Below are 222,817 nucleotides of genomic sequence, written 5' to 3' on the forward strand. Positions count from 1 at the left end.
GCCACCCGCCACTGTCGGCGGGCAGACCCTTGCAGGGGATTCGCTCGCTCCGGAGGCTTCCGGCTCGCAGCGACGACAGCCATGATTAGCGGCCGTCCGCAGCGGACGCAATGATGTGACCTACTACCCACTTACGGAGAAATGTCCAGAATGCTCCGCGAGGGGGCCATCCGCTGCGCTTCCCGGGGGTCCAGGGGTACGGCCCTCTTTAGGATGTGATCCCGCTCGCATGGCCGACGTCACGTCCAGAGCCCCCCGAAGCCCACCCCGGCCCCAGCCCAGCGCCGGCCCTTTGAAGATCATCGCCCTGTCTCGTTCAGGACGCCATCGTCACGCTCTGCTTCCATCCAGGAGCCAATAACCAGCTATGACTACGTGAAGTGATCACCGGTCCCACGTAGTGGATCTTCTTTTCGGCCACGCGGATCGGGTGCTAGCTTGCCCCCTCAAAAAGCCGCGGGAGCGCTGCCTGGGCGGGCAGGCGATGGTTCCGCGTGTCCGGATGGGGGGACATCAGTGGGTCGTCAGGCGGCTGCCGAGCAGCTTCGTGCTGCAATTGCCGAGATCATCGAGGGGTACCGGACCGCTCTGGGACGGCTCGGCAGTCCCCTCGTCTCCCGTGAGGACATCTGGCGGCAGTGCCGTCACCAGGCGGAAAGCATCGTGGCCGAATGCGCGCAGGCGCTCGAGGCCGGCAGCTATGTGACGCCCCAGGGTGTCGGGGAGTACTCGCGGCTGCTCGGGGCCCACCGCGTCGTACAGCAGGTTCCGGTGTCGGAGTCGGTACGCGCGGCGGAGGTGCTCTGGCAGGCAATGGAGGGTGCGGTCGCCCGGGCCGTCGGCCAGGTACCGGAGGAGGACCGGCTGACGGCGGCGCAGACGGTCACCACCGCGTTCCGGGCCGCCGCCGGCAGCCGCCTCTACCAGGGAATCCGCGGATACGAGGAGGCACAGCGGCCCCGGGAACCGGAAAGGGCGGAGCATGCCCCGGGAATGTCCGCGGGCGCGGAGGAGGCTCAAGGCATCGGCCTCCTCACACTGCGGGAGCGGGAAATACTGGAAGCGGTACGGGCCGGGCTCACGAACCGCCTGATAGGACGCCGACTGGAGATCAGCGAGGCCACGGTCAAGCGTCACCTCCACAACGCCTACCGCAAGCTCGGGGCCAGTTCCCGAGTACAGGCCCTCAACAAGGCGTTTCCCGAGCAGAGTTGACCTGGCCCACCGCCGAACCGGACCCGGCCGGGCCGCCCTCGACGCGACCTGGCCGACGTGGCGGCGGCCCGGACCTCCGGGCCCGCCCCGCAAGCGCCCCCCTCACACACAGCCCCGACTCCACGGCGACCAGCCGCACACGGCGACAGCGGTGACCGCTCACGTGACGCCCCCTGCTCACGCGGCGGCGAACGTGCCCAGCATGGCCAGGTTCGCCGCGTACTGCGTGACCATGAACGCCCGGTAGGCACCACGCCGTTGGTGCCGCCCGGCGCGCCCGCGCCGTGAATCGCGTGCCACCCGCACGACGACCCAGACCGCCCCGACCGCCACCGGCACCGCTCCCGCCAGGGCGAGCGGCGCCCACCGGACGGCCGCCGCCACCCCGGCCACAGCGACCAGTACGGCACACACCACGGCCAAAGCCCGCGCCACGGCGAGGCCGTGCACCACGGCGATGGTGCGCCGGCCGCCGACCGCGTCGCCGCCCGCGTCACCCAAGTCCTTCACCAGGGCTCCCACCAGCGCCATCCAGGCCGCCATCGTGCAGCCGAACACCACGCCCGCCCCGGTCCATCCGGAGCCCGCCGCCGAGATACCTGCCGCGTACGAGGTCGCACCCAGACCGAACGCCACCACCGCGCAGCGCCCGCTGGAGCGCTTGGCCTGCACCGGCGGGGCGGAGTAGGCCCAGCCGAGCAGGAGGAAGCACACCACCCAGCCCAGCACACCGTCGTTCGCCTGCGCCGCGAGCGTCAGTGCGGCGCCGGCCAGCAGGACGGTGACTCCCGCCGCGGTGCGCACCGGCAGGTCACCGCGGGCGATCGGGCGCAGGGAGCCGTTCGCCCGGTCCTCGTGGACGTCCGTCACGCCGTTGAGCAGGTACGCGCACACCACGGCGCACCACCAGGACGCCATCCCGAGCAGCGTCCGCCCCGGGGAGTGAGGCGGTTCCGGAGCCGAGAGCGTGCCCACCGCGAACCGCAGCAGAAACACCAGTTGCACCGAGGGACGCGCCTCCGACCAGCACAGGCGGGCCGTCTCCGCCACGGTCCGCCCGCGCAGATCCAGCGCGCGAGGCGAAGGGGAGACACCCAGGTAAGCACCGGAATCGATCATGGGCCGCAGCCTAGGAACGGGCTCGGGTGCATCGCCATACAACCATCGGCGTATGGGGGGTACATCCGGCTGGCCCCTTGGTCGCAATGCGTTGCGGCGGGCCGAATTCGCAGGCAACGATGGCTGAGCCGCGGCCCGGTGGATGCCGGGAAACGCGAAAGGGCAACGCATGGTGCCCACTTGCGGACGCCCGTGTCAGCGGTTCGCCGTGAGAGCGAAGTCCGATTGCCGCACTCGCCCCCTCCGATGCGTCCGTGTCTCACGGCGCGAGAAGAGGAAGGCCGACCGGCGGCAGAGGCAACGGTGCGGCGGCAAGGACCACGTAGAAAAGGATGCTCAGGTGGAAAGGTCGCAGCAGACCACGAGGCTGATCTCCCAGACACACGTCCTCGAAGACGGAGAGGAGTGGCATCGGGCAGCATTCGATGAGATCGCCTCGTATCTCACCGATCCCGGTTTCCCCTGTGTGTTCTCCCGGAACGCCTACCGGAAGCAACTGCTCAAGCTGGTCTTCGTGGAGGACGCCGGGAGCCGCGGTATCAGGCACCTGGCGCAGGCCCTCACCGAGTACGTGGAGCTGTCCAGAGCCTGGGACGGGCAGCTGAACAGCGCGTATCCGCTGGTCGCGGTGTTCGCGCAGGACGCGGCGGACGCGAGCACCGTGGCGGACTACCACGCATTCGGCTGGCGGGTGCTGCAGGAGTTGCACCATGCCGATCCCGATCCCTGGCCGGCGGGCATCGGCGATGACCCGGATACCGAGTCCTGGTCCATGTGTTTCAACGGAATGCCACTGTTCTTCAACATGAGTTCTCCCGCGCACCGCAATCGCCGCAGCCGTAATCTCGGCAGCCGTTTCACGCTGGTCGTGAATCCGCGGGAACGCTTCGACGTGTTCGCCGGTGAGACACCGAGCGGCCGGAAGGTCCGCGCGAACATCCGTGAGCGGATCCACCGTTACGACGGAATGCCGCACTCACCGCAGCTCGGCTCCTACGGCACCGGAGCACTCGAATGGTTCCAGTACGGACTCATCGACGAGAACGCCGAGCGAGGCGGCAGTTGCCCTTTCCGGCCCCGGCCGGCCGTCTGAGTAGAAGGAGATCCACACCCATGATCGAACTCATCGTGTCCCAGGGCCGGGTGGCCGACCGGGAGCCCAGGATGATCGAGGGCGCCGCCCGTATCGCACGGGCCCTTCAGGAGCGCTACGGCCTGGACGCACGCTTCGTCGGCGAGAGCGCGCCGGCCGCCCAGGACGACTGGAGCGTCAGCCTTCCGCAGGCGAGGCGGACACTGACCGGGCTGCGTGACGCGGTCGCCGGCAGCATCGCGCGCGGCAGCCGCACCGTCCTCATCTCCAACACCTGCTCGGCCAGCCTGGGGACGCTGCCGGTCGTCGCCCGGGAGCACCCGGATGCCGTGGTGCTCTACATCGACGGACACGGCGACTTCAACACGCCCGAGACGACGGACACCGGCTACCTGGGCGGAATGGTCCTGGCCGGGGTGTGCGGGCTGTGGGACAGCGGCCACGGCGCCGGTCTGCGCCCCGCACAGGCGGTGCTCGTCGGGTCGCGTGACATCGACGAGGCCGAGGCCGCGCTGATCGCCCAGCACGGTGTGCGGGTCATCCCTCCGGCCGAGACGACGGCGGCCACCGTCCTGGAGGCTGTCGGCGACCGTCCGGTCTGGGTGCACATCGACTGGGACGTGCTGGAGCCGGGACACGTGCCGGCCGACTACACGGTGCCGGACGGTCTGCTGCCCGAGCAGATCAGGGCGATCTTCGACGCGCTCCCGGCGGCGCAGCTGCGCGGTGTCGAACTGGCCGAGTTCAACGCCCCGCTGGACGACGAGCTCAGCGCCCGGGCGGTCGAAACGATCCTCGCCATGGTCGCCCCTGTCTTCGAAACCGAACCGGCCGCCCGGGCCTGAGAAGAAAGAAGAACCACGATGCCTCTGTACGACAGCATTCTCGACACCGTCGGCCGCACCCCCATCGTCCGGCTGCACCGGATGGCGCCCGCCCACACGACCGTCTATGTCAAGGTCGAGTCGTTCAACCCCGGCGGCTCGGTGAAGGACCGGCTCGCCCTGTCCGTCGTCCTCGACGCCGAGGCCAAGGGCCTGCTCAAGCCCGGCGACACCATCGTCGAGTGCACCTCCGGTAACGTCGGGATCGCCCTGGCGATGGTCGCCGCGGCCCGTGGCTACCGCTTCGTGGCCGTCATGGGCGACACCTACTCCGCTGAACGCCGCAAGCTGATCAGGGCCTACGGCGGCAAGGTGATCCTCTTCCCCGGGCACCTCGGCAGCAGCGGCGGCAACAAGATCGCCGACGAACTCGCCGCCCGGCACGGCTGGTTCAGGGCCCGGCAGTTCGACAACCCCGCCAACCCCGCCTACCACCGCGAGACCACCGCCTCGGAGATCCTCGCCGACTTCGCGGGCAAGCGGCTGGACTACTTCGTCACCGGATTCGGCACCAGCGGCACCCTGACGGGCGTCGGCCAGATGCTCAAGACCGCGCGGCCCGAGGTGCGGATCATCGCCGCCGAGCCGGACAACGCGGCCGTCCTGGCCGGCCGGCAGTGGAACGTCCACCGCATCCAGGGCTGGGCGCCCGACTTCGTACCCAGCGTGCTCGACAAGAGCGTCATCGACGAACTGGTGGGCATCGACGAGATCGTGGGGCGCGACACCGCACGCCGGCTCGCCGCCGAGGAGGGCATCTTCACCGGCATCTCCGCCGGAGCCACCCTGGCGACCGCGCTGCGCGTCGCCGAGAGCGCGCCTGCCGGGTCCGTCCTGCTCGCCATGCTTCCGGACACGGGCGAACGCTACCTGTCCACCTTCCTCACCGAAGGCATGGTGGAGGGCTCGGACGAGGAGTGGCTGGCCTCGCTCGGCACGGCGGGCGGCGAGTCGTGAAACCGCGGAAGGCGGGTCGCGCCCCTGCGGCACCCCCTTCGCACGCGCGGCGCACCAGCCATCCGGCACTGGCACTGGCACCGGCAGCGGCAGCGGCACCGGAACCGGCAGCGGCACCGGCAGGAAACAGACACATGAGGGAATTCATCCCTCCCGCGGCCCGTTTCGCCGACCTCCCCACCCCCTTCGCCCTGCACCGGGGCGGCACACTCACCGGCGCCCGTATCGCGTACGAGACCGTCGGACGGCTCGGTCCCGAGCGCGACAACGCGGTCCTGATCCTCACCGGCCTCTCCCCCGACGCCCACGCCGCCTCCCACCCGGCGGACGCCACCCCCGGCTGGTGGGAGACGATGGTCGGCCCCGGCCGCTTCATCGACACCGACCGCTGGTACGTGATCTGCCTGAACTCACTGGGCAGTTGCAAGGGGTCGACCGGGCCCGCCTCCCCCGACCCCGCCACCGGCCGGCCCTACGGCCCCGCCTTCCCCGAACTGTCGATGGAGGACATCGCCGACGCCGCCGCCCACACCGTCCGCGCCCTCGGTATCGAGCAGCTGGCGTGTCTGATCGGCACCTCCATGGGCGGCATGAGCGCGCTGTCCCTCCTCGCGCGCCACCCCGGCCTGGCCCACGGCCACATCAACATCTGCGGCGCGGCACGCGCACTGCCCTTCGCCATAGCCATCCGCTCCCTGCAGCGCGAAGCGATCCGCTGCGACCCGCACTACAACGGAGGCTGGTACGACGAGCAGCTCTACCCGCGCCGAGGCATGTTCACCGCACGCAAACTCGGCATGATCACCTACCGGTCGGCGACCGAGTGGGACAGCCGCTTCGGCCGGACACGCATCGCCCCCGGCCACCGCACCACGGACGACGGGCCCTTCGGCCACGAGTTCCAGGTGGAGGACTACCTGGAGCGCCACGCCCGTCGCTTCGCGGACCGCTTCGACCCCAACAGCTACCTGTTCCTCAGCCGCTGCATGGACCGGTTCGACCTGGGCGAGTCCTGCGCCACCACGACCGACGAAGCGCTCTCGCGCCTCGATGTCGAGAAGGCACTGGTGATGGGGGTGCGAAGCGACGTGCTGTTCCCGCTGCCCCAGCAGCGGCAGATCGCCGACGGACTCGCCGCCGGCGGCACGGACGTCGCCTTCGCGGAACTCGATTCGCCACAGGGCCACGACGCCTTCCTGACCGACACCGCCCGGTTCGGAACCCACGTGGCGAAATTCCTGGCGGAGCTCTAGCCGGAACGCCGCGTACGGCGCCGCACGGCCTCGCCCCTCGCCGCCTCAGGTCCCACTACCTGTCGCCCCACCCTCCTTCCTCCTCATCCTTTTCCGCTTCTGGAGAGCCGCATGAACCACTCCCCGCCCCCACTCGCCCTCGTCACCGGCGCCAACCGGGGTCTCGGGCATGAGACCGCGCGCCGTCTCGCCGGCGCCGGTGTCCAGGTGCTGCTCGCGGGCCGCAACCGCGAAGCAGTCACCCAAGCCGCCAAGCACCTGCGCCAGGACGGCCTTTCCGTCGACCCTCTGGCCCTCGACGTCACCGACCCCGCCGGCATCCGCGCCGCCGTCGCGGACGTCGAGCGCGACCATGGCCGCCTCGACATCCTGGTCAACAACGCGGCCATACGGATCGAGGAGTACGGAAAGCAGCCCTCCCAGCAGCCGCTCGCACAGTGGCGCGCAACGTTCGACACCAACCTGTTCGGCGTCGTCGAAGTGACCCAGGCATTCCTGCCGCTGCTGCGCAGGTCCGCGGCCGGGCGCATCGTCAACGTCTCCAGCCTGCTCGGCTCGGTGACCACACACGACGACCCGGACTCCTACGCCTACAGCCCGATGTTCAAGTCGCTCCCGGCCTACAGCGCCTCCAAGAGCGCGCTGAACTCCTGGACCGTCCATTTGGCGTACGAACTGCGCGGCACCCCCATCAAGGTCAATGCCGTGCACCCGGGCTACACCAGGACCGGCATGAACGACGGCGCGGGCGACCTCGATGTCAGTGAAGGCGCGAGCACCAGCGTGGCGATGGCCCTGCTCGACGACGACGGCCCCACCGGCACCTACACCCACCAAGGACAGACCATCCCCTGGTGACCATCCCGCTCCGTATCACCCTCCCCTTTCCCTTGGAGTCGCCCGATGGGCAGCCAACTGGCACTGGTCACCGACGAGACCAGCATCGCCATCGACTACGACATGCCGCTGCTGCTCGACGCCCTGCAAGAGGCCGGCGTCGAGGCCGAGATCTGTTCCTGGCGAGACCCTGACATCGCCTGGGACCGCTTCGACGCCGTCCTGCTGCGCTCTCCCTGGAGCTACACCGACAGACTCCAGGAGTTCCTCGACTGGTGCGAGTACGTCAGCGACGTCACGTCCCTGTTCAATCCGCTGCCGGTGGTGCGGTGGAACCTGGACAAGCATTACCTCGCCGACCTCGCCGCGGCCGGCGTACCGGTCGTACCGAGCGGCTTCGTGGCCCCCGGCGCCGATCCCGAAGCCGCACTGCGCGCCTTCCTCGCCGGGCACGACCAGGCCGCCGAGATCGTGGTCAAGCCCACGATCGGGGCCTACTCCCGTCACGTGCGCCGCTTCGCCCGTACCCAACTTCCCCAAGCCGCCGCCTACCTCGCCGAACTCCTCGGCGAGGGCCGCCACGTCATCCTCCAGCCCTACCTCGACGCCATCGACACCCACGGGGAGGGCGATCTCATCCACTTCGCCGGCACCTACAGCCACGCCATCAGGAAACACGCGCTGCTGCTCGCCGACGGAACGGTCAAGGAACCAACCCAGGACGCCCGCTCGGCACGCGAAGCCACAGACGACGAACGCGCCGTGGCCGCCGCCGCCCTGGACGCGGCGGCCGCTCACCTCGAACTGCGCGAGCCGCTCCTCTACGGCCGCGTCGACCTCATCCGCGGCACCGACGGAAAGCCCCTCGTCCTCGAACTGGAGCTGTGCGAACCGTCGTTGAGCATGCCCTTCGCACCGGCCTCCGCCACCCGCTTCGCCCGCGCCATCGGCACGCGGCTCCACCGCCTCCCCCACCTCAGCACCACGAACGGACGGTCATGACCACCCAGCAGGGCTCCCTCGCCCCCCTCACCACACCGGCCTTCTCCACCGGCACCCTCTACGCCGCGCTCGGCGTGGCCGGCTTCTCCTTCAGCTTCCCCGGAACCGTGTGGGCGCTCGACGGATTCGGCCCCTGGAGCGCCATCGGGGTGCGCGGCGTCCTGGCCGCCGTCATCGCGCTGGCCGCGCTGCTCCTGACCCGGGCGCCGCTGCCGTCGCGCGGGGACTGGCCGGCGCTCGCCGTCGTGGCGGGCGGCTGCGCGGTCGGCTTCCCGCTGCTGACCACTCTCGCGCTGCAGACCTCCTCCACCGCCCACTCCGCGGTCGTCATCGGCGCGCTGCCCATGACCACAGCCGCACTCTCGGCGCTCATCACCCGGCGCAGCCCCTCCAAGGTGTTCTGGGCCGCGGCCGGCCTGGGAGCGGCCACCGTCGTCGCCTTCACCCTCACCCAGAACCACGGTCGGCCGACCACTGCCGACCTCTACCTCTTCGGTGCTCTCCTGGTCTGCGCCGCGGGCTACGCATTCGGCGGGCGCCTGTCGGCCCGCATGCCCGGCTGGCGGGTCATCGCCTGGGGCGTGGTCCTCGCCGCTCCCGTCAACCTCGCCGTCTGCCTGTGGGCCCTCCCCCACGAACCCGTCCATCTCACCGCCAAGGCCCTCACCGGCATGGCCTACATCGCCGCCATCTCCCAGTTCGGCGGATTCGTCGTCTGGTACAAGGGCATGGGTCTGATCGGAGTCGCCCGGGCCAGCCAACTCCAGCTCGCACAGCCCCTCCTCACGCTGGTCTGGGCGGTGCTGCTCCTGGGCGAACACGTCACGGCCGCCGTCCCCCTGACCGCTGCCGTCGTCCTCACCTGCATCGTGATCACCCAGCGCGCCCGCACCGCCTGATCCACCAGCCGTACCCACCTCGCTGCCGCCGGCCGGCAGGGCCCGTGAAGCCGCCGCTCCCTGCCGGTCGCCACCCGGCGGCCGCAGCCCGTACGACAGCCTGCTCGCCGCCTGGTTTCCGGTTCCTGACGAAACATCAGGTACCGGATACGGCACAGGCACCGACTCACCGACCGGACGGGGACCGAAGGCGTCACGGCAGCCGACGCCGTCGCAGGACCCTGCCGCCGGGGAGGCCGCCCACCGGACGCGTCGTCATGCGGCCGGCGCCCCGCCGTCCCAGTCCCAGCCGGCGATTGCGTCGCGCATCATCCGGGCTCCGGCCGACAAATGCCCCGCGGCGGGCCGGACGAGCGTGACGGTCCGGCGGCAGTCGGGGCTGTCGATGTCGACCCACGTGACAGGGACGCGTACAGCCAGGTGGCGGCGTGCGAAGGCCGGATTGAGACCGATACCCAGGCCCGCGCCGATCAGCTCCTGAATCGCGCCGGGCTCGTCCCCCTCGCAGACGATCCGCGGCACCAGCCCGCGTCCGGCGAACAGCCGGTCCAGCAGACGCCTCTGCCAGTGCCCCTGATGCGTCGCGATGAAAGGCTCGTCGGCGAGCTCGTCGATGCCGACCGAAGCGCGGCCGGCCAGCCGGTGATCCAGCGGTACGGCGAGCACCACCGGCTCCTCGAGAAGCGGGAGGGTCTCCAGGTGGAGATCATCGGCGGGAACCGGCTGCGAGGCGACGCACAGATCCACCTCCTGAGCGCGCAGCCGACGGGCCATCTCCTCGACGGCCATCTGGTGAAGCTCGATCTCGACCTGCGGATGGGCGCGCTTGAAGGCCGCGAGCGGACCCGTCAGGGCGAGGAACGTCTCCGAGGCGAGGCGTACGACCCCGTGCCCCTCGCCCGCACTCTCCGCCACGGCCCGCCGTCCCGCGTCCAGTTCACCGAGAGCACGCTCGACATGGACGCGGAAGACCCGCCCCGCGTCGTTGAGCCGCAGCCGCCCGACCCGGTCGAACAGCGGACTGCCCAGCTCCGCCTCGAGCCTGGCGATGGTGCGGCTCAACGACGGCTGGGCGATGCGGAGTTCCCCGGCCGCACGGCTGAGGTGCTCCAGCCGCGCCACCACCAGGAACTGTCTGAGCGTGGTGAGGTCCACCCCGCCCCCTCTCTGCATCGCTGTCCGGTCGTCATACCTGAGCAGTCATAGCGGTATAGCAATATTGATCTTAGACATCATCCGCTTGGAGTCATAGCTTCAGAGGTGTTCCCGCTTCGAGGAGAGAAAGTGAGGGGACGCCAGATGACCACCGCGGTATTCCGGGCCGTCGTCAGCGCGCATCTGATCGCCATAGCCGGGCAGCCCGTGTTCGCCGGCCTGTACCTCAGCGGCGTCTACGACGGCCTGCGCTGGCATGCGGCCGACGCCGACGTGGTCACCTCGCTGGGATACGTACAGCTCATCGTGGCCGTCGTCCTGTGGGTACGGCTGCGCCGGGCCTGGCCGTTCCTGGCGACGCTGGCCCTGGTGGCGGCCGAGACCGTGCAGTACTTCGCCGGAATGGCGGGTGCACTGTGGCTGCATCTGCCGCTGGGAGTGACGACGGTGGCCGGGCTCGTGGTGCTGTTCATCGCCGTATGGCGCGCTCCGGTACGGCAGGAGAAGGAGGCACGGCATGCGTGAGCCGTCCGGCGTGCGGACAGGTGACCCGACACGGCGCCGGGTGCTGGGCATCGGCGGGGCGCTGGGGCTGCTGGCGGCCGGCGGGCTCGGGGTCTCGACAGCACTGACACGCCATCCGTCCCTCACCGGCGCCGAACTGCGCAGCGCGGTGCCGCTGCCGCCCGCCTTCCAGGTCCCGCTGCCCGTGCCGTCCGTGCTGCGGCCGGTCGACACCTCCGGCGGCACCGACCGCTACGAGATCACCCAGCGCGCCGCCGAACTGGAAGTCCTGCCCGGGATGCGGACGCCGATGTGGACCTACGACGGCACCTTCCCCGGGCCGACCATCGAGTCCCGGCGCGGCAGGCCCGTCACGGTAGTGCACCGCAACGAGTTGCCGGTGCCGACGGCGGTCCACCTGCACGGCGGTCGCACCCGCCCCGAATCCGACGGCTACCCCACCGACCTCGTCCTGCCCGCCGGATGGCCGCAGGACGACCACGACATGCACGCCATGCCCGGGATGCCCGGCATGCCCGCCACCGCACCGATGAGGGACCCGGAGGCGGTGACGACTCGGCTGACCAGGCAGTACACCTACCCCGTCGAGCAGCGACCCACGATGCTCTGGTACCACGACCACCGGATGGACTTCACCGCTCCCGCGATCTGGCGCGGTCTGGCCGGGCTGCACTTCGTGCGTGACGACGCCGAAGAGGCCCTCGGCCTGCCCTCCGGCCACCGCGAACTCCCGCTGATGATCGCGGACCGGGCCTTCGACGGCGACGGCAACCTCGCGTACCCCTCCCTCGACCCGACCCTGCGACAGCGGCCCGGCGTCCGCGAGCCCTACACCGCCGGCGTCCTCGGCGACGTCATCCTCGTCAACGGCGCGCCCTGGCCCGTCCACGAAGCGGACACGGCCCGCTACCGGTTGCGCATCCTCAACGCCTCCAACGCCCGCCACTACGACCTGGAGGCGGTGGCGGACGACGGGCGCAGGCTCGATCTCGTCCAGGTCGGCGCAGACCAAGGCCTGCTCGGCGCCCCCGTCACACACCACCGCCTGCCGGTCGCCCCGGCCGAACGCTACGACGTGGTCGTCGACTTCTCCGACCAGCCGGTCGGCCGCACTGTCCGCCTCCTCAACCGGCTGGGGTCCGGCCGCACCCGCGAGATCATGGCCTTCCGCATCACACGCCGCGCCGTCGACGACAGCCGGGTGCCCAAGATCCTGGCCACCGATCTGCCGCACTGGCGCCGCTCACAGGTCACCCGGGTCCGGGAGTTCGCCTTCCGGGCCGGCCGGATGCACGGCGGCCGGGGCTGGCTGATCGGCGGGCTGCCCTTCGACCCGGCTCGCGCGGACGTCACCACACGCCTCGGCGACACGGAGGTGTGGCGGCTCATCGCCGATGTCCACCACCCCGTACACCTGCACGTGACGGGCTACCGGATCCTCTCTCGCGACGGGCGCCCGCCCCTCCCCCACGACGCCGGCCTCAAGGACACCATCTCCCTACGCCCCGGAGAGTCAGCGGAAATCATCACCCGCTTCGACGCATACCGAGGTCGCTACCTCTTCCACTGCCACAACGCCGAACACGAGGACATGGGCATGATGGCCAACCTGCGCATCACCTGAAAACGCCCCACCGGCCCGCCCGTCGGGGCTGCTCCTCGCACATCACCCGATCCGGTCACAGCCCCGTCGCGCGCCCCCATCGTCCACACGGTCGCCGTACGCTCGCCCCTCAGGCAACACCCGCACAAGGGGGGACCATGAATCGCAGAACGCTCGCCTGCACCGCCGCCGCCATCGCCGTCCTGAGCACGGCCACCGCCTGCAAATCCACCACCGCGACGGACAACAGCGGCAGCACCTCCACCGCGACGGCCGGCACCGGCACCAGCGGGGGCAAGGACGGAACCGTCACCAAGAAGACCGTCCCGAAGTTCGTCGGCATGGGCCTGCAGTCCGCCCAGGACGCCGCTCAGAGCGCCGGGTTCTACCGCCTGAAGTCACACGACTCCCTCGGCCGCGACCGCATGCAGATCCTCGACCGCGACTGGAAGGTCTGTTCCCAGAACCTCAAGGCCGGCACCGTCGCGGCGACGAACTCCGAACTGGACTTCGGCGCGGTCAAGCTGGCCGAGACCTGCCCGGCACACGACCAGGCCGCCCCCTCTGCGGCCGGCGGGGAGATGCCCGATTTTCACGGCAAGAGCGTCAAGGCCGCCCGGGACGCCCTCGACTCCAGCACCTCGATCACCGTGAACGACGCGACCGGGGCCGGCCGGATGGTGCTGCTCGAATCGAACTGGCAGGTGTGCACGCAGAAGCCGGCCGCCGGGACGAAGCCGGCCGGGCAGCCGGTCACGCTGAACGCGGTCAAGTATGGCGAGCACTGCCCGTAGACATGGACGAGGCCCGGACCGCCATGACCCGGGCCTCACTTGTCACATGGCGGCACTCCGACGCTCAGGAGAGTTCCCGGAACCACTTGGCCAGGAAAGCCGGGACGAGCACCGCGTATGCCGCCAGCAGAGTCAGATAGAGGACGATGAAAGTCTTCTGGCTTCCGAGGAACAAGAAGATGAAGCACAGCAGACCGTAATCCACGGGCAGGAGTGCGACGCCACGGGTGACGGAGGCGGGTGACACCGGACGGAGGCGTACGCCCGCTTCCCGCTTCTTCAGCTGCTCCGCCAGAATGCCCCCGAAGAATAACACCAGGGAAGCGAATTGGAAGATGATCGGAGTGAGCAGGAGAGCGGGAAATCTCAGGTCGGCGAAACGGTAGAACGAGATCAGTACCGCCGCATGAATTCCCAGTAGTTTCGCGCAGTCCATCACATGATCTATCCACTCTCCTCGCGGACTGGCAGATCGGTTCAAGCGCGCCAGCTGACCGTCCGCGGAGTCGAGAGCGTAACCGCCGAGCAAGGCGAGAGCGACACAGCCTCCCAACACATCGGTAGGCGGGTGAAGGGCGATCGCCGTGATGGCGGAAAGGGTCACCAGACCGCTCACGACGGTCACGTGGTCCGGTGAAAGACCGAGACAGTGTGCCGTCGCCGCGAGCAGCTTTCCCGCCGGCCGATTGACGAACCGGGAGTAGATCGAAATCCCCCGCGCAGGCTTCTGCATCCTCGAGAGCTGCGTCAGTGCGTTTGAAAACTCCACTTGCAGGACTCCGGTGCGTTCAGTGTGCCAGTTCGCCCCACGACTTCAGGCCGGTCAGACCACGGGACTCCCCGTCGCTCTGCTCGCGATCCACGGCGCGTTCCATCTCGAGCCGTTTGACATGCTATCGGCTCGACTATGGATTCCCGCTCATCGACGAGGGTTGTCTCTCGGAAAGTGGCCGGGCGTCTTCGGCATGGGCCCGGGCGCGGCGCCGCAGATGTCTCACCGGGCGGAGGCGGCGTTCCAGTCGACCAGCTGGACGATCACGCCGTTCGGATCGCGCACTTGGAACGCGCGCTCGCCCCACTCTTCCTCCGTCATGGGCATGGTGATCGTGACGCCTTCGGCGCGCAGGCGCTCCAGTTCGTCTTCCAGGTGGTCGACGGTGAAGGCGAGGATGAGGCCGGCGGCGTGGTCGTCGCGCTGGTCCGCCGGGAGGGTGTCCAGTCCCCGGCGCAGGAAGATGACGTTCATCCCCGCGTCGTCGCGGCCGAGGGACGCGAAGCCGTCGGCGGCCATCTCCTCGCGAAACCCGAAATGTCGCTGCAGGAAGGCACTGGAGGCCTCGACATCCTCGACGTTGAGCGACACGGCACTGGAGGTGATCTTCACTGGTGCTCCCTCGGCTCGATTCTCTGTACGCAGTACAATGTACATTGTACATTGTACGCCGAATCGGTGGGAGAGACTTGCCCCGTGCCGACAGAACGAACGAGCGCGGGCGACCCGGCCCGCACACTGCAACTGCTGTGGCGTGACCTCGCCCCTGCGGGCGGCCGCGGGCCGCGGCGCGGGCTGAGTATCGACACGGTGGTCGAGGCGGCCACCGCCATCGCCGACAACGAGGGCCTGGACGCCGTGACGATGCGCCGCGTGGCGAAGGAACTCGGCGTGGTACCGATGACGCTCTACACCTACGTGCCGGCCAAGGCCGAACTTCTCGACCTCATGCTGGATGCCGCCTACGCCCGCATGCCCCGACCGGACACGGCCGGGCTGTCCTGGCAGCAGCGCGTCACCGCCGTCGCCGACGAGAACAGAGCACTTTTCGAACGCCACCCCTGGGCCGCGGCCGTCTCCACCTCCAGGCCCCCGCTGGGACCGGGACTGATGGGGAAGTACGAGCACGAGCTCTCCGCGTTCGAGGGCCTCGGGCTCAGCGACCTGCAGCTGGACGACTGCCTGAACCACCTGCTCACCTTCGTACAGGCATCAGCCCGCGCCGCCGCCGACGCCCGATCCGCCCGCCACGACAGCGCCATGAGCGCCCAGCAGTGGTGGCAGGTCAACGCCCCGCTGCTCGCCCGGGTCCTCGACGCGAACGCCTACCCGACGGCCGTCCGCGTCGGCACGGCGTCAGGCACCGCACACGGCACCGCCTACGACCCCGACCACACCTACGCGTTCGGCCTGCGCCGCATCCTCGACGCGTTCGCCGTCCTCATCGACCGCAACCGAAACCCCGACACCGCCGGCTGACGCCACACCCGGAGCCGGGGCAGGCCGGCGCCGCGGGCGCCGGGCTCGTGGCGGAGCGTTCGGGGTATCCGTGGGCGTTCGCCCTGACCGCCCTGCCGGGGTCGAGCCGGGTCCTCGCAGCGAAACCGCCGACGCCCTGGTACCGATTCCGAAGTCACGCGGTCACGCGGTGCGACAGATCCTCCCGCCCCGGCCCTGGCCGGAACCGGTCACCGGAACGGGCTATTCTGGCCGGCGTACCTGGACACGGGGTGCCCCCGCACGGGGGCTGAGATCACACCCGTTGAACCTGAACCAGTTAGGACTGGCGGAGGGATGTCGTATGTCGTTGCCGTATGCCCATGAAGAGACGACCGTCGCCGAAGCGCGGGGCGTCTTCGACGGCCGGATGCCGACGGCCCCCGGGGACCTGCGGGTGGAGGCGCGCGGCATCACGCCGGTGCCCGAGGACGCTCGCTACGGCAGCCCCCGGCGGCTGTTCACCGTGTGGTTCGCCCCCAACCTGACCATGACCGGCGTGTTCACCGGCACCGTCGGAGCGGCCCTCGGACTGGACTTCGCCACCGCGCTGCTCGCCGTGGTGCTCGGCACCCTGCTCGGCGCCGTGCCCACGGCCTACCTGGGGACCTGGGGCAGCCAGACCGGGGCGGGCCAGCTGCCGCTGGCGAGGCTGGCCTTCGGACGGGCCGTCGCTCTGCCGGGCGCCCTGCAGTGGCTGTCGTCCATCGCCTGGGACGCGCTGATCGGTCTGTTCGGCGGGGACGCGCTGGCCCAACTGTTCGGCTGGCCGTTCTGGTTGGGTGTCCTGGTGATGCTGGCGGCCCAGGGGGCGCTGGGCGTGATCGGTTACGAGGCGATCCACCGCCTGCAGACGGTGATGACCTTCGCGCTCGCCGCCTCGCTCGTCGCGTTGGCGGTGAAGCTCACGCACGGCACCCAGCCCGCGACGGCCGCGACCGCGCACGGCGCCGACCGGGCGGGCGCGTTCGTGCTGACCTGCACCGTCGCGCTGAGCCTCGCCCTCTCGTGGGCCCCCTACGCCAGCGACTTCAGCCGCTACCTGCCACGGACGGCGTCCCGTCCGCGCATGTTCTGGTACACCCTGCTCGGTGTCGGCGTGTCCTTCGTCGCGGTGCAGGCGCTCGGCCTGTGGGGCGCCGCGCAGTTCACCGACCAGACCGCCCGTGGCGTGGACCGGCTGCTCGGGGGCGGCGCGCTCGGCGCGTTCGGACTCCTCGCCGTCGCTCTCGCGGCGCTGTGCAGCAACGCCATGAACGACTACAGCGGATCGCTGGCGCTGCAGACCGTCGGCGTGCGGCTGCCGCGGCCGGTCGCCGCCGCGCTCGCCGCGGTGCTCGGTTTCCCGCTGGTGCTCTGGATGCACGCCGCCGACACCACCGCCCGCTTCCAGAACGTGCTGCTGTTCGTCGGCTACTGGATCCCGGCGTTCGTCGCGATCGTGATCGTCGACTGGGTGGCCCGCAAGCGGGCGCGCGGCGGCCGCCCCGTCGACCTGACGGCGGAGGAGGCGCAGCCGTGGTGGCCGGCTCCCACGGCCTTCCTCGTCGGTTTCGCCGTAGCGGTGCCGTTCATGAGCACCAGCCTGTATGTGGGCCCGGTCGCGCGGGCCCTGCACGGCGCCGACCTCGCCTACCCGGTGGCGTTCCTCGCGGCGCTGCTCGTCTACACGCCGTTGCGCGTACGGCGCCGCGCCTGACCGCGCCCGCTCCTCGGAGCAGTACTCGATCTCGCTCCCGTCGTCCTCGAAGCCCTGGTCGATCGACTCCCGGCTACGGCGATCAGCCGGGCTCGAGGTGGGCGCCTATCTCGCCGGCGACCTCGGGGTGGGCGAGATACTCCATGATGTTGTGGGCCTTGTCGCGGGCGTTGACGACGGCGACGTCGGTCACTGTGCCCGCCCATTCGTCGGCCAGCGGGCACCCGATGGTGACCGCGTCCGACGGGTACCACGCGTTCAGCCAGTCCGTCACCGTGTCGGGGCGCTTCGGCCCGTCGATGAGCAGCCTCTTGTACACGCTGTCCAGTCCCAGCGGGCTGCCCACCGTGGTGAGGTGGATCGTGCGCATGGTCGGCGAGAGCCGGGTGGTGAGGTCCATGCCGACCACCGTGCCGAGGCTGTGGCTGACGAGGATCACCTCCCCGTCCTGCGGGAACGTCTCCAGGACACCGTCCAGGACGGCGTCCCTGACGCCGTTCCGGTCGTCGAGGTACGCGGCCACGTCCTGGAGGACGAGGGCGATGGTCAGGGCATCGAGGTCGCTCCTGGCGGCCAGCCAGCTCAGCTGCCGGTGGAGGTGCCCGACGACGTCCCCCGGCGCGATCCGCTCGGCGTCCGGCTGCCTCTCCCGCGGGACGTTCCATCGGACGGCGGCCTCACCGATCATCTCCTCGTACACCGCTCGGGCCGTGGGCGACGCGGGAGCCGCTGCCTCCACCGGGGAGAGGCCGGTGGTCCCGGTGGCACGTGCGACGGCCTCCCGTGCCGGGAGCGCCTGCACCAGTCGGTCGCCGTAGTACGGGAACCAGGCATCGGCCGGGTCGATCGGCGGGAGTCCGGCACGGACGAGCCCCTGGTCGAGGCCGGCCGTCCACTCACGGCGCAGGGTTTCCGGGTCCTTGCCCTGCTGGGAGCGCCCGTGCAGGAAGACCAGATGGCGCTCACCGCCGAACGCGCCCTCCCGGGCACGCAGGCCCGTGTGCCTCACCGCCGTCGCGGCGGCCGGTGACGGTACGGCGGCCGCGGGCGCCCGGACCGGCGCGGCGGACTCCGCCGGACCGAGGCCCAGCCCGGACTCGGCACCCATGTCCGCCAGCGGGCCCGACGGGGTGCCGGGTGGCAGCTGTGCGAGGTGCCGCAGGATGGAGCTGATCCGTACGCCCTCGTTGGAGACCCAGTCGACCGCGTCGTCGCCGTCACCCGGCTGCCACAGTTGCCCGTCACTGCGAAGGACACGCCCCTGGTCGTCGGTCTTCGGCACTCCGCTGTGATGCAGCGCGACGACCTCCCACTGATCGTTGAAGACCGGGGAGCCGGAATTGCCGGGCTCGGTGTCCGTCCGGTACTGGAGGAAGTCGTCGAGCCGCACCTGGAGCAGGTTGTCGCGGACGGCGATCTCCTTCAGGCGCCCCATCGGATGGCCGATCACGTTGACCGGCTCGCCGATGACCAGCTTGCCCGGTTGGGCGCTGAGCCGGTTCCAGCCGAACGTCTCGCCGGGCGGCCGCCCACCCGCGTCCGGCGCGACCAGTACCAGGGCGAAGTCCAGGCGTTCGTCGGCCACGAAGAACGCGTCCGGGTCCAGCTCCAGCCGCACCGACGCCTGCGGCGTGTTGTCGACGGTGACCTGGGCGTCGAACTCGACGAAGCACCGCCCGGCGGTCTCCGCGTCGGTGAGCACGTGATGGTTGGTCATCAGCAGGCTCGGCGACACCAGGAAGCCGGTGCCCAGCGGGAGTTCCCTGCCGTTCTCCCGTACGGAGATCCGGGCGACGGTTCGCGCCGCCCGCGCACCACGCGGCAGGAAGCTCCACGCCTGCAGGTCCTTGGACACCCCGAGGATGCGCTCGTAGGCGTCGGGGGCGGTCAGCGGCTCCGCGCGCACGGCCTCCACGGCCATGGCGGCCGGCACCGCGTGCCGGTCCAGCAGCCGCCTGGCGCGCGCGGCGAGCGCCTGCCGCGAGTCGGGAAACGGTACGCCGGCGTCCAGCTGCCGTTCCACGGCCGTGCGCTCGTCGCTGGTCGCGCGGTACCGGTCGGCGGCCGCGGCGACCTGGCGTGCGCGCTCCTGTCCTGTCCGTTCGGTCGTCCGCATCTCAGGTCTTCCTCGGTGCGGCGCTGTGCCACGGTACGAAGGCGTTGGACAGCCCGGACAGGGCCGTACGCAACTCGGGGTGGTGGCGCAGCAGGACGGTGATCATGCTGTTGTCGTCGATCCAGGCCATCCCGGCCTTGGAGTAGACCTCCGGGGTGTAGTGGGTGGTGAAGAACCGGTCGCTGTTCAGCCGGCGCGACGCCATGAGGATGAAGATGCGGAACGCCGTGTCGCTGAAGGCGAATCCGGCCGGCAGTTTCTCGGCGTACAGGCCGACCATCAGGTCGACCTTCTCGATGTCGCCGCCGTAGAGCCTCTCGATCCGCCCGGCCCACGCCGGATCGTGCGCCAGTTCCGCGAAGCTCTCCGCCGGCTTGAGCCGCAGCAGCCGCCGGAACTCGTTGTACCGGGGCACTCCCAGTTCCCGGGAGCGCAGGATGTCGGTGGCAGCGAGGTCCTGCAGCTGTCCGTCCGGCCGCTCGAACTCCTGCAGGAACTTGGGGAAGTTGTGCAGGGTGACCAGTCCGGGATGCAGCGTGCCGAAGCTGTAGAGCAGGTCGGCCATCTCCGTGGTCTCCAGGAACTTCAGCGCTCCCGGGCCGGCGATGTCGCGCAGGGTGCAGTGGCGCAGGGTCGTGTCGTCGGCGACGGCGCGCAGGTGCCAGTCGTCGCGGATCAGCGGGTGCATGCGGTACACCGCGACGAACTCCTCGGTGAGGGCGTACGGGACGCCGTAGTGATCCGTCTCGCCACCGGGGATGCCGCTGATGACCTCGCTGTCGCTGATCCGCCCGAGCAGGTCGTGGACGCGCTCCTCGGCGATGCCCCACCAGTTGGCGCGCAGCGCCTTGACCGTCGTGGGGTGGCTGATCACGGCCGGTGTCCACTCCACGGTGTGGATCTTCGCGAGGAGCGCGGAGTTGACGAGCCGGGCACGCTGGAACAGTTCCTCGTCGCTCCAGGACGGGCTGGCGCCGTGGAGGTGGTCGCAGATCGCGTTGTGCTCCCGGGTGAACAGGTCCTGCATCATGGCGAGGCCCAGCCAGAAGCCGGGAACGCGTGTGGGGTCCTGGGACGGGTCGGCCGGGACCGGGGCCTGCTCGTCGTCCCACAGATGCAGCTTGCCCAGGTCTCCGGTGCGCAGCCGCTGCTGTTCGGCCTCGTTCTTTCCGTAGATCTGGGACGCGTCCCACCAGTGGGAGGACACGTTGACGCGGGTGTCGGGCGTACCGGGGGGTGCCTGCGGATCGCGTGTGGGGTCGTCCGGGGTCCGCATGATCTTCATGGGGTTCTCCGGCCAGGGGTCGTCGGCCGGCAGGGAAACCTCCCAGGGCCGGTCCGCGGGGCTCGTGCCGTGGCTGAACCAGTCCCGGATCATGAACTGGAGCCAGGCGGCGACCAGCGAATTGACGGACTCGGCGGGGATGAGCTCGTCGCGGGTGAGCAGGGCGCGGCTGACCTCGCGCGGGCTGGGCGCGGCGAGGACGTCCTCGGGAGTCGTCGGGGCGATGGCCTCCAGCGGGATGTTCCGGCCGAAGCGGGTGCCGGCCATGCCCATGCTGGGCTCGCCGAGGTCGTTGTGGCTGCCGTCGGCGGTCCGGTTGACCTCGTGGCTCGCGGATCCGGGGGCGGGTTCGGGCTGGTTGACCGCGGGCAGCCGGCCGGTGTCGTAGAGGTTCTTCTGCCGGAGCCTGACGCGCAGCCCGAAGAGCGTGAGCAGGCCTGCCGCGACGGGCAGTTTGTCCCAGCCGACCCTGCGGTCGATGTACTGGGCGGCAGCGGTGATGATCCGCCAGGGCAGTGACGTGCGGTATCCGGCCGCAGGGCGCCGTGGGGCGTGTCGGTGCGTGCTCATCGCGATGCTCCTTGGATGGCTCCTGATGGTTTTGTTCGGTGATGCCGGGGTCGGGTGATGTCTGGGTCAGGTGATGTCTGGGTCGGGTGATGCCGAGGTCGTGGGTGGTCAGGAGCGGGAAGCGTCCGCGAGGATCACGTCGCTCGCCTTCTCGCTGATCATGTAAATCGGGGCGGCGACGAAGAAGCCCGGAATGCGGGGGAAGATCGAGGCGTCCACGATCCGCAGCCGGTCCACCCCGAGAACCCGGAACGCGCTGTCGACCACCGCCGAGGGATCGTCGGGGCGTCCCATCCGGCAGGTGCACGACGCATGGTGGCCCCAGGCCTCGTCCTGCACGAACCGGCGGACGGCGTTGCGGTCGTCGACCTCGTCGCCGGGCCACAGCTCCTTGCGGATCACGGAGCCGGCCCTGCGGTTCATCCCGCGGACGAACTCGACGGCGTCGGCCATCGCTTCGAGGTCCAGGCCCTCCTTGTCCGTGCCCTCGGTGAAGTAGTGGAAGTCGATCAGTGGGGTGTCGCGCGGGTCCGTGGAGCGCAGCCGGACCCGGCCTCCGGTGTTGTGGGTGCGGCTCTTGAGGATGGCCCAGGTGAAGCGGTCCTTGTGGTGTGTGAGGTCGAGGGAGTAGCCGGGGCGGTATCCCCTGAAGTCGAAGGGGCCGCCGAAGATGAACAGGTCGGGGGCGTCCAGGTCCGGGCGGGACTTGCGGGTGATGCCGAGCACGGCGCCGTTGGTGGTGTAGAGACCCTTGCCCTCCTGCCACGCCCGGTAGCAGCGGTCCGGTTCGGTACCCGGCCGCGGAGCGTGGAAGTCGCACTCCTCGATGAGCGGGAACTCGCGGTCCATCTGGTTGACCACACCGACTTCGTACCGGTCCTGCAGATGCGCGCCCACCCCGTGCAGTCCGACGCGCACGGGGATGCCGTGGCGCCCCAGTTCCTCGGGCGGGCCGATGCCCGAGAGCATCAGCAGCTGGGGCGTGTTGAAGGCTCCGGCCGCCAGGATCACCTCACGTGAGGCGAGGGCCCGGCGCAGCACCGGCGGTCCGGAGGCCGGCCGAGCGCCGGGATCGGCCCGGTAGGCGTGCGCCTCGTCCACGTAGTCGACGCCGGTCGCCGTGCGTCCCTCGTCCAGTACGATCCGGGCGGCCAGCGCGTGGGTACGGACGACCAGGTGGTCCGGATGATCGCGCTGTACGGCCCGGACGTGTTCGCGTACGGCGCTGCGGCGGCCGTCTGCCGTGGAGATCGGGATCTGCCACAGCCCTTGCAGCGCCTCGGTCTGCACCCGCCAGTCGTTCGGGTCGACGAGGGAGTCGATCCCCTCCAGGGGGGACAGGGGCCGGCCGAGGAAGCCGACGAGCGTGTCCTCGGCGGCGGAGAGGATGACCTTCAGCAACTGCGGGTCCTGTACGGCGAGTCGGGGGTCGGCCAGCGCCGTGGGCAGCCAGCCGTCGAATCCGTGCCGGGCGTCGTTGCGGTACCGGTCGGCCAGGAGGGGCAGGCTCCGGAGCACCGCGGCCAGGAGCGGGTTGCGGGGCGGACGCTTGGGTCTGGGCAGGTAGGTGCAGCGCTCCAGTCGCTCGAAGTACCGGCGCATGGCCGTGCTGTGCCAGGTGGCGTCGCCGGTCTCCGCCGCGATGGCGTCCCAGTCGCGGTTGTACGGATAGACGGTGATCAGAGCATGGTGTGCGGTGCACCCGCCGATGGTCCCAGCGCGCGGGTAGAGGACGCCCTTGCCCGGTACGAACTTGCCGTCGCGCCGTTGCTGCCGGTCGTCGGCGTAGTGCCGGACGAAGTAGTTCCAGCACTGCGCCGGGTCCTCCGAGGCGTCGGCGTGGAACGCGGGGACCAGGTAGCTGTCGTTGTCCTCGGCACCGCCGGCGTCCAGCAGCAGGGTGCGCATGCCCGCGGCGGCGAGAGCGGCGGCCAGCGGACCGCCGCCCGCGCCGGCGCCGACGACGACGTAGTCGAAACCCGTCTCGGTGGGAGGAACGGCCCCGGACGCCGCCGTCATCTCGGCTTCTTCTTCGTGGAGTTGGCGAGGGAGGCGGTGGCGCTGACGGAGAGGGCGGTGTTGACGGCCGAGATGAGGGTGGTCAGTACCGCGGTGCGCCGCGGTGCATGCCCCTGCAGGCCGACCGTGGCCGCCGTCGCGGTGTCACTGCCGTGGATCAGGATGGCCTCGCGCAGATCCTCGCGCAGCCGTTCACCGTCGTGGGTCAGCAGCTCGAGGCCCAGCAGGACCGTGCGGATGCCGAAGAGGCGGAAGGCGTAGACGGCCGCCGGGCTCGGTGGGTCGCGGTCGGGATCGAACCTTCGGATGAGCAGCTCCGGCGCGAGCAGACCGGTGGCTCCGTTGAGAAGTCTGATTCCGGCGAGGACGTATACCGAGACAGGACGACTGGAGGCCGTGGCCATGATGTCTCCTGGAGTGTGGTGATTCGCGCGGTGAGGGACGGTCCGCCGAGCTCCACGGAAGGGGAGAGGAACACCCTGGACGCACTCTTCATGACCACGCTAGGCGACCGGCTGCCCGACGGCATCTTGAGACCCGGTGGCGGGAAGGAAGGTTGAATGCCTAATCGTTGAGGCTTCCCCGACCACGCCCGCCGGCCCTGACTCCGAGAAGGCGGAACTCAGTGACGGTACGCGGCTGTCGCGATCTCGATGAAGGACCGGAGCAACGGGTTGGTGTCACCTTCGTTCCACACCGCCACCACTCTGCTCGGTGCCATGTCGATCAGCGGTACCACGGCCAACTCCGCGGGCAGGTCGTGTCGAAGCGGTGCAAGGCCGACCGTGCCGTTCCACAGCACGGCCTGCAGACATTCATGGACGGCACGCACCACCGGGCCCTCGCGCGGCCTGCCGCCGTTCCAGTACGACTGCCAGACGGGATCGGTCCCTTGCGGGAACCGAAACCAGCGGCGGTCGCTCAGGTCGGCCAGCCGCAGCCGGTCGCGGCGGGCCAGCGGATCGTCGGCGCGCAGGACCACGCCGACCGGATCGGTCCGCAGCACACGCAGCGCCAGGGCGGTCTCGTCCAACGGCGCTCGGGTCAGGGCGACGTCGACCAGTCCGGAGCGCACCCCGCACGTCGGGTCGGTCAGATCGGCGACGCGGATGCGGATCTCGATACCGGGGTGGCGCCGACGGTAGGCAGCGGCCAGCCTGGTCACTCCCGGGTCGCCGCCGTCACCCAGGATGCCGACGGTGAGGGTGGCGACGCCGGCCGCCGCGCTCACGCGTACCCGGACGCGGTCGGCATGGTCGAGCAGGGCCCGCGCCTCGTCGAGCAGCACCGTGCCCACCGCGGTGAGCGTGACGCCGGCGGCCGAGCGGACGAACAGCAGGGCCCCGACATCGGCCTCCAACCGCTTGATCGCCCGGCTCAGCGGCGGCTGGCTCATGTGCAGTCGGGTGGCGGCCCGGCCGAAGTGGGACTCCTCGGCGACCGCCACGAAGTAGCGCAAGGTCCGTAACTCCACGCTGCAACGATACCCACGAGGTATCGGCGCTGCGGGATGGGTCCTGGACACCGGCCGGGCCCCGGCGGTGCACTCGGAGCATGACCGAAGAAGCCAAGAACAACCAGCCACAGGCCGACCCGGCGGTATCGGTGGTGGGTCCCGGCGACGGCGAGACGATCGTTCTGGGCACCACCCGCATGCGGGTCCTGGAGGACGGCAGCCACACCGGGCACCGCCTCGCGATCGCCGAGTCCGTCCTCGCCCCGCACACCCAGGGACCGCCGCAGCACCGCCACGGCCGACACGACGAGGGCTTCTACGTCCTCTCCGGCACCGTGCGGTTCACCGTCGGGGACGAGGCCTACGACGCCGCCGCGGGCACCCTCGTGATGGTTCCGCCCGGTACCCCGCACACCTTCGCCAACCTGACCGACCAACCCGCCACCATGCTCAGCACGTTCACCCCCGATCTGTACGTGCAGTACTTCCGGGACCTCCAGGACGCGCTCGCCGACGGCCGGCCGCTGACTCCACGGGCCACCATCGACGCGATGCGCCGCTACGCGACCGAGCCCGCCACGGACCGGGCCTGAAGCAGGGCCTCAAGTCGGCGCGGTCGACATGCGCGGCTCGTCGGCAGTCACCCCGTGTGACCGGGCAGCGGGCCGATCGGACGGGTTCGAAGCCAGTACGAGCGGGCGGCGACCGTCAGTGCGACGCCATGGACGGCGAACGCGATCATGCCGGGCCAGCTGACCAGGAGAGCGTCCCCCGAGGTGTGAAAGTCGCCCTTGCGCATCGTCGTCACGCCCGCTGTGGCCAGGGCGCAGTAGGCGAGTCCGAGCACGCCGTAGGGAGCGAGCGTGGCGGCACCGATCAGGGACGGGGTCAGTGGCAGCCAGCGCGGCACGCGTCGGCCGTGCAGGAGCGGCGCCCAGCGCGGGAACACCTGGCCCCAGGGGCGGACCAGGCCCCACAGCAGGAAGACACCGAGTGCGGCCAGCAATACGGTGGCGTCCAGGCCCCAGGATTCCAGAGCGAGCCAGACGCCCGAAGCACCGTTGCGCTCGGAGATCGCGAGCATCTCCTCCTTGCCCATCCCGGCGAACGTGCCTCCGCATGCCCAGATCAACTTCATCGCGGCGTACGGAAGGAATGCCACCGTCCCCGCGCACGACGCGAGCTGGACCCGGGCGGGGGCACTGGACGGTGCCGGCGCGGCGGACCCTCTGGTCGGACGACGGTCGGAGCGGGCGGTTGCCGCGAGCAGCACGGCCCCCACGCCGGCCAGCGTGCGGTTCGCGGCGGCTGCCCAGTCGTCCACGCCTTCGCCGAACACGAGCGTGATCACGTCCATGAGCAGGCTGAACGCGGCGACGGCAGTCAGTGCGCAGCCCAGCCACAGCAGTACTCGCAGGATCGGCCGCAGCCCGTACCGCAGCACCGCCCCGCAGACGAGCGCCGTCAGCGCGCCCACCGCCACGGCCGCCCGGTCGAGTGCGCAGGACACCCGGCCGTCGCCACCGAACAGCGGCGTCCCGCTCAGCGCACAGGCGAGGCCGAAGGAGGCGTACGCCACCGCCCAGAACACCGACACCACACCCACCCGGCGAGGCCACGCCTGCGACCACGTGCGCCATCGAGTCCTTGATGTCCGTCCGCCCTTGGTCATGCAGCGAGCGTCGCACCGGCCGCGCCAGCGAGGCATCGACCGCCCGCCCGATCGCCCTCCCCCTGCGGGAGGAGCGCTGCTACGACCCAGGTCGCGGACACCGACCGCGACAACACCGAGCAAGCCCTCCGGTCGGCCATGCACCTTCGGGCCCGGATTGTCATGCCCATTGACGCCTGACGGCGACGGCTGGTTGAGTGGCTCATCCACTGAGCCACTGGGAGGACTGCGGGGAGGCACTGCCCCGGGAGACCATCGTCGACGTCCTGGAGGGCCGGCTGCGCGAGGACATACTCGCCGGACACCACCCGGCCGGCAGCTACCTGCCGCCGGAGCGCACGCTCGCCGACGGCTACGGCGTCACCCGCACCACCCTCAAGCACGCCTTCGGGCGCCTTGCGCAGGCCGGGCTGCTGGAGACACGGCACGGAGTCGGCACCCGCGTCCGGGACTATCTGCGCCTGGGCGGCGCCGACCTGCTGCCGATGCTGGTGCGGCACAGCCCCGACTGGATGGGTGAGGTCTTCGAAGTGCGGCGCCACATCGGTGCGTTGATCGCGCAGCGTGCCGCGGCCCGCGCCACCGGCCGTCAGCGTGCCGAGCTCCGCACGCTGTTGACGGCCGTGGCGGACGCGGCGGACGCGGACGCCGTGCAGCTCGCGGACATCGAGGTCCACCGCGCCCTCGCCCGCGCCACGGGCAACCGGGTCTACGTCCTGCTGACCAACACCCTGTTCAACGCCTATCTGCCGGTGCGCGCGGCGCTCAGGGCACCCTTCGAGGACGCCGGGGCGGCTCACGGACGCCTGGAGCCGGTGGTCGAAGCGGTGGCGGCCGGTGACGAGGCGGGCGCCCGGCAGGCGGCCGAGCGGTATCTGACGACGACCGAACGCATCATGCTGGAGGCACTCGCTTGACACCCTCCCCGCCCTAAAGGACGGGGATTCCCGCCTGCCTGCCGGTGGTGACCGGCCAGGCCTTCGGGTGGGTTCCCCGTTCAACGGGCCGTGCCTGGCGCGGGATCGCCGCTCCGGGTCTTGCCGGCCCTCCAGGGGCGTTTAGCCTCTCCGCCTGCCCGGCGGCGAGGATCACTCGCGACGCATTGAGGTCACGATCATGCTCGGTACCGCAGCCCTCGCACCGCCAGAACCGCACGTGCAGCGGCTTCTTCCCGTTCACGACCCAGCACACGTGGCAGGTCTGGGACGAAGGCAGCCACCGCGACACCACGCCAACGTACCGGCCGTACCTCGCAGCCTTCTCCTCCAGCACGCGGCGGAACATGCCCCATGCCGCATCGTGGACGGATTTGGCCAGGCGGGTACGCGCAAGGCCGGAGACCGCCAGGTCTTCGAGATAGACCGCTTGGTTGTCGCGGACCAGCCTCGAAGCCTGCTGGTGGCACCAGTCCCGGCGCGCGTCAGCCACCCGCGCATGGGCACGGGCGACCTTGATCCGGGCCTTCGCCCGGTTCTGCGACCCCTTGGCTTTGCGGCTCAAGGTCTGCTGAGCCTTTCGCAGCCGCCGCTCGGCGCGGCGCAGGAACCGTGGATTGTCGATCACCTGTCCGTTGGACAGGACGGCGTAGTGGGTCAGGCCCAGGTCGATGCCGACCTCGGCCTCGACCGGGGGGAGCGTCTCGGGGTCGACGTCCACGACGAAGCTCGCGAAGTACCGGCCGACACCGTCCTTGATCACGGTCGCCGACGAGGGCGCCGAGGGCAGCGGGCGCGACCAGCGCACGCGCACGTCACCGATCTTCGCCAGGTTCAGCCGGCCGTTGTCCCGCAGCCGGAACCCGTTCTTCGAGAACCGGACCGACTGACGGGCGTCGGACTTCTTCTTGAACACGGGCAGCCCCATACGGCGGCCGGGGCGTTTGCCGGTCACCGAAGCGAAGAAGTTCGCGTACGCCATGTCCAGATCGCGCAGGGAGGACTGCAACGCGTCCACGGACACCTCGGCGAGCCATGCCCGCTCCGGGGTCCGCTTCGCCTCCGTGATTACCCGCCGGGCCAGAGCCCCGGTCGGGATACGGGACTTGTCCGCCTGCCAGGCGGCCTTCCTCAAGGCGAGCGCATCGTTGTAGACCACCCGTGCGCAGCCGAACGTACGGGCCAGCGCGATGCGCTGACCCGGCGTCGGCTCGATCCGGAAGGAATACCGCAGATGCATGCGATCAACGTACCCGCCGCCACCGACAACGCCCTTCCCTCCAGAAGGCGGAGCGGCTTCCTCACGAAGGAGCCCCGATGAGCGCGGACCCGACCGCACGCACGTCACGGAGCGGCAGCAGCAGTGACGGCGGGCGCGGCAGTGGCTCATCCGTCCGTGGCACCCGCTTCACCGAGACGATGGTCGGCACGCTCAGGCTCGACGGCGAGGGACACGACCGTCCGGTCCGTCTTGACCTGACCGTTTCGGCGGACCGCGTTCTGCGGCTCCTCGGTACCACCCATGCCCGTGCCACCGGCCGGATACGGGTCGCGGGCTGGGCCGACGACCCCGGAGCGCGGGGCGAGTTGGAGATCTCGCCGCTCACGCGCCGCCGTATCCGCTATCGGATCGCCTTCACCGTCGACGGCCGACAGCTCACCCTCGACGGCTGGAAGTCCGTCACCCCACGCAGGCCCGTCGCCTCGATGACCGTCTTGCCGTACACCGTCTTCGAAGACGCGGTGCAGATCGGCACCGGCACCCTCCGCTTCCCCCTCACCACCCAGCTCCTGCCCTTCCTCACCAGTTTCCGCTTCCCCCGGCGGGAGGATCCCGCTGTGCTCCTGGCGCCCCGCTGGCGTGGCGAGCGGGGCCGCACCGAGGTCTGGTACACCACGATCACCGATCCGCACACCGGCAGCGGGCTGTGGCTGCATCACGAACTGGTCGCTCCGGCAGACGGTTCCGAGCCGTACGCACACGGCTGGGCGGCGGTCTTCCCGCAGGACGGCCCCGTGCGGCACGCCCGGTTCGGACCTGCTCGGTGGACTGACGCGAAGTCCGGTTTCAGCGCCGACGGGGTCACGGTCCGCCCCGGCCGCCTGACGGGGTCCGCTGCGGACGGCGCCCTGCGCTGGGACCTCACGGAACGGCCCATGGCAGGGCCCCTGTTCACCTTCCCCCGCTGGTCGTGGAACCGGTCGCTGCTGCCGGCCGCCCAGATGCTGCCCGCCGCGCGGGCCGGCTATGACGGGACGTTCCGCTACGACGGCACGACGCTGACGCTGTCCACGGCGCCGGGTGCGTCGGCCCGGATCTACGGTCACGGCAATGCCCGCCGGTGGGCCTGGCTGCACGCCGACCTCGGCGCGGGCGACGTCCTGGAGATCGTCGCGGCGGTGTCCATGCGTCCGGGGCTGCGCAGGCTTCCGCCCCTGGTCTTTCTCCGGCTGCGTCACAACGGCCGCCGCTGGCCGCGCCGTCCGGAACGGTCGGCCGTCGGCTGGGCCGGAGCGGGGCGCTTCCGCGCCCGTATCGGCCTGCCCACGTGGGAGGTCACCGGCCGTGCGGGCCTGCGCCGGATCCGTGTCGAGGTGACGCAGCCCGCCGACCGCACGCTCGCCCTGGACTACACCGATCCCGACGGCCGGCAGGCGACGTGCCGCAACAGCGAGCGCGCCGACGTGCACGTCCTGCTGGAGCGGTGGTGGTTCGGCGGCTGGCGCCCGGAGGCGGAATGGACGCTCGACGGCACGGCCCACGCGGAGGTGGGCACGCGATGAGCCTCGCCGGTCTCGTGTCCGCCTTCATCGCGGACGACGGCACCACTGACTGGCCCCGCCGGGTCCCCGCCCGTCTGGAGACGGTCCTCGCCGCGATGCCGCTCGCCGCCCGCGTCGGCCTGCGGGCGGCGGCGTCCGGCGTGGATGCCTACGCTCGCGCACGTACCGGACGCTCTCTCGGTGAACTCGGCCCGGGGGAAAAGGAGTCGGTGTTGCGCGGACTGGCCGCGCGTCCCGCACTGCTGCCTCTGCTGGACGTACTGAAGGTACCTGTCCTCCTGGCGGCCGGTACGGAGCGGATGCTTCAGGACGGCCCCGTGGCGCCGGTCCTCACGCGTCGGGATCCGCCGCTGAACGTGACGCCCCTGACCGACTGGCCCGCTCGTTCCACGGCCGACGCCGTGGTCATCGGCTCGGGGGCGGGCGGGGCGATGGCGGCACGGACGCTGGCCCGGGCGGGACTCGACGTCGTCGTCCTGGAAGAGGGACACCACCACGGCACCGAGGCGTTCGGCCGGCGCACGCCTCTCGACCGGTTCACCGAGCTGTACCGGGACGGAGGGGCGTCGGTCGCCGTCGGCAACCCGCCTCTGCTGCTGCCGACAGGACGGGCCGTCGGTGGTACCACGGTCGTCAACTCCGGTACGTGCTACCGGACTCCGGTGCACGTCCTCGCCCGCTGGAGCGGAGACTTCGGTTTCAGCCTCGCCGACGGCTTCGGCCCGTACCTGGACGAGGCCGAGCGCACCTTGCAGGTGGCCACCCAGCCCGTCGACGTGCTCGGCGACAACGGTCGTCTGGCGCTCGCCGGCGCCCGGGAACTGGGTTGGCAGGCCTCTCCCCTGCGCCGTAACGCACCCGGCTGCCGGGGCTCCTGCCAGTGTGTCGTGGGCTGCCCCACCGGCGCCAAGCAGAGCGTGCAGCTCTCGGTGCTGCCCGATGCCTGCGCCGCAGGGGCCGGCATCGTGACGGGGGCACGGGTCGAACGCGTCCTCGTCGACGCGGACCGGCCCGGAGGCCCGCGGGCGGCAGGGGTGCGCTTGTACGGGAAGGACGGCGGGGCGGAAATACTCGCCCCTCTGGTCGTCGTGGCGGCCGGTGCGCTGCAGTCACCACCGCTGCTGCGCCGTTCCGGGCTCGGCCGGCATCCACGCCTCGGCCGCAACCTCAGTGTGCACCCGGCCACCAGCGTCGCCGGACGCTTCGCGCGGCCGGTCACCGCCTGGAAGGGGGTGTTGCAGAGCGTCGGTGTGGAGGAGCACCACGGCGCGGGGATCCTCATCGAGGCCACCGCCACGCCGCCCGGCATGGGCTCGTTCGTGCTGCCTGGGCTGGGCGCGGAGCTACGGCGAGAACTGGAGGGCGCCGACCGGCTCGCCACGCTCGGCGCGATGATCGCCGACCGGCCCTCCGGGCGTGTCCTGGGCCGTGACCGCACGCTGATCCGCTACGACGTGGACCCGCGCGACGGCGACCGTCTGGTGAGGGCCGTCCGCGCGATGGGCGAGCTGCTCTTCGCCGCGGGCGCCGAAGAGGTACTCACCGGCGTTCCTCACACCCCGCGGGTTCGCGACCTGCCACAACTGGACGCCGTTCTCGCCCGGACGACCGTACGGCAGCTGCACCTGTCGGCCTATCACCCCACGGGCACGATCGCCGCGGGCGCGGACTCCCAGCGTTTCCCGGCCGATCCTGCGGGCCGGCTCCGCGGAGTACAGGGCGTGCTGATCGCGGACGCCTCCGCACTCCCCAGCTGTCCGCAGGTGAACCCCCAGCTGAGCATCATGGCGGCGGCCCTGGCGGTGACGGCCGCGCATCTCGCTTCCCCTCGATGACCTGCAAGAACATCACGGTAACGGCTCGCGGAGTCAACTCTTTTGCCTCACGGGAAAGTTTAATTACGAACAAATTACGTTCACTATCCGTGACGCAACCACACCACTCCTTCACCGGTCACCCACTCGCAAGACACAGCTCCAACCCCATGGGGAGACCATGAGCCAGCAGCAGTACCCGCAGCCCCAGCAGCCCGGCTGGGGCGGCCCTCAGGGCGCCTGGGGCGCTCCGCCGCAGCCGCCGAAGAAGTCCAAAGGAAAGATCATCGGGTTCGGCTGCCTCGGCGTCATAGCCCTCTTCGTCGTGATCGGCATCGTCGGCGCGGCCACCGGCAGCGGTGGCAGCAAGTCGCACGACAAGGCCATTTCCACGAAGGGCAGTGCTCCCACCGCGGCGGCATCGAAGGAGAACGAGACCTCCGACGACTCCGAGCCGGCGGACACGAAGGCGGCCCCCGTGGAGATCACGGCCAAGAAGACCGCCTTCTCCAAGACCATCCTCGCCGACAGCAGCAACTACACCAGCGTCGCGGTCACGATCGCCAACCACAGCGACAAGAAGCTCAGCGTCAACCCGCTGTACTTCGCCGTCACCGACACCGCCGGCACCAAGCACACGGCCGAACTGGGCGTCGACGACAAGCAGATCGACACCGTCGACCTGGCCCCGGGCGAGAACATCACCGGCACCGTCACCGGCAAGGGTGCCTTCACCCCGAAGTACGTCACGTACACCGAAGACCTCTTCGGCGACCCGATCCGCGCCAACGTCTCCTGAGCGTCCGGCGCATCATCCGCCGAGTCCGGGCGATCCGCCGGATCACACGCGCCGCACATGCGGCGCGGGCCCGGACACGAGGAAAACCCGGTCCACCGCCCCAGGGGTGGACCGGGCAGCAGGCTCAGCGGGCGGAGGCGTGGGCCCGGGAGAGCAGCTGGGCGGAGCAGGGGCCGGCGGCCGGTTCCGGATGATCCGAGGGCCCCGACTCCGGTCGGGCGTCCGCGGAGTCCAGACGGCGCATGGCCGTCTCGTCCGGGCTGCCGGGGGCCGCCTGGTAGACCACCATCCGCTGGCCGCCCGTCCGGGCCAGTCGCATGACCTCGTAGGTCAGGGTCATCGGCCCGACCTTCGGATGCCGGAAGCACTTCTGTCCGCCACCGCGTTCGCAGACGTCGTACCGCTCCCAGAGCCGCGCGAACTCCGGTGACTTCAGCACCAGTTCCCCGACCAGAGCGGTCAGCTCGGGGTCGTCGGGATCGGCTCCGGCGACCGCCCGCAGATGCGCCACCGACAGCGCGACCGTCTCCTCCCACGGCTGGTAGAGCGTGCGGCCGACCGGGTGGAGGAAGACGTAGCGGGTCAGGTTGCGCTGTTCCTGGGGCCAGTCCCAGAGCCCGGGCAGCAGTCGCCGGCCGGGCGGGTTCGCGGCCAGTACGCGGTTGTAGCGGCTCACCACGTAGGCGGGGAGCGGACGTACCGACTCCAGCATCAGCAGCACCGAGTCGCGGACGGCGTGGTCGGAGGAAGCGGGCAGTTCACCGACCCGGCCGGAGGCCAACTCCACGAGCTCGTGCAGGCGTTCATAGGCATCACCGCGCAGCCGCAGGGCACGGCCGAGGGCGTCCACGACGGCGGGCGAGGGGTTGGTCTCCCGGCCGCGCTCCAGGCGGATGTAGTAGTCGACGCTCACTCCGGCCAGCGCGGCCAACTCTTCCCTGCGCAGCCCGGGAGTACGGCGCAGTCCCGCACCGGCCGGCAGGCCGACGTCCTCCGGGCGGACCTGCGCCCTGCGGGCCTTCAGATATCTGCCGAGCTCGGTGCCCCGTACGTCTGCTGCTGCCATTCGGCCCATTCTGTCAGGTGGAACGGGAACGTGGGGGGCCCTGTCAGGGCCTGGAACGCCGCACCCCGGGAACAGCCCGGTCTGCCAGATGGCCGTGTGAGGGCGGAGAGTTGTTCCCGCAGCGGGCGGCCCGGCCACCGGGGCCCAGGGAGTGCGAGGCACAGGACCGCGTCCCCGGCGAGCCGGCGCCGCCCGCCCGCCCAGTTCGGCAAGCAACGGCCAATGCGTTCAGAGGAGTTCGACATGCCGTCCACCCCTGCCTCTTCCACGTCCGCCCCCACCACGCTGCCCCAGGGACACGGTCGGCAGTCGCCGTCGTCCACGCTGCGACGACGACAGCCACACCGGTCCCGACCAGCCGCACCGCCCGCCGACGCCCCCACCGTGCCGCGCCGCGGCGGCGTAGCGCTGGTCGCCTCTCTGCTCGGCTTCACGGTGATCACCATCGACGTCTCGGCCGTGAACATCGCGCTGCCCGCGATAGGCACGTCCCTCAGCGGCGGGATGACCGGACTGCAGTGGGTGGTGGACGCGTACACCCTGATGTTCGCGGCCCTGATGCTGTCGGCAGGCGCCCTCGCCGACCGTGCGGGCGCGCGCCGCGCCTACGCCTGGGGCGTGGCCCTGTTCACCCTCGCCTCCCTCGGCTGCGCGCTGGCGCCCGGCATCGGCGTGCTGATCGGCGCACGTGTGGCGCAGGGCGGCGCTGCCGCCGTCGTGATGCCGGCCTCGCTCGCCCTGATCCGGCAGGCCTACGACGACGCCCGGGCGCGTGCCCGAGCCATCGCGCTGTGGACGGTCGGCGGTTCGCTGGCGATGGCCGCGGGCCCGGTACTGGGCGGGCTGCTCACCGAGACGGCCGGGTGGCGGGCGGTCTTCCTGCTCAACCTCCCGGTGGGCGCGGTGATCATGAGCCTGCTGGTACGGGTGCCGCGCTCCGCACGCCGGCCCGCCGCGGTGGACGGCGGCGGTCAGCTCACCGCCGTATTGGCCCTGGCCGGGCTGGCCTTCGCGGTGATCGAGGGCGGTCACCTGGGCTGGACCAGCGGCCCCGTGCTGGCCGCCGCCGCGCTCGCCGTCGCCTCCGGGTGCGCCTTCCGCGTGGTGGAGGCCCGGCACCGCCAGCCCATGGTCCCGCTGGCCATGCTGGGTGACCGCCGGGTGGCCGTCCCGCTGGCGGTCGGTTTCGCCGTCAACGCCGCTTTCTACGGCGGGATCTTCCTCCTGGGGTTGTACTACCAGCAGCTGCGCGGGATGTCAGGGATCGCGGCCGGGCTGATGTTCGTCCCCATGTCGGCGGTGGTGACGTCGACCAACCTGGTGTCGCCGCGGCTGGCGGAGCGGATCGGGCAGCGACCGGTGATCGTCGCCGGCCAGCTGATCTTCACCGGCGCGATGCTGGCCATGCTGCCGCTGGCCGCGCACACCCCGGTGTGGCTGGTGCTGGTCCTGCTGCTGCCGCTGAGCATCGGCGGGGCGCTCGTGGTGCCCGCACTGACCGCGCTGCTGATGGACGCCGTCCCGGGAGAGCGCGCGGGGACCGCCTCGGGGCTGCTCAACTCGTTCCGCCAGACGGGCGGCGCGCTTGCCGTCGCCCTCTTCGGCAGCCTGCTCTCCGGCCCGGGCGGAGGGTTCTCCCTGCCGGGCATGCGCATCGGGCTCCTCACGGTCGCCGCCCTCCTCCTCGCCACGGCCGCCCTGTCCCGTCTTCTCCTGCCCCGTGACTGACCCCCGGAGGGCGGGGATCTCGGCCGCGGTGCCGGGCGGGATCGACGCCGTCGGCGTCAGGGTGAGGTCATCGTCGATCATGTGCCGGTCGCCCTAGAGGGGCGTCGCGCCCTGGTCGATCATGGCGAGCCGCTCGTGCGCCACGTCTCCCGGGGTACCGGACGGCGCGCGCACCGACCGCCCGCGCGACCTTGCCCGCATATCACACATAGGACATATGTGGCAATATGGCCTATGTGGTATCTGGTGCTGAAGACAGGTGAGAGGAGTGCACCATGATCGCCAAGCTGCTCAGCAGGCTGTCCTTCAGCCGCCACTACGGTGCGTACGGGGCCCACGAATGGGATGCGTACGCGGGCGACGACTGAGTCCGACCGCACTGCCGGTGGGCGCTCCGGCGGCCACCGGCTCCCCGCCGGACTGTCGACGACATCGGCCTGGACAGGTACGAGAGCCATGGACGATCCCATGGGCCGGACGAATGAGCCCCCTCGGTTGCCCGACGGCAGCTTCGCGGCCTGGAGCCGCGACCGGCTGGCCGTGGCACGCCGTGGCGCCGAGGAGTGCGGGGACGTCTGGCAGCTGGAACCGGGTGTCTACGTAGCCGCTGCGGCCGGGCCGTGTGAAGCGGTCCTGCGCCGCTCACACGACTTTCCCAAGGCACCCTCGCCCCTTTTCCCGCCGCTGAAGCGGTCGAGCGGAGCACCGACTCCTGAGGAGCGCGCGCACGCTCACGCCGCCCGCATGCGCGGACTACGCGCGCAGGCGGTCGCGGCCCGGATCGGTGAGATCGCGCCCAGGGCCGTTCAATTCGCCGACCAGTGGCCCACTGGGCAGGACGTCGAGATTCTGCCCCTGGTCCGGCAAGCCCTGGAAGAGATCGGCGTGAGCTACCTCTTCTCCGAAGACGCTCCCGCCCTGCTGCCCTTCGCCTCACAGCTCTTCCTGGCCCGGGAGGTGCTCGTGCGCCCCTCGCGCTGGGTGTGGCCGCGCTGGGTTCCCACACCGGCACGGCGGTTCCGCACGCGGCAGCAAGTCGCCTTCACCGACGCCTTGCGGCCCATCGTCCAGCGACGCCGTTCGTCCGGCCGGCTCGGCGACGACATGCTGGGGCAGTTGCTCCGGCCGTCCTCCCGATACGGCCCGCTGCCGGACGAGGCCGTCCTCGACACTCTCCCCGGCATCACCGTCGCGACCTTCGAGACTCCCTCCCGGGCAGCCGGATGGATCCTGCTCCATCTGGCCCGGCACCCCCAGGCAGCGGCCCGCGTCGCGGCCGAAGCCGCCCTGTTGCCCGCGGACCCGGCCGCGACGACCAGCGCCCACCTCGACGGCCTGCAATACACCCAGGCGCTGATACACGAGGTGCTCCGGCTGTACCCCCCGAGCTGGCTGCTGACCCGGCGCGCCCCGCGGCGGACTCAGCTCGCCGACTACACCATCGACGCCGGATCGACCGTGCTCGTCTGCCCCTACACGGCACACCGCGACGCACGGGAGCACTCCGAGCCGGACCGGTTCCAGCCCGAACGCTGGCTGGACGATTCGGGCTCGCCGGCGAAGCCCGGGGCCTTCCTCTCCTTCGGCACCGGGCCCCATGGCTGCGAAGGAGCCGCTCTGGCCATGGCCATGCTGACGCTCCTGACTGCGCATACCGCCGGCCGTCACCACTTGAGCGAGCCGCCCGGTCCGGAACCCAGCTATCAGGTCGCCACCTTCGAAGGTCTCGCCACTGCCGGCCTGCGCCTGCGGGCCACCGTGCGCGGCTGAGGGACGCCCTGCGCTCGACCGACCGGTCTCAGGGTCCGCTCATCGTGTGTCGCTCGTCGAACTCGTCGGCGAGCATGCCCATCAGGACGAGATCGTGGTACCGGCCTGCGAAGAAGACGTGCTCCCGCAAGCGCCCCTCCTCGGTGAAGCCGACCCGACGCATCAGCGCCAACGACGCCTCGTTGTGGGCGAAGACCGCTGCCAGGCATTTGTGATAGCGCCGCTCGGCGAACATGAAGCGCAGCAGCAGCACCAGCGCTTCTGTCGCGTAGCCCTTGCGCCGGTGGTCGGCGCCGATCGCGATGTCGAACTCGAACCAGCCCGAACGAGGGCCGGTGCGATGTGTGCCGACTGTGCCCACCAGCTCCCCCGTGGCCGTCGTTTCGACTGCCAGCCGGAAGCGGTCGTCGTCGCACCGGGCGACGGCTTGCTCCTTCGCCCAGGCACGGTAGCTCTCGGCGGACCGCGGCAGATCCAGCCGGCTCCCCCGCCGCCCGACCTCGTCGGCGAAGCCCTTGAACGCCGCCCAGTCGTCGGGTTCGATGGCGCGCAGGCGTACCTGCCTACCGGTCCAGGACGATGCCATGCCCCATTTGATCATGTCGCATCACGCACGAGGCCGAGAGGCACGCCGAGGCAGGTGATGCCCGCCGCGCACTACCCCCGCTCGATCCGACGCGCTCGTCGTGCGGCCCATCCGGCGGTACGACGGGCACTCTTTGGAGTTGCGGGGCTGTGGGCGGAGCCTGTTGTGGGTCTGTGCCGGCCGGCGATCGATTGACTTCACAGGGAGGCGAGCGCGCCTCCGGGGCGTCTCGTGAGGGGTAGCCACTGTGATCAACAGACGGGACGTAGTGCGGGCCGGCGCACTGGGTGCTGTGGGGACCGGGTTGGTGGGGTTGCCGACACCGGCCGCTGCCGCGTCACCCACCGAGGTGGTCGAGCAGGTCAGTCCCCGGGACTGGAAGCGGCTGGCCGACGCGTTGTCAGCGCGTTCCACCCTCTACCGGCCCAATGACTCCAACTACCCGCCGCTGGCGCTGCCGTTCAACCACCGCTACGCCGGGATCCACCCCGCTGGAATCGTCGCGTGCGGTAGCACCGCGGATGTGGGCACGGCGGTCCGCTGGGCCCGCGCGGTGGGGCTGCCCGCCGTGCCCCGCTCGGGGCTGGGCCACAACTACGCCGGGTACTCCAGCACCACAGGCCTGCTGCTCAACATGGCCCGGATGAAGAGCATCGCCGTCACCCCGACGCGCGGCTCCCGGACCCGGACCCGGACCTACGGGCCGATCGAGGTCACCCATGACGCGGGTACCGTCACCGTGGGAGCCGGGGTCACCAATGGCGACCTGCACCCACTGCTGGAGGACCAGGGGATTTTCGTGCCGACCGGCCGCTGCCCCACGGTCGGGGTGGCCGGACTGGTGCTCGGCGGCGGTATCGGCTTCAGTGACAAGATGTTCGGCCTGACCTGTGACCGGCTGGTCTCGACGACCGTGGTTCTCGCCGACGGCCGTGTGGTGGAGGCCGGTCAGGACTCCCATTCCGACCTGTTCTGGGGCTGCCGCGGCGGGGCGGGCAACAATTTCGGCGTCAACACCTCCTTCACCTTCCAGTACGAGCAGTTCCAGGGCGACGTGGGCTTCTACCAGTTGCGCTGGAGCCTGGACTCCGTCGTACCGGTGATCGCCACCGCGCAGCGGATCGCCGTGAACGCCCTGGACGACAAGCGATTCCACCTGCGCGTCGGCATCGGCACCCACGGACTCGCCAGGGACCAGATCCGCGCCAACGCCAACGTCAACGCCATCGGCCAGTACTACGGCCCCCTCGATGAGTTGCGCGCCGTCCTGGCTCCGCTGCTCGCCATCGGCACGGCCGAGGAGCGTGCCCGCAACCGCGCGTCCGTCCGCGAGGTCACTCCCGGTCAGGCGAGTGTGCTGCTGAGCGCCACCACTCCGGTGGACCGGTTCGCCGCCAAGTCGGCGGTTCTCACGTCCCGGACGCTCCTGACCGACGAGCAGGTCGGTGCCGCTGCCGAGCAACTGCTGGAGTGGCCCGGCAGCGGCAACGAGGACGGGGCCGGGTTCGCGATGTTCGCCCTGGGCGGCGAGATCAACCAGGTGCCGCCGGACGCGAGCGCGTTCGTGCACCGGAACGCCGTTTTCATCTTCGCTGCCGAGACTTCGTGGGCGGACTACGATCCGCCCCGCGTCGAGACCGCGAACGTGCGCTGGCTCCGTGATTTCTACAACGACATTTTCGGGAACACGCCTCCTGGGCAGTCGTACCAGAACTTCCCGGATCCGACCCTGAAGGACTGGCAGCGGGCTTATTACGGTGCGAACTACGACCGGCTGGTCAGGGTGAAGCGGACGTACGATCCGGCCGACTTCTTCAGGTATCCGCAGGGGATCGACACCTGACGCTCTCGAACCGGCGCCGTCCGCGATGCGTTCCTACTGCCGGCCGCCGGCCTGACGGCCCGGCATCACTTCAGGTGCCGGCCGAAGAACCGGTCCCCGTCGTCCACCTCGAACCACGGGGTACCGGCGTGCCCGCCCAGATTGGCGTGCAGTGTCTTCTCCTTGCTGCCGAAGGCGTCGAACAGGTCCAGCGCCCGTTGCCGGGGGTTCCCCTCGTCGTCCCACTGCAGCAGGAACAGCAGCGGAACGGTGATCTGCCGGGCTTCCTCGCGCTGGGCGCGGGGCACGTATCCCCCGGCGAAGAAGCCCGCGGCCGCGATGCGCGGTTCGGCCACCGCCAGCCGAATGCCGATGGCGGTCATCCCCGAGTACCCGACCGGGCCGCCGATCTCGGGCAGCGACAGGAGGGCGTCCAGGGTGGTTCGCCATTCCGGGACCGCTTTTTCGACCAGCGGGGCGACGAAGGACTCGAAGATCTCGTCGACCGGCTCGCCGGCCTGCATCGCCCGGCGGAGTTCGGCGCGGGCCTGCTCATCGGCGGTGGAACGGGGCCGGTCACCGTGGCCGGGGTGGTCGATGGCGGCCACCGCGTAGCCGTACGCCGCGGACTGCCGGGCGCGGGCCACCAGACGGGATTCCCGCCTGTGCAAGCCGCCGTTGTGGCCGATCAGGATCAGCGGCGCAGGTGCGGAAACGGGCGTCCACAGGGTGCCGGGGATCTCGCCGAGGGTGAATTCGCGTTCCAGGACGCCGTCGTCGAGGTGCTGCTCGGAAGTGAATCGCATGGTCGTGCCTTTCGGGAGTGCTCATGAACGGCGCTCCCGGACGACCTATCGCCCGACCGTGACCCCGGAGGGGAGCACCCATGTCGATACTGTGTTCACGGGTACCACCTCCTCGTTCTCTCGCACGGCCTCCAGGAGGCTAACAGCGGCGGCCGTGGTCCGCCAACGGGTTTTCGCACGGGCTCCGTTTCCGGCTGCCGCCTCCCCGACGGGGGACTTCGCCGGCGCGGTCAGGCTGCGGACTCGCTGCGCACGGGGTGGCCCGCACTGGCCCCGTTCGGGCTGGACGCACGGGAGTTGGCGGTGCTCGCGGTGCTGGCGGCAGGCCGCCCGCTGTCGCAACTTCAGGCCGCCCGGCGGCTCGGCGTGGACCGCACGACAATGGTCGCGCTCGTCGACGCGCTGGAGGGCAAAGGGTTGGTGGAGCGGCACCGCAGCGCCCTGCCGGGTCAGCCGGACGCCGCCCGCCGGGTGAGAACTGCCGGCAAGCGCCTCCCACCACAGAGGACGCCCCTTGGGAGAAGATCTTCGCCGGGAACCAGGCCAGGTCAGGTCATGCCACGCCTGCCGGGAACGGCACCAGGCCGTACTCCTTGACGTCCCCGTGCGGCGGCCAGCCGTCGGAACGCGGGGCGAAGAGGGTCCTCCCAGGGCAGCCGGTTGCCGGGCAGTGGCGCGTCGGAGGGCGAGGGACGGCTCATGGGATCGACGGTGGACCGGCCACCCGTGCGCAGGAGGCTCGTGCTCCTGGCCATGGGATGCGCCGGAGGCATGGTCATGTTGGACCAGTCCGTCGTTGCCGTGGCCCTCGACCCGATGGCGCAGGACATCGGTATGACGACCGTCGTCATGCACTGGGTCGTGCTGGTCTACGTACTGTCCCTGGCGTCGTTCGTGCCCATAGGCGCGATGACCGCGCGCCGGTACGGACTCGTGCCGACGTTCCGGACCGGAGTGGTGGTCTTCTCGCTCTCCTCCGCACTGTGCGGCGTGACACCGGCGGGAAGCGGCGCCGAGGCGTTCGTGCTCGCGGCCAGAGCGATGCAGGGTGCCGGAGCGGCCCTCATGCTGCCCGTCGCCACCACCGTCATCAGCGATGTGTACGACAGCCACCACCGGGGACGGGCCCTGACGACGTACGCCGGCGTGGCGCAGGTCTTCTTCGTCATGGGCCCGGTCACCGGGGCGCTGCTGACCCAGTTCCTCGGCTGGCGGTCGGTGTTCCTGGTCAATCTGCCCGGCGGTGTCCTGACCCTGTGGGTGGTCGGCAGGGCGCGCGTGCCGAGAAGGGTGTCGCGCAAGCCCCTGCCCGTCCTGCAATCGCTGCTGGTCCTGCCGGCGCTCTCACTGGTCGTACTCGGCGTCTACGAAAGCAGTGTGTGGGGCCTGGCCGGTATCGGCGTCCTCAGTGTGGGCGCGGCGCTTCTGATCGTCTCGGTCCGGGCCGTGCTGGTGGCCCCGCTCCCCCTGCTCCAGCTGCGTCTGTTTCGCATTCGCCCCTACACGGTGGCGGTGGTGATCACCTTCCTGGTGCAAGCGGCCCAGTTCCCCGTCCTCGTCCATGGCACGGTCTATCTGAGGCAGCAGTTGCAGATGTCGGTGCTCGGCTCCGGCCTCGCGCTCCTGCCGTTCGTGGTCTCGCTGGCCCTTGGCACCTTCATGTCCGGCTTCGTGCTGGACCATTGGCAGTCGATCCGGGTGCCCGTCGTCGGCGGGCTGTTCGCGGCGACCGCGGGTACGGTCGCCTGGACGTCGCTTCTTCCGTTCGGCACCTATCCGTGGATGGTGACCGCCATGGTTCTTTCGGGACTCGGCATGGGTGCGCCCATTCCCGCGCTCAGCGCCCACATGATGAACACGGTGCCCGAGGCATCGAGAGGCGACGCCTCCGTCCTCCGCCAGATGCTCCGGCAGCTCGGCGGTGTGTTCGGACTCGCCCTCGCCGGCGCGCTCCTGCTGGCGGTCAACGACCGGGCCGCCGATCAGGCGGGGACCGTACGGACACCCGCGACCTTCGCCGTGTTCGTCGCCGCCGACGCCGTCCTGGGGTGTGCCGCGACACTGGCGGCAACCGCCCTGCCCAAGAAGACAGCTGCGGCTCGGCCTCGCTTCTCGTCCCTCTCACGTCGAGCCCGATGAGTGGCACCGGCCGGTTCGCCGTGGGAGCACGCAGGCCCGCGATCCTCGATCCGCCTTCTCCTGCCGTGTCCCGTACTCTGGCGGCGCGGCGGCGCCACGTCGGTCCCGGCGCTCGTTCATGACAACTTCACGGGTTCCGCTTGTCAATGAGGGCCGTTCTCCCCACAGTTGGGCGGTTTCGGTAGTGTCCGCTGAGGAGGGCCGTTCGTCGACGCCCTGTCCCTCGCTGGTTACACTGCGACGCGTTCGGCTCAGCGCGCTTCCGGTTCGAGCTCGTCGAACACTCTGCTGGACGACATGACCGCGTACCCGGAGGACACCGTGCCCGCCGCTCACCCCGCCTTAGCCGGCAGGCCCCTCCGCTCCGACTCCCTCACGCCCGTGGCCCGTTGTCGTACACGACGCCTTGCCGGGCGGTCATGCGACTGCTGGCCTGTCATGCCCGCATCCAGACCACTGCTTTCGTGCGTTGCGTCGGACACGCTGGAGAGGACCTGATGACCGATCTGATACTGGCCGCGAGTAGCGCGGTCGCTCTGGGGGCCGGTGCGACCGCGTGGCGATTCCGCGGCGCGTACCGGCGCGAGCGCGGCAGGGCCGACCAGCTCCAGGGCCGTACCGACCAGCTCACCCAGCAGCTGCGTGCGGTGGAACACGTCCTCGGACAGCTGGCCGCGGAGGTGCTGCCCGCGGTGGGTGCCGGCACCCTGCCCGACCGGCAGCACGGAGCCGGCCTCGCCCTGCCCGGGCCGCTGGCCCACACCCCCCTCGCCGGCCGGCTCCACGAGGTGACGGGGCAGGCGGTCGCCGTCGTGGCACACGTACGACAGGCCGCACAGGCCGCCGCCGACCACCGCGTCGCCGAGGTCCGGTCCGCCGCGGAGCAGGAAGTCGAGAAGGCGCGCCGGGAGTCGCAGCAGGCGACCCGCGCGGCCGTGCGCAGCTTCGCCTCCAGCGTGGTGGCACGCGCGGCCCGGCTCAGCCGGGAGATCAGCAAGGGCGTGCGCTCCCACCAGGACGACGAGGCGTACGCGACGTTGGTGCACATCGACCACATCGCCCAGCAGATGCTGCTGACCGCGCAGGGCTACGCCGTCCTGGCCGGCGACAAGCTCTCCAGGCGCTGGCCGCGCACCTCCCTGACCGACGTGATCCGCGCCGCCATGGGCCGCATCGAGGGCTACCAGCGGGTGGAGCACCACGAGTCGGACACCATCGCGGTGGAGAGCCGGGCGGTCGAGGCCGTCGTACACACCCTGGCGCTGCTGCTGGACAACGCCCTGCGGTACTCACCGCCGGCCGCCCGCGTGCACGTCTCGGTGGAGGAGGGGCATCACGCCTGCTTCCTGATCGTCGACGACGCCGGTCTGCGCATGGACGACGAACGGCTGCTGTGGGCCAGCGACATCATGTCCGGCAAGCAGCGCGACGACATCACGCGGCTGGGCGCACATCCGCAGACGGGCCTGCGCGTCGCTTCCCTGCTCGCCGAGAACTACGGCTTCCGGGTCGAGTTGACCGCGCCGAACATCTACCAGGGCACCCGGGCCGTCCTGGTGCTGCCGAAGAACCTCCTGTTCTTCTCCCCCGGCGGGGCCCAGCCGGCCGGAGCCCGTGCCGCCGCGTCCCGTCCCGCCGCCCCGTCCCGGTCCACCGCCGCGCCCCGGCCCGCCGCAGCGCTCGAGCCCGCCGCCGTACCCGCCACCGCGGATTCCGGCTCCCCGGCGCCCGCCGCGACCACCGCCAGCGGGCTGACCGTCCGCCAACGCCCTGCGCGGCCGCGTGGCACCGCCCCCTCGACGCCGGAGCCACCGGCCGTGCCCGGGCGGCCCAGCGTCGCCGCCGCCTGGGCGGCGGGCACCCGACAGGGACGCCAGACCCAGGAAAACACCGGATCCACCGAAGGAAACTGACCATGCGTGACACGCACAGCAACAGCCTTGGGTGGCTGCTCGACCAGGAGATCGGCGCCGTCGAGGGCGTCGAGTACGCCGTGCTGATGAGCAGCGACGGCCTCCTGCAGGCCCGCACCCAGACGATCGGCCAGGAGGACGCGGAGAAGCTCGCCGCCCTCACCGCCTCGCTGCGCGCGGCCGGCAAGGCGTGGGACGAGCACGTCGGCGGCAAGGGCATGTGCCAGTTGCTGATCGAGTCGCAGGGCCGCATCGGGCTGACCACCACGGCCGCCCGGAACTCGATGCTCTCGGTCGTCACGACCGGCCCCGACGCCGACGTCGGCCTGATCAGCCACCACATGGTGCGGCTGGCGACCCGGCTCGGCCACGAGCTGGAGGTCGGGGACCGGCGTCCTGTCTCGGAAGGCGGCACCGCGACGTGAGTGGTCCGCGGCACGACCCGGACCTGATCAGGCCCTACGTCCGCACCGGCGGACAGAACCGGCCCAGCCGTGACGTGCGCCTGGAGACGGTGGTCATCGCCGCGTCCGGTCCCACCGAGAGGCTGGCGCCGGACGCCCGCAGGGTGATGCGCCTCTTCGCCGGCGGGCGGGGCGGCCTGGCCGTGGCGGACATCGCCGCCGCGCTGGAGCTGCCGCCCTCGACGGTACGGATCCTCGTCTCCGCCCTGATGGACAGCGGCCATCTCACCAGCCCGGCCCCCGTTCAGGAGGGCCGCCCCGGACTCGACCTGCTCCAGGAGGTGCTGCGTGGACTACGCGAACTGGTCTGACCGGCCGGCGGTCCACTATGTGGCCCCCGCCGTGAACCGCTCGGCGAAGATCGTCGTCGCCGGGGCGTTCGGGGTCGGCAAGACCACTTTCGTCGGCAGCGTCTCCGAAGTGGCCCCGCTGCGCATGGAGGAGCCGATCACCGAGGCGAGCGTGGGCGTGGACGATCTGCGCGGCACACCGCACAAGACGACCACGACCGTCGCCATGGACTTCGGGCGCATCCACCTGCTCAACGACCGCCTGGTGCTCTATCTGTTCGGGACCCCCGGCCAGACCCGCTTCCGGCCCCTGTGGGAAGGGCTCACCGAGGGAGCCCTGGGCGCGGTGGTCCTGGCCGACACCAGGAACCTCGACGGCTGCCACGAGGTGCTGACCCTGCTGGAGGAGCAGCAGACGCCGTACGCCGTCGTCATCAACCTCTTCCCCGACGCGCCCCGCTACCCCCTGGAGGAGATCCGGCAGGCGCTCGCGCTGGAGCCCGACACACCACTGACCGAATGCGACGCGCGGGACCGCCGCTCCTGTGTGTACGCGCTCATCACCCTCATCGAGTACCTGACCACCCGACACGTCCCCGCCTCTCTTGTGGAGCCCCGCCCATGACCACCCCCGGCCCCGGCATCGCGAGCCCCCCGGCCAGAGTCCCGCTCTACGCCGCCGAGTTCGCCGACGACCCGCACGCCGCGTACGAGCGCATGCGCCGCGTCCACGGTCCGCTGGTCCCCGTGGATCTCGCTCCCGGTGTCCCCGCCACCCTGGTCATCGGCTTCCACCAGGCCCGGCGCATCCTCAACGACCCCCTGCACTTCCCCGCCGATCCGCGGATCTGGCAGCAGGACATACCCGAGACCTGCCCGGTACGGCCGATGATGGAGTGGCGCCCCAACGCGCTGCGCTCGTCCGGTGCCGAGCACACCCGCTACCGGGCGGCGAACACCGCGAGCATCCAGGCGGTCGACCAGCACGAACTGCGGGCCCTGGTGGAGAAGGTGGCCTCCGGCGCCATCGGTGCCTTCCGCCACCTCGGCCAGGCCGACCTGCTCACCCAGTACTCGTTCCCCATCGCGTTCCAGGTGCTGAGCGCGCTGCTGGGCTGCCCGGACGAGATCGGCATGCGCATCGCCGACGGCATGGCGAAGATCTTCGAGGCGGAGGCCGAGATCGCCGCCCGCGGCAACGAGATCCTCGGCCAGGCCGTCCTCGACCTCGTGACGCTCCGCCGGCAGCACCCCGGCGACGACATCACCTCCCGGCTGATCGCCCACAGCGCCCGCCTGGACGACGTGGAGATGTCGCACCAGCTCGTCACGCTGTACGGCGCGGGCATCGAGCCGCTGACCAATCTGATCAGCAACACCGTGCTCAGGCTCCTCACCGACGAGCAGTTCTCGGCCGGCCTGCACGCCGGGCAGCCGGTTCGGGAGGCCCTCGACACGGTCCTGTACACCGACCCGCCGATGGCCAACTACTGCATCAGCTACCCGCCGTACCCGATCGACGTCGAGGGCGTGCTGCTCCCCGCCCACCAGCCCGTCGTCATCTCCATGGCCGCCTGCAACAACGACCCGGCCGTCACCGGGGGGCTCGGCGCCGGCGCGCTCACCGGCAACCGCGCCCATCTGTCCTGGAGCATCGGTCCGCACACCTGCCCGGCCCGTACCCACGCGTACATCATCGCCGAGACGGCCGTCGCCTGCCTGCTCGACGCCCTTCCCGAGATCGATCTCGCCTGTCCCGTGCGGGATCTGGTGTGGCGGCCCGGCCCGTTCCACCGCGCGCTCGAAGTGCTGCCCGTCCGTTTCCCCGCTGTCGCCTGAAGCCCCGCTGCCGTCCGACACCGCCACCACTGTCCTTAAGGAGAACGGCCATGTCCCAGCACACTCCGCTCGTCCTCGACCCCACCGGCGCCACCCGGCACCTGGAGCACGAGACCCTGCGCGCCCAGGGACCCGCCACGCAAGTGGACATCCTCGGCGTCCAGGCCTGGGCGGTCACCGACCCCGCCCTGCTCAAGCAGCTCTTGACCAGCCCCGACGTTTCCAAGGACGCACGCGCGCACTGGCCGGCCTTCGAGCAGGCGGTCGCGACCTGGCCGCTCGCCCTGTGGGTCGCGGTGAAGAACATGTTCACCGCGTACGGCGCCGACCACCGCCGTCTGCGCCGTATGGTCGCCCCCGCCTTCAGCGCGCGCCGCATCGCCGAACTGCGCCCGGCCGTCGAGGCCCTGGTCGCCGAACTGGTGGAAGACCTCGCGGCGCTGCCCGCCGGCGAGATCGTGGACCTGCGCGAGCGTCTGGCCTACCCGCTGCCCATCGCCGTGATCGGGCACCTGATGGGCGTACCGGAGGACCGGCGCACGGACTTCCGCAAGCTGGTGGACGGCGTCTTCGACACCACGCTCACCCAGGAGGAGGCCGGGACCAACGGCGCCCGCCTGTACGCCCTCCTCGACGAGCTGATCGCCACCAAGGCCGCCGCTCCCGGCGACGACATGACCTCGCTGCTCATCGCGGCCCGGGACGAGGAGTCGGACGGCACCGGCTTCACCGCGGAGGAACTCCGCGACACCCTGCTGCTGATGATCAGCGCCGGGTACGAGACCACCGTCAACGTTATCGACCAGGCCGTCGTCGCCATGCTGACCCGCCCCGACCAGTTCGACCTCGTCCGCACCGGCAAGGCCGGCTGGGACGACGTGGTGGAGGAGACGCTGCGGCACGAACCCGCCGTCAAGCACCTGCCGTTGCGCTACGCCGTCACCGACATCCAGCTGTCCGACGGACGCACCATCGCCCGGGGCGAGGCCATCCTCGCCTCGTACGGCGCCGCCAACCGTCACCCCGACTGGCACGGCGACGACGCCGACACCTTCGACATCACCCGCACGGTCAAGGACCATCTGGCCTTCGGCCACGGGGTGCACTTCTGCCTCGGCGCCCCGCTGGCCCGGCTGGAGGTCGCGGAAGCCCTCCGGCAGCTGTTCGACCGCTTCCCCGACCTGTCCCTCGCGGTGCCGGCCGAGGAACTGCGCCCGGTGCCCTCCCTCATCAGCAACGGACACCAGCAACTCCCCGTCCGGCTGGGCCCCGCGCGCCGGGACAGCGTCGCTCAGGACTCCGTCAGGTCGTAGCGGACCTCGTTCCCGAAGGCCGCTCCAGTAGCGACCGGTACCGGCCGAGGTCGTCGTGCGCGAGTCCGCGGTAGCCGTGCTCGATGCGCCAGGTTTCTTCCTCCCGGCGGTCGTGCTCGATGCGCCAGGTCTTTTCCCGGCGGACCAGCTCGGCGGCCGGAGTGCCGTCGGGCAGGTCCGGCAGCCGGAACCGGGGGGGTACGTCCTCGCTGCCGGGCCCTTGGGCCCGGCAGCCGCCTCTAGGGCAGGACGCCGCCCCAACGGCAGTGCCCGGCCCTGCCGGCTGCCGGGGCCGGCCGATGCGATTCAGGTCCGGCCAACCGGCCGGCCGGACCCGAATCGCGGGGAATCGCGACGTCACCGGGCTCCGGGAGGCGGCTTCCCGTCGGGCCGCCGCAGCCGGATCGGCCACCGGCACGAAACCGAGGGCACAGAGCCGATCGGCACCCAGCGATCCGAGAGGCCCCGCAGCGGATCGTCCGCGCGGCGACGAGCCTCACGCCCTGGGATCGTCGCCGGGTTGCTCCTCGTCCTCCCCGTAGAAGCCCTCCAGCTGTACGTTCAGCTCCGCCAGGTCGGGATGCTCCGCCAGCTCGCGCACCTCTGCTTCGGTGAGGAGCTCAGCCAGGCGGCGCATGGAACGGGTGGCCAGTGCCGCCTCGGCCGCTCTGTCGAGCTCGTCGGCGCGCTTGCGATGGAGACCGGCCAGGATGCGAAGCTGCCGCGCTCTCAGCTCGTACCGGTCGGGCTGCTCGCTCATGTGGTCCTCTCCTCGCTGCTTGCCGGACGCTGGGGGTCCGTGCGGTCGCTGCTCGGAAGCATGGCTCATCACTGGCGAGATGTCACCGACACCCGGATCGCCGCCGGGGGAATCGCAGCCACTGGCGACTGCATGAGCCAGGCAGGTCCTGGTGCCGGAGATCACCTGCGCAGAGCACTACGCACACTCCCCGGTCGCCTGCGCCCTCAGCTTCGCCGCACGTTCACACGAGTCGTATCCAGGAGCGACGCCCTCCACGAGTACGAGATCTCCGTCGATGTGATCGGTCCGCAGGCGCAAGATCTCCTGATACGCGGGGGACGCGTACCAAGCGCGGGCCTCGGCCATGTCGGGGAATTGAATCAGCACCATGCTGCCCGGCCAGCTGCCCAGCGCACCGGTGTCGCAACTGGCCGCTGCGTGTTGCCGCCGTCCGGAGGCGTTGAGGTCAGGGAAACAGTTCCGGCACCGGGCAGACCTCCAAAGGCACATCCGGCCGGTCGGCCCAGCGCCACCAGACATGCCGCCTCGTGCACCTCCATAGGGCCCGGCAGGTCCGCTGGCCATCGTCCTCCCGATGAGAGAGGAGCAAGCCGCCCGACTTCATGGGCTGACCGCAATCAGGACAGGCGGGGGCGACGACGGTCATCCGCGCACCCTAACGCGGCGACTGCTTCGTCCCGAACCATCGGCCTGAATCCCAGTGAAGTCCAGGACGCTGGTTGGACGGCAACTGCACTGCAATGGCCACTGCCACTCAGGCCTCGGTTGACTGAAATCTCCGTTCTCAGAGGCCGGCCTCTCGGTTGAACGCCGACGTCAGGTGTCAGCGCCGCGCCGTCAGCAGTCTGATGGGGTGGATGCCGCGGGATGTTCTCGGAGCGGTGCGGGTGGCGCACCGCCAGCACGTCGACGCCGAGTTCGCCCGTCGAGGCGCAGACGTACACACTGCTGTCGAGAGCCATCATGGCGAAGCCCGGGTGGCCCCTGTGCACCCCGAGGAACGCCGATGCCGCGCCCCGGCCCGTGATGTCCCAGCGCTCCAGGAGCCGGACGCGGGTCCAGACCGTCGGCGCGGTTTGTCTGCCTCGGTGCAGTTTCCGCAGGGCGGCCTGGTGTGTCCGGGTGCCCTGGGGAAGCTGGACGAGGAACCGGCGCCGGTGGTCGAGAAGGCCCGAGGAGAGGGCGAGGCCGTACCAGTCCGCGTTGAGTCGCTCGACGAGCCGTGGGGTGTCGTACCGGTGGGGGGCAGTTCCTACTCCGTCACGACCGGGGGCAGCGGTTCACAGGCTGCGTGCCAGGCTGGGGGGAGGGCGGTGACGCCCGTGCGGGCGGCGATCACGCCGCCCGCCATAGCGCAGGTGGTGTCGATGTCGCCGCGCCCGGCGACCGTGAACCAAAGGCCTTCGTGCAGGTCGTCCAGGTGCCCCGCCGCGCACCACAGGGCGTACGGGACGGTGTCGGGCCCTGACATCCGGTAGCCGGAGCCCAGGACCTCCGCGGCGTGCCGGACCGAGGTGCGTTCCGGCATCCGGGCCGCGATCCGCACTCCCGACCGGACGTCGCTGTCGGGGAGTCGTTCGGCGACTGCGTGGAGGAAGTCCGCCCTGGCCGGAGCGTGCCCGCCCCGGCTACGGGCTGCCAGCGCCGCGGCGAGGGCGACCGCCACCGCCGCGGCGACTGCCTCCGGATGGTGGTGCGAGACCGCGCCCTGGCGGGCGGCCTGCTCGGCGACCGCATCGAGGTCCGCGGCGTGCCAGGCACCGAGCGGGGCGGCGCGCATGGCCGCGCCGTTGCCCCAGGAACCCTGGCCGCCGAACTGTCCGGAGACCACCTCCCGCCAGGGCTCGCCCGCGCCGATCCGGCGGAGCACGTCATGCATCGAGGCTCCGTAGCCGCGGTGCGTGTCGTCGGCGTAGGCGGCCGCGAAGCGCAGCGCGAGGCGGTCCTGGTCCACGGTGCCGCCGCCCTCGGCGAGTTCCCGGACGAGAACGAGCGCTTGGGCGGTGTCGTCACTCCACCGCCACAGCGGTTCCGCGGGCAGCGTCCGCGCCTCCAGGCTCGCCGGACCGTCCCGGCGCAGGATTCCGAACCAGCGGTCACCGAAGGCGTCGCCGAACGCGAGCCCGTGCAGCGAATCCAGTACGACAGTAGGCACGGTGATCATCGGGGCAGTATCGCAGCGCGTCGGCGCTGCTGCGCTTCGATTTCGTACGACCCGTCGTCAGGCGGCTGTGGCCGCTCGGCGGCCGGCCGAGAAGTCGAGGGTGAGTTGGAGGGCCAGGCAACCGAGTGTCCACGCGATCAGTGTCAGGACGGCACTCGTGACATGCGCGGAGTGGAAGTATCCGGTGTTCCGCAGCGCACGTACCGCGGCGGCCGGCGGCATGACCTCGGAGAGGGGAGACAGCCACGATGGCAGGAACGCCGGGGGGAGGATGCCTCCGGAGGTCGCGTTGCCGAAGATCAGCAGCACCACCGAGGCCACCGGCATGCCGAGTGGACCGCATGTCCGAAGCAGCACTGAGGCCGCCGCCGCGGTGGCCATCGCCAGCAGGCCCACGATCGCGGTGACGGTGATGAACGACGCGGGCAGCGCGTCCAGGGACTGGTGGCCGATCAAGGCGACCATGAGTCCGGAGGCGGCTGCGAAGACCACCATGGAGACCGTGCGGGCGGTCAAGGGGAGGCGTGGGGCGATCTGGTAGGAGGCGACCGAGAAGAGGAAGCCGGCCAGGACCACGCCGAAGGAGGCGTAGAAGACCGACAGTCCGCGGGCATCGCCGGGCACCAGCGGTACGACGTCGTCGACGGCCACCGGGAGGCCCGTCGCCCGCGTGGCAGCGGCTTGGAGACTGGAGACGGCGGACGGACCCTGGGCGCCGGCCGCGAGCAGCACCAGCCGGCGGTCACGGGTCACCAGGGCGGCCGGGACCTCGTCGTGTTCGATGGCGTGCCGGGCGGCGTCGGGGCTGGTGTAGCGGTGGAAGTCGTACGCGTCCGGTGCCGCGGTGTTCAGGGCGAGTTCGGTGCGGGCGGCGACCTGATCACTGGCGGCGATGCCCAATGCCTGGTGACGTGCGGTGGGTGCGTGGAAGGCAGCCAGGTAGACCGCCACGAATATGGTTCCGATCGCCAGGGCGGTCACCACCGGGACGGTCATCGCCTTGCGGATTCCGGCGGCTGCGGCCAGTACGGGCGGGGCGATGTGCGGCTCGGTGTCGATCAGCGCGTGACGGGGATGCCGCCCCGGCTGTTCCGGGTGAGGGTCGGCAGATGAGTCCGGTCCCTGAGGTGTGGTGGGCCGGTTCGGCGCCGCGGCATCTGTGCGCGGGTCCGTGGGCGTGGTGTTGTGCATGATGGGTCTGCCGCTGACGCGCGGCGAGCGATAGGACGCCTGGGCTGGTGGGCGTGAGCGGGACGCGGTGGAGGGGGACGCGGTGGGTGGTGACGGCCGGCCTTAGAAGAAGCCGCCGTCCAGGGGCAGGGTGCGGCCGGTGATGTAGGCGGCGTCGTCGCCGGCGAGGAAGGCGTAGCCCGCCGCGACCTCCTCCGGCTGGGCCAGGCGTCCCAGCGCACCGTGGACTGCCAGCCACTGCTCCATCGGCATCGTGTCGCGCAGTTGGGGGTGCTGGTAGCCGGCTCCGTGTTCCGCGGCCATGTCGGTGGCCGTGCCGCCGGGGGCGATGGCGTTGATGGTGATGCCGCGCCGTCCGAGTTCGGCGGAGAGGTTGAGGACCATCGATTCCACCGCGGCCTTGGAGGCGGCGTAGAGGGTGTGGTGGAAGACGGCGCGGGAGGCGCTGACCGAGGAGGTGAGCACGATTCTGCCGCCAACCCCCATGTGGGCGGCGGCGTGCTGGACCGCGAAGAGCTGGCCTCGGGTGTTCACGGCGAAGACACGGTCGAAGTCGGCCGGGGTGATGTCCTGCAATGCGTCGAAGTGCTCGATGCCCGCGCACGAGGCCAGGACGTCAAGCTGTCCGAACTCGGCGACCGCCCGGTCGATCAGGGTCCCGGTCTGTTCGGGATCGGCCACGTCCGCGCGCAGCGCCATGGCTCGGCCGCCCTCGGCCACCAGTGACCGGACCAGTTCGTCGGCGGCTTGCTGATTGCCGCGGTAGCCGATGACTACGGCCGCTCCCTCGGCCGCCAGACGGGTGGCGACCGCTGCTCCGATACCCCGGCTGCCACCGGTCACCACCGCCACCTTGCCCTCGAAACGCCTGCCGTGCGCTGCTGTCATGAGGAGTTCTTCCCTTCGCGTCGTCCGGTCCGGCGACGGGCGCCCACGACCCGAGTGGCCGCCGCGCGCCGCGTCGCCGGCACAGCGACACTAACACCTAAGTGAAGTAAATCCTTCACTTAGTCTGGGGGCGTTACCCTCGGCACACACGCAGGTGACGACAACAGCAGAGGTAGAAAGTGACTGCCAGCACCCCGAGCGGGCGGTCGGCGCCGCGGCTGCGGGCCGACGCCGCGCGCAACCGCGCCCAGATCCTGGCTGCGGCCCGCGCCGCCTTCCGCGAATCGGGGACCGCTGTGCCCCTGGATGAGATCGCCCGGCGGGCAGGCGTGAACATCGCCACCCTGTACCGCCGCTTCCCCGACCGCGACGCGTTGGTCAGCCAGGTCGTGGTGGATGGCTTCAGCCTTGTCCTCGACTTGGCCCGTGCGGCGGGCAGGACGGCGCAGACGGATCCCCTCGCAGCCGTGGAATCCTTCCTCCAGGGCATGATCGACAACCGTGAGCTGCTGTCCCTGCCCCTGATCGGCGGGCCCATGACGAGCGACCCGCACGCCCGCGAGCTGCAACAGCAGATCGCCGCCACCCTGGAAGACATCCTGGCCGAAGGGCGCGGCAGCGAGGCTCTTCGGCATGACATCACCGCGGTGGACCTGATCGCCACCGCCGCGCTGATCTGCCGCCCCCTGCCCCACCTTCCGCCCGGCCAGGCCGCCACACTCGCCACCCGGCACCTGGGCGTCTTCCTCGACGGACTCCGGCCGGAACACACCCGCACCCTGCCGCCACCGCCCACCCACGAAGAGATGTCGGCCCACCTCGTCACCGAAGAAACGGCCGACCTCTAGCCGGGGAAGCCGTGGGAGCAGAGCGCAGGTTCGCATCGGGGAGGGCCCGGCCGCCCTCCCCGAGATCCGGCCGACGCTCCGGTGAGGACCAGTCAGGCAGGACCGGTCGGGCACCTGCTACGGCTGCTCCTGCGGCACGGCTTGAAGGTGCTGGGCGGCCTCGACCGCGGTGTAGGACGAGGCGAAGGTGAACGCGCGCGGGCTGGGCCCATTCGCCCGCAGGTCCGCCAGCCGTTCCAGGGCCTCACCGACGGTCGGGACGTGGCCGGCGGGGACCCACCAGAGGACCAGGTGCGCCTCGACGTGCCGTTCGAACCATTCGCGGCGCCGCCGCATCACGTCCAGGTGCCCGCTGCGGTACGTGAAGTCCCACAGCGCCTCCGGGGTCTCCCACACCGTCAGGTTGACGATGACGTCCTCCCCCGCCGGGCGCAGGGCGGTGGCGTCGGACGCGCCTTCCTCCACGAGCCGCCACACGAAGCCCGGCGCGCCGTCGGCGGCGGCGTTGACCGGGTCGAGCATCTCCACGAACGGCGTCATGCGCGGGTCTTCGAGCGGGTGCCGCAGCGTGGCGACGTTGAGCTGGGCGAGGTGGGCAGCATGCACGGATGCAGTCATGGCCACATCCCAGCATGGGCTCATTTCTATGTCAATGAATATCGTTTTTAGAAGGCTCGACCACCACGCAGCACTCCCCCGGCCGGGCGTCCATCCGGGCGCGAACCGGACCGTCCGTACCGAGCAACCCCTCCAGCAGCGCGAGATTCATGCCGCAGACGAGCGGGGGAAAGCGCTCGGCGACAGCATGGAAGGGGCAGTTGCGCATACGCACGACCGCCCCGGTCTCTCCGGTCGTCTCCTCGGCGCCTTCGGCGTCCTGGAGCTCCTCGGTGCCTTCCAGGTGCGGTTCGTAGCCGCGGGCGGCCAGCATCGCCATGGCCTCGTCGAGGTCGGCGCAGGGCGCCGCCGAGCCGCGCAGGGCCTCGCCCCGGCGGCGTGCGGCCGTGCAGAGCCCGGCGTCGAGCCCGGCCTGCTCGGCGGCCTCGGCGAGCAGTTCGGCGGCGGTGCGGTAGTCGCGGGCCGGCAATGACACCGCCCGTTCGGCCCGCGCCCGCGTGTACACCTTGGCGGGCCGGCCCGCTCCCGGCCCCGAGCGGCCCGTCAGCCGCCGGCTGCCGCTCTCCAGCAGCCCGGCCTCGGTCAGCTTGTCCAGGTGGTGCGCGGCGAGCGTGCGCGCCACCCCGGCCGCCTCGGCGGCCTCGTTGCGTCCGACCTCACGGCCCTGGGCCACCACGTATTCGTACAGACGGCGCCGGACCGGGTCCTGCAACGCCGCGATCGCGTCGATGTCCTCCACCAGGCCATTCTAGAAACAACGCAGGTTCGAGATAGAGAGGCCGGGGCCGCGCCCGCCCGGCCGGGCCGTACCCGATCCGTCGGACACGTCCTGGACCGGACCGGTGGGCCCGCAGGTGCCGGGTGACGCCGCTTCGGGCGCCTCGACGGGCGTCTCCGCGCCTGCAGGTTGCGTACGGTCTCGCGCCTGCTGCCGTGCAGCCGCCTGGTTCCAAATCTGATTGCCCACTTCGCGGCCGCCTGCGCATGCTGCTGGGATGCGCTTCTCCATCAACGTCCCGAACTTCGGTGACTTCGCCGATCCCCGTAACGTCGCGACCGTGGCCGCTGCCGCCGAACAGGCGGGCTGGGACGGGCTCTTCGTCTGGGACCACGTCCTGCACCGACAGCACCAGGGGCGTCCCTTCGGCGATCCCTGGATGCTGCTGACCGCCGCCGCGCTGGCGACCTCACGGATCCGACTGGGCACCCTGCTGACGCCGGTCCCCCGGTACCGTCCGCAGCAACTGGCCCGTCAAGTGGCCACTTTGGACCATCTCAGCGGCGGCCGGGTGATCTTCGCCGCCGGTCTGGGCGGTCCGATCGACGACGAGTACCGCAGCTTCGGCGACGCCGCCGAGCCACGCGTCCTGGCAGAGCGGCTGGACGAGGGACTGCAGTTGTTGACGCGCTTCTGGTCCGGCGAACCGGTGAACCACCACGGTCGGCACTACGAGGTCCGGGACGTGACACTGCTGCCCGGCAGCGTGCAGCAGCTTGGTCCGCCGGTGTGGATCGGCGGGTTCTGGCCGCGTGGAGCGCCCATGCGGCGGGCGGCTCGGTGGGACGGTGCGGTGCCGCTGTTCGAAACGGCCCGGCATGGCCATGTGCCCGATGTGACGGAGGTGCGGGAACTGGTCGGCTACGTACGCAGGCACCGTACGGTCGAGGCAGCGCGTCCCTTCGAGTTCGTGCTCGGTGGTGCCACGCCCCCGGAGGCGGCGAAGGCCAAGGACGTGATCGGTCCCCTGCACGACGCCGGCGCCACCTGGTGGGACGAGCGGCAGATCCAGACCGGCCCCGACCTGGACCGGCTGCTGCCCGTGTTGCGCCGTGTCGAGGCGGGCCCACCAGCGCTCTGACACGCCCCTCGTCCCTGCATTCCTCGTCCCCGGTCCCTCGTCGCTGCGGTCCCCCTCCGGGAGCGCTTCGTCCTTCACGGGCGGCGGCTCACCCGCTGGGCGGACCGCTGGGCGTTGCCGGGCACGCTCATCCGCCTGCGCTCGCCGGGGACCAGCGTCCGCATGATTCCCGCTCCCGTCAGCACGGCCGTGATGTGCAGTGCCACGGCGACCGCGACGTTCTCCGGGTAGCCGACGTCGCTCGGGTGCGCCAGTGCCACGTACACCGTGGCCGGCAGCCTCCAGCCGCTCCACGCGAACATCGAGCCCGATCCCAGCCACGCCGACGCGAGCAGGAGCGGATACGGCAACCCGGTCGGCCGGCGCCGGATGAGTGCCAGTGCGGCGGCGGACGCGGCGAGAGCCCAGAACGCGCTCACTGCGACCAGCACACGCCAGCCGGCCGACCGCTCATCGCCGTGCGCGATGCCCTGGGAGCCACCGGCCGCCCAGTAAAGCCAGGCCAGGCCGGTCGCGGCACCGGTCACAGCGGGCCACCTCGGCCCCGAGGAAGCGCGGGTGCGGGGCCGCTCCGGCGGGCGCAGCGCGTGGGGCCAGCGCCGCCACAGATAGGCGGGAAGCGCGATGGCCAGCGCGATTCCGGTTCCCACGAAGCTGCACTGGACCAGCGTCGCCTCCCAGCCCGGCATCGCCGGATCACCTCCCGACCCTCCGGAATCTCCCGAACCCCCCGCCCCCGAGCTCACCAGCGCGCCGACGACCACGAACGGCAGGATCGACACCAGGAATCCCGACCCGACCCAGGCGAAGAACACCACCAGCCGGCCCGGGATCCGCATCCCCCACGGCCGCACCAGCGCCAGCCCCAGCGTGATCCCGGCCGCGGCCATTGCGATCGTGACGGTGTTGAGCACCAGCCACCCGCCCAGGCTGAACCCCCGCCCCACCGGCAGCAGCCCCAGTAACGAACCGACCACCCACGACACCTTGATCACCAGATACGGCGCAAGGGCCGCCGCCGCGCCGTACCCCGCCGCACGCCCGATCCGGTCCCAACGCTCCACCATGTCTCCCTCCGCCGGGAATTCCGATCCTCCGGCGCCCCACGCTCCTCCGCATCGACCCCCAGGCGCACCCCGCTCCCCCGCTGGACCGAAGCCCCCTCCACCCTGGGGACCACCCCGTTCACCCACCATGGCGCGTCGCGCACCGCCCGCGTCGCTGCCCGACCCGCCCTACTACGCCGTGGTGTTCACCGCCGTGCGGACCGCCGGCGACAACGGCTACGCGCAGACGGACGAGCGGTTGCTGGAACTGGCCGCCGACCAGCCGGGATTCCTCGGTGTCGATGCCGCTCGCGGTGCGGACGGCCTGGGGATCACGGTGTCGTACTGGAGGGACGAGGACGCGATCGCCGCCTGGCGGAACCACGCGGAGCACGTCCTGGCCCGTGCGCACGGACGCGAGCACTGGTATGCCTCGTTCTCGCTCCACGTGGCCAGGGTCGAGCGCGCCTACGGGTTCGTCCGCCCGGCAGATCTGTAGGTGCCGTCACCACGGCCGCGGGCGCGTGCGGCGGCTGTACGTGCGGGGGCATCCTGCGGCGGCTATGCGTGCGGCTGCGGTGCCGTGCTGTGCGGGACGTGCACCGGGGTGGGGCCCGTCTGCCGGGGAAGGCGTACCGCCGCGAGGAGGCCGCCGAGGCCCAGGACGGCCAGGGCGATCATCGCTGCGGCGTACGCCCCCTTGGTCAGTCCGGAGACCAGGATGGTGCCGGCGATGGCCGTCCCGAAGGAGGAGCCGAGGTTCGACACGCTGCGGGACAGGCCCGAGATCTCCCCTTGCTGCTCCTCCGAGAAGCTCGACTGCACGACGTTGACCGACGGAGTCAGCATGACGCCCAGTCCGAGTCCGATCAGCAGGAGTCCGGGGACGAAGGCCCAGGCCGTCGAGAAGGCGGCGGCCAGGGCGACCAGGACGACCACGCCGGTGATGCACACGACGAAGCCGGTCATGATGAGCGTGCGCTGGGGGTACCGTGCGGCCAGTCGCTCGGCGGACAGGGACGTGACCAGCAGCCCCAGGGTGGCGGCGGTGAAGATGACACCGGTCTGGATGGCGTCGTAGTGGCGTACGACCTGGAGGTACGCCGCGACCGTGAAGGACGAGCCCATCAGCAGCAGCCATTGGATGTTCTGGGTGACGAGGCCGAGGTTGGACGTGCGGTTACGGAACAGGCCGAGCGACAGCAGCGGTTCTCGGCCGGAGGCTTCCTTGGCGCGCACGGAGCGGAGGAACCACCAGAGCACGAGGCCGCCGAGGACCAGGAGGGCGATCATGAGCCAGACGTTGTTGTCCGCGGCCAGGATGCCCATGACCACCAGGACGAGACCGACGGCGGACAGAACCGCACCGGCGGTGTCGAAGGAGCGGGTCGGATCCGGCGGGAGCGGATCGACGATACGGCGACTGAGTACGACGATCACCGCGATGACCAGGGCCTGGAAGACGAAGGCGGCGCGCCAGCTGATGCCTGTGGTGATGAGGCCGCCGATCAGCGGTCCGGCGGCGGCGCCGATGCCGCCGAGCGCCATGATGACGCCGAAGGCACGGGCGCGGGAGGTCACGTCCGGGTAGAGGAGCGTCGTGAGGATGTAGACGGGCGGGATGAGCAGGGCGGTGCCGATGCCTTCGAGGATGGAGTTGCCGAGGATGAGCACGCCGAGGCCCGGAGAGACCGCGCTGATCAGGGCGCCGATCGCATACACGATGAGGCCGGTCAGGAAGCAGCGCTTGCGGCCGTAGCGGTCGGTCAGTTTGCCGCCCGGGATCATCAGTGCCGCCATCACCAGCAGGAAGACGGTGATCGCTACCTGTACGCCCTGGACCGTGGTGTCCAGATCCTTGCTGATGTCGTTGATCATCACGTTCATGTTGGAGCCGGCGAAGCTGCAGATGAACTGAGCGAGGGCCAGCGCTGCCAGCACGCGTCCCTGCCCTGCCGGCTGTCGCCGCTCGGCCGTCTCAACCACGCGCGTCGCCCCCTTGGACGCCCTCGGCGGGCACCGTCAGGCCATGGGTTGCGGGATGTCTGTGATCGCCCGTTCGGGGCCTGGCCTCGGTCCTGCTCAGTTCTTCGTCCAGCGCCATGGCCGCGGTGACCAGGGCTAGGTGGGTGAACGCCTGGGGGAAGTTGCCCAGTTGTTCGCCCGAGGGGCCGATCTCCTCGGCGAACAGGCCGACGTGGTTGGCGTAGGTGAGCATCTTGTCGAAGGCGTGCCGGGCCTGGTTGAGCCTGCCGCTGCGGGCGAGTGCCTCGACGTAGAAGAAGCTGCACAGGTTGAAGGTGCCCTCCGAGCCGCGCAGACCGTCCGGGGACGCCGTAGGGTCGTAGCGGTAGACGAGGCTGTCGCTGACCAGTTCCTCGTCCATGGCGTCGAGGGTGCTGAGCCAGTCGGGATCGCGTGGTGAGAGGAAACCGACCTTCGGCATGAGCAGCAGGGAGGCGTCCAGGACGTCGGTGTCGTAGTGCTGCACGAAGGCCTGCCGCTGCTCGTGCCAGCCCTGCTCGACGATCTGCCGGAAGACGGTGTCCCGGGCAGAGGTCCAGCGTGCGACGTCGGCCGGGCGGGAGAACCCTTTGGCCGCGTAGATGCCGCGGTCGAACGCCACCCAGGTCATCAACCGGCTGTAGGTGAAGTTCTGACGGCCGCCCCGGGTCTCCCAGATGCCTTCGTCCGGCTGGTCCCAGTGGTCGGCGAGCCAGTCCAGGACGTCGCTGAGCGCCTTCCAGCCGCGGATCGCACCGATGTCGCGTCCGACGATCAGGGCGTCCGACGCCTCGCCGTAGATGTCGAGCTGGAGCTGGTCCGCAGCGGCGTTGCCCGCGCGCACCGGGCGTGAGCCCTGATAGCCCTCCAGGTGGTCGAGGATCTCCTCGGTCAGGTGGGGATCGCCGTCGACGCGGTACATGATCTGCAGGGGATCGCCCGAGGCCGTGCTGCCGGCCTCGATACGCTCGCGCAGCCAGTGACGGAAAGCGTGCGCCTCCTCGTGGAAGCCCAGATCGATCAGTGTCCTGACGGAGAGCGCCGCGTCACGGATCCAGGTGTAGCGGTAGTCCCAGTTGCGTTCCCCGCCGATCTGCTCGGGCAGTCCCATGGTGGCAGCGGCGATGGGTGCCCCGGTCGGGGCGTACGTGAGCAGCTTGAGCGTGATCGCCGAGCGGTTCACGACGTCCTGCCAGCGGCCGCGGTAGGTGCAGGGCCGCAGCCAGGACAGCCAGAAGGCCCGGCACGCCTCGAAGTCGTCGGCGACCTGCTCCAGAGAAGGGCGCTGCGGGGCGGGACCGTCGCTCGCCGCGCTCGTCAGCACCACCGCGGCCGCCTGGCCGGCCGACAGGGTGAAGCGGGCGGTGATGTCGCTGCCGTCCGGGCGCAGCGGAATGCCGGTGGTGGACTGCAGATGCAGATCCGCCCCCGGGCCGTGGAAGCGGACGTAGTGCTCGTCTTCCTGGGTGAGCGTGTGCGGGGCGCGGCCGTAGTCGAAGCGCGGGCGGCAGGTGAGGGCAAAGGGCAGACTGCCCCGGACGACCCGTGCGACCCGCACCAGGGTGTGCCTGTCCTGCGGTGCCGACGAGTCGAGGGGCACCATGAAGTCGGCCACCTCGCCGACGCCGTCGGGGGTCATGAAGCGGGTGACCAGGACGGCGGTGTCGGACAGATACAGCTGCCGGACCGGGATCCCGTTCCCGTCCGGGTATTCCGCAGCGAGACGGCAGTGCCCTCCGCGCTCACTGTCCAGCAGCGAGGCGAAGACGCTGGGTGAATCGAAGCGCGGGGTGCACCACCAGTCGATGATTCCACCGGAGGACACCAGGGCGGCGGTCTGAAGATCACCGACCATGCCGTGCTCGGCGATAGGCGGATACCGGTTCACATGATCTCCCTCGTCGCGCCGACGCACCGTGGGTAGGCGTCCGTCACCCACTGGTCCGCAGCAAGCGTCCGGCAGCACGGTGGGGCCTGCCTCACCCACCGGGGGTGAGATGGGGGCCTGGGACTCAGCCCTTGGCGGTTTTTCCGAGGGGCCGGGTGTTACTGGTCGCGGCTGCGGGGGCCGCTGTACTGGGGGTCGGTGACGGGCTCCGCCCACCGGGTCTCGGGGGTGCCGTCGCCGGTGCCCTCCCACAGGGCGATGTGTTCCATGAAACGGTCGGGGGCGGCACCGTGCCAGTGCTCTTCGTCGGGCGGGCAGCCGACGGTTTCACCGGGGTGTGCTTCGAGGACGGTGCCGTCGCGGGTGCCGATCAGGGCGATGCCGGAGACCACGTGCAGGGTCTGGCCCACGGCGTGCGAGTGCCAGTTGGTGCGGGCGCCGGGGGAGAAACGGACGAGGTTCGCCCGCATCCTGGAGGGTTCCCGACCGGCGACGATGACGTCCCACCAGACGTCTCCGGTGAACCGGTCGGCCGGCGCCTTGCTGGTGGACTGGGACTTGATGAACTCCATGGGGCTTCCTGTCGTTCCGATGCCGTCTTGGCCGTCTTGGCCGTCTTGGCCGGCTTGGCCGTCTTGGCCGTCTTGGCCGGCTGGGATGTCCTGGCCGGCTGGGATGTCCTGGCTGTCTTGGCCGGGGTCGTGTCCGGCCCTGGTGGTCACGGCTTGAGCAGCGCCTTGATCGCGCGGCGCTCGTCCATGGCCTGGTAGCCCTCGGCCACCCGGTCCAGGGGGAGGGTGAGGTCGAAGACCTTGCCGGGGTCGATGCGGCCGGTGAGGACGCGGTCGATGAGGTCGGGCAGGTAGCGGCGCACGGGCGCGGGGCCGCCGCGCAGACCGACGTGGGAGAAGAACAGTTCCTGTCCGTCGACGGCGACGTCGTGCGGGACGCCGACGAAACCGACGTTGCCGCCGGGCCGGGCCGAGCGCAGGGCCTGCTGCATGGCCTGGGCGGTGCCGACGCACTCCAGGACGCTGTCCGCGCCGATGCCGCCGGTCAGCTCCTTGACCCGGGCGACGCCCTCCTCGCCGCGCTCGGTGACGATGTCGGTGGCACCGAACTCCACGGCGAGCTTCTGCCGGCTCTCGTGGCGCGACATGGCGATGATGCGCTCCGCGCCCCTCTCCCTGGCCGCGAGCACCGCGCACAGGCCGACCGCGCCGTCGCCGACGACGACGGCGGTGGAGCCGGGCGTCACCTCGGCGGCCTCGGCGGCGTACCACCCGGTGCCCATGACGTCGGAGACGGCCAGCAGGCCGGGCCAGAACTCCTCGCCGGGCACCTCGCCGGTGGCGACCAGGGTGCCCTGGGCGTTGGGTATACGCACGTACTCGGCCTGGCAGGTGCTCATGAACTCGCGGTTCAGGCAGCTGGACTGGAAGCCGTTACGGCAGTTCGCGCACGTGTTGTCCGAGGTCGCGAAGGAGCCGACGACGAACTGCCCCGGCCTGACCGCCGTGACCTCGGCTCCGACCTCTTCCACGAAGCCGACGTACTCGTGGCCCATCGGGTGGGCGCGCTCGGTCGGCTCCGCGCCGCGATACGGCCACAGGTCCGAGCCGCACACGCAGGTCACGGCCGTCCGGATGATCGCGTCGGTCGGCTTGAGGATCTTCGCGTCGTCCACGGTCTCGAAGCGCACATCGCCGGGGGCGTGGATCACTGCTCCGCGCATGAGAGGGGTTCCTTACGTACTGTGGCGGCCGGTGCACAGGTCGGTACGCCGGCCGGCCGCTGACTGCGGTGGCGGGCCCGGTGACGGTGGCGAAGTCGCGCCGCGGTCCCGGGGCCGAGCGCTCCGTCCGCCCTCGTGGGGGCAGCCGTCGAGCGCCACGTCATCCAGGTAACCGCTCTTTCGTGCGGACGGGGAGTCACGGACAAGGGGTGTACCGGCAGTACATCGCTCCGGCGGTGTGCGAGCCGTACGGTCGAGACATGGACAACCGTGATGAGGTCCGCGAGTTCCTGACGTCGCGGCGCGCCAAGATCAGCCCTGAGCGGGCCGGACTGCCCGCCGGGCCCCGGCGCCGGGTGCCGGGCCTGCGGCGCAGCGAGGTCGCGGCCCTGGCCGACATGAGCGTCGAGTACTACGCCAAACTGGAACGGGGCAGCCTCGCCGGTGTCTCCCCCGCCGTCCTCGAAGCGGTCGCGCGCGTGCTGCAGCTGGACGACGCCGAACGTGCCCACCTGCTGAATCTGGCACAGGCGGCCGACGGCTCCGACGCCCTCACCCGCCCCCGGCGCCGACGCGCCAAGGATCAGTGGAAGCTCCACCGCAGCCTGCAGTGGACGCTCGACGCGATCACCGCGGGGCCTGCCTTCGTGCGCAACGGGCGCATGGACCTCCTCGCGACGAACCAGCTGGCCCGCGCCTTCTACCGCGACATCTACGCCACGCCCGGCAACCAGGCGAATCTCGCGCGGTTCCAGTTCCTCGACCCCGCCTCCCGGCGCTTCTACCCGGACTGGGACCTGTTCGCCGACGTGGCCGTGGCCATTCTGCGCACCGAGGCCGGCCGCAACCCGTACGACAAGGACCTGCACGACCTCGTCGGTGAACTGTCCACTCGGAGCGAGGAGTTCCGCACCCGGTGGGGTGCCCACGACGTCCGCCACCACGGCACCGGGACGAAGCGCTTCCACCACGACGTCGTCGGGGAGCTCACGCTCGCCTTCGAGGGCCTTGAGCTGGCCGCCGAGCCCGGCCTGACCCTGACCATCTACGCCGCCGAGCCCGGTTCGGCGTCCGAGGAGGGCCTGCGCCTGCTCGCCTCCTGGGCCGCCACGCACGAGGCCCCGGCGCCCGCGCAGCAGCCCACGACCGGATGAAAGCCCTGCCCCTTCTCTTCCACCTGCGCACGGCAAGGAGCTACGACCGTGAGGGAAGCGGTGCGATCGTGAGTCGGATCCTGGTCACGGGCTCTGCTGACGGGCTGGGGCGGGCCGCGGCGGACGCGCTGCTGTCCGCCGGCCACGAGGTCGTGGTGCACGCCCGCAATGAGGAGCGCGCAGCCGGCATTCAGGCACTGGTGGACCGCGGGGCGGACATCGTCCTGGGCGATTTCAGGGAGCGTGACGCGGTGCGGCGCATCGCCGCCGAACTGAACGACGCCGCGCCTCTCGACGCCGTGATACACAACGCCGGCGTGTGGAGCGGCCCCGCGGTCATGCCGGTCAACATCATCGCCCCGTACCTGCTCACGGCCCTCCTGCACGGGCCGCGCCGACACGTCTATCTGAGCAGCAGCTCCCACTTCCAGGGGCGCTCCGCGCTCGACCACGTCGACTGGCGGGGCGCGGAGCCCGGCTCGTACGCCGACAGCAAGCTGTTCGTCACGACGCTCGCGGCCGCGGTGGCCCGCCTGCGACCCGGAGTGCTGAGCAATGCCGTGGACCCGGGCTGGGTGCCCACCAGGATGGGCGGGCCCGGCGCGCCGGACGATCTGGAACTAGGGGGTTTCGTTTGGATCAGGTCGGATCAGGCCGCGGCGTCCGGTGCGGTGCATCGCAAGGCGGAGGATCACCCGCGTACTGGGCGTACTCGGGTGGTCCGACAACGCGGCGAGGTGCCGTGCCGGGCGTCGCGGCCCCGGGCTGATCCAAACGAGGCCCCCTAGGTCACCGGACGCAGGTGTGGCTGGCCTCCGGTGCGGATGCGCAGGCACTGACCAGCGGCGGCTACTGGTATCACCGGCAACGACACCAGCCGCACGCCTCCGTGCACGACGTGGGGTTCCAGGACCGTCTCCTGCGGGCGCTGCGCGAGGAAACGGGCACCGTCCTGTCCTGACCGAGGCGCACTCCAGGCGGTGCGCCGAGCGGACGTCCCGTTCACGAATGGGCCGGCACGCGGTCGGCGGGTGTGTCCTTGGCTGCCGTGTGGTGCGGGGCCCGGGTGTGCGGGCGGATCGTCAGGGCGTAGACGATCGCCGCCAGTGCGGCGGAGACGGCGGTGACGAGCCCGAGGGGGACGGCGGTGCCGGCGCCGCCGAGACCGACCAGCGGGGCGGCGACACCGCCGAACGCGAACTGGGCCAGGCCCAGGAGCGAGGACGCCGTGCCGGCGATGTCGGGGTAGTTCGCCAGGGCGAGCGACGTGGCCGGCGGCGTCGTCGTGGCCACGCCGCTCGCCATCAGGAACAGCGAGACGACCATGACCGGCAGCGGCAGCTCCAGGAGCGCGGTGACGAGTACGCCGCCCGCACCGGCCAGGCACATGAGGAGCCCGATCAGCAGTGTGCCCTTCTCCGACCGGCGTCCGGCCAGCCGGCCGGCGACGAAGCCGAACAGCATGAACCCGAGCGAGTTCAGGCCGAACGCGAACGAATACCCCTGCGGTGAGAGACCGTAGATGCCCTGCAACACGTACGTGGCGCCGCTGAGGTAGGCGAAGACGGCGGCGTACGCGAAGCCGATGACGAGGACGGCGCCGAGGAACACCCGGTCGGACAGCAGACGCCGGAAGTCGCGCCCGGTCTGCTTGAACTCGCCGGTGGTCCGCTCCTGCCGGGGCAGCGTCTCGCGGAAGACGACCAGAACCGCGACGAGGATCGCCGCGCCGGCCCCGGCGAGGAACAGGAACAGGCCGCGCCAGTCGGTGACCGCGGCGAGCTGACCGCCTAGCACCGGCCCGATGATCGCTGCGAGCCCGCCGATCACGGTCAGACGGCTGTAGTACCGCACCAGCTTGCTTCCGGAGTACAGATCACGTCCCGCGGCCTGCGCGATCACGATGCCCACCGACCCGGCCAGCCCCTGGAGGAAGCGGGCGGCGATCAGCGTCCCGACACCCGGGCTGAGCGAGCACAGCACCGCGGCGAGGATGTACGCGGCCGCACCGAACAGCAGTGGACGCCGGCGGCCGAGCCGGTCCGACAACGGACCGGCGACGACCTGCCCGAGGGCCAGACCGATCAGACACGCCGTGACGGTCAGCTGCGCGGTCGACGTCGCCGCGCCCAAGTCACGGGTCAGCGCCGGAAGGACGGGAAGGTAGAGGTCCATCGAGATCGGCCCGAACACGGTCAGCAGGGCCAGCACGACGGTCAGGGCACGGCCGACCGACCGCTCACGCGGCGCGCTCGGGGTCGCGGGGATGCTCACTCGACTCCAATCGAAGGGAAGGCGGCGGCGAAACGCCGTACGGCGGAGGGGGACACCGCTGCGCCGGGCATCGCGGAATCCTCGCCGGCCTCAAGAGAACCGCCTTTCGCGGCGGCCAGGGAGTTTCCGTCGAAGGGTGTACCGGCGGTACACCACCGAACCGGATCACGGGATCACCGGACGTCGGTGGCGGGACCTGAGTACGTTCTGAGTACGCACGCTCATGCCGTACGACGTGGCGCGGACCACACTGCGATCCATGACACACGTTCCGCCACCGGCCGAGGAGCTGCGGCTCATCGACGCCGAGCTGTGGCAACTGGACACCCGCCGCGCCCAGTTGCTGGCGCGCCGCACCTGGTTGGTCGCCCGCCTGTCCACGCTGTCGCCGGCCGGTCCGGTGCCGCCCGCGGCCGCACCCGTGCCGCAGCGCCCCGAGGCCACCGCGCCGCGCGTGCAGAACGTGCTGCTGCTCCTGGGCGGCCTGCTGCTGACCATCGCGGCGATCGCCTTCACGGTGGTCAGTTGGGGGCACTTGGGTATCGCCGGACGCTCGCTGGTGCTGGGCGCGGTCACGGTGGCCGCCCTGGCCGCTCCGCTGCCGCTGCTGGGACGCGGCCTGCGCTCGACGGCCGAGGCGGTGGCGGGGCTCGCGTTGGCGCTCACGGTGCTCGACGCGTACGCGGCGCGGGCGGTCGCCCTCAGCGGTGTCGACGGCATGACGTACGCGGCTGGGGCGTCGGCGGTGCTGACGGCCGTGTGGACGGGTTACGGGCTGCTGCCGCGCACCACGGCGCTGCGGCTGCCGCTTCCGGCCGCGCTGGCCGCGGCGCAGCTGCCGCTGCTGCTGTGGGCGATGGCGGCCGACGCGGGGCGGTACGGGATCACCGCCGCGCTGCTGGTGACGGCCGCGTGCGACACGGTGGTGGCGCTGCGCGCTCCGGCCGGGGTGGTGCGGATCACCGCCACGATCGGCGCGTACGGCACGGGGGCGTGGGGCGCGCTGGGTGCGGTCTGGCTGTCGTGGACGGCCGGCGATCCGGCTGCCGGGGCCCGAGCGGCCGCGCTGCTGCTGTTCACGGCCGGTGTGGCGCTGGCGGCGGCCTGGCGGGGGCGTGCCACAGGGCACGCCGTCGGGCTGTCCGTCGCGGTCGGTGTGCTGGTCGTCGCCGCGCTCGGCGGCACAGTCCGCCCGGCGCTGCCGGCCACGTGGACGGTCCCCGCTCATCTCGCCGTCGGGATCGCGTTGACGGCGGCGGTACGGACCGGTCGGCTGCCGGAGCCGGTGCGGCGCGGCCTCGCCTTCGCCTCCGCCGCCGTGCACGGCCTCGCGGTGCTGTGGGCGCTGCCCCTGCTCGCGCTGACGCTGCTGGGTCCGGCCGACTGGGTACGACGGGTCTGGTCGGGGGCGCCGGGCGGTGCCCGGGAGGCCGTGTCGGTCGGCGCGCCGTGGCTGCCGCAACTGCAGGCGGCGCCGCTGGTCCTCGCTGCCGTCGCCGCCGTTCTCGCGCTCGCGGTCCGCGACACGACGTGGCGGCCCAGGGCGCTGACGGGTGTGCTGCCGCTCGGGTGGTCCGCGCTCATGGTCGTACCGGTGGTGCTGGACGTGCCCTACCCGGCGGCGCTCCTGGTGGCGGCGCTGGCGACGGCGGCCCTGCTCGCGGTGGCCGCGCGGCCCCGAGTACCGGACGGCGCCGGCACCCTCGTGGCGTTGGTGCTCGCCCTCGTCTCGTCCGTCTCGCTCGCGTTCCTCGCGCTGCCGACGCGGTCCGCGACCCTGGGGGTGCTCAGTGGCCTGACGGCGCTGTTCGCGGCGGGGGCCCTCAAGGAGCAGCGCCTCGCCACGGTCACGGCCCCGGCCGCGCTCGGGTACGGCACCGCACTGGCCTGCGCGGTGGGCGCCGCGGCGGGCTGGGCTCCACCGCACACAGCGCTGCTCGTGCTCGTGGTCCCCGCGGTGGCGGCTCTGCTCGCCGCACGGGCCGCCGACGCGCGGACGACCGTGGCGGTCGAGGTGACGGGTGCGGCCGCCGTTCTCCTGGCGGTCGGGCTGACGGTCACCGATCCGGCGATGCTCTCCCTGGTGCTGTCCCTGTCCGCGGTGATCGCCGCCGGTACGGCCGGGCGCGCCGACCGCCGCCCCGCCGCCTACGCGGCCACCGCGCTGTTCGCGCTGGCCACCTGGGTGCGGCTCGCGGCCTGGGGCGTCACGGCGCCGGAGGCGTACACGGTGCCGGTGTCCGTCCCGGCGCTCGTACTGGGCGCGCTGCGCCGGCGCCGGGATCCGCGGGCGTCGTCATGGGTGGCGTACGGCCCTGGTCTCGCCGCCACGCTCGTACCGAGCCTCGCGGCCACCTGGACCGACGCGCACCTCACCCGCCCGTGGCTGCTGGGAGCGGCGGCGCTGCTGGTCACCCTGCTGGGCGCCCGGTACCGGCTGCGGGCGCCGCTGCTGCTGGGCGGCGCGGTGCTGGTGCTGGACGCGCTGCACGAGCTGGCCCCCTACCTGATACAGGCCGCCGACGCACTCCCCCGCTGGGTGCCTCCCGCGCTCGCCGGACTGCTGCTGCTCGCCGTGGGCGCGACGTACGAACGGCGACTGCGGGACGTGCGGCGGGTTCGGGAGGTGCTGGGCCGGATGAACTAGGGGGTTTCGTTTGGATCAGGTCGGATCAGGCCGCGGCGTCCGGTGCGGTGCATCGCAAGGCGGAGGATCACCCGCGTACTGGGCGTACTCGGGTGGTCCGACAACGCGGCGAGGTGCCGTGCCGGGCGTCGCGGACCCGGGCTGATCCAAACGAAGCCCCCTAGCGCACGGGGCTGCGGCGCCCCGCCGCCGGGCAGTGCCAGGTGCTCGGAGGGCGGCGGGACCGTACAGCGGTTGCCGCACCGGTGCTCCGGTCAGCGCTCCAGTGCGGGCAAGTGGGCCAGACCGGTGTCGAGCATGATGCGGTCGACGGTGTCGTGCAGGGCGCTGTCGGCGCCGATGACGGTCTCGAGCCCGCCGGGCAGCAGGTCGTGCGGCCGGTACCAGTCGCGCAGCTGCGTGTCGTCGACGTCCTCGGCGATCGGCTTGGTGGCGTGCCGGGCGAGGGTTTCGTGGAACGGCACGTCCAGGTAGTAGCCGTGGGTCGGTCCGCGGTGGTCGGCGCGCAGCTGGGCGAGCATGTCGCCGTAGCGGTCGGCGCTGAGGATGCCTTCGACCACGACGTGATAGCCGGCGTCCAGGGCGTAGCGGGCCGTCAGGTCGATCAGACCGATGTTCGCGGCGCCGGGCCGGTCGCGTTCGCGCAGGACGATGCGGCGGAGGTTGTCCTGGCCGACCAAGGCCAGGCCGCGGCCGAACCTCTCGCGGAGGCCGGCCGCGACGGACGACTTCCCCGAGGCGCTGTTGCCGCGCAGCACGACCAGCCGGGTTTCTTCGGTGCCCACCATCACAGCGGTCAGGCTACCGACGGCCGGTGACACCCGCCGGGGCGTTCCGAGACCCCGTCGGCGCTGAAGCCCCCGCTCTTCAGGGGGCCATCTGGTGTGGGCGAAGCGACACCCGGTGTTATTCAATGAGGTGTGCGATCAGGGATCTCGGGGCTCCGTCGCACGGGTCCGAGTACGGCCCCGGCGCTGTGCCGGGGATTGTCGAGAGAACTGCATGGACTCCACACCCTCCCCCTCGTCCTCGTCGCCGTTCGACCTGGTCAGCAGCGCTCTCGGGCGCTACATCCCACGCGGCGGAGCGGCAGCGGCCGCCGGTCCCGCCGACGCGCGGGGTGGCCGTCCCACCCGCCGTGGCGTACCCGACGACCCGGCGGCCGGCCGTCAGGACCAGATTCTCGGCGTGGTCAACCTGGACAGGGCCCTGAGGATCACCCGCTGCAATCTTGAAGCGCCCGTGTTCGCGGGGCTGGACGCGGTGGCCGGGACTCCCTTCGTCGACCTCCTGCCCCCCGGCGACGTTCCGACGGTCACCCGGCGGTTGCGTCAGGTCCTGGAGACAGGTGAGGCGCACGTCGCCCGGATCCAGCGCCTGCGGCGCGGCGACGGGTCGGAGCTGGTGGTCTCGATGAGCATCCTGCCCGCCGCGGCGCGGCAGGAAGGCCTGACCGTCTCCCTGATCGCCATGGCCACGCGGCTGCACCTGTACGCCGCCGAGACCGCGATCGGCACCTCGCTGGACATCGGCGAGACCGCACAGTCGCTGGCGGAATCCCTGCTGGCCTGGGGAGACGTGGCCGCCGTCGACCTCGACTTCGCCGTGTGGACGGGCGAGGGAGTCACCGAGCAGACACAGGGGCGGATCCGGCTGCGGCGGGCGGCACTCGTTCCGGACCGGGCCTGGCCCGAAGGCTACGTGACGCCGGGTGACGATCTTCCCCGCGACGCGAGCCGCCTGCTGGCGCAGGCGGTACGGCGGGACGACGCCCCGCAGGCCATCGTCATACCCGACCGGGAGGCGGTCGAGCGGGTCCTCGGCAGTCCACAGGTGATGCGCGCCCTGGTGCCCGGTGACCGGTCGGCGGGTGTGGCGTGCATACCGCTGGTCCTGGACAGCGCGGCGCCCGTCGTGCTGCTGGGCGTGGCCGAGGTGTGGCGGCGCGCCGACCGCCCCTTCCGCGACAGCGAGCTGTTCGACCTGCAAGAACTGGTGGCCAGGACCGCCCATCACGTCGACCTGGCCCGTCAGCACCAGCGCGAGCACACGCAGGTGCTGGCGTTGCAGCGCCGGCTGCTGCCCCGGACCGGCGGCGACACCGTCGAGATCGCCAGCGTCTACCAGCCCGCCACCCCCGACAGTGCGGGCGTCGGCGGGGACTGGGTGAACAGCTTTCCCCTGCCGGACGGCCGTACCGCGCTGGTGGTCGGTGACGTCGTCGGGCACGGCCTGGGAGCCGCGGCGACCATGGGCCAGCTGAGCATGGAGGCCCGCGCGCTCCTGTCCGCGGGGCTGGCACCCGACGAGGTTCTCGAACACCTGGACGAGACCGTGACGCTGCTGGACGACTCGGAGTCCGGGCTGGCGGCCGGCTACAGCGCCCTCGGGTCGACCTGCTGCATCGTCCTCTACGACCCGGTCAGCCACCGCGTGGCGCTGGCCAGCGCCGGCCACCTCCCCCCGGTCCTGGTCCATCCGGACGGGCACGCGGGGCTGCTCGCGGTCCGCCCCCACCCCGGTCTGGGCGCCGAGTTCGCGCTGCGGGAGCCGTTCGACGTGCACACGTTCGACGCGCCGCCGGGCTCGCTGCTCGCCCTCTACACCGACGGCCTGGTGGAGGATCCGGCCGTGTCGATCGACGAGGGCATCGGCAGGCTGGCGGACGCGGTGGCCACGGTGCATCCCTGGGACGCCCTGCAGCAGGCCGCACGGCGCGTCGTCTCCACGCTGGCGCCCGCGCGCCAGCGCGACGACGTGACCCTTCTGCTCGCCCGCATGATCGGTTACCGCAAGGGGGACACCGCGACCTGGCGGCTGCCCGCCCGCTACGACGCGCCCGCCCGCGCCCGCGAACGGGTCTCCGCGCTGCTACGGCAGTGGGGCGCCGGGAACTACACCCGGGACAACGTGCTGCTGCTGGTCAGCGAGCTCGTCACGAACGCGGTGCGCTTCGCCACCGGCCCCATCACGGTACGGCTGATCAGGTCCGGTCACGGCCTGCTGTGCGAGGTGGGCGACACAGGCAACGGCAGGCCGCGTATGGGCCGGGGCGGCCTCTTCGACGACGGCGGTCGCGGCCTGCACGTCGTGCACAAGCTCACCACCCGGTGGGGGGTGCGGTGGACGGACACCGGCAAGGTGGTCTGGGCGGAAGTCGCCAGGTGACGCGGCCGCGGGGCGGGCACGTCACCTGACCACTCAAGGGAACGCGGCGAGGTGTCGGGGGACGTGCGCTGCGGTGGCGCGGCCCGTCGGCCGGTACGCGTGGCGTGGGCTCGCCCTACAGCCACTCCCCGTCCAGGGCGGTGGCGGTGAGGCCCGGTGCCGCGGCGTACAGGACGGCGCGACTGCCCGGCTTCTGGCCGGCGTCGTGTGCCCGCCGCATGATGTCGAACACGGCGGCGCCTCCGCGGTTGCCGCTGGTGTAGCTGGCCCGGCTGTAGTCCAGCAGCCCCGACGGCCACGCGTCGGGCATCGTCTGCTCCATGTACTCCAGCACCCGGGTGCCCCCGGGGTGGGCGAGCAGCACGTCGGGGTGCCAGGAGCCGGGCTCGTCCTGGTACCGGACCCGCAGCCAGTCCCACATCGCGGTGACGGTCTCCTGGACGGCGCGCGGCCCGCGCCGGTCCATCACGAAGTGGGTGCCGTCCGCCCGCGTCTCCAGGCGGTGCAGGTCCTGGGTGCCGGGCAGGGTGTGGTGCCAGGCGGAGTCCAGCCGCAGCATCGACTCGCGCCGCGGTCGGCCCGTGACCACGGTGGCGACCGCGGTGTCCGCGAACAGCAACCGGACGATCAGGGACTCCAGGGTGTCGTCCGCGGGCTGGTACGTGGTGCTCAGCGCCTCCGCGATCACGACCAGGACCACCCGGTCGGGGTCAGCGGCCACGAGATCCGCCGCCATCGCCAGGGAACGGGTCCCCGCGATACAGGCCCACTGCGTGGCCGGCTGCAGCATCACGTCGTTGCGGAGCGAAAGCTTGTTGGCCAGGGCGATGTCCAGACCCGGCAGCGCCGGGGTGGTGGAGTTGCTGGTGATCAGGCAGTCGACGTCCGAGGCGTCCAGCCCGGCGATCTGCAGGGCCCCGCGCGCCGCGCGCTCCCCGTAGGCCTGCACGGCCTCCCAGGCCGGCGCGGTGCGCTCCTGGACGGTCTGCGGGGTGGGTATCGCCTCGAGGGCGGCGATCGCACGGTCCACGTCCTGCTGGGTGAACCCCTCGCGCACCAGCGCCTCTTGGGCCGGTCCGATACCGACGGTCCCCAGGCCGCTGCCGTTGCCGGGCGCGACGGCGGTCTCCAGCGGCAGCATCCACCCGCGGGCCTCGATGCCCGTACTGGCCGCGATGCCGTCGATCCGCGGCGCCCACGCCGCGTGCGGGTGCCGGTCGCGCACCTCCGCCACGATCTGGCTGGTCTCCACGGCGTGCTCGCCGTGTATCACGGCAGGAGGACAGAGGTAAGCGGCCATGATGGGGCACCTTTCCGAGGGAACAGGGAGGAATGTCACGAGTGCTGTGGCATGGGTCACTCAGGGACTTCGCGTCCAAGCGGGCGCCGATGGGCTCCACTTCGGGAGTCGGCATCCGTGTCGAGAATGGATGCTAAAAGGACATTTCCGCTGTGACTCAGACAACTTGGGCAGCAATCGAATGGCGTGAGACAGCACACACCCCGGAAATCAGGGCCACCCTCGGAACGGTTCCGCAGGCCTCCCCTGGCTTTCCGTCAGCCAGGGGAGGGTGTCTTGATGGCTGCGAAGCCTGCTGATTGGCCGGCCGGCATGACTGATGTGTTCGCCTCATCGGACGTGCACACCTGCCTCGGTGATCCTCGACCGCGTGCTGAGTTCGAACGCGAGGTGCCCGAGATACCCGGACGGCGGCCTGGCCTCTTCGTGATCGATCTCGACGCGAGCTCGGCCACCTGCTCCTGCCGGAGGCATGGGGAAGCGGACACACCGCCGAGGCGTGCGCCGCGGCACTCGACTGGTTCGCCATCACGCTTCCCGGCGAACCCGTGGTGCTCGGGCTTATGGCGCCGAGCAGTGGTTCGGCACGTGGTCCCCGGTCGCGCTGTCCGAATGAGGTCGCGCTCGGGCGGGGTCCGCACTCATCGCGCTGAGGCCGGGTGAGCGCGAGGAGGCCGATCGGGGTTCAGGGCTGGGTCCTGAGAGACTCCTTGTCCACACGCACAGGCGTCAGAAAAGGTCACGGTACTGGTTGAAGCCGGTGCCGACCTTGGTGCGGGACTTGAAGGGCGCGGTTGCCTTGCCCGTCCCCCTGTACAGCCACAGGTTGCCCTTGGGGTCGCGGGCGAGCAGGTCGCTGTGGCCGTCGCCGTCGACGTCACCCGTGGCCACCAGCTTGTTGAACTGGTTCCAGCCGGAACCCACCTTGACGCGGGACGCGAACGGCTTGCGCGGATCGCCCGTGCCCTTGTACAGCCAGAGGACACCCTGCTTGTCACGGGCGACGACGTCCGGCTTGCGGTCGCCGGACAGGTCGCCCTGGCCGGTGATCCGGGTGAACTGGTTCCAGCCGGTGCCGACCTCGACGCGCGGCGCCAGCGAGCCGTCCGCCTTGGTCTGGCAGCGCCAGAGGACGCCCTGCTTGTCACGGGCGAGCAGGTCGGGGTGCTTGGCACCGCCCAGGGTGCCGGGAGAGAACACACGGTCGTACCGGCCCCAGCCCGTCGACACCTTCTTGAGGAGCCCCTTGCGCCAGAGATTCAGCGTGCCGTCGTCCATGACCTGGTACGCGCCGTCCTGATAACCCGTCAGATCGGGGTCGATCGCCACCTCGTACCTGAGGTGCGGCCAGACGTAGCCGCCGGACCGGTCGTCGAATCCGCCCTTCCCGTCGGGCATGTAGACGTACATCCGGCCCGACGACTGGATCCCGGTGAGGAAGAAGAAAGGCGCGGCGGGAGTGGGCTTGTGCTGCCCGGCCGTCACGGCGCTCCGGGCGGCGTTCCGGGCCGGGCCTGTCGTCGCGGGGGCGTCTTCGGCCAGAGCGGTGCCGGCGGTGGCGCCGACCAGGGCGACGGCGATCGCCGAGGTGACGAGACGCGACAGGGCGCGGGTACGCCGGGGAGAGCGGGTCACGTATGACTCCATGATGTGTGCGGAATCAGGCGGTGCGCTCTGCAAAGGTGTCGGGAGCGCCCGCGTCATTGTCCTGATCTTTGCACGGCTGTCCGAGTGATTTCCCGGTGGGGTACGGAAGGGAATATTCCGCGCAGAATGCGCCGCGGAAAGGCCGTAACCGCCTATGCATAAAGGTCCTTGACCTGTCGCCGAATAGGCCTCGATAAAGGTCGTGATCGGTGTCGTGGTCGGCGTGGGCGGCATCGTGCATCTCGTCCCGGCCGCGGCAGTGGGAGCGCCGGCCCTGGTGGCCATCCGGGCGACAGACCGCCCCGAACGGTTGAGTCACCGATGGCGCAGGATTGCGATCATGGAGTCACCATGAACCACTCATAGCATGATCAGACATGCAATGCGCACCCTCTGCGCCGCCACCCTCGTGGCCGCCCCCCTCGTCCTGACCGCGACGCCCGCCCAGGCCCTGACCTCATGTACGGTCAACGGCCGCCCGGTGTCCGGCACGATCGTCAACGGCACCGCCGGCTCCGACTTCATCAGCTGCGGCGCCCTCGGCGTGGGCGACAGCGTCGCCGGCTTGGGCGGAAGCGACTACATCGTCATCAACGGCATCGTGGCCGGCACCGTCGACGGCGGCGCCGGCGGTGACTACATCTCGGCCGGCGCCGGCACCACGGCGAACGGCCGGATTCTCGGCGGCGCCGACAACGACTTCATCTCCGTCGGCCCGAACGCGGGCACCGTCGACGGCGGCCCCGGGCTGGACTTCTGCCGAGTCGCTTCCGGAAACCGACCCGTCAACTGCTGACCAGCCCGGACCCGGCCCCACCGGGCCGGTGCCGGTGCCGGTGCCGGCACCGGCCCAGGCCGGGCCCGGAAGGTGACAGATAATCAGGAGGGCAGGGTCCAGCGCTGGTTGGCCGATCCGCCGCAGGACCAGATCTGCAGCCGGGTCCCGTTGGCCGAACTGGGCCCGGTGGCGTCGAGGCACTTGCCCGACTGAGGATTCACGAGCGAACCGTTCGCGCCGGGCTGCCAGACCTGCGAGGCGGTCCCGTTGCAGTCGTAGAGCTGGATCTTCGTGCCGTTGGCGGTGCCCGCCGATGTCACGTCCATGCACTTGCCGAGAGCGCTGAGGGTGCCGGTGCTTCCCACCGTCCACTTCTGCGCACCGGTGCCGTTGCAGTCGTAGAGCTGTATGGCCGTGCCGTTGGCGCTCGAGGCGCCCGCGACGTCGACGCACTTGCCGCCGTAGCCGCTGATCGGACCGGAGACCGTGTGGGGCGGGGTCACCGGACCGGACTGGCCGGCCGCCCACTTCATCTCCTGCAGGAGCAGCTGGTTCTGCTGCGTGCTCGCGAAGGTGGACGACAGCGCGGTGTTGGTCGCGTAGTCCATCGCGTTGTGGCCGAAGTTGTTGTAGACCATCCGGAAATTGCGGTTGGTCCACACGATCGGGTAATAGCCGCTGTACCAGGTCTGGTTGGGGTCGGTGCCGATCGGGAAGGTGGACGGGTCCATCGAGGCCAGGATGTCGATGTCCGGGTTCTGCCTGAGGTCGTTCTGCCAGCTGTACCACTCGCTGACCGATGACGAGATGGTGGCGGGAAGCCCGGTGGTGGCCGGGTGGCCGGCGTCCTCGACCTTCAGCGTCTCCGAGGTCGGCCCCCAGGAGTTGCTCCGGAACGTGCCGGTCCCCAGGAACGTGTTGTGGTACCAGGGCCAGTCGCTCGTGTCGTCGTTGTAGGCGGAGACGTGGAAGCCGATGAATCCGCCGCCGCCCGCCATGTAGGCCTGGAAGGCCGACTGCTGTGACGCCGTGTGCGGGTAGTCGTCGAGGAACATCACCACCTGGTAGCCCGCCAGCTCCGCGGAGTTGAGCCGGCTCCAGTCCGTGGTCGCCGTGTACGTGAAGCCGTTCTGGGCGCCGGCTTTCGGGAACCAGTCGTTGGCCTCGTGGTCGAAGCTGATGTGAGCGGCGTCGTAGGTGCCGTTGTAGAAGGCGATGACCTTGAAGGTACTGGCCGCCCGGGCGCTGTGCGCGGGAACGGCCTGGATGCCGAGCACCACGGCGAACAGCGCGAGCAGCCGCAGCAGGACGGGCAGTGCGGGGACGTCCGTTCGGGCACGGGTCATACGAGGTTCCTCCTCGTCCACGGCGGGTGTGGGGGTGTGTGTCGTGCGTGCGCCTCACGCAGGAGTATGAGTGATGTTCATGTCAATGAACATGGTCTGGACCAAACTCCCCCATCGGCACGTCCGAACGGCCCGGGACCGTCGGCCCGTTTCTGAGCGCCATTCGGCGGACACCGCCGCCCGTCGTCCACGCGTACCGCGCCAAGCACGCTGACACTGGTGCAGCGTCGCGGTTCGACCGTCGGCACGTGTGATCACACTCAGGCGAGGGACACGATGGGAATCATCACCCAGGACATGCGCGGGATCGTCGACAGCGCGAAGCTCGCGTTCGTGGCGACCGTCTGCGAGGACGGTTCCCCCAACCTGTCCCCGAAGGGGTCGTTGCGCGTCTACGACGACGACCACCTGGTGTTCATGAACATGGCCTCGCCCACGACGGTGGCGAACCTCAGGCGGGATCCCCGTACCGAGGTGAACGTGATCGACTTCCTCCTGCGGCGCGGCTTCCGTTTCAAGGGAACCGCCGGCCTCCACGGCGAGGGCGACCCCGTGTACGCGTGGTCCCGCCAGTGGGTGCTGGACACGCACGGTCCCGCCTACCCCTGTCACGAGGCGGTGCTGATCCGGGTGGAGCGGGCGCTGCCGGTGGACTCTCCCGCGTACACCTTCGGCCACTGGAACGAAGCCGACCTCAAACGTGCCTGGGCCGACACCTACGGCGTAGCACACGGGTGACCGAACAGGGAGGGCCGCGCTCAGCGGTGTCCGCCCGGGGAGCCCCCCGGGCGGGGCCCGTGCCGCATGTGTTCGGGGTGTTCATGGCCGTTCTCGGGCGCGCCGCCCATCATGCGGAGCATGGACGGGCCGCCGGTCCGCGCGAAACGCACGAGGAGGACGGCGGCGAGGAGCAGGAAGGCGATGTTCAGCCAGGTGGTGTAGTTCCAGGAGACCCCCTCCATCGGGATCTCCGCCTGCTGCCGGTCGGGCACCAGGCCGAGACCGCCGAAGACGAACTCCACGAAGTAACCCGCGAGGACCATCGCCACGTAGAACGTGCCGAGGAGGAAGGCGGCCATCCGGGCGCCGTAGTACTTACGGTAGATGTTCAGGATCGGCAGGATCAGCAGGTCCGCGAAGATGAACGCCACCACGCCGCCGAAGCTGATGCCTCCCTTCCACAGCACCACCGCCAGCGGCACATTGCCGATGGAGCACACGAACGAGGCGATCGCCACCAGCGGACCGATCACCGGTCCCCACAGCTTGGCCGCGACCGGGTGGCCCTCGAAGAAGAAGGCGCTCCAGAAGGAATCCGGCACCCAGGCGGCGATGGCACCGGCGATGAGCAGACCGATCACCAGGTCCCGCAGGATCGCCGCCCATTCCATGACGAACACATGGCTGGTGGCGGTGAAGCCCTCGCGGGAGAACAGGCGCGCGGCGAAGGAGCCTTCACCTCGCACGGACATGTCCATCGCGGCGTGGCCCTCCATCGAGCCGGCGAGCCCGCGTTCCGCCTGCTCACGGGCCTGACGCAGGAGCCTGTCACGCAGGAACAGCCGGAACAGGACCGCCAGCAGGACGATCATGACAGGACCGCCGACGAATTCCGCGGCGGTGAACTGCCAGCCCATCAGCAGGGCGAGGATGACGCCCAGCTCGACGACGAGGTTGGTGGAGGCGATCTCGAAGGCCATCGCCGCGGTGAAGTTCGCGCCCTTGCGGAACAAGGAGCGGGCCAGCGCCACCGCGGCGTAGGAACACGAGGAGGACGCCACTCCCAGGCCGGCGGAGACGGCAAGGGTGCGGGGACGGTCGTCGCCGAGCAGGTCGACGACGGTGGACTTGCGGACCACGGCCTGGACGACGGCGGAGAGCACGAAGCCCAGGATCAGGGCCCAGGTGATCTCCCAGGTCATCGACCCCGTGATCGACAGTGCGTGGAGTACGGCGTGCATCTGTGGAGCCTTCCCTGTCGGGAGGCCCGTCTGTCGCCCCGCGGGGAGTCGGCCCACGGGCAGAGGCACGGCGGCGGTTCGCCCCGAGAGCCGAAGGTGTTCCTCGGTCTCGGGGCTGTGCGCCCCGAGGTGTGAGGCGTCGCCGTCAGAAGCTGAGGAGGCTGCTGCGCCCGACCGTGTCGTTCATTTCGCAGGAATTCGCGAAGGTGTGTTTCCAGGAGGTGCGCGCCCCCTGCCAGACACCGTCGACCGTGATGGTGACGGGGGACCAGATCCGCATGCACACCTGGCCCGGGTCCCTGGCCAACAGGGAGTCGAGACTCCCGTTCGCGGTGCGCAGCTCCGCACAGGCCCCCGCAGGGTCGGGATGAGTGCCGGTGCTGCCCGGCGCGCAGCTCAGTGTGACGGCGCGAGCTGCGGTGTCGGTCGTTCCTCCCGGATAGGACACGGTGAGGACCAGGGCCGAGGGCGCGTAGAGGCCGGCCGGTGCGGCGGTGGCCGTACCCGCGACCGCGGCGAGGGTCGCGCCGATCAGGCCGACGGCTGCCGCGGTGATACCGGCGAAGCGCAGGTTCGTGCGCATGGAAGCTCCTTCTTGAGGGTCGGGGGCCTCGTGGGCCAGCAGCAGCTTCGCCTGAGCAACGGGGCAACACCAGTTGAGGGAAGGGGTTTTGGACGAGCTCGACCTGTGTGCATGTTGTGAACGCCATGTGTGCAGGTCAAGAGCGGCGCCTCGTGCGAGAAAGTCTTCATTCACTGTGCACGCTTGTGAAATTGCCTAGTCCCGGACGGGTGAAAACCCAGGTCGGGGTGGTTTCCGAGCACCGCAGAATGGCTGGAACCCAGGGCGTGGCAGTCGGCGGCAGCGAAGGGATTCCGCACTCACCCGCTTCCCCCTACTGTTCGTTCGAACGAATCTGGCATGCGCACTACAGACCCGCACTACAGGCACGCGCACTACAGGCAAGCGCACTACAGGCACGGATTCCTGCGGAAGGGACTACCACTGTGTGTGCTCATCACGGGACTCAGCACCGGCGCCGGGACGTACTGAGGCTCGGGGCACTCATGGCGGCCGGCGGGCTCGCCGCGCTGGTGCCGGTGAACACGGCCCGGGCGCGGACCACCGGCCCTGCCGACGCGCCGCGACCCGGTGACAAGGTCACCACCACATATCCCGGCCACTCGCCGTTCGGGTTCGACCAGTGGGCGTCGGTGCAGTTCGTCGTTCCGCAGGGGGTGAACCGGATAACGGTCAGCCGTACGTTCGACCACTACGACGGCCTTCCCGGAATCATGGCTGACGTGCTCGACATCGGCCTCTACGGGCCATCGGGCTTCCGCGGCTGGTCCGGTGGCGCGCGTGACGGATTCACGGTCTCGGGCGCGGACGCCACGCCCGGATACCTGCCCGGTCCCGTCGAGCCCGGCAGCTGGTCGGTGGCCCTGGGGCCCGTGGTCTTCAACCCTGCGGGCATGAACTGGCAGGTCGTGATCACCCTCGAGTACGGCGATCCGCTGACGGGAGCCCCGTACGCGGCACTGCCGACGAGCGTCCCGGGGCGCGGCGAAAGCTGGTACCGGGGGGACATGCACACGCACACCGTGTTCTCCGACGGTGGGCGCACCCTGGCCCAACTGGTGGCCGAGGCCCGCACCAACGGACTCGACTTCCTCGGCTCCACCGAGCACAACACCAGCTCGGCCGGTGTGTCCTGGGCCGGCAGCGTCCCCCCGGACCTGCTGGTCGTCAACGGCGAGGAAGTGACCACCCGGCACGGCCACTGGCTGGCCCTCGGCCTGCCCCAGGGCGAGTTCATGGACTGGCACTTCTCACCCCATGACTCCGGAGTCCTCGCGCGGCACGCGGACCACGTCCGCGACGTCGGAGGGCTGGTCGTGGCCGCCCACCCCCTCACCCCGGCGCCCGGGTCGTTCTGGGAGTTCGGCTTCGACGACGTGGACGCCATCGAGGTGTGGAACGGCCCATGGACACTCGACGACGAGGCGGCCGTGGCCATGTGGGCCACCATGCTGTTCCTCGGGCGGCGCATCCCCGCGGTCGGCAACAGCGACACTCATTTCGCGCCCGGCGACGTCGTCGGTCTGCCGCAGACGGTCGTCCACGCCACCTCCCTGTCCCGGGCCGCAGTCCTGGACGGCGTCCGCCACGGCCGCTCGTACCTGGCCGAGTCCGCGCAGGTCACCCTCAATCTGACGGCGCGCTGCGGTGGCCGCCAGGCCGGCCCGGGAGACTCCCTTCCGGTCTCCTTCTCGGACCCGGTCGAGGTCACCGTCACCGTCACCGGCGCCCCCGGCACGATCCTGGCCCTCCACACCGAGTGGGGCCCGATGCTCGCCACGACCGTCGGGGGCGACGGCCACGGCCGGCTCGACTGGCACGGCTGGGGCATCGCCTCGGTCTTCGCCCGCGCCGAGGTGAGACGCCCCGAGCCAGGCAGCAGCACCCTCGACCAGATGGTCGCCCTCAGCAATCCCGTCTGGTTCGGACCCGCGCCCGCGCCCAGGCCGGTCTACGAGGGCGGGCAGACGTTCCTGTTCGCTTCGCGACACCCGGACGGCTCCTGGACCACTCCGGACCCGGTGCCCGGCGTCGGCACCGATCCCACGTTCGCCGGACCCCAGGCCGCCGTCGCCGCGATGCCCGACGGCTCCACTCAATTGCTCGGCCTCCGCGGCGACAACAGCCTCTGGTTCACCGACCGCTCCGAGAAGGGTTCCTGGCGGGCATGGCGGCAGCTGGCCGGCCCCGGGGCCGGCTCCCGGGCGACGCCCACCGCCCACGCGGCGGCGACGGTGGCGGGCACCGCTGCCGTGCGCGCGACGGGCGCCTCCAAGGCCGTCGCTCCGCTGGTGGCTTCCGGTCCCACCGCCGGCACTCTGGCCGCCGGGCCCGCGGGGACCGCCGCCGGCGTCGTGATGGCGGGATCGGCTTTCCGCGAGGCCGCGATCGCAGCGTTGCCCGACGGATCGAGCCAGATCATCGCGACCGGAATCGACGGCACCCTCTACCACCAGGTACACCAGGCCGACGGCCGGAAGACGGGCTTCGCCCCCGTCCCCGGCAAAAACGGCGGCACGTCCTGGACGGCGGTCAAGGCGGCCATCGCCGGGATGTCCGACGGCTCCGCCCAGATCCTCGGCTTCGGCTCCGACGGGAACATGTACCTGACCGTCCGGCGGGCCGACGGCACGTGGAGCGACTGGACCCTGCTGACGGGGCACGACGGCGCCGCCACGTTCTCCGGTCCCGCCCTGGCGATCACCGGTATGCCGGACGGGAGTTCCCAGATCGCGGCGATCGGCATCGACGGCAACGTCTTCCACCGGATCCGCTCGGCCGCCGGCACGTACACCGGGTTCGCGCCTTGCCGGGGGGTGGCCGGCGCCCGATGGATGGCGGCCGGCTCGATCGCGATCGCCGGGACAGCGGACGGCTGCGCACAACTGGCCGTCGTCGGCTCCGACGGCAAGGTCTGGCACTGTCTGCGCCACGCCGACGGCGGCTGGACCGACTGGGCCCGGCCCACGGGGCCGAACAGCGACTCCTGCCCCGGCGGACAGGTCCGCCTCACGGCCACGCCTGACGGTTCCACTCGGCTCGTGGTGATCACCCCGAGCTGATCAACAGCCGGCACCCGGCGGCCAGTTGACCGTGCCGGGAGACGTTTCAGGTCATGACTGCGCACTCAACGGGGCGCCACCGGATCACACCGTCACGGGCAGGCACTCCGCGAGCAGGGTGATGACGTCGCGCCAGGCTCGTTGCGCCTGCCGGGGGTGGTGACCGACGCCGGGGACCGCGGTGTGGTCGACCGGCGGGTGGTGGAAGGCGTGCAGGGCGCCGCCGTAGACCACGAGGCGCCAGTCGACGCCCGCGGCCTGCATCTCGGCGGTGAACGCGTCCCGTTGCGCGGGCGGCATGATCGGGTCTTCCGACCCGACCCCGGCCCACACCGGGCAGCGGATGTGCGCGGCGTCGCCCGGTCGGCCGGTGGTCAGTGCGTTGACCGTGCCGATCGCGCGCAGGTCGACGCCGTCGCGCCCGAGTTCCAGCGCGATCGCGCCTCCGGTGCCGTAGCCGACGGCGGCGATCCGGTCGGGGTCGGTACGCGGTTCGGCGCGCAGCACGTCGAGCGCGGCGTGGCCGATGTCCCGCATCCGGTCGGGGTCGGAGAGCAGCGGCATGCAACGGGCCAGCATCTCCTCGGGGTCACCCAAGTAGCGCCCGCCGTGAAGGTCGAAGGCCAGCGCCACGTATCCCAGCTCGGCGAGAGCATCGGCCCGGCGGCGCTCGACGTCGCTGAGCCCCATGCCCTCGGGCCCGAGCAGCACCGCGGGCCGGCGATCGGCTCCGGCCGGGAGTGCGAGGTGCCCGATCATCGTCAGACCGTCGGCCGGGTACTCGACCGTGCGCGTTGTGATCGTCGTCATGCGACTGGACAGTAGTGATCGTCGAGTCCGGTCGGGCCGCTGTTCTGCCGCCGGCAGAACAGGGCCTCAGCGCGGACGCCTGGCGTGTGACCGACTCCTTCGTCCCGGGCGGCGTGTCGGCGGTCCGGTATCAGCGGTCACCTGATCGTTTGGCGGTCGATGCAGGCGGAGTCCAGGAGTTTGCTCTCGGACTGCCGACCCTTGATCTCCACTCGCGCCTCGGGCCTGATGGCGTCGTACACCCCCTTCCCCGCTGCGGGGGCGAGGCCGATGGCACCGAGGACCGCGTCCTTGCCGAGCGTGGGGAGATCGGAGGGATCCAGCGCGAACAGCAGCAGCCGCTGGTGGTGGCTGCGGTCGGTGAACGTCACCGCCCACTTCCTGGGGCCCGCGCGACCGATGCGCTGCTTGCTTCGGGAGAGTGTCACGGTGGGGTACTTGGCGGTGACCGTGACCGTTCTCTCGCCGATGGGGCAGAAGTCCACCGGGGCGGCGATGAGGAACCTCCTGCCCTCGATGGTCAGTGTGTGGGCGTCCAGGTCGACCGTCACCCGCTGGACGGGCGCGTGGGACTGGTCCGGTGACGGCGCGGTCGGCTTGGTGGGGGCGTCGAGGGCGCCGGAGGTGACGGCGGTGAGGGCCGCCGCCAGTGCCGCACCGGTGGAGAGCAGGATGCGTCGGCCGCGGCGGCGTGCCGCTCGGCTCCTCACTTGTGCTCCCGTGGCCGGGGGCGCTGTGGAGCTCTGCGCGGTCAGGCGACGGAGGCGGGCAGACAGCTCCGCCTCGGTCAGGAGAGGCGGTGGCGGCTGGTCAGACACAGGCTTCCTCCGTCGGGTGGGGTTCCTCGCTCACGAGGTGAGCGGCGAGTGCCGAACGTCCGCGTGACAGGCGTGCCTTGACGGTGCCAACGGCCGCACCCGTCTCCGCGGCTATCTGCTCCACGCTCAGATCGCACAGGTGATGCAGCACGATCGCGGTCCGCTGGGCTTCGGGCAGGCGCCGCAGGGCGGCGACCAACGCCACGTGGTCCGGGCTCGGTTCGGGCACCGGTCGTGGCGCGGACTCGCCCCGGACCAGTTCCCACCAGTGGCGCGCCCGCCGCCAGCGGCTCATCGCCAGACGGTGTGCCACCGTGCGGATCCACGCCTCGGGAGCCCGGTCGCCGGCCAGGACGGACGAACGCCGGTCCCAGGCGCGTACGAACGCCTCCTGCACGACGTCCTGGGCTTCGGCGTGGTTGCCCGTCAGGGCGTACAACTGGCCGACAAGACGCGGGTACGCAGCCGTGTAGAAGAGGTCGAACTCGTCCTCGGTCACCTTGTCGTGCTCTCTCTCACGGCGTGGGGTGCGTCGTGTACGGCCGGTGCGTCGGGGCTCATGCGGTCGTGGTCCGGCCGGTGGCGCTGTGTGCGAGCCACTGCTTCCAGGTCAGGTTCCAGTCGCCGTAGCCGTTGCCGACGTCGACGGTGTCCTTCTTCGTCCCGGTGACCGTGACGACGTCGCCGACCCGTACCTGGTGGTAGAAGCGCTCGGCGGTGCCGTCGGTGGCGAGGCCGACACAGCCGTGGGTGACGTTACGGTGTCCGGCCTCGGTGTCCGCCCGCGGGTTCTGGTGCACATACGTGCCCGATGCCGTCAGGTGCACGGCCCAGAAGTAGGTGCCGCGGTACTCGGCACCGAGACCCACGGTGTGCGAGTCCATGAGCACCTCGGGCTGTTTGTCCATGACGACCATCGTCCCCTTCCAGGTGTCCAGCCCCGGCCGCCCGGTGGTGACCGGGATGCGCCGCGTCGCCCCGCCGGTGCGGACGGTCATCTCATGCGTCCTCGCGTCGACCGTGGCGATGAGTGACCGGCCGATGGTGAAGTGGCGGACGTCATGCGAGCCTAGGCGGAGGGTGATCTTGGTGCCGGGCTGCCAGTAGGTGGTACGTGGGCGGAAGTCGACACGCTCGCCGTCCAGGCGGTTCTGGTCTTTCACCCAGCTCCAGGCTCCCGTCGTGCCGGAGGCGGTCTGCACGCGCAGCCAGCTCTCCACGGCCTTGCGTTCGGCAGCGGGGACCGGCCGGGGGAAGGTGACGGATATCGGCATGCCTATGCCGACCGTCTGCCCGTCGGTCATGTTGACCCGCGCCTGCGCGAGCACGGTGGGTTCCGGCATGGACGGAGCCGGGCGCGCGGCCGACGCCCTGCCTGTGCCGTCGTTGGTCTTGCCGTTGTCCTTCGCAGGTGCCGCCGCGGAGGTCCGGGCATCCGGTGCGTCGGCTGCCGCCCTTGTGCCGGTGCCCGCGTCCGTCGAGCAGCCGGCAGCGGAGAGCAGAGCGACAGTGGCCGTGACAGCGGCGCCGAGACGGCCGGCGGTCCGGCCGGTCGAACGGTCAACGTGCATGAGATCCCCCATGTGAAGTGCGATATCGCCTGCTATACGCATGGGTTGGAGGGCGGGTTGCATCGGATCGGAACTTTTTCCGGGAAGGACGACGGGGGCGGAGGATGACGGGGAGCGGCGGTGTGAGTACGCGCGCGTGCGCAGGTGAGTACGCGACCCGATGTCCCGGCACAGTGGCGGTGATGGGCTGGCCGCATGCTTTCCGACGACATGCGACCCGACGCCACGCAACCGCACGGCATGCGGTCACGACTCGCCCACCGGACATGGTGGAAGGCGCCCGCCGTGGCGTCGTTGCTCGGCCTGCCCTTCCTCGTCGTGGAATTCAACTGGTTCCGGTCCCAGGACGGCCTCGGCGCCTTCGGAGGAAGGTTCTACTGGTCGGCCGGCCTGCTCGCCCTCTCCTGGGCGCTCCCGCACCGCCGTTCTCTGCGGACACCGCGCGTGCTCGCCGCCGGCGCCGGACTCGGGTGCGTTCTCCTGCCGATGCTGTTCGCACTTGCGCTGGGCGCGGCCTTGGCCGGGAGCTAGCGACCCGCAAAGCGACTGTAGGGGACTTGCGCGCTTCCTGGGGAGGGTTTGTAAAGTATTCAACTGTCCGTGGCGCGTGCCCGGGTGTCTGTCGTAGGGGATCGCCGAGTGAATCAGAACCAGCCCGGGCCGTGGGCCGTCCGTCCGCCTGAGCCTGTCCGTATGCCCGATATCCGCCCGCTGCACAAGCGCAAGCGCGTATGGGCCGGCGGTTTCGTACTGCTCGCGGTCGGGGCCGCGTTCGGTGGCGGAAACTCCAGCTCGGCCACTCCCGCCCCGCGCCCCACGGTCACCGCGACCGCGACCGCGACGAAGACGGCGGCGCCGGCTCCGACGGTCACCGTGACGAAGACGCCGGCACCGGCCCCGACGGTCACCGTGACGAAGACGGCCAAGCCCGCGTCGGCGGCCACGCACGAGTCGGGTTCCGGTTCGTCAGGAGGCAGCAGCGACGGCTCGTCCGGAAGCTCGTCGACTGCCGGCGGCACCTCTGACGCGGCCGGGGCCACCGCCCTGTGCAACGACGGCACCTACAGCTATGCCGCCCATCACCAGGGAGCCTGCTCCCATCACGGTGGTGTCGCCGTGTTCTACCGGTAGCAGGCGCCGCGGCGCGGGCTGCTGAGCCGCCGCGCCGCGATTGCGGCCGCGGGCGGATCGCCGTCCCGGGCGACCGGGGTGCGGGGCGGCGGCGGAGCCGTCGTCGGCGCGCCCTGCGTGCGGAAGGCAAAAAAGGAGAGGAACCATGGCTTTCGGCTTTCGTGTGGGTGTGCCGGGGATGAGCGTGCGGGTCTCGACCCGGGGCGTACGCACCTCCGTGGGGCCCCGTGCGGCGCGCATCAGCATGGGCAGCGGCGGCACGCGGATCTCTTCCGGAGTGGGCCCGTTCTACGCCTCCGGTTCCCTCGGCGGAGGGCGCCGCCGCACCAGCACGAGCCGTACGACCCGTTCGCGGTCCGTCGCCCCCTCGGCAGCCCAACTGGACCGTGCCCGCCGACAGGCCGAGCGCGCCCAGCAGGAGGCGGAGCGCGACAGGGCGATCACCCAGTTGCAGGAGCTGCGGCAGCAGACGACCAGTGTCCACCTGCAGTCCTTCACGCCGGCCCGGCCGCCGGTGGTGCCGGGGCCTCCGCAGCTGAGCCTGGCCTGGGCGCTGGCAGAGGCCCAGACCCACTACTTGGCGGGACTGAGGGTCTTCGCCCGCGCCGAGCGGGCGGCCGCCAGACAGCGAGCCGAGGAAGGCGCCCCGGCCTACCTGGCCGCCGAAGAGGCGCGCCTGCACGCTGTCCACAGCCGACTGGCCACCGAGGCCGACCAGTGGTGGCAGGCCCTGATCTCCAACGACGAGGAGACCGTCTGCGAGGTGGTGAACTACGCCTTCTCCGACAACCCCGCAGCGGGCTGCGCGGTGGGAGTCGACGGGGCGGTCCTGTCCGTGGTCATACGGCAGCAGGACATCGACTCGCTGCCCGACCAGACGCCCGGAGTCACCTCCGGCGGGCGCCCCACCCTCAAGACCCTCAACAAGCGGGACCGCACCTTGTGGTGGCTCACCTCCATGGGGTCGAACATCGTCGCCACGCTCAAGGAAGCGTTCGCCGTCGCGCCCGGTGTCACCGCCATCGACCTGGCCGTGCTCACGCGCCTGCCGGACACCCAGCGTCTGGGCTTCGTGGCTTACGGCCGCTGGACGCGCCAGGCCGTCGAAGCGGGCCCTTGGCGGGAGACGACCGACGCGCTGCGGTTCCTCGACATCGGTCAGGACGTCGCCTGCTCGGTCAGGACCACCGCTTCCGGGAACCTCTCCAGCGCCGTCAAGCCCCTGGACACCAGCCGGCTGCCCGGCCTGCAGAGCCTCCTGGACCACGCCCAGGACGACACCGGATCCGGCGATGCGACCCTCACCGGCCTGGACGGGGACCTGCGCGCCAACGTCCCCGCCACGCACTCCGGTCCCCTGCCGGACCACTACCGGATCCGTCCCTTCGCCGAGTGGCGGAGCCAGACCACTCCCCTGACGCCGCTGACCGCTCCCGCGGCGCCGACGCACACTCCTGCGATGCCGGGCCACGCTCCTGCGGCACCGGCCCACGCCGCTGCGCTCGCGCTCACCCCGGGGCAGAACCTGGTGCTGCCGGAGGAGGCCTGGCAAGGGCTGCACATCGCCTTCCGCTTCGCGGGCGCCGACGCCGACCTCACCCTCTTCCTGACCGATGCCAGCGGCCAGGTCGGCGGCGACGAGGACTTCGTCTTCTACAACCAGCCCTCCGCCGCCATGGGCGCGGCCCGCCTGCTGGGCAAGCAGACCGACGGCCCGCACACCGTCGAACGCGCGGCCCTCCACCTCGCCGCCCTGCCCGCCCGCGTCCAGCGCGTCACGATCGCCGTCAACATGGATGTCGACACGGGCTTGACCTGCGGCGCTCTGACCCATGCGGCCCTGGGCATCGACTGCGTCACCGGGGCCGCCTGGACCTTCCAGCCGCCCGCCGACCCCGGCATCCGTGCCATGGCCGTCGCCGAGCTGTACCGGCACACCACCGACGGCCGGCCCGTCTGGAAGATGCGCGCCATCGGCCAAGGCTGGGCCGACGGCCTCGACGGACTCGCCCGGGCCCACGGTGTCCACATCGCATAGCCGGACGCCACACGCGCCCGCCCCGCCCGGTCCCCGGCCGAAGACATGCCCGTCAACGGTCCGGGGCGGGCCTGCAGCGGTGGTCCCGGGCCTCGCGCCTTTCGGACTGCCGTCGTCGACGTGGTGAGGCGGGCTGTCCGACCGTCGGCACGACCGGTAGCGTCACGGTGTGGATCAGGACGAACGGCTCCTTCATTCCTCGTCGTTCGGCGCTGCGGCGCTCGCGTACGACGAACACCGTCCGGACTACGCGCAGGCCGCTGTGCGTTGGGCGCTCGAGCCCGCGCCCGGAATCCGCGTGCTCGACCTCGGCGCCGGAACCGGCAAGCTGACCGCCACGCTGGTCGCGCTCGGTGCCGACGTCACCGCGGTCGAACCCGCCCCGGGGATGCTGGCCGAGCTGCGCCGCTCACTGCCTCGGGTCCGTACCCTGGCGGGTGGTGCCGAGGCGATTCCGCTGCCGGACGCCTCCGTCGACGCCGTCCTGGCCGGCAACGCCATGCACTGGTTCGACATGGCCGTCGCGGGACCCGAGATCGCCCGGGTCCTCGCGCCCGGCGGCATCCTGGCCGGCCTGTGGAACCTCATGGACGACCAGGTCGAGTGGGTCGCCGAGCTCGCACGGGTCAGCGGGAGCGCGGCCGTCGGCCCGCGTGACACGCCCGCCGCCTGGCGCGCCGCGACGGCCGACATGCACCTGCCCAACACCGGCGTGGCCGCCCGCTTCGGCTCGCCGGAGCAGGCCGAGTTCCCGCACGGACAGCGCCGCACCGCCGGCTCTCTCGTCGCCACCCTCGCCACGCGCGCGGGGGTGCTGGTCATGCCGGAACAGGAACGAGAAGTCACCCTGGGCCGGATCCGCGCCTTCCTCGCCGGCAGACCGGAGACCGCCCGCGGCGAGTTCACCCTCCCGATGCTGACCGGCGTGCTGCGCGTCCGGCGGCTGTGAAGCACCACGCCGACGACGATCGGTGACACACGCCGCCCGCCGTGAGGCGACCACGTGCCCGGCGCAGGAAGCCGCGTTCACGACCGTCTCAGGTGCGAGAAGCGGAACTCCGTGCGGCTGCGGTACTGCTCGCCCGGTCGCAGGACCGCGCTCGGGTACTCCGGACGGTTCGGGGAGTCGGGGAAGTGCTGGGTCTCCAGGCAGACGGCGCCGTGGCGTTCGTAGGGCTCGGCGTCGGTCCCCGCGAGCGATCCGTCCAGGGCGTTGCCGGTGTAGACCTGGATGCCCGGCTCGGTCGTCCACACCTCCATGCGGCGGCCGCTGTCGGGGTCGGCCAGGCAGGCGGCGCGCCGCAGCTCGCCGGGGGTCCCGGCGACCACCCAGCAGTGGTCGTATCCGCCGGCGTCGGTCAACTGGCCGTCGTCCTCGTCGATCCGGTCCCCGATCCGGTGGGCGGTGCGGAAGTCGAAGGCGGTACCCGCGGCGGGCAGGGGCGGGCCGAGCGGGATCGCTTCGGCGGTCACCGGCAGGTACGCGTCGCAGTCCAGCTCCAGGGTGTGACCGAGCACGTCGCCGCTGCCGGCTCCGGCGAGGTTGAAGTAGGAGTGGTTGGTGAGGTTCACGACGGTGGCGTGATCGGTGCGGGCCCGGTACTCGATGGCGAGGGTGCCGCTGCGGTCGAGACTGTAGGTGACCTCGACGTCCAGGGCACCGGGGAAGCCCATGTCGCCTGCGGGGCTGTGCAGTCGAAGGGTCAGCGCGGCCGGCTCGTCGCCGTTCCCGGGGGCGGGGGTGCCGTTCCAGATCCGCCGGTGGAAGCCTTCGGGTCCTCCGTGGAGCGCGTGGCCGCGGTCGGTGACGGGCACCCGGTGGGTCGTGCCGTCGAGAGTGAACTCGCCGCCGGCGATGCGGTTGGCGTAACGGCCGATGAGCGCGCCGAGGTAGGGGTGGGGGCCGGCGTACTGGGCCATGCCGGGCAGGCCGAGCACGACGTCGCGGAGGTGTCCGGAGGGTGCCGGCACGCGCAGGCCGGCCAGGGTGCCCCCGTAGGAGAGCACGTCGGCGCTGACCCCGCTGCTGGATTCCAGCCGCCAGCGATGCACCGGTCTGCCGTCGGGCGTCGTGCCGAACGGCGAGCCGGTCAGGGTGCAGTGGGGTGTCGGCATCCTCGTCCTCGGTCGTCGGCGGTGTGTGGGGTGGTGAGGGTGCAGCCCGGTCAGGCCCTGCGGATCGCGGTCGACTCGCGCACGACCAGCCGGTGGCCGGGCTGGATCCGGCGGGGCTCCGGTGGCGTGTCCTGTCCCCGGGCGGCGATCCGTTGCACCAGACAGTCCACGGCGAGGCGGGCGAGTCCGGCTTTGTCGGGGGCGACGGTGCTCAGGGAGACCGCTCCGTAGCGCCCTTCCTCTATGTCGTCGAAGCCGACGACCGCGACGTCTTCGGGGACCCGCAGGCCGCGTTCGACCAGGGTGCGCATGGCACCGAGCGCGATGAGGTCGTTGTAGGCGAAGACGGCGTCGGGACGCTCGTCCCGGTCGAGCAGGGAAGCCATCGCGGCGGCGCCGTCGGCCCGGTCGTACCCCTGCGTGGCCACGACCAGCGACTCGTCCGGGACCAGGCCGGCCGCGGTGATCGCCTCCCGCCAGCCACGCAACCGCAGGTGGGCGGGCTGACGGGCGCTCTCGTGGCGCGCGCCGAGGAAGGCCACCCGGCGTCGGCCGAGGTCGAGCAGGTGCCGCACCGCGATACGGGCCGCGCCGACGTTGTCGATCATGATGTGGTCGTAGGGGCCGTCGTACTCGCGCTCGCCGAGCAGCACCATGGGCGGGCCCTCGGGCCGGTTGAGCAGGTCTGCCCGCTCCAGTCCGATCGGGCTGAGGATCAGCCCGTCGATGATGTGGGAGCGGAAGCCCTGCGAGACCAGCAGTTCCTTCTCCCGCAGCCCCGCGGTGTGGTCGAGCAGCACCGTGAGGTCGTGCCGGGCGGCCTCGTCGATGACCGCCCCGGCGACTTCAGCGAAGTAGGGATTGCCCAGTTCCGGGATGGCCAGGGTGATCAGCCCGGTGCGGCCCTTGCGCAGGTGGCGCGCCGTCAGATTGGGCCGGTAGCCCAGTTCGTCGATGGCCCGCTGGACCCGCTCCCGGGTGTGCGGGGTGATGTGCGGGTAGTCGTTGACGACGTTCGAGACGGTCTTGACCGACACGCCGGCGCGCAGCGCGACATCTTTCAGGCTGACGCCCACGGCGATCCTTTCCCGGAGTTCCCGGAGTTCCCGGAGTTCCCGGAGTTCTGGAGTTCCTCGGAGGCGGAGGGTGGTCCGGCGGTCTGCCGGGCGGCCGTACCGGGCCGGAGGCGGCGAGGAGTGCTCACTCCAGCCGCTGGGTGCGGCTGAGCAGGGCCTGCATCAGAACTACCACAGCCAGAAACGCTCCGTTCACCGTGTCGGTGAAGGCCGAACCGTACTGCGAGAAGTAGTGGTCGATGAGGTTGTGGATGACCGCGAGCAGCAGCACCCCGCTGACGGTGCCGCCGACCGAACCGCTGCCTCCGGTGAGCAGGGTGCCACCGATGACCACCGAGGCGATGGCGGTCAGTTCGTAGCCGATGCCGATGGTCGTCACGCCGGAGCCCAGGCGCGCGCCGCCGAGCGCGCCGGCCGCCGCGGCCAGGGTGCCCGAGAGCAGGTAGACCAGCACTTTGGTGCGGGCCACCGGCAGGCCGAGCAGCAGTGCCGCGTTCTCGTTGCCGCCGATCGCGGTGAGGGTGGCGCCGAAGCCGGTGCGGGTCAGCAGCAGCGCGCCCAGGACGAAGAGTGCGGCCACGATCAGCACGGGCGTCCAGGTGCCGGCGCCGAGGGAGCGGAAGGCGGAGTGCTGGGGCACGAGATAGGTGGTCGCGCCCTCGTCGGTGACGGCCTGCATCAGGCCGCGCAGTCCGAGCAGTCCGACCAGGCTGACGATGAACGGCGCCATGCGGGCGCGGGCGACGAGCAGTCCCTGGACGGTCCCCCAGGCGGCCCCGACGGCCAGGGGCAGCAGCACCGCCGGCCAGGTGCCGTGGGTGGAACCGTAGGCGCCGAGCACTCCCCCGAGCGCGTACATGGAGCCGACGGACAGGTCGATGCCGCCGGTGATGATGACGAAGGTCATGCCGAGGGCCGGCAACCACACGAAGGCGTTGTTGCCGACGATGCTGCTGATGTTGGACCAGGTCGGGAAGGTGGAGGAGGTCGCGGAGGCGACGGCGACCACCAGCGCCAGTACGGCCAGTGCGCCGCGCCGCTGGATCTGCGGGGCGATGCGTTCGCCGAGGGTGGGGCGCGGGGCGTCCGCTCCCGCCCGCGCGGTCGTCAGGGCGGTGGAGGTCATCGGGTACCACGCTCCTGGGAGGCGTACACGGCGAAGCAGATGATGGCGGCCTCGACGATCTGGGTGTACGAGGTGTGCACGTTGTGCTGGGTGAGCACCGCGGTGATCAGTTGCATGAACAGCGCTCCCGCGACGGTGCCGAGCACCCTGACCCGGCCGCCCGACAGCGGGGTGCCGCCGACGACGACCGCGGTGATGGCGTTGAGCTCCATGTTCAGGCCCTGGTTGGCGGGGTCGGCCTCGGCGCCGTGGCCGACGACGAGGACGCCGGCCAGCGCCGCCAGCACCCCTGAGATCACGTACACGGTGATCAGTACGCGCCGCACGGGCAGCCCGGCCATCCAGCTGGCCGGCCGGTTGTCGCCGATGGCCATCAACTGCCGGCCGAAGGTCGTACGGCGCACCAGCAGACCGGTGAGCACCGCGCACACCGCGGCGATCCATGCCATCTCCGGCAGCCCCGCGACGGTGCGGGAGCCGAGGTCGAGGATGCCGGACTGAGTGACCGGTTTGGCGGAGTTGCCGTTGATGATCTCGGCCAGGCCGCGGACGCCGATCATCAGCGACAGGGTGGCCACGATGGGCTGGATGCGGGCGAAGGCGACCATCGCGCCGCCGACCGCGCCGGAGACCGCGCCGAGCAGGAGGGCGACGAGCAGCGCTCCGCCGAGTCCGTAGCCGGCGTACAGCGGTACGGCGGAGGCGGCCAGCGCGATGACGGCGCCCACCGACAGGTCGATGCCCTCGGTGCCGATGACCAGGGCCATGCCCAGCGCTACGAGCAGGGTGGGCGCGAGCTGGAAGAGCTGGACGCGGAGGTTGCTCATCTCGATGAACGACGTGTCCAGGCCGACGGCCACGAAGAACAGCACGACCAGGGCGGCGTAGACGCCGTACTCCTGTAGCAGGCGCAACAGGCGGGCCCGGTCGGGCGCGGGGCCGCTCCAGGTGAGGGAGGTCATCGGTTCTCCTTGACCGGTGCGGGCTCGGACGCCGCGGCCGGTTCCGCGACGGGTGCTTCCTCGGACGCGGCGGGCTCCGCGAGGGGTGCTTCCTCGGACGCGGCCGCGGTGGCGAGCGTGTCGAGCAGGGCCTCCTCGGTGACCTCCTCGTCGGCGAGGTGCCCGACGACGTGCCCGTCCTTGAGGACCACCACGCGGTCGGAGCCCTCGATCAGCTCCTCCAGGTCGGAGGAGATCAGCAGCACGCCGAGGCCGTCGCCGGCGAGTTCGTCGATCAGTGCCTGCACTTCGGTCTTGGCGCCGACGTCGATGCCCCGGGTCGGCTCGTCGAGCAGCAGCACCCTGGGGTTGAGGCACAGCCAGCGGGCGAGCAGCACCTTCTGCTGGTTGCCGCCGGACAGGTCGCCGACCCTCTGGTCGGGGCCCGACGCCTTGATCCGCAGTCGCTTCATGAAGAACGAGACGATCTCGTCCTGCTTGGCCTGTGAGACCAGACCCGCCCGCGACAGGCGTGGCAGCGCGGCGAGCGAGATGTTCTCGCGCACCGAGAGGTGGGGGATGACGCCCTCGCTCTTGCGGTCCTCGGGCAGCATCACGACACCCTCGCGGATCGCCGCGGCGGGGCTGCGCCGGTGCAGTGCCCGCCCCTCGACCTCGACGGAGCCGCCCTCGGTGGCGAGCGCCCCGACGATCGCCTTGGCGGTCTCACTGCGGCCCGCCCCCAACAGGCCGCCGAGACCGACGACTTCACCCGCATGGATGTCGAGCGAGACGCCGTGCAGCCGGTGACGCACCGACAGATCGGTCGCGCGCAGTACGGGTTGGCCCTCACGACGGTCGTGGCGCCCGGTGTCGAAGGCGGTGCTGCCCTTGTCCCGGACGGTGGACATCTCCCGGCCGAGCATCAGGGAGACCAGGCGCAGCCGTTCGAGTTCGGCCATCGCGCCGGTGTGCACGATCGCGCCGTCGCGCATCACGGTGAGCCGGTCGCAGATCGCGTACAGCTCGTCGAGCCGATGGCTGACGTAGACCACGGCGATGCCCTGCTCCTTCAGGCCGCGGATGACGGAGAAGAGTGTCTCCACCTCGCGCGGCTCGAGCGAGGAGGTGGGCTCGTCCATGATGACCACCCGTGCGTCGATCTGCACCGCACGGGCCAGCGCCACCATCTGCTGGGCACCCAGGCCCAGGGTGCCCAGCGGACGCGTGACGTCGACGTGCACGCCGTAGCGGCCGAGCACCTCGACGGCCTCGCGGTTCATCCGGGCGACGTCCACGAGCCCGAAGCGGCGCGGCTCGCGGCCGAGGTACAGGTTGCGGGCGACCGACATCAGGGGGACGAGGTTGACCTCCTGGTAGATGGTGGAGATCCCGGCCGCCTGAGCCTCCAGCGGGTTGCGGAAGCTGCGCGGCCGGCCGTCCAGCCGCACCGTGCCCGAGTCCGGTCGGTGGACCCCGGTCACGACCTTGATCAGGGTGGACTTGCCCGCGCCGTTCTCGCCGATGAGCGCGTGCACTTCGGCGGGGCGCAGCGCGAAGTCCACGTCGCGCAGCGCGTGCACGCCGGCGAAGCTCTTGTTCACCCCGGCGACTTCCAGGACGAAGTCGCCACGGGGGTCGGGGTCCTGCTGGACCACGTCTGCCTCCTCATACGGATCCGCCGGGTGCCGTGCGCTGTGCGGCAGCCGGTGCGGCGGGTCCGGTGGTCACGGACACGGAGCGTTCCGCGGCCACCGGACCTGGCGGCCCGGTCAGTACACCAGGCCCTGGGACAGCGCCTGCTTGGCGTTGTCGGACGTGAAGTGACCGTCCTTGATGATCACCTTGGGCTGCACCCCGGTGGTGCCGTAGAAGTCCTGCAGCGACTGGAAGGCGAGCGGGCCGAACCGCGGGTTGGTCTCGATGTCGGCGACGGCCTGGCCGGAGGCGACGTTCTGGACCATCTGCGAGATGCCGTCGATGGTGACGATCTTGACGTCCTTGCCGGGGGTCTTCCCGGCGGATTTGATCGCCTGGATGGCGCCGAGGGCCATCTCGTCGTTCTCGGCGTAGACCGCGTTGATGTCGGAGTGCGCCTGGAGCAGCTGTTCCATCACCTTCTGGCCGTCGGTCTGGGCGAAGTTGCCGGTCTGGGAGGCCACGATCTTCATGTTCGGGTACTTGGCCTTGACCCGGTCCTCGAAGCCCTTGGTCCGGTCGGTGGTGACGTTGTTGCCGGGGCTGCCGGTGAGGATCGCCACGTGCGCGCCGCTGCCGGTGGCACCGGCCAGGTCGTCCGCGGCTCTCTGCGCCTGGCCGTAGAAGTCCGAGCCGATGAAGGCGATGAAGTCGGTGCAGGCCGTGCCGGTGACGGTGCGGTCGATGGTGAGGACCGGGATCTCCTTCGCCTTGGCCTGGGCCAGCGCGGGGCCGAGGCCGTCGGAGTTCTCCGGGGCCACGATCAGCGCCTTGGCACCCTGCGCGATCATGTCCTCGATCTGCGAGTTCTGTGTGTTGACGTCGGCGTTGGCGTTGCGCTCGATCAGCTTGACGCCCAGCTTCTTGGCCTGCGCCTCGATGCTCCTGGTCTCGGTCGCTCTGAAGGGGTTGCTGGTCGACTCCGACTGCGAGAAGCCGACCACCGTCTTGCCGTCGGTGATGTCGAGCTTCGGGACACCACCGCCGTACTTCTGGTGCGCGCATGCCGGGCCCCCGGCGGAGGCGCTGGGCGAGGCGAGCTGCTGGGCGGCCGCGGAGTCGTCGCCGCTCGCGCCGGCACCGGACGCGGGCGAGTCGTCACCTGAGTTGGTGCAGGCGGCAGCGGTCAGGCACAGGCCGGCGGTCAGTACCGCGGCGGAGACAGCCTTGGCCCGGAAGAAGGAGTACATGCGCCGATCACATCCTCGTCGAAACGGTCGGGGCGTGCGGAGTTCTGGCAGAACGGAGAACGGGGAACCGGCCGGGCGGGCTTGTGGGGCGACCTGGCCTGACACGTCGGTACAACGATGCAGAGGCACAGTGGAGGACGGCCATGAACACTGTCAAGACATCGGTCCGCGTTCGTGGCGTCGAACTTTGCTCCCAGGGCCGCGAGTTGGACCGACAGGGCGGCGAAGCCGGCTCATCCGGTCGATTTCAGCCTGACGACCGGAGCCCCTACTGCACCAACTCCCAGGTGAGCAGGGGTATTTGAGTCCGGTTGCACCAGGGCGACACCGGCCGGGAAATTACCTGAGCACCGAAGGGTGGACATGACATCCGGGCTGTGTTGTCATCGACCTGCTCGCGTTTCCATCGTTGTAGGAACGACTCTCGGCACCCCTCGGCCTCTGCGGTGCGGTGGACATCTGACGCGTGGTCGACGCGCCCATCCCCGCGCCCGCCCGCCCTCACCGCTGCCCCGAACGGCTCCTCCAGGAGAACCGAATGACGCCAAGGAACGACAACACCGGCCTGCCCGCGAACGGTTCGGACGTCCCCGATTCCCCGGCAGGCCCCGCCGCCCCCGCCGCCCCCGCCGCCCCCGCCGGAAGACTCAGCCGCCGTGGCCTCATCCAGTGGACCGGCGTCGGCCTCGGCGCGGCCGGCGCCGGTCTGCTCCCGGGCTTCGTCCACAGCGCGCAGGCCGCGACCTCCCGGCAACCGCAGCAGGCGTCCGCGCTGACGACGGCCTCCGCCACCTCCGGCAACCACTCCCCCGGGCCGGCCGCTCCGTCCTTCGATCCGATCCGGCCTCCCGCCGTCCCGCTCGCCGTGCGCTCGCCCTACCTGAGCACATGGCTCAACGCCGATCTGCCGACCGGCCACTGGCCCGCGTTCTGGGCGGGCCACACCACGGCCATGACCGGCGTCATCCGGGTCGACGGCACCAACTACCTGTTCCTGGGCGCGCCGAGCGTTCCCGACCACCCGCTCTCCCGGGGCGCGGTCCAGCGCTCGCTCACCCTCACCGCGACCCGCTCCGAGTTCGTCTTCGAGGCCGGCGGCGCGCGCCTCACCCTGACGTTCCTGTCCCCGGTCGAACCGGGCGACCTGCGCCGGCAGTCGATGCCCCTGTCGTACGTCATCGCGGACGTACGCAGTTCCGACGGCGAGGCCCACGACGTCTCGCTGTACTTCGACATCTCGGGTGAGTGGGCCTCGGGCGACTCCGGCACGAAGATCCGCTGGTCCCAGCAGCAGCTGTCCGGCTCCGGCGGCACCACCGCGACCTCGCTGTCCTTCACCCCGGACAGCCCGGGGGTGCTCAAGGAGCACAGTGACATGGCCTCCTGGGGGACCGTGGTGTTCAGCGCCACCAACCGCTCGGGGCTGAGCTGGCAGATCGGCTCGGACACCAGCGTCCGCGCCACCGCCATGGCCGGCCACGCGCTGGACGACTCCGCCGACACCCGCCAGCCGCGCGCCATCAACGACAGCTGGCCGGTCTTCGCCTTCCGCTTCGACCTCGGCAGTGTCCGCGGGTCGACCCGCGCACTGCTGTCGCTCGGGCACGTCCGCGAGCCCGCGGTCAGCTACCTCGGCGAGCAGCTGCCGCCGCTGTGGAAGTCGCACTGGTCGACCTGGCAGGACATGGCGGCCTTCTTCCACTCCGACGCGGCCGCGGCGCAGAAGCGCACCGCCGCCCTGGACCACAAGGTGCGGACGGAGGCGACGGCCGCGGGCGGCGCCAAGTACGCCGCGCTGTGCGCGCTTTCCCTCCGTCAGGCGTACGCGGGCACCGAACTGGTCAGCCGGAAGGGCAAGCCGTGGGCCTTCCTCAAGGAGATCTCCTCCGACGGCAACGTCTCCACCATCGACGTGACCTACCCGGCGATGCCGGTGTTCCTCTACCTGGATCCGCAGTACCTCGGCCTGCTCCTCGAACCGCTCTTCGACTACGCGGAGAACGGCGGCTGGCCCAAGAAGTTCGCCGAACACGACCTCGGCTCCAGCTATCCCAACGCCGGCGGGCACAACGACGGCAACGAGGAGGACATGCCGGTCGAGGAGTCCGCCAACATGGTGCTGATGACCGCCGCCTACCTGGCGCGCAGCAGCTCCGCCACGGCCGCCGCGTTCGCCTCCGCGCACTACACGATCCTCAAGCAGTGGGCCGACTACCTGGTGGACAACGCCCTCGACCCGGAGAACCAGAACCAGACCGACGACTTCACCGGCTTCATCGCCCACAGCGCGAACCTCGCCCTGAAGGGCATCCTGGCCATCGGCGCCATGGGCCGGATCGCGAAGGTGGCGGGCAAGTCGTCGGACAGCTCCCACTACGGCGACACGGCCCAGGACTACATCGGTCAGTGGGTGGTCAAGGCCCAGGACACCGACAAGGACCATCTCAAGCTCGCCTACGACCAGCCCGGCAGCTGGAGCCTGAAGTACAACGGCTACCCCGACGCCCTCCTCGGGCTGAACCTCGTACCGCGCGAGGTGGCCCGCAGGGAGGGCGACTGGTACCTGTCACAGGCCAACCAGTTCGGCATCCCGCTGGACCTGCGGCACAGCTACACCAAGGGCGACTGGGAGATGTGGACGGCCGCGTGGCTGCGCGACCACCCCGTCAGCGACCTGCTGGTCTCCGCGCTCTACGAGTTCGCCCACACCTCTCCCTCACGAGCACCCTTCACCGACTGGTACGACACCGCGGCGAACACGCAGAGCGGCTTCCAGGCCCGCCCCGTGGTCGGCGGCGTCTTCGCGCTTCTGAGTCTGCACCGATAGGCCTGTCCCGACCGGTGCCGGCGGCGCCTCCTCCGCCGCCGGCACCCGCTCCGCGCTCCTCGGCACAGCACGGCACGGCACGGGATGGGACGAGACAGGTCGACGAGGGTCGGGGCGGGGATCGCTCGCGGCGCCGCACACGCCGGGTCGGCATCCGTTCAGGACACTCCGCCGTCCGGCCCATCAAGGCCACCGGGCATGACGCCGAAGGAGATCGAGCGGAGTCGTCCTTCCGGGCGTTCCGGCACGACGCCGCGCCCACGCGACCCGATGCCCGCGGTGCCGTCACCCGGTGGCCGAGGCCCAGAGGAGACCCTGCATGCCCGTACGCCTGCCCCTCACCACCGCCGCTGCCGCTGCCGCCGCGCTCCTGCTCACCGCGGTCACCGGCGCGGCACCCGCCGCGGCCGGCACCGCTCGCGGCGGTGAATCGCTGGACAGGGTGACCTTCGGTGACCCGTACGCCCACTGCACCATCGGCGCGAGGTCCGCCGACAGCGTCGTGTACCCCGGCACCGAGGTCGAGCCGTACCTCTCCGTCGATCCGCGTGATCCGAAGCGTGTGGTCACCGTGTTCCAGCAGGACCGATGGTCCGACGGCGCCGCGCGCGGACTGGCGGCCGCCTGGACCGAGGACGGCCGCACCTTCCACGAGAACACCCTGCCCTTCAGCGCGTGCGCCCCGGGCGGCGCGAACTACGAGCGGGCCTCCGACCCCTGGGTGAGCACCGGACCGGACGGCACCGCCTACGCCAGTGGGGAGGGCGTCGACTTCACGAAGAGCACGCGCAGCGCCCTCCTGACCGTCACGTCCCACAACGGCGGCCGCACCTGGGAGAACCTCACCACCACACACGTCGACGAGGAACCGTTCTTCAACGACAAGCCCTCGATCACCGCCGACCCGATCCGCAGGGGCACGGCCTACCAGGTCTGGGACCGCCTCGACAACGCCCCTCCGGGTCCGGGCTCGATCGACGGTCCGGGCTACATCTCCGTCACCCGCGACGGAGGCCGCACCTGGAGCCCGGCACGCCGGTTCGTCGACACCAGCGCCGTGCCCAACACCACCACGATCGGCCATGTGATCGTCGTCGACCCGCGCACCGGCACCCTGTACGACTTCTTCGACCGGATCACCTCCTCCGCCGACCAGAGCACCGTCATCGAGGCCCACTACGCCGTGGTGACCTCAACCGACGGCGGCAGGACCTGGAGCGCTCCGACCACCGTCGCCCGGGACACGTCCGTACCGGAGGTCGATCCGAACGACCCGGCCAAGACGCTGCGCGCGGGGGCCACCCTGCCCAGCCCGGCCATCGATCCGAGGACCGGCACGCTGTACATGGCCTACGAGGGCTCGGACCACTCCCGTGGCGCGTACGATTCCGTCCAACTGGTGCGCTCCACCGACGGCGGGCGCACCTGGAGCCGGACGCCGGCACTCATCAGTCCCCAGGGTGTGCCGGCCTTCTCACCGTCGATCGCCGTGGACAAGCGGGGCACGGTCGCGCTCACCTACTACGACCTGCGCTTCCTCAGGCCCGGCAACACCACCACGCTGCCCACCGCCTACCAGCTGGCCACGCTCGCGCACGGTGACCCGCGCCACCGCTCCGAGCGACGGATCTCCCGGATCTTCGACTGGCTGCAGGCTCCCAACGCCGGTGGCTACTTCCTCGGCGATTACCAGGGTCTGGCCACCGCGGGCGAAGGGGTTCGGGCCGTGCTCACGGAGACCAACTCCGGGGCCCCGAAGAACCGCACGGACGTGTACAGCGGCATCCTGCGTACGCGCTGACGGTGCAAGCCGGTGGGTTCACCCCCCAAAGGGGCTCGTGCTGTTCGCAGGCCGTCACGAGTGGTGCCGGTGGTCGGACGCGGTCAGTGCCGCGGCCGGCCATGGGCGTGCACCTCGGCGAAGTCCCAGATCACGGGCAGGAGTTGCTCGGGCGTCTCCGTCTGGGGCATGTGGCCGGTGCCGTCCAGCAGACGGAACTCCGCGCCCGGTATCGCCTGGGCGTAGGCCCGTCCGTAGTCGGCGTCGACGACCCGGTCGCTCGCGCCCCAGGCGACGAGTGTCGGGTGGGCGATCTTGGCCAGGCGTTCGGACAGGGTGGGGTCGGCCATGGCGTGCGGCCCCGAATACACCTGCAGGGCCGTCCTGTTGGCGGCCATGACCGCGCGTTGCTCCTCGGGCAGTGCGCTCGGATCGAAGCGGAATTTCGAAGGGTCGTGGAACGAGAGGCGGGACAGTTCGACGGGCGTCAGCGAGAAGGTGTCGGCGATCGGATGGCCGGGGACCTGGATCCCGACCGCGTTGACCAGGACGACTCCGCTGATCCGGTCGCTGTGCAGCGCCGCGAGTTCGGCGGCGATCCAGCCTCCGATGGAGTTGCCCACGACGGTGACGTCCCGCAGGCCGAGTGTCTCGAGCAGTCGGGCGTAGAGCTGAGCCAGAAGGCCGACGTCGGTCAGCCAGTCGGGGCGGGCGGTGCCGTCGAAGCCGGGATGGACCGGGGTGAACACCCGGGCCGGCCGCTGAGCGGCGAGGAGGCCGGCGAACGGGCCGACGGTCCGCGGGCCGCCGCCTCCGTGCAGGAGCAGGAACGGATGCCCCTGCTCGCCGTGGAGGCCGACGGTGACGTCGGACGTGCCGTGGTCGAGCGTGAGGGTGTGGGTACGGCTGGTCATTCGCTGCTCCTCGAAAGGGAGGTGGCCGCGGGCCACGTCGGGTCGGTGGGGCGGTCGGTCGAGCCGGTGCCGGTGCCGGGCCTGCCGTGCCGTCAGGCGAAGTCGGTCGCGGGAACGGTGGCGTAACGGCCCATCACCGCGGCTGTCGCCTCCGGGGTCAGGTCCTGGCCGGCGGCGATCATGTCCCGCAGATCACGGAAGTACCGCACGTACAGGTCCGGGGTGAACGTGTTGAGGAGGACGGCCGGGGTGTCACCGTGGTTGGCGAAGGTGTGCGGGGCGCCGGGCGGGACCATCGCGAGCGTGCCGGCCGGGGCGACGTGGGTGGCGTCCCCGATGGTGAAGTGCACGGTGCCGGAGACGACGTAGAAACCCTCGTCGTGCTGGGCGTGACGATGCTGGGGCGGACCCTGGGTGTGCGGGGCCAGGGTGATCTCTCCGATGCCGAGGCGATGCCCGGTGGTGCTGCCGTCCTCGAGGATGCGCATCCGCGTGGCACCCAGCTGGATCGTCTCGCCGCCGTCCGGGCCGATCAGGGATACGTCGACCACAACCGCCTCCTTCGTGAGAGCTGACTCTCACGAGGTTAGGCGGCCCGCCCCGCTTCATGCAAGTGAACTCTCATGAAGAGAGTCGAGTGCTAACATGTGGTTCTACTTGCATGAGGAGGTCGGCGATGGCGGCGCAGCCCGGCACCGGTCGCGCGAACCAGAAGCAGCGCACCCGCACGGCGATCGTGACGGCCGCCCGCGAGCTCATCGGCTCGGGCGAAGAGGTGACCATGCCCCTCGTCGCACGCACGGCCCTGGTCTCGGAGGCCACCGCCTACCGGTACTTCCCCGACCTCTCTTCGCTGATCAGCGAAGCTCTGGCCGGCGCCTGGCCCCCACCGGCCGAGGCGCTGGCGCCGGTCGCCGACTCCGCCGACCCCGTCGAACGCGTCGCCTTCGCCTGCGAGTTCCTCCTGCGAGGCGTCCTCGCACGCCAGGGGGCGGTACGCGCGATGATCGCGGCCACCATCACCCGGCCCGGCGCCGCGTCCGCGCGTCCCGGCATACGGTTCGGCCTCATCGAGCACGCGCTCGCGCCGCTGGAGAGCACCCTGGGCACCACGGATCCCGAGGCGTTCGCCCAGCTCGAACGCGACCTCGCGGTGGCCGTGAGCGCGGAGGCGCTCTTCACGCTCACCGATCTGTGCGGGCTGGACCCCGAGCGGGCCGTCGCCAGCGCCGTACACACCGCGACCGCCCTCACCGAGAGTGCGGTGCGCCGCAGCGCGTAGCCGTCAGGCGCTTGCGCACCGCATCCGACTGCCCAGGGCCTCTTCCGTCGGCGGTCTCCCGGACGTGGGAATGCGATCCAGGGGTATCCGCTGCCTGATCAGGACGAGGTGCCCCTGGCGGCTCCCCCGGCGAAAGGAGACATGGCGCGTGGCTTCCGATGCGAACTCCCTGAGGATCACAGGGAAGGTCCAGGGCAGGGACATCGTCCTGAACGGCCCCCTGTCGAAGGACGAGATCCGGAACAAGGTGTGGTGGTGGCAGATCCCCGACCCTGCGACCCGCGAGGAGCGGGAGGACCGTCTTCACAGGTACGACGGCTCGGAGAGGGACGTGATCAGCACCCTGGGCGGGTACTACGTGGTTCCCGACGACTCCCGAGCGCCCGAGGCCGAGGAGTTGGTCGACATGGTGCACGCGGAGCTCAACCCGGACCGGCGATAGCGCGTGCGGCCGGGACCGGCTCAGCCCGCGTGGGGCCGGGCCAGGCCGTGGTCGTAGGCGAAGATCACCGCCTGGATGCGGTCGCGGGCACCGATCTTGGACAGCACCCGGCCGACATGGGTCTTCACCGTGGACTCCGACAGGACGAAGCGGCCGGCGATCTCACCGTTGCTCCAGCCCTTGCCGATCGCGACGAGGATCTCGCGTTCGCGGTCGGTGAGGGAGCTGAGTCTCGGGTCCTCGCTGGAGCCGTCACCGCCCGGTGGCACGAGACGGGCGAACTCGTGGAGGAGGCGGCGGGTGAGCGCGGGGGCGATCACGGCATCTCCGCCGGCCACCGCGCGGATGCCCGCCAGCAGCTCCTCGGGGCGGGCGTCCTTGAGGAGGAAGCCGCTGGCCCCGGCGCGCAGAGCGGCGTACACGTACTCGTCGATGTCGAACGTGGTCAGGACGAGGACGCGCGAGCGGTCGCCGGCCGCGACGATGCGGCGTGTGGCCTCGATGCCGTCCATGCCGGGCATGCGGACGTCCATGAGGACGACGTCGGGGCGGAGTTCGGCCGCCTTACGCACGGCTTCCGCTCCGTGCGCGGCCTCGCCGACCACCTCCGTCCCGGGGACGGAGTCCAGGAGCATGCGGAAGCCGTACCTCTGGAGCGGCTGGTCGTCCACGACGAGCACGGTGGTCACCGGGCACCGTCCTGAGGGGTGAGGTCGAGGTCGGCCCGTACCGTCCAGCCGGCGCCCGTGGGGCTCGCGCTGACGTGCCCGCCGTAGAGTGCCGCTCGTTCTCGCATGCCCACCAGGCCGTGTCCTTCCTCGTTCGCCGTACGGGGCCGGCCGGCCGGGTTGGGCGGGCCGGAGTCCTGAACCGTGATGGTCAGCCGCGTGTCCTCGGCGACGATCGCCAGGTTCGCACGCGCGCCCGCGCCGGCGTGCTTCAGGGTGTTCGTCAGGGCCTCCTGCACGATGCGGTAGACAGTGAGCTGCACCCCGCTGTCGAGGGCGTCGATGTCTCCGGCCGTACGGTAGACGACCTCCAGGCCGGCGGCGCGCACCCCCTCGCACAGCGCGTCGATGTCGGTGAGACCGGGCTGCGGGCTCAGCTCGGGCTCGACCGGCGGACCGTCGGCCTCGCGCAGGACGCCGAGGACCCGACGCAGCTCGCCCAGGGCCTGCCGGCCGGTGTCTCCGATGAGGTGCAGGGCCTCCTTGCCCCGTTCCGGAGCGACGCCGGCGGCGTAGGCTCCCGCGTCGGCGAGGGTGATGATGACGGACAGGTTGTGGCCGACGATGTCGTGCATCTCCCGGGCCACGCGTGCCCGTTCGGCGGCGACGGCGAGTCTGCCCCGCTGGTCGCGTTCGACCTCCAGCCGTGCCGCACGGTCCCGCAGTCCGGCCAGCTGGGCCCGCCGGATACGGATCATCAGGCCGAGCGCGAGTGCCGCGGTCGCCGTGCTGAGCAGGAAGAACAGCGCGTCCCAGACCGACATCGCCACCGACACCCGCGCCGCGACCAGGCTCAACGCACCCGCTATGACCGCGCAGGCCCAGGGGAGCTGCCGCAGCCGCCCGTGCAGGGCCAGGCTGTACAGGGCGATGAAGAGGGCGACGTCCGCGCGGAGCATGGCGCCGAGCGACCACTGGAGGACGAACACGGCGGTGACGGCGCCGAAGGCGGCGGCGGGGGCCCGGCGTCGCCACAACAGCGGCAGCACCAGCCCGGCCTGCAGGACCAGCATGCCCGCCACGGGCAACCGGGTGAACAGCAGGCGGAAGCGGCGCGGGCCGTCACCGTCGCCGTCCCCGCCGATCACACCCATCGCGTGGAGCAGGTCGGGCAGGCAGAACAACAGGAAGACCAGGACCGCCACCGCGGTGTCCAGCACCCACGGACGGGTCCGGTCGGCATGCCGGAGCCGCTGGCCGGCCCGGCCGAGCCGGGCGACCAGCGGCCCCATCCCGCTGAGTTCTTCGGAGGTCACGGTGGTCATGCTGGTCGCGCTGGTCACTGGGGTCACGGATGTCACCAGCCCATGATGCGGGTGGCTGCCGCTCAGACGTCGCTGCGCAGCAGCCGGTACGCCGCTCCGGCCAGCGCCAGGGCGGTCCAGCCGAGGAGGACCAGGAGTCCCGCGCCCGGCGACAGGGTGGTCGAGTCGTGGGTCAGGGCGAACATCGACTCGCCCGCGTGGCTGGGAAGGTAGGGGTCGATGTCGCCCTGCCACGAGCTGGGCAGCAGGGAGATCAGTCCGGGTACGAGCATGAGGGCGGCGACCAGCACCGAGATGCCGCCGGCCACGGACCGCAGCAGGGCGCCCAGGGCGGTGCCGATCACGCCGACCAGGCCCAGGTAGAGCCCGGCGGCCAGAAGACTGCGGATGACGCCGGCGTGGCCGAGGCCCAGGGCGGCGGGTGTACCGGAGACCATCCGGCTGCCGACGAGGAAGGCGACGAACGCGCCGACGGTCGCGATCACCAGCGCGACCAGCCCGTACACCGCCGCCTTGGACCACAGCACGGGCAGCCGGCGCGGCACCGCGGCCAGGGTCGAGCGGATCATCCCGGTGGAGTACTCCCCCGCCGTGACCAGTACGCCGAGTACGCCGAGTGCGAGCTGGGCGAAGTTCGTCCCGAAGAGGGACAGGCTCACAGCCGTGGCGGTGGCGAAGTCTCGGTCCAGGTGCCGGCCGGAGTCGATATTGGACTTGTAGTGGCCCGCGGCGATGACGCCGAAGGCGACGAGGAACACCAGCCCCAGGCCCAGGGTGATCCAGGAGGAGCGCAGGGACCAGAGTTTGGCCCACTCCGAGGCCACCACGCGCCGTGCGGTCACCCGATAGACCGGGCGGGCAGGAGCGGCCGGGGCGGTCTCGGGGGTGTCGGCAGTCGTCGTGAGTGTGCTCATGCCGCGCTCCCGGAAGTCTCGATGCCGGTCGTGGAGCCGTGGTACTCCACGGCGTCTCGGGTCAGTTCCATGAATGCCTCCTCCAACGACACCGCCTTCGGGGTCAGCTCGAACAGGGGGATTCCGTGCTCGGCCGCCTTCAGCCCGATCTCGCGGGCGCCCACCCCGGTCACCTGCAGCTCTTCGGAGCCGATGCGACCGGTGATCTCCACGCCCGGTCCGGCCAGGACGTCCCGCAACCGCGCCGGGTCGTCCGTCGCGACCTTCACGGTGTCGCCGCCCGCCTGGCGGACCAGGTCCCGCACGGTGGTGTCGGCCAGCAGCCGGCCACGCCCGACGATGATCAGGTGGTCCGCGACCAGTGCCACCTCGCTCATCAGGTGGGAGGAGACGAACACCGTACGGCCCTCGGCCGCGAGGGTGGTCAGCAGGTTGCGGATCCACAGGACGCCCTCGGGGTCCAGTCCGTTGACCGGCTCGTCGAGCATCACCGTCTGCGGGTCGCCGAGCAGCGCCGCGGCGATGCCGAGCCGCTGCCCCATGCCCAGCGAGAAGGCACCGGCGCGCTTCTTCGCGACGCTGCCGAGCCCGGCCAGCTCGACGACCTCGTCCACCCGGCGGCGCGGGATGCCGTGGGTCAGCGCGAGCGCCCTGAGGTGGTGATAGGCGGAGCGGCCCGGGTGTACGGACTTCGCCTCCAGCAGGGCGCCCACCTCCTGGAGCGGGGCGTGGTGACGGGCGTAGCGGTGGCCGTTCACCGAGACGGAGCCACGCGTCGGCGCGTCCAGTCCGACGATCATGCGCATCGTCGTGGACTTGCCCGCCCCGTTGGGCCCCAGGAAGCCGGTCACCGTGCCCGGCTTCACGGTGAAGTCCAGCCCGTCGACGGCCGTCTTCTCCCCGTACCGCTTGGTGAGCTGCTGTGCCTCGATCATTCGCGTTCTCTCTTCCGGACTCCGGCGCCCGAACCGCCTGACGCCTCCTCCGCCACGCTAAGTCCGCGATCAGCCGGATCCGGTGGTACCGGGGGCTGAACAGTGGCGAACGGGTGGTACCGGGGTACTACGGCACCCGTGGCCGGGATCGTGGGGTCGCAGGGAGGGCGTGGCTGAGGAGGGCAGGGGGGCCGCAGGCGGAGGAGACCGTTCGTACGGCTCACCGCGCTCGCGGGGCCGCAACTCGACCGCCCGCGGGGCCGGCGAGGGCCTCCTTCGGCCGCGACACGTGGGCGACGAAGAAGAGGAACACTCCGCACGCGGCGACCAGCATCCAGCCCGGGCGGGACGCGTGGGCGAGCCCCGTCGGGCCGGCGGCCGTGACCAGGCCGCCTGCGAGGGCGATGCCGAGGGCGGAGCCGAGCTGACGTGCCGTGGAGGTGATCGCCCCGGCCACGCCGGCCCGGGCCGAGGGCAGTCCGCTGACCGCGGTGTTGGTGATCGGGGCGTTGGCGAAGCCGAACCCGATCCCGATGAGCGCGTAGGCGGTCAGAAGCAGGCGCAGACCGGTGTGCGGGGTGAGCCGGACCATGCAGAGCCCGCCGGCCGCGATGAAGCCGCCGGCCAGGAGCAGCGGAAGCCGCGGTCCCGAACGGCCGACCAGGCGGCCGGACCAGGGCGCGCAGACGGTCGCCCCGACGGTCATGGGCAGCGTCGCCACTCCGGCGGCCAGCGGCGTCCATCCCCGCGTGTGCTGCAGGTACATGGTGTTCAGCAGCAGTGTCACGTTCAGGGCGACGAAGACCGCCACCGCGCCCAGGACGGCACTGCTGAACACCGGACGCCCGAAGAGCCGCAGATCCATCAGCGGCTCGCGCCGGCGGGCCTCGACCCGTACGAAGCCGACCGTCGCCACGACGGCCCCGGCGTATCCCGCCAGCGCCGCGGGCGACGTCCAGCCGATGTGCGGCCCTTCGATGAGGACGCCGACCACGACCGCGATGACCACGGTCAGCAGCACCTGGCCGGGCAGGTCGAGACGCCGCGCCCGCTGCGCCCGGGACTCCGGCACGAAGACCGCACTGAGCACCAGCGCGGCCGCGATGACGGGGGCGTTGATCCAGAACAGGGACCGCCAGCCGAGCCCCGCGAGCAGAGCGCCGCCCGTGACGGGGCCGGCGGCCATGCTCAGCCCGAACACCGACGCCCAGATGCCGATCGCCTGCGCGCGCTCCTTCGGGTCGGGCATCGCGTTCACCACGATCGCGAGGGCCACGGGGCTGAGCATCGAGGCGCCGATGCCCTGCACGGCGCGGGCCGCGATGAGCACGCCCGCCGACGGAGCGAGCGCGCAGATCAGCGAGGCCGCGCCGAACACGGCCAGCCCGCACTGGAACACCCGGCGGCGTCCGAAGCGATCCGCCAGCGCACCGGAGGAGATCAGCAGTCCGGCCAGGACGAGGGTGTACGCGTCCGTGATCCATTCGAGTCCGCGCGTGCCGACGTCCAGGCCGCGCCCGACGGCCGGCAGACCCACGTTGACGATGGTGGTGTCGAGGCCCACCAGGAACATGCTCAGGCAACAGACGGCCAGCACCGTCCAGCGCCTGCGCGTACTCAGCACGGGTCGAACAGGGTCGGTCGTCACGGTCATGGTCCACCTCGGGTGTCCGGGATCATTGCCCGGCAAGGCTCGGACCGGACGACGGCCGCAGCCCACCGTTTTTGCGAATACTGCAAAACTGGGGCCATGAACACAGATTCCGAGGACGCGGAGCTGGAGCAGATCCTCGACGGCATCGGCCCCCGGCTGCGCAGGCTGCGCCGGGATCGGGGCCTCACGCTCGAGGCACTGGCGGCCACGACCGGGCTCTCGGTCAGCACACTGTCCCGGGTGGAGTCGGGCAAGCGGCGCCCGACCCTGGACCTGCTCATTCCGCTGGCACGGGCGCACCGCGTCGCACTCGACCAACTGGTGGCGGCGCCGGCCAGCGGTGACCCGCGGGTCCATCTACGGCCTGTGCACCGGGGGCGCGGGAGCGTCCTGGTACCCCTGACCCAGTACCCGGGCCGAGTGCAGGTGTTCAAGCAGGTACTGGCACCCCGCCCGCCGGACCTGGTGACGCACGAGGGCTACGAGTGGCTCTACGTCCTCGCCGGCCGGCTACGCCTCATCCTCGGCGCGCGGGACTTCACGCTGCAGCCCGGTGAAGTGGCCGAGTTCGACACCGGCGAGCCGCACTGGTTCGGCCCCGCGGACGAGAGCGCCGTGGAGATCCTGCACCTGTTCGGACCACGAGGAGACCAGGCGGTCGTCCGCGCCGGACCGTCCACGACCGGTCCGACCCCGGCGGCCACCCCCGTCCCGCCGTCAACGACGCCATGACGGGGGGGCGGCAGCCCAGCCCTTCGAGCGATCACTCCTGGTCCGGGACGGTCATCTCTCCGAGAAGGGACCAATCGTCTTGCGGGATCGTGGTGTTGACGATGCGCGGCGTCTCGCCGAGGAAGGCCGGAAGCGACTCGCAGGCGGTCCGGAAGTGCTCGGAACCCACGTGCGCGGCCCCCGCCTTGTCATCGCGGAAGGCTTCGACGAGAACGTACTCGGCCGGATCGTCGACACTGCGCGACCAGTCGAACCACAGACAGCCGGGCTCGGCACGCGTCGCCTGTGTGAAGGCGGCGGTGATCTCCGGCCATTGGTCCGCGTGCTCGGGCTTGACGCGGAATTTCGCGGTGATGAAGATCATCTGAAGCTCCTTGATGAGTGCCGTGTCGTCAGTGGTCAGTTCCGCGACTTTCCTGGCTGTGCGCCTCCGGCTGGTCAGGGACGAGGATCGCGCGTCCGCGCACCCGGCCGGCGTCGAGGTCGTCCAGCGCGTCCTGGAAGCGGTCGAGCGGATACTTGACCGTGTGCAGACGGACCCGGTCCTGCGCGGCGAGCACCATGAGCTCGCGCAGGTCGTTGTACGAACCGACGAGGTTGCCGATGAAGTTGATCTCGGTCGAGATGATGTCGATGGTCGGCACGTCGATGTTCTCGCCGTACCCGACCACGTGGTAGTCGCCCGCCCGGCGCAGCATGCGCACACCGTCCCGGGTGGCACCGCCCTCGCCGACGAAGTCGACGACGACCTCGGCCCCCTGACCACCGGTGAGTTCGAGCACTTCGTCCACCTGCCGCCCGTCGGCGACGACACCGTGGTCGGCACCGATGGACTCGGCCAGCTTCACCGCGTCGGTGTTGCGGTCGACGGCCACGAGCTCGGCGGCGGTGAGCGCCTTGAGCACCTGGATGCCGATGTGGCCGAGACCTCCCGCGCCGATGACGACACACCGGTCGCCCGGGCGCAGCCTGCGCGCGGCCTTGGCCGCGGCGTGGTAAGCGGTCAGACCGGCGTCGGCGAGGGCCGCGACGTCCGACGGCTCCAGGGAGTCATCGAGGCGTACGACGCTGCGGGCCGACGTCTTCAGGTACTCGGCGTAGCCCCCCGCGGTGTCGATGCCGGGAAAGGCGCTCTGTTCGCAGTGCACGTCGTCGCCCGATCGGCACGCCCGGCACAGTCCGCAGGTGATCAGGGGGTGGACGATCACCTTGTCGCCCTCGGCGACGTTGGTGACGGCGCTGCCGATCGCGTGCACCCACCCCGCGTTCTCGTGTCCGATCGTGTAGGGCAGCGTCACGCCCGACTTCTCGGCCCACTGCCCTTCGAGGATGTGCAGATCGGTCCGGCACACGCCCGCGCCGCCGATCTTGACGATCACGTCGTACGGGCCGGTGACCGCGGGAACCGGTACGTCGGTCATCTCGGGGTTGCGGCCGTAGCCGACGACCTGGACAGCTTTCACTGTGGCTCCTTGCCGTGCGGGACGAGGGTGGTGTCTTCGGTCCGGGGGGACTGGTCGGGGGCGGCGTCCGGATAGCGGGTGCGCAGCAGGCCGCGACAGAAGTGCGCGTTGCCGTCGATCGACCGCCGGACCGATCGGGCGAAGCGCAGCCGCAGCGGGATCTCGTCCCGGGGGCAGGGGCGCCCGTCGTCGTCGACGAGGGCGGCGTCGGCCGGTGCCGTGCCGAGGCCGAGAGCCTCGCGCCGGCGCAGCAGCGCGCGGGTCGCGGACGTGTCGGGCAGGTCGCCGAGGACCACGTCGGCCAGCCCCTCCTCGGTCAGCGCGGGATCCCGCAGCAGCAGCGCGGTCAGGGCCCGTTCCATCGCGGCGGTGTGGGCCTTGCGCCGGAAGGTCAGCCGCAGCTCCTCAAGATCCTTGTCCGCCTCCGCGCCGAAGGTGCCCCGGTATCCGGCGTCGGCGGCCAGGCCACGGTTGATCAGCGCGGAGTCGTGGTGGTCGTCGAGCACGACGGTGACCGCCCCGGCATCGGGCAGGGCGGCCAGGGCGTCCTTGGCGTCGGAGGCCATCAGGTAGGCGAAGTTCGGGGAGCAGAAGGAGGTCGGAAGCCGCAGGTGCACCGTGATCCGGTGTCCGGGGCCGGCCTCGACGGAGCGGACGAAACCGAGGTCGGTGATGGGTTCGTCCAGTTCGGGGTCGCGTACGGCGTCCAGCGCCCGCCGGGCCCGCTGCTCCAGCGTGTCGGCAGGCACCTCACACCTCGCCGGGCTGCGTGGCGACGGAGGCGGCCCCCGCGGGGCCCGCTGCCGAGGGGGTGCCCGCGGTCGTGGCCGGCGCCTCGGCCGCGGCGGGCACCGGGAGGTCGTACAGGGCCGCCGCGTTCAGCCCCAGGATCTTCTTCTTCTGTGCCACGGTGAGCGCCGGGAACTCGCCCTGCATGTCCTCGGGTATCTGGAAGTCGACGAACCGCTCGATCAGCCACCGGGGCGTCCACAGGGCGTAGTCGCTGCCGAACAGGATGCGGTCCTCGTCCAGCCAGTACAGCAGCTCGCCGATGATCTGCGCCCAGTAGCGGGGGCGGGTGTGGATGAACGGAAGGGCCACGGCCAGACCGGCGTAGACGTTGGGCTCCTGGGTCGCGATCCAGCAGAAGTCCTCCAGCCGGGGCAGTCCGCAGTGCTCGACGACGAAGTTCAGGTCGGTGAAGTCCGAGGCCGCCGCGTCGACGTCGGCGACGTCGAACGCGTCGCGGTCCAGCGGCCGGATCGTCGGGCCCTTGTGGACGTGGATGTTCTTGATGCCCAGTTCCTGGCACGCCTCCAGGTACCGGTAGGCCCACGGGTCGCTCAGCTTGTAGCCGCGCGAGTCGCCCTGCCACTCGGCCGTGTACAGCTTGACGCCCTTGAGCTGGAATCGTTCGGCGTCCCGGCGGAGCCGGTCGAGTCCCTTCTGCTCGAAGCGGGGGTCCCAGCAGTGGTTGTAGGTCAGCTTGTCGGGGTGCTGACGGGTGAGCGCGAACGCCTCCTCCGTCTGCCCGAAGCCGGTGCGGTAGAAGGCACCGAGGTGGGCCGGCTGGAAGATGGCGTGATCGACGTACCCGTCGGTGAACAGGTCCTTCATCAGGCGCTCGCCGCCGTAGTACAGGTACTCCTCGTAGGGCCACACCTCCGACTCCGGGCTGAGGTTGCGGTGGTAGTCGTAGAAACAGTCGATGAACTGCTTCCCGTGCACGTTGAGCTGGTTCTCCGGACGGGCGTCCCACAGCGCGATGTGGGCGTCCACGATGAAGTAGCTCTCGCCGTCCTTGCGATACATGAGCGTCCCTCCATGGCTCGTGGCGGCTCTCGGCTCGTTGTAAAGGGACCGTAGGAAGCGCTGGGGGTGCCGGGCAGGTACTCCACGTCTCACTTTGAGACACCTGCACCGGCGACGCCTCCTCAGGCGCCGGGCAGCGTGCTCGGGGCAGGCGCAAGGTCGCGTCCCGGAGATCGGACAGACATCCCCGAGCCACTGTCAGATGGGGTCGCCGGCGTGCCGGGCCGGGAGGTGGCGGCGCCGGCGCCGAGGCTGCGCGCGTTGTGGCAGCGCAGTGAGCACTACGGTCTGTCGCCCGAGGACATGCGGCCCGTGTTCAGCGGCGCCGTGGACACGACCTCACTGCTCTCAATCGCCCGTCGGCAGTCGGAGCCGCGCGAGCGGGTGCTGAGTGCCCGGCCGCCCGCCCCGGGCGACGCACCGGGCGACACACCGGGCCGGCTGACGCTGGGGGCTCCCGGGCTCGGTAAGGACAGCACCTGCGTCATCGTCTCGGGGGTGGACGCTCTGCCGGGGTGGACACGCTGCCGGGGTGGACGCTCTGCCGGGGTGGACGGCCGCCGAGCCGGCACGCCGGTTCAGGCGGGTGCGCCGGCCGGACGAGGGGACGTCCGGACGACGTCCCGCCGCTCGCCCGCCACTTCGCGCTGCAGCACCGCGGACACGCGCTCGCCTTCACGTCCGCCGCCGAGCGCGCGCTCACCCGTCGACGCGGCATCCCGCACCGAGCATCGAGGTGATCGACGCCCGTCACCTCTCGGCCGAGATCTTCACCGGCGCCGTCCGGCGCCCGAGCCGCGTGCAGGAACTCGAACGCGACGAGGGGGCGCAGGCCGCGGAGCGGCTCGGGATGAGCCGCTCCGGCGTCTACCGCAAGGTGGATCGGTGCGGCATCGAGATCCCCGGCCGCACTCCGCACCCGGCACGGGAGAGGGCCGGCCGTGAGGGTGCCGGAGCCACCGCCAGTGGTGAGGCTAAGCGGCCTTGGCCCGCGCCGCACGTATGCCCGAGGCGGGCGCCTTCGCGTCCGCGTCCTCGGCGGGCACGGTCTCGTCCTCCCCGAAGACGGGGGCCTGGAAGGGGTTGGTCGTCGGAGGCGGCGATGCTGCGGAGGAGCAGCGGGGTTGCGCTTCCGGCGCGGAGAACAGCGACGTCAGGTCGATGAGAGGGCTCTCTTTCGTTGCAGGTCCCTGGAGGGGCCTGGTGTGCCGTGACCGGGCACAGCGGTCCTACAGCTTGGTCATCTTGGCGTACGGGCTCAAGATCCGCATTTGCGACGAGCCGAAGTCCACGAGCGCCGCGACCCCGTCCTCCATGCCGATCACTCGGCCGAGGCCGTACATGTCGTGTGTGACCTGGTCCCCCACGGCGAAGTGCTTGGGAGCCGGTGTGACCGGGGCTTTGAAGGGGCTGGTGGGCAGATGACGCTTCGGCGCAGCAGGCTTTGTCATAGCTCAGTATGAGCCTACGTGAATCCGGTTTGCTGTGGCCGTCGGCACAGATCCGGAACGGAGCAACCGCTGCACGCCACTGACCTGGGGCTTCGCGGCCAGGTGGGCCAAAATTGGACCGTAGGACACCTTCGCCGACCGTGGTTGACCGGCACGACGGCGAGTGCGCCGAGCGATCCGGTCCGGGCTCGGGCGCCGCCGAGCCGGACTCGGGCGCCGACCCGGGCGAACGGCCGAGGAGCGACCCCGTCGAGCTCGACGGCCGGCAGCGAGGCCGGCAGCGAGATTCCTCTTATGGAGCTCCTGAATACCGGCTAGAATACGCAGCCGCAGCGACGAAGCGGAACGGCCTCCTCTGGAGTGGTCCAGTTGCCCAAACCTCTGATCTTCATGAGTCACGTTCATGACGACGGGCTCATTTCGACGGCCCTGGAGGAGCTCATACAAAGGGCACTCCTTGGCGGAGTAGAAATATTCAATTCCTCCAACAGGGCGGTCGTGCCGGGGGAACCATGGCGAGACAGCATCATTCAGAGCCTGCAACGATGTGCGGCGGCGCTGGTGATTGCAACTCCGCAAAGCGTCACCAGTCCGTGGGTGAGCTTCGAGAGCGGTGGGGCATGGGTGGCCGGCAAGCACGTCATACCGTGCTGCGCCGGTGGCATGAAACGCTCCAGCCTTCCCACCCCGCTCAATCACCTGCAGGCACTGGAGCTGGACGATCCGGAGCAGCTGCGCAACCTCATCGACTTCCTCGCCGGCAGCGCAGGACTGAACAATCCGCAGAACATAGACTATGCGGACGAGTGTGCACGATTGGTGAAGTCCTGGTCCACGCACCGGGACACGGACAAGGACGAAGACCTCGTCAAATGGCTCAGGAATACGCAGCTCCGGGCCAGAAAATACAAGGGCGACACCAAGAAGGGCACCTTCATTGTGCGCCACGTCAGCGAGGCGAGCGCAGACGAGGAAGAGCAACTCCCAGACGTCCGCGCACACGATTCACTCAAGTGCCGGATCGCTCACCCCAGCTGGGATTACAAATCCCTCGACTACTGCTTCGTGAATGGCCCGGATGCGGACCGACTGGAAGGATTGACCTTTCCGGTCAGGCTTCAAGTCGACCTGAAATGCCTGGGGCCCTTCCGGGTGTACGACTCCAACCAGATAAATTTCACATATGCGGATGAAAGGATCTACGAATACCATCCTGCTTATCTGCTGGAGGGCGTAACGCCTGAGGACGACTGATCCGGGCCGCTTGTTGACGGCGCCCGGGGTCTCGTGCCGCGTCCGGGCTGGGAGCCAAGATCGATTGTCAGTGGTGCGTGAGACGGTAGGAGGGTCGGTTCGGAACGAGGGGGAGCTGCCATGTCCGGAAGTCAGAACTACATCAATCACGTTGCTCTCGTGCTGGACGCCAGTTCGTCCATGTCGCACCTGAGCAGCAAGGTCGTCGAGGTCGCCGACCAGCAGATCGCGTACCTCGCCCGCCGGTCGAGGGAGCTGGACCAGGAAACCCGGGTCACGGTGTACGTGTTCGCGGACAAGGTGGACTGCGTCATCTACGACAAGGACGTGCTGCGGATGCCCTCGCTGAAGCAGCTCTACCGGGTCGGTGGAATGACGGCTCTGCTGGCGGCGGCACTGAAGTCGCAGCGGGAGCTGGCGCAGACGGCCCAACTGTACGGAGACCACAGCTTCCTGACGTTCGTGCTCACGGACGGGCAGGAGAACGCGAGTCACCGCTGCCCGGACGCACCCGCCAGGCAACCGCGTGCGCTGGTCAAGGCCGTGGCCGAGATGATCGAGACGCAGCAGGACAACTGGACGCTGGCCGTTCTCGTGCCGGACCAGATGGGCAAGCGGGAGGCCATGCAGTGCGGTTTCCCGAAGGACAACATCGCCATCTGGGACGCCACGAGCACACAGGGCCTGGAGGAGGCCGGGCAGGTCATCCGGCAGGCCACCGAGAAGTTCATGGTGGGCCGCACCCAGGGCATCCGGGGATCACGGGCGGTGTTCTCCACAGGTGCCGAGGCGGTCAACAAGGACACCATCAAGGCGGCCGGCCTCACGCCGGTGCCTCCGTCGAAGTACCGGCTGATACCGGTGGCTCGTGACGCGGCGATCCGGGACTGGGTCGTCGAATGCGGGCACACCTACCGTACCGGCGGGGCGTTCTACCAGCTGAGCAAGTCGGAGAAGATCCAGGCGCAGAAGCAGATCGCGGTTCTGGAGAAGAAGACGGACCGGGTGTACTCGGGCCCCGAGGCGCGGGCTCTGCTCGGCCTGCCGAACGTCGAGATTCGCGTCAAGCCCGACCACAACGACGACTTCACGATATTCGTCCAGAGCACCAGCGTGAACCGGAAGCTCGTCCCCCACACGCGGCTGCTGCTGATGCTCTGAGCCTCGCGGGCCCACCCCCGATGCCCTCCGCTTCGTCGGCGACCGTACCGACGAAGCGAGGCCGGTCCGGGAGCGGGCGGTGCTCGAGGGATCGTGAAGGGCGCCGTCGAAGGCCCTGCGCCGGGATTCGCCCGGCTGGCGCCCGGAGAGCGGTCTACCGTACGGACATGCACCACAGCCCGCTGCGGTCGTTCGAGGAGGAGCCCTGTGCCATCGCCCTGTGACCCCGAGTACGCTCCCGTCGGCGATGTTGGCGCAGCGCTCATGATGATCGACTCCCGGCTCAAGGCCGTCTACGACAGCAAGTCCGGGATCGACCCCGTGCAGCAGCAGATGATCGAGCAGTTCGCCGCGTCCTTGGGCCCCGAGGGAATCGATGAGCTGCTGACCGGCACGTGCACGCTCATCTACATGCTCATGAAGTGGCTGCGGATGGCCTGCGAGGAGCACGGCAAGGACGTCATCGAGTACGTGGTGCCGGCCCTCGTGGCCAGCATGCGCATGATGCACAGGACCTTCCGTCCCGAGGTCATCCCCACCATGGCCGGACTCCTCGTCGCCGCGGGCACCGGGCTGAGCCCCAGCCTGTGGCGCGCGCAGCATGGACAGTGGACCGAGGCCGAGATGAACCCCCTGGAAGCCACGGCCGTCCTGCTCGCGGAACACATCAACCGGATCACCGGCGACCACGACTTCGCCACCCGCTTGATCACCGAGGCCCTGTCCGAGTCGGACCAGGACTGACGCGCAGGGCTGCGCAGGCGAGAACGGAGGCCGTGCGTCGACGGCTTGGGGTGTCATGGCAGCCTGCGCCTGACCGGACTGTGAGGTCAGGCGGTCAGTTCCGTCTGGGCCGGTGCCGCGGTGACGGGGGTGTGCCGGATGAACCACTCGGTGGCGAACAGCCGCTCCCGTACATCCGGCGGAAGGCCGGCGATCACCCCCGGCAGGGCTCCCCGCTCCACCTCGGTGCGGTGCGCCAGTACCGCGGCGGTCTTCTGCTTCATCCAAGGACCGACGTCGACGGTTGCGGTGACCTGGTCGTCCGGAACGCTGTACGACGGCGCACTGATCGACGACGCGCTCTGCGCCGGAGGCCTGGCCGCCTCGTGACTGCCCGTGAATAGCGCAGGAACTGTGAACAAGGTGGGTCCTACCAGTAGGTATCCTGTGCGTTACAGCGACTGAAGGGTCCATGACCCGAACGGGGAGAGCCGCGTGAAGATTTCGTTCCTCATCCATGACGTCTTTGGCCTGGGTGGGACAAACCGGACAACGATCAACTTGGCGTCGGCACTGTCGGAACGTCACCAGGTGGAAATCGTCTCGGTGTTCCAGCCGAAGGACGCGCCGCTGTTCGCGATCGATCCGCGGGTCAAGGTCACCAGCCTGATCGACACGCGGCAGGTCCCCGAGGCGCAGCGGAACGAGCCGGCCCTGATCTTCCCCGCGGCCGAGACCCGCTACCACCAGTACAGCACCATGACCGACGAGCGGGCCGCCGACTACTTCCGCCAGAACCCCCCGGACGTGCTCATCGGGACACGGCCCGGCCTGAATGTGTACGTCGCGCGGTTCGCCGGCAAACGCACCCTGGGCATCGGCCAGGAGCACATCACACTCGAGTCGCACCCCGAGGCGCTGCTGCCGGACCTGAAGGAGAGTTATACGCGCCTGGACGCCCTCGTCACGGTGTCCGAGGCCGACGCGGAGAACTACCGGAGGCACATGGCCATTCCTGGTCTGCGCGTCGCCTCCATACCCAACAGCATTCCGGCACCCTCGTTGCCCGCGGCCGACCCCACGGTCAAGACGGTCGTCGCCGCCGGGCGGCTCGCGGTCATCAAGCGGTACGACCTGCTCGTGCGGGCTTTCGGCAAGGTCGCCGCGAACCACCCCGACTGGCAGCTGCGGATCTACGGCGACGGCAGCCAGCGCGGCAAGCTGCGCGCCCTGATCAACGACCTCGGCCTGTACAACCAGGTCCACCTGATGGGCCTGGTCTCGCCCATCGAGGCCGAGTGGGTCAAGGGTTCGATCGCGGCGGTGACTTCGGACAGCGAGTCCTTCGGCATGACCATCGTCGAGGCGATGCGCTGCGGTGTCCCGGTGGTGAGCACCGACTGCCCGCTCGGCCCGCGCGAGATCATCCGCGACGGCGAGGACGGCCTCCTGGTCACCCCGGGAGACGTCGACTCCATCGCCCAGGGTCTGCTGCGGCTGATCGACGACGACAACGAGCGGGCCGCGATGGGTGCTGCGGCCCGCCGCAGCGCCGAGCGGTTCGACCCCGCCGTGATCGCCCTGCGCTATGAGGAGCTGTTCCGCGAACTCGGCGCCCGCGACTCCACCGGGTCGACGACGCGCGGCTCGTTCCTGAGCCGCCTGCTGCGGCCCCGCGCCGGCCGGGCGGAGGCGCCCCGCACGGCGGAGCCCGCGTCGCCGCCGGTCACGGCGCCGATGAGCGGATCCTTCCACGCCGACGCGGACGGCTCGCTGCGCGTCGTGCTGGCGTCAGCCGCCCCGGTCGACGAGGGGGAGATGCTGCTGATCCGACGCGACGAGGAGCGCACGACGCTGCGCGTCCCGCTCGTCCGCGACGACCGTGGCCGGGCCTGGGCCCCCGTCGATCGCACGCTGCCGCTGGGGAACGCGGTGTGGGACCTGTGGGTCGATCCGGCGGACGGGCCGCGCAAGCGCCTGCGCAGCGACCTGCTCGATCTGCGCGGCCTGACGGCCTTCCGGCCCGATGCACGGCAGTCCCCGGTCCGAGCGCTGCTGCCGTACGAGACGGTGGACGGGTTCATCGCGCTGACCGCCCGCGAAGCCGACGTGCACGCGGAGGTCCAGCGTGTCGACATCTACGCCGACAACCAGGAAATCGGTGTGGTGGTGCGGTTGTTCGGGACCGCGGCCGACGCCGAGGGCTTCGAGTTGCGACTGCGCGACCGGGCCGACGCCGATGCCCTGGAGCTGTCCTGGCATCGTGACGAGGACGGTTCGCTGCACGCGCACGTGGCCTGCGCGGCCGTCGCTCGCCTCCACCGCCGGGAGCAGGACCTGTGGGACCTGTGGGTGCGCATCGCCGACCGGGCCGAACCGGTCCGGGTCGGTGGCTGGTTCGGCGACGTCAAGGACCGTAAGAACGTGTACGTGTACCCGGTGACCGTGTTCGAGGACACCCCGCGCGGGCGCGCCCGGGTACGGCCGTACTACACCGTCGACAACGGCCTGTCCGTCAACGCCGTCGACCTGCCGTGACAGTTCGGCCGGTGAGTCCCGCGGTGGCGGGGCGAGTGCGGTGTCCGGCCGCTTGCTTGCGGCGGCGTTCATACAGCCGCTAGGAATGGCTGCATGGCATTGAGTTGGAAGCTGGTCATCGACAGCGCGAACGCGGCCGCCCTCGCGGACTTCTGGGCGGCGGCCCTGGGGTACGAGGTGGAGGACCCCAGCGCTCTGATCGAACAGCTGCTTGCCGCCGGCCACATCGAAGAGGAGGCGGTCGCCGACCATCGCGGCCGCAAGACCTTCCGCGGCCATGCCGCGATCCGCCACCCCGACGACCCGTTCGACCGGACCAGCGGCGTCGGCCGCGGCCGGCGACTGCTCTTCCAGGACGTGCCCGAGGCCAAGGCGGGCAAGAACCGCTTGCACCTCGACGTCCACAGCGAGCCTGGCGGCCTCGACAAACTGGTGACCCGGCTGGAAGAGCTGGGGGCAACCCGCGTCCGTGAGTTCGACAAGGGACCGGCCGGACACTGGTGGACGATGCGGGACCCGGAGGGCAACGAGTTCTGCGCGGCCTAGCTCCGGCGGTCAGCCCGCCAGGGGCACGGCGACCGCTGTCGCGTTGCGGTCCTTGCGGCTCACCAGCGGAAGGACGATCTTCAGGCCCTACATGGGCGCCGGTGCCGCGATCACGGTCAGCGACGGCGCTTTCCGTTCACGGGGAATACTCCTGCAGTGTTGCGTGGAACCGGCCGAGGGGAACTGCTCCCGCCCGGCCGCACGTCGTCCGGTTTCCGGGCCGGGTGTCAGCCCTTGAGCTTGTCCGGGTCGATGACCTCGCCGGCCGGCGGGGGCGTGACGGTCACAGGCTCGTTGAACGCCGAGAAATCGAAGGAACCGGGTTCCTTGCCGCCCTCGGCTGTCAGCCTGAGCGCGTAGGGCTCCCCCTTGGCGGATATGAGAAGGGTCTGCGTCGCGGCGCCGTCCTTGCCCTTGAGCGTCGCGGCGGGCGTGCCGTTGACCTCGGTGTCCGCTCCCCGGGTGAGGTGGCTTTCCTTCTCGTCCTTCTCGAACATCGTGCCGATGTCGCAGAAGGGGAACTTGTCGTCCGACTTCGCATCCTCCGCCGGCATCTTGAACCAGCGTCCCTTGAACATCTCGGCAAGGGCGTCCGTCTCCTTGGACGACGAGCCGTCCTCCTTGCCCATCTGCTGCCAGAACTTCTCGTCGCCCTTCATGTACGTCGTGCCGCCGACCTCACGGATCTCGGCGGACGCACCCCCGGTGGTGAAGCTCCCGTGGCAGTTGCCCTTCGCGGCGACGGCGAAATCGAAGGTCATGTGCTCACCGTCGGTGGTCATGCCGCCCTTGACCTTGAATGAGTCCAGCTTCGTCATGGCCACGCGGGCCTTCTCGGAGATCTGATCAGGAGTCAGTCCCTTGAACGGGTCGGGCGACTGCGTGGGCGACGGCGTTGCGGAGGTGGCGTCTCCTGCCGCCTTGGCGTCGCCCTTGTCGTCTCCGCACGCGGTGAGCGACAGCGCCGCCGTCACACACAGGGCTGCCGTGGTCAGAAGAATGCGATTGCTCATCTTTGTTTCCCCTTTAACAAGACCGTTCGCTGATCGGACTCGAGGAGGACGCAAAGGGATGCGACGAGCACCCCGTGATCTGCCTCACACCGACCCGGGCATGGCAACCCCTGCCGACTCGGCGCGGCCACATGGCGCGTCAAAGGCACTCAGGTGTTCGGCCGTCCGGGGCCGACTCCGGGGCCGTACGGCGGAAGGCGGCCCGGTAGGCGCTCGGGCGGTGGCCGGTGTGGCGGGCGAAGAGCGCGGCGAAGGTGCCGGGGTCCTGGTAGCCGACGGCCGCCGCGACGGCGGCGACGGTGCGGTCGGTGGTCTCCAGCAGGTGGCGGGCGCGGCGGACCCGCGAGGCCTGCAGATGGGTCAGCGGGCTGTGTCCGGTCTCCTCGGCGAAGCGGCGCAGCAGTGTGCGGGTGCTGACCCGGAAGGCGTTTGCGAGCGCGGCGAGGTCGTACCGCTCGGCGAGGTTCTGGTCGAGCCGTCGCATGACCCGCTGGGAGAACTCCAGGCCGGGTTGCGGCAGGAGTTGCGGGTCGACGTACGGGGTCTGGGAGGTCCGCGCGTCGTCGACGAGCGCCAGCCGTGCGGTGGCGCGGGCCACCCGGGCGCCGTCGTGTCGGCGGATCAGGTCCAGCGCGAAGTCGTACATGGCGCTGAATGCGGCCGTGGTCGTCACTCCCGTGTCGGTGACGACGAGGTGCTCGGGCCGCACGTCTGCGCCCGGGCAGCGTCTGGCCAGTTCGCCGGCGTACAGCCAGGACGTGGTGGCCCGCCGCCGGTCGAGGAGCCCGGCCGCGGCGAGCAGGAACGCGCCGACGCAGAGGGAGACGACAGCGGTGCCGGCGGCGGCCTGCGCACGGATCGCCGCGACCTCGGGGGCCAGCCGGGCGAGCCACGCGTCGAGATCCGTGCCCGGGTGCAGTTCGAAGCCGGGGACCACGAGGACGTCGACCTCGCGCAGAGGACGTACGTCCAGGCTCACGCCGCCCGAGGCGGTGACCCGGCGGCGGGGCGAGACGACCGACACCCGGTAGCCGGGCGCGTCCGGTCCGGCGACATGTCCGGCCATCGTCAACAGGTCGGGGATGCCGAACACTTCGGACGCGAAGCAGTCCGGGTACGCCAGCACCCCGACCCTCAGCGCACCCGGTCCGGCGGCCGGAACCGCCCCGTCCTCCGTCTGCCGCCTCGTCTCCGCCATCGCTTGGTACCCCCTGGTGTCCGGCTCCGAGGAACCGACGGCATACCGCTCGCCTCCCCCGCGTGTGGCGAGATTACCCCTGGGCTTGGCGATCCGGCCCCTCACCCGACGGCCGGCGCCGGGACAGGCTGGCCCCATGAGCGACGACGATCCGATCACCGACTTCACCCGCCGGAACGTGGCCGTTGAGGGGGTGGAGAAGACGGTCTACGTGGCCGGGGCCGGGCCCGCGGTCGTGGTGCTGCCCGAGATGCCGGGCATCAGTCCCGACGTCCTGCGGCTCGCACGCTGGGTGCGGGACGCGGGCTTCACCGTCCATGTGCCCTCCCTGTTCGGGACGGACGGCGCCTTCCCCACGGTCGAGGGTGGCCGGGAGGTCGTCCGCCGCGCCTGTGTCAGCGCGGAGTTCCGCGCTTTCGCCGGAGGCGGCACCAGCCCGGTGACACGCTGGCTGCGCGGCCTGGCGCGGCAGGCCCACACCGCCTGCGGCGGGCCGGGGGTGGGCGCGATCGGCCTGTGCTTCACGGGCAACTTCGCTCTCACGATGGCCCTGGAGCCGGCGGTGATCGCCCCCGTGGTCAACCACCCGTCGCTGCCGCTCGACGACCCCGGCGGTCTCGAACTCGACGCGGCGGACGCGCGCGCGGTGCGCGATCGGCTCGACCGCGACGGACTCACCGTCCTCGCCTACCGCTTCGAGGGCGACCGCTGGTGCACCGGGCAGCGCTTCGCCGCCTACCGCGCGCTGCTCGGCGACGCCTTCGACGGGCGCGTCCTCCCGGACAGCGCCGCCAACCCGGCCCCGCCGCCTTTCTTCGCCGACGTGGTCGGCACCCCGCACAGCGTCGTCACCGCCCATCTCGTCGACGAGGCCGGCCATCCGACGGTCCGCGCCCGCGACGAGATCCTCGCCTTCCTCACCGACCGCCTGCACCCGCCCGGGACCCGGCCGATGCCCGTCACCTGACCGGCTCCGACCACCTGCGTGCGGGACCGTCGGGGGGGCCGCCCAACGAACGGGTGCGCAGAGGGGCCGATGGCGTACTCACCCTGTCCGGGCCATCCCCTCACGCGCCGGGCCCGCGCTGCCGGTGATCACTCTCGACGCCTCCGGCTCCCACAGTTTGGCGGCTCGTAGGTAGCCGTAGATCACTGAGGTCATCGCCAGAATGAGAAGTGGCCCGAACACCCCGGGATGTTCGGCCATCTTCATCGGCAGACAGCGGTACGACACCAGGAGCGCGGCGAAGATCGTGGCGCCGTAGCCGACCAGCTGGATTCCCAGCCGGTCCCAGCCACGGTCGTGTGAACGCAGCGCTGCCTCGATGGTGAGCGCGAACACCACGCCGGCGACGAGATCCGCGCCGTAGTGATAGCCGAAGCCCAGCGTCGCGCCGAGTGTGGCGATCAGCCAGAACGTGCCCCCGTATCGAAGAAGGCGCGGACCCTTACGGGTGTGGATGAAGATCGCCGTAGCCCATGCGGTGTGCAGGCTGGGCATGCAGTTCCGCGGGGTGATCTCGTCGTACGGCATCGGGTGCGGGGTGGTGAGCGGCGGCGGCGTGTGGGGCCACAGGTTGGCCGCCGCCCATTGCACGCCGCCGGTGCCGGAGGCGCCCGGGCCGTAGGCGAAGACCGGACCCACCATCGGGAAGATCATGTAGATGGCCGGTCCGAGAAGGCCGATCACCAGGAAGGTGCGCACCAGGTGGTGGCGCGGGAACCGGCGCTCGACGGCCACGTTGCGCAGCTGGTACAGCGCGACGACGACCGCGGCCACCGCGAGCTGGGCGTAGACCAAGTGGAGGACATGAGGGCCGATCGGGTCGGTCGCCCCGAGAATCCGGCCCGCCACCCATGACGGATTACCCAGCGCGTGATCGACCGTCGCCACGTACTGGTCGAGCACCTGCGGGCGGGCCTTCGACGTGATGAGCAGCCAGGTATCGCCGATTTTCCGGCCGGTCACCAGCAGCAGTCCCAGTCCGGCGCCCTTCAGCAGCAGGACGCGCTCCTGGCCGGTACGGCGCGTGACAGCGATGACGGCACAGCCCAACATCACCCACAGCGCGCCGTTGCCGAAGGAATGGCCGTCGGCCATCTCCGCGTGGACCGCCCACCGCAGCAGCACGAGAACGGCGTCGATTCCGATCGCGACACCGGCCGCGATGAACCGCTGCCGCCAGGTGAGCACCACCATCGTCAACGCCAGACCGCCGTACATCGGCCCCGGCTTGGGAGCGAATATCACCTCTCGCAGCTGGCTGGTGATCGGCCCCGGCTGGGAGTAGTGGCGTGCCATGAACTCCAGCGCGATGAGGAATCCGAGCGCCGTCACACCGGCCAGGGTCCACACCTTCGCCCGTGGCCGACGCCACACGGCGAACCCGAATCTCCCACTTGTGCGCGAAAACAACCGCGACGCTTTAGATATCAACCCTCTGACCTATTTTCTCGTTCTATGCAAATAGGTCGCCCGGCAGGACCGCTGCTCACACCTGGGCCGTCTGGCCGCACCACCCGGTGGGAGCCTTGCTCCGAGTGGCCTCGGCTCCAAGGCTTTTCACGGCCAAAAAGCCCTCGGCGTCTCATCGGGCGGTCCGTTCGGGGATCGTCGGAAGAACCTTCTCCGCTATGCCGACGAGGACGCTGTCGTCCGGGAGGGCTCCTGACCGGCTCCACACGGTGAGGTCGTAGGAACCGCCCCGGTCCTTCTCGTCGAGGGCCACGGACAGCGTTCTGGCCAGGGGGCCCTGTTCGACCGGGCCACCGGATCCGCCACTTCCGAGATCGATCTCGAACTTCATGGTGTGGTCCGAGGAGAACACCGCGGGCCGGCCGAGCACCGTGAGCGTCTTGACGTCCTTCTCGGCCCCGATCTTCAGGAGCTTCGCGTACTGGCCGGTCGACAGCTTGTTGTACGTGGCCGAGAGGTTCACGGTGTACGTGTCGAACGAGATCTCGGCCTCCGGCTCGGCGACCTTCCCATCGGTCAGGGCAGCGGTGTTGCTGCTGCCGGAGGCCGTGGTCGCGGTCTCGTCAGGCGTCCCCAGGAGCTGGGCCAGGTCGGGCCGGTTGAGCGCCTCGCACAGCTCGTCACCGGTCACCGCCCGGGGAGTCTCCTTGTAGGCCCTCGGCAGCTTCTCGTGCTCCCCGTCCGAGCACGAGGCGGCCTGCGGCGTGCTGTCGTCGGACGGCAGCAGGCGTGGGCCCAGCCACACGGTGGCGGCCAGCGCCCCGAACACGGCCACGGCCGCGGCGGCCTGGCCCCATGCGTTGGGCTCCTTCTCCGGGGCCTGCGGACCGGGATGCGCCGCAGCTCCGACCTGGGTCTGAGCCGGGGCATGCGCCGGGGCCTGCGTCTGCATCTGCATCTGCATCTGCGTCAGGGCGGGTGCCTGTGCCGGGGCCTGGGCGGCCGGATCGACCGCCACCGCGTCGGCAGCGGCCGCCGGACTCGGGTTCCGGCGTGCGCGCAGGGCCCGGACCACCACGTACACGCGTATGGCGGTGAACACGAGGAACACCACGCCGAAGCCGGCCGCGGCCAGGTTGTGATCGCGGACGGCGAGGTACGTGAGGCGTACGCCGAGAACGGACCCGAGCACGATGAGCAGGGGCTCGCGGACCCAGAACGGCAGGAGACGGAGGAGAAGACCGAGCATCCGGCGATCTCACCAGGAATAGATCATGTTCGCCGTGGTGGAGGTCACAGTTCCGGTCGGGCTCGCCCGAACTCGAAGTCCCCTGCGGGCCACAGGCCCGTTACGCGCCATTTGCCGGCGCTTACGTCATGCGTCCGACGAGTTGATCCACAACGTACAACGCCGTGACTCGCGCGATCAATGGTCGTTGGAAACAGCGTCGCGCCACGCACGTCCGGGCCGACTGTCAGGAGGTGGAGTGTGCGAGTGGGGTTGCACGCGCTCGGTATCGGTGACGGCGCCCGTCCCGACATCATCCGGGCGGTGGCCACGGCCGCGGAGGCGCAGGGCTTCGCGAGACTCTGGTGCGGCGAGCACGTGGTCCTGGTGGACTCGCCGGCCTCCCGCTACCCGTACTCCGCGGACGGCCGTATCGCCGTGCCCGCGGACGCCGACTGGCTCGACCCGCTGCTCGCCCTGAGCTTCGCGGCAGCGGTCACCGACCGCATCGAGCTCGCCACCGGCGTGCTTCTGCTGCCCGAGCACAACCCCGTCGTGATCGCCAAACAGGCCGCCACACTCGACGTTCTCTCCGCCGGACGGTTCACCCTCGGTGTCGGGGTCGGCTGGTCGGCCGAGGAGTTCGCGGCGCTCCAAGTCCCCTTCCACAGGCGCGGACGGCGCACCGAGGAGTACCTGACCGCGATGCGTACCCTCTGGGCCGACGACCCGGCTTCCTTCACGGGGGAGTTCACCCGCTTCGATGCGATCCGGGTCAACCCCAAGCCGTTGCGCGGCGGCCGGCTCCCGGTCGTGTTCGGCGGGAACACCGACGCCGCCCTGCGCCGCGCCGTCACGCTCGCCGACGGCTGGTACGGCTTCAACGTCGCGGCGGCCGACGTCCCGGCGCGCGTCGCCGTCCTCGCCGACGAGTGCGCCCGCCATGGCCGTGACTTCGACGAGCTCACGGTCGCCGTGGCGCTGAGCGACGGCAGTCCGGAGCACCTGCCCGCACTGAGTGCGGCGGGCATCACCGAACTCGTCGTCGTCGGCGCGCCCCCGCCCGCTCCCGACGAGGCGGCTCCGTGGGTGGCGGAACTCGCCCGTACGTGGGTTCGGCCGCAGGAGTGATCGCGGACGTCCGGGGCGGCAACCGCATACACCCCTCACCGATGAACTGAGCGCCGCACCGCGCCTTCGCGGCCCGGGACGGCGGGCCGTGACCGGTCGCGTCCGCGACCTGCGGGGATCGGCCGCAGGGCCTACGCGGGGCGGACGCGCCTCGCGAACCCGACGGGCGGACCCGACAGGCGGACCCGACAGGCGGACCCGACAGGCGGACCCGGCAGGCGGACCCGGCAGGCGGACCCGGCAGGCGGACCCGGCGGGCGGACCCGGCGGGATGTGGCGGGCGACGCCCGGAGGATCAGGCCACGATCGCGAGCTTCTGGCGTACGACGATCGCGTTGAGCCGGACCGCGAACGGTGCGGTGTCGGTGAGGCCCAGCGCCCCCACGCGGGACTTGCTCAAGCCGACGGTGACGTCGGCGCAGAAGGCAACGGCGTACAGGTACTCGCCGGCTTCCTCGTCCTGAAGCGCGAAGAACAGATCGCGGTAGTAGCTCGTGTGGTCCGGGCCCTCCTCGTAGTAAGCGAGCCCCGGTTCGCCCTCCTGCTCCGCGAGACCGGTGAAGGCGTCCATCAGGTCGCGCTCGACGGTGTCCCAGAACGACGCCTGAGCCGACTCGGGCGGGAGTGCCTGGCGGACCGCTTCCTTGAGGGAGAGCGCCATCACCAGGATCGGCGCCTCCTCCTGGAGCCCCCAACCACGGACCATCTTGACGATGTCGCTGTCGGGAAGCATGGCGGCGGCGTCGCGGATGTGACCGAAGTCGTAGTTGACGGTGGCGGGTGCGATCGCCTCCTGGAAGGCACGCCCCAGGGCCTCCGCCTGGGCGAGGTGAGACGCTCCCACCTCGGTGACTGTCCTGAAACTGGCTGCCAACTGCCCCTCCTTAAACAATTTGTTGCAGTGGTGAGGCGTCAGTATGCCGTAGCGGCGAGCCGTCGCGGCCCGGGGGCGGGGGGGCGCGACAGGCTGTCCCGCTGTCAGAGCCGTCGAGTAGGTTCTGCCCCTTCGGCCCGACCGGCGGGCCGCCGAGCTGGGGGACTCGTCGCGGTGAGCATCCACCTGCACCTTCGCGCCGTCGCGGAATCCGGGATCCGAGACGACCACACGTGGCTCGCGGCGTTCATGGCCGAGGCTTGGGACAACCATCCCGACGAGTACGCGGCGGGTATCGCCGACTCGATCGACAAGGTCTTCGGCTCCGTCAATGACCTCTACGCCGCGGCCGAAGTCTTCGAGGCAGACCCCGGCAGACCCTGGACGCTGCCGATCTACGGCGGCCGCCCCGTGGCACACGGAGCTGACGCCGACCCCTCCAACCCACCCCTGATGATTCTGGAGCCGCCCGGGGTGTCACAGGCCGCGGAGTTCCTGGCGGCTGTCTCCTTCGACGAGTTGTGGAGCGTCGCCGCTGCCCGGTTCGGCGGCCGAGTCCGGGAAGAGGCACAGGTCCGGCAGGAGTTCCTCGACCATCACCAGGACCGGGGGCCTTCGCGGCCAGCGGGTGGAAGGGGCAGTTGCGAAGCCGCACAAGAACGCGCTGGCCTTGACCTCGTTCGGCCTGCTGCTGCCGGTCGCCCTGCTGGGCTTCGTCCTGCTGGGCTTCGTCCTGCTGGCCCGCTGGATCCCCGTCCACCGCGACCGCACCACGGCCGGGGCTGCAGCGGCCGCAGCGGGCCCGGGAGCCGAAGGTGCCGTCCCTGCCGAACGCCACTTCCCGGTGGCGGTGGTGGTGGCACACGGTCTGTTCGCGGTGGTCACCCTGGTCCTGGTCCTGCTCACCGCGCTGGGCATCGGGGGCAGCTGACATGAGCGACCGCCCCTACCGCACCACCGCCCGGACGGAGCGGCACTACGAGGAGGAGACGGAGCCCGGGCGGCCCGCCCTGCGGGTCGTCCACGAGCCCGACGGTGTCGACCTGGCCGCCGCGGAGGCCGCGGCAGGCCAGTTCCTCACCGCACTCGGCATCTCCACCCCCTCGGAAAGCCTGCGCGGCACACCCGGCCGAATGGCCCGCGCCTATGCCGAGCTGGACATCGAGGCGGAACACTGCTGCATGACCTTGCGCGGTGTCCAGGCCACCGGATCCAGCACGATGACCTCCTCCCTCCTCGGCCTGCTGCGCTCCGACGCCCGCTCCCGCAGCGAGTTCCTCGCCCTCACCGGCGCAGCCGGCTGAGCGGGCCCTGGCCGAGGCACCTGCGCGGACGCCGTGCGCGCCGCGGATGCCGGTCCGCCGACCGCGATCCGGCGCCGGTGAACGCGGGGCGCCGCGCATTCAGTGCGGAAACACCCACCTCGGCGTCCAGGTGCCGGGGTCGTCATGGCCGGCCGCTGTGGTGGCGAGGTGGGCCCGGAGGGTGGCCAGCGCCGGGTGGGGGTTGTCGCGGTGCCAGAGGAGGGAGTGCGGGTAGACGGGGGTCGGATCGGTCACCGGGATCCGGCGCAGGCCGTACCCGGCGGGCCAGACGAGGCGGGTGTGCTCGCCCATGAAGGTGGCCAGGGCCGGGGTGTCGGCGACGGTGTCGAGGAGCGCGTCGGAGCCGAAGTTGGGTCCGGTCGCCTCGATGGTGAGACCGAACTCGGCGACGAGGTCGTCGTAGTAGGCGGCCCACTCGGTGCCGGGGACGATGCCCGGCATCCAGATCCGGTGGCCGGCGAGCCGAGCGAGTGGCACCGACCGTGCGCCCGCCAGCGCGTGGGCGGGGCCGGTGAGGAGCTGGAGCGGCTCGTCGAGCACCCGGACGGACTCGATGTCCTCGGGGAGCGGTCGGCCGGGCGCGGCGACGGCACGGAAGGAGGCGTCGATCGCACCGGAACGGATGGCGGCGACGGCCGTCTCGATGTCGAAGAGCATCAGGACGTCGAGGTCGATCTCGGGGTGCGCGCGGTGGAAGTCGCGCATCAGGCCCGACGCCGCGCCACGTGAGGCGATCACGTCGACGCGCAGGGGACGGCGGCCGGTGCGCACGGACGCGACGGCGCGCTCGGCGACGCGCAGCAGCTCGCGCGCGTGGGGCAGGAACGCCTGCCCGTCGATGGTGAGTTCGGCGCCGCGAGCGGTGCGGGTGAACAGCCGGACGCCGAGATTCCGCTCCAGTGCGGCGATGCGCTTGGAGACGGCCTGCTGGGTGACCGCCAGCTCGGCGGCGGCCTCCTGGAACCGCCCCGCGTCGGCGGCGGCGACGAATGTCCGGACGGTGTCGAGGTCCATGCCCCTCACCCTACGGGTACAACCGATGGTTGTGCCCGACGGCTCGGTGGTTGTTTGATCCCTGGCTACGGTGCCCGCTTTGATGCTTCCGAACGCGGATCGGTTGTGCGAGTGAGTGACGAGGGGCGTCGGGCATGAGGAGCGGTCACCTGCTGGGACACCTGCGCGGCCATCGGCTGGGGCGGCGGTTCGGGTGGCTCTGGGGAGCGTACGGGACCAGCGCGCTCGGCACGTGGCTCGCCTTCGGCGCGTTCCCTCTGATCGCCATCCGGGTGCTGCACGCGGGACCGGCCGAGGTCGCCGCGCTCTCTTCCGTGAGCAGTGCGGTGGGCGCGGCCGTGGCGGTGCCGCTCGGCCCGTGGGTGGAGTTCCGCCGCAAGCGGCCGGTGCTGGTCGCGATGGACCTGGTGCGGTTCGTGGCGCTCCTGACGGTCCCCGCCGCGTTCGCCTTCGGCGCGCTCACCTTCCTTCAGCTTCTGCTGGTGTCGATCGTCGTCGCGGCGGCCGACATCACCTTCCGGGCCGCCTCCGGCGCGTATCTGAAGACGTTGCTGCCGTCCGAGGACCTGCTCGTCGCCAACGCCCGGTTCGAGTCCACGACGTGGACGACGACGATCATCGGACCTCCGCTGGGAGGCGCGGCGATCGGGCTCCTCGGCCCGGTGGCGACGGTGGTGGCCGACGCGGTGAGCTACCTGCTCTCGGCCCTGGGCATCCGCGCGACGGGCGGGCAGGAGCCGCGGCCCGAGCGCCGGGAGGCCGCGCGCATGCGGGCCGGGGACCTGCTCGACGGCTGGCGGTACATCCTCGCCGACGCGACGCTGCGGCCACTGTTCTTCAACACCGCCCTGTTCAACGGCCTGGTGATGGCCACCCAGCCGCTGCTGGCCGTCCTGATGCTCGGCCGGCTCGGGTTCACCCCGTGGCAGTACGGCCTCGCCTTCGCCGCTCCCTCGATCGGCGGGCTGCTCGGTTCGCGGCTGGCCCGGCCCCTGGTCACCCGGTTCGGGCAGCACCTGGTCCTGGTCGTGACGGGGGCCCTGCGCGCGCTCTGGCCCATCGGCCTGGCCTTCCTGGGGGCGGGCACCGGAGGGCTGCTGCTGGTGATGGGCGTCGAGCTCGGGCTCATCTTCTGCTGCGGGGTCTTCAACCCCGTCTACACCACGTACCGCCTCCAGCGCACCGCGTCCGACCGGGTCACCCGCACGCTGTCCGCCTGGGCCGTGACGACCAAGGCATCGACCGCGCTCCTGACGGCCGTCTGGGGTGTGCTGGGCGGTCTCCTCGGCCCGCGTACGGCCATCGGTCTGGCCGGTGTGCTCCTGCTGGCGACGCCGCTGCTCCTCCCCCGCCGCGCGACTGCCCTTCCCTCCGGGCCGAGGCCGGCCACGAGCCGCGCCTGACGGACCGCCACGGTCGCCTCGGCGTCGGCCTTGCCGCCGCCCACGCAGGGGGCGAGCGCCGTACGCAGCGGCCCCGCAGATTTAGGAGGAGCAGGGTTCCGCTGCTGCTTCTGCGGGGCCGGTGCATGACTCACGTACCCTGCGATGCGTCCGATAAGCCCGATCTCTTCCAGCCACCTCGAGTGAGGCGGCTCCTCACACGGGTGGGGCCCGGCCGTCTCCGGCCGGGCCCCACATCTCATTCACGAGCGGCATGCCGCTCGCACACAGGCGCCGTCGCCTACCAGCGATACCAGCGGCCCTTGCGGCCTCCGCCGTCCGCGGAGCGGACGACGAAGCCCAGCAGCCACACGATGAGCACGATCACCGCGATCCACCACAGCGCCTTCAGCGCGAATCCCGCACCGAAGAGGACCAGAGCCAGCAGAAGAACCAGAAGCAGGGGAACCATCGATATCAACCTCCTGGCCATCGAATGCCCTTACTCCAGCCCTACAAGCACACAAAATATGAGTTATTTTCACGGGATCAAGGGCATGCGCGCGCCGTGCAGGATTCCCGCTGCCTCGCATCTCACGCCTCACCGCCCTGCAGTGTTGGACACTCAGCGCATTTCCCTGGCCTGTGGTTTACCGGCGTGGTGCGGGGTCATGCGCACAGCCGGCACCTGACAACCGCAACCGAGGAGGGTGAGCAGCATGGCCGCCAGCGAGAAGGCCCGCGCCAAGGCCGAACAGGCAGTAGGCAAGGTCGCCCAGGCAGCCGGACGCGCCACCGGCAACGAGAAGCTGATCGCCAAGGGCCTCGCGGCCCAGGCCGCGGGCGACGCCCGCGAGGCCAAGGAGTCGCTCAAGAACACCGGCGGACACTGATCGGCGCGCCAACGGACCTGCCCGTGGGGCGGCCTCCACAACGGGGCCGCCCCACGGGGACGAGAACGGACGATCGCCCGTCTCCTAGGCGGCGAAGGCGTTGACGCCGGTCAGCTCTGCCGACAGTTCCCACAGCCGCGCGGCCTGCTCCGGATCGATCGCCCAGTCCTTGACGCCGCTGCGCTCGTCGCCGTCCGTCGCCGGTTCGGCGATGTCGCAGTCCTCCAGATAGACGCCACCCAGTCCGTCCAGCTGCGGCGAGGTCGCCGCCCACACCTGAGTGGCCGCACCCTGCGGCGGGGTCTTGAAGCCCTCGGGGTTGAGCACGTTGCCGTCCTCGTCGATCCAGCCGCGCTCGACCATCTCCTCCTTGGGCAGGTGCCGTTGGAGCGGGGTGATGATGCCGCCGGGGTGCAGGGCGAAGGAGCGGACACCGGCGTCGTGGCCGAGCTTGTCGAGGTGGACGGCGAACAGGACGTTGGCGGTCTTGGCCTGGCCGTAGGCCTCCCACTTGTCGTAGCCGTTGCGCCAGTGGATGTCGTCCCAGCGGACACCGGAGAAGTGGTGGCCGCGGGAGGAGACGGAGACGACCCGGGCACCGCCCGGTGCGATCGCGGGCCACAGCCGGTTGACGAGCGCGAAGTGACCGAGGTGGTTGGTGGCGAACTGGGCCTCCCATCCGGGCCCCACCCTCGTCTCCGGGCACGCCATGATCCCCGCGCTGTCGATCACGATGTCGATGGTGCGTCCGGAGGCGAGGAACCGCTCGGCGAAGCCGCGCACGCTCTCCAGGTCGCCGAGGTCCAGCTCGTCCAGCTCGACGCCGGGGATGTCGGCCACCGCCTGTTCGGCGGTGGCCGGGCGACGCGCGGGCACGACCACGTGGGCACCGGCCTTGACGAGCGCGCGGGTGGTCTCCAGGCCGATTCCCGAGTAGCCGCCGGTGACCAGGGCGAGCTTCCCGGTCAGGTCGATGCTCTCCAGGACGTCGTCGGCGGTGCTGGTGGCTCCGAAACCCGAACCGATCTTGTGCTGTGCAGTGCTCATACCCGGAACGCTACGAATTCGAGTGCTCTCGAAGTCAAGCGGAACCCCGAGCCGGGCCGGCCGGATTCCCTGCCGTCCGCGGTCACACCCCGACCGCTCCGTCGATGCGCTCGCGGATCAGGTCGGCGTGTCCGTTGTGACGGGCGTACTCCTCGACCATGTGGATGAGCACCCAGCGCAGGGAGACCGTGCCCCGCCAGGAGTCGTGGCCCTCGATGTCGAGGTGCGGAGCCTCGGCGACGAACTCTTCCGCGAAGGCGACTTCGTCGTGCCAGGCCGCCCAGGAGGCTTCGACGACCTCGAGGTCGGGGCCTGCGCCGTCGAAGTCGCCCTCGGGGACGTCCGTGGAGGAAAAGCGCAGCTCGACGTCGTGCCCGGCGAGCACGGCCCGGAACCAGCGGCGTTCCACGTCGGCGAGGTGCCGGACGAGGCCGAGCAGGGAGAGCGAGGACGGGGACACGGAACGCAGTGCCAACTCCGGTCCCAGACCTGAGCACTTCAGCTTCAGGGTGGCGCGCTGGGCGTCCAACACAGCAGTCAGCATGGCCCGTTCGTCGCCGGTCGCGGGGCCGCTGAACCGGTGCTCGCTGCCGGCGCCGGTGAACAGTTCGATCCGTCGGTCGGGAGTCTTCATGGCCACATCATGGGCGCCGGGTGGCCGTCCCCGGAACCCGACGCGGGTGGGACGACGCGGCCGTGGAGCCGCTTCGGGTCCGGTCGCGCTGCTCCGAAGAAGGAGTCGGACGTGGTGGCGGCGATCGGGATCCACTCTTCCGCCGGAAGGGTGCCGGGGGGGCACTGACAACGCCCCGTGAGAGTGCGCGCCGCCCTGCGCAGCGCTGATCGGTGTGAACGACCGGCGGCAGCGCGTTGCGTACCCTGGCGGCATGCGCATGCGCCCCACCCTGAGCTGGACCCCCGCCGAGGACCCGCCGCCGGGCACCACCGACCTGGAGCCGGTCGCCGATGCGCTGGGCACCGGTGGTGTGCTGGTGCTCAGCGGGGCGGGCATCTCCACGGAGTCGGGCATCCCGGACTACCGGGGCGAGGGCGGGAGCCTGAGCCGGCACACCCCGATGACCTACCAGGACTTCACCGCGAGTGCCCAGGCCCGGCGGCGCTACTGGGCGCGCAGCCATCTCGGGTGGCGCACCTTCGGCCGCGCCCGCCCCAATGCCGGGCACGAGGCGGTGGCCGCGTTCGGGCGGCACGGCCTGCTCTGCGGTGTGATCACCCAGAACGTCGACGGCCTGCACCAGGCCGCCGGCAGCGGGGACGTCGTGGAGCTCCACGGCAGTCTGGACCGGGTCGTCTGTCTTTCCTGCGGCGCCTTCAGCCCCCGCCGCGAACTCGCCCGGCGGCTCGAGGAGGCCAACGACGGCTTCGAGCCGGTGGCCGCCGGCATCAACCCGGACGGTGACGCCGATCTCACCGACGACCAGGTCGGGGACTTCCGCGTGGTGCCGTGCGCGGTCTGCGGCGGCATCCTCAAACCGGACGTGGTCTTCTTCGGCGAGACCGTTCCCCCACAGCGGGTCGAGCACTGCCGCGAGCTGGTCCGTGAGGCGGCCTCGCTGCTGGTCCTGGGCTCCTCGCTGACGGTCATGTCCGGGCTCCGGTTCGTCCGTCAGGCGGCCCAGGCCGGGAAGCCGGTGCTGATCGTCAACCGGGACCCCACCCGGGGCGACCGGCACGCCCTCACCAGGGTGGCGCTCCCGCTGGGGGCGGCCCTCACCACGGTGGCCGGCCGGCTGGGCATCCCCGTCGACGGCCAGGCGGCGGCCCGGGTGCAGTCGTGACGGTGGCGTGACGCGCCGCCCGAGGGAGGCGCGGACCGTCCGACGGCTACGCCACCACGGCTACGGCTGCGACGTCGGGCGGCGTCGGGGGAGCGACCACGTTCACACGCCGCACGGGCGGGCCGGGCCGGCGACGGCCGCACAGCTGCTGTCTGAGCGCCGCCTCGGCCGGCCGCCGTCGGCCGCGGCGCCCTGTGTCCAGGTCCGGCCTCACCTCTCCCCCGGCGCCGGACTTCCCCGCCGCTCCGACTGGCCGTCGGCCGTTGCCCCGGCCTGTGCGGCGGCCAGCTGTGCGGCGGCGTCGTCCAGCAAGGTGTCCAGGACGACCGGATAGGCGCTGTGGGGCATGCGGGCGGCCAGTAGCCGGGCGGTCGCGGCGATGTGCGGATAGGACTCCGCGGGGAGCCGGGCGTAGGTGGAGGTCCACATCTCCTCGTCCGTCGCGCGGGCCTCCTCCGCGAGGGCGAGTGCGCCGGCGTCGAGGGCCGCGAAGGCGAGGCTCAGATCGATGAAGGCGTGGTAGAGCCGGACTGCGGTGGCGTCCGGGAAGCCGGCGGTGCGCAGGATGCCGAGGATCGTCTCGTCGACCGCGATCTCCCGGGGGCGGCCGGTGACCCGGCTGGTGGTCAGGGCAGCGGCCTGCGGGTGGGCGAGATACGAGGAGTGGATGGCGAGCCCGAGGGCCCGCAGGTCGGCCCGCCACTCGCCGGTGGCCGACCAGCCGTCCAGCGCCTGCCCCATCAGCTCCTCGCCGATGGCCCGGGTGAGGTCGTCCATGCCGGCGAAGTAGCGGTAGAGCGTGCTGGGGTCGGCGCCGAGGGCCGTACCGAGGCGGCGCGCGGTGAGACCGGTGACGCCGTGCTCCCGCAGCACCCGCAGCGCGGTGTGCACGATGAGCCGCTCGGACAGCACGGTGCCGGCTTGAGTCTTGCGGCGCCTGCGCCGCGCCGCTTCCGGCACCACTTGCTTGGCCATCCGGACCACTCCCCTCCCAGCCATGACGGCGAGCCCGTCGGAGCCGTGACGGCACATCGATCATGGCCGTGACGGCACCTCGCTCAAGGCACGACCGCGAACCCTCGCCACCGCAACGGCCGTCCTTATGCCAACACAGTTGACTCTACATGTGGCCGTCCCGTTGCATCAGGGCGTCTCGTGAACGTGTGCTCCAGGCGAAAGGTGTGTGACATGCGAGTACTGCTCGTGGGCGCGGGCGGGGTCGGAACCGCGGTGACCCGGATCGCGGCCCGTCGCGGCTTCCTGACCCGCATGGTCGTGGCCGACTACGACCTGACCAGGGCGGAGGCGGCCGTGGCCGCGCTGCAGGAGGACGGGGACGGGGACCGGTTCAGCGCCCGGCGCCTGGACGCCTCCGACGAGGACGGCGTACGCCGGCTGCTCACCGAGGAACGCTGCGACGTCCTGCTGAACGCCACCGACCCGCGGTTCGTGATGCCGCTGTTCCGTGCGGCGCTCGACGCGGGCACGCACTACATGGACATGGCGATGTCGCTGTCCGCCCCGCACCCCGAGCGCCCGTACGACATATGCGGCGTCAAGCTCGGCGACGGGCAGTTCGAGCTGGCGGACCGATGGGCGGACTCGGGCCGGCTGGCCCTGGTCGGCATGGGGGTGGAACCCGGCCTGTCCGACGTCTTCGCCCGGTACGCCGCCGACGAACTCTTCGACGAGATCGAGGAGATCGGCGTACGGGACGGAGCGAATCTGACCGTGGACGGCTATGACTTCGCCCCCTCCTTCAGCATCTGGACCACCATCGAGGAGTGCCTGAATCCTCCGGTGGTCTACGAGAAGGAGCGGGGCTGGTTCACCACCGCGCCGTTCAGCGAGCCGGAGGTCTTCGACTTCCCCGAGGGCATCGGCCCCGTCGAGTGCGTGAACGTGGAACACGAGGAGGTGCTGCTCATCCCGCGCTGGGTGGACGCCCGCCGGGTGACGTTCAAGTACGGGCTGGGCGACGACTTCATCGCCAAGCTGAAGGTCCTGCACGAGCTGGGCCTGGACTCCACCGCGAAGGTCACCGTCCCCGGCGAGGACGGGCCCGTGCGGGTCTCCCCGCGTGACGTGGTCGCCGCCTGCCTGCCCGACCCGGCCACCCTCGGCGAGCGGATGACCGGCAAGACGTGTGCGGGCACCTGGGTGAAGGGCACCAAGGACGGGGCTCCGCGCGAGGTGTACCTCTACCACGTGGTCGACAACCAGTGGTCGATGCGCGAGTACGACTCCCAGGCCGTGGTCTGGCAGACCGCCGTCAACCCTGTCGTCGCCCTCGAACTGCTCGCCACCGGCGTCTGGTCCGGTCAGGGCGTCCTCGGCGCCGAGGCCCTTCCGCCCCGCCCCTTCCTCGACCTGCTCACCGAGTACGGCTCACCGTGGGGCCTGCGCGAACAGGGCTGACCCCGGCCGGGGCAGCACACGCTCGAGGAGCGACGGTCGCGGCCGACCGCTCACCGGCGTGAGCGGGGGGAACCGGTCGAGGGCTCCTCCCCCAGCTTCTCCTTCTCCGCCTTGAGCTTGCGCCATACCCTGCCGAGGGCCGCCATGTCCTGCTCGTCGAGGAGGTCGGTGAAGACCGGCGCCAGGACCTCACGGCGGGTGGCGTCCGCCTGCCCGAAGAGGCGGCGGCCCTCGGCGGTGAGCGAGACCTCGACCGACCGGGCGTCGCGCACCGACGGCGTACGGGTCACCAGTCCCCGGGCCTGGAGGGCGTCCACGACCCGGGAGACCTGGCTGCGACTGAGCATCGTGCTGTTGCCGAGGACGGACGCGGGCACGGGTTCGGGGCTGGATGCCAGCCACAGCATCACCTCGAACCAGGAGACAGGCAGGTCGTGCGCCTTGATCAGGGCTCGGTCCACGCGCTCGGTCATCACCGTGCCCGCCCAGACCAGCCCGTAGAAGGCGTAGTCCGCGGCGGGCATCTCGGCCTGGGGCAGCTTCTTCGGCATGGATCGAGTATAGGCGAGTTGCGTGCGCACACACATAAAGCTATGTTGTGTGTGCACGCACATAAACGGCCTGAAAGGCTTCGCCATGTCCACCACCCCCCGCACCGTCCTGATCACCGGAACCTCGTCCGGAATCGGCCTCGCCGCCGCCGTCGCCGCCGCCCGTGCGGGCTGGCGTACGGTCGCCACCCTCCGCGACACGACCCGCGCCGGCGCACTGCGCGAGGCCGCCGCCGCTGCGGGCGTCGAACTCGACATCCGACAGCTCGACGTGACCGACGAGGTGTCCGTCACCGCCGCCGTCGACGGTGTGCTGGCCGACTACGGCCGTCTGGACGCCGTCGTCAACAACGCGGGCGCCGGCCACCTGGGCACCCTGGAGAACGACTCCCTGGAAGACATCCGCGACGTGATGGAGGTCAACTTCTTCGGCGTGCTGAGCGTCTCCAAGGCGGCGCTGCCGCACCTGCGCGCCACCGGCGGCCGCCTGATCACCGTCACCAGCGTCGGCGGCGTCATCGGCCAGCCGTTCAACGAGGCCTACTGCGCCGCCAAGTTCGCGGTCGAGGGCTACATGGAGAGCCTGGCTCCCGTCGCGCGGACTCTCGGCGTGGGCGTCACCGTCGTGGAACCCGGCGCTGTGGCCACCGAGTTCGTGAACAACCTCGGCGTCGACATCGCCGCCGACATCGACGCCGGCCCGTACACCCCCGCCCTGCGCCGGTACATCGACCGCACCGTCGAGCAGTTCCTCGACGGCACCGCCCAGACCCCGGCCGGGGCGGCGGAGGCGGTCATGGAGGCTCTCCAGGCCGACCGGCCCGCCTTCCGCATCCAGACCACCGACTGGGCCCGCGCCTTCGTCGGCACCAAGCTGGCCGACGCCGACGGTTCCGCTGTCCAGGGGCTCACCGGCGCCTGGGTGGCCTGACCGGCGCCGCGCATGGCCGCGCCCGGACCGGGCTCAGCCCGCCGCCTCCACGGTCAGATCACCGTTCGTCGTCGACAGATCCAAGCGGTACTTCCCCGAAGGGTCGTTCCTGAACGCCACCTTCTTGTCGCCGTGCGCGTCGCTCGCCGAGATCCGGTATCGGGCGGTCGGCGCGGTGACGGTGAGGTCTCCGCTGGAGGTGTGAGCCGTGATGTTCTGCGGGGTGGCCGTCCGGATCGTCACCTCTCCGTTCGACGTCCGGGTGTCGATGGCGTCGCCCTCGGCCTCCTCGATGTCGACGTCGCCGTTGGACGTGCGCAGCTTCACCGGACCCGTCGGGTGGTTCACCGCGATCCGGCCGTTGCTCGTGTGCACGTCGACGGTGCCGACATCGGTCAGTGCGAGGTCACCGTTGGACGTGCCTCCCGTCACCGGAAGGCCGGCAGGCACTTTGACGACGTAGTCGACGCCGCAGTCCTCGCCGCAGCCGGCGAGCGTCAGAACGCCGTTCCGGACGCGGAAGGACGTGCCGCTCGGCTTGTCACCCCGGTAGCTGACCCGGCGGTGCACGGTGACCGTGGAGGCGTCCGCCGAAGCGGCCACCTTCACTCCTCCGTTGCCGCTGTCGAGACGGATCGAGGTGACTTTCCGAGACACTGCGGCGTCGTCCTCGAAGGTCTTCTGGTCGACCACCGAGCAGGCGGAGAGCCCGCCGGCCGTGAGGGCGGCCAGAGCCACCGCTGAAAGAACGCGCGTCTGTGGGCGTCGCATCGAGGGTCCCCCGTGTGGCGAATCGAGTTGATCATCAGTCACCGGGAGCCTACCGAGCCACGGTTGCACCGCCGATGGGGAAAACCCCCCAATACGCGGCCACGAGGCTCGCTGCCGACGTCCACGCCGTCACCCGCTTCCCGGCGTACCGTCGCATGGACTGTGACCGTTCCCGTACGGTTCGCAGGACAACGCCGGATCACCAAGGAGCTGGACGCTGATGGCGCTGATCGACGTCGGGCGGGTCCGTCAGGAGACGGCGGGGGTCGAGCGCGTGGCCCATCTGAACAACGCGGGGTCCGCGCTGCCGCCCCGCCGAGTGGTCGACACGGTGGTCGAACACCTCCGCCTGGAGGAGCAGATCGGCGGCTACGAAGCGGCCTCGGCGCAGTCCGAGCGGATCGAGCACACCTACGACGCGCTCGCGCGCCTGCTGGGCGCCGGACGGGATGACATCGCGGTGGTGGAGAACGCCACCCGTGCCTGGGACATGGCCTTCTACTCACTGCCGTGGACGGCCGGCGACCGGGTCCTTACGGCCCGTGCCGAGTACGCGAGCAACGCGATCGCCTTCCTGCAGACGGCCCGCCGCCACGGCATCCACGTCGACGTGGTACCGGACGACGAACACGGCCGGCTCGACGTGGACGCGCTGCGCTCCATGATCGACGATCGGGTCAGGCTCATCGCGATCACACATGTGCCGACCCAGGGTGGTCTGGTCAACCCGGCCGCCGACATCGGCGAGGTGGCCCGCCAGGCCGGTGTGCTGTACCTGCTGGACGCCTGCCAGTCGGTCGGGCAGATGCCCCTCGACGTGGCGGAGATCGGCTGCGACCTGCTCAGCGGAACCGGCCGCAAGTTCCTGCGGGGCCCTCGCGGAACCGGCTTCCTGTACTGCTCCCCTCGCATCCGTGAGCAGCTGGAGCCGCCCTTCCTGGATCTGCACGCCGCCACCTGGACGTCACCGGACACCTACCGGATCCGCTCGGACGCCCGCCGGTTCGAGAACTGGGAGACCTCTCTCGCCGGCAAGATCGGCCTGGGTGTCGCCGTCGACTACGCCCTGGACCTCGGCCTGGAGGCGATCGAGGAACGTGTCACCCGGCTTGCCGCGGCCCTGCGCGCACGCCTCCGCGACCTGCCCGGCGTCCAGCTCCACGACCGTGGTCTCCGGCAGTGCGCCATCGTGACCTTCACGGTCGACGGCCACGACAGCCAGGACATCGCCCGCGCTCTGCGGGCCGAGGGAATCAACGTCTCCGTCTCGGTCGCGGACTCCGCCCGCTGGGACTTCGAACCCCGCGCCCTCACCTCCGTAGTCCGCGCCTCCGTGCACTACTACAACACGGACGCCGAGATCGGCCGACTGATCAGCGCCCTGCCGGCACCCGCCCCCGGGCGCGCCCTCGGGTGATCTCGGTAATGGGTTGTCAGGGAAGGCGATCAGTCTGATAGCTTGCAGTCGACCGTGACACCGGGCGAGGAGGTGAGACCCATGAACGCTGTATCGACGTGGGTGCTCCCCCTTCCCGTCACGGCCGGCGACTGACGCAGGTGTCGCCGGGAGCGCCTCGACAACAAGGCACTCCCGAAAGGCAACACCATGCATACTCTGAAGTTCACCGCCGAATCGATTTCGAACGGCATGGTCGAGCGCGACTTCACCGTGGGCGACGTCCCCGGAGTTCTCTGGTCGCCGGCTTCCGGCGCCACCGATCGCGCGCCCCTGGTCCTCATGGGCCACGGCGGCGGCAACCACAAGAAGCACCCGGCGATGTCCGGCCGCGCCCGACTCCTCGTGGCGGGCTGCGGCTTCCACGTCGCCGTCATCGACGCGCCCGGTCACGGCGACCGGCCGCGCACGGCGCACGACGAGGAGGAGATCGCAGCCCTGTTCCGGGCCAGGGAGGCGGGCGAGCCGGAAGGCGCGATCGTCGTCCGCTACAACTCCCACCTGGCGGAGCTCGCCGTACCCGAATGGCGAACGGTCCTGGACGCCCTCCAGGAGCTTCCGGAGATCGGTGCCGACGGGCCGGTCGGCTACTACGGCATCAACATGGGCACCGCGATCGGAGTCCCGCTCATGGCGGTCGAACCCAGGATCACGGCCGCGGTCCTCGGTCAGCACTGGCCCGACGTCCTGGCCGAGAAGGCGAAGCAGATCACCGTCCCGATCGAGTTCGACATGCAGTGGGACGACGAACACATCCCGCGCGAGTCCGCTCTCGCGCTGTTCGACGCCTTCGCCTCGAAGGAGAAGACGCTGCACGCCAACTCGGGCAAGCACAAGGAACTGCCCAGGTTCGAGGCCGACAGCGCGGTCCGGTTCTTCGCCCGGCACCTCGGCCGGTCGGTCGCCGCACCGGCGTGACGTGAGCGGTCGCGGCGTCCTGCGTGCCGGCGGGACGCCGCAACCGCGGCCAAGCGCTCCCCCGGGCCCAACGCGTCGGGGATGATGAGGCATGCGCCCGGATGACTGGCACTTCACCGAAGACGTCGACGACTTCCTCGCCCGAGCCGGGGACTTCCTGTTCGTGTCCCACCCTGCACAACGCCGCTGACCACGATCGAGAGACTGCGGACACGCCGACACGCTCGCCGCGCGACCGACCGATCTCGGCCGCCGGGCGACCCCGGACCGTACTGCCGTCTCCATGGCAGGCTCGACATTGATGGTCGGCGGCATGGTCCGGGTGGACCCCGTCCACACCCCGGCCCCCTCCGGGGCCGCGGCTACGCGGGCGCCGTGACGGTCGACGTGAGCCGAGCCGCCCTGGCAGCAGGCGATACGTCCCGGTCGCCGACTTCACCGGCTACGGCTTCTCCCCCGACGGGCCGGCCGTTCGCGCACCGGACAGCGGTTCTCATGTCCGACGCGAACCGGTGGTGGGCGGCGGAACCTCGACGACGAAGAACAGGAAGGTGGGCCTGGTCGAAAGGGCGTGGAAGTCGTCGGGGAACAGCTCACGGGCGGCCGGGTCGGGCTGTGGCTCGCTGATGACGGAAACGCGGAAACCGGCGCTGGTGAAGGCATCGGTCATCGCGTGCAACGGCTTGCGCCAGAACCTCATCGGAACGGACCGCCCGCCGAACGTCCAGTGGAAGTCGTAGCTGGTGGTCGCGAAGTAGTCGGGCCGGGGATCCTGGATCGTGTAGGCCACGACGGGGTGGTCCACCGAGGCGATCAGCCGGCCGCCGGGCCTGAGCACGCGCCGCAATTCGGCCAGCGTCGGTCCCCAGTCCTCCAGGTAGTGCAGCACCAGCGACGCGACCACGTCGTCGAACGCACCGTCGGCGAACGGCAGGCGGTCCCTCAGGTCGGCCACGTGCAGGGCCGCCTCGTCACCGAGCCGCCGCCTGGCCAACGCCAGCATCCCGGCGCTGACGTCGATTCCGGTGACGACCGCGCCTCGCTCGCGCAGGGCGGCGGACAGGGGGCCCGAGCCGCAGCCGGCGTCCAGGATCCGCCGGCCGGCCACGTCTCCGGCGAGTGCCAGCATCGCGGGCCGCGCGTAGTACGCGTTCACGAGGCTGTTCTCGTTCTCCGCCGAGTACGCCTCGGCGAAACTGTCGTAGTCGTTCACCCGGCCCGGATCTGCGGACCGTTCGGAGCTCTCGGGCACGTCGGTTGCGCGTTCCATCGTCGCAGCCTAGTGGTCGCATGATCCGCGCTCCTCAGCGCAGTACGGCTGCCAGCAGGTCGGCGCCCAGCGCCGTCAGGTCGGGGAGGTTGAGGGTGTGACGGACGTATCGGCCCTGCCGCCGGGCCGTGAGGAGGCCCGCGCGGCGCAGGACGGCGAGGTGACGGGACACCTCCGGGGGTGAGAGTTCCCAGAAGTGGGCCAGTTCGCCGGTGGTGTGCGGGCCGCGGGCCAGGGTGCGCAGCAGCCGCAGCCGTACGGGATGTGCGAGTGCTTCCAGCCGTAGGGTGACCGTTTCAAGCGACACCGGCTCCGATGGAGTCGGTTCGGCCACGGGGTACTGCACCACCGGCTGCCACCCGGGTGCGTGGACCGCCACGAGGTGCGGGCGGCCGAAGACAGTGGGGATGAAGGTGACCCCGGTGCCGTGGGCGGTGGTCGCCTTGTCCTGCACCTTGTCCACGATGATGCAGTCGCCGTCCGGTGCCAGGGTGACCGCGCCGGAGACCGAGGCGAGTGCCGCTCCGACGCCCTGGCGCCGCAGCAGGTCGTTCTTCAGCCGCAGGTCGGTGGCGAGCTGTACGGCGACGCCCGCCCAGGCCGCGTCGAAGAAGGCCTCGGCACACTGTTCGAGGGTGTCGCGCACCCGCGCCCGCACCGCGGCCGGGTCCGCGAGGAGCCGTTCCGCGAAGGCCTCTTGCAGCGGGCCGCGGGCCTGGGCCACGTCGAGGGCCCGCTCGCGCGCGGTCGCGTCGGTGAGCGGCGACCGCGCGGTGAAGTGGACCCGGTTGCTCCCGCACGTGGTGACGAGGGCGGCGGTCACATACGTCGCGTCGTCGATCCGGTCCACGTCGTCCAGCTCGTCGGCGAGGGTCGGCCGTGGCCGGGCCGGAATCATGAAGTCGGCCTGTGAGGAACGCCAGAGGAACTCCGCCTCCCGCAGCCGCTCGGCCAGCTCCGGGCGCAGCCCGGCCCAGACGTCGCCGGCCCAGCCGGCGTGCTGCGGATGGTGCCCGGGCTCGGCGAGCACGTGCAGCATCGCGGTCAGTTCGGCCAGCGGCGAGGCCGCGAACCGCAGCCGCTCGGACGGCGGGCCGCTGATGCCGATGCGAAGCGTCATCCGCTCATCATCGCGGGCGGGCGACCGGCGACCGCGTCGGTTGACGGGATGCGTCAACCCGCGTGCCCCGTACGGTGGTCGAACGCAGCGTGGGCGCCATGGCAACCACCACCAGGCTTCGGCCCCGTACCCTCGTCCGTGCCTCCGGAGGGCCCCGCTACGCCGTCGCCCTGGCCGTGGACGCGCTCGGCACCGGTCTGCTGCGGCCCTTTCTGCTGCTCTACGGAGTGACGGTGCTGAGGCTGTCCGCGCCGGTCACCGGCACCGCCATGACGGTCGGCGTCGTCGCGGGTCTGGTGTGCATGCCCCCAGTGGGCCGTTGGCTGGACCGGGGTGCGCGCAGCACGGTCGTCGCGGTGTCGATGCTGGTGCGGGTGGCGGGCGTGGTCCTGTTGCTGGCAGCCCCGGCCGGGCACGTCTGGCCGTTCTCGGCGGCGGCTCTCTTCCTCGGCGTCGGAAACCAGGCATGGCCCGCCGCCCACGCCGCCGTCGTGGCCACGGTCGCCCACGGCCGGGAACGCGACGCCGCCCTCGCGGCGGGCCGCGCCCTGCGCAACGCCGGCCTCGGCATCGGCGCGCTCATCGCCACCCTCTGCCTGAGCGGCGGCACCACCGCGTTGCGGGCGCTTGCCGCCGTCACCGGGCTCGCCTATCTCGGCGCGGCGGTCCTGGCGTGGTCGGTCCGCCTGCACGCCCGGCCGGCCGCTCCCCCGGCCGCCGGTGAGGGGGATACCGCGCCCACGCCCCGGATGCGCGTGCTGCCGGCCGCGAACGTGATCTACGTCTTCTGCCTCAACGTCCCCGAAATCGCGCTCCCTCTGATCCTGGTGACCCAGTTGCACGCCTCCCCCGTGTGGTCGGCGGGCATCTTCGTGGCCAACACGGTGCTGGTGGTCACGCTGCAGGTACCGGTCACCGTCCTGATGGCGCGCTTCTCCCGGCAGACGGTGCTGGCGCTGGCCGGTGTCGTACTCACCGTGTCCTACCTCGGCTTCCTCGCGGCCACCTCCCTGGGGCACGGCTGGGGCGCCCCGGCCGTCGCCGCGGTGTCCGTGGTCTGCACCGTCGGGGAGATCCTCTATGCCGGCAGCGCCACCGCGCTCGTCACCGCCCTCGCCCCCGCCCATGTCCTGGGGCGCGCCCTCTCCCGCTTCGGACTCTCCACGGGTTTCGGCCTCGCCGTCTCCCCGGCGGTCATCACCACGCTCGCACCGCACGGCCCGACCGCCCTGTGGGGCAGCCTGGCCGCCGCGACGCTCCTCTCCGCCTGCGCCGTCGCCGGCGAGCGGAATCAACGAACGCAGCCCGGCAGGAGCCTCCAACCGGCTGGCGCGGCTCCGGAGTTGGATGCTCGTCCAAGCGATCGCGGTACGACGGTGCGGGGAAGTTGACGTCCGCCGCGTGGTCGGGTCTTCTGCTGTGATGTCTGATCTTCGTTTCCAGCGGCCGGACGACGACGCCACGCTCAGGGACTGGCAGCACGTCCACAACACGATCATTCCCACGCATCTGCTGTCCCTGGACGAGATACGGGACCGCGCACAGCGCCACCACCTGGAGGTGGCGTACCTCGGTGACGTGCTCGTGGGCTGCAGCACGGTGCGCCCTCCCACGGACGACACCGCGACGGCCACGGTGATCGCCCGCGTGCTCGCTCCCCACCGCGGGCGGGGGTTCGGCGAGGAGCTGTACGCACGAGGGCTGGACCGCGCACGGGAGTTGGGCGCCCGGGTGATCGAGACGGTGGTCCTGTCCTCCAACGAGGACGGCCTGCGGTTCGCGTGCGCGCACGGGTTCGTAGAGATCGAGCGGTACGTGCTGCCGGGTGAAACCGTTCCCTGGATCGATCTCCGCCGCGCCTGAGCCGGGTCGCCCGGGCCTGGTCGCCGTCGGTCAGTGGCGGGTCGAAGGCACGCAGCGCAAGCTTGCGGCGGCCTTGGGGTCGCCGTGGCCGTCGTAGCGGGACGCCTGCGGGTACCGGCACAGGCCGCGGGTCGCCGGTTCGCCGGAGACGTTGCGCAGGGTGGCGGGCAGGGTCCGCGGGGCCCTGCCGTGTTCGACCCAGGTCCGCAGGGCGCCGAGTGTCTGCCAACACACGGGCCCCAGGGGCGGGCTGTTAAGGTGGCGGCGACGTAGACCGTGCATCGAGGAGTCGCAGACGTGGTGGGTGACGACGACATCTCCGGGTGAGATCCGGATCTGACGGCCACCGGACGCGCTGAAGAAGCGCCGCCGAAGTGGCCCGTTCGTCGTACCCCTTTTCCCCATGTCTGCCCGGGGCGGAGCCATACCCGCCCCCAGCCCTTTCGAGGTCGCTTCATGTCCGACGCCGCCATCGTCTGCTCGAATCTGTCGTTCGCCTGGCCCGACGACACCCCGGTCTTCCGCGACCTGTCCTTCACCGTGACCACCGGCAGCACGGGCCTGGTCGCCCCCAACGGATCCGGCAAGAGCACCCTGCTCAAGCTGATCGCCGGCGAACTGCGGCCCGCCACCGGCTCGGTGACCGTCACCGGCACCCTAGGCCATCTGCCGCAGAGCCTGCCGCTGACCGGCGACCTCACCGTCGCCGAGGTGCTCGGCGTCGCCGCGGTGATCCGCGCCCTGGACGCCGTGGAGTCCGGGGACGTGAGCGAGGAGCACTTCACCACCATCGGCGACGACTGGGACATCGAGGAGCGCACCCGCGCCCAGCTCGACCGCCTCGGCCTCGCCGGACTCGCCCTCGACCGCAGCCTGGGCACCCTCAGCGGCGGCCAGGTCGTGTCGCTCGGCCTCGCCGCTCAACTCCTCAAGCGCCCCGACGTCCTGCTGCTCGACGAGCCGACCAACAACCTGGACCGGGACGCCCGGCACCAGCTGTACGACGCGCTGGCCGACTTCGACGGCCTCCTGCTGCTGGTCGCCCACGACCGCGCACTGCTCGACCGGATGGACACCATCGCCGAGCTCAGCGGCAGCCAACTGCGCCTGTACGGCGGAAACTTCACCGCGTACGAGGAGGCCGTGCGCGCCGAGCAGGAGGTCGCCGAGAAGAACGTCCGCAACGCCGAGCAGGAGTTGAAGCGCGAGAAGCGCGAGCTGCAGCAGGCCCGCGAACGCGCCGAGCGCAGGGCGAGCAACGCCGTCCGCAATCTCAAGAACGCCGGGCTGCCACGCATCTTCGCCGGCACCATGAAGCGCGGCGCGCAGGAGGCCGCGGGCCGGGCCGGTCAGATGCACGCCTCCCGGGTCGACGACGCCAGGGCCCGCCTCGACGAGGCCGGGCGCGCGCTGCGCGACGAGCAGCGCATCACCCTGGACCTGCCCGGCACCCAGGTGCCCGCCGGCCGCGACCTGTTCCTCGGCGAGGGGATGCGGGTCCGGCACGTCGGAGCGGACGTGTTCACCGAGGGCGGCGTCGACCTGTCCGTACGCGGGCCCGAGCGCATCGCGCTGACCGGGCCCAACGGCGCCGGCAAGACCACCCTGCTCAAGCTGATCACCGGTGAACTCGCCCCGGACGGCGGTGAGATCAAGCGCGGTGGCGGCCGCATCGCCTACCTTTCGCAGCGCCTGGACCTGTTGGACCTGGATCGCACCGTGGCGGAGAACTTCGCCGCGTTCGCACCCGACCGGGGCGAAGCGGAGCGGATGAACCTGCTCGCGCGCTTCCTGTTCCGCGGTGCCCGGGCGCACCTGCCCGTCGGCGTGCTCTCCGGCGGTGAACGGCTGCGCGCCACCCTGGCCTGCGTCCTGTGCGCCGAACCGGCCCCGCAGCTCCTCCTGCTCGACGAGCCGACCAACAACCTCGACCTCGTCAGCACCGGTCAGCTGGAGAGCGCGCTCAACTCCTACCAGGGGGCCTTCCTCGTCGTCAGCCACGACGAGCGGTTCCTCGCCGAGATCGGGGTGAACCGCCGGCTGCGGCTGGCCGACGGAACGCTCAAGGAGACCGGAGCCCCCGCGGTGTGAACCGCCGGTGTGTGCAGCCGCCCGCCCGAGGCTCCGTGCCCGGCGGGCGGACCATCGACCTCCTTGGACGGTTCCCTGTGCCCCAGCCCGCCCTGCTCGCCCACGACCTCGTCCGTAACCTGGGCGGCCGTCGCGTCCTCGACGGCGTGTCCCTGACCGTCTCCCCCGGCCGTCGCATCGGCCTGATCGGGGAGAACGGCACCGGAAAGTCCACCCTGCTACGGGTGCTGGCCGGTGTCGACGAACCCGACACGGGAAGCGTCTCGCGCCCCGCCGACGTCGGTTTCCTGCACCAGGAGATGCCCTTCGACGCCGACTCGACCCTCACCTCCGTGCTCGACGCAGCACTGCGCGAGGCCCGCGAGGACCTCGCGGAACTCGGGCGGCTCGGCGATGAACTCGCCCGGGTCCCGGAGGACGGCCCCGGCCACCGGCAACTCCTCGAGGCCTACGGCAGGCGCCTGGAGCAGGCACAGGACCGGGAGTCCTGGGACGCCGACCGCCGGGCGGCCCTCGTCCTGGACGGACTGGGCCTGGACACGCTCGCCCTGGACCGGACGGTCGGCTCGCTCTCCGGCGGGCAGCGCGGCCGGCTGGCCCTGGCGGCGCTGCTCGGACGGCGGCCGGAGGCGCTGCTGCTCGACGAGCCGACCAACCACCTCGACGACGGCGCCGCCGCCTTCCTCGAGGAGCAGCTGCGCGCTCTGCCCGGAGCCGTGGTCCTCGCCAGTCACGACCGGGTGTTCCTCGACGCCGTGTGCACCGATCTGATCGACCTGGACCCGGCGGTGGACGGACCGGTCCGCCACGGCGGAAACTACAGCTCCTACGTGAGCGAGAAGCACGCCGAGCGGGAACGCTGGGAGCGCCGTTACGCCGAGGAGCAGGAGGCACTGGAGGAACTGCGGCACGCGGCGGGAGTGACCGCGCGCCGGGTCGCACCCGACCGGGGTCCGCGCGACACGGAGAAGATGGGCCACGGCCATCGGGCGGGCCGCGTGCAGAGCCAGATCTCCCGCCGGGTGCGCAACGCGAGCCGGCGGCTCGGGGAGCTGGAGCGCACCCGGGTCGCCGAGCCGCCGCCCCCGCTGCGGTTCGCGGTGCGGCAGCCGGCCGCACGTACGCCGGACGGCCCGGACCCCCTGGTGTCCCTGCGGGACGTACGGGTGCCGGGGCGGCTCGCGCTGTCCGGCCTGGAGGTGTCGGTGTCCGAGCGGCTGCTGGTCACCGGGGGCAACGGCGCGGGCAAGTCGACCCTGCTCGCGGTGCTCGCCGGACGCCTCGCGGCCGAGGGCGAGGTGCGCAGGCCGCATGGGCTGACGGTGGGGCTGCTCACGCAGGACACGGTGTTCGACCGGCCCAATCGCACGGTCCGGGACACCTACGCGCGGACGCTGGGACCGGAGCGGGCCGAGCGGGTGCCGCTGGCCGGCCTCGGCCTGCTGGCCGAGGCGGACCTGGACAAGCCGGTCGGGCAGGTGTCGGTGGGACAGCGCCGACGGCTGGCGCTGGCGCTGCTGATGGCGCGGCCGCCCCAGCTGCTGCTGCTCGACGAGCCCACGAACCACTTCTCGCCGCGCCTGTGCGACGAACTGGAGGCGGCGCTGGGCAGCGGACCGGGCGCTGTCGTGGTCGCGAGCCATGATCGCTGGCTGCGCCGCCGGTGGCAGGGCCGGAAGCTGCGGTTGGAGCCGGGAGGGGGCCGGGGAAACCGGGGAGGCCGGGGTACCGGTCCTGCGCCGGGGTAGGCTCCGGGGACACCGGCTGGACCAGTGACGAGCCTTGCGCCGCACACCAGTCACCTGTCAAGATGGTGATGTGAATCTTGACCATGTCTTCGTGTGCGGGCACCCGGCGCTCGACTTCGCCGCCACCCTGCGCGCCCGGCGTTCGGTCCGGTTCGAGATGTTCGCGACCCCGGACCGGCTCACCGCCTGGTACCTGGAGTCGGGGCTCGTGGACGCGATCACGCCCGGCGGGGAGGACGACGTCCGGGAGGCGATCGCGGTGCGTGAGGCCGTCTACCGGCTCGTCACCGACCGCCGTCTCGGCGAGGAGTTCGACCGGCAGGCCCTCGCGGTGCTCAACGCCGCCGCGCGCCAGGCGCCGGCGACACCACAGCTCACCCTGGCGGGCCGGCACACCGACGCGACGCCCGGGCAGGCCCTGGCCACCGTCGCCCGGCAGGCCGTCGAACTGCTCAGCGGCCCGGACGTCCCCCTGCTCAAGGAGTGCGGCAACCCCGAGTGCACGCGTGTCTACATCGACCGCTCCCGGGGCATGCGGCGGCAGTGGTGCGGCATGGAGTCGTGCGGCAACAAGATCAAGGCGGCGGCCTACCGCGCCCGCAAGAAGACGGCGCCCGCCGCGGCCGGGAGCTGACCGGCCGGCGGCGGGTGCGCGAAGGCCGGCGAGCACATCAGCCGCCGGCCTTCGCGCGTTCACAGCCCCAGGTCGAGGGCGAGGCAGGAGTAGTACTTCCACGAGCCCTCGGGGTCGTACGCGGTGTCGACCCCGCCCGGAGCGGCCTCCACCTCCTGGGTCATGTCCTCGAAACGTATGCGCTCGGGAAGCCTGCCGAAGCGTGCGCGCCGCGCCGCCGCCGCGGCGGCGTCCGCCGTCGGTTCCTCGTTCATGGCGATACCCCACTTCATCGACACTTCACGACCTCAGCGTGCACCCTCATGTGTCACCGGTCAAGAGGGTGACGCATGAGGGACCGCGCGGGTGCCGCCGGGCGCCCGGCGACCGTCACACGGTGATGGTCTTGTACTCGGTGTAGGTGCCGAGGCCCACCGTGCCGTACTCGCGGCCGATTCCGCTGGCCTTGAAGCCGCCGAACGGGCCGTCGAAGGCGATCGGAGCGCCGTTGACCGTGACGGTGCCGGTGCGGATGCGGCGGGCGACCTCCAGGGCGTGGGCCTCGTCGGAGGACCAGACGCCGCCGGACAGGCCGTACGGGGAGTCGTTGGCGATCCGTACGGCGTCGTCCTCGTCGTCGTAGGGGATGACCACCAGGACCGGGCCGAAGATCTCCTCCTGCGCGATGCGCATCGAGTTGTCGACGTCGGCGAAGAGGGTGGGGGTGACGTAGTTGCCCTTCTCCAGCCCCTCGGGGATCTGCGGGCCGCCCGTGACCAGGCGGGCGCCCTCCTCGATGCCGAGCTGGATGTAGGTGCGCACCCGCTGCTGCTGGTCGGGGCGGATCATCGGGCCGATGAAGGTGTCCGGGTCGCTCGGGTCACCCACCTTCACCGACTCGACCAGTTCCTTCAGCGCCGCCACGACCTCCTCGTACCGGCTGCGTGGCGCGAGGATCCTGGTCTGCGCGATGCACGACTCGCCGTTGTTGAGCAGGGAGCCGAACCTCAGGCCCGTGACGGCTCTGTCGAGGTCGGCGTCCGGCAGGATGACGGCGGCGGACTTGCCGCCCAACTCCAGGCTGACCCGCTTGAGCTGCTCCCCCGCGATCGAGGCGATACGGCGGCCGGCCCGCGTGGAGCCGGTGAAGGCGATCTTGTCGACCTCCGGGTGCGACACCAGGTACTCGCTGGTCTCCCGGTCGGCGGACAGCACGCTGACGACACCCTCGGGCAGGCCCGTGCGCTCCAGCAGCTCGGCCAGGAAGCCCATGCTCAGCGAGTTCTCCGGGGACACCTTGAGGACCACGGAGTTGCCGGCGACCAAGGCCGGGATGATCTTGGAAGTGGCCGACGAGAACGGCGAGTTCCACGGGATCACGGCCGCGACGACACCGACCGGCTCGCGGCGCACCACGCTGCGCACCGGTGACGCCGGGTCGGAGGGCGCCGGTGTCTCCTCCCAGGCGAACTCCTCGGCCGCCTTCAGGTAGGCGTTCGCCTGCCGGGTCAGGCCCGGCTGTCCGGCGCGGGTGAACCAGAGCGCCGAGCCGTTCTCCAGCGAGATCAGACGGGCGACGTTCTCGGCGTTCTCCTCACGCAGCGCGTTGAACCGACGCAGGAGCGCGATCCGCCGCTCGGGCGGGGTGGTGCGCCACGCGCCCGCGTCGAACGCGGCCCGTGCCGCGGCCACCGCGCGGTCCACGTCCGCCGGCCGCGCCTGGGCCGCCCGGCCGATCACCGACCGGTCGTGCGGCGAGGCGAGGGCGAGGAGCTCCGGGTCGCTCGGCTCCGCCCAGGAGCCCCCGATGAAGAGCCGGTCGTAGACGATCATGCGTTTTCTCTCCTTCGATTCGTCGGCGCACGTCAGAGTCGGTCGGCGTCGACGACGGCCTGCGCGAAGGCGGTCGGCGCCTCCTGCGGCAGGTTGTGGCCGATGTTCGCGAGGGTGCGGTGCTCGTAGGGGCCCGTGAAGTGGTCGCGGTAGGCGGAGCCGTCACCGGCCGGGGTGAAGGGATCGAGGGCCGGGTCGAGGGTGATCGTGGGGACGCCGATGGGCGGCTGGGCGGCAAGCCGTGCCTCGTAGCGGCCGTAGCGGCTCTCCGTCTCGATCAGGCCGATGCGCCAGCGGTAGTTGTACAGGACGATGGCCGCGTAGTCGGGGTTCTCGAAGGCCTGGGCGGTGCGCTGGAAGGTGGCGTCGTCGAAGTCCCAGTCGGGCGAGACGAGGGTCCACACGTACCGGCACAGGGCGATGCGTTCGTCGACGTTCTCCATCGCCTTCTTGCCGCGCTCGGTGGCGAAGTACCACTGGTACCACCAGTTGTGCTCGACGGCCGGGGCGGCGGGCTCCCGCTGCGCCTTGATGTCGGTGATGAGGTAACCGCCGGTGGAGACAAGGGCCTTGACCCGCTCGGGCCACAGGGCCGCGATGATGTCGGCGGTGCGGGAGCCCCAGTCGAATCCGGCGAGCAACGCCTTGTCGATCTTGAGCGCGTCCATCAGGGCGATGATGTCGAGCGCGATGGCGGACTGCTCTGCGGTGCGGGGGGTGCGGGCGGACAGGAATCGTGTGCTGCCGTGTCCGCGCAGGTAGGGAACGATGACGCGGTATCCCAGGTCGGCGAGGAGCGGGGCGACGTCGACGTAGCTGTGGATGTCATAGGGCCAGCCGTGCAGGCACAGGACCACCGGTCCGTGGGCGGGCCCCGCCTCGGCGTAGCCGATGTCGAGGACGCCCGCCCTGACGTGCTTGAGGGTACGGAACGCGGTGTGGGTGCCGGGGGCGACGGCGGGCACGGTGGGCGCGGCCGTGCCACCCTGGGCACGAGAGGCCGTGGCGCCTCCCGCGGCGGACGCGGTGGAGTGCGGGCCGGTCATCGAGATGGCCGCCGCGCCGGTGCCCAGTCCGATGGCCTTGGTGAACGTGCGCCTGTTGATCACGAGAAACCCTCCGTCGCGTGCTGTGCGCTGACCGGCCCGCGGTCGGGATATCCCCCCGCTCGCACCCTCGGGGCGCGACGTCACCGCGGCTTGTGACGTAACGACCTTCACATGAGGTCGAGTCACCTGTCAAACCGGTGACGCACGCTGGAACCGGCCTCTGTAAGTCATCCAGAGTCGCCCTCTTGACGGGTGACGCACTGACCGGTCAAGGTGTCGTCACCACTTGAACCGGTGACGCCAGTCGGGCGTCACGGACCTGGGGCCGATCGAATCCCCCGACCCGGATGGAGAGCACGAGCCATGGCAGTCACCTACACCGCCCATGTCGACGTCGATGGAGAGGGCCGCAACGGCGGTCACGTCCGCTCACGCGACGGCCTCCTGGAGACGCGGCTCGCCATCCCCAAGGAGTTCGGCGGCGCGGGTGACGCGACCAACCCGGAACAGCTGCTGGCCGCCGGCTGGGCCGCGTGCTTCCTGGGCGCCCTGCGCCGTGCCGCCGCCACCCGCGGGACCCGGCTCACCAGCACCACCATCACCGCCGAGATCACGCTCATCCACGGCGACGACGGCGAGTTCTCCCTCTCCGCGGTCCTCAGCCCCGTCCTCGGCGGCGTGGATCAGGCGACCGCCGAGGAGCTCGCGCGGGCCGCCCACCAGATCTGCCCGTACTCCAAGGCCACGCGGGACAACATCCCCGTCACGCTCAACGCCTCCGGCACAGCGGCCTGATCAACCCCTGACCGCGGGTCCCGTGCCTCTCCCCCTGGGGCACGGGACCCGCCCATCCCCCCGGACGGGACCGGACGACGACATGCTCCAGGTGAACAACGGTCAGCGACCGGGCTTACCGGCTGTGCAGCCAGACCCGCAGTGGGCCGATCGGCTCGAAGCCGTGGCGGACGGCTGCCGCCAGGGCGTCGCCCTGCTCGTAGCCGGCCAACGGCAGGGTGGGGAACAGCCGGTTCACGGCGTGCAGCACGCCGGGCCAGGCCGCGTCTGCGCCTCCGTCGAGCGCGAAGACATTGGACACGCCGACCACTTCATCGCTGCGGCTCGCCACCGCGCCGGCGACCACACGGCCGTCTGGGGACAGTCCGGCGAGCACGAAGGTGGCGGGGTCGGCGAGCAGTTCGGGCCGGAAGAGGCCTTCGTCGCCCTCGCCGTCGTCCCAGGCGAGGGCCCAGGCGTGCAGCGTGTCCGGGTCGTCCGCCACGGACCACTGGAGATCCGGCGCGGGGGCGGGCGCGCTCGCCGGACGGTGGATCCACTGTGCCTCGAACAGCACCTGGAAGCCGGCCCCCGTCAGATCGAGGTCGGCGAAGCTGTCCTTGACCGAGGCGCCGGGTGCGGCGGTGTCGATCCGGGCCGCGAGCGCGGTCGCGTCGGCGCCCGGCACCAACGTGACCGCATCCGGGTAGTACAGCGGGGTACGCGAGGGAGCGGCCCAGGCCTGTGCCGCGAACTCGCCCTTCACGCCATGGGATCGGCTCATCGCCGCACACCACTCGGCGTTGTTGCGGGCGGCGGCCCGGACCATCAGCTGCTTACCGGTCGTCACGAGTCGGGATCATGACAGGCCCGGGCGAGCCCCGTCGAACGGTTTTCTAGGCCCGGTACCGGTAGCAGATCCGGCCGCGGGTGAGGTCGTAGGGGCTGAGTTCCACGAGCACCCGGTCGTACGGGAGGATCTTGATGTAGTTCTTCCGGATCTTCCCGCTGATGTGGGCGAGCACGGTGTGCCCGTTCTGGAGCTCCACCTTGAAGGTGGCATTGCGCAGGCACTCGATGACGGTGCCCTCGACTTCTATGCCCCGTGACGTTTTGGTCATGATCTCTCACATCTCAGTTCTGTGGCGGCGCAGTCGCCGGTGGGCGAATGCGGTGTGTGGTCGGGCGCGGTCCTTGGTCCGCGCGGTCCGTGGTCGGCGTGGTCCTTGGTCGGCGCGGTCCTGGTCGGCGCTGTGCGGTCCCGTGGAGCGTCAGCGGCGGACGAACTCCACGGTGCTGCCCGCTCGTCGGGCGCCGATGCCCTCGAACAGGGCCGTGGCGGCCGCGTTGGACTCGTCCACCTCGGCCCATGCCGATGCCTTGCCGGAGCGGTGCATCGAACCCAGCGCGTGGGCCAGCAGCGCGCGGGCGATGCCGCGGCGGTGGCTGTCGCCCCGGACGGCGATGAGGCCGATCCGCGGCTGCCGGGGCAGCGGCGCCACCCGGATCAGTCCCACGTACCGGTCCACGTGCCGTGCCACCGCGTACTTCGACGGGTCGAGCAGGGTGACGCCCGCGGGGCGGGGCAGCACTTCGGCCGGCATCGTCCGCCAGCCGGCCGCGGCCTCGACCTCGGCGCGGACGACCCCGTCCAGGGCGCGCAGCGGGCCCTCGTCCGCCTCACCGGCGGGCACGATCGTCACACCTGACGGGGGTCGCACCGCACCTAGCCCGGTGCGCTGCGGGTCGGTGGGCACGGTGTAGCCCCACTCACGGCGCGCGGCGCTGAACCCGGCCCGCTCCCAGGCGGACATCGAGTCCTGGTCGGCCTCGTCGGCCACGGCGTGCAGCGGTGCCGGCAGTTCCGTCAGCATCGCGTCGGCGATGCGATCGAAGACCGCGCCGTGCCACGCGTCGATGCTGATGAAGAGCCGTCCGTCGGGGCGGCGCGCGGCGTCCCCGCGGCCGACCACCCGGTCGTCCTCCACGGCGTGCCACTGCAGGTCGGAGACCCGCGTGACCACGACCGCGTGGTTGTCCGGGTTCGAAGGGGAATGCGGAAAGTCCATAGGTGTTGCCTCTCGGGAGAGCCTTGTCCGAGGCGCTCCCGGCGACACCTACGTCAACCGCCCACCGTGACGACATGGGGGAGCACCCACCTGCATACAGCCTTCATGGGTGTCACCTCCTCGCGTTCTCTCACGGCAGCCCAGACGGTACTCGATGGCGCCCGGTCGGCCCAACTCATTTAACGTGCTGTTGCCGAGGAGAAGGCATACGAGTCCAACGTGCCGGCTCGGTGCCGGAGATCGGGACATCCAACGGCTGTGCGGCCATCTGGTTCGCCGACGCTCTCCGTGACACCGGCGGCCTGTTGACGACCGTGGAGTACCGGCCCCAGCTGCGGCGGGTGCTGACGCCGCACGGTGTGGTGGCCGTCGACAACGCGGTGAGTCACCGGGAGCAGGTGGCCGCCTTAAGGGAACTGCCCCGCGCCGACCCGGAGTTCGACGTGCAGCTCCACGAGCTGGCGACGGCGTGCTCACCGGTGTCCGGGTCCGCTGATCATCTGGACCCGGGCGCCGCGGGTGCCCGCCGGGCCGATCCTCACAGCCCTTGCCAAAAGGATCTTGGTCGTGGATGATCGCGCCCGGGGGGAGTGGTGAGCTGACGGTGGCCTGTGGCCCGCCTCACCGCCGTACACCGCCTCATGCACCCGCTTCACTCACCCGCCTCATGCACCCGCCTCATGTCGAGGCGACCTCTCATCATCGGTATTTCCAGGGGGAACGATGTCTGCTCAAGATGCCATGAGCACGCCAAGCTCACAGGAGACAGGGGCGGCGCAGGTGGAGGAACGACCGCTGCCGCCCGCCCGGTCCAGGGGCAATGCCGTAGGCGGCTGGGTCCTCACGATCGCGCTGAACGTGGTGGCGCCGATCCTCACGTACAACGCCCTGCATGATCACGGGTGGAGCGAGTTCGCCGCGCTCCTGGCCAGCGGTGTCTGGCCGTTGGTCGACAGCGCCGTGCACCTCGCGTGGCGGCGCCGCCTCGACGAGTTCGCCATCGTGACCCTGGTGTTCCTCGTCATCACGGCCGTGGTCTCCCTCGTCGGCCCGCACTCGGCCAAGGCCCTTCTGATCAAGGACTCGGCCATCACCGGGCTGTTCGGCCTGCTGTGCCTGGCGACACTGCTGGCTCCGCGACCGCTCATGTTCTACTTCGGCCGGAAGTTCGCCACCGACGGCACCCCCGCGAGCACCTCCTGGTGGAACGGCCTCTGGCAGTTCGAGGGGTTCCGCACGACCGTACGGACGATGACGACGGTCTGGGGCGCGGCCTACTGCCTCGAAGCGCTGGCCCGTGTTGCGCTGACCTCCCTGCTGAGCACCGACACCATGGTCACCCTCAGCCCCGTCCTGATCTACGGCGTCCTCGGCGGCCTCATCCTGTGGACGACCATGTACGGCAAGCAGGCGCGGCGCCGCGGCGAGGAGCGCGCCGCAGCGGCCGCAGCTCAGGGCTAGGTCGTCACCTTCCGGGCGTCGGACGGCCGGTCCGGAGGTGTCGCCGGGTGATGCCCACGGGCGCGGATGCCGCGACCGTGGGCACGCAGGCCCGGCAAGGCCGTAGACCTGAGACCGGGGCCGGCCTGACCTACCTGGTCAGGGCGCTCGCCGACCGCGGCGACGCCGCGCGAACAGCGCGCTGAGCACCGCACACACCAGCGCCCCGAACAGCACCCCGCCCCACGGCATCCCACCTGGCCGGTGCGAGACCGTCGCATACCCGAAGGCCCCAAGGCCGCCGCCCAGCAAGAACAGCGCGAAGCCGCGCAGCGCGTACCGCCATCCGGGCCGGCCTGTAACTGCAGTCACGCCGGGCATTATCCACGCTCGCCCCACGGCGGCTGCCGGCGGCACCGGCTGTTCCGCTCGGCGCACACGTCGTTTCCTGACGGGCCTTCCGGGAAAACCCCCATGCCATGAACGAGAAAGCCGACAAGCGGCCGGAGCCGATGGACGGCGGCTGCCCGCCGTGGGTGCTGCGGGAGTACGCGATTCTGGCGGACGGGGAACGCGGCGCCCTGGTCGACCCGGATGGCCGGATCGTGTGGCTGTGCGCTCCCCGGTGGCACAGTGACGCGGTGTTCGCCGCACTCGTCGGAGGAGGCGGCTACTTCGGTGCCGAACCGGATGACCGCTGGCGCGTGTGGGGCGGCTACTACGAGGACGGCACCCTGATCCGGGTGAGTCGCTGGGTGACCGCCGATTCGGTCATCGAGTGCCGGGACGCGCTGGCGATGCCGGCTTCGGAGGACCGCGTGGTGCTGCTGCGCCGTATGCGGGTCGAACGCGGAGCGGGCCGCCTGCGGATCACCCTCCACCCGCGCCCCGGCTTCGGAGCCGACCGCGTGCGCGACCCCCGGCTGGAGGGGGACGTGTGGACGGCCGGGGCCGGCGGGCTGCGTCTGCGGCTGGCCGGTGCGCAGCGGGCCACGTGGGATCCCGGGTCCGGCCTGCGCGGTGAGGTCCGGCTGCGCGAGGGCGAGCAGCACGACCTCGTCCTGGAGCTGTCGACGCGAGCCGACGCGCCCCGGCTGGACGCGGGGCAGCTGTGGCGGGAGACGGAGGAGGCCTGGCAGCGTGTCGTGCCGGACTGCTCCGGACTCGCCGCGCCGCGCGACGCCCGCCACGCGTACGCGGTGCTGCGCGGCCTGACCAGTTCCTCGGGTGGCATGGTCGCAGCGGCCACCACGTCGTTGCCGGAACGGGCCAACACCGGGCGGAGTTACGACTACCGGTACGCCTGGGTGCGGGACCAGGCCTACGCGGGCCTCGCCGTCGCGACACACGGTCCGCACGAGCTGCTCGACAGCGCCGTGCGTTTCACCACCGAGCGGATCCTCGCCGACGGTGACGGCCTGCACCCGGCGTACACCGTCGACGGCGGGCCGGTGCCGCGGGAGCACAAGCTTCCGCTCACCGGCTATCCGGGCGGCAGCGACCGCATCGGCAACAAGGCGGCCGCCCAGTTCCAGCTCGACGCGTTCGGGGAGGCGCTGCAACTGCTCGCCACCGCGGCGCACCACGACCGGCTCACGCCCGAGACGGAACGGGCGATCACGGTCGCGGTCGACGCGGTGGAGCGCAACTGGACGCGCCCGGACGCGGGACTGTGGGAACTGGACGACCGCTGGTGGACCCAGTCCCGGCTGAGTGTGGTCTGCGGGCTGCGGCGCGTGGCCGGGGCACTGCGGGGCCGGACCGCGCAGCGCTGCGCCGACCTCGCCGACGTGGTCTTCGCGGAGACCCGCCGCCGCTGTCTGCGGCCCGACGGCCGGTGGCGCAGGGCCGCGGACGACGACGGCCCGGAGGCCGCTCTGCTCACCCCGCTGGCCCGTGGCTGTCCCCCCGCCGACGATCCCAGCAACGCGATCACCCGCCGGTACATCGAGGACGAGCTGGCCGAGGACGGCTACCTGTACCGCTTCGTCCATCCGGGCGTTCCCCTCGGGGAGGCCGAGGGTGCGTTCCTCTTCTGCGGCTACACCATGGCGCTGGCCGGCGACCACCTCGGTGACCGGACCGGAGCGCTGCGCTGGTTCGAACGCACCCGAGCGGCCTGCGGACCGTCCGGACTGTTCGCGGAGGAGTACGACGTACGTCAGCGCCAGCTGCGCGGCAACCTGCCCCAGGCGTTCGTCCACGCCCTCCTGCTGGAGTGCGCGGTGCGCCTCGGCGACGCCTCGGTCCTCCCGGTCTGAGGGAACCGGGGCGGGTCAGGACGCCGACGAGGCGGGTACGTCGATGCCGCGTGCGGCGACCAGCCTGGCGCTTCCGTCGGTGAGCCGGTAGCACAGGCCGATGACGGCGGTGCGGCCGGAGGCGACGCGCTCGGACAGGACGCGGGAGCGGTCCAGCAGCAGGTCCACCGTGTGGCGGACGTGCTCCTCGAGGACGGCGTCGGCGTCGTAGTGCCCCGCGGCGTGGGCGGCCAGCACGCTGGGGGTGACGCGCTCGACGACGTCCCGGACGTAACCGGCCGGGGTAGTGCCGTCCTGCAGCGCTGTGCGGGCCGCCGCGACCGCCCCGCACGAGTCATGGCCGAGCACGACCACCAGCGGCGTCTCCAGCAGGCCGGCGCCGTACTCGATGCTTCCCAGGACCTCCGGTCCCATGACGTGACCGGCGGTGCGGACCACGAACAGGTCGCCGAGGCCACGATCGAAGATGATCTCGGCGGCCAGGCGGGAGTCGGAGCAGCCGAAGAGGACGGCGAACGGACGCTGGGCAGGAGCGACCTCCGTACGGCGCGCCGCATCCTGGTTGGGGTGCTCGGAGCTGCCGGAGACGAAGCGCTGGTTTCCCGCCAGCAGCAGGTCAAGGGCTTCCTGAATGGTGAGAATCGGGGCGTCGGTCATGGCCGTAGGGTATGCCGAGCCGGGAAGTCGCACCCGTGGGGCCCCGGCGGGCATCGCCCCGACCGCTTCACGGCGCACCGGCTGCCCCGCGGATGCGGCCCCTGCCTCGGTTCGGAGAGCGCGTCGCCGTCGTCAGGCCGCGACATCCCGCAGCTGGGCCGGCGCGGGCTGATCGCCGCAGGTGGGCACGGGCGCCGCAGGCCGCGACAGGAGCCGTCGCCCGGCCCCCTGGGGCAGGACGTAGCCGAGCCTGACCTCCCAGTAGCCGTACTGCCGGGTGAGGGCGACCGCGGACAGGGGCCGCACCCCGAGATGCCGGAAGGCCCGCGCCGGTACGGCCAGGGCATGGATGAGCGCGGCCCGCACCACGGCCGCCTCGGTGACGGCCACCGCGTGGCCCGCGTCGGCCGGCATGCTCCTCAGCCACTCCGCCGTGCGGCGGCACAGCTGACGTACGGATTCGCCGTCGTGGGGCGCGGCATCCGGATCCGTGAGCCAGGCGCTGAATCCGTCGGGGTCGCTCGCGGCGACGTCGTCGAGCGTGCGACCCCGCCATGTGCCCAGGTCGAGGTCGCGCAGCGCAGGCTCGGGCACCGCCGTCAGGCCCATGGCGTCGGCGGTCTGCGAGCAGCGGACCGAGGGCGCCCGGACGGCCATCTCGTGCGGTGAGAGCACTGCTCTCGCCATTCCTGCCATCCGCTGGCCGCGCTCACCGAGGGGACCGTCGCCGAGGAGTGGATCCAGGGCGGCGTCACCGCCGGGCGCGCACAGAAACGTCAGGTGGATCGTCATGGGACCGACCTCCTTCGGGGCCCGGCACGACTCCGGCTGGTGAGACTCGCCCCACGGTGCGCGATCGGCCGAGCCGGGAACCCGACCGCCGGGCGGACGGGGCGGCGGAGGGAACAACCGACGCCACCTCGTCACTCACCTGCTCCACGATCGGCGGAGCACCCCCCGCCGCACCATCCGTCAGTTGTCCGAACCGACCCCGCCACCCGGCCGACCCCGCCGCCACCCCGCCACCACCCCGCCACCCGGCCGACACGGCCGGCACTCCGCCGGCACGCCCGCTGCCCGCCCCGCCGGCACAGCACAGCGCGCCGCGCCGCCGTCGCACCGCGGCCACCACGCGTCCGGACGCGGGACCGGCGGCCGCCGCGCCGCGCACCACGGCGGACACCGGGGGCACCGGCCAGGCCGTGGGGGCCCGCAGCGGCAGGGGCCTTCACCGGTTCCGTTCGACGGGCAGTTCCAGGCAGAGTTCGTAGCCGCCCTGGGCCGTGGGACCGGAGGTGACGGTGCCGCCGAGGAGCTCGGCTCGCTGGGTCAGGCCGACCAGGCCCTGCTGGGAGCTCGGCAGGGCGAAGGCGCGGCGGGTGGCGGCGGTGTTGGTGACGGTGGCGCGGAGAGCGCCGCCCCGATGGCTGATGCGGACGGTCGCGGTGGCGCCGGGGGCGTGTTTGCGGACGTTGGTCAGCGCTTCCTGCACCGTGCGGTAGACGGCGCGCTGGACCGTCGGCGGAAGCTCCTCGGGCAGGTCGGTCTCCAGCTTCGCCTCGATGCCGCTGGCCTCGACCAGGTGCTCCAGATCGGCGAGGGAAGGCTGCGGGGTGAGCTCCGTGGGCCTGCTGCCGGAGGCCCGCAGAACGCTGACCATGTGCCGGAGTTCTTCCAGGGTCTGCACGCTCAGACGGCGGATCGTGGCTGCGGCCTGCCTCGTCTCGGCGTCGTGGCTGCCCACCTGGAGCGCTCCGGCCTGTACGGCGATGAGACTCACTTGGTGGGAGACCACGTCGTGCATCTCCCGGGCGAGCTGGGCCCGCTCCTTCGCCAGAACGCTCTGGGCGGTCAGCAGCCGCTCGTGCTCGCGGGCCTCGGAGATGTCCGCGAGCCGCAGGGACAGCTCGCGCCGGGCCTGGACGAGTTGGCCGAGGAAGACGGGAGCGGCGGCGGTGGCCAGGGTGTAGCTCAGATGGAAGAGGTTGTTCGTCTGGGACAGCTCGGTGGCGTCCAGGGAGGACCACGGCCACGGCATGAAGTCGATCACCGCGTAGGTCAGCGCGCAGCCGGCCAGCAGGAAGCGGTGCCGGTTGAGCGAGGAGAGCGTGTACAGCGCGGCCATGGGGGCGACCACCGCGTCGGTGATGAGAGCGGTGGGCAGCGTGAGGGCGAAGGTCGTCAGTGGCAGCCGGTGGCGCAGCAGCAGGGCGACGGCGCCGAGTACCGCGCAGGCGGCGGCCGGCCGATCCCCGAAGCCCACGTGAACCCATGCGTCGGCCACCGCGAAACCGACGAGGGCGATGTCGAGCAGCACGGCCGGCGGCCGGCGGGGGCTCATCGGGCGCCCTCGTCCTGCGACCGGGTGAGCAGACCCGCGCGCTCGGCGATCAGAGCCGCCTGCACACGGCTGCTGACCTGCAGTTTGCCCAGCACGTTGGTGACATGGCCCTTGATGGTGCCGGTGCTCAGGTGCAGCCGTTCACCGATGTCGGTGTTGGCGAGTCCCTCGGCCATGAGGACGAGCACGGCTCGTTCGCGCTCGGTCAGCCGAGCGGTGAGACGGACGGCGGTGGACTCACGAACGCTGTTGTCGAGGTAGCCGTCCACCACCAGTCGAGTGACCTTGGACGACAACACGGTGCCTCCCTCGGCCAGCGTACGTACAAGATGGGGAAGCTGCTCGGGATCGGTGTCCTTGAGCAGGAATCCGGCGGCGCCCGACCGCAGCGCGGTCGCCACGTACTCGTCGGTGTCGAACGTGGTGAGCATGGCGATCACCGGAGCCTGCGGCATCCGACGGAGGTCGGCCAGAATCGTGAGCCCGTCCACGTCCGGCATGCGGATGTCGAGCAGGACGACGTCGGGCTCCAGCTCCCGTGCGGTGCGCACGGCCTGGCCGCCGGGGACGGCGGCGACGACCTCGATGTCGTCCGCGGCTTGGAGAATGTGGGTGAAGCCCGTGCGGATCAGGGCTTCGTCATCGACCACCAGTACCCGGATCACGTGCGCTCCGCTCGTCGCATGCCCCGATCGATGCGTACCCCCGCCGCGGCGTCCTCCCGGCGGACGGCACGGAGAACCCGCCGGTTGGCGGCGTGACCTCAGCCGGTCGGCCGGGGTGGCACCGGCCGGGCGCGGGGCCCGCTCTCCCGGCCGCGGGTACGACACCCCCGGCGCCCGCGGGCGGCTGCCGAGGCCGTCGTGGCCGGGCTGGGCAAACACCTCGTCCCGCCCCTCGTGGCGCAGCCCGGACCTGGTCCCTCGGCTCACTACGCTGAGCGACGGGACAGCACACGGCCCAGGACAGATCGGAAGACCATGGCCCTCGACCTCGACATCGACCGCATCCACCAACTCGTCGACGAAGGTGTCCGTGACAAGGTCTACCCCGGCGCCGTCTGGGCCGTCGGTGACCGCAACGGAAACATGGCCATCGGCACCCCGGGCGTCATGAATCCCGACCGGCCCGACGAACCGATGCGGCACGACACCGTCTTCGACGTCGCGGGCCTCACCCAGATCCTCGCGGTTTGGTCGTCCGTCGGATCACTCGTCGAGGACGGCACCCTGCGCCTCGATGTGCGGCTGGGCGAGTTCTGGCCCGAGGTGAGCGGCCATCCCCTGGGCCGGGTGAACACGCGCCAGCTGCTCACCCATTCCGCCGGCGTCCCGCCCCGGGCCCACCTCAAGGACCTGTACGGCACCGACCCCCGGGCCGTCCGCGAAGGCGTCCTGCGCGAAGCCCTGCGGCGTCCGCCCGGCGAGGCCACGGAGGGCACCGACCGCACCGCACTCATCCTCGGCTACCTCGCCGAGCACCTCTCCGGCCAGAGCCTCGACGCGCTCGCGGACAGCCGCGTCTGGCGGCCCCTCGGCATGACCCGTACCTGCTACGGCCCCCTGCCCGCCGAGACAGCCGCCCGCTGCGCACCGACCGAACTCGACGACACCGCGGGATCCCACCTGAGGGGAACCGTCCAGGACGTCTCGGCGCGCCTGCTCGGCGGAGTCTGCGGCATCGCCGGTGTGTTCTCCGTCCTCCCCGACCTCGCGGCCTTCCTGCGCCACATGCTGCAGCCGGCCCGGGACGGCGGCCGGCCGGGCTTCGGCGCCGGCTGGGTCCGGGAGTCGCTCCGGATCCAGACCGGCGAACTCACGCCTGCCCGCGGACTGCTCTGGCAGCCCGCCCCGGGAACCGACCCCGAGGCCGACGACATCTGGGTCCACTACGGCTGCACGGGAACAGGAGCGTGGCTCTCCCCCAAGCGCGGCCGCTGGGCGGTCTTGCTGACCAACAGGCTCTACTACACGAGGGACCGCGAGCCCCTCAGCCATGTGCGCGACGCATTCCGGTCGCTCGCCTTCGCCTGACCCCCTGGAAGCGGAACCAGACCGAGCATTTTTCGAGAAGCGCCGGCGCCCGGGCTGCCTCTACCTTCGACGGTATGACTTCTATCGACTCCGTCATTCTCGAAGTGGCCGACGCCACGGCCGCCGCCGGCTTCTACTCCTCCGCCTTCGGACTGGACTCCTCTCAGGTGCGCGTGCGCGCCTCCGAGGCACCGACGACGGGCTTCCGCGGTTTCACGCTCTCTCTCGTCGTGTCCCAGCCGGGCAACGTCGACGCCCTCTTCAACGCCGCCCTGGACGCCGGGGCCACCGTCCTCAAGCCCGCCTCGAAGTCGCTGTGGGGCTACGGCGGCAGCCTCCAGGCCCCGGACGGCACCATCTGGAAGATCGCCACGTCGAAGAAGAAGGACAGCGTCCCGGCCAGCCGGTCCTTCGACGAACTCGTGCTGCTGCTGGGCGTCGAGGACGTGAAGGCCAGCAAGCAGTTCTACGTCGAGCAGGGGTTGAGCGTGGGCAAGAGCTTCGGCGGCAAGTACGTCGAGTTCGCCTCCGACTCGGGCGTGAAGCTGGCGCTGTACAAGCGCAGCGGTCTCGCCAAGGACGTGGGTGTCCCGGCCGACGGCTCCGGATCGCACCGGCTCGCCCTCGCCAGCGCCGCCGGCCCGTTCAGCGACCCCGACGGCTTCGTCTGGGAGGCCACCGCCTCCGTGTCCGCCTCCGCCTGAGACCCCGGTCAGCCCCGACGGCGGGGCGGCAGGCACAGGGGGGCGCTTCGGACGGTCAGGTTGCCCGGCCTGCCGGGGGTCGGCGGGAGTTCAGGCAGCGGGCCTGCCCGCGGCGGCCGCCGCTACGGGACGTTCCACGCGGAGATGAAGGGCTGCCCGTCCTCAGCGGCCAGAAAGCTCAGGGTGCCGGGATGCGGGTGCCCGAGCAGCCGGGCGGCCGACGCGTCCAGACCCAGCCAGCGCACGGTGAGCACACGCGCCAGATGACCGTGCGCGACCACGGCGACGTCACCGTCGCTCAGCAGCGGCCGGATCCGGTCCAGCACCGCGTCCGTCCGCGCGGCCACCTGCTCGAGCCGCTCACCGGGATGGCCGGGGCCGCCTGTGACGACGCCGTCCCGCCACAGGTCCCAGCCCGGCCGCGTTCGACGGATCTGCGCCGCGGTCATGCCCTCGTAGCCGCCGTAGTCCCACTCCACTAGGCCCGAGTCGGGTCGGACACCGGTCAGTCCCGCCAGCTCGGCCGTCCGCATGGCACGGCTCAGCGGGCTGCTGAACACCGCGACCAGCGGGCGTCGGGCCAGCCGCGGGGCGAGCGCCTCGGCCGCGGCCTCACCCGCGTCGGTCAGCGGAACATCCGTGCGGCCCGCGTGCCGGCCCGACAGGCTCCACTCGGTCTGGCCGTGCCGGATCACAATCAACTCCCCCATGGGTGGGCACGCTACCTGATCCTGCGTCAGGACGGCCCGGTCACCTTCCGCGGACGGACAGCCGACGGCCGGTCGTCCCGTCGGTCACGGTCCTCGTCCCGAGGGGTTCGTGCAGGGTCGCGCGGGCCGGGCCGAAGCGAGCGTCTGCCGGGCAGGCGACGTCCGGTCCCGTGCGTGTGGTGATGCGCACGGTGAGTACGACGCCCTCGGCCGTCTCGGACGCGCGGAGCCGGGGCAGGCCGTCGCACCCACCGGACTCCGCGAGGACGGTGAGGGTGCGATCGTCCGCGCTCACCGTGACCGGGTGGGTGATCGCCTCGTTCCTGGTGGTGGTTTTCGCTCCGGCTGCGGATGCGGTCGAACATCCCGTCAGGGCGACCAGGCCCACGAGCGTCATCAACACGGCGCGACTGTCGAACATATGAGTCTTCACAGTCAGCAGACGCCGGTACGGACGGTTTCGTTCGATCGCGGCGGGCAGCGGTACGGCCATGCCCGATCGGCCACGCCTGCACGGGCGGCCGTGACATGCTGGTGCGCGTGATCGATTCCTCCGCCGACGGCTGGTCCTTCGCAACCGCCCGCGAACCGGCCCGATTCGGTGCGGGCGAGCACGACGGGGTTCCCGGCGTCGAGCACGCGATGGCGGACGGCGGAACGCTGTGCGGCATCCCGGAGGACCAGGTCACCCGCTACAGGCATCTGTTCGCGTCTCAGGACCCCGAGGCGTGTCCGCAGTGCCGCCGGCAGGCTGCCGCCGCACCGACCGAGCCATGTGCCCAGGAACGACTGCACGACCTGGTCCTCGCCGCCGCCCCCGGACAGGCTCGCGACGACCTCCTCACCGGGCTGACGCAAGGCGCGAAGGTGGGCCTGTGGCTCCATGGCCCCACCGCGACCCTGGCCCGGCACTATGCCGGGCTCGACACCCTCACCGAGGGCGCGGGCGCCGCGATCGACGCATTCGACGCCGCCACGACGATCGGCCTGGCCCGTGTCGAGGACGCCTCCTGGTGTTTCCTCGTCGTCCTGCCGCACGACGGCAGCCGCCCGATCGTCGCACGCGGACCGCGCCGACCCGACTGACAACGCCTGAGCGGCCCTTGCCGCCACGTGGCCCCTACCGCTCCGTGAGGGCGTCCGGGGGAACGGTGGCCGCCTGGACGAGGTTCTCCTCCAGGCGTTCCAGCGTGCGCAGGGCGGCTGTGCGCTCCTGGTCCGAAAGGCCCGCGGTCGAGATGTCCTCGAGCCGGCTCCAGACCCGCTCGACCTCGCCGCGCAGTGCCTGGCTCGCCGCTGTGGGTTCGATGAGCGAGGCGCGCTTGTCGGTGGGGTCGGGGCGGCGGCGGACGAAGCCGGCCTGTTCCAGGCGCCGGACGGTGCGGGTCATGGTGGCGGCGTCCGAGTCGAGCAGGCGCACCAGGTCGGCCTGCCGCTGGGGGCCGAGCTCCCACAGATGCATCATGACCAGTTCCTGACCCGGGTGCAGGCCGATGCGGCGCAGCAGCTGTCCGGCGAACATGCGGTGCAAGCGGGCCAGACGGAAGATCGCGTGGCTGATCGGACCGCCGCCGGCCGCGGTCGGCACTGGGACGGTGGCCTCCTGAGCCGCCCCCGAGCGCCCCTGCGCGGGGTCCGGCGTGGACTGTGTCATCTCTTTACCTCACTTCCCTGCCCGAGCAATCAATCCTAGCTCTCGGGATCCGGCGGCCCACGCAGCGCGGGAACCCGACTCAACGGAAGGCAGCTCACAGGCCGTGACGCTCGTCACATGACCGCCCGGGAATGCATCCACCGCATTTACCTGTTCGGACAGGTGATTTACTTGTTCGGACAGGCAATTGCCGGTGTGGGCCTGGCCTCCCCGAGGCCCGAGCCGCAGAGCACCACTCACCCCGAGGAACCCGAGGAAGAAGACATGACCACTGCTTTCGATCCGATCGACCTGAGCGGCAAGCGCCTGACCAGCCGCGTCGTGATGGCACCGATGACCCGCAGCCGCGCCTACGGGCCCGGCGCCGAACCGACCGAGCTGATGGCCACGTACTACGCCCAGCGCGCCGGTGCCGGGCTGATCGTCACGGAGGGCGTCCAGCCCTCGCCGGTCGGCCAGGGCTACCCCGACACGCCCGGCCTGCACACGCCCGGGCAGGTGCGGGCCTGGCGGACGGTGACCGACGCCGTGCACCGCGAGGGCGGCGTGATCTTCGCCCAGCTGATGCACACCGGCCGGATCGGCCACCCGAGCCTGCTGCCCGACGGTCTCGTGCCGGTGGGGCCGTCGGCGGTGGCCGCCGAGGGCCAGGTCTTCACCCACGCGGGTCCCCAGGACTTCGTGACGCCGAGGGAGCTGAGCGAGGCGGACATCCGCCGGACCGTCGACGACTTCGCCGCCGCGGCCCGCAACGCCGTCGCCGCCGGGTTCGACGGCGTGGAGATCCACGGTGCCAACGGCTATCTGATCCACCAGTTCCTCGCCCCCAACACCAACCGGCGCACCGACGCCTGGGGCGGCGGCACCGAGGGCCGGATCCGGTTCGCCGTCGAGGTGGTCACGGCCGTGGCCGAGGCGATCGGCAGCCACCGGGTCGGCCTGCGGATCTCGCCCGGGAACCCGTACAACGACATCTCCGAGGACGGTCCGGGCGAGGTCTACGCCGCGCTGCTGAACCGCATCGCCGGCCTGGACCTCGCCTACCTGCACCTGCTGGAGGGGCCGGACCGCGACCTGACCTCCCGGCTGCGCAAGGCCTGGCCCGGCACGTTCGTCCTCAACCCGTTCACCCACCCCGACGCCACCGGCCCCGAGGCACTGCGGCTGGTCGAGGACGGCAGCGCGGACATGGTGGCCTACGGCGCGCTGTTCCTGGCCAACCCCGACCTGCCCCGGCGCCTCGCCGCCGGCGGCCCGTTCAACTCGCCGGACCCGTCCACCTTCTACGGCGGCGACCACCGCGGCTACACCGACTACCCCACCCTCACCGCCTGAGCGGCGGCCCCACCGAAGGGGCCGCACAGTGAGCCGGGGGCGTGCGGTCCTCTTCCCCATTCGTCATCATCCGGGAGTTCCTGATGTCCAAAGCGATCACCTTCTCCGAGTACGGCACGCCTGAGGTGCTGCGGCTGTCCGACGTGGCCCCGCCGGAGCCCGGCCCGGGTCAGGTCCGGATCCGGGTGCGGGCCGCCTCCGTGAACCCGCTCGACATGAAGATCCGGTCCGGGCTCATGGCCGGCGCCGTCCCTGCCGTCTTCCCCGTGACGCCCGGCCTGGACGCGGCCGGTGTCGTCGACGCCGTCGGCGAGGGAGCCGGCGCGGCCGTGGGCGACGAGGTCCTCGGTCACACCGTCGGCGGCAGCTACGGCGAGTACGCCCTGCTCGGCCGGCCGGTGGCCAAGCCCGAGGCGCTGACGTGGGAGGTCGCCGCCTCGCTGGTCACCGTGGGCGAGACCGCGTTCCGTGTCCTGGGGCAGCTGGGCGTGCAGGCGGGTCAGACCCTGCTCGTCCACGGCGCCGCCGGCAGCGTGGGCTTCGTCGCGGTGCAGCTGGCCGTGGCCCGTGGCATCACCGTCGTCGGAACGGCCGGCGAACGCGACATCGAGCGCGTCACCACACTCGGAGCCACCGCGGTCCGCTACGGCGACGGCTGGGCGGAGCGCGTGAAGGCCGCGGCGCCGCAGGGAGTCGACTTCGTCTTCGACGCCTCCGGGGCGGGTGTGCTCGCCGACTCGGTCGCCCTGACCGGTGCCGGCGCACGCGTCATCACCATCGCCGACGCCTCCGCCGCGCAGCACGGTGTGCGTTTCAGCGCCGGGGGTTCCGGCCGGGCCGGGGACCCCTTGCCGGAGCTGGTACGGCTGACCGCCGCCGGCCGGCTCACCGTGCCGATCTGGCGCACCTATCCCCTGGAGGATGCGGCACGGGCGCACGCCGACCTGGAAGCCGGCCACAACCGGGGCAAGGCCGTCCTGCTGCCCTGACACCGCCCCTCGGCCGCCCGGGGCGCCGCCGCCCGACGAGCCGGCCGGCGCCCCGGCGGGGCCCGGCCGGCGACGGCCCGAGGACGCCCGGCGGGGTCAGCGGGTTTCCGGCCTCGTCGGCGTCCGGTGGGCATCGGGTACGACCATGCTGAGCGGGCCTCGCTGCCAGGACAATCCCATGGCGGTTCCTTACGGTGGCAGGGTGTGCGGGTGGCTGCACCCCGGCGGGTGGTTCTCGGCGGCCGCCGCGTCCCGGGTGTCAGGTGAGGGCGCGGCCGAGGAAGTCGCGGATGCGCTCGGTGATGGTGCCCAGGTGGCTCTCCAGGGCGAAACGCCCGGACTCCAGCAGGTGGATCTCGGCGTCGGGAAGGTCCTGGCGGAACGCGGTGGCGCCGTCGGGGCCGAAGATCTCGTCCGCGCCCCAGACCACCAGGAGCGGCACCCAGGAGTCGCGGAAGTACTGGTGGACCTCGGGGTACAGGTCCACGTTGGCGGGATGGTCGCGGAAGAGGCTGAGCTGGATCTCGGCGTTGCCGGGCCGGTCGAGCAGAGCCTGGTCGTGGCACCAGTTGCCTCCCGGAGCCTTGGCGTAGGCGAAGACGCCGTCCCAGAAGGGTTTGACGAAACCCTCCTCGTAGGCGTTGCCGTTCTGGGTGACGATCGCGGTGATGCGGTCGGGGGCCTGAAGGGCGAGACGCCAGCTGCGCCGGGATCAGGTGCCGGAACATGTGCGAGCTGGTCGGGAAGCCCTGCAGGAGCACCACGGCGGGTGCGGTCAAATCGCCGGCCTCCCGGAAGAAGACACATCTACCCTGTCAACATGGCATTTACCGGTTAGGAGGTCCGCATGGCAACTCTGCTGTCCGTCAACGTGGGGATGCCCGAGGACGTCGCCTGGCAGGGAAGGACCGTCCGCACCGGGGCCTGGAAGTCACCGGTGGACGGCCCCCGGATGGTGCGGCGGCTGAACGTCGACGGGGACGGCCAGGGCGACCTGGCCGGGCACGGCGGCGAGATCCGTGCCGTTCTCGTCTACCAGTCGCAGTCGTACCGGTACTGGCAGGAACAACTCCGCCGCGACGACCTGACGTTCGGGATGTTCGGGGAGAACTTCACCGTCGACGGCCTGCCCGACGACGAAGTGTGCATCGGGGACCGGTACCGCATCGGCGAGGCCGAGTTCGAAGTCACCCAGCCGCGCGTCACCTGCTACCGCGTCGGCATGCGCCTGGGCGAACCCGCCATGGCGTCCCTGCTGGTGGCCCACCACCGGCCGGGCTTCTATCTGCGCGTGATCACCGAGGGACGCGTGCGCGCGGGCGACGAGATCACCCTGACCCGCAGGGGGCCCGAAGCACTCAGCGTCGCCGACACCGACGCACTGCTCTACCTCCCCGACCGCGATCCCGCGAAGCTGCGCCGGGCGCTGAACATCCCCGCCCTCAGCCCCGGATGGCAGCAGTCCTTCCGTGAACTCGCCGCCGCACGGCGGCCCGAAGCGGAGCCGGCCTGGCCGGGCTTCAGGACCATGCGCGTCGCCCGCATCGTCCCCGAGACCCCCACCGTCACGTCGGTCTACCTCGGCACCACCGACGGCACCCACCTGCCCGAGGCCTGCCCGGGCCAGTACCTCTCCGTCCGCCTCGCCGTCGGCGATGCCGCCCCCACCGTGCGCAGCTACTCCCTGTCCTCCGCGCCCACGGCCGACACGTACCGCATCAGCGTGAAGAACGAGCCCCACGGCAGGGTCAGCAGCTACATCCACGCCACGCTCCACCCCGGGGACCTCGTGGACATCGCCGCCCCCCGCGGGACGTTCGTCCTCGAAGCGGGGACCCGCCCGGTCGTCCTCGCCTCCGCGGGCATCGGTGCCACCCCCGTACTGGCCATGCTCCACCGGCTCGCCGCCGCACGGGACCCACGCCCCCTCTGGTGGATCCACACCGCGCACGACCGCGCCCACCACGCCTTCGCGGCCGAGAGTCACGCGCTCCTGGCCCGACTCCCCCACGCCCACGAGTGCATCTACTACACCGCCGCGGCCACCTCAGGGCCCGACGAGCCCCACATCACCCGGGGGCGGCCGACCGCCCGCTCACTCGTGGCCATGGGAATTCCCGCCGACGCCGACGCCTACGTCTGCGGCCCGACCGCTTTCATGGACGCCATCGGCGGCTACCTGCGCGAGCACGGTCTGCGCCCCGAGAGGATCCGTACGGAACAGTTCAACGCCCTGTCCGCCGTCAATCCCGGTGTCGCCCCGACGGCCGCGGTACGGCCCCACCAGCCCCCCGGTCCACCGGGCACCGGCCCCTCCGTCACCTTCGCCCGCAGCGGCATCACCACCCCGTGGTCGCCCGCCCGCGCTTCGCTCCTCGAGCTCGCCGAAGCCTGCGACATCCCCACCCGCTGGTCCTGTCGCACCGGCGTCTGCCACACCTGCGTCACCCACCTCGTGACCGGCGACACCGCCTACACCACCCCACCCCTCGAACTCCCCGAGTCCGGCACCGTCCTGGTCTGCTGCAGCCGGCCCACCGGCGACGTCGTCCTCGACCTGTAGCCGGACCGGCTCTCGTCCCCGGCCTGGCTCCCCCTAGCCCTCCTCCTGGTGCAGGTCCAGGCTCGTCGACAGGTGGATCTGGGCCGTCACCCAGTGCGGGGCGGCGGCGGGGGCACCCTGGTCGTGGAGGATGCGGACCAGGTCGTCCAGGTGGCGAGCCGCGGTGTGCAGGCCGGTGCGGTGCAGGTGGCCGGCGCCGGCGGCGAGCGCGGTGCGGGTCGTGGCCGTCACGTGGCGCAGACCCTGGTGGGCCGTGTCCGCCAGGGCGGTGAGCCCGGTCTCCAAGGCCGTGATGATCGGGTCGGCCGTGCGGTGCACGGCCGTTCTCAGCGTGGTGCCGCCCGCTCCGGGGGCCAGATCGGGGACGGTCACTCCCCCGGCGGTCAGGACGGCGAGCGGGTCCAGCACGGTACGGCCACGGTCCCGGCCCAGTGTGCCGCTGACGGCGCGGATCCCGTCGTCGGCCAGTGCGGCGGCCAGCGCGTCCAGGCCGCCGGGGCACAGCGGGTTGTACTCGGCGTGCAGATGGACGCCGTTCCCGGCCGGGTCGCGGAGGACCGCTTCGAGACGTTGCGCGGCGGGGTCGTAACCGATCTCCTCGACGGCGTCGACCATGACCACCCGTACGGCGTCCGCCTCGACCCTGGGGCGGATCAGCCGGGGCGGGCGCTCGGCGGCCGCCCGCAGGTGTGCGGCGGTGTCGCGCAGCAGCAGGCTCTCCGGGAGCTCGGTCCACGCCGAGCCGACCGGCGTGATGCTCGTCGCGGCGATCCGGCCACGGGCGAGGGTGACCGTGCGGTCGGCGGCGCGCGTGGTGTGTTCGCTGACAACGTTCGCGGTGGCCAGCGCGTGCAGCGGGGAGCCGAGCAGGCGGCGCGCGGACAGGTCGTGACCCGTCGGGGACTGGTCCTCCGTCAGGTCCCAGCGCTTGCGGAGCACCAGCGCGAGGCCGGCGTCGGCGTGCGCGAAGTACGTGTGCGCCGTACGGTCCCGGGCGGTGCCGCCGATCCGGCAGCCGAGCGCCACCAGCCGGACCCGCCTCAGGGGCGTCTCCGGTGCCTCCGCGGTGCCCAGCACCCCCACCGGGTCATGGCCGGCGGCACGGTGCCGGGCGTGCAGTTCGGCCAGGAGCAGGGCCAGGCGTTCGGGGCTGTAGCGGGTGGCGCGGGCCGTGTAGGCGTCGAGTTGTGCCCGCAGGTCGGCCACCGCGCCCGCGGGCCAGTGCTGGGACGTGGCGGCCAGCGCCCGCCCGGCGCGACGGAGCGAGCCGGTGAACACCGGGCCCGCCTGCTGCACGCCGTCCACGAGGAGTTCGTCGGCGAGCGTGACGGCCGCGCGCAGTGCCTCGCCCGCGGCGGCTGTGAGGGTCGTGCGGCCGCTCACCGTACGGCCGTCCACCGCACCACTGTCCGCCGTACGGCCTCCGACGGACACGTCGGTCGCCTGCTCGGCGTCCGCGGTGCGGAAGGCCCACACCGCCAGGGTGACGACCTCTCCGCGCAGTGCGGCGGCCGCGTCGGTGAGCGCGTAGCCCAGCTCGCGCGGGACCGGGAAGCGGACGGTGCAGGTGGGCAGTTCCACGCGGGGCGCCGGGTCTTCGGCGGTGGGGCGGTGCACACGGGCGGTGTAGCCGCGGGCGCGGGTCCGGTGGGCGGCGGTCAGGGCGGTGCGGCCCAGCGCGGCGGTCAGCGCGTCGTCGTCGAACTCGCCGGGCGACCAGACCACCAGGGGCTCCCCCTCCGACCGCTCCTCGTCCGGCGCGCCGCGCTGGTACGCCAGCACCAGTGCGATCCGGTGCCGGCAGACTCCCGCCGCGGCGCAGGTGCAGTCGGCCGTGTCCAGGCCGCGGCCCGGGGGCAGCGCGGTCTCGGTGCCGTCCGGGAAGACGCCGCGTACGGTGCCGTCGTCGCCGGTGGTCACCACCGGGCCGGAGCCCGCCGTCACGTCCTTCTCGGCACGCTTGACCAGGCCCCGGTTGGCGAGCGAGGAGAGCGTGTCGGGTGTCAGCGCCAGCAGGTCGGATCGGGTCACCGGGCCTGCCCTCCCCGGCCGATCCGCTCCGCGACGAACTCCGCGAGCCGGCCCGGCGTCATCGCCCCGACCGGGGCGCCCACCGCGGCCAGCCGTCCGGCCAGGTTCCGGTCGTAGACGGGGTCTGCTGCCTCGTCGACGGCTGCCAGGCACAGCACGGTGGTGCCCTGCTCGACCAGCTGTCGCACGGTGCGCACCAGGCGGAAGGGGTCGCCGCCCTCGTAGAAGTCGGAGATGAGGGCGATGATCGTGCGCCGTGGGTTCTCGACGAGCGAGGCGCCGTAGTCGACGGCGCGGGCGATGTCCGTGCCGCCGCCGAGCTGGACCCGCATCAGCAGGTCCACCGGGTCGGTCACGTCGGAGGTCAGGTCGACCACCGACGTATCGAACGCGACCAGGTGGGTCTTCAGTCCGGGCAGGCTCCACAGGCAGGCGGCGGTGACCGCCGAGTGGATCACCGAGCCGGCCATGGAGCCCGACTGGTCGACCAGCAGCACCAGTTGCCACTGTTCCAGGTGGCGGCGGGTGCGGGAGTGGAAGTGCGGCCGCTGGATGAGGACGCGGCGTTCCTCGGGCTGGTAGTGGGCGAGGTTGGCGCGGATGGTGGTACGGAAGTCGAAGTCGCGGGCGAGCGGCAGCCTGCTGGGGTGGCGGGAGCGGGAGCCGGTGAACGCCCGGCGCACCTCCGGCTGCAGACGTTCCATCAGCTGCCGTACGACCGTCTCGACGATCCGCCGGGCCGCCGCCAGCACCTGGGGGTTCATCAGGTGCTTGGTGCGCAGGACGGCCCGCAGCAGGGTCTGGCTGGGCTCGACGCGGGCGAGGACGTCCGGGTCGGTGACGATGTCGTGGATCTCGTACTGCTCCACCGCGTCGCGTTCCAGCCGTTCCACGGTCTCCTTCGGGAAGAGGCGGTGGATGTCGTCGAGCCAGTCGACGGCGGTCAGCCGGGACGGCCCGCTGCCACCTCGGCGGGAGTCGGCCGCACCGCGGCGCACCCCGCGGCGGCGCAGGTCCTCGTCGCGGCCGTACAGCCACTCCAGCGCGGCGTCGCGGGCCGCGGACGCGTTGTGCAGGGGCCCGGTGCAGCGTTCGGCGGCGGCACCGAGCACCAGACGCCAGCGCTCCAGCCCGGGATCGGGGACGGGCGGACCACCGGGCGGCGCCTCGTCCGGGGCGGGGGCCGGCGGCGTGCCTGGCGGTTCCGGAGTCGGGGCGGCCGGTGCCTGTGTCTGGGCGGCCGGTTCCGGTGTCTGGGCGGGCTGTTGGGGTGTCCGGGCGGGTGGTGCCGGTGTCTGGGCGGGCTGTTGGGGTGCCCGGGCGGGTGGTGCCGGTGTCTGGGCGGGTGGTGGCGCGGTGCCCGGCGCCGCCGGAACCTCGGCCGGGGCCGACACAGTGCCGGGCGGTTCCGGAGTCGGAGCGGGCGGTGCCGGTGTCCGGGCGGGCGGTCGGGGGTTCATCGGACTGCCTCCGGGTGCGGGGCGGGCACCGCTCCGTCCACGGGCGACGGCCCCAGTCCGTGGCGGTCGAGCAGTCGGGTCACGTTCTCCTCCAGGGCTCTGGCGCGGGCCAGCAGCAGGGGGTCGGCGGGGGTGCGCAGCAGCGAGCGGGCCGAGCCACGCAGTCCGCGGCGCTGCAGCAGGCGCTCGGCGATGCGCTCGCGCTCGCGCGGCGGGAAGAAGGCGAAGGCCTGGCGGAGCGCGGGCAGCCCGACGAGGAAGTCGGCCTCGGGCAACGCCGATACGACGCCGTCGAGGACGTCGATCAGGGAGTGCTCCTCGGCCGCGGTGCCGTGCGTGACCTCCTCGCGGGCCACCACGAACAGGCCGGTCAGCCAGTCACCGAGGGAGTCCACGGCGGCCGCGGCGAGCGCCTGTACCACCGGCGCGGGGTCGTCCGGGACACCCAGCGCCCAGCGCAGGCCGAACGCGGCGCCGCGCAGACCGGCCGGGGCGTGCGGGTCGCGGCTGATACGGGCCGCGGACCCGGCGGCGGACTCGGGGGTGACCGACAGCAGGCCGGGAGCGTGCCGCAGCGCATCGCGTGCGGCGGCCAGCGCGCGCAGGGCGGACAGGTCCACCCCGGGGCCGCCGTGCAGGCCCTCCGCCAGCCAGAACACCCGGTCGGCGGCGCCGCCCACCACCGCGCCCAGCGACCGGTCCCGGGCCGCCCCGAACACCCGGTCGTGCCGCCACAGGCCGAGCGTGGCCGACAGCGCCTCACCGAGCGGGCCGAGATCGCCGGCCTGCTTCACCTGGGCCGCGAGCGCCGCCAGCAGGCCGGCGCAGAGCGGGCCGACCCCGCACAGCACGGCGTCGAACAGCAGACCGGCCAGCGTCCCGATCTCTTTGCCCGCGGCGCGCATGCGCTCGCCGAGCAGCGCCGCGGCCGCCTCGTCCAGACGTGCCCCGTAGGCGCCGGCCTCGATCAGGGCCGCCTCCCGGGAGGCCGTCGCCGGGCGCGGCTCCCACACCTCGGTGAACACGGGGTCGGCGCCGTCGGCCGGGCCCGAGACCCGGGTGAAGCCCGGGATGCCCAGGACGCGCAGCCGGTGCAGGGCGCGGCTGCGGGCCAGACCCTCTTCTTTCGTCAGGTCCAGGGTGACCGGCGCGTCGGCGTCGGCCAGCCCCAGATGGGCGAGGTGCGTGGCCACGTCGTGGACCAGCGGGGGCAGTGGCGTGTCCGGGTGCAGCCGGCCCAAGGCCTCGCCGGTGCAGGCGGCGACCATCTCCGCCACCACCGGATGGGTGCCCGCGCCCAGGCCGTCCCGCGTCGTCCACGGCAGCGGCCGGTCCAGGTCGTCGGAGATCAGCGCGCCGGCCAGGCCGTCGAGGACGTCCACCCGCGTCTCGTACGGGTGGCCGCGCAGCCCGGCCAGGCCCTGGGACAGCGAGCGGGCGGCGATCAGGTCGGCCGTGGACAGCGGGATCCTGCTGTCGCGCAGCCGTTCGGTGACCGCGCGCAGCAGGTGCCGTCCGGCGGCAGTCGGGCCCGCCTCCCACAACCGCTGGTAGTAGCCGGGCGAGGGCATGCCGGACTGGTATCCGGCGAAGGCGTCCAACTGGCGGAACGAGTACGGCACGAGAAAGCTGCCGCCGAGCGCGCCGTCGGGCGGTTCGGGCACCGCGGGCCAGTCGGCCGGAGCCGCGGCATCCGCCTGCCGTGCGGACAGGGCCCGCAGGGCCGGCTGGTGGAAGCCGCCGGTGACCACCAGTACCGGGCGGTCGCCGGTGCGGGCCAGCGCGGCCCGCACCCAGGACGCCATGTACTCCTCGCGCGCCCGGTCGCCGTCGTCCGCCTCCGCGTCCCCGCGCACCAGGTCGAAGTAGGCGTCGAGGCGGGCGTGCAGCCGCTGCGGGTCGTCGTCCGGCTCGGTGACCTCGAACAGCCCGTCCCACAAGGCGTCCACGGAGTCGACGGCGAAGTGCGCGCACAGCCTGCGTGTGGCCTCCGCGTACCGTGCCTCCGCGTCCGCGTAGCGGTTGGCGTAGCGGTCGGTGCGTTCGGCGACGGCCGGATGCCAGGCGGGCAGATCCACGAACCGCACCTCGGCGCCGGCCGCGTGCCCTTCCCGCAGCGCGACCCACTCCGGGGAGTAGTCGCACAGCGGCGTCCAGGACGTGGCGACGCGCTCGTCGTCGCGGTAGTGGCTGAACACGGCGACGGGCAGCGTGTGTCCGAGCAGCAGTTCACCCAGCCGGTCGTTCATGTCCGCCGGGCCCTCCACCAGTACGAAGGCCGGCCGCAGCGTCCGGATCGTGTGGGCGACCAGACGCGCGCAGGCCGGGGAGTGGTGGCGCACCCCGAGGAAGACGGCGGGCGGAACGGGGGCCGGCATCAGTGCGCCAGCAGGTGACGGGCCTCGTGCAGGGCCTGCCACTGCGGGCCGGGCCGCCCCCGTGCCTCCTGTTCCAGGAAGCGGCGCAGCCGGGCGAGGTCCTCGGGGCTGTCCTTCGCTGCCGTACCCGCCAGACAGGCCACCACGTCGGCGGCGCTGCCCGGCTCGCCGCGCAGGAACCAGGCCCGCACCCCGATCGCGTGCGCCACGGAGACGGCCTCGGCGGTGCTCATGACCGTCGACATCCGCTCGCCCTGGGCCGCGTTGCCCCGCAGTTCGCGGAACGTGCCGACCAGAACCTCCAGCACGTCCCGGCGCGGCGGCGGCTCCACGCCGGACTGTCGCAGCAGCGCCGCGGCCTCCGCCTCCACCAGGCCCAGTTCGGTCTCGTAGTCGGCGATGGGGAACACCGTCTCGAAGTTGAAGCGCCGTTTGAGGGCGGCGCTCATCTCGTTGACGCCCCGGTCGCGGGTGTTGGCGGTGGCGATGACGTTGAAGCCCTGCCGGGCGAAGACCAACCCCTGCGGTCCGTCCAGTTCGGGAAGGGTGATGACCCGGTCGGAGAGCAGGGAGAGCAGGCAGTCCTGCACCTCCAGCGGGCAGCGGGTGATCTCCTCGAACCGTACGATCCGCCCCTCGGCCATGCCGCGCAGCATCGGCGCGGGCACCAGGGAACGTTCGGAGGGGCCCTCGGAGACCAGCAGCGCGTAGTTCCACGAGTACTTGATCTGGTCCTCGGTGGTGGCGGCGCCGCCCTGCACGGTGAGCGCGCTGCTGCCGCTGACGGCCGCCGCGATCAGCTCCGACAGCAGCGACTTGGCGGTGCCGGGCTCGCCCACGAGCATCAGGCCTCGGTTGGTGGCCAGCGTCACCAGGGCACGCTCCACCAGGGAGACGTTGCCGACGAACTTGCGGCTGATGCCGCCCTGTTCGTCGCCGACGATGAAGCGGCGGGCCGCCCGCAGGCTCAACTGCCAGCCCGGGGGCCGGGGATCGTCGTCCGCGGCACGCAGGGCGGCCAGTTCGTCGGCGTGGCGCACCTCGGCGGGCGGGCGCTGGAGCAGCGCCTCGCCGGCCTCTTCGACGGTGGCGGTCACTTGGCGGTCACCTCCGTGAGGTCGGCGAGGATCTCGGAGGTGATGACCGGGTCGAGGTCGCCGAAGCGCAGCGGGTACGTACGGCTCGACCAGTAGTCGCCCGGCATGGAGTCGAGCCAGACGCTCTCGAAGGTCTGGTCGGGGAACACGTCCAGCGCGCCGACGGCGATGCCTTCGTCGAGACCGATGACCGGGTAGTGGTCGTCGTCGATGCGCCGATGGAACCAGCGCTCGACGCCCGCGTCCTGCGGTTCGCCGCGCTCCCAGCCGCGCTTGGTGAGGCCCAGCAGCTTGCCGACCGGGACGGTCGCGCCCTCGAACCGGGTCAGCCGGTGTCCGGCGGCCTCCTCCTCGGTCAGCGCGTGCAGGGCCCGGCCCAGCTGCGGGAAGGGCTGGAGGATCTCGTAGTCGGCGAACAGCTCCGACCAGGCGTCGAGGTCGTCCGTCAGGTGCAGCGGGTGCGCCACGCGGACCGTCGTCTCCTCGGCAAGCGTCAGCTCGTCGTCGTGGACGTCGGCGAAGGTGCGGTCCTCCGCCACCCGGAAGGCCGTGGCCACACCGCCGGTGTCGCCGATCCAGACCAGGCGGCGCACCAGGTGCCACACCAGCGGGTGCGCGACGAACAGCTCCCGGAACTCCGCGGCCGTCCAGGTGCGCTGTGCCACCATCGCCGCCTCCAGGCGCCGCACCTGGTCGCCGGCGACGGTGCGGACGTCCTTCTTCAGCGCGGCGAACCGCTTGCGCTCGGCCGGGGCCAGTTCCGGGTCGTCCTTGGCGCCGGGTGCGGGCAGCGCCTTGCGGTGCTTGCCGTCGGCGTCCCGGACGTAGGGGCGCAGCTGCTCGTCGAAGCCCACGGTGAACTGCCGGTGACCGTAGTCGATGACGGTGGTGCCGTCCGTGTCGAGGCCGAAGTCGGGCACGAGCCGGTCGCCCAGTTGCTCGCCGGTCAGGCCCAGGCCCTCGGCGACCTCGGCGATCTTCTCCTGGGCGCGCAGCTTGAGCGCCTTGAAGGGCACCCGCTGGGAGATGCCGTGCAGATGCATCAGCGCCACGTCGGTGCCGATCTCCGCGAGCACGTTCAGGCCCTCCACGGCGCGGTGGTGGCCGCCCTCGCCGGGCCAGGCCCGCACGACGGGCGTGAGCCGGCGCACGGTGTCGTCGTCGCCGAGCCAGCCGAGCGCGTGCAGCGCCCAGCTGTCCTTGGCCGGCATGCCGGCGAGCCGCCACTGCTCGAACAGGCCCCAGGCGAAGCGGGCGAGGGACTCGGCGGTGCAGTGCGTGGTCAGCACCTCCAGGCCCGGGTAGAGCTCGCCGGGCTTGGACAGCACCAGCAGCATCAGGGCGTTGCGCACCGCGTCGGCCGGCAGGGCTCCGCCCTCGGTGAGCAGGATCTGCGGCAGCAGCGCCGGGTCCGCCCAGGCGCCGATGGTCGGCACGCGGGCGGGCAGGGCACTGACCAGGGGATCGACGGCCAGCGTCTCCTCGACGATGCCCGCGCTCTCCTCGCCGCATCCTGCGACGGCCGCCAATACCGCAGCGCCGCCGTGGGCGTCCGCGAGCAGCCGCAGCGCCCTGTCGGCACCGCGCCGGACCGTCCCGACCGGCCCGACCGCGTGCGGGACGAGGAACGGCACCGCGGCCAGACCGTGCCGGGTCAGCCAGGCGCGGGCGGTGGCGTCGGCGGACTTCAGCCGCGCCAGCCAGTCGCACACCAGCGCGGTGACCTCGACGTCCCGGTACGGCAGCACCAGCTGACCGAGGGTGCTCGGGTGGCGGGCGGCGGCACGCCGTATCAACGGCAGTGCGGCCAGAGCGTGCTTGGCGGCGACCTGCTTCAGTACGCCCTCGCCGTCCCAGTAGTCCTCGGGAGCACAGTCGGCGAGCAGCGGCCGTACGACGTCCTCGGGGCCGGATACGAACAGGAGCACGTCCCGGACGCTCCCGAGCCGCCCCGTCGTCCTCAGGTGCTCGATCTCGCGGGACCAGTCGTACTCCACGCGCCACTTGGCGTACCAGCTGTCGCCCTTGGCCCAGCCCTCCTGCTCGCCCGGCTGCCAGACCACCGCCGGCTCCGGGGCCGCGGGTGCCTCGGCGGCCACCCGCGCCTTGCGGGCCTTGCGCTTGTCCGCCCATGGCGGGCCGACCAGCAGTGCGGGCAGTGCCTCGGCGGGGGCCTCGGGCGCCCGGTCGGCGCGCCTGAGGTGGGGCGTGACGAGTTCGGCGATCTCGGCCGGCAGGTCGGGCAGCACGGCAGCGGTCAGGGCGGGGTGCGCGTGGACGTGCGCGACGAGCAGTTGCCCGGCCGTCGTCGCGTTCTTGCCCGACCCGGTCGCCGCCGCGCCCAGCAGGCGCAGGGCGCGCACCGGGTACCGGCGCATCGCCTCCATCAGGTGCGGGCGGACGTGCTTGTTGTCGACGCGGTTCTGGAGCAGGCGGAACGCGTCGTCCGTCGGCAGCTCGACCAGGACGTTCGCGAAGGATTTGATCAGCTCGCTGTTGTAGGCCCGGTCGAGGGCCTCGTCGAGGAGCGGGGCGAAGGCCTTGCCGGTGCCCTCGGCGAGGGTGGCGACGAGCGCCGTCGTCCAGCCGCTCGAGCCGAGGCCTATCCGGGCGGGGAAATGCCGCAGCTGCTCCGGGGAGTTCAGCGAGCACAGCAGCATCGCCCGCAGGATTCCGTCGGCCTGCTGGACGTCGAGAAGACACTCGTCGACCCACTCCCGCTCGGCGGGCAGCAGGTAGGACACGACGATACGGCGGCGCACGCCGGTCCGGCAGCCGGCGAGTGCGGTGACCGTCTCCCGGTAGGTGTCCTCGTCGGCCACGCACAGCAGGGCCCGCATGCGGTCGGCGAACTTCGACCGGGCCCCGTGGGAGCCCGAGCCCGCCCCGTGGTGGAAGCCGAGCCAGGGGTCCTCGCGGCGGCCGCCGTGCTGGTGGTAGTGCGGCTCGACGTCGAAGTACTCCACGACTGCCCGCGCGGCGAACGCCAGACCGTGCGCGCGGACCCATTCGTCGACGTAGAGACCGTCCGGGAACTGCCAGTGGAAGGTCAGCGAGGCGAGCACGGCCGCGCCCAGCGCGTTGTGACGGCCACTCATGTGGGCCCGGGTGGCCTCGACGATCTGCGGGTCGCTCTTCGGGGCGGTGAGCATCGCCTCGATCCAGTCCGCCTCCTCGTGCAGCCGGAACGCCGTGCGCCGCTCCGCCTCGGGGTGCGGCCCGTCGACGCTCCGCTCGATCCCGCCGCGCCTCGGATACACCATCCGCCGCCAGGCGGCCGGCATCCGGAACGTCTCCTCGTCGGGCAGCGCGACCGGCTCCTCCTGCGCAGCCCCTCCGACGACCTCGGGTGCCTGGCCCTCGACCTCACCCTTCGCCGAGCCCTCCCCGACCGACTCCCTGCGCCCCACAGCCCCTCCTCCGTCGACCCCGATGGCTGGATCGATACCTTGATCAGATGGCTGTCACGTTATCCGGAGCCACTGACAACGCCCCCGGCGCCCAAAGACACCTGCGGCGCGCCGGTTTGCGGAATCGGCGGCTGCCCGCAGGGGGAAAAGGCCGTCGCTCGGTCCACTCCGGCGTTCTACGGTGGCTCAGTGGGCAACGATCGACGCGTCCGGCGCCTCGTGGTGGACGGGACGGCCTGGTACTGGACCGTCCGGCAGCGGGTGAGGTCCGACTACGCGGACTGCCGTCTGACGCTCTCCTTCTTCGAGGAAGGGTCCAGCCGGAACGCTCGGCGCCGGCTGACCCTGGTGTTCGCCCCGGGTCCGGACAGAATCGTCTCGAACTCGTACTTCGAGGCGGGCACGGTCGTACGCCTCCCCGACCGCAGCCGGCTGAACCTCGGCACGGAACGGTTGCCCGTCGCCCGGAACAGGGCGGCGCTGATGTCGTTCAGCTCGGGCACGAACTCCGCGGGGTTCGGCATCCGGGATATCGAGTGGCTCGTCATCACTGGAATCCTTCGCATCGGTCCGGTCGGCCACTTCACCGCACTGACGAACCGGCCGACCAAGGTGCGACAGCCACCCCGGGATTTCTTCTGCCTCACGCGCCCCGGGACTGCTGACGACGCCCGGGGCGGGCCGCTCTACGGCTGGAGTACCAGGTCGCGTTGATACCAGGTGCCCGGCTTGCCACCGATGTCGGCCGGGTCGGCCGGCCCGACCGGGACGAAACCGGCTTTGGTCAGCACCCTCTGGGACGCGACGTTCGCGTGGGTCGTGGCCGCCCGGAGTGTGTGCAGCCCGTGCCGTGCCGCCGCCAGCCGGCACAGCTCCCGGACGGTCGCGGTGGCCACGCCGCGGCCGGCGACGTGCCGAGCGACCCGGTAGCCCAGTTGCGCGGTACCGCCCTCCATGTCGACCAGATTGAACCTGCCGAGTACGGCACCGTCCTCGTCGACGAGCACGTGGAAGGCGCAGATGCCGGCGTCCTGCTCCGCCAGCAAGGCGTTGAACCGGTCGGTGAACCGGTCGAAGAAGGCGTCACCGCGGTCGGAGATCGAGGCAGCGAAGTAGGCCCGGTTCGCCAGCTCGAAGGCCAGGACGGCCGGGGCATGGTCGGCACGCAGTCGGGTCAGCGCGGGCATTGTTCGTCTTCCCTCGCGTCCGGCGCAATCCGGAAGGAACTGGTCCGGTGACGGCTGCGGAATTCGGCCAGCAGCTCATCGGTCGCTTCGGCCCCGGCACTCACGGCGGCATGGACATCGCGGAAATAGTCTTCGTAGCCCGCGGGCGTGTAGAGGCACAGGGCGCGGGCGACCACGGCGCCCGCGTTGCGGAAGCCGTGCGGGGTGCCGCGGACCGCCGCGAGCAGATGCCCGGGGCCGGCCGTCACCTCACCGTCCCCGGTGTGGAGCGTCAACTCGCCTTCCAGGACGTAGAAGTACTCGTCGTGTCCCTCATGCACGTGCGGCCTGGCACCCACGGTCCCCGGGTCGAGGCTGAACTCCTCGAAGGCGAAGTGCCCGCCCGTGTGCTCGCCGGTGAGCCGGAAGAAGTGTGCGACACCGGCGACGTCTATGAGTTCACCGTCCGAGGGGCGGCGCAGCAGCGGGCGGGCGGCAATCCGGGGCCGGTCATCGGTCATGGGGGGAAGTGTGCCTGAGACCGGTGGTTCTCATCGCCCCGATTTCGACGAGGCTCACCGGCACTCGGGCGACCGACGTCACGTGACCTCACCGGTGCCCTGGTGAAGCGAGCGCGAGCCGCCAGTTGTTGGAGCGCATGAGGTTCCCCGGCGGATACTCGAACGTACACTCCTCCACCCATGCGAATCCTGCCTTTCGGCACACGGCGTTGGATGCGCCATGGTGGACGGACGGGAACGCGTGGAGCCACCGGCGCGAGCCGTCTCGGCCGGCCCGTGCAGCGCAGAGCCGAAGCGCCTCGACCGCGAAGCCGCGGCCCTGGTGCTCGGGCAGTATGCCGTAGCCCGTCTCGTAGACGGGCTCCCCGCCCCACTCCCGCGTCCAGTAGCCGACCGATCCGACCACCCGGCCGTCCAGGGCGGCCAGGAACATCTGGCCGTCAGCGAGGGCGAGATACCGCTCGTGACGGCGCCGGAGCTGCTCGGCGGTCTCCGGACCGCCGAGGTGTTCCGTCAACTCAGGGGTGTTCTGCCGGTGCAGCAGGTCGATTCCTTGATCGGACCACGGGGCCAGGCTGAGCGATGTCATGCGCCGACGCTAGTACCCGCCTCTGACAATCGGGCCGATCAGCCGGATGACGCTGATCGTCGACGGCACTGACACTCCGTGGAAGCCCACCGGACCGCCGCCTTCGGCGACGACCGTCCCCCGTCGGCGAACGGCCCGGTGGCCACCCGGCTTCACGTCACTCCGATCCGTCTCGTACGAGAGCGGACACCGGCTGGTGGCGCGCCAGGCTTCGAGCGATCCCGGCTTCGAGCCCCGCCCTGCAATCCGGCCACTCCTCCGCGGTGATCGAGAAGATCGCGGAGTCGCGCAGCCGACCGTCCTCGCCGGGTGCCCAGGACCGCGACCAGTTCCGCATCACTCCCTCGAACCGGGCGCCCGCCTTCTCGATCGCGGCCCGCGAACGACTGTTGCGCGCATCGGTCTTCAGGTCCAGGCGTGCCACATCCCAGTTCTCGAACGCGTGCCGGAACAACAGGTACTTGGCCTCGGTGTTCATCCCGGAGCCCTGGGCCGAGGCGGCGAGCCAGGTGAACCCCACCTCGATCGCCACTCCCGCCGGGTTCAGTGCCAGTTGCTGATCCGGACGTCGTGCGGCGCCGGCTCGCCCTTGCCGGTTTCGACCAGCTTCTTCAGGCTCAGCAGGAAGGTCGCCCACTTGGTGCTGCAGTGGTACATGAACTCGGACTGCTCCTTCCAGCCCTCGTGCCGGAAGAGCACGATCGTGAAGCCGTCCTCCTGCTTGAGCTCGAAGCGGATCCGCGTGCCGATCCACTCCTCGGGGCCGTCCACGACCTCCCAGAGCACGTGTTCGGCGGGCTGGGCCTCCAGGACCTTCATGTCGAACCCGCCGGGCACGAAGCGGAACCGGAGCACTCCGCCGACCCGGGGATCGCCGTCGGTCTCCTGCGTCCACCAGTTCGCCAGCCCCTCGACCGTGGTCAAGGCCTCGTAGACGTCGCCGGGAGACGAGGTGACGCCGATCCTGTGCAGGATGTCCAGCATTTCGTTGCCTCTTTCTCGTTCTTCTCGATTCGGTGCCCGGATTCATGGGCGGATGTTCAGTGCCGTCACGGAGGTGACGACGTCCGTTCGTGGAGGGGTCAGCCTTCCCGGCCGCGCTGGATCGCCTCGGCGATGCGCTTGATGCGCTGCAGCCGGGCGTCCCAGGTGGCACCGACCGCCGACAGCTGGGCGATCGCGCGGGCGAGCTGGGCCTCGTCCACCTCGTAGAGGCGCTCACGTCCGGACGGCGTGACGTGGACCAGACCGACCCGGTTCAGTACACCGAGGTGCTTGGCCACCGCCTGCCGTGTGACCGGGAGTCGCTCGCTCAGCGTCGTCGCCGTTCCTCCGCCGTCGGCCAGCAGCAGGTCGAGCATCCGCCGTCGGGTCGGGTCCCCTACCGCCGACCACAGCTCGTCGTCGATGGTGACGCTCATGGCGTCGAGACCAGCCGGGCGACATAGCCGACGAGGCGGGGCAGGAAGAAGTCCCAGCCGGTGACGTGCTGCCGGTACTGCTCTTCGAGTACGGCCGCCTCCCAGCCCTTCTCGCGGAACCCCGTCTCGGTGAAGCGGAGCAGCGTGCCCGTACCGGATGCGACCAGGTCGAAGGTCACCAGGAGGGAGTTGGCCGAGGTCGCGGCCTCGGCCTCGTCGTAGACCCAGCGGAAGGAGAACCGCCGGGGCGGGTCCGCCTCGACCACCGTGAGCGGTACGACCTTCGTCTCGGGCGTGGTCCCGTCCCCGAACGAGATGGCCCCGGTGGCGCCGGGCACCGGCTCGAGCTCTGCTTCGTCCGGCCACCACTCCCGCAGGTGTTCCGGCCTGCTGACGACCTCGTAGACGACCTCGGGCGTGGCGTCGATGCGGATCTCGCGCTCGATGCTGCCGTATTCCATTTCCACCCCTCCATCCTCTCGCAACCATCGGTTGCACATAAGCCTAGGGCGGTCGTCTCACATGCGCAACCATTAGTTGCTCATAAGCCTTCGCCGGTCTTCGCCCCGGCGTCACTCCGAGCCGTAGTACAGCCGGAGGAACTCCTCCATCGCCGCGTCGACGCCTGCGCGGTCGCCGGTGGCGAGCAGGTCGAGCAGCAGGCCGCGGACGGTGGCGAGCCCCAGCCTGGCGCGGTTCCGGGCCGCGGCAGGGTCCACCCCGGCGGCGGTCTCGGCGGCCGCGAGTGGCTCCAGCCAGTCCGACACGAGCCCGTCGAGGACGGGGACGGCCTCGGGCCGGCCGCGCAGCGCGTGCCCGCAGATCTCGAAGAAGAGCCGCTCCTGGCCGGCCAGCCGAGGGTCCGTCAACTCCCGCCACAGTCGCCGCGCGACGCCGGAGGGCGAGAGGCCGGGTTCCAGACGCAGCTGGGACAGCAGCTCGCGCCGGCGCCGCTCCGAGGTCCGGACGATCTCCACGAGCAGCTGTTCCTTGGACCCGAAATAGTGGATCAGCATGCGGTGACTGACCCCGATCGCCGCCCCCAGCCCGCGCAGGCTCAGATCGGCGATGCCGTGCGCCGTGACGTGATCCACCGCCGCGTCCACCAGCCGGGAGCGCCGGTCCACGCCCGTGCCGTGCGCGGCCTCGCCCGCGGGATGCCCGTCGCCCGTATCCACCACGCCGCGAGTGTAACCATTGGTACATGGCGCATGTACCGTGTGGTACATGAAGTCTGTCATCGTGTCGATCGACGTACCGCAGACTCCCGAGCAGGTCTACGACTTCCTCGATGTCATGGCCCACCACGAGCGGTTCACCGACCACTACCTGTCCGACTGGCGTTACGGCGGCCCCGCCCGGGGCGTCGGATCGCGCGCCAGGGTCACCGCGTCGCTGGGCGGCACGACGACCGACGTGACCGTCGAGGTCGTCGAGGCCGACGCCCCGCGGCGCATCGTCGAACGCAACGTGAGCGCGGCCGGCAGGCGCCTGGCCCACGGCACCTACTCCATCGCACCGCTGCAAGCCGGTGGCAGCAGCGTCTCGTTCACGTACGCCTGGACGCGCGCCCCTCTCCCCGACCGCCTGCTGGCTCCCGTCGTCCGGGCCATGATGCGGCGCGCCAACCGCACGGTCATGCGCCGCCTGGCCGCCGAGTTGGCCCGCCACGCGTCCGCCGACGGCCCCTGACGTGCCGCCAGGGCCCTGCGCTCGCCACAATGGACCAACGAAGCAGGCACCGATTGGGACTGCCCGGCGGCCCACTCGGCCTCTAGCGTCACTCGTGTGACACATCGACCGCACCGTCTTCTGGCCCTCGCCCAGCTCGCCAACTCCCTCGGAGACGGCGCCTATTACGTGACCTCGGCGCTCTACTTCACCCGGGTCCTCGGGCTCGCCCCCGCACGCGTGGGGCTCGGGCTCACCCTCGCCTGGGCGGCCGGTTCGCTGCTCGGGCTGCCGCTCGGGCGGCTCGCGGACCGGCGCGGGCCCCGCGGCACATCGGTCCTGCTGGCGGTGGGGACCTCCGCGGCGGTCGCGTCGTTCCTCCTGGTCCGCGGATTCGTGCCGTTCGTCCTCACGGCATGTGTCTATGCCTCCGCGCAGTCGGGGCTCGCGGCGGCCCGGCAGGCACTGGTGGCCGGACTGGTGCCGGCCGGGGAGCGGACGGGGATGCTCGCACGGCTCCAGTCCACGCTGAACGGCGGGCTCGCGGTGGGCGCGGCGGTCGGCGGGCTCGCGCTGAGTGCCGGGAGTGCGGCGGCGTACCGGGGTGTGCTCGCGCTGGACGCGCTCTGCTTCCTGGCCTGCGCGCTGCTCCTGCTGCGCCTGCCCGCCGTGACCGCCGTGGCCTCCGCCGGCACGGGCGCCGGAAGCCGGCGGTTCGCGGTGCTGCGGGACCGGCCGTACGCCCTGGTCGCACTCCTCAACGCCGTCCTGTTGCTGCGCCTGCCGCTGCTCAGCCTCGCGCTGCCGCTGTGGATCACCGAGCGGACCGGGGCGCCGGCCTGGCTGGCCTCGGGGCTGTTCGTGCTCAACACGCTTGCGGTGACGCTGTTCCAGGTGCGTGCGGCCAGGACCGTGACAGGACTCGGCAGCGCCCTGCGGGTGCTGCGCAGGTCCGGGCTCGTGATGCTCGCGTCCTGCGCGGTGTTCGCACTGTCGGCAGGGCGGTCGGCCTGGCCCGCGGCGGCGTTCCTGATCACCGGTGCGGCGCTCCAGGTGGTGGCGGAGATGCAGCAGTCGGCGGGCTCCTGGCAGCTCTCCTTCGATCTGGCGCCGGCCGACCGGACAGGCGAGTACCAGGGTCTCTTCGGCACCGGCGTGACCGTCGCCCGCACCCTGGGGCCGGGTGTGGTGACCTGGCTGCTGCTGGACTGGGGCACGCCCGGCTGGCTGCTGCTGGGCGCGCTGATGCCGGTCGCGTCGTACGCGATGGGACCCGCCGCACGCCGGGCGGCCGGCCGCCGTACGCCTCACGAGACCGGCCGGCCCGCACTCGCGGGCGACTGCCGCTGAACGCCCCGCGCGGGTCGGACTCCCGCCCTGCATCGACGCGTGGTGTGCCGCGCTGCGGGCAACCGGAAGCACAGGGAGAGGCAGTACGACCCGGGCACGGCTGCTAAGGAGGTCGGTGATGGTGTGGTGGGGCTGGATTGTCCTACTGATCGCGGTGATCGGGCTGAGTGCCGCGGCGGCGCTGGCGGTTCAGGCCAAACGCCGGGCCGGGACGGTAATCGCGGTGCGCGACGGGCGCCGGTCCGGCCGAGGAGGCCCGCGATGACCACACTCATGCTCGCCTCCGACGTGACCAAGCGGGAGGTCGTGACCCTGAGCGGCGAGGCGGTGGCGCGGATCAAGGACACCGTCTTCGACGCCGCGGCGGGCCGGATCATCGGATTCACCCTCAGTGGCCGGGGTCTGCTGGCCGGGCCGCTGAAGCGGAGTCTGCCGTTCTCCGCCGTGCACGCCGTGGGGCCCTCGGCCGTGATGATCCCGAGTGAGGAGGTCCTCGAGGACCGGGACGCGGTCGTGGCGTCCGAGGGGGCCGGAGGTGGCCAGGTGATCGGGGCGCCGGTGGTCACCGACCAGGGCACCGGCATCGGCACGGTACGCGACGTGGTGATCGAGGCCGGAGCCGGCGGGCGTGTCGTCGGCTTCGAGGTCGACGCCGACAAGCCCCTCGACCGCCACCACCGCCGGTTGTTCGTCCCCCGCGGGCAGACGCTGGCCGTCTCCGGTTCCGCGGTGGTCGTCCCCGCGCGGGCCGGCCGCTTCGTCGCCGCGGACCTGCCCAGCTTCGCAGCCCAGGTCGAGGCCTTCCACGCGGGTGCCGACCATCCGGCCCCGGACCTGCCCGCACCCGGCGAAGGGGGCCTCGCATGAAGCTCTTCACACAGGTCAGGGGCCTTCCGGTGATCACCGCCGAGGAGGCGGCGACCCTGGGCACGGTGAAGGACCTGACGATCGATGCCCGCACCCGCTGCATCGCCTGCCTGCGCCTGTCCGGGGCGCCGAAGGACGCGGCGGTCGTCGACTGGGACGAGGTGGAGGCGGTGGGGCAGGACGCCGTGATCGTGCGCTCGCGCGCCGCCGCCGGGTCCGGAGCCGATTCGGCGCCCGAGCACCATGAAGCGGTGGGAAGCCGCGTCCTGACCGAGGACGGCAGTGAGCACGGCACCGTGAAGGATGTCGCGTTCGACCCCGTGTCCGGCCGGATCCTGACCCTCTACACGGCGCTCGGCGACATCGCGGGAGACCGCCTCATCGGCCTCGGCTCCTACGCCACGGTCGTCCACGCGGAACGCTCGTCGGTCAGCCCCTCGTCCCTGTGACGTACGCCCGGTACAACCACGTGCCGGCCGCCGGGCCGGGGCCGGGCCGGGGCCGGGGCCGGACGAACCGACCCCGAGTCTCAGCTCCACGGACGGGCGGCCCGGGCGGCGAGCCCGCGGCACGATGCCGGCGTGACGGGGCGTGCCGGCCCGGACCTGGACGCGTGCGGGGCCAGGCCCGACGATGGCCGGATGGATCTTCACACTGAACTGCCCCCGGCCGTGGACGCGGTCGGCCTGTCGGCACTGGCCGACGGCCACCACGCCCGTATCGCCGGCGCCTTGGGAGCCCGGGCGGTCGCCGGTCATCTGCTGAAGGTGTACGCGCTCCGGACGCCGGGGCGTACGGTCGGTCCCCAGGCCGTGGACGCGGCGCTGGAGGTGGCCGCGGGCCATCTGGCGCTCGGCCGGCTGCGCGGTTCGCTGGGCCTGGCGGTGCTCATCGTGCACGCCGGCGGTGACGGCGACTATGTCCTCGTGCACACCTGGATCGAGGGCCACATGTCGGATCTGGCCGTGTTCACCGGCCCGGCCGGGCAGCCGGCACAGCTTCGGCCGGGCCGGGCGGGGCTCGCGCCCTGCGTCTGGGAGGCGGCACTGCTCGCGCACGAGCGGGAGGCGTTCTCCCGGCACGTCCTCGACGGCACGGGTGCTCTCGCGGACCGTCTGACCACCTGGAGCGCGGACACCCTTGAGGGCGGGATCAGATGACCCGCGGGTGGTGCCGAGGCGCCGTGCCCCGGCACCACCTCGCCGTCAGGGTTACAGCGCGCGCTCCAGCCGGTCCGCCATCAGCCGTACGAACCGGGCCGGTTCCTTCGGCCGGCCGCCCTCGGCGAGCACCGCCAGGCCGTGGAGGAGCTCGGTGGTCTCGGCGAGCTCGGTGTGGTCCGCGCGTTCCTTGTAGGCCTGATTGAGGCCCTTCACCAGCCGGTGGTCCGGATTGAGCTCCAGGATCCGCTTGGCGGTGGGCACCTCCTGGCCCATCGCGCGGTACATGTTCTCCAGCGCCGGGGTCAGATCCTGGGCGTCGGAGACGACACAGGCAGGGGAGACGGTGAGGCGGGAGGACAGCCGTACCTCCTTGATGTCCTCGTCCAGTTGCTCCCCCATCCAGCCCAGCAGCCCGGCGTACTCCTCGGCCCGCTGCTCCCGCTCGCCTTCGGTGGTCCCGGTCCCCTCCTCCTCGGCGTCGAGGTCGATCCTCCCCTTGGCGACGGACCACAGCTTCTTGCCCTCGTACTCCCCGACGGCGTCGGCCCACACCTCGTCGACGGGGTCGGTGAGCAGCAGCACCTCGATGCCGCGGTCCCGGAACGCCTCCATGTGCGGGGAGTTCTCGATGCTCTGCCGGGACTCCCCGGTCAGGTAGTAGATGTCGTCCTGACCCTCCTTCATCCGCTCCACGTACTGCTGGAGGGTGGTCGGCTCGGTGTCGTGGTGCGTGCTCGTGAAGGAGGCGACGGCGAGGATGGCGTCGCGGTTCTCGGAGTCGGTGACCAGTCCCTCCTTCAGGACCGTGCCGAACTCCCGCCAGAACGTGGCGTACCGGTCCTGGTCCTTGGCCTTCATGTCCTTGAGCGTGGACAGCACCTTCTTGGTCAGCCGTCGCCGCATCATCTCGATGTGCCGGTCCTGCTGGAGGATCTCGCGGGACACGTTGAGCGAGAGGTCCGCCGCGTCGACGACGCCCTTGACGAAGCGGAGGTACGGCGGCAGCAGCGCCTCGCAGTCGTCCATGATCAGCACGCGCCTGACGTACAGCTGCAGGCCGCGCTGGTAGTCCCGGGTGAACAGGTCGTAGGGGGCGTGCGCCGGCAGGAACAGCAGGGCCTGGTACTCGAACGTGCCCTCCGCCTGGAGGCGAACGGTCTCCAGCGGGTCGCGCCAGTCGTGGCCGATGTGCTTGTACAACTCGTGGTACTCGTCGTCGGACACCTCGTCGCGGGGCCTCGCCCACAGCGCCTTCATCGAGTTGAGCGTCTCGGGTCCGGGTGCCCCGTCGCTCGGGTCGGCGGTGGCGGAGTCCTCGGGGAGCATCCGGATGGGCCAGGTGATGAAGTCCGAGTACCGCTTGACGATCTCCCTGATCTTCCAGGGGGCGGTGTAGTCGTGGAGCTGGTTCTCGGGGTCGGCCGGCTTGAGGTGGAGGGTGACCGAGGTGCCCTGCGGAGCGCGGTCCACCGTCTCCAGCGTGTACGTGCCCTCCCCTCGGGACGACCAGCGGGTGCCGTGGCTCTCGCCCGCGCGCCGGGTCACCAGGCTGACCTCGTCCGCCACCATGAAGCCGGAGTAGAAGCCGACCCCGAACTGGCCGATGAGCCCCTCGGCTCCGGCCTCGTCCTTGCTCTCCCGCAGTTCCCGCAGGAACTTCGCGGTGCCCGAGTGGGCGATCGTGCCGATGAGCTGCACGACCTCGTCGTACGACATACCGATGCCGTTGTCCCGCACGGTGAGGGTGCGGGCGTCGTCGTCGATGCCGATCTCGATGTGCGGATCGGAGACGTCGGCGTCCAGCGAGTCGTCCCGCAGCTTCTCCAGACGCAGCTTGTCCAGCGCGTCGGAGGCGTTGGAGACGAGCTCACGCAGGAAGACGTCCTTGTTGGAGTAGACCGAGTGGATCATCAGCTGCAGCAGCTGACGGGCCTCCACCTGAAACTCATGAGTTTCAGTCGCCATGTTCGCGATTACCTCACGCGTCCTGTCGCCGGATCTGACGGCAGACACTGTAAAACACCAGAATTCCTCGCCGCGCTCCCGGAGTTCCGGAGTATGATCAACGGCAAGGCGGGGTCGTAGCACAGAGGTAGTGCGCCGCGACAGCATCTCGGAGGACGTCGGTTCGAATCCGACCGCCCCGCCCCCTCCGCACCTCGCGCGTCAGCCGGCGAACACCCGGCCCTGCTTGACGACGTAGTGCGCCGGCCCGGAGCAGCCGATCGACGGCGTGATCAGCAGGCTCACGGTCAGGGGTGCGGGCTCCGTGCTCGCGGCCGAGAACGCGCAGACGGCACCGCTGCCCGTGAGCGGGTACCAGAACCACCCGTCGACATCACCCACGGTGACCCGGTCGGACTCCTTCCAGACGCCCTTGGCGTGCGTGTAGACCCGCAGCCGCACGGAGGCGGCGTACGGGTCCTGCGTCGACCGCACTGCGGTCAGTGTGACCTTGTAGTCGCCGCCGAGGACGGAGGAGGCGATCAGCCGGGTCCTCGGTGCCGCGGTGCCGGCGTCGGACGCCCCGGCGTCGGCGGCGCCGAGGCCGATCGCCATGAGAAGAGTGCAGGCGGCGGTCGCGACGCCGCGGACATGGGTGCGGACGAAGCTCATGGGCTCCCCCGTTCGAACGAGTTGTACCGAAAGGCCGGATTGGTTCGTACGGTGGTGAAGACCCGTCACGCGGCTCAGGGGTTGTACGGCCGTGCCGGCGAATCCGCCGGACGACACGGCCCACGCGGGCATGGGCCGCGGAGTTCGGCCCGGCGGGCGTGCGGGTGAACGCCGTCTCCCCGGGCGTGATCCTGCCCCCGGCCGCGGCGGGCAGCGACCCCCATCCCGGCGAGATCATGATGAAGGGCACCCCGGCCGGTGCCGTCGGCACACCGGACGCCATCGCGCATGCCGTGGTATGGCTGGCGAGCGACGAAGCGGCCTTCGTGCACGGCACGGTGGTGGATGTCGACGGAGGCAGGACGGGTGTCGCCGTCATCGCCGCGTAGGGCGGGGGCGCTCCCGCACGTCCCACAGGTCACTTTCGGCCATGTGTGACGTGGATCATATAAAGAAAGTGTGAGTGCTGGGGCAACTCTTGACCGCCTCGCCGGGTCATGACTGCGAACACATTGATCACTTACGCCCCGAGGTTCGCATGAAGCTTCGCCGTTCCCTGGCCCTCGCCGCAGCGACGGCCGCCATCACCCCGGCCGTGCTGCTCACGGCCCCGGTCGCGTACGCGGACGAGGACGGTCCGTCGTCCGCCGTCACCGAGACGGCTCCGAGCGTGGACGAGTCCACGCCCGCCGCCGACGACACCACTCCGTCCACCGACGACACGACCCCGGCCGGTCAGGAATCCACGCCTGCCGCGCAGGACAGCTCGCCGGCGGTGGCCGGATCCAGCCCGGCGGCCGCCGAGTCGGCGTCGCCCGATGCCGCGGCCTCCCCCTCGGCGCCGGCGTCGGCCTCGGCGTCGGTCTCCGCGTCGCCCTCGCCCTCCGGGTTCCCGGCGGAATGCGCGGACACCGACGAGCCGAAGTTCGACAAGGACCTGCACACCACCCTCTCCGGTCTGCCGTCGAAGGTCGTCGCCGGCAGTGGCTTCCACGGCTTCACGCTGAACGTGAACAACTCCGGCGACCACGCTTACCAGCGCGTGGACCTCGGTGTGTTCGCCGCGCAGGTGAACGACGACGACTTCATCGAGGACACCAGCCACCTCACCCTGCAGTTCAAGGACCCCTCGTCCGGCACGTGGGAGAACATCTCCCTGGACGAGAGCGACGAGGGCGCCGGATACGTCGGCTACACCGAGGTCAAGGCCCACGAGTCCTTCTCGATCGACATGCGCCTGAGCGTCGACAAGTCCGCGCCCGCGGGGCTCGGTTACGCCGTCAGCATCGGCATGTACGCCGACGACGAGGGCAACTGTGTCTACTCGGGCGACGACAGCTTCTACGAGTTCGACATCCTCAAGGCGGGGGCGACGCCGGGCGACTCCGGTGACGCCAAGCCGCAGGGCGGCAAGAAGCCCCTGCCGAAGAAGCAGCCCACCGGCAACAACAAGATCGAGCCCCAGGGCCACCTCGCCGAGACCGGCTCCGACTCCGCGCTGCCGCTGATCGGCCTCGCGGGCGGTGCCGCGGTCGCGGTCGGCGCGGGCGCCGTGTTCGTCGTACGCCGCCGCAAGAGCGCCGGCGGTGGCGCCGCCGTCTGACCCACTCCGCCGGTCCGAACCACGACCTCGTGAGGAGGAAGGGGCCGCACCCGTGACGCTCACGGGTGCGGCCCCGCTGGCCGGTCACTCGGTGAGGCATGCGGGCGTCGCCGTGCGCGCCGCCGACGGACGGTGGCTGCTGCACGCGGGCGACGCGTACATGTATCACGGCGAGCTGACCCACACCCCGCCCCTCGCAGGTCAGTGATCGGTCGGTTTCGGTGCCTCCGCGGCGTCGAGCTTGAAGCGTCGGCGGACGTCCGGGCGGTCCAGCAGCCCGGGCGGGTAGCCGGGGCCCGGTCGTGGGGTGACGTCTTCCCAGGCCAGGGGCTCCTTGCAGTGCGCGCAGACGACTTCGGCGCGGGTGTCGTGGCCGCACGGCTCGTGGCGGGTGGTGACCGGGGCTCCCGTCTCCTCGGCGAGCCAGCGGTCGCCCCAGGCGCCGATCGCCAGCAGCACGGGGAAGAAGTCACGGCCCGGCTCGGTGAGCAGGTACTCGTGCCGGGTCGGCTGGGTCTCGTAGACGCGCTTCTCCATCAGGCCCGCGTCGACCAGCCGACGCAGGCGCTCGGTCAGGGTGTTGCGGGCGATGCCCAGCTCCTGCTGGAAGTCGTCGAACCTGCGGATGCCGTAGAACGCCTCCCGCAGCACCAGCGGGGTCCACCGGTCGCCGAGCAGGTCCATGCTCCTGGCCACCGAGCAGGGCCAGTTCGCGAACGTCGTGCGCCTCATGGACCGATGATACGAGTCTCTCACCGAAACTCAGCAGGCCAATGCGTGCTCCAGCCCTTGCGGGAGTCAGTCTCAATACGCAACTATGCACGTCACTCGCGAAGAGGAGTCACGTGCCCATGAAATGGACGGGACAGGTCTACGCGGACACCCCGACGGTGTCCGTGAGCACGTACATCGACGCACCGGTGGAACGGGTGTGGACGCTGGTGAGCGACATCCGCCTGATGCCTCGCCTGAGTGCGGAGCTCCAGGAGGTCGAGTGGCTCGACGGCGCGGCCGAACCGCGGCCGGGCAGCCGCTTCCTCGGCCGCAGCGCCCATCCCGACCTGGGCAGCTGGGAGACGGTCAGCACGGTCGTGGACTGCGCGGCCCCCCGGTGCTTCGGCTGGGCGGTGGGCGACCCCGGCCACCCCTCCAGCGTGTGGCGCTTCACGCTGACCCGGCAGGGTCCGGGGACGGTGCTGGAGCAGTGGGCGCAGATGGGGCCGGCCCCCTCCGGGCTGACCTTCGCCATCGAGGCCATGCCCGACAAGGAGCAGAAGATCGTGTTCGTCAGGCTCCGCGAGTTCGAGACCGGCATGAAGGCCAACCTCGCCGCCCTCAAGGATCTCGCCGAGAAGGAGAAGTGATGCGCACCGCGACCACCATCGAGGCCTCGGGCGGCACCTGGCGGGAGACCGTCGACTTCGTCCTGGAGGCCGAGAAGCTGGGGCTGGACATCTGCTGGGTGGCCGAGGCCTGGGGCAGCGACGCCCCCTCACCGCTGGGGTACCTGGCCGCCCGCACCGACCGGATGCTGCTCGGCTCAGGCGTCATCCAGCTCGCCACCCGTTCCCCGGTGACCGTCGCGCAGACCGCGATGACCCTCGCCGAGTTGTCCGAGGGCCGCTTCCTGCTCGGGCTCGGCGCGTCCGGCCCCCAGGTCGTCGAGGGCCTGCACGGCATCCCGTTCGCCCGTCCGCTGACCCGGATGCGGGAGACGGTCGAGATCATCCGCAGCGCCTTCGCCGGGGAGAGGATCGCCTACCAGGGGCGCCGGTTCACCATCCCGCTGCCCGACGGCGAGGGCCGCCCGATGCGCCTGAGCCTGGCGGCGGTGTCCGTTCCGGTGTACCTCGCCACGCTCTCCCCGAAGATGCTGGAGCTCACCGGTGAGATCGCCGACGGCTGGCTCGGCACGAGCTTCGTCCCCGAGGGCGCCGACGCCTACTTCACCCACCTCGACACGGGACTCGCCCGCGCCGGCCGCACCCGGGCACAGCTCGACGTCTGCCAGGGCGCCGAGATCAACGTCGTCGCCGACGAGGGCGACCTCGCCGGCATCGTGGGCAGCCGCAAGAAGGAACTCGCCTTCTCGCTCGGCGGCATGGGCTCCGGTTCCACCAACTTCTACAACAACGCCTACAGCCGCCAGGGATGGGCGGACGTCGCCGCTCAGGTACGGGAACGCTGGCAGGCCGGTGACCGCGACGGCGCCGCCGCCCTGGTCACCGACGACATGGTCCTGGCCACGACGCTGATCGGCACCGAGCGCATGGTCCGCGAGCGCCTCGAGGTCTGGCAGCAGGCGGGCGTGGACACCGTACGCCTGTACCCGGCCGGCGACACACTGGAGGCACGTGTCGACAATCTCGGCCGGGGCATCGACCTCGTCCGCTCGATCGGCCCTCGCTGAGGACGCCCGGGAAGGCGGGGAACGGAGCGCCTTCCGGTCCGTCCGTGCCCTCGGTTCTCCGTCCTCCGGTGTCACATCCGGCGCCGCTGCGCGGTCCCCACTGCGGTAGCCGGAAAGGGGATCGTGAGGATGAAGGTCGTCATCGTGTGTGCCTCCGTGTCACACGGCAATACGCGCCGTGTCGCCGACACCATGGCCGAGGTACTGGACGCGCAGGTCGTCCGGCCCGGGGAAGCAGATCCGGCCGGGCTTGCCGGGGCCGATCTCGTGGGATTCGGCTCGGGCGTCTTCCACGGCAGGCTCCATCCCCGTCTGACCGAGTTCGCCGGGGCACTCCCGCCCGGACCGGGCAGGGCGTTCGTGTTCGCCACCAGCGGGCTCCCCCAGATGCCGTGGGCGCCGTTCACCCGCCCCCTGATCCGGCTCCTGCGCAGCAAGGGCTTCGAGGTGGACGGGAGCTTCTCCTGCCGGGCGTTCGACACGTGGGCGCCCTTCAAGCTCGTCGGCGGTATCAACAAGCAGCGCCCGAACGACGCCGATCTGGCCGCCGCGCGGGCATTCGCCGAGCGGCTTCGGGACGGGAACGGGGCAGTGTCGTAGACCGGCCGCGGGACGCGGCGGATCTCCCCTGCCGACCACAGGTTCCACGGAGACTTGACTCTCCCCCAGCGGGAGAGATCAGGGTGGGGACATGGACAGCGGCACTCTGTGTTCGATCGGTGAACTGGCGCGGCGCACCGGGCTGACGGTCAAGACGATCCGGTTCTACTCCGACCGCGGCATCGTGCGGCCGGCCGGTCGTACGTCTGCCGGGTACCGCCGTTACGGTCCGGACGCCGTCGCCCGGCTGGGTCTCGTCCGGACGCTGCGCGACCTCGGTTTCGGCCTCGATGTGATCCGGCGCGTCATGGATCGGGAACGCACGCTCAGCGAGGTGGCCGCCGAGCACGCCGCCGCCCTGGAGGTACAGATCGGCATCCTGCGTCTGCGGCAGGCGGTGCTCGCCATCGCGGCCGGCCACGACACCACCTTCGAGGAGATGGAACGCATGCACCGACTCGCCACCCTGTCAGAAGCGGAGAGGCGCCGCTTGATAGACGCGTTCCTCGATGCGATCTTCGAGGACGCCAGTTGGGGAACGGCCGGTCTCGGCGCCGTCCGGCGTTCGCTGACGCCCGAGCTGCCCGACAGCCCCACGCCGGAACAGGTCCAAGCGTGGGTGGAGCTGGCGCAGTTGTCCGCGGACGCGGGCTTCCGCGCCGGTGCCGGAAGCCTGGTCGACGCGTACGCGGCCGAGCTGCCCGACGGCGCCGCCACCCCGCCTCGGCCCGATGTCCTCGCCGTGACCCGCGGCATCGTCGAATCGGCCGTGGCGTCCGGCGTCCGTCCGGACTCGCCGCAGGCCGATTCCGTGGTCGCGGAGCTCACCGCGAGGTGCGCGCTCGTCGTGGGCCGCCCCGACGACGGCCTGTTGCGGGACTGGCTGCTGCACCGTCTGGAAGCGGTGAACGACCCACGCTGGAGCCGGTACTTGAGCCTGCTCGCGGTCATCAATGGCTGGCCGGCTCCGGAGCCCCTGGCGCCGGTGATCGAGTGGTCGGTCCGAGCGCTCAGGACACGGCGTCGTTGAAGCCTTGCACGTCATCCCGCCGGGGGCGGCGTGGGGCCGGTGAACGGGGGCAGGGTCTTGAACTGGTCGTGGAGAGTGACCGTCGGCGTGATGCGGTGCAGCGCGGCGCGTACCAGGGTGAGGGGGTGGTCGGGGAACTGGGCGTCCCACTGCTCCAGGTCGGCCACGTGGTACGGCAGGCCGCCGCCGGCGTACGGGTGGGGCTGAAAGTAGTCGGCCGGTCCGACCTGGTTCATCACCAGGGCCTCCCGCAGACCGGTCGTCGTGCCCTCCGCGGACTGCACCTTCACCACGGTGCTGCAGCGGTCCTTCGGCAGCGTCCAACTGCCGATGAAGGCCTGCCCCTGCCTGCTCTGCAGCGGCATCTTGACCAGCTGGCGCAGCGCCGGCAGCCCGTCCACCGTTCCCACGGTCGCCTCGATGAGGCCGCCGCCGGCCCCCGCCGTCCCCTGCGCGCACCCGTATCGCAGGCGCTCCGGTTCGTGCAGCGGGGCCGGCAGGTCCGGGACGAGGGGGAAGAAGTGGACCGACAGGATCAGTCCCGCCTCGTCGGTCCACAAGCCGGGCTCGCGCTCGGTGAATCCGGTGAGGTCCAGGCCGGTGATCGGGGTCCGGGCGATCGACGTCATGACGATCATCATGCCGGGTCGACGGGAGGACGGGTCACCCGGGCAGGGCCTCTGCGTCGGGCGGCGGAACCGGATCGCCCTACAGCCACCGGTAGTTGGTGTCGTCCAGGGGCGGCAGGAGGGCCTCGGCGGCGTCGACGGGCGCGGTGGGCGTGGGGAGTTCGGCGAGCGGAACCGGTGGGAAGAGGGCCCGGGCGGCCGTGTCCCTGTAGGGCCTCCACGTGAGATGGCCGGCGCCGACGGTGTCGTCGTACTCGACGGTGCGCAGCCCGGCGCGGGTGTGGTGGGCGATGTGGACGCGGAAGACCAGGTGGAGTTTGCGAGGCGGGGTGCCGCCGGGGCGGGTGACCATGGCGTCCCGGATCCACGTCAGTCGCGGCGCGCCGCTCGCCTCCGCGAGGTCCAGGCCCAGTTCCTCGTCGAGTTCGCGTGCGAGTGCGTCGAGGACGGGTTCGCCGGACTCGACGTTGCCGCCCGGCAAGGTGAAGTGGTCCTGGCCGTTCCGGGTGCGGTGGATGAGGGCGATCTCATCGCCGTCGAACAGCGCGGCGGCGACACGGATCTTGATGCGGGCGAACGCTTCGGCCGAGGTCGTCACTGCGAGGCTCTCCTTCGGTGGGCCGGGTGCCGCGATCGACGTAGTCTTGCAGCCCATGACCGAGCCGAAGATCAACGACCTGCAGCCGTTGCCCGACGACTGGCAGCGGGCCCTCGCCGTGGTGGCACACCCCGACGACCTGGAGTACGGCTGCTCGGCGGCCGTCGCCGCCTGGACCGACGCCGGCCGTGAGGTCGCCTATGTGCTGGCGACCCGCGGCGAGGCGGGCATCGACACCCTCGACCCGGGCGTGTGCGGGCCGCTGCGCGAGCGCGAGCAACGGGCGAGCGCGGCCGTCGTCGGCGTCACCCGCGTGGAGTTCCTGGACCACCGGGACGGAGTGGTCGAGTACGGCCCCGCGCTGCGCCGGGACATCGCGGCCGCGATCCGCCGCCATCGCCCCGAACTCGTCATCACCCTCAACCACCGCGACACCTGGGGCGGCACGGCCTGGAACACCCCGGACCACGTCGCCGTCGGCCGGGCGACCCTGGACGCCGCCGCGGACGCCGGCAACCGCTGGATCTTCCCCGAACTCGCCGAGCAGGGCCTGGAGCCCTGGAACGGCGTTCGCTGGGTGGCCGTCGCCGGTTCCGTCAGTCCCACGCACGCCGTCGAGGCGACCCCGGGCCTGGAGCGTGCCGTGCGCTCGCTCCTCGAACACCGCACCTACATCGAGGCGTTGACGGACGAGGATCCGGAGACCTACGTCCGCGGTTTCCTGACCGCCCAGACGACAGCCGTCGCCACGCGCTTCGGCGGAACGCCGGCGGTGGCCTTCGAGCTGTTCGGCCGGTAGTCCTCCTGTATCGGCGCGGCCGGAACCGTGCGGCCGGAACCGTGCGGCCCGAGACCGGCGGGGATTGCATTTCGCTCGACGCGTGCAAGCCCCTCCGGTCTCCGGCCCACTCCCGCGGCTCCGCCGACGGCCGGCGCAAACGACCGCGCACCCATGCCGGTTGAGTACGCGTGCTCAGGCCCGCCGCCCGGGACGTGTCCGCCGGCGGGACCCTCTTCGACCAGGAGGGCACCGGCCACCACGACATCCGTGCTGACCCGCCGGCTCGCCCCGCTCGGCACGGGCGGCTACGGGGCGGCCGTGCCGGTCACGCGGACGGCCGTGACACGCCACCCGTCGTAGGAGGATGCTCTGTCGGCGGGGACCGGCGGCCGGGACGGTGGGCATGGACGAACGCAGGACGCGGGTGCGCGAGGTACGGCGACGGCTGGCGCGGGAGGGGCCCGGACGGACGCGGGACCGTGAGGCGGACTTCGACACGGTGACCGTGCCCGAGCACCACTGCGACCAGCTGCGCGACCTGCTGGTCGCCGAGGGCGTGCAGACGGTCGTCGAGGTCGGTCTGGCGTACGCGAGTTCGGCGCTCGCGATCGGCGAGGCTTTGATCACGGTCGACGCGCCGCGTCCCCGGCATGTCGTCATCGACCCGTTCCAGGAACGCGACTGGTCCAACGTCGGCTGGCAACTGCTGTGTTCCGCCGGGCTGGACGCGATCGCCTCGCTCGTCCTCGCTCCCTCGTCGATCGCGCTGCCCGGGCTTCTCACCGAGGGCCTCACCGCCGACGCGGCGTTCGTGGACGGCAGTCACCGGTTCCATGAGGTCTTCGTCGACCTCTACTTCCTGCGGAAGATCGTCCGGCCGGGCGGCCTGATCGTGCTCGACGACGACTGGGCACCGTCGGTGCGCACCGCCGTGCGCTACTTCGAGCGGAACCTGGGCTGGACGGTGATGGCCGACGCCTTCCCCGCCGAACCGGCGACGGCGCAGGACGCCGGCCCCGCGGCCGGACCGCGGAGCCGCTTCCGGGCTCTCCGGTTGCCCGACCCCTCGTTCGAGCCGCCCTTCGAGGAGTTCCACGCGTTCTGAGCCGGCCGTTCAGGACGCGTCCGTCTGCTCGGCGAGGTGGTCCCGCACCACCGACAGGAAGTCCGGGTCGGGTGCGAGGCCGAGGGCGGCGGCGCGTGCGTTGTCGAACACGGCGGGCCACGAGCCCACGATGGCCTCGACGGCAGGGTCGGGCGCGACGGTCACCAGACCGGCGACGGCGTCGCCGGCCACCTGTCGCAGCGTGGCGAGCATCTCGGCGACCGAGACCGTGAGTGCGGGAAGGTTGACGGGCATCGGCCCTTCGAGCCGTCCCGGCCCGGCACCGCGCTCGGCCTCCGCGACGCGGAGGATCCCCTGGACCGTGCGGCGCGGCGAGGCCAGGGCCACGCGCAGGCCGGGGTCGACCGGGCAGATCGCAGGGTGTCCCGCGAGGGGTTCGCGGATGATGCCGGACAGGAAGCCTGAGGCGGCCGCGTTCGGCCGGCCCGGCCTGACCGCGACCGTCATCAGACGGGCGACACGGCCGTCGAGGAGCCCGCGGCGGGTGTAGTCGGCGATCAGGTGCTCACAGATCAGCTTCTGGGTTCCGTAGCTCGACCGCGGCAACGGCGGCGTCGACTCGCTGATCGCCGGCGGCACGGGCAGCGCCGGGTGGGAGCCGTAGACGGCGAGGCTGCTGGAGAACACCATCCGCGCCCTCGGCCCGCCGCCGGCGGTCTGCGCCCGGGCGGCGTCGAGCAGGGCGCGGGTGGTGTCCAGGTTGGCGCGCAGGCCGAGGTCCAGGTCGGCCTCGCACTCGGCCGACACGGCGGCGGCGAGATGGAACAGGACGTCGACCGGCCGCGCGAACACGTCGTCGAGGCGGTCGACGAGGTCGCCGTGCACGATGTCCACCAGCGGGTCGGTCGCCGCCGGGGAGCCGGGCCGCACGACGCGGTCGGCGAGGACCAGCCGGTCGATCGGCGTGCCGCCGAAGCTCCGTGTGCGCAGCAGCGTGTCGGTGAGCCGGCCCCCCAGGAATCCGGACGCCCCCGTGATGACGATCCTCATGTGATCTCCCCCTCGGCAGTGGTCCCGTTCGGCTGAGACCCTTCACGACGTTCCGCCGGGCCAAACCCCGGGCGCCCGGCAGGCCGGGCGGGGGCCACGACGGTGCACGGGCTCGACGAGCCGCCGGCAGGGCCGCGTGCAAGGCTGTGCGGTGACGGCGCCACCGGTACCCTCTCGGGCGGCGCCGGTACCCGAGCGATCGGAGACAGGCCATGGAACAGCTGGGTGACAAGCCGGAGGAGGTGCGCGAGCACCTCAAGAACGAGCAGGCGCGGGCCGGCAAGGACAAGCCGTCCCGCACCGCGGAACGCAAGGGAGAGGAGCCCGCCGACCGCCCGGCCGCGGACGAGGAGCCCGGATCGCCCGAAGCCGACCGCTAGCCGGCTGAACACCGCCGACCTGGCCGTTCCTCGTCTCCCGGCCCCGCGGAAAATGGCTTGCACGGGAACTGGGCCGATCCGGCAGGCTTGCGCGGTGATCGTCGCTCATTTTCCCGGCTCTCTGAGCTGGGACGAGGTGGACCCCGCCCGGCATCCCTTCGACGCCGCGGCGGCGGAGCGGGTGGTGCGCTCTCTCGGGCCGGCCCGGCGTGTGCCACGCCGCCCCGACGTCCACATCGTCGACCCGGCCCTGTACGCCTGGTGCCGTGAGAAGGGCGAGCCCTGGGCCGACGCCATGTCGCACGCCCTCGTGGAACACTACGGCCGCTGGACCATCGGCTGGCGCTGGTCGCACGACGAAGGGGACTTCGACGGAGGTCCGGTCGGCACGTGGTGCTGCCCGCGGGACTCGATCACGACCCCGGAGGAGACGCTCGACGGTGTCGTCGCGGCGCTGTGCGAGTGGCGCGAGTGGCTGGAGAGGCTCGCCTGACGGTTCGAGGCGTACCCGCTGGATCTGGCCGGCATCGAGGACCAGCGGATCCTGTGGGAGCGCGCCGCCCGGAACCTGATCCTTCAGGTGACCGACCGCACGGGGTGCGGCAGCGGCTGGCACGGGCACTGCCATCAAGTCCTCACCTGGTTCCTCAGCCGCTGGGGCGTCGCACCCGAGGTGGCGGCCGACCTGGTCGACGAGGCCGTCGGCGGCCGGTTCCTGAGCTGGACCGGCCCCCACGACGCGCTGGTCGACGATGTCGCGGAACGGCTCGCGCAGTCGCTCCGGCCGGATGCCGCGGCGGCACCCGCCGAGCCGGCGCCCGACCACCTGCGGCGCTGGCTGGCGATACGCGAGGCCGTGCCCTGGCAGGACTGCCCGCAGGACGGCGGAGCGGGGCCGCTGCCCCCGTCGCTCGACGGCGCCGCCGAGGACATCCGTGTGTTCGACGCCGCCGTGGACCCCGCCCGCGCCCAGGGCCTGCTCGCCGCCCTGGAACTCGTGCGGACCGCCGCGGCCCGCGACGCCCCGCTCGACTTCGCGCTGCTCCGCGGCTGGCAGCAGCACGTCCTGGGCACGCCCGAGCCCCCACCGTTCCGCGATCTGCCCGCCTTCGCCAAGCGGGGCCGGGAGCGCTACGGCATCGGCCCGGACACACGGGCCCGCCTCGACGCCTGCCTGGCCGAGAGCGCGAGGGACGCGGAACGGCCCCTCCCGCTGACCGCCCGCGCGGCACGCGCCCATCTCGACGTCTGCTTCTTCCACCCCTTCGACGACGGCAACGCCCGGTCCGCCTTCCTCGTCCTCGTGTTCGTCCTGGCCCGCGAGGGCGTCGCCCTGGACGCGGTCGGCCTGCTCCGGCGCATCTCGTTCCGGGCGGACGACCCGAAGGGCGGACCGACCCTCGCCCGGTACATCGACATCCACCTCACTGGGCGCCGCCGCACGGTGGACAACCACAGGCAAGATCCTTAGGCTGATTTTCCAGATCTGGACAGTCAGTCCATACAGGTGAGGAGACGGACACCTTCCCGTGAACACGCCCGCCGGCACCACCCGCCCCGAGCCCGCCCCGACCCTGGCCGACCCCGACACCCCGTTCGCCGCCGTCGACGTCCACAGGGTCAGGCGGAACATCGAGCGGCTGGCCGCCCGGGCGGACCGGCTCGGCGTCGCGTTGCGTCCCCATGTGAAGACGGCCAAGAGCCTCGACGTCGCCGCCCTCCTGCGGCACGGCACCCCCTGCCCCGTCACCGTCTCCACCCTGGCCGAGGCCGAGGCGTTCACCGACGGCGGCTACACGGACATCACCTACGCCGTCGGCATCGACCCCCGCAAACTCCCCCGCGTCATCGCGCTGCTGCGCCGTGGCGTCCGGCTGCGCGTCCTGCTGGACAGCTCCGAACAGGCGGCGTCCGTCGCCGAGGCCTCCCGCCGGGCCGGCCTTCCGATCCCGGCCCAGATCGAGATCGACTGCGACGGCCACCGTGGCGGCCTCAAGCCCGACGCCCCGGGGCTGCCGGAGATCGGCCGCGTCCTGCACGAGGCGGGCTGCCTGGACGGCGTGCTCACCCACGCGGGCGAGTCCTACTACGCCCGCACCGCCGAGGACCGGCGCCTGGCGGCGGAGAACGAACGCGACAGTGCCGTCGCCGCCGCCGAACGGCTGCGTGCGGCCGGCCTGCCCGTGGCCACGGTCAGCGTCGGCTCCACCCCCACCGCCCACGCCGCCGAGGACCTCACCGGCGTCACCGAACTGCGCGCGGGCAACTACGTCTTCTTCGACCTGGTGATGGCCGGCCTCGGCGTCTGCGACCTCGCCGACCTCGCCCTGTCGGTCGTCGTCACCGTCATCGGCCACCGCCCCGAATACGGATGGATCATCACCGACGGCGGCTGGATGTCCATGTCCCGCGACCGCGGAACCGCCGTACAGGCCCAGGACCAGGGTTACGGCCTCGTCACCGACCTGGCCGGCGACCTGATCCCGGGCCTGGTCATGACCGCCGCCAGCCAGGAACACGGCACCCTCACCGCCCGCGACGGCGCCCGCCTGCCCGACCTGCCCGTGGGCACCCGGCTGCGCATCCTGCCCAACCACGCCTGCGCCACCGCGGCACAGCACCGCGGCTACCACGTGATCGACAGCGCGCGGCCGACGGAGACGGCCCCGGTCGTGCAGGCACGATGGGACCGCGTCGACGGCTGGTGAACGCTGCCTCCGCTACCCTCCGCCCATGCAGCAGGACCATCCCCTCGTCCGCGACGTCTTCCCGGAACTCACCGCCGAGCTGATCACCCTCCTGGAGAGCGAAGGAGAACGCGAACTGGCCATCTGCGCCTGGGATCTGCGCCTGGTCGACGCGTGCGGCTGCGGCGACGACTTCTGCCAGAGTTTCCGGACCGCGCCCCATCCGCAGGGGCAGCCGTACGGCCCCGGCCATCGATGCGTGCCGCTCCTGCCCTCACGGGGCATGCTCTGCCTGGACGTCGTGGACGGCCGGATCATGTACGTCGAAGTGCTCGACCGGCCACCCATGCGGCGCCGGAGAGAGCCGCCGTAGCACGCCTTACGCGACCGGCTTGGCGCGCAACGCACTTCCGTCCGCCGCGCGGCACCGCGGATCATCGTGGGCGACCGCACGACCTGTTGGGGGAAAGCCATGCCGACCACGGTGCTGGACACAGCTCAACTGCCGCCCACGGAGCGGAGAGCGGCCTGGAGCGAGACCACGGAAACGGCCCTCATGCCGACCCGCACCACCTTCACCGACGGCAGCAGGATGAGGGCACGGATCCAGACCATGACCTGCGGCCCCGTCCAGCTCTCGGAGCTGTCGTACACGCCGCTCACCTCCCGGCGCACGCCCCGTCTCATCCGGCGGAGCGACCCCGAGCTGTATCAGCTCGCATGGATCGTCTCAGGGGGGCAGGGGATGGATCAGGCCGGGCACCGCACCGCTCTCGGCCCGGGCGACCTGGTCTTCTACGACAGCTCACGGCCGTTCGAAGCCATGGTGGGCCCGCGACCGGACGGTGACGGCGCGCGCAGCCTCGTCCTGCAGTTCCCCCGGCGTCTGCTGCCCCTGCGCGAACAGCTCGCGGCGCCGCAGTGCGGCAGGGCGTTCTCCGGGCGGTCCGGCATCGGCCGGCTGCTGTGCCAGATGCTGACCGGACTGGCCGAGACCCATGCCGACCTGGCCCCGCAGGACGGCCCCCGGATCGGCGCCACGGCGATCGAGCTGGTGGCGGCCCTGCTCGCGCATCAGGGCGGAGGCCGGAGCGCGTTGCCGTACGGGTCCCGGCAGCGCGTACTGTTCGAGCAGATCGTCGACTTCATCGATGCGCACCTGAGCGACCCCGGTCTGACCCCGGGCTCCATCGCCGCCGCGCACTTCGTCTCGACGCGCTGTCTGCACCGCGTCTTCCACGAGCAGGGCACCACGGTCTGTGCCTACGTCCGCCGGCAGCGTCTCGCGCAGTGCCGCCGCGCCCTGGCCGACCCGGCTCAGCAGAACGTCCCCATCCACGCCATCGGCGCCCGCTGGGGATTTCCCGGAGCGTCCGACTTCACCCGCGCCTTCCGGACGGCCGTGGGCATGACGCCCAGCGAGTACCGCGCCGCCTACCGGGCACCGGCCCGGCCACCGGGCGACGGTAGGTTGGGATCATGACAGGGGAACACAGCCGGGACTGGCGGGCGGACCGGATCGGGGCCGCTCTGCGGGGCGAGAACCCGACGGTACTGCGGCGGCTCGAGGCGGGGTTCGCGGTGATCGGCGATGTCCAGTTCCTGCCGGGCTACTCGGTTCTCCTCGTCGACGAACCCGGTGTGCAACGGCTGTCCGACCTGCCGAGGGCCAGACGGCTGGCGTTCCTGTCCGACATGGACCGGCTGGGCGAGGCGGTCGAGCGGGCCTGCCGGCGTCTGGACGGCGACTTCCGCCGGGTCAATCTGGAGATCCTGGGGAACACGCACCCGTTCCTGCACGCCCACGTCTGGCCGCGGTTCGCTTGGGAGCCGGCCGAGTCGGCGGGCAAGCCCGTGTGGCTGTATCCGCCCGACCGGTGGAGCGACGAGCGGTACCGGCTCGGGCCGCGGCACGACGTGCTGCGGGCGGCGATCGGGAGCGAGCTGGACCGGCTGGGTCCGGTGGTCTGACGGGCCGAGAGCCTGACCGGCCGGCGTCCGCGTCGGCCGGCGCCCGGACCGGTCGGCGCCCTGACCGGTCAGGTGGGCTCCGAGGATCGGGCCCAGCCCAGGGAACGCTCCACGGCTCGCTGCCAGTTCTCGTACTCCGACTCCCGGCGGACGGGATCCATCGCGGGCAGCCACTCGGCGGCCCGGTGCCAGTTGCGGCGCAGGACTTCCAGGTCGGGCCAGTAGCCCGCGGCGAGACCGGCGGCGTATGCGGCGCCGAGGGAGACCGTCTCGGCGACCATGGGCCGCACCACGGGGACGTCGAGCACGTCGGCGACGAACTGCATGAGCAGGTTGTCGGCCGTCATGCCGCCGTCCACCTTGAGCTGCTTCAGCGGGACGGAGGAGTCGGCGTTCATGGCGTCGACGACCTCGCGTGTCTGCCAGCCGGTGGCCTCCAGGACGGCACGGGCCAGGTGCCCCTTGGTGATGTAGGAGGTGAGGCCGACGATGACCCCGCGCGCGTCGCTGCGCCACCGGGGTGCGAACAGGCCCGAGAAGGCCGGGACGATGTAGCAGCCGCCGTTGTCCTCGACCGTCCGCGCGAGGGTCTCGATCTCGGGGGCGCTGCTGATCAGCCCGAGGCGGTCACGGAACCACTGGACGAGCGAGCCCGTGACGGCGATCGAACCCTCCAGGGCGTAGACCGGCGGCTGGTCCCCGATCTTGTAGGCCACGGTCGTGAGCAGCCCGTGCCGCGACCGTACGAGATCGGTGCCCGTGTTGAGCAGCAGGAAGCTGCCAGTGCCGTACGTGCACTTCGCCTCCCCCGGGGAGAAGCAGGTCTGGCCGAAGAGGGCGGCCTGCTGGTCGCCGAGGGCGGCGGTGATGCGGACGCCGGGGAGCAGCGCGCCGGCCTCGCCGTACGTCTCGGCGGATGGCCTGATCTCGGGCAGCATGGGCGGGGGGACACCGAAGAGGGCCAGCAGCTCGTCGTCCCAGGTGAGGGTGCGGATGTTCATGAGCATGGTGCGGCTGGCGTTGGTGGCGTCGGTGATGTGCAGGCCGCCGTCGGCGCCCCCGGTGAGGTTCCAGATCAGCCAGCTCTCCATGGTCCCGAATAGCACCTCGCCGTCCTGGGCGCGCTCGCGCAGCCCTTTGACGTGGTCGAACAGCCAGCGCAGCCGCAGTGCCGAGAAGTAGGTGGAGGGCACGAGACTGCAGCGTTCCAGGAAGAACTCGTCTCCCGGTCGTCGTCTGAGTTCCTCGACCAGCGACGCCGTGCGGGTGTCCTGCCAGACGAGCGCCCTGCCGATGGGGGCACCCGTCCGCCGGTCCCAGACCACCGTCGTCTCCCGCTGGTTGGCCAGGCCGATGGCGGCGATCCGGTCGGCGTCGACGGCGGCGACGGACAGGGCCTCGGGGACGACGCGTTGCAGGTTCTGCCAGATCTCGACGGCGTCGTGCTCGACCCATCCGGGCCGGGGGAAATGCTGTTGGTGCTCCCGCTGGGCGACCGAGACCAGCCGTCCGCGGTGGTCGAACAGAATGCATCGGGTGGAATTGGTGCCCTGGTCGATGGACATTACGTACCGTTCCACCATGATCGCTGTGCCTTCCGACGGTTGAGGAAGACCGGGCCGGGCCTACCAGCGCGCGGCGCCCAGGTCTCGGGAGATCGCCCGCGCGGCTTCACGGAGCAGAGTGAGCAGAGCCGGCCGCGGGCGCCCCTGGCTGTCACAGATCCTCTCCACGGGCCCGGACAGGCAGATGGCGCCGACGACGAGGCCGCCATGCCCTCGGATCGGCGCGGCGAGCCCGGCGTCCCCCATGCTCATCTCCTGGACCTCGGTGGCCCACCCGTGTTCCCGGACCTCGGCGAGCGCCCGGTCGAGCTGCTCCGGGGTGACCAGGGTGTGCCGGGTGTAGGCCTCCAGTCCCGCTTCCGTGGCCGACTCCAAGGGCGCCGTCCCGTAGGCCAGCAGGATCTTGCCCAGCGAGGAGGCGTGCAGCGGCAGCAGCGAGCCGACGTCCAGGGTCTGCAGCGTGTCGTCCGGCCGGAAGACGTGGTGGATGACGAGGACCTGGCCCTCCAGGGGCGTGCCCAGGCGGACGGCTTCCCCGCTGCGGGCGGCCAGGGCGTCGGCCCAGTTGATCGAGCGGGAGCGCAGCTCGTTGATGTCCAGGTAGCTCGTCCCGAGGTGCAGCAGCGCGGCGCCGAGCTGGTATTTCCCGGTCGCCGCGTCGCGCTCCACGAAGTCCACGTGCTGCAGCGTGCGCAGAATGCCGTAGGCGGTGCCCTTCGCCAGTCCGAGCGAGGCCGCCACCTCGCCGAGCCCGAGTCGGCGGGGCCCGCCGGCGAGCAGACGCAGAATCGCCGCCGCCCGTTCGATCGACTGGACTGGGCCGGCCATGAGGCGAGCCTATTACCACCGGGGACGCCTCGCCGGTCGTGCGGTACGGGCTTGGGTCCGCCGAGCTGCGGCGTTCGGTAATGCCGACCCTCGTTCATTGACCGCCTCCGACCCGCTCCCTAACGTGCTGAGAGGTCGGCAACCTGCGGCCGGCGCCCCGGCGGGGCGATGATCATCCGGGAGACGTGATGGCGATGCAGCTGAATACGCTGGTTCGGGAGGCTTGCGAACACCTCTGTCCGCTGCCGCCTGTCGCCGGGGCCGTCTCGGCCGTCCGCCGCCGCGTGGGCGCCGTACTCGCCGACTGGCGCGTGTCCCCGGAGATCATCGAGGACTCGCTGCTCGTGGTGTCGGAGCTGGTCACCAACGCGGTGATCCACGCGGCGCCGCCCGCCGTGCTGCGGCTGTCCTGGAACCGCGTCGGCGGCACGGGCGCGCTGCGCGTCGAGGTCACCGACGCGGGACCCGCGCTTCCGGCGGGTCAGTCGCGCCTGGGGATCGACCCCGACGAGTGCGGTCGTGGCTGGGAGATCGTGCGCGCGCTGGCGGCTCGCCACGGGACGCGTACCCATGCGGGCGGTGTCACCCGGTGGGCCGTCCTGGTCGCGGCCTGAGCCAGGCCCTCTCCTTCGAGCCCGCCGGCTCCTTCGAACCCGCCGGCGTCGGCCTCGCCGGGCCCTTCCATCGGATCCTGTCGGCGTCGCGGCGCCTGACACGCACATCTGCCGCGCGGTCGTAGGGCGCCGCTTTCCCCCTCAGCCGCTCGCCCCCTCAGCCGCTCGCCCCCCTCACCCGCTCGCCCCCCTCACCCGCTCGGCCGTGCTCGCACGGGGCCCCCTCGCGCCCCACTCGACGAAAGTCCCTCAGGAGACCAGTGCCGGTTCCGGCACGGGCTCCCTGCGGAGCAGGAGCAGGGCCGCGTCGTCGTGCAGCCGGCCGCCCACGTGCGTCAGCAGTTCGTCGTGCAGTGCGGTGAGGGTGCGGGCCGGCTCGTCGCAGACGTGCCGGGCCACCGCTTCGGTGAGCGGGTAGAAGGCGCGGGCGTGGTCGCGGGCCTCGGTGACGCCGTCGGTGTAGAGCAGCAGCTGGTCGCCCTCGGCGAAAGGCAGGTGCTGCAAGTGGGGGACCTCGCCCGAGAGGGCGCGCAGCCCGAGGGGCGGGGCCGGACGGACGGACTCCACGACCTCGACGTCTCCGGAGGCGGAGATGAGCAGCGGGGGGCCGTGTCCGCAGTTCACCATCTCCAGGTGTCCCGGCCGTGAGTGTCCGGCGACCACGGCGGTGACGAAGTCGTCGGGGCCGAGGTTGCGCGCCAGGCTCCGCTCGATCCTGTCGACGACGGCGAGCAGGTCGGGCTCGTCGTAGGCGGCCTCACGGAAGACACCGAGCACGAGGGCGGCGGTGCTGACGGCCGGCAGTCCCTTGCCGCGCACGTCGCCGACGATCAGCCGGACCCCGTGCGGGGTGGGCACCAGGGCGTAGAGGTCGCCGCCGATCCTGGCCTCCGCCGCCGCGGCGCTGTAGCGGACCGCCACCCGGAACGGGCCGACGGTCTCCGGGACGGGCTTCAGCAGCGCGTGCTGGGCGGCTTCCGCCACCGAGCGGACGGCGGCGAGCACCCGTTCCCGGCGGCGGCGCAGCGCGCTGGCCAGGCCGCTGGCCAGGGTGACGGCCAGCAGCGCCGCCAGAACGGCCGGCAGCCCGCGGTGCGGAACCCCGTGCCTGCCCATCACCGCGCCCACGGCGACGGCGAGCACACCGACGCAGAGCACGCCCCGCGGCCCGTTGGTGGCGGCGGCCAGTGCGGGCCCGGCCGCCAGCAGCGGCAGCCAGATCAGTCCGGCGCCGCCGACGACGTCGACGAGCACGATCAGGGCGATGAGCACGGTCGGCAGCACCGGCGTGCCGGCCGCCATCTGCGTGGCGGCACGTCCCCGGACCGACATGCGGAGAGCGCTCACCCGGTGACTGAACGGCCGCCCGGGGCGGTGGTCGTGACCATGGTCTCGGGTGTGGCTCATCTGCGTCCGCGATCCTCACCTGTCGGGTAATCCTGGAATGTCCTGTTTTCCAGGAAACGGGTTCCGGTCAGGCGGTCACAAGGAGCGGCTTTTCAGATAGTGAGCGAGAGGCTCCTGGTGACGCGGTTCGCGACCGGGACCAGTCGTGACGGGATCTCCGGGAGCCGCGACCGCTGCTCCTTGGGGAGGGAGACGCCGAGCGAGCCGAGGATGTCCCCGCAGTGGACGGGTACGGCGACGCACACCGTGCCCAGCGCGTACTCCTCGAGGTCGGTCACGGCCGGATCCGTGGGCGCGGAGTCGAGCCTGCGCAGCAGTTCCGGAAGGCTCGTGACGGTCCTCGGGGTGAGGTCGGGGAGGTGGTGCCTGGCCAGGTAGTCCCGGCGGGCGTCGTCGTCCAGTTCGCGCAGCACGCACTTGCCGAGCGCGGTGGCGTGCCCGGCGTCCTCGAAGCCCACCCACAGGTCGACCCGGGGAGCCCGGGGGCCGTCGACGATCTCGGCGACCCTGATCTCGCCCTCCTCGTAGAACGTGAGGTAGGCGGGGGTGGCCAGCTCGTCGCGCAGCGCGGCGAGGGCGGGGCGGACGCGGCTGAGCAGCACCTGGTCGCGACCGGCGTTCTGCAGGGCCTGCAGCTTGTCCCCCAGCACGAAGCCGCCGTCGTCCAGCTTGCGCACGTATCCGTCGTGGACCAGCGTCCGCAGCAGGTGGTAGGCGGTGGCCAGGGGCAGCTCGGTCTCCCGTGCCAGCTGCTTCGCCGGCGCGCCGTTCTCGTGCGCGCTCACCGCCTCCAGCAACCGCAGGGCGCGCTGGACGGACGTGATGAGCGTCGGGCCGTTGTCACTGGCCATGGCACCAGCGTGCGCGACGGCGGCGGCACTGGCAAGGTCCGTCCGGCCCCTGCTCAGGTGGGGGTCGGCGGCAGTTGTGCCGGACTGACCAGCTCGCCCAGCACCTCGGCCATGAACTGGACCAGCCAACGCTGGGAGGGGCTGCGGGAGGCGGCTTCGTGCCGGGCGTAGAGCGCGACCTCGATCGGCTCGGTGTCGAAGGGGAGCCGCACCAGGCGAAGGCCGGCGGCAACAACGCCCTGGTGGTGCTGCCGGGCGCGGACGTGCGGAAGGCGGCCTCCGCCGGCGCGTTCGGCTCGTACCTGCACCAGGGGCAGATCTGCATGACGACCGGCCGCCACATCGTGCACGAGTCGCTGCTCGACGAGTACACCGCCGCACTGGCCGCCAAGGCCGACGCGCTGTCCGTCGGCGACCCCGCCCGGGAGGACGTGGCGCTCGGCCCGATCATCGACCGGCGGCAGCTGGAGCGGGTGCACGGCATCGTCACCGACAGCGTCGCGGCCGGCGCGACCGTGGCCGCGAGCGGCGAGAGGGCGGGCGCCGGGTACCGGGCCACCGTCCTGACCGGCGTCACCACGGACATGCCGGCGTGGCGCGAGGAGATCTTCGGACCCGTGGCCCCCGTCATCGGCTTCTCCACGCCGGAAGAGGCCTCACCCTGCCGGGCCCGGCCGGCAGCGCCCCGGTGGAGGCCGTCGAGCCGGCCGTCACCTGAGCGCGCCGGCCAGCCAGTCGCAGGTGGACGGCAGCCAGTCGGCCCGGGCGTTGCCGAGCAGATGGTCACCGTGCGGGACGAGCAGGTACTCGCCCCGCGGTGCCTCGCGGGCCAGCGGCTCGCCGTTGGTGACGCCCGGGATGACGTCCGTGCCGCCGTCCACGACGCGCAGGGGGCGGGTGATGCGTGCGGCGACGCCGTGCAGGTCGACGCCCCCGGCGAACTCCTCGGCCCGCTGCCGGCCGCCGCTGCGCTGGGCGAGCGTCTCGGTGACGAACGGCGGTGCCTCGTCCCAGCGGAGCCGGTACGGCCCCGAGACGGTCGCGGCCGCCCGGATCCGCGGCTGGTACGCGGCGCAGACGGCGGCGTAGAACCCGCCCAGGCTCAGCCCGATCACCCCGGCCGCGGTGGCGTCGACGTCCCCGTGCGCCTCCAGCGCGTCGATCACTTCGCCGATGACGTGGTGGTAGTCGGTGCGGGGTGCGGTGGTCGCCGCCAGTACCCCTTGGCCCGGGCCGTCCATGGTGAACGTCGCCACGCCCCGCCGCAGCAGTGCGTCGGTGACGTCGTGGAACTCCTCCTTGCCCGAGTCGAGCCCGGGCACCACGATCACCACGGGGGGCCGGGGCGCCACGGGCCGCGCGGGGCGCCTGAGCCACCCGGCGAAGGACGGGCCGTCCAGCCGTACCGCCCGCGGGTCGAGGTGGGCCAGGGCCCTGCGCATGGCGTCGTCGGCCTCCTGGGCGGCGAGCGCCGCGGTCTCCCGGTCCGGATGAGGGAGCAGGACGGCGTAGTGGAACCAGCGGGCCGCCGTGCGGAACGCCTCACCGGCCGAGACGCCGTGCCCCGCGGCCTCGTGCCGCCCGGCGGCTTCGAGGTGGCCGCGCGCGGCAGCGCGGAAGACCTCCGGCCAGTCGTGGAGTGAGGTCAGCTGCGCGGTGACCCGCGCGTACTGGTGCGGATCGAGCCCGGCGCCCGTGGCGCGCGAGTGGTGCGAGGCGATGAACTGCGGCAGCAGGTCGGGCAGTTCGAAGAAGGGGGTGGTCGCGGTGTCGGCCATCGTCGTTCCTGGTCGTCCTGGGTCTCGGTGAGCGGCTGGTCGTCGTGGGCGGATCGCCGGTGGCCGGGTCAGGCCGCCGTGTCCGGGGTGCGGTCGGGGAAGAGCACGGTGGCGGCGTGGAGGGTGTCGGTGAACTCCCGGACCGCGGCGATGCGTCCGTCGCGCACGGTGAAGACGCCGACGTTGCGGTTGTCGTAGGCCCCGCCGCCCGCGGCCGCCTCGGCCTTCGAGGTCCATTCGGCGACGACCCGGTCGCCCTCGGCGATGATCCAGGTGAGTCCGATCGTGACACTGCCGGGGACGAACAGCCGGCCGCCCGCCGCGCCGAGGAAGTCGTCGACGATGGTGTCGCGCCCGGTCCAGGTGCCGGACAGCACCGGTACCTCGCCGGGGTAGGTCCAGGTGGCGTCCTCGGCGAAGCTGTCGCGGATCACGTCGACGTCGCCGGCGATCACGGCCTCGACGTAGCGGGTGACGACGGCCTTCGGGTCGGTGGTGCGCATGGTGAACTCCTCGTTTTCCGGGAAGGGTTGACGGTTGTCTGCTCGGTTGCCGGCGGCGGGCCGGTCAGCCGAGGGTGAGCACGGCGTTGCCGCGGATGCGGCGGTCGCGCAGGTCGGCCAGGACGCCGGCGGTGGCGCTCCAGTCCTCGGTCCGGCCGATCTCCGGGTGCAGCCGCCCCTCGGCCACCAGGCGCACCAGGACGTCGAGGTCGGCGCCGAACGACTCGTCTGCGTGCGGGTAGTGGAAGTGCTGGACGGTGGCCGACCGCGGGCCGGCGAAGAAGTCGAAGAAGCTCAGGCGGGCGGGCTCGCCCGAGGCCTGGCCGAACCAGATCATCCGGCCGCGCGGCCGCAGCAGCGACAGCGCCCGGGCGGTGAACGGGCCGCCGATGGACTCGAGGACCACGTGGTACGGCCCCTGTGCGTCGCCGAGGTGGTGGATCACCTCCGCGCCCAGCTCGGCGAGGCGCGCGCCGCGCTCGGGCGTCGCGGTGACGGCGGTGACCTTCGCGCCGGCCCCCACGGCCAGCTCGGTGAAGTAGTGCCCCACTCCCCCGGAGGCTCCGGTGATCAGCACCCGGTGTCCGGAGACGCACCCGGCGGCACGCAGCAGCCGCAGCGCCGTCAGTCCCGCCAGCGGCAGCGCCGCCGCCGTCACCGCCGGGACGCCCCGCGGCAGCACGGCGAGCGCGTCGGTGGGTACGGCCACGTACTCGGCCCATCCGCCGGCCGGCGGATGGCCCACCACGCGCCGGCCCGCCTGGGGGCCGGTGCCGTCGGCGGCGGCCTGGACGACGAGTCCCGCGATGTCCTTGCCGGGGCGTTCACCGCCCGGCAGCACCCCGTCGAGCTGGAGCATCTCGCCCCGGTTGACGGAGAACGCCTCGACCTTGACCACGGCCTCCCCGGCCGCGGGCCTGGGCTGACCGACCTCGCCGAACGCGACCGGCTCCGCGGCCCGTCCCGTGGGCAGCAGCGCCTTCATCGGGTCCCCCGTCCCGGCCGCACGGTGGCAGGCATGACACACTCCTTGATCAGTGGTGGTTGCGAAAGGGCCGGTGTCCGTCAGCTCCGTGACCGGCCGGATCCAGGAAAACCCCTGGTGGGAGGCGGTGTCCAACAGCCTTTCGGCGGACTCGACAACCGCCGGTTGTCGCAGGAGGTCAAGGCAGTGGATCTCGACCTGGCACAGGTCAGGGCGTTCGTCGCGGCGGCCCGGCGGCTGCACTTCGGCCAGGCGGCGGCCCAACTCCACCTCACCCAGCAGGCGTTGTCCAAGCGGATCGCCCGCCTCGAGGAGACGCTCGGCGTCAGGCTGTTCGAACGCGCCGGGGGCGGGGTGGAACTCACCGCCGCGGGGCGCCGCTTCCTCGACCCGGCGGCGCAGGCGCTGCGCGCCGGGGACGCGGCGGTGGCCGCCGCCCGCGAGGAACGGCCGCGCCGGCTGCGGATGAGCGTGTGGGGCCACATGTTCGCCCCGTTGCGCACGATCCGGGCCGTCCTGGCCGACGCGTCCGACGTCGACCTCGAGGTGAGCCCTCATCCGGGGTTCGCCGCGGCCAGGGACGGCCTGCGCGACGGCCGCATCGACGTGGCGCTCGGCCGCGTCCACGCCCTCGACGAGCCGTGGCCGACCGGGCTGACCAGCCGGCTGGTGCGGCTCGAACCCGTCAAGGCCGTCATGGCCGCGGACAGCCCGTTGGCGTCGCACAGCACGCTCCGGCCGGCCGGCCTGCACGGCGGCCGCCTGTGGTTCCCGGCGTCGGCGCACCAGGTCACCTTCCTCAGCCGGTTCGCCGAACAGTTCGGCGTGCCCGGCGACTTCGGCGGCGTCAACCTCGGGCTCGACGCGTTCTTCGACCACCTCCGCGACCACCCCGGGGCCTTCTCACTGCTCCCCGCCGACGTGGACATCCCGCCGCACACCGGCCTGCGGGAGCTGCCCGTGGCCGACCCCGTCCCGCTCTACGCCTGGCACCTCGTGTGGCGCACCGACGTCGGCCACCCGCATCTGCCCCGCCTGCTGGACGCCTTCGCCCGCCGCGCACGCGACGACGGCTGGCTGAGTTACGACCCGGCGCGGCACTGGCTGCCCGAGACGGATCACGACGCCCTGGGGCCGGCAGGGTCCGGGCCACGGGCCGAAAAGTGATCTGCAGGGCCTCTGACGTGGGGAAATGCACGATGCGTCACGGTGCGAGATGCCGGGTGGTCGCGGTGCGGCTAGCGTGATGAGAAAGGGCCGCGTGCCGGAGGTACGCCCGCCATCGGTGATGATCCTCATCATCGGGGCCGTCAGCCGATGACGTGCTGGCAAGTCCCTCCCTCCGTACGCGGCGACACCCGTGGTCGCACCGCGGCTACCACGCGACAGCGACCCTCCCCCTCGTTATGGGATGGCCCGCGAGGGGTGGAAAGAAGGTAGGCCCATGATTGGACAGCGAGCGAGGCGTCGCCTCGCAATGTCTGCGGTCGGCGTTCTCATGGCCGGCGGTGCCGCGGTAGGCGCCGCAGGTACGGCCTCGGCAGCCACCCCGACGCACGCCCCCACCAACTTCGGCCGTAACTGCTACTACGGTGGTGGTTGGTACGGAGGCTGCGACGGTTTCGGCGGCCGCGGCACGTTCTTCGGCAACGGCTTCAACAACGGCTTCCGCAACGGGTTCGGCGGCGGCGGCTTCGTGGTGATCGTCTTTTAGGTGACGGCGCCGGGAAGGAACGGCGGGGACAGGAGGATGGCCGGCGGCCCAGCCGCCGCCGGCCTCGCCCGGCCGTTCCCGCCTCTTCCACATCCGGGCCGCGGGGGGGGGGGGGGGGCGCCGCCCCCCCCCCCCCCCCCCGGCCCCCCCCCCCGCCCCCCGGGGGGGTGCGGGGGCCCCCCCCCGCGGGTAGACG

The 222,817-nt window shown here is 71.5% G+C and carries 212 protein-coding genes, 1 tRNA gene, 9 pseudogenes and 1 riboswitch; of the genes and pseudogenes, 109 read left to right on the forward strand and 113 right to left on the reverse strand.

What is annotated here, in order from left to right:
• Positions 1-516 precede the first annotated feature (516 nt).
• A complete protein-coding gene (locus AB0N17_RS04350; protein WP_366009582.1) occupies positions 517-1,215 on the forward strand; it encodes a helix-turn-helix transcriptional regulator in 699 nt (232 codons plus the stop codon).
• A gap of 177 nt (positions 1,216-1,392) precedes the next feature.
• On the opposite strand, the gene AB0N17_RS04355 is transcribed toward AB0N17_RS04350, so the two are convergent.
• The gene (locus tag AB0N17_RS04355) at positions 1,393-2,334 is read right to left on the reverse strand and encodes a UbiA family prenyltransferase (protein ID WP_366009583.1); all 942 of its coding nucleotides are present in this window, start codon (positions 2,332-2,334) and stop codon (positions 1,393-1,395) included.
• Positions 2,335-2,674: 340 nt separating this feature from the next.
• On the opposite strand from AB0N17_RS04355, the gene AB0N17_RS04360 reads away from it, so the two are divergent.
• The 7 genes from AB0N17_RS04360 to AB0N17_RS04390 all read left to right on the forward strand — a co-directional run bounded on the left by AB0N17_RS04360 (position 2,675) and on the right by AB0N17_RS04390 (position 9,259).
• The gene (locus AB0N17_RS04360; RefSeq protein ID WP_366009584.1) at positions 2,675-3,427 is read left to right on the forward strand and encodes a YqcI/YcgG family protein; all 753 of its coding nucleotides are present in this window, start codon (positions 2,675-2,677) and stop codon (positions 3,425-3,427) included.
• 20 nt (positions 3,428-3,447) lie between these two features.
• A complete protein-coding gene (locus tag AB0N17_RS04365; protein ID WP_366009585.1) occupies positions 3,448-4,272 on the forward strand; it encodes an arginase family protein in 825 nt (274 codons plus the stop codon).
• 18 nt (positions 4,273-4,290) lie between these two features.
• On the forward strand, positions 4,291-5,268 hold the full coding sequence (gene cysK / locus AB0N17_RS04370) for a cysteine synthase A (protein ID WP_366009587.1): 978 nt from the start codon (positions 4,291-4,293) through the stop codon (positions 5,266-5,268).
• 134 nt (positions 5,269-5,402) lie between these two features.
• Positions 5,403-6,521 carry a homoserine O-acetyltransferase gene (locus AB0N17_RS04375; protein WP_366009588.1) on the forward strand — a complete coding sequence of 373 codons (1,119 nt, stop codon included), beginning with the start codon at positions 5,403-5,405 and terminating at the stop codon, positions 6,519-6,521.
• 111 nt (positions 6,522-6,632) lie between these two features.
• Positions 6,633-7,379, forward strand: a complete 747-nt coding sequence (locus AB0N17_RS04380) for an SDR family oxidoreductase (protein ID WP_366009589.1) — start codon at positions 6,633-6,635, stop codon at positions 7,377-7,379.
• 45 nt (positions 7,380-7,424) lie between these two features.
• Positions 7,425-8,360 carry a hypothetical protein gene (locus AB0N17_RS04385; protein WP_366009590.1) on the forward strand — a complete coding sequence of 312 codons (936 nt, stop codon included), beginning with the start codon at positions 7,425-7,427 and terminating at the stop codon, positions 8,358-8,360.
• The gene (locus tag AB0N17_RS04390; RefSeq protein ID WP_366009591.1) at positions 8,357-9,259 is read left to right on the forward strand and encodes a DMT family transporter; all 903 of its coding nucleotides are present in this window, start codon (positions 8,357-8,359) and stop codon (positions 9,257-9,259) included. The genes AB0N17_RS04385 and AB0N17_RS04390 overlap by 4 nt, the downstream gene beginning before the upstream one ends.
• A 255-nt stretch (positions 9,260-9,514) precedes the next feature.
• Here the strand turns inward: AB0N17_RS04390 and AB0N17_RS04395 are convergent, their stop codons facing one another.
• On the reverse strand, positions 9,515-10,414 hold the full coding sequence (locus AB0N17_RS04395; protein WP_366009592.1) for a LysR substrate-binding domain-containing protein: 900 nt from the start codon (positions 10,412-10,414) through the stop codon (positions 9,515-9,517).
• 144 nt (positions 10,415-10,558) lie between these two features.
• Between AB0N17_RS04395 and AB0N17_RS04400 the strand changes: the two genes are divergently transcribed.
• The 3 genes from AB0N17_RS04400 to AB0N17_RS04410 all read left to right on the forward strand — a co-directional run bounded on the left by AB0N17_RS04400 (position 10,559) and on the right by AB0N17_RS04410 (position 13,336).
• Positions 10,559-10,939, forward strand: a complete 381-nt coding sequence (locus AB0N17_RS04400) for a hypothetical protein (protein ID WP_366009593.1) — start codon at positions 10,559-10,561, stop codon at positions 10,937-10,939.
• Positions 10,932-12,563 carry a multicopper oxidase domain-containing protein gene (locus AB0N17_RS04405; protein WP_366009594.1) on the forward strand — a complete coding sequence of 544 codons (1,632 nt, stop codon included), beginning with the start codon at positions 10,932-10,934 and terminating at the stop codon, positions 12,561-12,563. Before AB0N17_RS04400 ends, AB0N17_RS04405 begins: the two co-directional genes overlap by 8 nt.
• 137 nt (positions 12,564-12,700) lie before the next feature.
• The gene (locus AB0N17_RS04410) at positions 12,701-13,336 is read left to right on the forward strand and encodes a hypothetical protein (RefSeq protein WP_366009595.1); all 636 of its coding nucleotides are present in this window, start codon (positions 12,701-12,703) and stop codon (positions 13,334-13,336) included.
• 64 nt (positions 13,337-13,400) lie between these two features.
• On the opposite strand, the gene AB0N17_RS04415 is transcribed toward AB0N17_RS04410, so the two are convergent.
• Together AB0N17_RS04415 and AB0N17_RS04420 are read right to left on the reverse strand one after the other, a co-directional pair.
• Positions 13,401-14,069 (reverse strand): CDP-alcohol phosphatidyltransferase family protein, encoded by a 669-nt coding sequence (locus AB0N17_RS04415; protein ID WP_366009596.1) that lies wholly within the window; start codon positions 14,067-14,069, stop codon positions 13,401-13,403.
• Between the two features lie 261 nt (positions 14,070-14,330).
• Positions 14,331-14,720, reverse strand: a complete 390-nt coding sequence (locus tag AB0N17_RS04420) for a VOC family protein (RefSeq protein ID WP_366009597.1) — start codon at positions 14,718-14,720, stop codon at positions 14,331-14,333.
• A gap of 84 nt (positions 14,721-14,804) precedes the next feature.
• On the opposite strand from AB0N17_RS04420, the gene AB0N17_RS04425 reads away from it, so the two are divergent.
• Positions 14,805-15,587 (forward strand): TetR/AcrR family transcriptional regulator, encoded by a 783-nt coding sequence (locus AB0N17_RS04425; RefSeq protein WP_366009598.1) that lies wholly within the window; start codon positions 14,805-14,807, stop codon positions 15,585-15,587.
• Between the two features lie 237 nt (positions 15,588-15,824).
• Positions 15,825-15,920: riboswitch (TPP riboswitch) on the forward strand.
• Positions 15,910-17,304, forward strand: coding sequence for a cytosine permease (locus tag AB0N17_RS04430; RefSeq protein ID WP_366009599.1), 1,395 nt, complete (start codon positions 15,910-15,912; stop codon positions 17,302-17,304). It overlaps the preceding riboswitch by 11 nt.
• An 82-nt stretch (positions 17,305-17,386) precedes the next feature.
• On the opposite strand, the gene AB0N17_RS04435 is transcribed toward AB0N17_RS04430, so the two are convergent.
• From AB0N17_RS04435 to AB0N17_RS04455, 5 genes are all read right to left on the reverse strand, one after another.
• Positions 17,387-19,420 carry a serine protease gene (locus AB0N17_RS04435; RefSeq protein ID WP_366009600.1) on the reverse strand — a complete coding sequence of 678 codons (2,034 nt, stop codon included), beginning with the start codon at positions 19,418-19,420 and terminating at the stop codon, positions 17,387-17,389.
• 1 nt (position 19,421) lies between these two features.
• Positions 19,422-21,275 carry a peroxidase family protein gene (locus AB0N17_RS04440; RefSeq protein WP_366009602.1) on the reverse strand — a complete coding sequence of 618 codons (1,854 nt, stop codon included), beginning with the start codon at positions 21,273-21,275 and terminating at the stop codon, positions 19,422-19,424.
• A 108-nt stretch (positions 21,276-21,383) separates the two neighbouring features.
• Positions 21,384-23,294: a GMC oxidoreductase gene (locus AB0N17_RS04445; RefSeq protein WP_366009603.1), complete on the reverse strand. Its 1,911-nt coding sequence runs from the start codon at positions 23,292-23,294 to the stop codon at positions 21,384-21,386.
• On the reverse strand, positions 23,291-23,698 hold the full coding sequence (locus AB0N17_RS04450; protein ID WP_366009604.1) for a hypothetical protein: 408 nt from the start codon (positions 23,696-23,698) through the stop codon (positions 23,291-23,293). Before AB0N17_RS04450 ends, AB0N17_RS04445 begins: the two co-directional genes overlap by 4 nt.
• A gap of 218 nt (positions 23,699-23,916) precedes the next feature.
• The gene (locus tag AB0N17_RS04455) at positions 23,917-24,768 is read right to left on the reverse strand and encodes a LysR substrate-binding domain-containing protein (protein ID WP_366009605.1); all 852 of its coding nucleotides are present in this window, start codon (positions 24,766-24,768) and stop codon (positions 23,917-23,919) included.
• An 80-nt stretch (positions 24,769-24,848) separates the two neighbouring features.
• On the opposite strand from AB0N17_RS04455, the gene AB0N17_RS04460 reads away from it, so the two are divergent.
• A complete protein-coding gene (locus AB0N17_RS04460; protein WP_366009606.1) occupies positions 24,849-25,343 on the forward strand; it encodes a cupin domain-containing protein in 495 nt (164 codons plus the stop codon).
• A gap of 47 nt (positions 25,344-25,390) precedes the next feature.
• On the opposite strand, the gene AB0N17_RS04465 is transcribed toward AB0N17_RS04460, so the two are convergent.
• Complete coding sequence (locus AB0N17_RS04465; protein WP_366009607.1) at positions 25,391-26,347, reverse strand: hypothetical protein; 957 nt, start codon at positions 26,345-26,347, stop codon at positions 25,391-25,393.
• 272 nt (positions 26,348-26,619) lie between these two features.
• Between AB0N17_RS04465 and AB0N17_RS04470 the strand changes: the two genes are divergently transcribed.
• Positions 26,620-27,339: an FCD domain-containing protein gene (locus tag AB0N17_RS04470; RefSeq protein WP_366009608.1), complete on the forward strand. Its 720-nt coding sequence runs from the start codon at positions 26,620-26,622 to the stop codon at positions 27,337-27,339.
• A 13-nt stretch (positions 27,340-27,352) separates the two neighbouring features.
• Here AB0N17_RS04470 and AB0N17_RS04475 read toward each other — a convergent pair whose 3' ends face one another.
• Entirely contained in the window at positions 27,353-28,597 is a 1,245-nt protein-coding gene (locus AB0N17_RS04475) for a transposase (RefSeq protein WP_366009609.1), read from the reverse strand.
• A gap of 77 nt (positions 28,598-28,674) precedes the next feature.
• Between AB0N17_RS04475 and AB0N17_RS04480 the strand changes: the two genes are divergently transcribed.
• The 3 genes from AB0N17_RS04480 (at position 28,675) to AB0N17_RS04490 (ending at position 32,754) form a co-directional block, all read left to right on the forward strand.
• Positions 28,675-30,141 carry a hypothetical protein gene (locus tag AB0N17_RS04480; protein WP_366009610.1) on the forward strand — a complete coding sequence of 489 codons (1,467 nt, stop codon included), beginning with the start codon at positions 28,675-28,677 and terminating at the stop codon, positions 30,139-30,141.
• Positions 30,138-31,976 carry a GMC family oxidoreductase gene (locus AB0N17_RS04485; RefSeq protein WP_366009611.1) on the forward strand — a complete coding sequence of 613 codons (1,839 nt, stop codon included), beginning with the start codon at positions 30,138-30,140 and terminating at the stop codon, positions 31,974-31,976. The genes AB0N17_RS04480 and AB0N17_RS04485 overlap by 4 nt, the downstream gene beginning before the upstream one ends.
• A gap of 160 nt (positions 31,977-32,136) precedes the next feature.
• Complete coding sequence (locus AB0N17_RS04490) at positions 32,137-32,754, forward strand: DUF4352 domain-containing protein (RefSeq protein ID WP_366009612.1); 618 nt, start codon at positions 32,137-32,139, stop codon at positions 32,752-32,754.
• 124 nt (positions 32,755-32,878) lie between these two features.
• On the opposite strand, the gene AB0N17_RS04495 is transcribed toward AB0N17_RS04490, so the two are convergent.
• Positions 32,879-33,820, reverse strand: coding sequence for a helix-turn-helix domain-containing protein (locus AB0N17_RS04495; RefSeq protein ID WP_366009613.1), 942 nt, complete (start codon positions 33,818-33,820; stop codon positions 32,879-32,881).
• 243 nt (positions 33,821-34,063) lie between these two features.
• Between AB0N17_RS04495 and AB0N17_RS04500 the strand changes: the two genes are divergently transcribed.
• Complete coding sequence (locus tag AB0N17_RS04500; protein WP_366009614.1) at positions 34,064-35,548, forward strand: MFS transporter; 1,485 nt, start codon at positions 34,064-34,066, stop codon at positions 35,546-35,548.
• 744 nt (positions 35,549-36,292) lie between these two features.
• Positions 36,293-37,318: a cytochrome P450 gene (locus AB0N17_RS04505; RefSeq protein ID WP_366009615.1), complete on the forward strand. Its 1,026-nt coding sequence runs from the start codon at positions 36,293-36,295 to the stop codon at positions 37,316-37,318.
• Between the two features lie 28 nt (positions 37,319-37,346).
• Here the strand turns inward: AB0N17_RS04505 and AB0N17_RS04510 are convergent, their stop codons facing one another.
• Positions 37,347-37,904: a GNAT family protein gene (locus AB0N17_RS04510; protein WP_366009616.1), complete on the reverse strand. Its 558-nt coding sequence runs from the start codon at positions 37,902-37,904 to the stop codon at positions 37,347-37,349.
• A gap of 307 nt (positions 37,905-38,211) precedes the next feature.
• On the opposite strand from AB0N17_RS04510, the gene AB0N17_RS04515 reads away from it, so the two are divergent.
• The gene (locus AB0N17_RS04515) at positions 38,212-39,747 is read left to right on the forward strand and encodes an FAD-binding oxidoreductase (protein ID WP_366009617.1); all 1,536 of its coding nucleotides are present in this window, start codon (positions 38,212-38,214) and stop codon (positions 39,745-39,747) included.
• Between the two features lie 65 nt (positions 39,748-39,812).
• Here the strand turns inward: AB0N17_RS04515 and AB0N17_RS04520 are convergent, their stop codons facing one another.
• Positions 39,813-40,532 (reverse strand): alpha/beta hydrolase, encoded by a 720-nt coding sequence (locus tag AB0N17_RS04520; RefSeq protein ID WP_366009618.1) that lies wholly within the window; start codon positions 40,530-40,532, stop codon positions 39,813-39,815.
• 282 nt (positions 40,533-40,814) lie between these two features.
• Here AB0N17_RS04520 and AB0N17_RS04525 point away from each other — a divergent pair, with 282 nt between their 5' ends.
• The 8 genes from AB0N17_RS04525 (at position 40,815) to AB0N17_RS04560 (ending at position 48,490) form a co-directional block, all read left to right on the forward strand.
• Complete coding sequence (locus AB0N17_RS04525; RefSeq protein WP_366009928.1) at positions 40,815-41,129, forward strand: MarR family transcriptional regulator; 315 nt, start codon at positions 40,815-40,817, stop codon at positions 41,127-41,129.
• Positions 41,130-41,303: 174 nt separating this feature from the next.
• Positions 41,304-42,671: an MFS transporter gene (locus AB0N17_RS04530; protein ID WP_366009619.1), complete on the forward strand. Its 1,368-nt coding sequence runs from the start codon at positions 41,304-41,306 to the stop codon at positions 42,669-42,671.
• 497 nt (positions 42,672-43,168) lie between these two features.
• Positions 43,169-44,584: an ATP-binding protein gene (locus AB0N17_RS04535; protein WP_366009620.1), complete on the forward strand. Its 1,416-nt coding sequence runs from the start codon at positions 43,169-43,171 to the stop codon at positions 44,582-44,584.
• Between the two features lie 2 nt (positions 44,585-44,586).
• Positions 44,587-45,009 (forward strand): roadblock/LC7 domain-containing protein, encoded by a 423-nt coding sequence (locus tag AB0N17_RS04540; RefSeq protein WP_366009621.1) that lies wholly within the window; start codon positions 44,587-44,589, stop codon positions 45,007-45,009.
• Entirely contained in the window at positions 45,006-45,359 is a 354-nt protein-coding gene (locus AB0N17_RS04545; RefSeq protein ID WP_366009622.1) for a DUF742 domain-containing protein, read from the forward strand. The genes AB0N17_RS04540 and AB0N17_RS04545 overlap by 4 nt, the downstream gene beginning before the upstream one ends.
• A complete protein-coding gene (locus tag AB0N17_RS04550; protein ID WP_366009623.1) occupies positions 45,337-45,963 on the forward strand; it encodes an ATP/GTP-binding protein in 627 nt (208 codons plus the stop codon). The genes AB0N17_RS04545 and AB0N17_RS04550 overlap by 23 nt, the downstream gene beginning before the upstream one ends.
• Positions 45,960-47,177, forward strand: a complete 1,218-nt coding sequence (locus AB0N17_RS04555; RefSeq protein ID WP_366009624.1) for a cytochrome P450 — start codon at positions 45,960-45,962, stop codon at positions 47,175-47,177. The genes AB0N17_RS04550 and AB0N17_RS04555 overlap by 4 nt, the downstream gene beginning before the upstream one ends.
• Before the next feature lie 50 nt (positions 47,178-47,227).
• Positions 47,228-48,490 carry a cytochrome P450 gene (locus tag AB0N17_RS04560; protein ID WP_366009625.1) on the forward strand — a complete coding sequence of 421 codons (1,263 nt, stop codon included), beginning with the start codon at positions 47,228-47,230 and terminating at the stop codon, positions 48,488-48,490.
• 496 nt (positions 48,491-48,986) lie between these two features.
• On the opposite strand, the gene AB0N17_RS04565 is transcribed toward AB0N17_RS04560, so the two are convergent.
• The 5 genes and pseudogenes from AB0N17_RS04565 to AB0N17_RS04585 all read right to left on the reverse strand — a co-directional run bounded on the left by AB0N17_RS04565 (position 48,987) and on the right by AB0N17_RS04585 (position 53,496).
• Positions 48,987-49,250: a hypothetical protein gene (locus tag AB0N17_RS04565; protein ID WP_366009626.1), complete on the reverse strand. Its 264-nt coding sequence runs from the start codon at positions 49,248-49,250 to the stop codon at positions 48,987-48,989.
• A 177-nt stretch (positions 49,251-49,427) separates the two neighbouring features.
• A pseudogene (locus AB0N17_RS04570) lies at positions 49,428-49,640 on the reverse strand (DUF1330 domain-containing protein); the annotation flags it as partial.
• Between the two features lie 865 nt (positions 49,641-50,505).
• The gene (locus AB0N17_RS04575) at positions 50,506-51,417 is read right to left on the reverse strand and encodes an ADP-ribosylglycohydrolase family protein (protein WP_366009628.1); all 912 of its coding nucleotides are present in this window, start codon (positions 51,415-51,417) and stop codon (positions 50,506-50,508) included.
• 57 nt (positions 51,418-51,474) lie between these two features.
• Positions 51,475-52,608: an ABC transporter permease gene (locus AB0N17_RS04580; protein WP_366009629.1), complete on the reverse strand. Its 1,134-nt coding sequence runs from the start codon at positions 52,606-52,608 to the stop codon at positions 51,475-51,477.
• Positions 52,609-52,710: 102 nt separating this feature from the next.
• Entirely contained in the window at positions 52,711-53,496 is a 786-nt protein-coding gene (locus tag AB0N17_RS04585) for an SDR family oxidoreductase (RefSeq protein WP_366009630.1), read from the reverse strand.
• Between the two features lie 179 nt (positions 53,497-53,675).
• Between AB0N17_RS04585 and AB0N17_RS04590 the strand changes: the two genes are divergently transcribed.
• On the forward strand, positions 53,676-54,344 hold the full coding sequence (locus AB0N17_RS04590; RefSeq protein ID WP_366009631.1) for a TetR/AcrR family transcriptional regulator: 669 nt from the start codon (positions 53,676-53,678) through the stop codon (positions 54,342-54,344).
• Positions 54,345-54,461: 117 nt separating this feature from the next.
• On the opposite strand, the gene AB0N17_RS04595 is transcribed toward AB0N17_RS04590, so the two are convergent.
• Both AB0N17_RS04595 and AB0N17_RS04600 read right to left on the reverse strand, forming a co-directional pair.
• Positions 54,462-54,962, reverse strand: coding sequence for a DUF3291 domain-containing protein (locus tag AB0N17_RS04595; RefSeq protein WP_366009632.1), 501 nt, complete (start codon positions 54,960-54,962; stop codon positions 54,462-54,464).
• 31 nt (positions 54,963-54,993) lie between these two features.
• Positions 54,994-55,701, reverse strand: a complete 708-nt coding sequence (locus tag AB0N17_RS04600; protein ID WP_366009633.1) for a helix-turn-helix domain-containing protein — start codon at positions 55,699-55,701, stop codon at positions 54,994-54,996.
• A gap of 256 nt (positions 55,702-55,957) precedes the next feature.
• Here AB0N17_RS04600 and AB0N17_RS04605 point away from each other — a divergent pair, with 256 nt between their 5' ends.
• Positions 55,958-56,821: an LLM class flavin-dependent oxidoreductase gene (locus AB0N17_RS04605; RefSeq protein WP_366009634.1), complete on the forward strand. Its 864-nt coding sequence runs from the start codon at positions 55,958-55,960 to the stop codon at positions 56,819-56,821.
• Positions 56,822-56,895: 74 nt separating this feature from the next.
• Here the strand turns inward: AB0N17_RS04605 and AB0N17_RS04610 are convergent, their stop codons facing one another.
• Positions 56,896-57,888 carry a hypothetical protein gene (locus AB0N17_RS04610; RefSeq protein WP_366009635.1) on the reverse strand — a complete coding sequence of 331 codons (993 nt, stop codon included), beginning with the start codon at positions 57,886-57,888 and terminating at the stop codon, positions 56,896-56,898.
• Positions 57,889-58,015: 127 nt separating this feature from the next.
• Here AB0N17_RS04610 and AB0N17_RS04615 point away from each other — a divergent pair, with 127 nt between their 5' ends.
• The gene (locus AB0N17_RS04615; RefSeq protein WP_366009636.1) at positions 58,016-58,366 is read left to right on the forward strand and encodes an antibiotic biosynthesis monooxygenase; all 351 of its coding nucleotides are present in this window, start codon (positions 58,016-58,018) and stop codon (positions 58,364-58,366) included.
• A 62-nt stretch (positions 58,367-58,428) separates the two neighbouring features.
• Here AB0N17_RS04615 and AB0N17_RS04620 read toward each other — a convergent pair whose 3' ends face one another.
• The 4 genes from AB0N17_RS04620 to AB0N17_RS04635 form a co-directional block, all read right to left on the reverse strand.
• Positions 58,429-59,853, reverse strand: a complete 1,425-nt coding sequence (locus AB0N17_RS04620; protein WP_366009637.1) for an MFS transporter — start codon at positions 59,851-59,853, stop codon at positions 58,429-58,431.
• Complete coding sequence (locus AB0N17_RS04625) at positions 59,846-61,759, reverse strand: glycoside hydrolase family 15 protein (RefSeq protein ID WP_366009638.1); 1,914 nt, start codon at positions 61,757-61,759, stop codon at positions 59,846-59,848. The genes AB0N17_RS04620 and AB0N17_RS04625 overlap by 8 nt, the downstream gene beginning before the upstream one ends.
• A gap of 158 nt (positions 61,760-61,917) precedes the next feature.
• Positions 61,918-62,331, reverse strand: coding sequence for a cupin domain-containing protein (locus tag AB0N17_RS04630; protein ID WP_366009639.1), 414 nt, complete (start codon positions 62,329-62,331; stop codon positions 61,918-61,920).
• Between the two features lie 146 nt (positions 62,332-62,477).
• On the reverse strand, positions 62,478-63,494 hold the full coding sequence (locus tag AB0N17_RS04635) for a zinc-dependent alcohol dehydrogenase family protein (protein WP_366009640.1): 1,017 nt from the start codon (positions 63,492-63,494) through the stop codon (positions 62,478-62,480).
• A gap of 260 nt (positions 63,495-63,754) precedes the next feature.
• Between AB0N17_RS04635 and AB0N17_RS04640 the strand changes: the two genes are divergently transcribed.
• From AB0N17_RS04640 to AB0N17_RS04650, 3 genes are read left to right on the forward strand one after another with little or no spacing between them, the layout of a single operon-like run.
• A complete protein-coding gene (locus AB0N17_RS04640; RefSeq protein ID WP_366009641.1) occupies positions 63,755-64,648 on the forward strand; it encodes a helix-turn-helix transcriptional regulator in 894 nt (297 codons plus the stop codon).
• Positions 64,645-65,436, forward strand: a complete 792-nt coding sequence (locus AB0N17_RS04645) for an SDR family NAD(P)-dependent oxidoreductase (RefSeq protein ID WP_366009642.1) — start codon at positions 64,645-64,647, stop codon at positions 65,434-65,436. The genes AB0N17_RS04640 and AB0N17_RS04645 overlap by 4 nt, the downstream gene beginning before the upstream one ends.
• Before the next feature lie 14 nt (positions 65,437-65,450).
• Positions 65,451-65,609 carry a hypothetical protein gene (locus AB0N17_RS04650; protein WP_366009643.1) on the forward strand — a complete coding sequence of 53 codons (159 nt, stop codon included), beginning with the start codon at positions 65,451-65,453 and terminating at the stop codon, positions 65,607-65,609.
• Between the two features lie 41 nt (positions 65,610-65,650).
• Here the strand turns inward: AB0N17_RS04650 and AB0N17_RS04655 are convergent, their stop codons facing one another.
• Entirely contained in the window at positions 65,651-66,922 is a 1,272-nt protein-coding gene (locus AB0N17_RS04655; RefSeq protein WP_366009644.1) for a multidrug effflux MFS transporter, read from the reverse strand.
• 259 nt (positions 66,923-67,181) lie between these two features.
• On the opposite strand from AB0N17_RS04655, the gene AB0N17_RS04660 reads away from it, so the two are divergent.
• Positions 67,182-69,569: a hypothetical protein gene (locus AB0N17_RS04660; RefSeq protein WP_366009645.1), complete on the forward strand. Its 2,388-nt coding sequence runs from the start codon at positions 67,182-67,184 to the stop codon at positions 69,567-69,569.
• 254 nt (positions 69,570-69,823) lie between these two features.
• On the opposite strand, the gene AB0N17_RS04665 is transcribed toward AB0N17_RS04660, so the two are convergent.
• The gene (locus AB0N17_RS04665) at positions 69,824-70,357 is read right to left on the reverse strand and encodes an AAA family ATPase (protein WP_366009646.1); all 534 of its coding nucleotides are present in this window, start codon (positions 70,355-70,357) and stop codon (positions 69,824-69,826) included.
• Between the two features lie 214 nt (positions 70,358-70,571).
• On the opposite strand from AB0N17_RS04665, the gene AB0N17_RS04670 reads away from it, so the two are divergent.
• Positions 70,572-72,737 carry a SpoIIE family protein phosphatase gene (locus tag AB0N17_RS04670; protein WP_366009647.1) on the forward strand — a complete coding sequence of 722 codons (2,166 nt, stop codon included), beginning with the start codon at positions 70,572-70,574 and terminating at the stop codon, positions 72,735-72,737.
• 115 nt (positions 72,738-72,852) lie between these two features.
• Here AB0N17_RS04670 and AB0N17_RS04675 read toward each other — a convergent pair whose 3' ends face one another.
• Positions 72,853-74,037 (reverse strand): type III polyketide synthase, encoded by a 1,185-nt coding sequence (locus AB0N17_RS04675; protein ID WP_366009648.1) that lies wholly within the window; start codon positions 74,035-74,037, stop codon positions 72,853-72,855.
• Positions 74,038-74,355: 318 nt separating this feature from the next.
• Here AB0N17_RS04675 and AB0N17_RS04680 point away from each other — a divergent pair.
• Positions 74,356-74,594 (forward strand): annotated as a pseudogene (locus AB0N17_RS04680) (GNAT family N-acetyltransferase); the annotation flags it as partial.
• A gap of 172 nt (positions 74,595-74,766) precedes the next feature.
• On the opposite strand, the gene AB0N17_RS04685 reads toward AB0N17_RS04680, so the two are convergent.
• Positions 74,767-75,672, reverse strand: coding sequence for a VCBS repeat-containing protein (locus AB0N17_RS04685; RefSeq protein WP_366009649.1), 906 nt, complete (start codon positions 75,670-75,672; stop codon positions 74,767-74,769).
• Between the two features lie 379 nt (positions 75,673-76,051).
• Between AB0N17_RS04685 and AB0N17_RS04690 the strand changes: the two genes are divergently transcribed.
• A complete protein-coding gene (locus tag AB0N17_RS04690) occupies positions 76,052-76,480 on the forward strand; it encodes a hypothetical protein (protein WP_366009650.1) in 429 nt (142 codons plus the stop codon).
• Between the two features lie 83 nt (positions 76,481-76,563).
• Here AB0N17_RS04690 and AB0N17_RS04695 read toward each other — a convergent pair whose 3' ends face one another.
• Positions 76,564-77,808 (reverse strand): ThuA domain-containing protein, encoded by a 1,245-nt coding sequence (locus tag AB0N17_RS04695; RefSeq protein ID WP_366009651.1) that lies wholly within the window; start codon positions 77,806-77,808, stop codon positions 76,564-76,566.
• A 276-nt stretch (positions 77,809-78,084) separates the two neighbouring features.
• Between AB0N17_RS04695 and AB0N17_RS04700 the strand changes: the two genes are divergently transcribed.
• Entirely contained in the window at positions 78,085-78,546 is a 462-nt protein-coding gene (locus AB0N17_RS04700; protein WP_366009652.1) for a pyridoxamine 5'-phosphate oxidase family protein, read from the forward strand.
• Positions 78,547-78,566: 20 nt separating this feature from the next.
• On the opposite strand, the gene AB0N17_RS04705 is transcribed toward AB0N17_RS04700, so the two are convergent.
• On the reverse strand, positions 78,567-79,769 hold the full coding sequence (locus AB0N17_RS04705) for a permease (protein ID WP_366009653.1): 1,203 nt from the start codon (positions 79,767-79,769) through the stop codon (positions 78,567-78,569).
• Between the two features lie 145 nt (positions 79,770-79,914).
• A complete protein-coding gene (locus AB0N17_RS04710; protein WP_366009654.1) occupies positions 79,915-80,352 on the reverse strand; it encodes a subtilase-type protease inhibitor in 438 nt (145 codons plus the stop codon).
• A 485-nt stretch (positions 80,353-80,837) separates the two neighbouring features.
• Between AB0N17_RS04710 and AB0N17_RS04715 the strand changes: the two genes are divergently transcribed.
• Positions 80,838-83,414 (forward strand): CehA/McbA family metallohydrolase, encoded by a 2,577-nt coding sequence (locus tag AB0N17_RS04715; protein ID WP_366009655.1) that lies wholly within the window; start codon positions 80,838-80,840, stop codon positions 83,412-83,414.
• Between the two features lie 84 nt (positions 83,415-83,498).
• Here the strand turns inward: AB0N17_RS04715 and AB0N17_RS04720 are convergent, their stop codons facing one another.
• The 4 genes from AB0N17_RS04720 to AB0N17_RS04735 all read right to left on the reverse strand — a co-directional run bounded on the left by AB0N17_RS04720 (position 83,499) and on the right by AB0N17_RS04735 (position 86,613).
• Positions 83,499-84,224, reverse strand: a complete 726-nt coding sequence (locus tag AB0N17_RS04720; protein ID WP_366009656.1) for a dienelactone hydrolase family protein — start codon at positions 84,222-84,224, stop codon at positions 83,499-83,501.
• Positions 84,225-84,361: 137 nt separating this feature from the next.
• Positions 84,362-84,934 carry a hypothetical protein gene (locus AB0N17_RS04725; RefSeq protein ID WP_366009657.1) on the reverse strand — a complete coding sequence of 191 codons (573 nt, stop codon included), beginning with the start codon at positions 84,932-84,934 and terminating at the stop codon, positions 84,362-84,364.
• 100 nt (positions 84,935-85,034) lie between these two features.
• Positions 85,035-85,541, reverse strand: coding sequence for a SigE family RNA polymerase sigma factor (locus tag AB0N17_RS04730; RefSeq protein WP_366009658.1), 507 nt, complete (start codon positions 85,539-85,541; stop codon positions 85,035-85,037).
• A 58-nt stretch (positions 85,542-85,599) separates the two neighbouring features.
• Entirely contained in the window at positions 85,600-86,613 is a 1,014-nt protein-coding gene (locus tag AB0N17_RS04735; RefSeq protein WP_366009659.1) for a L,D-transpeptidase, read from the reverse strand.
• A gap of 195 nt (positions 86,614-86,808) precedes the next feature.
• Here AB0N17_RS04735 and AB0N17_RS04740 point away from each other — a divergent pair, with 195 nt between their 5' ends.
• From AB0N17_RS04740 to AB0N17_RS04755, 4 genes are all read left to right on the forward strand, one after another.
• Positions 86,809-87,144, forward strand: coding sequence for a hypothetical protein (locus tag AB0N17_RS04740; protein ID WP_366009660.1), 336 nt, complete (start codon positions 86,809-86,811; stop codon positions 87,142-87,144).
• Between the two features lie 162 nt (positions 87,145-87,306).
• Positions 87,307-87,744 carry a DUF3761 domain-containing protein gene (locus AB0N17_RS04745; RefSeq protein ID WP_366009661.1) on the forward strand — a complete coding sequence of 146 codons (438 nt, stop codon included), beginning with the start codon at positions 87,307-87,309 and terminating at the stop codon, positions 87,742-87,744.
• Positions 87,745-87,889: 145 nt separating this feature from the next.
• Positions 87,890-89,782, forward strand: a complete 1,893-nt coding sequence (locus tag AB0N17_RS04750) for a TerD family protein (RefSeq protein ID WP_366009662.1) — start codon at positions 87,890-87,892, stop codon at positions 89,780-89,782.
• A 169-nt stretch (positions 89,783-89,951) separates the two neighbouring features.
• Positions 89,952-90,731, forward strand: coding sequence for a class I SAM-dependent methyltransferase (locus tag AB0N17_RS04755; protein ID WP_366009663.1), 780 nt, complete (start codon positions 89,952-89,954; stop codon positions 90,729-90,731).
• A 77-nt stretch (positions 90,732-90,808) separates the two neighbouring features.
• Here the strand turns inward: AB0N17_RS04755 and AB0N17_RS04760 are convergent, their stop codons facing one another.
• The 6 genes and pseudogenes from AB0N17_RS04760 to AB0N17_RS04785 all read right to left on the reverse strand — a co-directional run bounded on the left by AB0N17_RS04760 (position 90,809) and on the right by AB0N17_RS04785 (position 97,928).
• Complete coding sequence (locus AB0N17_RS04760) at positions 90,809-91,897, reverse strand: aldose epimerase family protein (protein WP_366009664.1); 1,089 nt, start codon at positions 91,895-91,897, stop codon at positions 90,809-90,811.
• A 50-nt stretch (positions 91,898-91,947) separates the two neighbouring features.
• Positions 91,948-92,988: pseudogene (locus AB0N17_RS04765) on the reverse strand (LacI family DNA-binding transcriptional regulator); the annotation flags it as partial.
• Positions 92,989-93,097: 109 nt separating this feature from the next.
• The gene (locus AB0N17_RS04770) at positions 93,098-94,099 is read right to left on the reverse strand and encodes an ABC transporter permease (protein ID WP_366009665.1); all 1,002 of its coding nucleotides are present in this window, start codon (positions 94,097-94,099) and stop codon (positions 93,098-93,100) included.
• A complete protein-coding gene (locus AB0N17_RS04775) occupies positions 94,096-95,061 on the reverse strand; it encodes an ABC transporter permease (protein WP_366009666.1) in 966 nt (321 codons plus the stop codon). Before AB0N17_RS04775 ends, AB0N17_RS04770 begins: the two co-directional genes overlap by 4 nt.
• Positions 95,058-96,698: a sugar ABC transporter ATP-binding protein gene (locus AB0N17_RS04780; protein WP_366009667.1), complete on the reverse strand. Its 1,641-nt coding sequence runs from the start codon at positions 96,696-96,698 to the stop codon at positions 95,058-95,060. Before AB0N17_RS04780 ends, AB0N17_RS04775 begins: the two co-directional genes overlap by 4 nt.
• 114 nt (positions 96,699-96,812) lie before the next feature.
• A complete protein-coding gene (locus tag AB0N17_RS04785) occupies positions 96,813-97,928 on the reverse strand; it encodes an ABC transporter substrate-binding protein (protein WP_366009668.1) in 1,116 nt (371 codons plus the stop codon).
• Positions 97,929-98,466: 538 nt separating this feature from the next.
• Here AB0N17_RS04785 and AB0N17_RS04790 point away from each other — a divergent pair.
• Complete coding sequence (locus AB0N17_RS04790) at positions 98,467-100,755, forward strand: DUF5127 domain-containing protein (RefSeq protein ID WP_366009669.1); 2,289 nt, start codon at positions 98,467-98,469, stop codon at positions 100,753-100,755.
• A 319-nt stretch (positions 100,756-101,074) separates the two neighbouring features.
• Positions 101,075-102,556 carry a sialidase family protein gene (locus AB0N17_RS04795; RefSeq protein WP_366009670.1) on the forward strand — a complete coding sequence of 494 codons (1,482 nt, stop codon included), beginning with the start codon at positions 101,075-101,077 and terminating at the stop codon, positions 102,554-102,556.
• Between the two features lie 83 nt (positions 102,557-102,639).
• On the opposite strand, the gene AB0N17_RS04800 is transcribed toward AB0N17_RS04795, so the two are convergent.
• Complete coding sequence (locus AB0N17_RS04800; RefSeq protein WP_366009671.1) at positions 102,640-103,449, reverse strand: alpha/beta hydrolase; 810 nt, start codon at positions 103,447-103,449, stop codon at positions 102,640-102,642.
• A 92-nt stretch (positions 103,450-103,541) separates the two neighbouring features.
• On the reverse strand, positions 103,542-104,000 hold the full coding sequence (locus AB0N17_RS04805; protein WP_366009672.1) for a cupin domain-containing protein: 459 nt from the start codon (positions 103,998-104,000) through the stop codon (positions 103,542-103,544).
• A gap of 125 nt (positions 104,001-104,125) precedes the next feature.
• On the opposite strand from AB0N17_RS04805, the gene AB0N17_RS04810 reads away from it, so the two are divergent.
• Together AB0N17_RS04810 and AB0N17_RS04815 are read left to right on the forward strand one after the other, a co-directional pair.
• Positions 104,126-104,731, forward strand: coding sequence for a TetR/AcrR family transcriptional regulator (locus AB0N17_RS04810; protein WP_366009673.1), 606 nt, complete (start codon positions 104,126-104,128; stop codon positions 104,729-104,731).
• 148 nt (positions 104,732-104,879) lie between these two features.
• Positions 104,880-105,173 (forward strand): hypothetical protein, encoded by a 294-nt coding sequence (locus AB0N17_RS04815; protein WP_366009674.1) that lies wholly within the window; start codon positions 104,880-104,882, stop codon positions 105,171-105,173.
• Positions 105,174-105,193: 20 nt separating this feature from the next.
• Here AB0N17_RS04815 and AB0N17_RS04820 read toward each other — a convergent pair whose 3' ends face one another.
• The 5 genes from AB0N17_RS04820 to AB0N17_RS04840 form a co-directional block, all read right to left on the reverse strand.
• On the reverse strand, positions 105,194-105,862 hold the full coding sequence (locus AB0N17_RS04820; RefSeq protein WP_366009675.1) for a response regulator transcription factor: 669 nt from the start codon (positions 105,860-105,862) through the stop codon (positions 105,194-105,196).
• Entirely contained in the window at positions 105,859-107,166 is a 1,308-nt protein-coding gene (locus AB0N17_RS04825; RefSeq protein WP_366009929.1) for a histidine kinase, read from the reverse strand. The genes AB0N17_RS04820 and AB0N17_RS04825 overlap by 4 nt, the downstream gene beginning before the upstream one ends.
• Before the next feature lie 62 nt (positions 107,167-107,228).
• Positions 107,229-108,080 carry an ABC transporter permease gene (locus tag AB0N17_RS04830; protein ID WP_366009676.1) on the reverse strand — a complete coding sequence of 284 codons (852 nt, stop codon included), beginning with the start codon at positions 108,078-108,080 and terminating at the stop codon, positions 107,229-107,231.
• Positions 108,077-109,015, reverse strand: coding sequence for an ATP-binding cassette domain-containing protein (locus tag AB0N17_RS04835; RefSeq protein ID WP_366009677.1), 939 nt, complete (start codon positions 109,013-109,015; stop codon positions 108,077-108,079). The genes AB0N17_RS04830 and AB0N17_RS04835 overlap by 4 nt, the downstream gene beginning before the upstream one ends.
• A 220-nt stretch (positions 109,016-109,235) precedes the next feature.
• Entirely contained in the window at positions 109,236-110,669 is a 1,434-nt protein-coding gene (locus AB0N17_RS04840; RefSeq protein ID WP_366009678.1) for an MFS transporter, read from the reverse strand.
• A 96-nt stretch (positions 110,670-110,765) separates the two neighbouring features.
• On the opposite strand from AB0N17_RS04840, the gene AB0N17_RS04845 reads away from it, so the two are divergent.
• A complete protein-coding gene (locus tag AB0N17_RS04845) occupies positions 110,766-111,401 on the forward strand; it encodes an XRE family transcriptional regulator (protein WP_366009679.1) in 636 nt (211 codons plus the stop codon).
• Positions 111,402-111,432: 31 nt separating this feature from the next.
• On the opposite strand, the gene AB0N17_RS04850 is transcribed toward AB0N17_RS04845, so the two are convergent.
• From AB0N17_RS04850 to AB0N17_RS04870, 5 genes are all read right to left on the reverse strand, one after another.
• Positions 111,433-111,765 (reverse strand): putative quinol monooxygenase, encoded by a 333-nt coding sequence (locus AB0N17_RS04850; RefSeq protein ID WP_366009680.1) that lies wholly within the window; start codon positions 111,763-111,765, stop codon positions 111,433-111,435.
• A 28-nt stretch (positions 111,766-111,793) separates the two neighbouring features.
• The gene (locus tag AB0N17_RS04855; RefSeq protein WP_366009682.1) at positions 111,794-112,864 is read right to left on the reverse strand and encodes an NAD(P)-dependent alcohol dehydrogenase; all 1,071 of its coding nucleotides are present in this window, start codon (positions 112,862-112,864) and stop codon (positions 111,794-111,796) included.
• On the reverse strand, positions 112,861-113,613 hold the full coding sequence (locus AB0N17_RS04860) for an iron-sulfur cluster assembly protein (RefSeq protein WP_366009683.1): 753 nt from the start codon (positions 113,611-113,613) through the stop codon (positions 112,861-112,863). Before AB0N17_RS04860 ends, AB0N17_RS04855 begins: the two co-directional genes overlap by 4 nt.
• A 1-nt stretch (position 113,614) precedes the next feature.
• Positions 113,615-114,676 (reverse strand): amidohydrolase family protein, encoded by a 1,062-nt coding sequence (locus AB0N17_RS04865; RefSeq protein ID WP_366009684.1) that lies wholly within the window; start codon positions 114,674-114,676, stop codon positions 113,615-113,617.
• Positions 114,677-115,905: 1,229 nt separating this feature from the next.
• Entirely contained in the window at positions 115,906-116,127 is a 222-nt protein-coding gene (locus tag AB0N17_RS04870; RefSeq protein ID WP_366009685.1) for a hypothetical protein, read from the reverse strand.
• Between the two features lie 369 nt (positions 116,128-116,496).
• Between AB0N17_RS04870 and AB0N17_RS04875 the strand changes: the two genes are divergently transcribed.
• From AB0N17_RS04875 to AB0N17_RS04885, 3 genes are all read left to right on the forward strand, one after another.
• Positions 116,497-117,381, forward strand: a complete 885-nt coding sequence (locus AB0N17_RS04875) for a TIR domain-containing protein (protein WP_366009686.1) — start codon at positions 116,497-116,499, stop codon at positions 117,379-117,381.
• 120 nt (positions 117,382-117,501) lie between these two features.
• Positions 117,502-118,542 carry a VWA domain-containing protein gene (locus tag AB0N17_RS04880; protein WP_366009687.1) on the forward strand — a complete coding sequence of 347 codons (1,041 nt, stop codon included), beginning with the start codon at positions 117,502-117,504 and terminating at the stop codon, positions 118,540-118,542.
• A gap of 207 nt (positions 118,543-118,749) precedes the next feature.
• Positions 118,750-119,286 (forward strand): hypothetical protein, encoded by a 537-nt coding sequence (locus AB0N17_RS04885; RefSeq protein WP_366009688.1) that lies wholly within the window; start codon positions 118,750-118,752, stop codon positions 119,284-119,286.
• 86 nt (positions 119,287-119,372) lie between these two features.
• On the opposite strand, the gene AB0N17_RS04890 is transcribed toward AB0N17_RS04885, so the two are convergent.
• On the reverse strand, positions 119,373-119,549 hold the full coding sequence (locus AB0N17_RS04890; RefSeq protein WP_366009690.1) for a hypothetical protein: 177 nt from the start codon (positions 119,547-119,549) through the stop codon (positions 119,373-119,375).
• A 211-nt stretch (positions 119,550-119,760) separates the two neighbouring features.
• Between AB0N17_RS04890 and AB0N17_RS04895 the strand changes: the two genes are divergently transcribed.
• The gene (locus AB0N17_RS04895; protein ID WP_366009691.1) at positions 119,761-121,803 is read left to right on the forward strand and encodes a glycosyltransferase family 4 protein; all 2,043 of its coding nucleotides are present in this window, start codon (positions 119,761-119,763) and stop codon (positions 121,801-121,803) included.
• Between the two features lie 93 nt (positions 121,804-121,896).
• Entirely contained in the window at positions 121,897-122,349 is a 453-nt protein-coding gene (locus tag AB0N17_RS04900; protein ID WP_366009692.1) for a VOC family protein, read from the forward strand.
• Positions 122,350-122,576: 227 nt separating this feature from the next.
• On the opposite strand, the gene AB0N17_RS04905 is transcribed toward AB0N17_RS04900, so the two are convergent.
• Together AB0N17_RS04905 and AB0N17_RS04910 are read right to left on the reverse strand one after the other, a co-directional pair.
• Entirely contained in the window at positions 122,577-123,362 is a 786-nt protein-coding gene (locus tag AB0N17_RS04905) for a hypothetical protein (protein WP_366009693.1), read from the reverse strand.
• A gap of 139 nt (positions 123,363-123,501) precedes the next feature.
• Entirely contained in the window at positions 123,502-124,560 is a 1,059-nt protein-coding gene (locus tag AB0N17_RS04910) for a helix-turn-helix domain-containing protein (RefSeq protein WP_366009694.1), read from the reverse strand.
• A 136-nt stretch (positions 124,561-124,696) separates the two neighbouring features.
• Here AB0N17_RS04910 and AB0N17_RS04915 point away from each other — a divergent pair, with 136 nt between their 5' ends.
• A complete protein-coding gene (locus tag AB0N17_RS04915) occupies positions 124,697-125,527 on the forward strand; it encodes a dienelactone hydrolase family protein (RefSeq protein WP_366009695.1) in 831 nt (276 codons plus the stop codon).
• 78 nt (positions 125,528-125,605) lie between these two features.
• Here the strand turns inward: AB0N17_RS04915 and AB0N17_RS04920 are convergent, their stop codons facing one another.
• On the reverse strand, positions 125,606-126,898 hold the full coding sequence (locus AB0N17_RS04920; protein WP_366009696.1) for a phosphatase PAP2 family protein: 1,293 nt from the start codon (positions 126,896-126,898) through the stop codon (positions 125,606-125,608).
• Between the two features lie 250 nt (positions 126,899-127,148).
• A complete protein-coding gene (locus tag AB0N17_RS04925) occupies positions 127,149-128,225 on the reverse strand; it encodes a DUF6215 domain-containing protein (RefSeq protein WP_366009697.1) in 1,077 nt (358 codons plus the stop codon).
• Positions 128,226-128,471: 246 nt separating this feature from the next.
• On the opposite strand from AB0N17_RS04925, the gene AB0N17_RS04930 reads away from it, so the two are divergent.
• The gene (locus AB0N17_RS04930) at positions 128,472-129,335 is read left to right on the forward strand and encodes an LLM class F420-dependent oxidoreductase (RefSeq protein WP_366009698.1); all 864 of its coding nucleotides are present in this window, start codon (positions 128,472-128,474) and stop codon (positions 129,333-129,335) included.
• Positions 129,336-129,630: 295 nt separating this feature from the next.
• Here the strand turns inward: AB0N17_RS04930 and AB0N17_RS04935 are convergent, their stop codons facing one another.
• A complete protein-coding gene (locus AB0N17_RS04935) occupies positions 129,631-130,227 on the reverse strand; it encodes a Type-2Aa cytolytic delta-endotoxin (RefSeq protein ID WP_366009699.1) in 597 nt (198 codons plus the stop codon).
• Positions 130,228-130,879: 652 nt separating this feature from the next.
• On the opposite strand from AB0N17_RS04935, the gene AB0N17_RS04940 reads away from it, so the two are divergent.
• Together AB0N17_RS04940 and AB0N17_RS04945 are read left to right on the forward strand one after the other, a co-directional pair.
• The gene (locus AB0N17_RS04940; RefSeq protein WP_366009700.1) at positions 130,880-131,140 is read left to right on the forward strand and encodes a hypothetical protein; all 261 of its coding nucleotides are present in this window, start codon (positions 130,880-130,882) and stop codon (positions 131,138-131,140) included.
• Position 131,141: 1 nt separating this feature from the next.
• Positions 131,142-131,513: a GTP cyclohydrolase I gene (locus AB0N17_RS04945; protein WP_366009701.1), complete on the forward strand. Its 372-nt coding sequence runs from the start codon at positions 131,142-131,144 to the stop codon at positions 131,511-131,513.
• Between the two features lie 99 nt (positions 131,514-131,612).
• Here AB0N17_RS04945 and AB0N17_RS04950 read toward each other — a convergent pair whose 3' ends face one another.
• Complete coding sequence (locus AB0N17_RS04950; protein ID WP_366009702.1) at positions 131,613-132,548, reverse strand: LysR family transcriptional regulator; 936 nt, start codon at positions 132,546-132,548, stop codon at positions 131,613-131,615.
• 134 nt (positions 132,549-132,682) lie between these two features.
• Here AB0N17_RS04950 and AB0N17_RS04955 point away from each other — a divergent pair, with 134 nt between their 5' ends.
• Positions 132,683-133,951 (forward strand): MFS transporter, encoded by a 1,269-nt coding sequence (locus AB0N17_RS04955; RefSeq protein WP_366009703.1) that lies wholly within the window; start codon positions 132,683-132,685, stop codon positions 133,949-133,951.
• Positions 133,952-134,231: 280 nt separating this feature from the next.
• Here the strand turns inward: AB0N17_RS04955 and AB0N17_RS04960 are convergent, their stop codons facing one another.
• Positions 134,232-134,402 carry a hydrophobic protein gene (locus tag AB0N17_RS04960; RefSeq protein WP_366009704.1) on the reverse strand — a complete coding sequence of 57 codons (171 nt, stop codon included), beginning with the start codon at positions 134,400-134,402 and terminating at the stop codon, positions 134,232-134,234.
• 247 nt (positions 134,403-134,649) lie between these two features.
• Between AB0N17_RS04960 and AB0N17_RS04965 the strand changes: the two genes are divergently transcribed.
• Positions 134,650-134,823: a CsbD family protein gene (locus AB0N17_RS04965; RefSeq protein ID WP_366009705.1), complete on the forward strand. Its 174-nt coding sequence runs from the start codon at positions 134,650-134,652 to the stop codon at positions 134,821-134,823.
• 84 nt (positions 134,824-134,907) lie between these two features.
• Here AB0N17_RS04965 and AB0N17_RS04970 read toward each other — a convergent pair whose 3' ends face one another.
• Together AB0N17_RS04970 and AB0N17_RS04975 are read right to left on the reverse strand one after the other, a co-directional pair.
• Positions 134,908-135,870, reverse strand: a complete 963-nt coding sequence (locus AB0N17_RS04970) for an SDR family NAD(P)-dependent oxidoreductase (protein ID WP_366009706.1) — start codon at positions 135,868-135,870, stop codon at positions 134,908-134,910.
• 82 nt (positions 135,871-135,952) lie between these two features.
• Complete coding sequence (locus tag AB0N17_RS04975) at positions 135,953-136,504, reverse strand: DinB family protein (RefSeq protein ID WP_366009707.1); 552 nt, start codon at positions 136,502-136,504, stop codon at positions 135,953-135,955.
• Positions 136,505-136,757: 253 nt separating this feature from the next.
• Here AB0N17_RS04975 and AB0N17_RS04980 point away from each other — a divergent pair, with 253 nt between their 5' ends.
• Positions 136,758-137,669: an NAD-dependent protein deacetylase gene (locus AB0N17_RS04980; protein WP_366009708.1), complete on the forward strand. Its 912-nt coding sequence runs from the start codon at positions 136,758-136,760 to the stop codon at positions 137,667-137,669.
• Between the two features lie 210 nt (positions 137,670-137,879).
• Here AB0N17_RS04980 and AB0N17_RS04985 read toward each other — a convergent pair whose 3' ends face one another.
• Positions 137,880-138,644 carry a TetR/AcrR family transcriptional regulator gene (locus tag AB0N17_RS04985; protein WP_366009709.1) on the reverse strand — a complete coding sequence of 255 codons (765 nt, stop codon included), beginning with the start codon at positions 138,642-138,644 and terminating at the stop codon, positions 137,880-137,882.
• A gap of 213 nt (positions 138,645-138,857) precedes the next feature.
• Here AB0N17_RS04985 and AB0N17_RS04990 point away from each other — a divergent pair, with 213 nt between their 5' ends.
• The gene (locus AB0N17_RS04990; protein ID WP_366009710.1) at positions 138,858-140,087 is read left to right on the forward strand and encodes a saccharopine dehydrogenase C-terminal domain-containing protein; all 1,230 of its coding nucleotides are present in this window, start codon (positions 138,858-138,860) and stop codon (positions 140,085-140,087) included.
• A gap of 50 nt (positions 140,088-140,137) precedes the next feature.
• Here AB0N17_RS04990 and AB0N17_RS04995 read toward each other — a convergent pair whose 3' ends face one another.
• Complete coding sequence (locus AB0N17_RS04995; protein ID WP_366009711.1) at positions 140,138-140,638, reverse strand: MarR family transcriptional regulator; 501 nt, start codon at positions 140,636-140,638, stop codon at positions 140,138-140,140.
• 85 nt (positions 140,639-140,723) lie between these two features.
• Between AB0N17_RS04995 and AB0N17_RS05000 the strand changes: the two genes are divergently transcribed.
• Positions 140,724-141,569 (forward strand): SDR family NAD(P)-dependent oxidoreductase, encoded by an 846-nt coding sequence (locus tag AB0N17_RS05000; RefSeq protein WP_366009712.1) that lies wholly within the window; start codon positions 140,724-140,726, stop codon positions 141,567-141,569.
• A 33-nt stretch (positions 141,570-141,602) separates the two neighbouring features.
• Here AB0N17_RS05000 and AB0N17_RS05005 read toward each other — a convergent pair whose 3' ends face one another.
• A complete protein-coding gene (locus tag AB0N17_RS05005) occupies positions 141,603-142,307 on the reverse strand; it encodes a DUF4097 family beta strand repeat-containing protein (RefSeq protein ID WP_366009713.1) in 705 nt (234 codons plus the stop codon).
• A 253-nt stretch (positions 142,308-142,560) separates the two neighbouring features.
• Between AB0N17_RS05005 and AB0N17_RS05010 the strand changes: the two genes are divergently transcribed.
• The 3 genes and pseudogenes from AB0N17_RS05010 to AB0N17_RS05020 form a co-directional block, all read left to right on the forward strand.
• A complete protein-coding gene (locus AB0N17_RS05010; RefSeq protein ID WP_366009714.1) occupies positions 142,561-143,757 on the forward strand; it encodes an aminotransferase class V-fold PLP-dependent enzyme in 1,197 nt (398 codons plus the stop codon).
• A 189-nt stretch (positions 143,758-143,946) separates the two neighbouring features.
• Positions 143,947-144,714 (forward strand): alpha/beta hydrolase, encoded by a 768-nt coding sequence (locus AB0N17_RS05015; RefSeq protein WP_366009715.1) that lies wholly within the window; start codon positions 143,947-143,949, stop codon positions 144,712-144,714.
• 259 nt (positions 144,715-144,973) lie between these two features.
• A pseudogene (locus tag AB0N17_RS05020) lies at positions 144,974-145,128 on the forward strand (GNAT family N-acetyltransferase); the annotation flags it as partial.
• A gap of 79 nt (positions 145,129-145,207) precedes the next feature.
• On the opposite strand, the gene AB0N17_RS05025 reads toward AB0N17_RS05020, so the two are convergent.
• Together AB0N17_RS05025 and AB0N17_RS05030 are read right to left on the reverse strand one after the other, a co-directional pair.
• Positions 145,208-145,984: a class I SAM-dependent methyltransferase gene (locus tag AB0N17_RS05025; protein WP_366009716.1), complete on the reverse strand. Its 777-nt coding sequence runs from the start codon at positions 145,982-145,984 to the stop codon at positions 145,208-145,210.
• 34 nt (positions 145,985-146,018) lie between these two features.
• Positions 146,019-147,104, reverse strand: a complete 1,086-nt coding sequence (locus AB0N17_RS05030; protein ID WP_366009717.1) for a helix-turn-helix domain-containing protein — start codon at positions 147,102-147,104, stop codon at positions 146,019-146,021.
• 98 nt (positions 147,105-147,202) lie between these two features.
• Here AB0N17_RS05030 and AB0N17_RS05035 point away from each other — a divergent pair, with 98 nt between their 5' ends.
• Positions 147,203-148,495, forward strand: coding sequence for an MFS transporter (locus tag AB0N17_RS05035; protein ID WP_366009718.1), 1,293 nt, complete (start codon positions 147,203-147,205; stop codon positions 148,493-148,495).
• A 31-nt stretch (positions 148,496-148,526) separates the two neighbouring features.
• Positions 148,527-148,967 (forward strand): GNAT family N-acetyltransferase, encoded by a 441-nt coding sequence (locus AB0N17_RS05040; protein WP_366009719.1) that lies wholly within the window; start codon positions 148,527-148,529, stop codon positions 148,965-148,967.
• A gap of 30 nt (positions 148,968-148,997) precedes the next feature.
• Here the strand turns inward: AB0N17_RS05040 and AB0N17_RS05045 are convergent, their stop codons facing one another.
• Complete coding sequence (locus AB0N17_RS05045; protein WP_366009720.1) at positions 148,998-149,201, reverse strand: tannase/feruloyl esterase family alpha/beta hydrolase; 204 nt, start codon at positions 149,199-149,201, stop codon at positions 148,998-149,000.
• 222 nt (positions 149,202-149,423) lie between these two features.
• Between AB0N17_RS05045 and AB0N17_RS05050 the strand changes: the two genes are divergently transcribed.
• The 3 genes from AB0N17_RS05050 to AB0N17_RS05060 all read left to right on the forward strand — a co-directional run bounded on the left by AB0N17_RS05050 (position 149,424) and on the right by AB0N17_RS05060 (position 153,440).
• Entirely contained in the window at positions 149,424-151,058 is a 1,635-nt protein-coding gene (locus tag AB0N17_RS05050) for an ABC-F family ATP-binding cassette domain-containing protein (protein WP_366009721.1), read from the forward strand.
• Positions 151,059-151,135: 77 nt separating this feature from the next.
• A complete protein-coding gene (locus AB0N17_RS05055; protein WP_366009722.1) occupies positions 151,136-152,806 on the forward strand; it encodes an ABC-F family ATP-binding cassette domain-containing protein in 1,671 nt (556 codons plus the stop codon).
• Between the two features lie 70 nt (positions 152,807-152,876).
• Positions 152,877-153,440 carry a CGNR zinc finger domain-containing protein gene (locus AB0N17_RS05060; protein WP_366009723.1) on the forward strand — a complete coding sequence of 188 codons (564 nt, stop codon included), beginning with the start codon at positions 152,877-152,879 and terminating at the stop codon, positions 153,438-153,440.
• Positions 153,441-153,499: 59 nt separating this feature from the next.
• Here the strand turns inward: AB0N17_RS05060 and AB0N17_RS05065 are convergent, their stop codons facing one another.
• The 3 genes from AB0N17_RS05065 to AB0N17_RS05075 all read right to left on the reverse strand — a co-directional run bounded on the left by AB0N17_RS05065 (position 153,500) and on the right by AB0N17_RS05075 (position 156,361).
• Positions 153,500-153,694, reverse strand: coding sequence for a hypothetical protein (locus tag AB0N17_RS05065; protein WP_366009724.1), 195 nt, complete (start codon positions 153,692-153,694; stop codon positions 153,500-153,502).
• 115 nt (positions 153,695-153,809) lie between these two features.
• Positions 153,810-155,252 carry an aldehyde dehydrogenase gene (locus AB0N17_RS05070; RefSeq protein WP_366009725.1) on the reverse strand — a complete coding sequence of 481 codons (1,443 nt, stop codon included), beginning with the start codon at positions 155,250-155,252 and terminating at the stop codon, positions 153,810-153,812.
• Positions 155,253-155,284: 32 nt separating this feature from the next.
• Entirely contained in the window at positions 155,285-156,361 is a 1,077-nt protein-coding gene (locus AB0N17_RS05075; RefSeq protein ID WP_366009727.1) for an alpha/beta hydrolase, read from the reverse strand.
• Positions 156,362-156,664: 303 nt separating this feature from the next.
• Between AB0N17_RS05075 and AB0N17_RS05080 the strand changes: the two genes are divergently transcribed.
• On the forward strand, positions 156,665-157,096 hold the full coding sequence (locus AB0N17_RS05080) for an organic hydroperoxide resistance protein (protein WP_366009728.1): 432 nt from the start codon (positions 156,665-156,667) through the stop codon (positions 157,094-157,096).
• A 115-nt stretch (positions 157,097-157,211) separates the two neighbouring features.
• Here the strand turns inward: AB0N17_RS05080 and AB0N17_RS05085 are convergent, their stop codons facing one another.
• The 3 genes from AB0N17_RS05085 to AB0N17_RS05095 all read right to left on the reverse strand — a co-directional run bounded on the left by AB0N17_RS05085 (position 157,212) and on the right by AB0N17_RS05095 (position 159,144).
• Positions 157,212-157,925 (reverse strand): hypothetical protein, encoded by a 714-nt coding sequence (locus AB0N17_RS05085; protein WP_366009729.1) that lies wholly within the window; start codon positions 157,923-157,925, stop codon positions 157,212-157,214.
• A gap of 46 nt (positions 157,926-157,971) precedes the next feature.
• On the reverse strand, positions 157,972-158,196 hold the full coding sequence (gene infA / locus AB0N17_RS05090; RefSeq protein ID WP_366009730.1) for a translation initiation factor IF-1: 225 nt from the start codon (positions 158,194-158,196) through the stop codon (positions 157,972-157,974).
• A 150-nt stretch (positions 158,197-158,346) separates the two neighbouring features.
• Positions 158,347-159,144, reverse strand: a complete 798-nt coding sequence (locus tag AB0N17_RS05095; RefSeq protein WP_366009732.1) for a GNAT family N-acetyltransferase — start codon at positions 159,142-159,144, stop codon at positions 158,347-158,349.
• Between the two features lie 230 nt (positions 159,145-159,374).
• Between AB0N17_RS05095 and AB0N17_RS05100 the strand changes: the two genes are divergently transcribed.
• Positions 159,375-159,719, forward strand: a complete 345-nt coding sequence (locus tag AB0N17_RS05100; protein WP_366009733.1) for a hypothetical protein — start codon at positions 159,375-159,377, stop codon at positions 159,717-159,719.
• Between the two features lie 166 nt (positions 159,720-159,885).
• Positions 159,886-160,605, forward strand: a complete 720-nt coding sequence (locus tag AB0N17_RS05105; protein WP_366009734.1) for a VC0807 family protein — start codon at positions 159,886-159,888, stop codon at positions 160,603-160,605.
• A 138-nt stretch (positions 160,606-160,743) separates the two neighbouring features.
• Here the strand turns inward: AB0N17_RS05105 and AB0N17_RS05110 are convergent, their stop codons facing one another.
• On the reverse strand, positions 160,744-160,956 hold the full coding sequence (locus tag AB0N17_RS05110; RefSeq protein ID WP_366009735.1) for a hypothetical protein: 213 nt from the start codon (positions 160,954-160,956) through the stop codon (positions 160,744-160,746).
• A 107-nt stretch (positions 160,957-161,063) separates the two neighbouring features.
• On the opposite strand from AB0N17_RS05110, the gene AB0N17_RS05115 reads away from it, so the two are divergent.
• The gene (locus tag AB0N17_RS05115; protein ID WP_366009736.1) at positions 161,064-162,845 is read left to right on the forward strand and encodes a glycoside hydrolase family 15 protein; all 1,782 of its coding nucleotides are present in this window, start codon (positions 161,064-161,066) and stop codon (positions 162,843-162,845) included.
• Positions 162,846-162,860: 15 nt separating this feature from the next.
• Here AB0N17_RS05115 and AB0N17_RS05120 read toward each other — a convergent pair whose 3' ends face one another.
• From AB0N17_RS05120 to AB0N17_RS05135, 4 genes are all read right to left on the reverse strand, one after another.
• A complete protein-coding gene (locus AB0N17_RS05120; protein ID WP_366009737.1) occupies positions 162,861-163,502 on the reverse strand; it encodes a carbonic anhydrase in 642 nt (213 codons plus the stop codon).
• Between the two features lie 132 nt (positions 163,503-163,634).
• Complete coding sequence (locus AB0N17_RS05125) at positions 163,635-164,294, reverse strand: histidine phosphatase family protein (protein WP_366009738.1); 660 nt, start codon at positions 164,292-164,294, stop codon at positions 163,635-163,637.
• A gap of 436 nt (positions 164,295-164,730) precedes the next feature.
• Positions 164,731-165,843, reverse strand: a complete 1,113-nt coding sequence (locus tag AB0N17_RS05130) for a histidine kinase (protein WP_366009739.1) — start codon at positions 165,841-165,843, stop codon at positions 164,731-164,733.
• Positions 165,840-166,508: a response regulator transcription factor gene (locus tag AB0N17_RS05135; RefSeq protein WP_366009740.1), complete on the reverse strand. Its 669-nt coding sequence runs from the start codon at positions 166,506-166,508 to the stop codon at positions 165,840-165,842. The genes AB0N17_RS05130 and AB0N17_RS05135 overlap by 4 nt, the downstream gene beginning before the upstream one ends.
• A 315-nt stretch (positions 166,509-166,823) precedes the next feature.
• Here AB0N17_RS05135 and AB0N17_RS05140 point away from each other — a divergent pair, with 315 nt between their 5' ends.
• Together AB0N17_RS05140 and AB0N17_RS05145 are read left to right on the forward strand one after the other, a co-directional pair.
• A complete protein-coding gene (locus tag AB0N17_RS05140) occupies positions 166,824-167,876 on the forward strand; it encodes a serine hydrolase domain-containing protein (protein ID WP_366009741.1) in 1,053 nt (350 codons plus the stop codon).
• Positions 167,877-167,950: 74 nt separating this feature from the next.
• Complete coding sequence (locus tag AB0N17_RS05145) at positions 167,951-168,580, forward strand: glyoxalase (protein ID WP_366009742.1); 630 nt, start codon at positions 167,951-167,953, stop codon at positions 168,578-168,580.
• 122 nt (positions 168,581-168,702) lie between these two features.
• On the opposite strand, the gene AB0N17_RS05150 is transcribed toward AB0N17_RS05145, so the two are convergent.
• Both AB0N17_RS05150 and AB0N17_RS05155 read right to left on the reverse strand, forming a co-directional pair.
• Complete coding sequence (locus tag AB0N17_RS05150) at positions 168,703-169,290, reverse strand: histidine phosphatase family protein (RefSeq protein WP_366009743.1); 588 nt, start codon at positions 169,288-169,290, stop codon at positions 168,703-168,705.
• Positions 169,291-169,330: 40 nt separating this feature from the next.
• Complete coding sequence (locus AB0N17_RS05155; protein WP_366009744.1) at positions 169,331-169,693, reverse strand: hypothetical protein; 363 nt, start codon at positions 169,691-169,693, stop codon at positions 169,331-169,333.
• A 137-nt stretch (positions 169,694-169,830) separates the two neighbouring features.
• On the opposite strand from AB0N17_RS05155, the gene AB0N17_RS05160 reads away from it, so the two are divergent.
• Complete coding sequence (locus AB0N17_RS05160) at positions 169,831-170,376, forward strand: hypothetical protein (RefSeq protein ID WP_366009745.1); 546 nt, start codon at positions 169,831-169,833, stop codon at positions 170,374-170,376.
• Between the two features lie 34 nt (positions 170,377-170,410).
• Here the strand turns inward: AB0N17_RS05160 and AB0N17_RS05165 are convergent, their stop codons facing one another.
• A complete protein-coding gene (locus tag AB0N17_RS05165; RefSeq protein ID WP_366009746.1) occupies positions 170,411-170,944 on the reverse strand; it encodes a MarR family winged helix-turn-helix transcriptional regulator in 534 nt (177 codons plus the stop codon).
• Positions 170,945-171,208: 264 nt separating this feature from the next.
• Here AB0N17_RS05165 and AB0N17_RS05170 point away from each other — a divergent pair, with 264 nt between their 5' ends.
• Positions 171,209-172,279 carry an alkene reductase gene (locus AB0N17_RS05170; protein ID WP_366009747.1) on the forward strand — a complete coding sequence of 357 codons (1,071 nt, stop codon included), beginning with the start codon at positions 171,209-171,211 and terminating at the stop codon, positions 172,277-172,279.
• Positions 172,280-172,362: 83 nt separating this feature from the next.
• Positions 172,363-173,268 carry an NADP-dependent oxidoreductase gene (locus AB0N17_RS05175; RefSeq protein WP_366009748.1) on the forward strand — a complete coding sequence of 302 codons (906 nt, stop codon included), beginning with the start codon at positions 172,363-172,365 and terminating at the stop codon, positions 173,266-173,268.
• Positions 173,269-173,527: 259 nt separating this feature from the next.
• Here AB0N17_RS05175 and AB0N17_RS05180 read toward each other — a convergent pair.
• Positions 173,528-174,047: pseudogene (locus AB0N17_RS05180) on the reverse strand (hypothetical protein).
• A 68-nt stretch (positions 174,048-174,115) separates the two neighbouring features.
• On the opposite strand from AB0N17_RS05180, the gene AB0N17_RS05185 reads away from it, so the two are divergent.
• Entirely contained in the window at positions 174,116-175,831 is a 1,716-nt protein-coding gene (locus tag AB0N17_RS05185) for an MOSC and FAD-binding oxidoreductase domain-containing protein (protein ID WP_366009749.1), read from the forward strand.
• A gap of 33 nt (positions 175,832-175,864) precedes the next feature.
• On the opposite strand, the gene AB0N17_RS05190 is transcribed toward AB0N17_RS05185, so the two are convergent.
• The 5 genes from AB0N17_RS05190 to AB0N17_RS05210 form a co-directional block, all read right to left on the reverse strand.
• A complete protein-coding gene (locus AB0N17_RS05190) occupies positions 175,865-177,862 on the reverse strand; it encodes a hypothetical protein (RefSeq protein WP_366009750.1) in 1,998 nt (665 codons plus the stop codon).
• Positions 177,859-178,974: a VWA domain-containing protein gene (locus tag AB0N17_RS05195; protein WP_366009751.1), complete on the reverse strand. Its 1,116-nt coding sequence runs from the start codon at positions 178,972-178,974 to the stop codon at positions 177,859-177,861. Before AB0N17_RS05195 ends, AB0N17_RS05190 begins: the two co-directional genes overlap by 4 nt.
• A gap of 344 nt (positions 178,975-179,318) precedes the next feature.
• A complete protein-coding gene (locus AB0N17_RS05200; RefSeq protein WP_366009752.1) occupies positions 179,319-181,700 on the reverse strand; it encodes a DUF5682 family protein in 2,382 nt (793 codons plus the stop codon).
• Complete coding sequence (locus AB0N17_RS05205) at positions 181,700-182,797, reverse strand: AAA family ATPase (protein WP_366009753.1); 1,098 nt, start codon at positions 182,795-182,797, stop codon at positions 181,700-181,702. The genes AB0N17_RS05200 and AB0N17_RS05205 overlap by 1 nt, the downstream gene beginning before the upstream one ends.
• Positions 182,794-186,207, reverse strand: a complete 3,414-nt coding sequence (locus tag AB0N17_RS05210; RefSeq protein ID WP_366009754.1) for a DUF4132 domain-containing protein — start codon at positions 186,205-186,207, stop codon at positions 182,794-182,796. Before AB0N17_RS05210 ends, AB0N17_RS05205 begins: the two co-directional genes overlap by 4 nt.
• A gap of 189 nt (positions 186,208-186,396) precedes the next feature.
• Here AB0N17_RS05210 and AB0N17_RS05215 point away from each other — a divergent pair, with 189 nt between their 5' ends.
• Positions 186,397-186,921, forward strand: a complete 525-nt coding sequence (locus AB0N17_RS05215; protein ID WP_366009755.1) for a hypothetical protein — start codon at positions 186,397-186,399, stop codon at positions 186,919-186,921.
• On the opposite strand, the gene AB0N17_RS05220 is transcribed toward AB0N17_RS05215, so the two are convergent.
• From AB0N17_RS05220 to AB0N17_RS05255, 8 genes and pseudogenes are all read right to left on the reverse strand, one after another.
• A complete protein-coding gene (locus tag AB0N17_RS05220; protein WP_366009756.1) occupies positions 186,894-187,394 on the reverse strand; it encodes a GNAT family N-acetyltransferase in 501 nt (166 codons plus the stop codon). The genes AB0N17_RS05215 and AB0N17_RS05220 overlap by 28 nt on opposite strands.
• The gene (locus tag AB0N17_RS05225) at positions 187,382-187,894 is read right to left on the reverse strand and encodes a cupin domain-containing protein (protein WP_366009757.1); all 513 of its coding nucleotides are present in this window, start codon (positions 187,892-187,894) and stop codon (positions 187,382-187,384) included. The genes AB0N17_RS05220 and AB0N17_RS05225 overlap by 13 nt, the downstream gene beginning before the upstream one ends.
• An 88-nt stretch (positions 187,895-187,982) precedes the next feature.
• Entirely contained in the window at positions 187,983-188,483 is a 501-nt protein-coding gene (locus AB0N17_RS05230; protein ID WP_366009758.1) for a GNAT family N-acetyltransferase, read from the reverse strand.
• Positions 188,484-188,640: 157 nt separating this feature from the next.
• A pseudogene (locus AB0N17_RS05235) lies at positions 188,641-189,012 on the reverse strand (GNAT family protein); the annotation flags it as partial.
• 14 nt (positions 189,013-189,026) lie between these two features.
• Positions 189,027-189,467, reverse strand: a complete 441-nt coding sequence (locus tag AB0N17_RS05240) for an SRPBCC domain-containing protein (RefSeq protein WP_366009759.1) — start codon at positions 189,465-189,467, stop codon at positions 189,027-189,029.
• A gap of 98 nt (positions 189,468-189,565) precedes the next feature.
• Positions 189,566-189,904 (reverse strand): metalloregulator ArsR/SmtB family transcription factor, encoded by a 339-nt coding sequence (locus AB0N17_RS05245; protein WP_366009760.1) that lies wholly within the window; start codon positions 189,902-189,904, stop codon positions 189,566-189,568.
• Positions 189,901-190,365: an SRPBCC family protein gene (locus tag AB0N17_RS05250; protein WP_366009761.1), complete on the reverse strand. Its 465-nt coding sequence runs from the start codon at positions 190,363-190,365 to the stop codon at positions 189,901-189,903. The genes AB0N17_RS05245 and AB0N17_RS05250 overlap by 4 nt, the downstream gene beginning before the upstream one ends.
• Before the next feature lie 111 nt (positions 190,366-190,476).
• Complete coding sequence (locus AB0N17_RS05255; protein ID WP_366009762.1) at positions 190,477-191,085, reverse strand: TetR/AcrR family transcriptional regulator; 609 nt, start codon at positions 191,083-191,085, stop codon at positions 190,477-190,479.
• A gap of 46 nt (positions 191,086-191,131) precedes the next feature.
• On the opposite strand from AB0N17_RS05255, the gene AB0N17_RS05260 reads away from it, so the two are divergent.
• The 5 genes from AB0N17_RS05260 (at position 191,132) to AB0N17_RS05280 (ending at position 194,952) form a co-directional block, all read left to right on the forward strand.
• Positions 191,132-191,596 (forward strand): SRPBCC family protein, encoded by a 465-nt coding sequence (locus AB0N17_RS05260; RefSeq protein ID WP_366009763.1) that lies wholly within the window; start codon positions 191,132-191,134, stop codon positions 191,594-191,596.
• A 96-nt stretch (positions 191,597-191,692) separates the two neighbouring features.
• Complete coding sequence (locus AB0N17_RS05265) at positions 191,693-192,925, forward strand: MFS transporter (protein WP_366009764.1); 1,233 nt, start codon at positions 191,693-191,695, stop codon at positions 192,923-192,925.
• Positions 192,926-193,186: 261 nt separating this feature from the next.
• Entirely contained in the window at positions 193,187-193,792 is a 606-nt protein-coding gene (locus tag AB0N17_RS05270) for a PRC-barrel domain-containing protein (protein WP_366009765.1), read from the forward strand.
• Positions 193,789-194,241 carry a PRC-barrel domain-containing protein gene (locus tag AB0N17_RS05275; protein WP_366009766.1) on the forward strand — a complete coding sequence of 151 codons (453 nt, stop codon included), beginning with the start codon at positions 193,789-193,791 and terminating at the stop codon, positions 194,239-194,241. The genes AB0N17_RS05270 and AB0N17_RS05275 overlap by 4 nt, the downstream gene beginning before the upstream one ends.
• A gap of 192 nt (positions 194,242-194,433) precedes the next feature.
• A complete protein-coding gene (locus AB0N17_RS05280; protein WP_366009767.1) occupies positions 194,434-194,952 on the forward strand; it encodes a hypothetical protein in 519 nt (172 codons plus the stop codon).
• 51 nt (positions 194,953-195,003) lie between these two features.
• On the opposite strand, the gene htpG is transcribed toward AB0N17_RS05280, so the two are convergent.
• The gene (gene htpG / locus AB0N17_RS05285) at positions 195,004-196,920 is read right to left on the reverse strand and encodes a molecular chaperone HtpG (protein WP_366009768.1); all 1,917 of its coding nucleotides are present in this window, start codon (positions 196,918-196,920) and stop codon (positions 195,004-195,006) included.
• Positions 196,921-197,028: 108 nt separating this feature from the next.
• On the opposite strand from htpG, the gene AB0N17_RS05290 reads away from it, so the two are divergent.
• Positions 197,029-197,103 (forward strand) — tRNA-Leu (locus AB0N17_RS05290).
• Between the two features lie 18 nt (positions 197,104-197,121).
• On the opposite strand, the gene AB0N17_RS05295 is transcribed toward AB0N17_RS05290, so the two are convergent.
• A complete protein-coding gene (locus tag AB0N17_RS05295; protein WP_366009769.1) occupies positions 197,122-197,571 on the reverse strand; it encodes a hypothetical protein in 450 nt (149 codons plus the stop codon).
• A gap of 122 nt (positions 197,572-197,693) precedes the next feature.
• Here AB0N17_RS05295 and AB0N17_RS05300 point away from each other — a divergent pair.
• The 3 genes and pseudogenes from AB0N17_RS05300 to AB0N17_RS05310 all read left to right on the forward strand — a co-directional run.
• Positions 197,694-197,960: pseudogene (locus AB0N17_RS05300) on the forward strand (SDR family oxidoreductase); the annotation flags it as partial.
• A gap of 149 nt (positions 197,961-198,109) precedes the next feature.
• Positions 198,110-199,174: an LAETG motif-containing sortase-dependent surface protein gene (locus AB0N17_RS05305; protein ID WP_366009770.1), complete on the forward strand. Its 1,065-nt coding sequence runs from the start codon at positions 198,110-198,112 to the stop codon at positions 199,172-199,174.
• A gap of 52 nt (positions 199,175-199,226) precedes the next feature.
• Positions 199,227-199,382: a hypothetical protein gene (locus AB0N17_RS05310; protein WP_366009940.1), complete on the forward strand. Its 156-nt coding sequence runs from the start codon at positions 199,227-199,229 to the stop codon at positions 199,380-199,382.
• Here the strand turns inward: AB0N17_RS05310 and AB0N17_RS05315 are convergent.
• Positions 199,376-199,906, reverse strand: a complete 531-nt coding sequence (locus AB0N17_RS05315) for a helix-turn-helix domain-containing protein (protein WP_366009771.1) — start codon at positions 199,904-199,906, stop codon at positions 199,376-199,378. The genes AB0N17_RS05310 and AB0N17_RS05315 overlap by 7 nt on opposite strands.
• Before the next feature lie 119 nt (positions 199,907-200,025).
• On the opposite strand from AB0N17_RS05315, the gene AB0N17_RS05320 reads away from it, so the two are divergent.
• The 4 genes from AB0N17_RS05320 (at position 200,026) to AB0N17_RS05335 (ending at position 203,214) form a co-directional block, all read left to right on the forward strand.
• Positions 200,026-200,538, forward strand: a complete 513-nt coding sequence (locus AB0N17_RS05320) for an SRPBCC family protein (RefSeq protein WP_366009772.1) — start codon at positions 200,026-200,028, stop codon at positions 200,536-200,538.
• The gene (locus AB0N17_RS05325; protein WP_366009774.1) at positions 200,538-201,584 is read left to right on the forward strand and encodes an LLM class flavin-dependent oxidoreductase; all 1,047 of its coding nucleotides are present in this window, start codon (positions 200,538-200,540) and stop codon (positions 201,582-201,584) included. Before AB0N17_RS05320 ends, AB0N17_RS05325 begins: the two co-directional genes overlap by 1 nt.
• A gap of 129 nt (positions 201,585-201,713) precedes the next feature.
• Positions 201,714-202,184: a flavodoxin family protein gene (locus tag AB0N17_RS05330; RefSeq protein ID WP_366009775.1), complete on the forward strand. Its 471-nt coding sequence runs from the start codon at positions 201,714-201,716 to the stop codon at positions 202,182-202,184.
• Positions 202,185-202,275: 91 nt separating this feature from the next.
• The gene (locus AB0N17_RS05335) at positions 202,276-203,214 is read left to right on the forward strand and encodes a MerR family transcriptional regulator (protein ID WP_366009776.1); all 939 of its coding nucleotides are present in this window, start codon (positions 202,276-202,278) and stop codon (positions 203,212-203,214) included.
• An 11-nt stretch (positions 203,215-203,225) separates the two neighbouring features.
• Here AB0N17_RS05335 and AB0N17_RS05340 read toward each other — a convergent pair whose 3' ends face one another.
• Both AB0N17_RS05340 and AB0N17_RS05345 read right to left on the reverse strand, forming a co-directional pair.
• Positions 203,226-203,843 carry a hypothetical protein gene (locus AB0N17_RS05340; RefSeq protein WP_366009777.1) on the reverse strand — a complete coding sequence of 206 codons (618 nt, stop codon included), beginning with the start codon at positions 203,841-203,843 and terminating at the stop codon, positions 203,226-203,228.
• A gap of 79 nt (positions 203,844-203,922) precedes the next feature.
• A complete protein-coding gene (locus tag AB0N17_RS05345) occupies positions 203,923-204,441 on the reverse strand; it encodes an NUDIX hydrolase (protein ID WP_366009778.1) in 519 nt (172 codons plus the stop codon).
• A 55-nt stretch (positions 204,442-204,496) separates the two neighbouring features.
• Here AB0N17_RS05345 and AB0N17_RS05350 point away from each other — a divergent pair, with 55 nt between their 5' ends.
• Both AB0N17_RS05350 and AB0N17_RS05355 read left to right on the forward strand, forming a co-directional pair.
• Positions 204,497-205,240, forward strand: a complete 744-nt coding sequence (locus AB0N17_RS05350) for a PIG-L deacetylase family protein (RefSeq protein WP_366009779.1) — start codon at positions 204,497-204,499, stop codon at positions 205,238-205,240.
• A gap of 385 nt (positions 205,241-205,625) precedes the next feature.
• On the forward strand, positions 205,626-206,327 hold the full coding sequence (locus AB0N17_RS05355) for a class I SAM-dependent methyltransferase (RefSeq protein WP_366009780.1): 702 nt from the start codon (positions 205,626-205,628) through the stop codon (positions 206,325-206,327).
• A gap of 9 nt (positions 206,328-206,336) precedes the next feature.
• Here AB0N17_RS05355 and denD read toward each other — a convergent pair whose 3' ends face one another.
• The gene (denD, locus tag AB0N17_RS05360) at positions 206,337-207,338 is read right to left on the reverse strand and encodes a D-erythronate dehydrogenase (protein ID WP_366009781.1); all 1,002 of its coding nucleotides are present in this window, start codon (positions 207,336-207,338) and stop codon (positions 206,337-206,339) included.
• Between the two features lie 212 nt (positions 207,339-207,550).
• Here denD and AB0N17_RS05365 point away from each other — a divergent pair, with 212 nt between their 5' ends.
• The 7 genes from AB0N17_RS05365 to AB0N17_RS05395 all read left to right on the forward strand — a co-directional run bounded on the left by AB0N17_RS05365 (position 207,551) and on the right by AB0N17_RS05395 (position 212,376).
• Positions 207,551-207,718: a hypothetical protein gene (locus AB0N17_RS05365; protein WP_366009782.1), complete on the forward strand. Its 168-nt coding sequence runs from the start codon at positions 207,551-207,553 to the stop codon at positions 207,716-207,718.
• A 94-nt stretch (positions 207,719-207,812) separates the two neighbouring features.
• Entirely contained in the window at positions 207,813-208,211 is a 399-nt protein-coding gene (locus AB0N17_RS05370) for a hypothetical protein (protein ID WP_366009783.1), read from the forward strand.
• Between the two features lie 87 nt (positions 208,212-208,298).
• Complete coding sequence (locus tag AB0N17_RS05375; RefSeq protein ID WP_366009784.1) at positions 208,299-209,189, forward strand: Fic family protein; 891 nt, start codon at positions 208,299-208,301, stop codon at positions 209,187-209,189.
• Positions 209,190-209,247: 58 nt separating this feature from the next.
• Complete coding sequence (locus tag AB0N17_RS05380; protein WP_366009785.1) at positions 209,248-210,426, forward strand: DSD1 family PLP-dependent enzyme; 1,179 nt, start codon at positions 209,248-209,250, stop codon at positions 210,424-210,426.
• Positions 210,427-210,451: 25 nt separating this feature from the next.
• The gene (locus AB0N17_RS05385; protein ID WP_366009786.1) at positions 210,452-210,778 is read left to right on the forward strand and encodes a hypothetical protein; all 327 of its coding nucleotides are present in this window, start codon (positions 210,452-210,454) and stop codon (positions 210,776-210,778) included.
• A 99-nt stretch (positions 210,779-210,877) separates the two neighbouring features.
• Positions 210,878-211,888 carry a helix-turn-helix domain-containing protein gene (locus AB0N17_RS05390; protein WP_366009787.1) on the forward strand — a complete coding sequence of 337 codons (1,011 nt, stop codon included), beginning with the start codon at positions 210,878-210,880 and terminating at the stop codon, positions 211,886-211,888.
• Positions 211,885-212,376: a diadenosine tetraphosphate hydrolase gene (locus AB0N17_RS05395; RefSeq protein ID WP_366009788.1), complete on the forward strand. Its 492-nt coding sequence runs from the start codon at positions 211,885-211,887 to the stop codon at positions 212,374-212,376. Before AB0N17_RS05390 ends, AB0N17_RS05395 begins: the two co-directional genes overlap by 4 nt.
• 68 nt (positions 212,377-212,444) lie before the next feature.
• On the opposite strand, the gene glpK is transcribed toward AB0N17_RS05395, so the two are convergent.
• Positions 212,445-213,959, reverse strand: coding sequence for a glycerol kinase GlpK (gene glpK, locus AB0N17_RS05400; protein WP_366009789.1), 1,515 nt, complete (start codon positions 213,957-213,959; stop codon positions 212,445-212,447).
• Between the two features lie 42 nt (positions 213,960-214,001).
• A complete protein-coding gene (locus tag AB0N17_RS05405; protein WP_366009790.1) occupies positions 214,002-214,769 on the reverse strand; it encodes an IclR family transcriptional regulator in 768 nt (255 codons plus the stop codon).
• 188 nt (positions 214,770-214,957) lie between these two features.
• On the opposite strand from AB0N17_RS05405, the gene AB0N17_RS05410 reads away from it, so the two are divergent.
• Positions 214,958-215,383 carry an ATP-binding protein gene (locus AB0N17_RS05410; protein WP_366009791.1) on the forward strand — a complete coding sequence of 142 codons (426 nt, stop codon included), beginning with the start codon at positions 214,958-214,960 and terminating at the stop codon, positions 215,381-215,383.
• 249 nt (positions 215,384-215,632) lie between these two features.
• Here the strand turns inward: AB0N17_RS05410 and AB0N17_RS05415 are convergent, their stop codons facing one another.
• From AB0N17_RS05415 to AB0N17_RS05425, 3 genes and pseudogenes are all read right to left on the reverse strand, one after another.
• Entirely contained in the window at positions 215,633-216,715 is a 1,083-nt protein-coding gene (locus tag AB0N17_RS05415) for a PP2C family protein-serine/threonine phosphatase (protein ID WP_366009930.1), read from the reverse strand.
• 167 nt (positions 216,716-216,882) lie between these two features.
• On the reverse strand, positions 216,883-217,641 hold the full coding sequence (locus AB0N17_RS05420) for an IclR family transcriptional regulator C-terminal domain-containing protein (RefSeq protein ID WP_366009792.1): 759 nt from the start codon (positions 217,639-217,641) through the stop codon (positions 216,883-216,885).
• A 53-nt stretch (positions 217,642-217,694) separates the two neighbouring features.
• Positions 217,695-217,862 (reverse strand): annotated as a pseudogene (locus AB0N17_RS05425) (LysR family transcriptional regulator); the annotation flags it as partial.
• Between the two features lie 3 nt (positions 217,863-217,865).
• Between AB0N17_RS05425 and AB0N17_RS05430 the strand changes: the two are divergent.
• Positions 217,866-218,297 (forward strand): annotated as a pseudogene (locus AB0N17_RS05430) (aldehyde dehydrogenase family protein); the annotation flags it as partial.
• A 54-nt stretch (positions 218,298-218,351) separates the two neighbouring features.
• Here AB0N17_RS05430 and AB0N17_RS05435 read toward each other — a convergent pair.
• The 3 genes from AB0N17_RS05435 to AB0N17_RS05445 all read right to left on the reverse strand — a co-directional run bounded on the left by AB0N17_RS05435 (position 218,352) and on the right by AB0N17_RS05445 (position 220,907).
• Positions 218,352-219,419, reverse strand: coding sequence for an alpha/beta fold hydrolase (locus AB0N17_RS05435; protein ID WP_366009793.1), 1,068 nt, complete (start codon positions 219,417-219,419; stop codon positions 218,352-218,354).
• Between the two features lie 68 nt (positions 219,420-219,487).
• Complete coding sequence (locus AB0N17_RS05440; RefSeq protein ID WP_366009794.1) at positions 219,488-219,922, reverse strand: nuclear transport factor 2 family protein; 435 nt, start codon at positions 219,920-219,922, stop codon at positions 219,488-219,490.
• Positions 219,923-219,986: 64 nt separating this feature from the next.
• Complete coding sequence (locus tag AB0N17_RS05445; RefSeq protein ID WP_366009795.1) at positions 219,987-220,907, reverse strand: zinc-binding dehydrogenase; 921 nt, start codon at positions 220,905-220,907, stop codon at positions 219,987-219,989.
• Positions 220,908-221,093: 186 nt separating this feature from the next.
• Here AB0N17_RS05445 and AB0N17_RS05450 point away from each other — a divergent pair, with 186 nt between their 5' ends.
• Positions 221,094-222,074 carry a LysR family transcriptional regulator gene (locus AB0N17_RS05450; protein WP_366009796.1) on the forward strand — a complete coding sequence of 327 codons (981 nt, stop codon included), beginning with the start codon at positions 221,094-221,096 and terminating at the stop codon, positions 222,072-222,074.
• A gap of 310 nt (positions 222,075-222,384) precedes the next feature.
• The gene (locus AB0N17_RS05455) at positions 222,385-222,621 is read left to right on the forward strand and encodes a hypothetical protein (protein ID WP_366009797.1); all 237 of its coding nucleotides are present in this window, start codon (positions 222,385-222,387) and stop codon (positions 222,619-222,621) included.
• Positions 222,622-222,817: the final 196 nt, after the last annotated feature.

The organism is Streptomyces sp. NPDC051133 (genome assembly GCF_040682635.1).
Taxonomy (GTDB): domain Bacteria; phylum Actinomycetota; class Actinomycetes; order Streptomycetales; family Streptomycetaceae; genus Streptomyces.

Bases quoted from the DNA above. Each gene is read 5' to 3' on its own strand.
- AB0N17_RS04415 (WP_366009596.1), bottom strand. From the start codon at position 14,069: ATGCAGAAGCCTGCGCGGGGGATTTCGATCTACTCCCGGTTCGTCAAT.
- AB0N17_RS04520 (WP_366009618.1), bottom strand. From the start codon at position 40,532: ATGCGATTCACTTCCGAGCAGCACCTCGACGACGGCGTCCTGGAACGC.
- AB0N17_RS04575 (WP_366009628.1), bottom strand. From the start codon at position 51,417: ATGATCACCGTGCCTACTGTCGTACTGGATTCGCTGCACGGGCTCGCG.
- AB0N17_RS05390 (WP_366009787.1), top strand. From the start codon at position 210,878: ATGCCGACCACGGTGCTGGACACAGCTCAACTGCCGCCCACGGAGCGG.
- AB0N17_RS05325 (WP_366009774.1), top strand. From the start codon at position 200,538: ATGCGCACCGCGACCACCATCGAGGCCTCGGGCGGCACCTGGCGGGAG.
- AB0N17_RS05250 (WP_366009761.1), bottom strand. From the start codon at position 190,365: ATGGAATACGGCAGCATCGAGCGCGAGATCCGCATCGACGCCACGCCC.
- AB0N17_RS05030 (WP_366009717.1), bottom strand. From the start codon at position 147,104: ATGACGCTTCGCATCGGCATCAGCGGCCCGCCGTCCGAGCGGCTGCGG.
- AB0N17_RS04835 (WP_366009677.1), bottom strand. From the start codon at position 109,015: ATGATCGAGGCACAGCAGCTCACCAAGCGGTACGGGGAGAAGACGGCC.
- AB0N17_RS04960 (WP_366009704.1), bottom strand. From the start codon at position 134,402: ATGGTTCCCCTGCTTCTGGTTCTTCTGCTGGCTCTGGTCCTCTTCGGT.
- AB0N17_RS04810 (WP_366009673.1), top strand. From the start codon at position 104,126: ATGGCGGCGCAGCCCGGCACCGGTCGCGCGAACCAGAAGCAGCGCACC.
- AB0N17_RS05050 (WP_366009721.1), top strand. From the start codon at position 149,424: ATGTCCGACGCCGCCATCGTCTGCTCGAATCTGTCGTTCGCCTGGCCC.
- AB0N17_RS04720 (WP_366009656.1), bottom strand. From the start codon at position 84,224: ATGACGACGATCACAACGCGCACGGTCGAGTACCCGGCCGACGGTCTG.
- AB0N17_RS04410 (WP_366009595.1), top strand. From the start codon at position 12,701: ATGAATCGCAGAACGCTCGCCTGCACCGCCGCCGCCATCGCCGTCCTG.
- AB0N17_RS05065 (WP_366009724.1), bottom strand. From the start codon at position 153,694: ATGAACGAGGAACCGACGGCGGACGCCGCCGCGGCGGCGGCGCGGCGC.
- AB0N17_RS04735 (WP_366009659.1), bottom strand. From the start codon at position 86,613: ATGCACGTTGACCGTTCGACCGGCCGGACCGCCGGCCGTCTCGGCGCC.
- AB0N17_RS04955 (WP_366009703.1), top strand. From the start codon at position 132,683: ATGAGGAGCGGTCACCTGCTGGGACACCTGCGCGGCCATCGGCTGGGG.
- AB0N17_RS04635 (WP_366009640.1), bottom strand. From the start codon at position 63,494: ATGCGCGGAGCAGTGATCCACGCCCCCGGCGATGTGCGCTTCGAGACC.
- AB0N17_RS04660 (WP_366009645.1), top strand. From the start codon at position 67,182: ATGACACACGTTCCGCCACCGGCCGAGGAGCTGCGGCTCATCGACGCC.
- AB0N17_RS05140 (WP_366009741.1), top strand. From the start codon at position 166,824: ATGGCCCTCGACCTCGACATCGACCGCATCCACCAACTCGTCGACGAA.
- AB0N17_RS05395 (WP_366009788.1), top strand. From the start codon at position 211,885: ATGACAGGGGAACACAGCCGGGACTGGCGGGCGGACCGGATCGGGGCC.
- AB0N17_RS04365 (WP_366009585.1), top strand. From the start codon at position 3,448: ATGATCGAACTCATCGTGTCCCAGGGCCGGGTGGCCGACCGGGAGCCC.
- AB0N17_RS05435 (WP_366009793.1), bottom strand. From the start codon at position 219,419: ATGGCCGACACCGCGACCACCCCCTTCTTCGAACTGCCCGACCTGCTG.
- AB0N17_RS04475 (WP_366009609.1), bottom strand. From the start codon at position 28,597: ATGCATCTGCGGTATTCCTTCCGGATCGAGCCGACGCCGGGTCAGCGC.
- AB0N17_RS04595 (WP_366009632.1), bottom strand. From the start codon at position 54,962: ATGACTGCATCCGTGCATGCTGCCCACCTCGCCCAGCTCAACGTCGCC.
- AB0N17_RS04945 (WP_366009701.1), top strand. From the start codon at position 131,142: ATGAGCGACCGCCCCTACCGCACCACCGCCCGGACGGAGCGGCACTAC.
- AB0N17_RS04555 (WP_366009624.1), top strand. From the start codon at position 45,960: ATGACCACCCCCGGCCCCGGCATCGCGAGCCCCCCGGCCAGAGTCCCG.
- AB0N17_RS04915 (WP_366009695.1), top strand. From the start codon at position 124,697: ATGAGCGACGACGATCCGATCACCGACTTCACCCGCCGGAACGTGGCC.
- AB0N17_RS04480 (WP_366009610.1), top strand. From the start codon at position 28,675: ATGAGCGCGGACCCGACCGCACGCACGTCACGGAGCGGCAGCAGCAGT.
- AB0N17_RS04565 (WP_366009626.1), bottom strand. From the start codon at position 49,250: ATGAGCGAGCAGCCCGACCGGTACGAGCTGAGAGCGCGGCAGCTTCGC.
- AB0N17_RS04435 (WP_366009600.1), bottom strand. From the start codon at position 19,420: ATGCGGACGACCGAACGGACAGGACAGGAGCGCGCACGCCAGGTCGCC.
- AB0N17_RS05330 (WP_366009775.1), top strand. From the start codon at position 201,714: ATGAAGGTCGTCATCGTGTGTGCCTCCGTGTCACACGGCAATACGCGC.
- AB0N17_RS05445 (WP_366009795.1), bottom strand. From the start codon at position 220,907: ATGAAGGCGCTGCTGCCCACGGGACGGGCCGCGGAGCCGGTCGCGTTC.
- AB0N17_RS04850 (WP_366009680.1), bottom strand. From the start codon at position 111,765: ATGATCTTCATCACCGCGAAATTCCGCGTCAAGCCCGAGCACGCGGAC.
- AB0N17_RS04450 (WP_366009604.1), bottom strand. From the start codon at position 23,698: ATGGCCACGGCCTCCAGTCGTCCTGTCTCGGTATACGTCCTCGCCGGA.
- AB0N17_RS05145 (WP_366009742.1), top strand. From the start codon at position 167,951: ATGACTTCTATCGACTCCGTCATTCTCGAAGTGGCCGACGCCACGGCC.
- AB0N17_RS04905 (WP_366009693.1), bottom strand. From the start codon at position 123,362: ATGAGCAATCGCATTCTTCTGACCACGGCAGCCCTGTGTGTGACGGCG.
- AB0N17_RS05355 (WP_366009780.1), top strand. From the start codon at position 205,626: ATGGACGAACGCAGGACGCGGGTGCGCGAGGTACGGCGACGGCTGGCG.
- AB0N17_RS04535 (WP_366009620.1), top strand. From the start codon at position 43,169: ATGACCGATCTGATACTGGCCGCGAGTAGCGCGGTCGCTCTGGGGGCC.
- AB0N17_RS04700 (WP_366009652.1), top strand. From the start codon at position 78,085: ATGGGAATCATCACCCAGGACATGCGCGGGATCGTCGACAGCGCGAAG.
- AB0N17_RS05130 (WP_366009739.1), bottom strand. From the start codon at position 165,843: ATGAGCCCCCGCCGGCCGCCGGCCGTGCTGCTCGACATCGCCCTCGTC.
- AB0N17_RS05185 (WP_366009749.1), top strand. From the start codon at position 174,116: ATGGCAACTCTGCTGTCCGTCAACGTGGGGATGCCCGAGGACGTCGCC.
- AB0N17_RS04405 (WP_366009594.1), top strand. From the start codon at position 10,932: ATGCGTGAGCCGTCCGGCGTGCGGACAGGTGACCCGACACGGCGCCGG.
- AB0N17_RS04440 (WP_366009602.1), bottom strand. From the start codon at position 21,275: ATGAGCACGCACCGACACGCCCCACGGCGCCCTGCGGCCGGATACCGC.
- AB0N17_RS04910 (WP_366009694.1), bottom strand. From the start codon at position 124,560: ATGGCGGAGACGAGGCGGCAGACGGAGGACGGGGCGGTTCCGGCCGCC.
- AB0N17_RS05260 (WP_366009763.1), top strand. From the start codon at position 191,132: ATGAAGTCTGTCATCGTGTCGATCGACGTACCGCAGACTCCCGAGCAG.
- AB0N17_RS05315 (WP_366009771.1), bottom strand. From the start codon at position 199,906: ATGAGGCGCACGACGTTCGCGAACTGGCCCTGCTCGGTGGCCAGGAGC.
- AB0N17_RS04510 (WP_366009616.1), bottom strand. From the start codon at position 37,904: ATGGCATCGTCCTGGACCGGTAGGCAGGTACGCCTGCGCGCCATCGAA.
- AB0N17_RS04485 (WP_366009611.1), top strand. From the start codon at position 30,138: ATGAGCCTCGCCGGTCTCGTGTCCGCCTTCATCGCGGACGACGGCACC.
- AB0N17_RS04375 (WP_366009588.1), top strand. From the start codon at position 5,403: ATGAGGGAATTCATCCCTCCCGCGGCCCGTTTCGCCGACCTCCCCACC.
- AB0N17_RS04970 (WP_366009706.1), bottom strand. From the start codon at position 135,870: ATGAGCACTGCACAGCACAAGATCGGTTCGGGTTTCGGAGCCACCAGC.
- AB0N17_RS04585 (WP_366009630.1), bottom strand. From the start codon at position 53,496: ATGACAGCAGCGCACGGCAGGCGTTTCGAGGGCAAGGTGGCGGTGGTG.
- AB0N17_RS05225 (WP_366009757.1), bottom strand. From the start codon at position 187,894: ATGACCGATGACCGGCCCCGGATTGCCGCCCGCCCGCTGCTGCGCCGC.
- AB0N17_RS04995 (WP_366009711.1), bottom strand. From the start codon at position 140,638: ATGCCGAAGAAGCTGCCCCAGGCCGAGATGCCCGCCGCGGACTACGCC.
- AB0N17_RS04400 (WP_366009593.1), top strand. From the start codon at position 10,559: ATGACCACCGCGGTATTCCGGGCCGTCGTCAGCGCGCATCTGATCGCC.
- AB0N17_RS05320 (WP_366009772.1), top strand. From the start codon at position 200,026: ATGAAATGGACGGGACAGGTCTACGCGGACACCCCGACGGTGTCCGTG.
- AB0N17_RS05015 (WP_366009715.1), top strand. From the start codon at position 143,947: ATGCATACTCTGAAGTTCACCGCCGAATCGATTTCGAACGGCATGGTC.
- AB0N17_RS04605 (WP_366009634.1), top strand. From the start codon at position 55,958: ATGCGCTTCTCCATCAACGTCCCGAACTTCGGTGACTTCGCCGATCCC.
- AB0N17_RS05105 (WP_366009734.1), top strand. From the start codon at position 159,886: ATGAGCACGCCAAGCTCACAGGAGACAGGGGCGGCGCAGGTGGAGGAA.
- AB0N17_RS04695 (WP_366009651.1), bottom strand. From the start codon at position 77,808: ATGACCCGTGCCCGAACGGACGTCCCCGCACTGCCCGTCCTGCTGCGG.
- AB0N17_RS04840 (WP_366009678.1), bottom strand. From the start codon at position 110,669: ATGACCGTGACGACCGACCCTGTTCGACCCGTGCTGAGTACGCGCAGG.
- AB0N17_RS04675 (WP_366009648.1), bottom strand. From the start codon at position 74,037: ATGGCCGCTTACCTCTGTCCTCCTGCCGTGATACACGGCGAGCACGCC.
- AB0N17_RS05405 (WP_366009790.1), bottom strand. From the start codon at position 214,769: ATGGCCGGCCCAGTCCAGTCGATCGAACGGGCGGCGGCGATTCTGCGT.
- infA (WP_366009730.1), bottom strand. From the start codon at position 158,196: ATGACCAAAACGTCACGGGGCATAGAAGTCGAGGGCACCGTCATCGAG.
- AB0N17_RS04670 (WP_366009647.1), top strand. From the start codon at position 70,572: ATGGACTCCACACCCTCCCCCTCGTCCTCGTCGCCGTTCGACCTGGTC.
- AB0N17_RS05305 (WP_366009770.1), top strand. From the start codon at position 198,110: ATGAAGCTTCGCCGTTCCCTGGCCCTCGCCGCAGCGACGGCCGCCATC.
- AB0N17_RS04430 (WP_366009599.1), top strand. From the start codon at position 15,910: ATGTCGTTGCCGTATGCCCATGAAGAGACGACCGTCGCCGAAGCGCGG.
- AB0N17_RS04790 (WP_366009669.1), top strand. From the start codon at position 98,467: ATGACGCCAAGGAACGACAACACCGGCCTGCCCGCGAACGGTTCGGAC.
- AB0N17_RS05415 (WP_366009930.1), bottom strand. From the start codon at position 216,715: ATGTCGGTCCGGGGACGTGCCGCCACGCAGATGGCGGCCGGCACGCCG.
- AB0N17_RS04985 (WP_366009709.1), bottom strand. From the start codon at position 138,644: ATGGCCAAGCAAGTGGTGCCGGAAGCGGCGCGGCGCAGGCGCCGCAAG.
- AB0N17_RS05170 (WP_366009747.1), top strand. From the start codon at position 171,209: ATGACCACTGCTTTCGATCCGATCGACCTGAGCGGCAAGCGCCTGACC.
- AB0N17_RS05385 (WP_366009786.1), top strand. From the start codon at position 210,452: ATGCAGCAGGACCATCCCCTCGTCCGCGACGTCTTCCCGGAACTCACC.
- AB0N17_RS04880 (WP_366009687.1), top strand. From the start codon at position 117,502: ATGTCCGGAAGTCAGAACTACATCAATCACGTTGCTCTCGTGCTGGAC.
- AB0N17_RS05220 (WP_366009756.1), bottom strand. From the start codon at position 187,394: ATGCCCGCGCTGACCCGACTGCGTGCCGACCATGCCCCGGCCGTCCTG.
- AB0N17_RS04690 (WP_366009650.1), top strand. From the start codon at position 76,052: ATGATCAGACATGCAATGCGCACCCTCTGCGCCGCCACCCTCGTGGCC.
- AB0N17_RS04715 (WP_366009655.1), top strand. From the start codon at position 80,838: ATGGCGGCCGGCGGGCTCGCCGCGCTGGTGCCGGTGAACACGGCCCGG.
- AB0N17_RS04830 (WP_366009676.1), bottom strand. From the start codon at position 108,080: ATGAGCACACTCACGACGACTGCCGACACCCCCGAGACCGCCCCGGCC.
- AB0N17_RS05340 (WP_366009777.1), bottom strand. From the start codon at position 203,843: ATGACGTCGATCGCCCGGACCCCGATCACCGGCCTGGACCTCACCGGA.
- AB0N17_RS04965 (WP_366009705.1), top strand. From the start codon at position 134,650: ATGGCCGCCAGCGAGAAGGCCCGCGCCAAGGCCGAACAGGCAGTAGGC.
- AB0N17_RS05080 (WP_366009728.1), top strand. From the start codon at position 156,665: ATGGCAGTCACCTACACCGCCCATGTCGACGTCGATGGAGAGGGCCGC.
- htpG (WP_366009768.1), bottom strand. From the start codon at position 196,920: ATGGCGACTGAAACTCATGAGTTTCAGGTGGAGGCCCGTCAGCTGCTG.
- AB0N17_RS04740 (WP_366009660.1), top strand. From the start codon at position 86,809: ATGCTTTCCGACGACATGCGACCCGACGCCACGCAACCGCACGGCATG.
- AB0N17_RS04980 (WP_366009708.1), top strand. From the start codon at position 136,758: ATGCGCATGCGCCCCACCCTGAGCTGGACCCCCGCCGAGGACCCGCCG.
- AB0N17_RS04750 (WP_366009662.1), top strand. From the start codon at position 87,890: ATGGCTTTCGGCTTTCGTGTGGGTGTGCCGGGGATGAGCGTGCGGGTC.
- AB0N17_RS04665 (WP_366009646.1), bottom strand. From the start codon at position 70,357: ATGGTGGGCACCGAAGAAACCCGGCTGGTCGTGCTGCGCGGCAACAGC.
- AB0N17_RS05440 (WP_366009794.1), bottom strand. From the start codon at position 219,922: ATGCGCACCACCGACCCGAAGGCCGTCGTCACCCGCTACGTCGAGGCC.
- AB0N17_RS04530 (WP_366009619.1), top strand. From the start codon at position 41,304: ATGGTCATGTTGGACCAGTCCGTCGTTGCCGTGGCCCTCGACCCGATG.
- AB0N17_RS05200 (WP_366009752.1), bottom strand. From the start codon at position 181,700: ATGCCGGCCCCCGTTCCGCCCGCCGTCTTCCTCGGGGTGCGCCACCAC.
- AB0N17_RS04500 (WP_366009614.1), top strand. From the start codon at position 34,064: ATGCCGTCCACCCCTGCCTCTTCCACGTCCGCCCCCACCACGCTGCCC.
- AB0N17_RS05240 (WP_366009759.1), bottom strand. From the start codon at position 189,467: ATGCTGGACATCCTGCACAGGATCGGCGTCACCTCGTCTCCCGGCGAC.
- AB0N17_RS04900 (WP_366009692.1), top strand. From the start codon at position 121,897: ATGGCATTGAGTTGGAAGCTGGTCATCGACAGCGCGAACGCGGCCGCC.
- AB0N17_RS04495 (WP_366009613.1), bottom strand. From the start codon at position 33,820: ATGGCAGCAGCAGACGTACGGGGCACCGAGCTCGGCAGATATCTGAAG.
- AB0N17_RS04845 (WP_366009679.1), top strand. From the start codon at position 110,766: ATGAACACAGATTCCGAGGACGCGGAGCTGGAGCAGATCCTCGACGGC.
- AB0N17_RS05115 (WP_366009736.1), top strand. From the start codon at position 161,064: ATGAACGAGAAAGCCGACAAGCGGCCGGAGCCGATGGACGGCGGCTGC.
- AB0N17_RS05000 (WP_366009712.1), top strand. From the start codon at position 140,724: ATGTCCACCACCCCCCGCACCGTCCTGATCACCGGAACCTCGTCCGGA.
- AB0N17_RS04640 (WP_366009641.1), top strand. From the start codon at position 63,755: ATGGACAACCGTGATGAGGTCCGCGAGTTCCTGACGTCGCGGCGCGCC.
- AB0N17_RS04775 (WP_366009666.1), bottom strand. From the start codon at position 95,061: ATGACCTCCCTCACCTGGAGCGGCCCCGCGCCCGACCGGGCCCGCCTG.
- AB0N17_RS04890 (WP_366009690.1), bottom strand. From the start codon at position 119,549: ATGAAGCAGAAGACCGCCGCGGTACTGGCGCACCGCACCGAGGTGGAG.
- AB0N17_RS05350 (WP_366009779.1), top strand. From the start codon at position 204,497: ATGACCGAGCCGAAGATCAACGACCTGCAGCCGTTGCCCGACGACTGG.
- AB0N17_RS04795 (WP_366009670.1), top strand. From the start codon at position 101,075: ATGCCCGTACGCCTGCCCCTCACCACCGCCGCTGCCGCTGCCGCCGCG.
- AB0N17_RS04785 (WP_366009668.1), bottom strand. From the start codon at position 97,928: ATGTACTCCTTCTTCCGGGCCAAGGCTGTCTCCGCCGCGGTACTGACC.
- AB0N17_RS04975 (WP_366009707.1), bottom strand. From the start codon at position 136,504: ATGAAGACTCCCGACCGACGGATCGAACTGTTCACCGGCGCCGGCAGC.
- glpK (WP_366009789.1), bottom strand. From the start codon at position 213,959: ATGGTGGAACGGTACGTAATGTCCATCGACCAGGGCACCAATTCCACC.
- AB0N17_RS05010 (WP_366009714.1), top strand. From the start codon at position 142,561: ATGGCGCTGATCGACGTCGGGCGGGTCCGTCAGGAGACGGCGGGGGTC.
- AB0N17_RS04710 (WP_366009654.1), bottom strand. From the start codon at position 80,352: ATGCGCACGAACCTGCGCTTCGCCGGTATCACCGCGGCAGCCGTCGGC.
- AB0N17_RS05150 (WP_366009743.1), bottom strand. From the start codon at position 169,290: ATGGGGGAGTTGATTGTGATCCGGCACGGCCAGACCGAGTGGAGCCTG.
- AB0N17_RS05230 (WP_366009758.1), bottom strand. From the start codon at position 188,483: ATGACATCGCTCAGCCTGGCCCCGTGGTCCGATCAAGGAATCGACCTG.
- AB0N17_RS04990 (WP_366009710.1), top strand. From the start codon at position 138,858: ATGCGAGTACTGCTCGTGGGCGCGGGCGGGGTCGGAACCGCGGTGACC.
- AB0N17_RS04800 (WP_366009671.1), bottom strand. From the start codon at position 103,449: ATGACCAGCCGTACCCACACCCTCACGCTCGACCACGGCACGTCCGAC.
- AB0N17_RS05410 (WP_366009791.1), top strand. From the start codon at position 214,958: ATGGCGATGCAGCTGAATACGCTGGTTCGGGAGGCTTGCGAACACCTC.
- AB0N17_RS05120 (WP_366009737.1), bottom strand. From the start codon at position 163,502: ATGACCGACGCCCCGATTCTCACCATTCAGGAAGCCCTTGACCTGCTG.
- AB0N17_RS04355 (WP_366009583.1), bottom strand. From the start codon at position 2,334: ATGATCGATTCCGGTGCTTACCTGGGTGTCTCCCCTTCGCCTCGCGCG.
- AB0N17_RS05095 (WP_366009732.1), bottom strand. From the start codon at position 159,144: ATGGACTTTCCGCATTCCCCTTCGAACCCGGACAACCACGCGGTCGTG.
- AB0N17_RS04615 (WP_366009636.1), top strand. From the start codon at position 58,016: ATGGCGCGTCGCGCACCGCCCGCGTCGCTGCCCGACCCGCCCTACTAC.
- AB0N17_RS05275 (WP_366009766.1), top strand. From the start codon at position 193,789: ATGAAGCTCTTCACACAGGTCAGGGGCCTTCCGGTGATCACCGCCGAG.
- AB0N17_RS04825 (WP_366009929.1), bottom strand. From the start codon at position 107,166: ATGACCACCGTGACCTCCGAAGAACTCAGCGGGATGGGGCCGCTGGTC.
- AB0N17_RS04865 (WP_366009684.1), bottom strand. From the start codon at position 114,676: ATGTATCGCAAGGACGGCGAGAGCTACTTCATCGTGGACGCCCACATC.
- AB0N17_RS04950 (WP_366009702.1), bottom strand. From the start codon at position 132,548: ATGGACCTCGACACCGTCCGGACATTCGTCGCCGCCGCCGACGCGGGG.
- AB0N17_RS05175 (WP_366009748.1), top strand. From the start codon at position 172,363: ATGTCCAAAGCGATCACCTTCTCCGAGTACGGCACGCCTGAGGTGCTG.
- AB0N17_RS04770 (WP_366009665.1), bottom strand. From the start codon at position 94,099: ATGACCTCCACCGCCCTGACGACCGCGCGGGCGGGAGCGGACGCCCCG.
- AB0N17_RS05280 (WP_366009767.1), top strand. From the start codon at position 194,434: ATGGATCTTCACACTGAACTGCCCCCGGCCGTGGACGCGGTCGGCCTG.
- AB0N17_RS04390 (WP_366009591.1), top strand. From the start codon at position 8,357: ATGACCACCCAGCAGGGCTCCCTCGCCCCCCTCACCACACCGGCCTTC.
- AB0N17_RS04580 (WP_366009629.1), bottom strand. From the start codon at position 52,608: ATGCACAACACCACGCCCACGGACCCGCGCACAGATGCCGCGGCGCCG.
- AB0N17_RS04645 (WP_366009642.1), top strand. From the start codon at position 64,645: ATGAAAGCCCTGCCCCTTCTCTTCCACCTGCGCACGGCAAGGAGCTAC.
- AB0N17_RS04610 (WP_366009635.1), bottom strand. From the start codon at position 57,888: ATGGTGGAGCGTTGGGACCGGATCGGGCGTGCGGCGGGGTACGGCGCG.
- AB0N17_RS04630 (WP_366009639.1), bottom strand. From the start codon at position 62,331: ATGGAGTTCATCAAGTCCCAGTCCACCAGCAAGGCGCCGGCCGACCGG.
- AB0N17_RS05165 (WP_366009746.1), bottom strand. From the start codon at position 170,944: ATGACACAGTCCACGCCGGACCCCGCGCAGGGGCGCTCGGGGGCGGCT.
- AB0N17_RS05365 (WP_366009782.1), top strand. From the start codon at position 207,551: ATGGAACAGCTGGGTGACAAGCCGGAGGAGGTGCGCGAGCACCTCAAG.
- AB0N17_RS04460 (WP_366009606.1), top strand. From the start codon at position 24,849: ATGACCGAAGAAGCCAAGAACAACCAGCCACAGGCCGACCCGGCGGTA.
- AB0N17_RS05420 (WP_366009792.1), bottom strand. From the start codon at position 217,641: ATGGCCAGTGACAACGGCCCGACGCTCATCACGTCCGTCCAGCGCGCC.
- AB0N17_RS04760 (WP_366009664.1), bottom strand. From the start codon at position 91,897: ATGCCGACACCCCACTGCACCCTGACCGGCTCGCCGTTCGGCACGACG.
- AB0N17_RS04505 (WP_366009615.1), top strand. From the start codon at position 36,293: ATGCGCGGACTACGCGCGCAGGCGGTCGCGGCCCGGATCGGTGAGATC.
- AB0N17_RS05035 (WP_366009718.1), top strand. From the start codon at position 147,203: ATGGCAACCACCACCAGGCTTCGGCCCCGTACCCTCGTCCGTGCCTCC.
- AB0N17_RS04540 (WP_366009621.1), top strand. From the start codon at position 44,587: ATGCGTGACACGCACAGCAACAGCCTTGGGTGGCTGCTCGACCAGGAG.
- AB0N17_RS04705 (WP_366009653.1), bottom strand. From the start codon at position 79,769: ATGCACGCCGTACTCCACGCACTGTCGATCACGGGGTCGATGACCTGG.
- AB0N17_RS05455 (WP_366009797.1), top strand. From the start codon at position 222,385: ATGTCTGCGGTCGGCGTTCTCATGGCCGGCGGTGCCGCGGTAGGCGCC.
- denD (WP_366009781.1), bottom strand. From the start codon at position 207,338: ATGAGGATCGTCATCACGGGGGCGTCCGGATTCCTGGGGGGCCGGCTC.
- AB0N17_RS05125 (WP_366009738.1), bottom strand. From the start codon at position 164,294: ATGACGATCCACCTGACGTTTCTGTGCGCGCCCGGCGGTGACGCCGCC.
- AB0N17_RS05070 (WP_366009725.1), bottom strand. From the start codon at position 155,252: ATGATCGTCTACGACCGGCTCTTCATCGGGGGCTCCTGGGCGGAGCCG.
- AB0N17_RS05040 (WP_366009719.1), top strand. From the start codon at position 148,527: ATGTCTGATCTTCGTTTCCAGCGGCCGGACGACGACGCCACGCTCAGG.
- AB0N17_RS04560 (WP_366009625.1), top strand. From the start codon at position 47,228: ATGTCCCAGCACACTCCGCTCGTCCTCGACCCCACCGGCGCCACCCGG.
- AB0N17_RS05295 (WP_366009769.1), bottom strand. From the start codon at position 197,571: ATGAGCTTCGTCCGCACCCATGTCCGCGGCGTCGCGACCGCCGCCTGC.
- AB0N17_RS04490 (WP_366009612.1), top strand. From the start codon at position 32,137: ATGAGCCAGCAGCAGTACCCGCAGCCCCAGCAGCCCGGCTGGGGCGGC.
- AB0N17_RS04445 (WP_366009603.1), bottom strand. From the start codon at position 23,294: ATGACGGCGGCGTCCGGGGCCGTTCCTCCCACCGAGACGGGTTTCGAC.
- AB0N17_RS04385 (WP_366009590.1), top strand. From the start codon at position 7,425: ATGGGCAGCCAACTGGCACTGGTCACCGACGAGACCAGCATCGCCATC.
- AB0N17_RS04745 (WP_366009661.1), top strand. From the start codon at position 87,307: ATGCCCGATATCCGCCCGCTGCACAAGCGCAAGCGCGTATGGGCCGGC.
- AB0N17_RS04380 (WP_366009589.1), top strand. From the start codon at position 6,633: ATGAACCACTCCCCGCCCCCACTCGCCCTCGTCACCGGCGCCAACCGG.
- AB0N17_RS04925 (WP_366009697.1), bottom strand. From the start codon at position 128,225: ATGCTCGGTCTTCTCCTCCGTCTCCTGCCGTTCTGGGTCCGCGAGCCC.
- AB0N17_RS04870 (WP_366009685.1), bottom strand. From the start codon at position 116,127: ATGACAAAGCCTGCTGCGCCGAAGCGTCATCTGCCCACCAGCCCCTTC.
- AB0N17_RS05335 (WP_366009776.1), top strand. From the start codon at position 202,276: ATGGACAGCGGCACTCTGTGTTCGATCGGTGAACTGGCGCGGCGCACC.
- AB0N17_RS05245 (WP_366009760.1), bottom strand. From the start codon at position 189,904: ATGAGCGTCACCATCGACGACGAGCTGTGGTCGGCGGTAGGGGACCCG.
- AB0N17_RS05270 (WP_366009765.1), top strand. From the start codon at position 193,187: ATGACCACACTCATGCTCGCCTCCGACGTGACCAAGCGGGAGGTCGTG.
- AB0N17_RS05025 (WP_366009716.1), bottom strand. From the start codon at position 145,984: ATGGAACGCGCAACCGACGTGCCCGAGAGCTCCGAACGGTCCGCAGAT.
- cysK (WP_366009587.1), top strand. From the start codon at position 4,291: ATGCCTCTGTACGACAGCATTCTCGACACCGTCGGCCGCACCCCCATC.